Consider the following 226,487-nt stretch of genomic DNA (forward strand, 5'->3'; position numbering starts at 1 on the left):
CGTCCTTCGTCGTCGACGACACCGCGGTCGACGTCGCCTGACGTAGCCGTACCTCTCCCGGCCCGGCGGCCACCCCACTCGGGTGGCCGCCGGGCCCACGTCGTTATCGTCGAGGGGTGGTGGCGGTGCCGGACGCGGAGCTGACCGTCGGGACGACCGGCCCGGTGGCCACGATCGTGATCTCCAATCCGGGGCGGCGCAACGCGATGACCCGGGCGATGTGGCGGCGGCTGCCGGTGCTGCTGGACCGGTTGGAGGCCGACGAGCGGATCCGCGCGCTGGTGCTCACCGGCGCGGCCGGCACGTTCTGCGCCGGCGCCGACCTCGGTGACCTCGACGAGCTGCTCGACGCCGGTGACGCCAGCATCGCCGTCGCCGCCGAGGAGCGGCTCGCCGCCTTCGCCCGGCCGACCGTCGCCGCGATCGAGGGTGCCTGCGTCGGGGGCGGCTGCCAGCTCGCGGTGGCCTGCGACCTGCGGCTCGCCGCCGCCGACGCCCGGTTCGGGGTGCCGCCGGCCCGGCTCGGCCTGGTCTATCCCGCGCCCACCACCCGGCGGCTGGCCCGGCTGGTCGGCCCGTCGGCCGCGAAGCACCTGCTCTTCACCGCCGAGCTGATCGACGCCGAGCGGGCCCTGCGGATCGGCCTGGTCGACGAGGTGCTGCCGCCGGACGGGCTCGCCGCCCGGGTGGCGGCGCTCACCGCCACGATCGCCGAGCGCTCCCGGCTCACCGTCGCCGCCGCGAAGGAGATCGTCGACGACCGGGCCGACGCGGAACGGATCGCCTGGTGGCACGGGCAGGTCCGGGACAGCGGGGAGGCCCGGGAGGGGGTGGCGGCCGCCAACGGGCGCCGGGCGCCCCGGTTCGGCTGGGCCCCGCCCGCCGCCGACGGACCGTCCACACCGGAACGCCCGGCACCCGGGCCCTGACCTGCCCGATCGGGTTTTCTCGATGATCGGTTGGTGTGACGGGGCCCATACTGGCACGCTGTGCCGGTGCAGATCGATCAATTCCTCAACGGCCGGTACCGCCTGGGAGATCGCATCGGCAAGGGCGGCACGGCGGTGGTCCACCGGGCGTACGACGAGCTGTTGGAACGCGAGGTGGCGGTCAAGGTCCTGCTCGGTTCGGACCGGGCCGCCCGCCGACGCATCCGCGCCGAGGCGAAGGCCGCCGCCCGGCTCTCGCACCCGAACGTCACCAACGTGTACGACTACGGCGAGGCGCTGACCCACACCGGAGAGCCCGCGCCGTACGTCGTGATGGAGCTGCTGCGTGGTCCCACCCTGGCCCGGCGGCTCGACGACGGACCGCTGCCGGCGGTGGAGGGGCTGCGGATCTGCGCGGAGGTCGCCGCCGCGCTCGCCGCGGCGCACGCGCGGGGTCTGGTGCACCGCGACGTCAAGCCGGCCAACGTCGTGCTCACGCCGTCCGGGGCGAAGGTGGTCGACTTCGGCACGGCTGCCGCCGTCGGCCAGCCGGAGATCGACTTCGACGGCAAGCTGCTGGGCACCCCCTCGTACCTGGCACCGGAGCGGCTCGACGCCGGGGAGGTGGTGCCCGCCTCCGACGTCTACGCGCTCGGGCTGCTCGTCCACCTTGTGCTCACCGACGAGCTGCCCTGGGAGACCGACACCCCCACCCAGATGCTGCGGGCCCACGTCTACGTCGAGCCGAGGCCCCTGCCGCCGGTCGACGGCGTTCCCGCCGAGGTGGCCGAGCTGTGCCGGCGCTGCCTCGCCAAGGACCCGGCCGCCCGGCCGTCCGCCGAGGAGGCGGCGGCGCGGCTGGCGGCGGTGGTCACCCGGATGCGGGCCGCCGAGGCGGCCCGGCCCGAGCCGACCGCTGCCGCCGCCGGTGACGGCCCGGCCGGCGGCGGTGCCGACCGGTCCGGCGGTGCCGGTCGGTCCGGTGCCGCGGGCGGGGGCGGGGCGGAGGCCGGCTCCGGCGAAGCGCCGCGCGGGCCGGCACCGCGCCCCGCGCCCCGTCGGGATCCGGCCCGGCGGCGGTACCGGGCCCTGCTCGTGGTCGCCGCCGCGCTGGTCATCGCCGTGGCGACCGCCGGCTCACTCGCCGACTCGTCCCGCCCGCACCGGTCCGGCGCGGCCGGTCCGACCGGGTCGCCGGTGCCCTCCGCCGACGAGGTCGTCGCCCCCGTCGGCGAGGTCCGGCCCACCGGCGACGTCGGCGTCCCCGCCGGGGACGACGGCTCGCCGCGCCCCGGCGACCCCGCCCGCAGCCCCGCCCCGGGCGGCGGGGCCCCGGGCCCGTCGGCCCCCGGGGGGTCGGGCAGGTCGCCGTCGGCGGCCCCGTCCCCCTCCACCTCCGCGTCGTCGTCCGCCCCGGACTCCGGCGAGGACCCGGCCGAGCCGGCCCCCGCCGAGCCGCCGACGGTCGCGGTGCGCGCGAGCGGCGGCATCGTCCGGGTCTCCTGCACGGGCCAGAGTGCGGCGGTGACGTCGACCGTGCCGGCGGACGGCTACCAGGTCGAGGAGTACGTGCCGGGCCCCACCCGGGAGGTCCGCGTCGTGCTCGGCTCCGCCGCCCACGCCAGCGACGTCCGGGCGAGCTGCGCCAACGGCAAGGTGGTGCCGAGGGTACGCGAGACCGAGCGCTGACCCGGCCCGCGGTGTCACGGCCTGAGGTTGCCCGGCCGGGGCCGGCGGGTGCCGCGCCGGGGCGTACCCCCGACGCGGCCCCCCGTTCCCGCCGGCCGGCCGGTCACCGCCCCGCCAGCGACGCCCAGCTCGGTACGGCCGGCTCGTGCCGCAGCGGCATGCCCGCCTCGGCCGGTGTCCGGTCGCCCTTGCGCTGGTTGCACGCGTAGCAGGCGGCGGTGGTGTTGCGCCAGGTGTTGCGGCCGCCGCGCGAGCGGGGCAGGACGTGGTCGACGGTGCTGGCCGGCCCGCCGCAGTAGGCGCAGCACCGGTCGTCGCGGCGCAGCACACCCGCCCGGGACCAGGCCGGGCCGGCGCTGAACCGCCAGCGGGTCACCACGTACCGGACGAGGCGGACCACCCGGGGGACCGGGAAGATCCCGATCACCCGGTCCGGCTCGGCCTCGTGGATCTCGGCGACCCGGCGGCAGAGCATCCGGATCGCGTGCTGGACGGTGACCCGGTGCAGCGGGCCGAGGTCGGCGTTGATGACGAGGACGGCGTCCACCGGGTCTCCTTCCAGGGGCGACGGTGGGTCGGGCCGGACAGCGAAGAGCCGCCCGGGTCCGGCGGGGACGGGCGGCTCGACGCATGCGGAGGCGCGTCAGCCGGGCCACCCTTCCCGGGGCGGGGAGAATCGGCAACCGTCGACGGGCAGCGCCGACGACACGCCTCTGACGTGCGACAACGACATGACCGTCTCCCGGTTGGCTGGTTGACCTTGCGCGATCACGGTAGGTCGGCGGGGGTGAGGCCGGCAACGTATTTCGATCCTCCGGGGACCTGGTCCGGGTGGCGTGGCCGTCGGGTCCGGGCGGCGGCCCGCGCGTCGGCCAGCGGCCCGTCGACCCGGCCGGCCATCCGCACGGTCAGCTCCCCCTCCAGCAGCGGCCGGTTGACCTCCCCGGCGACGGCGAGGGTCGGCCCGGACACCGTCCGCCAGATCGCGGTCAGGCCGGCGCCGAGCCCGACCAGGGCGACGGCCGCGCGGGTGGTGGGGGAGCCGGCCGCCGCGGCGGCGCTCACCCCGACCACCGCGAACAGCACCACCAGCAGGGGTACGAGCACGGGCCAGAAGATCCCCCGGGCCGCCTGCACGACCAGCTTCCGGTCCCGGATGATCACGTTCCGGGCGACGACCGCGTAGTCCTCCTCGTCGAGCAGGTCGCGTGGGTGCAGCCCCCCGGTCAGCACGTTGCGCCACCGGTCGCCCTGGTTGCGCAGCTCGCGGGCCAACTCGTCGAGGCCGGCCTCGGCCGGGTCGCCTACCAGGGCTCGGGTGACCGCGTCGGCCCACGCCCGCAGCGACCGGCGCACGACGGCGGCCGAGTACGGCGGCAGCACGCTGGCCAGCTCGTCGAGCCACCGGCTGATCTCGTGCTGCCGGCCGGCGAAGCGCCACGGCACCTGCTCGGCCTCGCCGTGCCGGACGGTGTCGGCCAGCGACCGGCCGAGGCGGTACGCCAGCCCGACCCGGGGGTTGGCGGCCATGGCCCAGCGCAGCACGTCCACGTTGAGGTCGTCCAGGGCGAGCAGCAGCGCCGCCGTCTCCTCTCCCACCGGGGCCGGTGTCGTCTCGGCCGGCAGGGCCGCTGTCGCCTCCGCCGCCGTCGTGTCGGTCGGCGTGGCCGCCCGGGTGGCGGCGGTGGACGGCGCGGTGGCACCGGTGCCGGTCAGCTCGGCGATCTGGGCCAGCGCGACGTCGATCCCGTCGAGGTGCATCCGCAGCCGCCGCCGGCCGGACATCTCGGTGAGGTTGGTCAGCTTCGCCGGCGGCCCGCCCGGACGCCGCTGCGGCGCCGACAGGTCGGCCGTCTGCGCGTGGTGGTACGCGTCGGCCATCCACCAGCCCAGCCGCAGGGCCGTCACGACGCAGCCCCGCTCGTCCCGGAGCCGCCCGGCCGCGTCGTCGCCCCGGCGACCGAACGGGTCGACGCCCGACCCGCCGTACGCGTCGCCGGCCCGGCCGCCGTAGGCGTCGCCGGGCGGCGGCCCGTCGGCCGCGTCGCCAGCGGCCGGTTCGCGTCCCGCGCCCCGCTGGTGCACCGTCGACACCCGTCGACACCCCCCGTCCGACCTCCCGGGTGGGCCCTGCCGGCCACCCGGGCACCCCTTCGAGCATATGCACCAATAGTTTGCTTTGTGGTCAATTGGGGTGCGGGGTCGGGACCTTCGGCGGTGCCGGAGGGGCCCTTCCGCACCACCCTCGGGATCGCCGGCGATCGATGCTGAAGGTGACCGAAGAAGCCGCGACCGCCGAGGTGTGACAGATGAAGGCCGAACCGAGGACCGCCCCGTCGACCGAGCTCGACGCCATGGTCGACGCCCTCGTCTCCGACGGGCTCAAGGCCCTGGCCGAGTACGACCGGTTCACCCAGGAGGAGATCGACCGGATCGTCCGCAAGGCGTCCGTGGCCGCCCTGGACCGGCACGCCGAACTCGCCCAGCTCGCCGTGACGGAGACCGGCCGGGGGGTCTTCGAGGACAAGGCCGTGAAGAACATCTTCGCCTGCGAGCACGTCACCCACAGCATGGCGCGGGTGCGGACCGTCGGGATCATCAGCCGCGACGAGATCGACGGCATCGTGGAGATCGCCGACCCGGTCGGCGTCGTCGCGGGCATCACCCCGGTCACCAACCCCACCTCGACCACCATCTTCAAGGCCCTGCTGGCGCTGAAGACCCGCAACCCGATCGTCTTCGCGTTCCACCCGTCGGCGCAGCGGTGCAGCGTGGAGGCGGCCCGCACGGTCCGCGACGCGGCCGTCGCGGCGGGCGCGCCCGAGCACTGCGTCCAGTGGATCGAGCAGCCGTCGGTCGAGGCGACCACCGCGCTCATGCACCACCCCGGCATCGCCACCATCCTCGCCACCGGCGGCAACGCGATGGTCCGCGCCGCGTACTCGGCGGGCAAGCCGGCGCTCGGCGTCGGTGCGGGCAACGTGCCCGCGTACGTCGAGGCCAGCGCGAAGCTCAAGCGCGCCGTCAACGACATCGTGCTGTCCAAGGCGTTCGACAACGGCATGATCTGCGCCTCGGAGCAGGCGGTGATCCTCGACGAGGCCGTCGCCGACGCCGCGCTCGACGAGTTCCGGGCCCTGCACGCGTACGTGGCGTCGGCGCAGGACAAGGCGAAGCTGGAGGCGCTGCTGTTCCCCGCCGGCCGGCTCAACCCGGACGTCGTCGGGCGGTCGGCGGAGTGGATCGCCGAGCGGGCCGGCATCACCGTTCCGCCGCGTACCTCGATCATCCTGGCGGAGGTCGACCGCGTCGGCCCCGACGAGCCGCTGACCCGGGAGAAGCTCTGCCCGGTCCTCGCGGTGCTGCGCGCCCCGACCCGCGAGCAGGGCCTGCGGTATGCCAAGGAGATGGTCGAGTTCCACGGCCTCGGCCACAGCGCGGTGATCCACACCGAGGACGAGGCGCTGGTCGAGGAGTTCGGGCAGCGGGTCAAGGCCGTCCGGATCATCTGGAACTCGCCGGCCTCCCAGGGCGGCATCGGCGACATGTACAACGCCTTCCTGCCGTCGCTGACCCTCGGCTGCGGCAGCTACGGCCGCAACTCGGTGTCGAACAACGTCTCGGCGGTCAATCTGGTCAACATCAAGCGGATCGGCCGGCGGACCAACAACATGCAGTGGTTCAAGGTCCCGTCGAAGATCTACTTCGAGCCGAACGCGCTGCGGTACCTCGCCGAGATGCCCGACGTGCACCGGGTCACCGTCGTCACCGACGCCACCATGACCCGCCTCGGCTTCGTCGACCGGGTCAACCGGATCCTCCAGCGCCGCCCCGGCCACATCGCGCTCCAGATCATCGACGACGTCGAGCCCGAGCCCAGCGTGGAGACCGTCGACCGGGGCGCCGCCCTGATGCGCTCCTTCCAGCCGGACACGATCATCGCCCTCGGCGGCGGCTCGGCGATGGACGCCGCCAAGGTGATGTGGCTGCGCTACGAGCACCCCGAGGTGGTCTTCGACGACCTGCGGGAGAAGTTCTTCGACATCCGCAAGCGCGCCTTCGCCTTCCCCACCCTCGGCGAGAAGGCCCGGCTGGTCTGCGTGCCGACCACCTCGGGCACCGGGGCGGAGGTGACCCCGTTCGCGGTCATCACCGACCGCCGCACCGGCAAGAAGTACCCCCTCGCGGACTACGCGCTCACCCCGACCGTGGCGATCGTCGACCCGGTGCTGACCGCCAGCATGCCGCGCGCCATCGCCGCCGACAGCGGCTTCGACGCGCTCACCCACGCCATCGAGGCGTACGTGTCGGTCTACGCCAACGACTTCACCGACGGCCTGGCCCTGCACGCGATCCGGCTGGTCTTCGCCAACCTGGAGCGCTCGGTGACCGGCGGCGACGCGGGCCCCGCCGCGACCGGCGACGCCGCCGAGGCGCGGGAGCGGATGCACAACGCCGGCACCATCGCCGGGATGGCGTTCGGCAGCGCGTTCCTCGGCATCGTGCACGCCATGTCGCACACCCTCGGAGCGACCTTCCACATCGCCCACGGGCGCACCAACGCGGTGCTGCTGCCGCACGTCATCCGCTACAACGGCACCGTCCCGTCGAAGCTCTCCGGCTGGCCCAAGTACGAGAGCTACCGCGCGCCGGAGCGGTTCGCCGAGATCGCCCGGACGCTGGGCCTGCCGGCGGCCACCCCGGCCGAGGGCGTCGAGTCGCTGGCGGCGGCCGTGGAGCGGCTGCGCGACGCGGTCGGCATCGAGCCGTCGTTCGCCGCGATCGGGGTGGACGAGGCGGCGTTCGAGGCGGCCCTGCCGCAGCAGGCGCTCAACGCGTACGAGGACCAGTGCGCGCCGGCCAACCCCAGGATGCCGATGCTCGACGACATGCAGCAGCTCATGCGGGCGGCGTACCACGGCACGCGCTGGACCGCCTGACGCAACGGGGTGCCCTTCCCTACCGGCCGGCGAGGAGGCCGCGGGGGCGGATCGAGCGGACCGGTTCGGCCGCCCCGCCCTCGGCACGCAGGATGTGGTTCGCGGCGACGATCCCCGTCGCCGCGGACCGCTCCATCAGGGCGCTCGGGAAGTCGGTGCGGATGCCGTCGCCGGCCAGGTACAGCCCCTCGGCGTCGGTGCGTACCCCCGGCCGCCGGGCGTGACTGCCCGGGGTGAACGCGGGGGCCTGCGCCTCGACCCGGGCCCGCAGCTCACGCACCCGCAGCCGGGCCGCCTCCGGCCACAGCGCCGCCAGCTCGGCGCGCATCCGCTCGGCCAGCTCCTCGGCCGGCACGCCCGGCTCGCAGGCGTACGCGTGCAGCTCCAGCACCGAGCCGCCGGTGCGCTCCGCCCAGCGGCGCGACTCGTTCTCCAGCCGGTGGTAGAGCGTCACCGAGTCCAGGGTGGGCTGGCGGGACACCCCGCTGAACACCGCCCGCCCGGCGTCGACGTCCCCGTCGCACCAGTAGCGGGCCACCGCGTACGGCGGGCCGGGGGTGCCGAACGCGGGCATCGCCGCCACCAGCTCCGGTGCGGCCCCGGTCAGCACCGGCGAGGCGGCGACGAGGGCGGCCAGGGCCGGCGGGTCGACGGCGAGCACCACGTGCCCGGCCGGGTACGCCGTGCCGTCGGCGGCGCTCACCCGCCAGCCGTCGGGGGTGCGGTCCAGCCGGGTCGCGGCGAAGCCGGTGCGTACCTGCCCGCCGTGGCGCTCGACGTGCCGGGCCAGCGGCTGCCAGATGGCGCTGCCGTAGTCCTCGTCGGGGCAGTCGAACGCCAGCCCCTCCGGGTTGCCGAGCAGATAGAAGTGGAACTGGGCGATCATCTCGGCCGCCGACATCTCCGCCTCGTGGTTGAAGAACGAGTGGGAGAAGACCTCGAACAGCATCGCCCGGGCCCGGTCGGGCAGCCGCAGCGAGTTCAGCAGCTCGTCGGCGGTCCTGTCGTCGAACTCGGCGTACGTGCGCACCGGGTCGTAGGTGAGCAGCGGCAGCGCCGCGTCCCGGTCCATCGCCCGCAGGTCGGCCAGGCGCAGGCTGGGGCTGCGCAGCAGCAGGGCGAGCAGGTTGGCCGGCGGTGCCGGCGGCAGCCGCCCGAACTCCTCCGTCGGCCAGTCGGCGCTCAGGATCGGATAGCCCGGGATCGGCTTGAGGAACCGCAGCTCCGGGTCGACCCGGCGCAGGATCGACCGCCAGTTGTAGTACTGCCGGAAGAACGCGTGGAAGCCGTGCTCGTTGGCCTGGACGCCGTCGGCCAGCTCCTGCGGCCACGCGCCGAGCCGGCCGCCGAGGGTCGGGGCGGCCTCCAGCACCGTCACCCGCACCCCGCGCTCGGCGAGCACCACCGCCGCCGACATGCCGGCGATCCCGCCGCCGACGACCACGGCCTCCACCGGGCGCGGCACGCGGTGGGCGCCACCGCCGCCCGGGTCCACCACGTGCTGCCGTACGCCGATCAGCCGACCCACCACCTGAGACAGTGCCATGCGCCCAGTCTGCCCGAGGTGCGAGGAAGGGCCTGTCAGGGCGCGGGGCAGCGGCGCTCGCGGTCGGAGGCGGGCCAGACGTACTCCAGGTCGGGGTCGACGTCGCCGAAGATCGGGCGGTAGTGGTCCGGGTCCTTGCGCAGCAGCGACGAGCGGTGGCTGCGGTGCAGGTCGTCGCGGCCCAGCCACGGCGGCAGCTCACCGGCGTCGGCCAGCTCCGCCTGGGTGCGTACGGTGGTCACGCCGCAGGCGGCGGCGAGGTCGGCGACCAGCGTCGCCGCGCAGGTGTCGGCCCGCCCCGGCCCGCACCACACCGCGCAGACGTCCAGGCCGTAGCGGACCAGCGCCTCCTCGTACCCGGCCCACATCTTCACCGCCGGGTGGTTGCGCCAGCCGTACCCGGGTCGGGTCAGCCCGCGCAGCACCTGGATGGCCTCCACCCGCTGCTTGCCGAGCCGCCGGGTGTCCAGCGCCCGCGCGCTGGCCAGGAAGTCCGGGTACGGCAGGAACGTCTGCATGCCCCGCTCTACCCGTCCCCGGGCGCGACAATCGTTCCCGATGATCGTTCATGATCACGGGGCTGCGCGGGCTCCGCGTCGCTGACTACGATTCGGCGCATGGCGGAGCCCCTGCGCGACCGCGCGCGCCGCGCGACCGGCTGGCGGCTGCGGGTCAACGGGGAGACCCGGCCGCACTACGTCGTCTGCGGGTCGGATCCGCTGGCCTACTGGGTGGTACGGGCGCTGCTCGCCACCGAGCTGGACTCCGGCCGGGCGCGGATCACCCTGGTGGTGCCGGAGCGCCGCCGCTCCGACGGCCCCGACGGGCGCGACCTTCCCGGCCTCCACGTCGTCCGCGCCGACCGGCTCGACGAGGTGACGTTCCGGCGGGCCGGCCTGACCGGCGCGGACGGGCTGGCGCTGCTGCACCAGGACGACGTCGGCAACATGCACGCCGCGCTCTGCGCGCAGGAGGTGGAGCCCCGGCTGCGGCTGGTGGTACGCATGTTCAACACCAGCCTCGCCAACGGGCTGCGGCAGCTCTTCCCCGACTCGGCGGTGCTCTCCGACGCGTCCATGGCCGCCCCCGCGTTCGTGGCCGCCGCGCTCGGCGAGGTCGCCCCGACGCACTTCCGGCACGGCGGGCGCACCCTCTACGTGGCGCGTCGCGCCGACGTACGCGAAAAGGACGTCGTGTGCGGGGTGGCCGACACCCGGGATGCGGCCCGGCCGCAGGTCCTGCCCGCCGACGAGTCGACGGCCGACGTGGTGCTGGCCGAGGCGACCGGGCAGCCGCCCGGCACGGAGCTGGCCGCCCGCCGGCTGGTCCGGGCCCGCCGCCGGCGGCGGCCCGTCGCCGTGCTGCTGCGGGCGGTCCGCAGCTTCGCCACCCGCAAGATCGGGATCGCGGTGCTGGTGCTGCTGGCCGTGATCGCCGCGCTGGGCTGGCTCAACGCCCGCGCCGCGCACGTGGGCTGGGCCGACGCGCTCTACCTCACCCTGGTCACCACGCTCACCGGCGAGGACCCGGACGTCGCCAAGCCCGTCGCCGCGCAGATCATGCAGGTGGTGCTCAACCTGGCCGGGCTGGCGCTGATCCCGCTGATCACGGCCGTGGTCGTCGACGGGATCGTCAACGCCCGGCTGGCCCTGCACACCGGCCGGATCCAGCCCGCCCGGTCCGGGCACGTCGTGGTCGTCGGGCTGGGCAACATCGGCACCCGCGTCATGGCCCAGCTCAACGACTTCGGCGTCGAGGTGGTCGCCATCGACAAGGACCCGGACGCCCGGGGCGCGTCGCTGGCGCACCGGCTCGGCGTGCCGGTGGTGATCGGCGACGCCGGTCGGGAGGAGACGCTGCGGTCGGCGTCCGTCGAGACCTGCCAGGCCCTCGTGGTGGTCTCCACCGACGACGACGTCAACCTGCGGGCCGCGCTGAACGCGCGGGGGCTCACCCCCGACCTGCGGGTGGTGCTGCGCCTGTTCGACGGCGACTTCGCAGAGCGCGTCCAGAAGGCGTTCGGCATCGGCATCTCGCGCAGCGTGTCGTATCTCGCCGCGCCGTCGTTCGCCGCCGCGCTGCTGGACCGGGCGGTGATCGCCACCATCCCGGTGGGTCGGCACGCCCTTCTGGTCACCGAGGTCCAGGTGGTCGCCGGGTCGCCGCTGGACGGCAGCCCGCTGTCCGCCGTGGCCCAGCCCGGCGCGGTACGTCTGCTCGCGCACGCCCGCCCCGGCCAGAAGGCGGACTGGTCGGCCGACCCCCGCCTGGTGATCACGGCCGGGGACCGGCTGACCGTGGTGGCCCGCCGGGCGGGGCTGACCGCCCTGCTGCGCGAGACCACCCCGCCCGCCCCGGAGCCCCCGCCCGCCGCGCCGCCCGGCCCACCCCCGCCCCGCACGAGCGAGGAGTGATGGGGCAACTGCCCGACTGATCAGTGGTGTCGGGGGCGGAGGGCGTACCAGGCGGCGCCCAGGGCGAGCACGCCGAACCCGGCGAGCACGCTGGCCAGCGGCAGGCTGACCGCGAGCGCCACGCAGCCGACCAGCCCCAGCACGGCGAGCAGCCGCACCGGCAGCCGGCGGCCCGGGTCGCGGCCCAGGGTGAGCGCCGAGGCGTTGGTGATGGCGTAGTAGACCAGCACCGTGCAGCTGGAGAAGCCGATCGCCCCGCGTACGTCGCCGACGAGCACCACGACCGTGACCACGGCGGCCACCGCCAGCTCGGCCCGGTGCGGCACCCGGCGCACGGGGTGCACGGCGGCCAGGCCGTGCGGCACGTCCCGGCGGCGGGCCATCGCCAGCAGGGTCCGGCCCACCCCGGCGACCAGCGACAGCAGCACCCCGGTCACCGCCACGGTCGCCCCGGCCCGCACCACCCAGGCCAGGCCGGGCAGCCCGGCGGCCGTCACCACGTCGGCCAGGGGCGCGGCGGACGCGGCCAGCCGCCCGGGGCCGAGCACCCCGAGCGCCACCACCGCCAGCACCAGGTAGATCGCCAGCACCACGCCGAGCGCCAGCGGCACCGCCCGGGGGATCGTCCGCTCCGGGTCGCGCACCTCCTCGCCGAGGGTGGCGATCCGGGCGTACCCGGCGAAGGCGAAGAAGAGCAGCCCGGCGGCGGCCAGCACGCCGTGCGCGCCGGGGCTGCTGGAGGCGCCGGGCCCGGCGATCCGGCCCGCGTCGAAGCCGCCGCCGAGCAGACCGGCCCCCGCGACCAGGGCCAGCACCGCCAGCACCACGCCCACCAGGGCCTTCGTGGCCGTCGCGGTCTTGCCGATGCCGCGCAGGTTCACGGCGGTCACCGCCGCGACGGCGGCGACGGCGACGAACCGGGCGCGCCCCGGCCAGAGGTACGCCCCGATGGTCAACGCCATCGCCGCGCAGCTCGCCGTCTTGCCGACCACGAAGCCCCAGCCCGCCACGAAGCCGGCGAACGGGCCCAGCCGTTCCCGCCCGTAGACGTACGTGCCGCCGGACTCGGGGTAGCGGGCCGCGAGCCGGGCCGAGCTGGTCGCGTTGCAGAACGCCACGAACCCGGCGAGGGCCAGCGCCACCAGCAGGCCCGCGCCGCCGGCCGACGCCGCCGCCGGGGCGAAGACCACGAAGACCCCCGCGCCGAGCATCGACCCCAGACCGATGACCACCGCATCGCGTACGCCCAACCGCCGCGCCAGCCGCTCCATGACCCGGACCCTAGGGGGTCGAGGTGAACAGCGCGGGACGATCCCAGCCGCGCAGCAACCGACCGGGCAGCGGCAGGTCGTCCCACGGCACCCGGTGCAGCAGCCGGTCCAGCAGGAGGCCCAGCAGCAGCGCGGCCAGCCCGTCGGTGAGCCAGTGGTAGTTCAGGTAGGTCGTGGTGACCAGCAGGATCGCCGGCGGCGCGAACCGGATCAGCCGGTGCGCCGTCGGGCGCAGCCGCCCGGCCGTCAGCGCGACGAGCAGCGCCGCGATGACCCCGTACCAGACGATCGCGTTCGCCACGTGCCCCGACGGGTACGACATCGCGTACGCCCCGGCCGGCAGGTCGTTGAAGATGCGCACCGCCTCCTCGGGCGGCAGGAACGGCGGTTTCACGCTGGCGGTCGGCGCGGCCCGGTCGGTCCACAGCTTCAGCGGCCCGATGGTCGCGGACGTCAGCAGGAAGGCCCCGCCCACCAGCAGGAACGGCCGCACCGAGCGGTGCCGCCACGCCACGGCCACCGCCAGCGCGCCGGAGATCGGCATGAGCAGCCAGCCGCCCTGCCCGAGCAGGTTGAACACCTGCGCGGTCCGGTAGAGCGGCACCGGGTCGTGGGCGAACGCCCAGCGGCTCACCGCGAGGTCGAGCCCGAGCAGGGCCCCCCGGGCCAGCGCGAGCGTGATGGTGACCAATCCGGCGAGCAGGAGCGCGTCGCACCACCAGCCGGCCGGGCGTACGGGCCTGAGCTGCACTTTCCGCCGTACCGTCTGGGTTTCACGCACGCGACCACGCTACCGGGCCGCTGCGTGGCCGCTGTGGGGCGAGGCACGATGGGGTGCGCTCCGGCGGGGTGACGCGTCATGCTGGTCGGCGTGCGGATCACCTCTGCCCTCGTGGACCCGGCGCTGCTCGACCTTCCCTGGTCGACCCCGTTGGAGGAGTGGCCTGCCGAGCACCTGGTGGCGTTGCCGCAGGGCATCTCCCGGCACATCGTGCGCTTCGTGCGCCTCGGCGGGTACGTCTACGCGGTCAAGGAGACCGGCGAGCGGGTCGCCGAGCGGGAGTACGACCTGCTGCGGGCGCTGGAGCGGATCGACTTCCCGTCGGTGGAGGCGGTGGCGATCGTCGCCGACCGGCAGACCGACGACGGGGAGCCGCTGGACCCGGTGCTGATCACCCGGCACCTCCAGTTCTCGCTGCCCTACCGGGCGTTGTTCTCGCACACGCTGCGCCCCGAGACGATGGGCCGGCTGCTCGACGCGCTGGCCGCCCTGATCGTCCGGATGCACCTCACCGGCTTCTTCTGGGGCGACTGCTCGCTGTCGAACACGCTGTTCCGCCGGGACGCGGGCGCGTTCGCCGCGTACCTGGTGGACGCCGAGACGGGTGCCCTGCACAGCTCGCTGTCCAACGGCCAGCGCGGCGAGGACCTGGAGATCGCCCGGGTCAACATCTTCGGCGAGGCGCTCGACCTCCAGGCCGCGGGCCTGCTGCACGAGTCGATCGACCCGGAGGTGGTGTGCGAGGAGGTCGTGCAGCGCTACGAGCGGCTCTGGCACGAGATCACCTACGAGCAGCAGGTCGAGCGGAAGGCCCGGCACGACATCGAGCGCCGGATCCGCCGCCTCAACGAGCTGGGCTTCGACGTGGCGGAGGTGGCCCTGTCCACCCTCGGTGACGGGCGGTACCTGGTGCGGCCGAAGGTGGTCGACGCGGGCTACCACCACCGCCGGCTGCTCCGCCTCACCGGGCTGGACGCCGAGGAGAACCAGGCCCGCAAGCTGCTCAACGACCTCGACGCGTACCGGGCGGAGAGCGACCTGACCGACGAGCAGCAGGCGTCGCACCGCTGGCTCACCGAGGTCTTCGAGCCGGTGGTGCGGGCGGTGCCGGCGCACCTGCGGCGCAAGCTGGAGCCGCAGGAGCTGTTCGCGCAGATCATCGAGCACAAGTGGCTGCTCTCCGAGCGCGCCGGCCGGGACGTCGGCATGCGGCACGCGGTGCAGTCGTACCTGGCCGACGTGCTGGTGCACCGCCCCGACGAGCAGGCCGTCCTCGGCGTCGAGGTCGACGCCCTGCCCTGACCCGCCCGCCCTGCCCTGACCCGCCCGGACCCGCCCGCCTTGCCCTGCCCTGACCCGGCCGCCCTGCCCGGCAATGCCTCCTGCCGACGCTAGCGAGCTGATGTCGTGGATGGATCGGGTGGCCGTCGGTGGTCATCGGAAGCCGTCGGGGCCGCAGGCGTGCGTCGTGCGGGGGGTGCGAACGTGCGTTGTCCGGGGCCGCAGGCGTGCGTTGTCCGGGGTTGCGAGTGCGCGTCGCCGGGGTCGGAAGCGCGCGTCGTCGGGTGCGTGATGTCGTAGACGACTCAGCTCGCTAGCGCGCGTGGTGCGCCTGTCGGGTCGGCCGCGTCACCGCGCCGACGGGGGTCACCGCGCCGACGGGGGTCACCCCACGCTGAGCCACCGCGCGCAGAGGCACCGCCGCGCCGACGTCACTCCATCCAGGAGCCGCCGCGCATCACCCGGACCACGTTCAGGTCGTCGTCGAGGACGACGAGGTCGGCGCGGAGGCCGACCTGGAGCGCGCCGACCCGGTCGCCGAGGCCGATGGCGCGGGCCGGGGTGGTGGCCACCATCCGGCAGGCGTCCGCCATCGGCACGCCCGCGTGCACGGCGTGCCGCAGGGCCGCGTCCATGGTGAGGGTGCTGCCGGCGATCGCCCCGTCGGCGGCCAGTCGGGCCACCCCGTCGGCGACGGTGACGGCCTGGCCGCCCAGCTCGTACTCGCCGTCGGGCATGCCGGCGGCGGACATCGCGTCGGTGATCAGCGCGGCCCGTTCGGGGCCGGCGGTGGCGGTGACGAAGGTGAGCATGCCGTCGTGCAGGTGCACCCCGTCGGCGACCAGCTCGCAGACCACGTTCGGGGCGTCCAGCAGGGCCACGACGGGGCCGGGCTCGCGGTGGTGCACCGGGCGCATGCCGTTGAACAGGTGGGTGCCGACGCTCGCGCCGGCCGCCACGGCGGCCCTGGTCTGGTCGTACGTGGCGTCGGTGTGGCCGACGGCGGCGACCACCCGGTGGGCGGTGAGCAGCTTGATCGCCTCCAGCGCCCCGTCCCGCTCGGGGGCCAGGGTGACCATCCGCACCGCGCCCCCGCCCAGCTCGATCAGCTCGGTCAGCTCGGCGACGGACGGGTCGCGGAGGAACTGCGGGTTCTGCGCGCCGCACCGGGCCGCCGACAGGTACGGACCCTCGAAGTGGACGCCGGCCAGCGTGCCCTCCTCGACGAGCGGCCGGTACGCGGCGGTCGCCGCCCGCATCAGCTCGAACGGCGAGCTGACCAGGCTGGCCAGCAGGGTGGTGGTGCCGTGCCCCAGGTGGAAGGCCGCCGCCTGGCGGGCGGATCCGGCGTCGCCGGTGGTGAACGTGTGCCCGCCGCCGCCGTGGGTGTGCATGTCCACGAAGCCGGGGACGATCCAGTGCCCGTCGCGCACCGACGGGTACTCGGCGACGGCGGTGATCCGGTCGCCGTCGAGTTCCACGCAGCCCTGCCGGATCACGCCGGTCGGGGTCACCACCTTGCCGTTCACCCGCAGGGTCATCGCTTCTCCAGATGTGTGAGGCGTGCCGGTACAGATCAGCGGGCGTCGAGCGCCAGCAGGGCGGCGCCGAGGCAGCCGGCCTCGTCGCCGAGGGCCGCCGCGGCGAGGCGCGGCCGGCGGTGGAACGTCATCCGCTCGTGCAGCGCGGCGCGCAGCGGGTCGAACAGGCGGGGACCGGCCTGGGCGAGGCCGCCGCCGACCACGACGGCCTCCACGTCGTACAGGGACTGGCCGGTGGCGAGTCCGTCGGCCAGCGCCTCGACGGCCTCCGCCCATACCCGGGCGGCGGCGGGCTCCCCGGCGGCGGCCCGGTCGGCCACGTCGGCGGCGCTCGCGGGCGTGCCGGCCAGCCCACCGCCGGCCAGCCCACCGCCGGCCAGCCCACCGCCGCCCGCCGCGCCGGTCGGCCCCGTACCGGTCAATCCCGCGCCGGTGGCCTCCGCGTAGCGGCGGGCGATCGCCGAGGCGGAGGCGACGGCCTCCAGGCAGCCGTCGCGCCCGCAGCCGCAGCGCGGGCCGCCGGGGCGGACGAGGATGTGGCCGATCTCCCCGGCGGCGCCGTGCGCGCCGGTGGCGGCCACGCCGTCGACGACGTGGGCGGCGGCGATGCCGGTGCCGATCGCGACGAAGAGCACGTGCCCGGTGCCCCGGCCCGCGCCGAGCCGGGCCTCGGCGAGGCCGCCGACGCGTACGTCGTGGCCGAGCGCCGTGGGCAGCCCGAGCCGCGCCGCCGCCAGGTCCCGCAGGGGTACGTCCCGGAAGCCCACGTTCGCCGACCAGACCGCCACCCCGGCGGCCTCGTCGACGACGCCGGGCACGGCGATGCCCAGCGCGACGGGGTCGAGCCCGTCGGCGCGGGCCTTGCCGGCCAGCCCCTCGGCGACGTCGAGGATCGTCTCGACGACCGCGTCGGGGCCCCGGCCCGCGTCGGTGGGGTGCCGCTCGGTGTGGACGGTGCTGCCGTCCGGGCGGACCAGCGCGCACTTCATGCCGGTGCCGCCCACGTCCAGTGCGACGACGACGTCGGCGGGACCGGCGGCGTCGGCTGGGCTCACGCGAGGACCACGGAGCGGGTCAGGTGGCGGGGCGCGTCGGGGTCGAGGCCCCGGCTGGTGGACAGGGCGACGGCGAACCGCTGGGCGAGGATCAGGTCGGCCATCGGGTCGACCGGCGTACGCCCGGCGGCCCAGCTCGTGAGCACGGCGCGGCAGCCGTGGGTGCGGCTGTGCACGAAGGCGGCCCCGGTGGCGGCGACGTCCTCGGCGAGCCCCTCGGGGATGTCGCCGAACGCCCAGACCAGCCGGCCCGGCGCGGCCACCGAGATCGGGCCGTGCCGGTAGTCCATGGCCGGGTACGCCTCGGCCCAGAAGGTGGCCGCCTCGCGGCACTTGAGCGCGGCCTCCTGGGCCAGCCCGATCGTCCAGCCCCGGCCGAGGAAGGTGACCTGCTCGATGCGGGCCGGGTCGATCGGCAGCGGGGCCCGGACGGCGACCTCGGCGTCGGCGGAGAGCGCGGCCAGGTTGTCGCCGAGGTGGGCGCGGAGCAGGGCCAGGGCGGTGGTGGCGAAGCGGGTCTGCACCACGGAGCGTTCGTCGGCGAACGGCATGGCGACCACGGCGGAGGCGACGTCCACGGCGGGGGAGGCCGGGTCGCCGACGATGACGGTGGTGGGGAGCTGGCCGCGCAGCGCGGCGAGCAGCTCCAGCACCTCGGTGGTGGTGCCGGAGCGGGTGACGGCGATCAGCCGGTCGTAGCGGCGGCCCGTGGGGAACTCGGACGCCTGGAACGCGTCGGTCTCGCCGTGGCCGGCGGCCTCGCGCAGGCCGGCGTACGCCGTCGCCATGAACCACGACGTGCCGCAACCGACGACGGCGACCCGCTCCCCGGGGAGCGGCAGGTGCTCGGCGACCGTGGGGGCCAGCAGCGCTGCCTCCCGCCAACAGTCGGGTTGACTCGCGATCTCCGCGTGCACGAACGCCATGAGAACTCCTCGCTGGGAGGTCGTGCGCAATACGGCGCAATACGGCCGCCTTTCGCGCGTTATTCTGCGCGAAACCTCGCGTCTCTGGCAACCGGGTCCCCGATCGCGCAGAGCGGAGTTTTGCACCTTGGTAGTTTCGCGCACTACTGTGCACGCAATCAATCACCCTTCGTGCAGTCAGTGGAGGCGCCGCAGTGGACCGGTACGCCCGATGGAACGCGCTGCTGGAGATGCTCACTGACAACGGGCGGGTGAGCGTGGAGGAGGCCGCCGGGCGGCTGGACGTCTCCCAGGCCACCATCCGCCGCGACTTCGACCAGCTCGCCCAGCAGCAGATGATCACCCGGACGCGGGGCGGCGCGGTCGCCAACGGCGTCTCCTACGACCTGCCGCTGCGCTACAAGACGGCCAAGCACTCGGCCGAGAAGCAGCGGATCGGGGCCGCCGCCGCCGCGCTGGTCACCCCGGGCACCGTGGTCGGCCTCAACGGCGGCACCACCAGCACGGAGGTGGCCCGCGCGCTGGCCGTCCGGCCCGACCTGAACACCAGCGCCGAGGGCGCGCAGCTCACCGTCGTCACCAACGCGCTCAACATCGCCAACGAGCTGCTGGTGCGCTCCCGGATGAAGGTGGTGGTCGCCGGCGGCGTGGTCCGGCCCAAGTCGTTCGAGCTGGTCGGCCCGCTGGGCGGGGCGCTGCTGCGCGAGGTCACCCTGGACGTCGCCCTGCTCGGCGTGGACGCGATCGACCCGCAGCTCGGCGCCGCTGCCCACCACGAGGGCGAGGCGGCGATGAACAACCTGATGGTGGCCCGCGCCAAGCGGGTGGTGATCATCGCGGACTCGTCCAAGCTGGGCGGGCACGCGTTCGCCCGGATCTGCCCCGTCGAGCGGGTGGAGACGCTGGTCACCGACTCGGGCGCGAACCCGGAGCTGGTGGAGGCGTTCCGCGCGGCGGGCGTCCACGTCGTCATCGCCTGACGCGCCGTACTGCATACCGGGTATTGCTTCCCTCTGCATACCGCGTATGGTGTGCGTCGTCACCGACTCATCGGGGGAGGCGCAGCTTGTCAGTTGTCCTGGAAATAGAAGGTCTACGCAAGACGTACAAGAGTCGCCGCCGGGGGGTCCGACACGCCCTCGACGGCTTCGACATGCGGGTCGAGCAGGGGCAGGTGCACGGCTTCCTCGGCCCCAACGGCTCGGGCAAGACCACCACCCTGCGTACGCTGCTCGGGCTCATCCGGCCCAACGGCGGCCGGATGGCGATCCTCGGGCAGGAGGTGCCCGCCGCCCTGCCCGCCGTCGTCGGCCAGGTCGGCGCGATCGTCGAGAGCCCCCAGTTCTTCCCGCACTTCACCGCCCGCGACACCCTGTCGCTGCTGGCCGGGGCGGGCGAGGTGCCGCAGACCCGGGTCGACGAGGTGCTGGAGTTGGTCGGCCTGCGCGACCGGGCCGGCGAGCGGGTCAAGACGTACTCGCTCGGCATGAAGCAGCGCCTCGCGGTCGCCTCGGCACTGCTCAAGAACCCGAAGCTGCTCATCCTCGACGAGCCCGCCAACGGCCTCGACCCCGGCGGCATCCGGGAGATGCGCACGCTGACCCGGGACCTGGCCGCCTCCGGGATGACCGTGCTGCTGTCCAGCCACATCCTCGGCGAGATCCAGCTCATCTGCGACTCGGTCACCATCATCTCGCTCGGCCGGCGGGTCGCCTTCGGCCCGGTCGACCAGGTGCTCGCCGAGCACTCCGGCGGGGCCGTGCGGGTCCGGCTGGAGGCGGTCACCGACCTGCCGGCGGCGGCCGACGCGCTCAGCCGGGCTGGCGTGGCGGTCACCGCCCACCCCGACCACCTGATGCTCGCCGGCGTCGAGAAGCCGGCCCAGGTGAGCCGGATCCTCGCCGGCCAGGGCCTCTACGTCAGCGAGCTGGCCCCCGTCACGGTCGACCTGGAGAGCGTCTTCCTGGAGTTGACCTCGACCGCACCCGTGCCGGGGCAGCACCGCCAGGTCGACCAGTCCACGAAGGTCGGTGACGCGGGTCAGCCCGGCGCCGTCGGGGGAGGTTGGGGCGCATGAGCCTCTATCGCACGGAGCTGCGCCGGCTGGGCAAGCGGCGCTTCGCGCGCTGGGCTACGGTGCTCGGCCTGCTGGTGCTCGGGGCGGTCCTCGTCGGGGTCTTCTTCACCAACCAGAAGATCGGCCCCGAGCAGCAGGCCGCCGCCCAGCGGCAGGCCGAGCAGCAGTACCAGGAGCAGGTGCGCTGGGCCGAGCAGGAGCGCAAGGCCTGCGAGCAGGCCAAGGCGTCCGGTCAGGACCAGCAGCAGGAGGGCCGGTTCCCGCCGGACTGCGAGATGATCACTCCGCCGCCGCCGGAGAGCATCGAGGCGCGGTGGTTCCTGCCGTCGACGTTCGACTTCCGGGCGAGCTTCGAGGAGATGATCGTCACCTTCACCGCGATCCTGGCGCTGCTCGGGTTCGTGATCGGCGCCTCCTTCGTCGGCGCCGAGTGGAGCTCCGGCGGGATGATGAACCTGCTGCTGTGGCGACCGCAGCGGCTCACCGTGCTGCTGACCAAGCTGGCGGCGCTGCTCACCGGACTCGTCGCCGTGACCCTGGCCACCGCGACGCTCTGGACCGCCGGGTTCTGGGTCGTCGGCACGCTGCGCGGCACCACCGAGAAGATGACCTCCGGGGTGTGGCAGTCGTTCGCGCTGACCGGGCTGCGCGGGCTGGTGCTGATCGTGGTCGCGGCGACCATCGGGTTCGCGCTGGCCTCGCTGGGCCGGCACACCGCGATGGCCCTCGGCGGGGCGATCGGGGCCGTCGTGGTCGGCCAGTTCGGCCTGGGCATCGTGATGTCGATGGCGGGGGCGCGCTTCGTCGAGGCGTGGCTGCTGCCGACGTACGGGCTCGCCTGGATGACGAAGAAGGTCACCCTGGAGGACTGGAACGCCTGCAACGCCACGTACTACGGCGAGTGCAAGCCCGCTACCTTCGACCTGACCTGGCAGCACGCCTCGATCCTGTTCTCCGTCGCGCTGGTGGTCGTCCTCGGGGCGGCGCTGGTCAGCATGCGCCGGCGGGACGTCGCCTGAGCGGTGACACCGGGTGGCCCGGACCGCACCGCACGTCCGATGCGGTCCGGGTCCGCCCTGGTTAGGCTGGGGATCCCCCCGGCCGGCGCGGCTTCGCCGGCCCTTCACCCGCCCGCGTGAGGACCGCCATGCCGCCTGCCGACGCCGCCCCGGCCGACACCGACCGGCCCGAGCCGGCGCGCCCCGGCGGCCGGGAGGCGACGGGCACCCGGGAGGGCGTCACCGTCCCCCCACCCCGGTCCGCGCCGGACGCCGCCACCCCCGCCCCGGCCACCCGCGCCGAACCCGGCGCCGCCGAACCCGAACCCGAGCCCGGAGCGGACCCGGCCGAGCCGGTCGCCGCCGCCCCCGGCCTCACCGAGAGGGAACTGCGCATCCTCGCCTTCGAGCAGCAGTGGTGGCGGCACGCGGGGGCCAAGGAGCAGTCGATCCGGGACACCTTCGGCCTCTCCGCGACGCGCTACTACCAACTGCTCAACGGGCTGCTGGACAATCCGGCCGCGCTGGCCGCCGAGCCGGTCCTCGTCGGCCGGCTGCGCCGGTTGCGCTCGTCCCGGGCCCGCAACCGGCGGCGCTGACCCGACTCAGTCGGTCTCGTAGCTGCGCAGGCCGTTGCCGATGGCGAAGAACGTCGGTGCCCACTCCCCGATGAAGATGCCCCACCGGTCCGCCCGGGCCACCCCCGCCCGCTCCAGGTGCTTGGACAGGAACCAGCTGGTGAAGGACAGGCCGATACTGACGAAGCCGGCCAGGTAGGCGTGTTCCGCCTTGAGACCCGACTGGTGCAACCGTGCCAACATGCGATCCCCCTGTCGCCGTCGAACGGCACCCGGCCCGCCGGCCGGCGCACCGCGCAGGCCCGTTCCGGGTGGCCAAATCCGATCCTGACGCTACCCGTGGTGACCGGCCCGTATCGTCGAGTTCTGGTGCTCGGGCCGCACCGACCCGGGACGCCTCCCCGTCGGGTCAGCGCCGGATCACCGGAGGGGACGGTGCATACGGCCCGTCCGGTGGGTCAGGCGGGTGCCGGCGGAGGGAGCGGAGCATGGCGGCAGCGCACCGGGGCGTACCGGCCGGGGACGCCCGGCCCGGGCGGACCGTGACGGCCGGGCGGGCGACGACCCCGGCGGAGGCGGCGGCCGCGCCGGGCACCCGCGCCGGCTCGGCGGGGCCGACGATGCGGGTACGGTCGGCCTCCGCGCCGGCACCCGGCCGGGCCGTCAACGAGGACCTGGTCTTCCGCTTCGGCCCGCTGGTCGGCGTGCTGGACGGCGCGACCGTGCCCGAGGGCTTCGCCACCGGCTGCGTGCACTCTCCCGCCTGGTACGTCCGGCACCTCGCCGCCCGGATCGGGCTGGCCGCCGCCGCCCGGCCCGCAGCCACCCTGGCGAGCACCCTCGCCGCGGCGATCCTCGCGGTACGGGCCGACCACGGCACCGACTGCGACCTCGACCATCCCGGCACGCCCTCGTCGACCGTCTGCCTGCTGCGGGAGAGCGATGGGGAGGCGGACTGGCTCGTGCTCTGCGACAGCCCGCTGGTGCTCGACGTCGGCGGCCGGGTGCGCGCCGTCACCGACGACCGGCTGGAGCACGCGGTGGCCGACCTGCGCCGCACGGCGTCCACCCTGCCCGCAGGCCCTGGCGACGACCCGGTCACCCGGTTCCGGCGGGCCGTCACGGTGCAGCGGGAGCGGATGAACCGCACGCACGGCTACTGGGTCGCCGCCGCCGACCCCGACGCCGCGTACCACGCGATCACCGGCACGGAGCCGCTGCGCGGCCCGGGGAGCCTGCGCCGGGCGGCCCTGCTCACCGACGGTGCCTCCTGCGCCGTCGAGCAGTTCGGGCTCCTCGACTGGGCCGGCCTGCTCGACCTGGTCGCCGCCGAGGGGCCCGGCGCGCTCCTCGACCGGGTCCGCGCCGCCGAGCGCGACCGGCCGGACCGGCTGCGCCGGCACAAGGCCACCGACGACGCCTCCGTCGTCCTCTGCGAGTTCGGCCCCGGTCGAGCCACCGCCGGCCCGCCGACCGGCTCGTAGCTGCTGCCGGACCGGTCGAGGGAGGCCAAAGGGTGGACTCGGGCGGGTGCGGGACGGCAGACTTCGGCACGTGACGGGAACGGTCCGGTTGGAGCCGGTGGACGAACGGAACCTGGAGCCGCTGCTCTCGGTGGCGGTCGCCGAGGCCGAGCCCGACGACGTGATGCCCCCGGTCGACGCGCCGGCCGGCTGGTCGCACGCCCGGCGGGAGGCGTTCCGGGACTACTACCGCACGGGCATGGCGGGCCTCGACGGCCCCACCCACACCGCCATGTACGCGGTCCTCGTCGGCGGCGAGGTGCTGGGCATGATCCGGATGACCCGCCGCGCCGAGCCGGGGACGGTGGAGACGGGCATCTGGCTCGGCCGCTCCGCCCGGGGCCAGGGCGTGGGCGCGGCGGCCCTGCGCGAGCTGCTCGACCTCGCGGCGGCGGCCGGGATGCACACGGTGGTGGCGGAGACCACCCGGGACAACTCCGGTGCCGTGTCGGTGCTCCGCAGGTGCGGCGCGAAGCTGATCGAGGACGGCGACGCCGTGCGCGCCGAGATCTCCCTCGACGCCATCCCGCCCGCCTTCTGACCCACCCGGCACCGTCCTGGCGGCGGCGCGAGCCTCAGCGCGCGTCGCGGGCCTGCGCGTACGCGGCCAGCCAGGCGACCTGGGCCGGGTCGAGCGACGGGCGGACCCGCTGCCGCGCCGTCTCGACGTGCCCCGCCGTGACCGTCGACGCGGTCAGCGACTCCCGCATCGCGGCGAGCGCCGCCTCCCGCACCAGCGCCGCGCAGTCCGCCGCCGAGAAGCCGTCCAGCCCGGCACCGAGCGCCGCGAGGTCGACGTCGTCGGCGAACGGGACGTTGCGGGCGGCGGCGCGCAGGATCTCTGCGCGGGCGTCCCCGTCGGGCGGCGGCACGTACACCAGCCGTTCCAGCCGGCCCGGGCGAAGCAACGCCGGGTCCACCAGGTCGGGGCGGTTGGTCGCGCCGACCACCACCACGTTGCGCAGCGACTCCACCCCGTCCAGCTCGGTGAGCAGGGCGGCCACCACCCGGTCGGTGGTGCCCCCGTCGCTGGCCTGGCCGCGTACGGGGGCGAGCGCGTCCACCTCGTCGAGGAAGACCAGCGTCGGGGCGGCCTCCCGGGCCCGGCGGAACAGCTCCCGGACCGCCCGCTCGCTCTCGCCGACCCACTTCGACAGCAGCTCCGCGCCCTTCACCGAGAGCACGTTGGCCCGCCCCGAGCCGGCGAGGGCGGTCACCAGGTACGTCTTCCCGCAGCCGGGCGGCCCGTAGAGCAGCACCCCGCGCGGCGGCTGCACGCCCAGCCGGGCGAACGTGTCCGGGTAGGTCAGCGGCCACAGCACCGACTCCGTCAGCGTCTGCTTGACCTCGACCATGTCCCCGACGTCGTCGAGGGTGACGTCCGCCAGCTCCAGCGTGGACCCGGCCATCGTCGTCGGCCGGACCACCTCCAGGGCGGCGGCGAAGTCGGCCATCGCCACCGTCGGCGCGTCGGCCGTCTTCTGCCGCAGCGCGGCCCGCACCCCGGCCTCCCGCACCAGCGCCGCCAGGTCGGCGGCGACGAACCCGGGGGTACGCCCGGCGACCTCGTCCAGCCGGACGTCCTCGGCCAGCGGCACCTGGCGGGTCAGCACGGTCAGCTGCTCCCGGCGCAGCGCCTGGTCGGGCAGTGGCACGGTGATCCGCAGCGACAGCAGGTCCGGGGCGCGCAGCCCCGGGTCGACGGCCTCGGGGCGGCTGGTCGTGCAGACCACGGCCACCCCGGCCCGGACGGTCTCGGCGAGCACCTGGCGGAACACCGTGGCCACCGGCCCGGCGTCGTCGGCCGGGGCGAGCGCCTCCACGTCGGTGACCAGCAGCACGGCGGGGCCGTCGCCGCGTACCTCGTCGGCGGCGGCGCGCAGCCGCCGGGCCGCCGCGTCGTTGGCGAGCGCGGCCAGCTCGGGTGCCCAGACCGGGCGGACCCGGGCGCCCACCCGGGCGGCGACCGCCCGGACCAGCGCGGACTTGCCCGACCCGGCCGGCCCGGCGACCAGCACCCCGAGCGACACGCCGGTGCCCAGCCGGCCCAGCACCTCCCGGTGGTGGAACCCGAGGTCGAGCAGTTCGGTCAGCTCCTGCGCCTGCGCCCGCAGCCCCGGCAGCTCGTCCACGGCGGGCGCGGCGTCCGCCCCGGCGTCGTCGCCGTCGGGGGCCCGCCCGTCGGGCCCGGTCGCCCCGGTCGTCGCGTCGGGCCCGGCCGCCGGACCGTTCCCGGTGGCGTGGCCGGGTGCGCCGGCGTGGGCGGGACCGGCCGAGCCGCCGGCCCGGGTGGCCGGCCCGTGCTCCCAGCCGACCACGGTGTCCATGGTGACCAGCGCGGCGACGCCCGGCTCGGCGGCGGCCACGGTGAGCAGGGTGCTCGTCCAGGCGTACCCGACGCTGCTGGACAGGCGGTGCCGGGCCGCCGCGACGAGGGCGCGCACCGAGGCGTCCGGCAGCACGTCCTGCGGCAGCAGGGACACGTCGTCGCCGACGGTGACGACCTTGCCGAGCAGCGCGAGGCGGAGCATCTCGGGGGAGACCGCGGCGGTGACCTGCACCGGCCCGGTCAGGGTCACCCGGCGGGCCGGGACCACCGGTGCGGGGCTCACCGTGACCTGCCCGCCGTCGCGTTCGCCCAGGTTGCCCAGGAGCAGGTCGTCGGCGTAGAGCAGCGCCGTGCTCGCGGCGGGCCCGGCCGGCGCGACGATCCCGGCGGTCACCCGGCGGCCGGCGAGCCGCACCGGGTCGCCGGGGCGCAGCGCGAGCGCCGTCAACACCTCCGGGTGCAACCGCACCACGCCGCGCCGGCCGTCCAGCGCGGCCGGTCGCAGGCTGGCGACGAGGGTCAGTTCGGGTGCGGGTGCGGCCATCGCCCGAGGTTAGCCGCAAGGCAGGGCCCCCTGTTAACGCCTACGGTAGAGAGGGGTCCCCTCTCACCCCGCGTCAGCGCGTGGGGTCGGTGCTGTCGAGCAGCGAGGGGTCGCGCCGGATCAGCTCCGCCAGCCGGGCCGCCGGGTCCACCTTCAGCCGGTCGGCGTCGGACGGCCACGCCGGCACGGCCTTCACCGTCAGCGGCCACACCGGAGGCGGTACGGTCGCGGCCTCCGCGCCGACGGTCAGCCGCCCGTTCGACCAGCCGACCCGCAGCGGGTACGCCTGCCCGTCGTGCTCCACGCGCAGCGCGACCGTCATGCCGGGGTGCGCCGCCACCACCCGGGCGACCGCCTCGGCCACCTCGTCGACCGGGTCCCGCCCGGCGGGGCCGGCGGGGTGGGCGAGGGCCGGCGCGGCGGGCAGGGCCGGTACGCCGCCCGGCCGGCGGGGCAGGGCGTCCGCCGGGTCCTGGCCGACGTCGCCCGCCGGCCGGGGGCGGGCGGCCGGGGCGGCGGCGTCTCCCGTCCCCGCGTCGGATCCCGGTCCGGCGTCGACCCGTACGGCCGGGGTGGGATCCTGTCGCGCCTCGGCCCGTGCGGCCGGCTCGCCCCAGCCGACCGGGTGGGCCGTGGCCTGCGCCGGGACGGTCGGAGTCGCCGGCTCCCGGCCGGGCTCGTCGCCCGGGTCGGCGCCCCGGCGGCGGAGCGCCTCCTCACGCCGGGCGAGCCGGGCCAGTGTCTCGTCGAGATCACCTCTCATGTCGCCACCCCTTCCGCGTGTGGACCGAACCGGGCCGGTTCAGTCCCTCCTGTCCCGGGTGGCCCGGTCCAGCGCCCGGTCCAGGACGACCAGCAGGGCGTCCCGCACCGAGAGCCGGTCCCGGGCGTCGAACTGCACCAGGGGGACCTGGTCGGAGATGGCCAGGGCCCACCGGATCGAGGGGAGGTCCACGGCCAGCCGGCCGTCGAAGGCGTTCACCCCGACGACGAACGGCAGCCCGGCCCGCTCGAAGAAGTCGATCGCCGGATAGCAGTCGTCCAGCCGCGAGCTGTCCACCACCACCAGCGCGCCGAGCGCCCCCCGGGCCAGGTCGTCCCACATGAAGCCGAAGCGGTTCTGGCCCGGCGTGCCGAAGAGGTAGAGCTTGAGGCTGCGGTCGATCGTCACGCAGCCGAAGTCCATCGCCACCGTGGTGGTGGTCTTGCCCGACCGCGCGCCGGGGTCGTCGATGCCGATCCCGGCGCTGGTCATCTCCGCCTCGGTGGTCAGCGGCGCGATCTCCGAGATGGCCCCGACCGTGGTGGTCTTGCCCACGCCGAAGCCGCCCGCGACCAGGATCTTGACCGGGATCGGGGGCGCGGACCGGCCCGGGCCGGCGTTCGGCGTGCCGTGCCGCAGCCCGGCGGGCGGTGCCGGGGTGGTCGGCGGGGTGGCGCGCCCGGTGGCCGGCGTGGCACCCGCCGGGGTGCCGTAGCGGGCGGCGGCGCTGTTGGCGGAGAGCCCGCTCAGCGGGGCCGGCGGCCATTCAGGAGATCGCACGGAGTCCATCAATCACTCGCAGGATGATGTCGGGGTCAAGGGCGTCGTTGGCGGTGCTGACGTGCACGTCGAGGTGGCCGGCGGCCCGGAGGTCACCGACCAGGATCCGGGTGACGCCGAAGTGCAGCCGGGTCCGGGCCGAGATCTCCGCCACGGAGATCGGTTCTCCGCAGAGCGCGATGATCGCCTGGAGCTCGGGGGCGAGCCGGGATACCGGCCCCGCGCCCCGGAGGCCGGGACCGGGCCGGGCGGTCACCTGGGTCTCCAGGCTGATCGCCGGGTCCACCCCGGCCACCCTGCCGGAGGTGAGCACGAACGGGCGTGGCCCGGCCGGCAGGTGCGGGTCGGGGGCGTCCAGCCGGCCGGGAAGGTCGTGCGCCGGGCTGCCGGGCGGTCCGTCGCCAGGGCCGCCCGGGAAGCCGAGGGCGCCCCCCGGGTAGCCGGGGCCGCCACCGGGAAAGCCGGGAGCGCCGCCCGGGAAGCCGGTAGCGCCGTCGGGGAACCCGGAAGCGCCGCCCGGGCCGCCGGGGTACCCGGGGCCGCCCGGCAGGCCCGCCGACTCGCCCGGCCCGCCGTCGACCGGGGACTGCGCCCGCAGGTAGGGCCGGATCCGGACGACGGGTTCCGGATCCGGCCCGGTGCCGGCGACCTCCGGGCTCACTGCTGGACGGCGTTCTTCAGCTCGGCGATCAGTCGTGGGGTGAGGGCGCTGCCGGCCCGTCCGGCGAAGAGGGTCATCTCGTACGCCACGGTGCCGAGGTTCGCCGACCGGTCGGCCACCACCCCGAGCACCGATCCGGCGCTGATCGAGCTGATCAGCAGGTAGCCGTCGGCCATGTCGACGATGACCCGGTTCAGGCCGCCGAGGGCGTACCAGCTCGCCGCGCCGCCGGCGAGGCTCGTCATGCCGGAGACCACGGCGGCGAGGCGCTCGGCGTTGGACCGGTCCTTGATCGCCGACATGGCCATCAGCAGCCCGTCGGAGGAGACCGCGATCGCCTCCATCACGCCGGCGGTGCTGGACGTGAACGAGTCCAGCAGCCAGTTGAACGTGCGGGCCTCGGGGCTGAGGTCGGTGGGGTGCTGGTGCTCGACGTTCTCGTGCAGGTACGGGCTGGTCACCGTGTTGATCCCTCTTCGTAGCGGCGGTCAGGACGGGCTTCACGCAGCGCGCGGGCGACGCCCGCCTCGAACTGGTTGATCAGGTCGCGCACCTCTCCCGGGTCGCCGGGGTCGGACGGGGGAGCGGGCCTGGGTGGCGGGACGGCCAGGTTGGCACCGGGGACCCGACGGGTGAGCCGGGGAGGGTCGGTGAGCAGGGGAGCCGCCGCCGGGCCCGCAGCAGCCGGGGGAGCGGCCGTCGGGCGGGTCGGCACCGGGGGAGCGACCGTCGGGCGAGCCGTCGTCGGGGGCGCCGCCGGGGGGTGCAGTTCGGCCCGGCGTACCCCCGCTTCGAACTCCTCGACCAGCGCGCGGGCGGCGGCCGGGTCGGCGGTGGTGGCGTCCACCGGGCCGACGACCGGGCTGGTGTGGGGCAGGCTCGCGCCGGGCACCCGCTGGCGGATGCCGGACGCGCCCCGCGCCGTCCCGCCGGGCTGCGGGGCGGATCCGGGCCGCAGCCCGGTCGGGAAGGAGGTGCCCCGGGACCGGGCCGGCAGGACCGGTGTGCCGCCGGCCCCGCCGACCGGACCGGCGGCACGGGACGACCGGACGGTGCCGGGGGCCGCCGGGGGAGCGGCGGCGCCGGGCTCGACCGGGGTGCCGCCGACGGTCGGCGGGGCGTCCAGGGTGGGGGCGCCTGCGCGCCCGTTCGTGGCGGCCGGCGGCTCCGCGACCGCCCCGAAGGCGTTCCAGGAGTCGCCCGACTCCATCGACCGGGTGGCGCGGCTGAGCAGCTCGCGGTCCACGCCGAGGGCCACGCCGAGCGCCACGGTCCCGTCCACCGGCTTGCCGGCCGGCCCGGGGTGGGGGGTGGCGGCGACGGCCAGCGGCCGGCCGGAACCGGTCGGCTGCGGGCGGCCGGACGCGCCCGGCCGGTCCGGCGCGGCCGGCCCGGTCGCCGGGGCCCCGGCCTGGCCGGCGGGCGGCACGACCAGCAGCGCCGACGGGACCTCCAGCCGGGCGGTGACCCCGCCGCCGGTGGTCGGGGCGAGGTCCACCGTCCACCCGTGCCGGCGGGCGAGTCGGCCCACCACGAAGAGGCCGAGCACCTCGGTCGGGGCGAGGTCGAGCCGCTCCCGGCGGGTGAGCCGGGCGTTCTCCTCGGCCAGTCGTTCCTCGGTCATTCCGATGCCGTGGTCCACCACGGACAACCGCATGCCGTGCCCGGTCGGCTCGGCCGTCACCACCACGCGGGTGTGCGGCGGGGAGAAGACGGTGGCGTTCTCCATCAGCTCGGCCAGCGCCAGCACCAGGTCACCCACGGTGGACGGCGCCGCCGACACCCCGGCCGGGACCTGCACGTCGACCCGGGTGTAGTCCTCGATCTCGCCGAGCGCGAGCCGGACCACGTCGGTCAGCGGCACCGGGGCCACGTGCCCGTCGGCGCCGGTCGAGCCGGAGAGCACCACGAGGCTGCCCGCGTTGCGGCGCAGCCGGCTGGAGACGTGGTCCAGCCGGTAGAGGTGCTCCAGCCGCCCGGGGTCGGTCTCCTGCTGCTCCAGCCGGTCGATCAGCGCGATCTGCCGGCCCACCAGGTTCTGCGTACGACGCCCGACGTGCCCGAACATCTGCGCCACGTTGCGCCGGCCGGCGACCTGCCGCTCCACCAGCCGGGCGGCGGTGTGCTGCACACGCTCGAACGCGCGGGCCAGGTCACCGATCTCGTCGCGGCCCCGGACGTCGACCGGGTCGAGGCGGATCGGCGGGACGTTCTCGCTCTCGTCGTCGGCGACCCGCACCAGCTCCGCCTCGGCGGCCCGGGCGACCCGTTCGGCGGAGCGGGTGAGGCGGGTCAGCGGGCGGGCGACCAACCGGGCCACCGCCATGCTGAGCAGCACCACGAGGAGCATGACCAGGGCCGCCGTGACGCCGACCACCCAGGCGGCGACGAGCGCCCGCCGTTCCTCCGCGCGCACCTGCGTGGTGACGTCCGCGGCGATCTTCTTCTCCACGAACTGGCCGAGGGTGATCATCGACTGGACGGAGGGGAAGAGCGTGTCCAGGGGAACCGTGGCGATGGCGGCGACAGGGTCCTTCTCGCTGTCGACGATGAACGTCGGGCTGGTCCGGGCGGCCACCGCCGCGTCGTCCAGCAGGGCCAGCTCCAACTGCTCGGGGGTGACCAGGCTGCGGAACCGGTCGGTGTCCACGCTCAGCGCGGCCATGCAGGCGATGTAGCTGGCGACGGTCTTCGGGTCGCTGGTCGCCCTGACCAGGACGATCAGCGTGGCGCACGCGCCCAGGCTCTCGTCGGCGCGCAGCAGCCCGTCCAGGGCCAGCACCTGCTGACCGACGGGAGTGGTGGTGTCCACCTTCCAGGTCAGCCGCAGCGAGTCGATCAGCTCCACGGCGAGCGGGCCGAAGGCTTCCATGACCCGGGCCGGGGTGGCCCGGCCGGCGAGCACGGCGGCGCGCACGTCGGCGAGCCCCCGTACCTGGTCGAGGGCGAGCCTGACCCGGTCGGTGAGCTGGCCGCCCAGCTCGGCGCGGATGTCGGCGACCCGGTCGTCCACGGTGGCCGACTTCTGGATCACCTCGGTGCGGGACGCCCGGCCGAGCAGCAGACCGACGGAGAGCAGTCGCTCCTGCTGGAGGTCCTGGACCAGGCTGCCGACCCGGCTGGCCACCCGGACGGCCTCGGCGGTGTCCGCCGCCCGCCCGGCGGTGGCGACCCGGTCGAGGACGATCGGCACGGCGAGCCCGACCATGCTGAGCAGCGGGACGATCACCAGCAGGGCGAGCTTGCCCCGGATGCGGAGCCTAGCGAGCATCGAAGGGCCCCCACCGCTCGGCGCTGGCGGGGCGGCCCTGCCCGGCCGGCTGGAGCATCCGGGGCTCGACCGGGGCGAGCGTGCCGGCCGGGGCGGCCCCCCGGGGGTCGGCCGGGGCGTCCCAGCCGGCGTCGTCGGCCGGCGGGCCGGTGTCGCCGCCGGCCGGTCGGCGGTCCCGCCCGGTCGGTCGGTCGCGGCGGGCGGTGATCAGCAGCGCGCCGAGCGCGGCGAGCAGCAGGACGGCCAGGACGGTTGCCCCGGCGGCGAGCCGGCGGTCCCGGTCGAGCTGGTCGATCCGGTCGGTCAGCAGCGCGTCCAACTCGTCGAGGATGACGGGCTGGAGCTGCCTGGCGGCCTCCTGCGCGGCGGTGCGGGCGGCGATGAGGTTGGTGAGCGCGCGGGCGGTCGCCGCCTCGTCCTGCAGCCGGGCCGACGAGGTCGGGGCGGCGAGCGCGCCGAGCCGCTCGATGGAGCGCTGGTAGGTGTCCAGCGGGGCGAGCACGTTCGCGCCGAGCTTGGTGCTGTCCGTGCTGTCCACGGCCGCGCGCAGGTTGGTGATCAGGTCGTTGGCCGGGCTGATGGCGCTCGTCCACAGGGCGCCGAGCTGGGACACCATGGCGATGCGCTGGGTGTCGGGGAGTTCGGCGGCGACGGCGGCCAGGTCGCCGAGCCGGCCGGTCGCCACGAGCGATTCGGGCAGCTCGTCGCTGATCGCGTCCTGGAGGTAGAACGAGTCGGCCTGCCGGTCCCGGACCAGCCCCGAGGCCTCGCGTACCTTGCGGTGCAGGGCCAGCAGCAGGTCGGTGGCCTCGCCGTACGCGGCGAAGGTCGCCTGCGGGTCGGTCAGCCCCTTCTCGGGCAGGGCCTCCAGCTTGGCCCGCAGCCCGGTCCACCGCTCGTGGGTGCGCAGCTCGTCGCCGAGGCGGGAGTCGGCGGCGGCGACGTCCTCGACGGCCCGGCCGAGCGACTCCCGGGACACGGTCCGGCCGGCGACGGCGGCGGACTGCGCGTCGACCAGGGCGAGGGTGAGGGGGCCGAGGACGCGCAGGTACTCCACGCCGAGCCGCTCGCGGACGATGAGGTCGCGTTCCTCGCCGCTGTGGCGGCGCTGCTGGACGAAGAGGAACGCCACCGGGGCGAGGAGCGCCACCACGAGCACCAGCGGCAGGACGCGGCCGGTGCGGTTGGGCCGTCGGGGGCCCCGCTGCGCGGGGACGGTCATGGGTTCTCCTCCGGCGACGGCGGATACGGGCAGGTGCCGGGCCTGCCGAGCAGTCCCGTTCACCGGACCGGAAAACTAGCGGACCGGCACGGGCACGCAGAGCCGCCGGCCGGTCAGTTTTGCGTCACTACGAGCGATGTCACCTGGTGTCGACCGATGCGACACCCTCGGTGGCGACTGCCCGGAGGAGATGGCCTGATCGGGTGCGATTTCGGTCGAACATCGGAATTCACATGATCCGAATTCATCCCGCTGGGATGCGGCGGACGCTGCGCAAACGATCAAAACGGGTCGCCGATCGGCCGGGCCGGACGGACGTACGGAGGATCTCAGGGAACGCTCAGGATCCGCACCGTACCGTTGCCGCATGAGATCGCCGTTGTCGGCCGCACCGGTCCGACGGGCCCTGGCCACCCGCCCCCGCCGGATCGTCGCCGGTTCGGTGGCGGTCGTGCTGCTGGCCGCCGCCGTGCTCTGGGCGGCCCGGCCCGGCGAGGCCGGCTTCCGCGCCGAGCCCGCGATGATCACCGTGCGTTCCGGGCCGGCCGGCGACGAGCCGGTCGACCTGGACACCACCTTCTACCTGCCCGACGGCGCCTCGGCGGACCGCCGGGTGCCGGCGGTGCTGCTCGCGCACGGCTTCGGCGGCACCAAGGAGTCGGTCCGCTCCGACGCCGAGGAGCTGGCCGGCCAGGGCTACGCGGTGCTCGCCTGGACCGCGCGCGGCTTCGGCCGCAGCGGCGGCCAGATCCACCTGGACAGCCCCGACTACGAGGTGCGGGACGCGCAGCGGCTGCTGGACTGGCTGGCCGCCCGGCCCGAGGTGCGCACCGACGCCGCCGGCGACCCCCGGGTGGGGGTGGTCGGCGGCTCGTACGGCGGCGGCCTGGCCCTGCTGCTGGCGGCCCAGGACCAGCGGGTCGACGCGATCGTCCCCATGATCACCTGGAACGACCTGTCCCGCGCGTTCCTGCCGGAGAGCACCGGCGGGCCCGCCACCTCCGGCGTGTTCAAGAAGGGCTGGGCGGGGCTGTTCTTCGGCGGCGGCGGCAACGCCGGCTCCGGCCCGGCCGGACTCTCCGGCACCTCCGCCGCCCAGCCCGAGGGCAACCCGGCCTCGGCGGGGCCGCCGAGCCCGGCACCGGGCGCGGGGCCGGGCACCGGTTCGGGGCGCGCGCCGGCCGGGGCCGCCGACCCGTCCTGCGGCCGGTTCGCCGCCGACGTCTGCGCCGCGTACCTGCGGATCGCCACCACCGGGCGGGGCGACCAGGCGGCCGTGGACCTGCTCCGGCGGTCCAGCCCGGCCGGCGTGCTCGACCGGATCAAGGCGCCCACCCTGCTGGTGCAGGGCGAGGCCGACACCCTCTTCCCGCTCGCCGAGGCCGACGCCAACGCGCGTGGCATCGCCGCCGCCGGCACCCCGGTCCGGGTGGCCTGGTTCACCGGCGGCCACGACGGCGGCGACGGGCCGCGCAACGACTCCGACCGGGTGAAGTACCTGACCGTGCAGTGGCTCGACCACTACGTCAAGGGCGAGGGGGCGGCCCCCGGCGACGACTTCACGTACTCGCGGATCGCCGGTTTCGACGCCCTCGACCGTGGCCTGGTCGCCACCGGCTTCCGCACCACCGACTACCCGGGGCTGGCCGGCGACGCGCGCCGCGAGGTCGCGGTGACCGGCCCGGCCCAGCCGGTCGCCAACCCGCCCAACGGCAACCCGGCGGCCATCTCCTCCGTCCCGTTCGCCGGTGCGCTCGGCTCGCTGCTCGGCGGGGTGGCCGGCGACGTGCCCGGCCAGCACGCCCGGTTCGAGTCGGCCCCGCTGACCGAGGCGGTGGACGTGGCCGGGTCGCCGACGGTCACGCTGCGGGCCGCGTCGGCGACCGGCGAGGCGGTGCTGTTCGTCAAGCTCTACGACGTCGACCCGCAGGGCGCGGCGACGCTGCCCAACGGGCTGGTCGCCCCGGTCCGGCTCACTGGCCTGCCGGCCGAGATGGGGGCCGCGAAGCCGGTCACGGTCACCCTGCCGGCGATCGTCCGCCGGGTCGAGGCCGGGCACCGGCTGCGGGTCGTGGTCGCCACGTCCGACCAGGCGTACACGACGCCGGCCGAGCCGGCGGTCTACACCGTGGCGGCCGGCGACGGCCCGCTGGTGCTGCCGACCGTGGCCGGCGAGCCGATCCCCACCACGGCCGTCGTCTGGCGCTGGGTGCTGGCCGGGCTGCTGGCCGCCATCGCGGTCGGGCTCGTCGCGGTCGTCCTGGTCGCCCGCCGCCGGCACCGCCGCCAGGACAGCTCGGTGCATCCCGAGTACGCGGACACGCCGCTGGCCGTGCGCCAGCTCCGCAAGGAGTACGCCGACGGCTTCGTCGCCGTGTCGAACGTCGACTTCGAGGTGCACCCCGGCCAGGTCGTCGGCCTGCTCGGGCCCAACGGCGCGGGCAAGACCACCACCCTGCGGGTGCTGATGGGGCTGACCCAGCCCACCGCGGGCGAGATCTACGTCTTCGGCCGGCGGCTGGTGCCGGGCTCGCCGGTGCTGTCGCGCATCGGCGCGCTGGTCGAGGGCCCCGGCTTCCTGCCGCACCTGTCCGGCCTGGAGAACCTGAAGGCCTACTGGCGGGCCACCGGCCGGCCGTGGGCGGACGCGCACTTCGACGAGGCGCTGGAGATCGCCGGCCTGGGCGACTCGGTGCACCGGAAGACCCGCAAGTACAGCCACGGCATGCGGCAGCGCCTCGCCATCGCCCAGGCCATGCTCGGCCTGCCCGAGCTGCTGGTGCTCGACGAGCCGACGGACGGCCTGGACCCGCCGCAGATCGCGGAGATGCGTCGGGTGCTCCAGCGCTACGCCACCGACGGCCGGGCGGTGCTGGTCTCCAGCCACCTGCTCGCCGAGGTGGAACAGACCTGCACCCACGCGGTGGTGGTCAACAAGGGGCGGATCGTCGCGTCCGGCCCGGTGGAGGAGATCGTCGGCGAGTCGCCGAGCGTGCTGTTCGACGTGACCGACCCCGACGCGGCGCGCGACGTGCTGGGCCGGCTGGCCGGCGTGACCGTGCTGCCCGACGCCGAGGGCCAGCTGGTGGTGGACACCAACGGCACCGCCCGCAGCGAGGTGGTGGCCGAGCTGGTCCGGGCCGGGATCGGGGTGGACCGGGTGGTGCCGCGCCGCCGCCTGGAGGACGCGTTCCTCGCCCTGGTGGGCGAGAACTCTCGGGGAAGCGGGGACCGGTGATGGCGCAGTCGTCTTCCACGGTGGGCGCGGCGACCGGCTACCGGCCGTCGGCGACCCTGCCGTTCGCGGCGGAGTTCCGCCGGCAGGCGTCGCGGCGGCGCACCCAGCTCGCGCTCGGGTTCATGGTGCTGCTGCCGCTGATCGTGCTGGTCGCGTTCCAGTTCGACTCGGGCAACGACGACGACGGCGGCGGGGGCGAGTTCTCCAGCCTCGCCGACCTGGCCACCTCGGGTGGGCTCAACTTCACCCTGTTCTCGTTGCTGGTCTCGGCGTCGTTCCTGCTGGTCGTGGTGGTGGCCCTGTTCTGTGGCGACACGGTGGCCAGCGAGGCGAGCTGGGGCAGCCTGCGCTACCTGCTGGCCGTGCCGGTGCCCCGGGCCCGGCTGCTGGCGGTGAAGCTGCTGGTGGCGCTCGCGTACTCGGGGTTGGCCCTGCTGCTGCTCGCCGGCACCGCCCTGCTCGCGGGCACCCTCCGGTACGGCTGGGAGCCGCTGCGCAGCCAGGTCTCCGCCCAGCTCGACCCGGCGGAGGGGCTGCTGCGGTTGGCGGCCGTGCTCGGCTACCTGGCGGTCGTCCTGCTGGCGGTGGCCGGGCTCGCGTTCCTGCTCTCGGTCGTCACGGACGCGGCGCTCGGCGCGGTCGGCGGCGCGGTGCTGCTGTGGATCCTGTCCAGCATTCTCGACCAGATCACGGCGCTCGGCGGGATCCGGGCGTTCCTGCCCACCCACTACGCCAACGCCTGGCTGGGGCTGCTGTCGACGCCGGTGCAGACCGACGACCTGGTGCGCGGCTGCATTTCCGCGATCGCCTACGCCACCCTGTTCTGGTCGCTGGCCTTCTGGCGTTTCACCCGTAAGGACGTCACGAGCTGACGGCGGGGAGGGGCAGCTACCCGCCGTCGTGACCGATCGGACCCGGCGGGCAGCCGAGCGTCCGTAACCGATCAGGCGTCCGTGGTCGATCGGGCCTGACGCTCGTCCTCCGTGACCGATCCTGCCTGGCGTGGAGGTCGCGTCGAGCCGGTGTGCTGGTGGTGACGCCCTGCGTCTCACATGCCGTGGGAGCGTTCCCACGGAGAGGGACAAGTATCGACCTTATCAAATTCTTACCGCATTCTAGCTGCATTGACTTCTGTCACTGGAGGTGTGGTATGAACATTGACCGACTTGGCGGTCCCGTCCTGTCCCTGTTCCGCATGGTGATTGGCCTGCTCTTCCTGTTCCACGGCCTGTCGTCGCTGTTCGGTGTCTTCGGCGGTGCGCGAGGAACCGGTCAGGCGGTTCCGCTCGGCACCTGGCCAGGCTGGTACGCGGCCCTGATCCAGGCCGTCTGCGGCGCGCTGGTGCTGGCCGGGCTGTTCACCCGACCCGCCGCGCTGCTCGCCTCGGGCTCGATGGCGTACGCGTACTTCGTGGTGCACCAGCCGGAGGGGCTGCTGCCGCTGCGCAACGGCGGCGAACTGTCCGCGCTGTTCTGCTGGTCGTTCGTGCTCATCGCGGTGCTCGGCCCCGGGACGTGGGCCGTCGACACCCTGCTGGGCCGCCGCCGGGAGCCGGCCGTCGCGGCGCCCGCCCCGAGCAAGCGCTCGGTGCCTGCCTGACCCGACCGCCCGCCCCGCGGCGCCCCGACCTTGGACAGTTGTCGTTCACGACAGACAGGAACTGTCCAAGAATCGCCAGGCGGCACCGCGGGGCGGGCGGAAATTCGTCCGGGGTGGCCGAGTGGCTCACCTCCGAGAGCGTGCCCCCGGTCCGGCCGGTGGAATGGTCAGATCCCCCCGCACACCCGCCAGCCGCCGCCTTCCTCGACCAGGATGAGGACCTGCTCCCGTCCGGCGGCGGTGACGGTCACCTCGGCCCGGGACTGGCTGCCGGTGCTGCTGCTCACCTCGGTGGCGGTGACCCGGTAGTTGCCCAGGGCCGGCTCGGCCGCCCGGGCCCGGGCGAACTCCTCCTCGGTCACCTGGCTGCGCAGCTCGTCGCAGAGCCGGGCGTACGCGGCCGGGTGGTCGCCGGCCCGCACGTCGTCGAGGTAGGCGGTCGCGGCGTCCCGGGCGGGCGCGGTCGCGCCCTGCACGGTGCGGAAGAACCAGACGCCGCTGGCGGTGAACGCGCCGGCGCAGCAGAGCAGCGCCACGACGGCGGCCACGATGATCACGGTCCGGGTCGTCCGGCCGGTTTTGTGGGGCTTCGGGGGCGGCCCGGACAGGCCGGGACTCTGGGGCGGCCCGGGCGTGCCGGGCGACGGGGGGTAGGTCACGCCGTCAGGCTAGAAACCGCAGGCCACCCGCCCTTCCGGAAGCCTCGGAAGTTGTCGCTTTGAGTGGCGACGACAGTGCGGAGAGCGACGATGTGACCAAGTCGGCACCCCCGATCCGGCCCATACGCTGGGAAGCTCGGGTGGCGGTCGCCGCGATCCGCCGTAGACTCGGCGGCACAACTGAATACCTCATCCAGAGGGGCAGAGGGATACGGCCCGACGAAGCCCCGGCAACCACCCGTGCGTTCGATGACGAGCCGCGCGGACAGGTGCCAATTCCGTCCCCGCCGCAGGGTGCGATGCGGGGAAAGATGAGAGGACCTCCTCGACATGACGTCGACCCTCGCCGCGCCCGGCATCGACACCACCGCCAGCCCCGCCCGCGCCCTGGTCTGCCGCGCCTGTTCGGCGCGCTACCCGCTCGCCGCGCAGCACGCCTGCTACGAGTGTTTCGGCCCCCTCGAAGTCGACTACGACGCGGCGGCCCTGGCCCGGGTCACCCGCGAGCAGATCGAGGCCGGCCCGCAGAACCTCTGGCGGTACGCCGCCCTCCTGCCCGCCGGCCAGGACCCGGCCACCCGGGTGACCGTGGACCCGGGGCTGACCCCGCTGGTCGCCGCCGGCAACCTCGCCGCCGAGCTGGGCATCACCGCCCCCCTCTGGGTCAAGGACGACAGCGCCAACCCCACCCACTCGTTCAAGGACCGGGTGGTGTCGGTGGCGCTCACCGCCGCCCGGGCGCTCGGCTTCACCCGGTTCGCCTGCGCGTCGACCGGCAACCTGGCCAACTCGGTCGCCGCCCACGCGGCCCGCGCCGGTGCCCCGTCGATCGTGTTCATCCCCAGCGACCTGGAGCCGGGCAAGGTGGTGACCACCGCCGTCTACGGCGGGGAGCTGGTCGCCATCGACGGCTCGTACGACGACGTGAACCGGCTCTGCGGCGAGCTGGTGGAGACCGACGAGTTCGAGGACACGGCCTTCGTCAACGTCAACGTCCGGCCCTACTACGCGGAGGGCTCCAAGACCCTCGGGTACGAGGTGGCCGAGCAGCTCGGCTGGCGGATCCCGGCCCAGGTGGTCATCCCGATGGCGAGCGGCGAGCTGCTCACCAAGATCGACAAGGCGTTCAGCGAGCTGGTCGAGATCGGCCTCGTCGAGGCCCCGGCCGGCGGCTGGAAGGTGTTCGGGGCGCAGTCGGCCGGCTGCAACCCGATCGCGGCGGCCCTGCACGCCGACACCGACACCATCACCCCGGTCAAGCCGACCGGCATCGCCAAGTCGCTGAACATCGGCGACCCCGCCGCCGGCCTCTACGCGCTGGAGGCCGTGCGACGCACCGGCGGGTGGATGGAGTACGTCGACGACGACGAGATCCGCGCGGGCATCCGGCTGCTGGCCCGTACCACCGGGATCTTCGCCGAGACCGCCGGCGGGGTGACCGTGGCGGTGCTGCGCAAGCTGGTCGAGTCCGGCCGGCTCGACCCGACGGCGGAGACCGTCGTGTTCAACACCGGCGAGGGGCTCAAGACCATCGACGCCGTCGCCCCGCAGGTCGGCCCGACCCACCGGATCAAGCCCTCGCTGCGCGCCGCCCGCGACGCCGGCCTGCTCGGCTGAGTCCCCGTCCGGCCCGGGCCGCCGTGCCGGGTCGAGAGCTTGATCGACTCCGGGTCGGCGACATGGGGGCATCCGCCCGCCGGGACACCCCCATGTCGCCGACATCGCGCGCCTTCACGAAGGGCGCCGATCCGTCGGGTAACCGACGTTTTGCCCTCCGTACGCAAAAACCCGCCGCCGAGGACTTGACGGCAGGAACCGGACGGCGCAAGATGCTCCGTGCGGGAGGGCGTTTCGCCGTAGACTTTAAGTTCTTACGACCCAACGCCGGAGGCGTTGTGCGATCGTCCCTCCCGACCAACGTCCGATCGGGCCAGCGGAAAATTCGCTGGCCCGATCGTCTTTCCCCGGCCACCCTCGGCCCATGGGCATCACCATCACCCCGATCGACCCGGCGGACCAGGGCGCGGTCGACGCCGCGTACGGGATCCGGGCCGCCGCCGACCAGGCGGACGTCCCCGACTTCCCGCCGCTGTGCCGGCAGCGCTTCGAGGCGGCGGTCCGGCACCCGATGCCGGGCAACGTGCCGGTCTGGGCGCTGGCCCGGCTCGACGGCGCGCCGGCCGGCTACCTCGCCCTGGACCTGCCGCAGCTCGACAACACCGACAACGCCACCGTCGACCTGTTCGTGCACCCGGCGCACCGGCGGCGCGGGGTCGGCCGGGCCCTGCACGCGCACGGCGTGGAGCTGCTGCGCGAGCGGGGGCGCAAGCGGGTGATCGGCGCGACCGTCGCGGCCCTGCCCGGCGGGCCGGCGCGCGGCGGGGCCGGCGGGGCGTTCGCCGCCACCACGGGGGCGCGGGCGGTGCTCGCCGAGGTCCGCCGCCGCCTCGACACCACCCGGCTCGACCAGGCCGCGCTCGACGCGGCGCTGGCCGACGCCCGGTCCCGCGCCGCCGGCTACCGCACGGTCCGCTGGCAGGGCGCGGCCCCGCAGGAGTACGTCGCCGACGTCGCCCACCTCGACGGCCGGCTGATGGCCGACGCGCCCCTGGGCGAGATGGAGTGGGAGCCGGAGCGCGTCGACGTCGAGCGGATCCGGGGCGTCGAGCGGGCGTTGGACGCGCGGGGCCGCCGCCGCTACCACCACGGGGCGGTGCACGCCGCGTCCGGGCGGCTGGTCGCCTGGACGACGATCGACGTCGGCCCCAACGTGCCGTGGCACGCGTGGCAGCAGACCACCATCGTCGACCCGGCGCACCGGGGCCACCGGCTCGGGCTGCTCGTCAAGGTCGAGAACCTGCGGTACGCGCTCGCCCACGAGCCGGGGCTGCGCGCGGTGGACACCTTCAACGCGCAGGCCAACACGTACATGATCGCCATCAACGAGGCGCTCGGGTTCCGCCCGGTCGACGCCTGGACCGACTGGCAGCTCACCCTCTGACCGCCGGCCGGCGGCGGGGTCGGCGGGCGGCCGGCGGCGTCCGCCGACCCTACTGCCCGCAGGCCGGCTGCGGCATGATGGCGGGCATGACGGAGACCCCGCATCCCGAGTACGACAAGCACGCCGACACCCTGCACCGGGCGCTGACCGCGATCACGGAGCGCGGGTACTGGTCCGCCTATCCCGAGTCACCCAGCCCCCGGGTCTACGGCGAGACCGCCGCCGCCGACGGCAAGGCCGCGTTCGAGGCGTACCTGAACGGCGACTTCCCGCTCGACCAGCCCGGCACCGGCGACCGGGTCGCCACCGAGGCCAGCCCCTTCGGGCTGGAGCTGAACGTGCGCTACCCGCACCCGGGCGCCGACGAGCTGGTGGCCGCCGCCTCCGCGGCCCTGCCCGCCTGGCGCGACGCCGGCCCGCAGGCCCGCGCGGGCATCTGCCTGGAGATCCTCGACCGGCTGCACAAGCACGTCTTCGAGCTGGCCAACGCGGTGCAGTTCACCAGCGGCCAGGCGTTCGTGATGGCCTTCCAGGCCGGCGGCGCGCACGCGCTGGACCGCGCCCTCGAAGCGGTCGCCTACGCGTACGCGGAGATGACCCGCCACCCGGGGACGGCCGGCTGGGAGAAGGCCGCCGGCAAGGGCGACCCGCTGCGGATGACCAAGACGTTCCACGTGGTGCCGCGCGGGGTGGCCCTGGTGATCGGCTGCAACACCTTCCCGACCTGGAACTCCTACCCCGGGCTGTTCGCCTCGCTGGTCACCGGCAACCCGGTGGTCGTCAAGCCGCACCCCCGCGCGGTGCTGCCGCTCGCGATCACCGTGAAGTACGCCCGCGAGGTGCTCGCCGAGGCCGGCTTCGACCCCAACCTGGTGCTGCTCGCCCCCGAGGCCCCCGGCGAGAAGCTCGCCACCACCCTCGCCCTGCACCCGGCCGTGAAGATCGTCGACTTCACCGGCTCCACCGAGTACGGCGACTGGCTGGAGGCCAACGCCCGGCAGGCGACGGTCTACACGGAGAAGGCCGGCCTGAACACGGTGGTGATCGACTCCACCGACGACTTCGCGGGGCTGTGCCGCAACCTCGGCTTCACGCTGACCCTCTACAGTGGCCAGATGTGCACCACCTCGCAGAACATCCTCATCCCCGCCGGGGGCATCGACACCGACCAGGGGCACAAGAGCTTCGACGAGGTGGCCGCCGGGATCGCCGCCGCCGTGGGCAAGCTCACCGCCGACCCGGCCCGGGGCGTCGAGCTGACCGGCGCGATCGTCAACGACGGGGTGCTGGAGCGCCTCGACGAGGTCACCAAGGTCGGGGCGGCGGTGCTGGAGTCGCGTACCGTCGAGCACCCCGCCTTCCCCGGCGCGGTGGTGCGGACGCCGACCATCGTCAAGCTGGCCGCCGCCGACACCGCGACGTACGGCCGGGAGTGGTTCGGGCCGATCTCGTTCGTGATCGCCACCGACTCCACCGCGCACAGCCTGGAGCTCCTGCGCGCCACCGTGGGCGAGTCCGGGGCGCTGACCGCCGCCGTCTACTCGACCGACCCGGCGGTGCTGGACGCGGCCGAGGCGGCGGCGATCGACGTCGGGGTGCACCTGTCGTGCAACCTGACCGGCGGCGTCTTCGTCAACCAGTCGGCGGCGTTCTCCGACTTCCACGGCAGCGGCGCCAACGCGGCGGCGAACGCGGCGCTGACCGACGGCGCGTACGTGGCGAACCGGTTCCGCATCGTCCAGAGCCGCCGCCCCGCCTGAGGTGCAAGAGGGGCCCCTTGTCAACGCCTTCTGTTGCACAGGGGCCCCTGCAGCACCTCCGCCTCAGGCCGGGCGGCGCATCTGCAGCTCGCGCAGGGCGGGGAGCCTCGGGTGCGGGACCCGCACGCCCGTGTCGACGAAGCCCAGCCTCCGGTACGCCCGGTGGGCGCGGTCGTTGCCGACGACGACCTCCAGCATCAGCTCCGGCCGACCGCACTCCCGGGACCAGGCGGCGACCCCCTCGATCAGCGCGGCGAGCAGCCCGGTGCCGCGCCGGGCCGGCGTGACGTAGACGGCGTAGACGACGGTGAGGCCGGGCTCGTCCGCCGAGACCGTCCCGCCGGCGTGCCCGAGGAGTCGCCCGGCCGGGCCGCCGGGCCGGTCCGCGCCGGGGTCGGCGACGAACTGGGCGGTGTGCCGGCCGCTGGCGACCGACGCGACGCGGGCCGCGTACTCGGCGTGCGGGCGGGCGGCGGCCTCCGCCAGGGTCTCCAGGAAGGCCAGCGGCGCGTCGGCGAGCATCTCCAGCCGCAGCGCCCGCATCCGGGCCGCGTCCGGCAGGGTCACCCGGCGTACGTCGGCTGCCCGTGCGGCGGTGTCGGCCGTCCCCGTCGGGGCGCTGCCCGGGTCGGTCGGCGGGCGGGAAACTGCTGTCATCCCGCATACCTATCGCAGTGATGGCCGCCTATGCAGTGCCGGGTTGAGGTCGGTCCGTTATAGCCCCATTTGTGGCCGTGCGCCATCGTCACTCCTCGTGTAGCGTGCGATTTCGGTCACTGGTTTCCCGGTCGGCGCAGACGGGTGAAACCGGTGTTCCCGGGGCCGCCGGTTCCGTCGGCGTACCCGCTCGTGGAAGGCCGCGCGACGTTAGGAAGTGCACCGTGGCACAGGGCACCGTGAAGTGGTTCAACGCCGAGAAGGGCTACGGCTTCATCGCCGTCGACGGCGGGCAGGACGTCTTCGTCCACTTCTCCGCCATCGAGATGGACGGCTACAAGGCGCTGGACGACGGGCAGCGCGTGGAGTTCGAGATCGCCCAGGGGCAGAAGGGGCCGCAGGCCGAGCGCGTACGCGTCGTCGCCTGACCGCCCGACCGCTGGGGCCCGCGGGCGGGCGGGCCGCCGGTGGCGGGCGGAGCGCGCCGCCCCCGGGCGGAGCGCGTCGCCCCGGGGCGGCGGAGGCGGGCCGGGCCAGGGAAGATCGTGAGCCGTTCCGGCGTCGCCGCTGAGGAGGGCCCGTGTCCCAGCCACCCCCACCCGATCGATCCCTCCCGGGGCCCGAGGGGCCGGCTGCGGTCGGTCCCCCGCCCGTCCGGCACCCCACCGGGTTCCCGGGCCAGCAGCCCTATCCCGGCCAGCAGCCCCACCCCGGCCCGGTGCTACCGCCGGCGCACGCCGTGCCGTACCCGCCGGGCCACCCGTTTCCGCCGGGCTACGCGGTGCCGTGGCCGCCGCCCGGCTACGACCCGGCGGACCCGCTGGTCACCCTGCCCGGGGAAGGGCTGAGCGGGTGGTTCTCCCGGTGCTCCGGCGCGCTGCGCCGCAGCTGGCGGCTGCTCGTGCCGGTCCTGGCCCTCACCCATGCCCTGCCGACGTTCCTGCTGCTGTTGGCGACCGTGCCGCTGTACCCGCTGCCGCCGCTGGAGCCCACCGCGCCCGGCGAGCCGCCGCCCCCACTGCCCGACGGCTACCTCGGTGACCTCGGCGTCTTCCTCGCCGCGATGATCGGCCTCGGCTGCCTGCTCGGGTTCGTCGAGGCGGTCGGCTGGGCCGCCGGCACCCGCGTGGTGGCGCGGCAGGCCGCGGGCGAGCCGGCGTCGGTGGGCGACGCCCTGGCGTACGGCCTGCGCCGGGCCCCGGCGCTGTGGGGCTGGACGGTGGTCTACGTCCTGCTGATGCTGGTCGGATTCGTGCTGTGCTACCTGCCCGGCCTGTACGTGATGGCCGCGCTGAGCCTGTTCGGCCCCGTGCTGCTGTTCGAGGGCGGCGCCCCGCTCGGCCGGGCCCGGCAGATGTTCCACGCCCGCCTCGGGCCCGTGCTCGGGCGGATGGCGCTGGTCGGGTTCGCCGCCTCCCTCGCGTCCATGGTCGTGGCCCCGATCCAGGTCGCGACCGTCCTCTTCGCCGACCCGGCCGACGCCGCCTCGCTGGACGGCTGGAACGTCGCGTACGCCGTGGGCGCCGCCCTGGTCGCGGTGCCGGTGGCCCTGGTCTACCTGGTCGGCCTGGTCGTCACGTACGCCGAGCAGCGGGCGTACGAGGGTCCGGTTACCGCCGCCCGGCTGGCGGGTGAAATCGGCTGAACCGCTGGGCCGGGTCGCGCTGGTCAGGCGGGGTCGACCCGGCCCGTCCGCCGCATCGTGCTTGCACTCGGCAGGGCAGAGTGCTAAACAAGTCATTGGCACTCGCCTTGGGTGAGTGCCAATGGTCGGGACGGTGGGGCCACGGCCGCACGGCGGACATCCGTCGGGTGGCACATGGCCGGTCGTCGCGGGCTATCCGGCCCGGCCGAGGAGACGTCGTCGTCGCCAGGTGGCGACGTCCCAAGGTGCGTACACCAGGCGGCCCATCCGGGACACACACTCGGGTGGCCCGTGAGTGTCCAGGAGGACAACGCCGTATGGCCAAGATGATCGCGTTCGACGAAGAGGCTCGCCGCGGCCTCGAGCGGGGCATGAACCAGCTCGCCGACGCCGTGAAGGTGACCCTCGGCCCGAAGGGCCGCAACGTGGTGCTCGAGAAGAAGTGGGGTGCCCCCACCATCACCAACGATGGTGTGAGCATCGCCAAGGAGATCGAGCTCGAGGACCCGTACGAGAAGATCGGCGCCGAGCTGGTCAAGGAGGTCGCCAAGAAGACCGACGACGTGGCCGGTGACGGCACGACGACGGCGACCGTCCTGGCCCAGGCCCTGGTCCGCGAGGGCCTGCGCAACGTGGCCGCCGGCGCCAACCCGATGGCCCTGAAGCGGGGCATCGAGGCCGCCGTGGCCAGCGTCTCGGAGGAGCTGTCCAAGCTCGCCAAGGACGTCGAGACCAAGGAGCAGATCGCCTCCACCGCCTCCATCTCCGCCGGTGACAGCACCGTCGGCGAGATCATCGCCGAGGCGATGGACAAGGTCGGCAAGGAAGGCGTCATCACCGTCGAGGAGAGCAACACCTTCGGCCTGGAGCTCGAGCTCACCGAGGGCATGCGCTTCGACAAGGGCTACATCTCCGCGTACTTCATGACCGACCCGGAGCGCATGGAGGCCGTCTTCGACGAGCCCTACATCCTGATCGCCAACAGCAAGATCTCGTCGGTGAAGGACCTGCTCCCGATCCTGGAGAAGGTCATGCAGTCGGGCAAGCCGCTGCTGATCATCGCCGAGGACGTGGAGGGCGAGGCCCTGCCGACCCTGGTGGTCAACAAGGTCAAGGGCGTCTTCAAGTCCGCGGCCGTCAAGGCCCCCGGCTTCGGCGACCGCCGCAAGGCCATGCTGACCGACATCGCCATCCTCACCGGTGGTCAGGTCATCAGCGAGGAGCTCGGCCTCAAGCTGGAGGCCGCCGGCCTCGACATGCTGGGCCGCGCCCGCAAGGTCGTGGTGACCAAGGACGAGACCACCATCGTCGACGGTGCCGGCGACGCCGAGCAGATCCAGGGCCGGGTCAACCAGATCCGGGCCGAGATCGACAAGAGCGACTCCGACTACGACCGCGAGAAGCTGCAGGAGCGCCTGGCCAAGCTGGCCGGCGGTGTTGCGGTGATCAAGGTCGGCGCGGCCACCGAGGTCGAGCTGAAGGAGCGCAAGCACCGCATCGAGGACGCTGTCCGCAACGCGAAGGCCGCCGTCGAGGAGGGCATCGTCCCGGGTGGTGGCGTCGCGCTGGTGCAGGCCGGCAAGACCGCCTTCGACAAGCTGGACCTGACCGGCGACGAGGCCACCGGCGCGCAGATCGTCAAGATCGCGCTGGACGCCCCGCTGCGGCAGATCGCCGTCAACGCCGGCCTCGAGGGTGGCGTCGTCGTCGAGCGCGTCCGCAACCTGGACGCCGGCCACGGCCTCAACGCCGCCAGCGGCGAGTACGTGGACCTGCTGGCCGCCGGCATCATCGACCCGGCCAAGGTGACCCGGTCGGCGCTGCAGAACGCCTCGTCGATCGCGGCGCTCTTCCTCACCACCGAGGCCGTCGTCGCGGACAAGCCGGAGAAGACCCCGGCCGCCGCGGCTGGCCCGGGCGGCGGGGACATGGACTTCTGAGTCCAGCCCCACCCGAGTTCAGCTACACCGCACGTCGAAGGGGCGGGTCGCGTCAGCGGCCCGCCCCTTCCGCGTCGCGCCGGCCCACCACCGCCGGTGACCCCCACCTCGGCGACACGCCCGCCGACGGCTCTCACGTCGGCAGGGGCGGCTGGTCGCGTCGCCTCCCGGCCCGGCCGGACGGCCGGCGAATGCGGATCGGCTCGTCGACGCGGAGCGGCTCGTCGACCAGGACCACCGGCTCCTCGGCCGCGAGCGCGTCGCCCCCGGCCATCTCCGCCAACTGCTCGGCGTCGCCGTAGTCCAGCCGGTCGAACGGCAGTTGCCCCGCGATCTCCTCGACCGGCACCCAGGCGGCGGGGCGCAGGTCGTCGGCCTGTGCGTCGTCCGTGGTCATCGCTGCCTCCTCACCTCGACGGTAGGTGGCCGTCGATGGCCGGGACGGCCGAACGGCGCTATCCGCCCCCGTGCCCGTTTCGCCCCTCAGCGCGCCGCGCTGACAGCGGCGTACGCGTCGACCAGGCCGGCCCCGGCGATGTTCGCGTCGCCGCCGCAGGCGTCCGCCGGCTTGCGGGAGGCGTACGTCGCCCCGGCCGGGACGGCGGTGTCACGCAGGATCCGGCGGGTGCGCTCCAGGTCCCCGATCAGCGCCGGGTTCGCCGACCACATCAGCGCCACCACGCCCGCGACCTGCGGGGCCGCCATCGACGTGCCGTCCAGCGTGGCGTACCCGCCGCCCGGCATCGCGGAGAGCACCCCCACGCCCGGGGCGACCACGTCCGGCTTCGCCGCGCCGGGCACCGGCCCCCGGCTGGAGAAGTCGGCGACCTGGCGGTCCCGGTCGGTCGCCCCGACGGTGAACACGTCCGGGTACGTCGCCGGCGGGTCCTCGATCGACCGGCAGTACGGCCCGGTGTTGCCGGCCGCCGCGACCACGAAGATGCCGGCCGCGTCCAGCGCGTCGGCCGCCGGCCGCAGCGCCGCCGGGTCGCAGCCCTCGATCGGCGGGCAGCCCCACGAGTTCGTCAGCACCTGCGGGGCCCGCTCCGGACGCCCGTCGGTGAACGGGTCGCCGCCCGCCGGGAACGGGGCCAGCATGAACTGGAGGCAGTCGAGGTAGCGCGCCGGGCTGCCGAGGTTGCGGTCCAGGTTGACGCAGCCGACCCAGCTCGCCCCGGGGGCCACCCCGATCCCGTCCCGCCCGACGGCGCTGCCCGTCGTGTGGGTGCCGTGGCCGCCCTGGTCGGTCGGCGCGCGGGTGTGGTCCCACGGGTCGTACCAGGAGTCGTCGCCGCCCCGGAAGCCGCCGGCCAGCGCCGGGTGCCGCCCGTCCACCCCGGAGTCGGAGCTGCCGACCACGATGCCGGCCCCGGTCACGCCGAGCTGCGACCAGACCCGGTCGGCGCGGAGCAGGGAGACGTTCCAGGCCGGCCCGGAGGGTGCCGGCTGATCGCCCCGGCTGGTCGGTGCCCCGGCCGGCAGCGGGCGCAGCCGCTGGCTCAGCAGCACCCGGTCCACCTCCGGGCGGCGCGACAACCAGGCCCGCACCGCCGGCCCGCCGTCCACCTCGATCGCGTTGACCAGGTAGTACGGCGTCGGGTCGAGCCCCAGCCGGGTCAGGTCGCGGCGCAGCCCCGCCTGGGTGCGCTCGGCCGTGGCCACCAGCCGCCGGTAGACCTCCCGGGCACGGGCGTCCCGGCCCGCCTGACCCGCCCCGCCGGCCGGCACGCCGCCCAGGTCGGCCTGCTCGCGCAGCACCACCAGCAGCCGCTCGCCGTGCAGGCCGGGCTGGCCGGGGCCGAGGTAGACCAGCGCCGCCCCGGCGAGCAGCACCCCGGCGGTCGCCGCCGCCACCGGCCGGCTCGGCGCGCGGCCACGCGGGCGGGCCAGCAGCACGCCGTACGCGATCGCCAGGAGCGCGGCCACCGCGAGCCCGGCGGCGGCCGCGACCGCCACCCAGAACGGCACGTCCCGGGTGGCCGCCAGGAGCAGGGTGATCTCCTCCGGGTCGGCGAAGGCCAGCGGCCCGAACGCGGCGAGCCCGACCAGCCAGCGCACGGGCGCGGTGCCGGCGGACCCGCCGGCCCGCAGCGCGGGCGCCTGGAGGGCGGCCAGCGCGAAGCCGAGCGGCGGCAGGGTCAGCAGGGCGGGCAGCTGCGCGCCGGACTGCCCGGTGCCGGCGGCGAGCAGCAGCAGCGCCACCCCGGCCACCAGGCCGCCGACCAGCACCAGCCGCGCCGGCCGGTGCGGCGGCCCGCCCGCGAGGTGCGCCCAGAACCGGGCGTCGAGCAGCGCCCCGGCGAGGACGCCGACGGCCGCCGCGGCCGCCGCCGCGAGCCCGGTCTCCAGCAGCCCGCCGAGCGCGCCGAACCACGCCCAGGGCAGCAGCGTCGCCAGCCCGGCGGCCACCGCCAGCCAGGTCACGGCCGCCTGCGCCGCCGGTACGGTCCGGGGCGAACCGGCCGGGGCGGCGGGCCCGGCAGGCGCGTCGGGGTCGTGCGGCCGGTCGGGGTTGGCTGCCGGCGGCGTCGGCGCAGGGGCGGGCGCGGGGGCCGGCGCGGGGCCCCGGACCAGCCGGGGCAGCACCACGGCGAGCAGGACGGCCGTCGCCGCCAGCGCGGCCAGGTACGCCTCGTGGTGCACCGGCGGCAGGGCGCGCAGGCCGGTGAGCGCGCCGAGGGCGAGCAGCCCGGCGAGCCAGGCCCGGCCGGTGGCCCGGACCGCCCCGGAGCGGGGCAGCAGGGCCAGCAGCAGCGCCGGCACCGCGGCCAGCAGCACCGTCACGGCGGCGACCACCGGCCACAGCCAGACCACCCGGTCCAGGCCGGTGGCGAGCCGGACCTGGTCGGCCAGCCAGCCGACCAGCTCACCCGGCACGGCGACCGCGACCGTCCAGCACCCGACCAGCACCGCCGCCACCACGGGCCACGGGCCGGGGCGGGCCGGCGGGACGGCCATGGGCGGCGGAAAGGGACGACCTGCGTACGGACCGACCTCCATGCCCCGACAGTACGGCCGGATCACGACATGCCGCGTGGTGGCCACGGCGGTTACGGTGGACGGGTGCGTGACCCCAACGTCTCCCGAAGCGTCGCCGGCCAGCTCTCCCCGGCGCGCCGCGCCGCCGACCTGCGGCGACTGCGCGCCGAGCGGTTCGACGTCCTGGTGATCGGCGGCGGCGTCACCGGTGCCGGCGCGGCGCTGGACGCCGCCTCCCGGGGCCTGAAGGTGGCCCTCGTGGAGGCGCGCGACTTCGCCGCCGGCACCTCCAGCCGGTCCAGCAAGCTGATCCACGGCGGCCTGCGCTACCTGGAGCAGTTGGAGTTCCACCTGGTCCACGAGGCGCTCACCGAGCGGGGGCTGCTCGCCACCCGGCTCGCCCCGCACCTGGTCCGGCCGGTGCCGATCCTGGTCCCGCTGCCCGCCGGCAAGGGCGTGCGCGACCTGCCCGGCCGCACCTTCCGCCGCTCCTACTACGGCCTCGGCGTGGCCGCGTACGACGCGTTCGCCGGGCTGTTCGGGGGCGGGCGGGGGATGCCGCTGCACCGCCACCTCACCAGGGAGGGCGCGCGGCGGGTCTTCCCGAGCCTGCGGGCCGACGGCCTCGCCGGGGCGATCCGCTACTACGACGGGCAGGTCGACGACGCCCGGCTGGTGGTCACCCTGGCCCGCACCGCCGCCAGCCTGGGGGCGACGGTGGTCAGCAGCACCCGCGCCGTCGGCCTCGTCCGGCAGGCGCGCGAGGTGACCGGGGTCCGGGTCCGCGACCTGGAGGCGCCGACCGGCTCACCGGACGCCGAGTTCGAAGTACGCGCCCGCACCGTCGTCGCCGCGACCGGCGTGTGGACCGACGACATGTCGCGGATGCTCAACGACGTCGGGCTGCGCCGTGGGGTCCGGGTCCGGGCGTCGAAGGGGGTGCACCTCGTGGTGCCCCGCTCGGCGATCACCGGCGAGACGGGCCTGATCCTGCGCACCGCCACCAGCGTGTTGTTCGTCATCCCCTGGGGCGGGCACTGGATCATCGGCACCACCGACACCGACTGGCGGCTCGACCGGTCCCACCCGGCCGCCTCCGCCCGCGACATCGCCTACCTGCTGGAGCAGGTCAACACGGTGCTGGACCGGCCGCTGACCACCGACGACATCGAGGGCGTCTACGCCGGGCTACGGCCGCTGCTGGCCGGCGAGGCGGACTCCACCTCCAAGCTGTCCCGGGAACACGCGGTGGTCGAGCCCATGCTCGGGCTGCTGCTCGTCGCCGGGGGCAAGTACACGACGTACCGGGTGATGGCCTCCGACGTGGTGGACCGCGCGGCCCGCCGGCTCGGCGGGGTCCGCCCGTCCCGCACGGCCGACCTGCCGCTGCTCGGCGCCGACGGGTACGCCGCGATGTGGCGGGACCGGGCCGACCTGGCCCGCCGACACGGGGTGCCGGTCGGCGTGGTCGAGCACCTGCTGGAGCGCTACGGCACCCTCACCCTCGACCTGTTGGCGCTGGTCGACGCGGATCCGCTGCTCGCCTCCCCGCTGGCCGGCGCGCCGGAATACCTGGCGGCCGAGGTGACGTACGCGGCCCGCGCCGAGGGGGCGCTGCACCTGGAGGACGTGCTGACCCGGCGTACCCGGATCTCCTTCGAGACCGCCCACCGCGGCCTGGAGTCGGCCGAGCACACCGCCGAACTGATGGGCGCGGTGCTGGGCTGGGACGCGGCGACCCGGGCGCGTGAGGTCGCGCACTACCGGGCCCGGGTGGAGGCGGAGCGGGAGTCGCAGCTCATGCCGGACGACGCGACGGCGGACGCGGCCCGGCTCGGCGCGCCGGACGTGCGCGGCTTCGCGGCGGATCGGGGCGCCGACGGCGATCCGGTCGAACTCCCGTCGTCCCCCCGGTAGCCGAACCCTTACCGGAGGGCGGTCCACCCCTGTCCGGCCGCTCGGCCGGTACCCGACGGCACCATGATCGGGTACGTTCCGGCGCGTGATCCGCCCTTTCCGCGCGCGTTCGATCATCCCGTTGGCCGCCGGTGCCCTGCTCGTCGCGGCGCTCGCCGCCTGCTCGACGGTCGGACCGGTCCGCCGGGCCGGCACGGCGACCGCCCCGCCGCCCGACGGGTCGCCGGCATCACCGGCCGGTGGCGCGGCGGCCGGCGGGCCGGTGCGGGTCGAACTGGTGCAGAAGCACGGCCAGGACGGCCCGGTGCGGACGCTGTCCGTCCAGCCCGACGGGCGGTGGGACTGCGCCAACTGCGCCGGCGACGACGTCCGGTCGTCCGGGCAGCTCGACCCCGGGCAGACGCAGCGGCTGCGCGCGCTGCTCACCGACGAGCGGCTGGCCGCCGAGACCGACAAGGCCCGGGGCTACCGGGTGAGCTGCATCGACGCCCTGACGTCCGTGCTGGTCACCGCGCCGGGCCCGATCACGATCGAAGACTGCCCGGGGGAGGAGCGGCCACCCCTGGGGTACGAGATCCTGCTGCTGCTCACCCAGGCCACCCCGGCGGAGGCCACCGCCTGACGGTCGGGCCCAGGATCGCGTCAGAACACCTTGCCGGGGTTGAACAGCCCCGTCGGGTCGAGCGCCGCCCTGATCGCCTGGTGCACCCGCACCCCGACCGGCCCGATCTCCCGGGCCAGCCAGTCCCGCTTGAGCAGCCCCACCCCGTGCTCGCCGGTGCAGGTGCCGCCCAGCTCCAGCCCGAGCCGCATGATCTCGTCGAACGCCCGCCGGCCCCGCTCCACGCTCGCCGGGTCGGCGCGGTCGACCACGATGTTCGGGTGCAGGTTGCCGTCGCCGGCGTGCCCCACCACCCCGATCGGCACGGCGCACTCCTCGGCGATGCGGGCCACCCCGTCCAGCAGCTCGGCGAGCGCCCCGCGCGGCACCGCCACGTCGTCGATGACCAGCCCGCCGTTGCCACCCGGGTACGTGTCGGCGGCGAACTTCTCCATCGCCGGGTGGGCCAGCCGGCGGGCCTGGAGCAGTGCCGCCGCCTCCACGGCGTCGGTGGCCGCGTACACCTCGTCGGCCCCGGCGGCCTCGCACACCTCGGCGATCCGCGCCAGGTCGTCGGCGGCCCGCGAACCGGTGTCCACGGCGGCCAGCAGCAGCGCCTGCGCGTCGGTGCGCAGCCCCATCGGCTGGTACGCCTCGATGGCCCGCAGGTGGGTGCGGTCGAGCAGCTCCAGCAGGCTCGGGGTGAGGCCCTTCGCGGCGATCTGCGCCACCGCCGTGCCGGCGTCCGCCGTCGAGTCGAAGACGGCGACCAGGGTGAGCGACTCCTCCGGGGCGGGCCGCAGCGCCACGGTCACCTCCGTGATCACCCCGAGGGTGCCCTCCGAGCCGACGAAGAGCCGCGTCAGGTCGTAGCCTGCGACGCCCTTGGCGGTGCGCCGCCCGGTGCGCAGCACCTCGCCGGAGGCGAGCACCACCTCCAGGCCGAGCACGTACTCGGTGGTCACGCCGTACTTGACGCAGCACATGCCGCCCGCGTTGGTGGCGACGTTGCCGCCGATCGTGGACGACTCCCAGGAGCCCGGGTCCGGCGGGTAGTAGAGCCCCTCCCGGCGCACCGCCCCGGCCAGTGTCGCGTTCACCACACCGGGCTGGACCACGGCGATCCGGGCCACCGGGTCGATCTCCAGGATCCGGTCCATCGCCACCGTGCTCAGCACCATCGCGCCGTCCACCGCGTTCGCCGCGCCGGCCAGCCCGGTCCGCGCCCCCTGCGGCACCACGGGTACGCCGTGCCGGGCAGCCGCCCGGATCACGCCGGCCACCTGCGCGGTGTCGCGGGGGCGGACCACCACCAGCGGCGTGCCCGAGGCGCACAGGTCGGCCTCGTCCCGCTCGTGCATCCGCAGCAGGTCGGGGTCGGTCAGGACGGCGGCGTCGCCGAGGAGGGCGCGCAGGTCAGCGAGGAGGGGGGATCCGGCCATGCAGGAGAGGCTAACGGGCGGCTAGGTTGGCGGCCATGCTGTATGTGGACCGGCCCGCCTGGCCGGCGCGCGGGCGCCTCTGGTCCCACCTGATCAGTGACGTGTCCCTCGCCGAGCTGCACGTCTTCGCCGAGACGCTGGGCGTGCCCCGGCGCGCGTTCGACCGGGACCACTACGACATCCCCGCCGAGCGGTACCGGATGGCGGTGCTCCTCGGCGCGCGGGTCGTCCCGAGCCGCGACCTGGTCCGCCTCCTGCGCGCGGCGAACCTGCGCCGCCCCAAACACCTCCACGTCCCCTGATCACTCGGGCGAGGGGGCGAGGGCGGTCAGTTCGCGGGTGAGGTTGGCGTGGGCCTGAGGGGTCCAGTGGGTGTGCAGGTGGGGGTGGCGGTAGAGGGTGGGCAGGGACAGGAGCTGGTCCAGGATCCTCGCGCGGCCCCGGCGGAAGTCGCCGTCCGGCACGTGCGCGTACTCCTGCCGGACGGCGGCTGCGTAGCGGTCGTACTCCTCGGGCGTCCCCGCCAGCACGGCCAGGTCGGCGTCGCAGAGCAGCGCCCCGTCGCGGTCGTCGGCGGCGACCGCGTGCCCGGCGGTGAGCAGCACCAGCCGGCGCACCTCGGCCACCGCCGCCGCCGGCACCCCGAGCCCGCCGAGCAGCCCCTCGGCGAGGTCGGCGCTGGCCCGCTCGTTGGCGTCACCGGCGGCGCGCGGGTCGTAGACCGCGTCGTGGCACCAGGCGGCGAGGCGGACCAGGTCCGGACGGTCGGCGAAGCCGGCGTACGCGTCGACCACGTCGAGGACGGCGGTCAGGTGCCGGACGGTGTGGTAGCGGCGGTGCGGCTCCCGCCAGCGGGCCAGCAGCTTTTGCCCGGCGCGGGCCACGGCGGGGCCGTCGGGTGCGCCAGCCCCCCGGACCGCCGCCCGCCACCGGTCCACCAGGCCGGCACCCCGGTCGTCGTCCAGCGCTGTCACCCGGTCGAGTCTGCCGCAGCGGGCGAGGATTCACCGTCCCCGCCGCGGGTAGTCCCCGCCATGGCCGTGGCCCGGGACCGCCGACCCTCGCTGCTGCGGCGTGCCGGGATGCGCGACGGCGACGGCGACGTCGACGCGCCACGGATCGCGGCGGCCATGGAACAGCTGCGCCACCGGGGCAAGGCCACGCTGCACGACCGGCTGCACCGGGTGCGGATGGCGCTCGGGTTGGCCGTCCAGGCGGGGCTGGCCGCGGCGCTGGCCTGGATCGTCTCCCACGAGCTGCTGCACAACCCGCAGCCGGTCTTCGCGCCGATCTCGGCGGTCGGCACCCTCGCCGCGTCGGTCGGCCAACGGCTGCGGCGGACGGTCGAGCTGATCGTCGGGGTGGCGGTCGGGGTGTTCCTGGGCGACGTGCTGATCTATTTCCTGGGCACCGGCGGTTGGCAGCTCGGGATGGTGGTGACGGCGGCGATCCTGCTGACCATCTTCTTCGGCGCGAGCGTGGCGATCGTCATCCAGGCCGCCGCCACGGCCGTGCTGATCGTCACGCTCAGCCCGTCCACCGAGAACCTGGAGATACCGCGCTTCGTGGACGCGTTCGTCGGCGGCGGGATCGCGCTGGTGGTGACGGCGATCCTGCTGCCGCTGAACCCGCTGCGGGTGATCAACCGGGCCGCCCGGCCGGCGCTCGACCTGCTCGCCGACCAGCTCGACGTGGCCGCCGCCGCGCTGCGCGACCGCGACCGCGACAGCGCCCAACGTGCCCTGGAACGGCTCCGGGAGAACAAGGCGGAGCTGGCCACCTTCACGGAGGCGATCGAGGGCGCGAAGGAGACCAGCACCCTCTCCCCGGCCCGCTGGCACCGGCGCAGCGAGCTGACCCACTACGCCGACGCGGCCGAGCCCATCGACCGGGCGATGCGCAACAGCGGCACCCTGATCCGGCGCTCGGTCACCATGATCGAGGACGGCGAACCCGTGCCCGACCCCATGCCCGACGCGGTGGGCCACCTCGCCGAGGCGGTCCGCCTGCTCCGCCACGAGTTCGCCGTCGGGGCGGAGCCGGAGAAGGCCCGGGAACGGTCCCTACGGGCCGTCAGCGAGGCCGGCCGGGCGTACGAGCAGGGGGTCGGGTTCTCCGGCAGCGTGGTGGTCGCGCAGGTGCGGACCACCGCCAGCGACCTGCTGGTGGCCTCCGGCATCGAGCAGCAGGAGGCGAACCGGCTGGTCCGCGAGTCGTTCGGCGAGCAGGAGAAGCCGGCCCCGGAGGCGGGCGAAGGCGAGCCCGGCCCCCGGAGGTCGCCCGCCGCCCCGTCCGTCGGCTGAGCGGCCGGGGCGGGGCCGCGCTCGGCCCCGCCCGGAGTCGGTCGGCTCAGCCCAGCTCGGCGAGGGCGGCCAGCAGGCGGTCGACGTCCCGCGCCGTGCTGCCCAGGCCCAGGCTCGCCCGCAGGGCGGTCGGCGGCAGGTCCGTCCGGCCGCTGCGGGCCGCCGCCTCGGCGAGCAGCCGCCGGGCCAGCGGGTGGGCGCAGAACAGCCCGTCGCGGACCCCGACGTCGTGCCGGGCCGCCAGCTCCGCCGCCACCTCGCCCGAGTCCCGGCCGGCGACGACGAACGAGACGATGCCCACCCGGGGCGCGTCCGGCCCGAAGGTACGCAGCTCCACCACGTGCGGCAGGGCGGCCAGGCCCTGCCGGAGCCGGGCCAGCAGGGCCTGCTCCCGGGCGTGCAGCGCGTCCCGGTCGGCGTCGGCGAGGGCCGCGCAGACCGCCGCGAGGGCGACCGCGCCGAGCAGGTTGGGGGTGCCCGCCTCGTGCCGGGCCGGGCCGGCGGCCCAGCGCACCTGGTGGGTGGCGTCCCCGACGTGGCTGGTCGCGCCTCCACCCGCCAGGTACGGCGGGGCCGCGTCCAGCCAGCAGCCCCGCCCGAGCAGCACGCCCGCGCCGAACGGCGCGTACAGCTTGTGCCCGGACACGGCCAGGTAGTCCACGCCGAGCGCGGCGACGTCGACCGGCGCGTGCGGGGCGAGCTGGGCGGCGTCCACGGCGATCCGGGCGGCGTGCCGGCGGGCGACGGCGGCCAGCTCGGCCACCGGCCAGCGTTCCCCGGTCACGTTGCTGGCCCCGGTGACCGCCACCAGCACCGGCGGGCCGGCAGGGCGTGCGCCGCCCGCCGCGCCCCCGGCCCCCGGCGTCGCGTCCCGGCGCAGCTCGGTCAGCGCCGCATCCAGGGCCCGGACCGCCTCGCCGGGGCTCGCCGGCACGGGCAGCCGCACCGAGCCGCGCGGCCAGGGCAGCAGGTTGGCGTGGTGCTCCCCGGCGAACGTCACCACCGTCGTCCCGGCGGGCAGGGCGCGGGCCAGCAGGTTCAGCGCGTCCGTCGTGTTGCGGGTGAAGATCACGTGGTCGCCGGGCCGGGCGCCGAAGAAGTCGCCGACGGTCTGCCGGGCCCGCTCGTAGGCGAGGGTGCAGCGCCGCGACAGCGCGCCCGCGCCGCGGTGCACGCTGGCGTACCAGGGGAGCAGCTCGGCCACGGCGTCGGCCGCCGCCCGCGCGCACGGCGCGCTGGCCGCGTGGTCCAGGTTGGTCTGGCCCGGCACGCCGAGCACGTCGAGCGGCCGCGACGACGCCGGCGCGGTCCACGCGGGCAGCGGGGCGGGCGGGGGTACGAGGGTGACGGTCATGCCGACCTCCGGGGTCCGGGGACCCCGGGTGACGCCACCGGAGACGGGGTCCGCGCTTGCCCAGCGCCGGACGGGGCTGGGCCCGGTCATCACCCGGGGCACCCCACCGCGAACTCGACGAGGGTTGCCGGCCAGCAAGCCGGGGCTTGACGCTGGCGCTCGTGACCTGCCGACAGGATAACGGTCGGCGGATGCGCCCGGAACGGGCGGCGGGGGGTGACTACGCTGACAGAATGGCCGACACCCCACCCGGCGGCGCCCCGGTGCCGCCGTGGACCGCGCCCGACGTCCCCGCGCCGCCCGGCGGGTCCGCCCCCCGGATGCCGCTGCGTCGGCTGGGCTGGCGGCGGTTCCTGGTGCTGGCCCTGGTGGTGCTGCTGATCGCGGCGTGCGCGGTCTACATGCTCTTCGTGCTCGGCTCCAACCTCGGCGCGCAGGCGCTGCTGATCGGGGTGGTCGCCGCGATCCTGCCGGTGCCGGTGCTGGTCTCCTGCTTCCTGTGGCTCGACCGGTACGAGCCGGAGCCGCTGAAATACCTGATCTTCTGCTTCGCGTGGGGCGCGTTCGTCTCGACGGCCGCCTCGCTGACCGTGAACGAGTTCTTCGCCGCCCGCTTCGCCGACTGGGGGCTGCCGAACGCCCTCACCGGCGTGCTGGTCGCCCCGTTCATCGAGGAGCTGACGAAGGCGCTCGGGCCCATCCTGCTGCTGATCTTCCGCCGCCGCGAGTGGTCCGGGATCACCGACGGCCTGGTCTACTGCGGGCTGTCGGCGGTCGGCTTCGCCATGGTGGAGAACATCCTCTACCTGGGCGGCTACGGCTACGCCTCCGGCGTCGACGAGTACGGCCCCGCCACCGGCGCGCGGCAGGTCATCGCGATCTTCATCGTCCGGATCCTGCTGTTCGGGTTCGCGCACCCGCTGTTCACCTCGATGACCGGGGTGGGGCTCGGCATCGCCGCCCGCACGGCCGACCGGCGGGTGCGGTTCCTCGCTCCGCTCGCGGGCCTGCTGCTGGCGATGATGCTGCACGGCACCTGGAACCTGCTGCCGTCGCTGGCCCAGGCCACCGGCCAGGCCATGATCGCCCTGTACGGCTACCTCGGCGTGATGGTGCCGATCTTCTTCGCCATGGTCGGGCTGGCCATCTGGCTGCGCGGCTGGGAGGGGCGGCTGACCGAGCGCACCCTGCCCGACTACGTGCGGGCCGGCTGGCTCACCCCGCCCGAGGTGGCGTCGCTGGGCAGCCTCGGCCGGCGGCACGCGGCCCGCACCTGGGCCCGCCGGGTGGCCGGCGACGCGGGCCTCAAGGCGATGCGGGGATACCAGTTCTCGGCCACCCGGCTGGCGCTGCTGCGCGACGGGATGCGCCGGGGGCTGGACCGCCGGCCCGCCGACCAGGAACGAACGATTCGGGAGGAACGGGAGCTGCTGGACGCGCTCACCGCGTACCGGGCGTTCTTCGTCGGCCGGGACCCGCAAACCCCCGTCGGCAGCTGGGACGGCCACCGCTACCACCTGCGGTTCCCCGACGGCTCGCAGCGCGCCGTCGACGCGCCGGACGAGCCGGTCGTGCCGATCCCCGTGGTGCTCGTCCCGCCGCCCCCGCCCCCGGTCCCGGCCCACCCGGCCGGCTACGGCCCGCCCGGCTGGCACGGCCCCCACCAGCCCCCGCCCTGGCCGCCGCGCGCGGGCTGACGGCCCGCCGGCGTGGCTGGCCGGCCCGGCGGCGGGCGCGGGCGGCGTGGCCCGGCGGCTCGGTCAGGTCGTCAGGCCCGTGAGGAAGTCGCCCATGCCCTGGGCCATCGCCATCAGGCCCCCGCCGACCGACCGGCACACCTGCGCCGCGCCGTCCGGCCGGAACGCCACGAAGTAGATCAGGAACGCGACGCCGCCCCAGAGGAACACCTTTTTCCAGAACACCGGCAGGCTCCCCTCCCCAGGGTGCTGGACGTGCCTGGCGTTCCCTTCGCGGACGGCCGCAAACGAAGCAGCCCCCGCCAGGCCGCGCACGGTGCGCCCGGGGGGAGGAGTGTCAGGATGGGGCCCTGCTATGCAGAAAGCGTTAGCAGGGGCCCTTCCTTACAGGTAGAGGCCGGTGGAGCCGGTGGTCTCCGCCTCGACGCGTTCGGCGGCCACGGCGTGCACGTCCCGCTCGCGCAGCAGCACGTACCCCCGGCCGTGCAGCTCGACCTCGGAGCGGTCGTCGGGGTCGAAGAGGACCCGGTCGCCGGAGACGATCGAGCGGACGTGGGGGCCCACGCCGACGGCGGTGGCCCAGGCGAGGCGCTTGCCGACGGCGGCGGTCGCCGGGATCACGATGCCGGCGGTGGAGCGGCGCTCACCCTCGCTCCCCTCCAACCGCACCAGCACCCGGTCGTGCAGCAGGCGGATCGGCAGGCCGGCGTCGAGGTTCTCATCGGCGGTCACGACGGAACGGTACCGCGTCCCCGCGGACCGGTCCGCTGGTGGTTACGGGGTTGCGGGCCGGGGCAATGTTGGCGCAACCGCCCTAGGCTGGGGCGGTCGGACGTATCCTGTCCCCCCTGTCGTCTGGGCGGGCGGGTTCTGCTGCGGGAGGTGCGCTTGAGCCGCTTCGAGCGGGTACGGGGACGGCTGCGCCGCGCGTACGAGTCGGGACGGGACGCGGTGCGGCAGGCCCGCGCCGACCCGACCGGGCGGGCCGACGTGACGGGCCGCCGGGCGCTGCCCGGCAGCATCGACGCGTCGGCCGAGGCCGGGGTGGCCTCGCCCCGATCGCCGGGGCCGGTGGCACCGCCGTCGGCGATCGTGGTCGGTGCCGAGCCGCCCGCCGCGCTGCACAACTCCACCTCCAGCCGCGACGACGCCGACGTGCCGCACGCGCTGCGCATCGCGGCCGCCTGGTCGTGGCGGCTGATCGTCATCGGCGTCGTGTTCTGGGCGCTGCTGAAGATCGTCGCCACCGTCAGCATCGTGATCATCCCGCTGGCCATCGCCATGCTGCTCTCGGCGCTGCTCGCGCCGGCCGTGGGCTGGCTGCTGCGGGCGCGCTTCCCCCGCTCGCTGGCGACGGCGGTGGTGCTGGTCGGCGGCCTGGCCGCCGTGGTCGGCACGTTGACGCTGGTGGTCAACGAGTTCATCAAGGGCGTGCCGGAGCTGAGCAAGAAGTCCTCCGAGGGCGTCCGGCAGATCCAGGACTGGCTCAAGACCGGCCCGCTGCACCTGTCGGACAGCCAGCTCGACCGGTACATCGAGGAGGCCCAGTCCTGGATCAACAACAACACCGAGCGGTTCACCAGCGGGGCGGTCTCCACGGCGGCGACCCTGGCCGAGGTGCTCACCGGCATCGTGCTGGTGCTCTTCGCCACGTTCTTCTTCCTGCGTGACGGCAGCCGGATCTGGCGGTTCCTGGTGCGGCTGCTGCCGGTGGCGGCCCGGTGGAAGGTCGACGACGCCGGCCGGGCGTCCTGGGAGACGCTGGGCGCCTACGTGCGGGCCACGGTGCTGGTCGCGTTCATCGACGCGGTCGGCATCGGCACGTTCCTTGTCGTCTTCGACATCCCGTTCGCGTTCCCGCTGGCGGCGCTGGTCTTCCTGGGGGCGTTCATCCCGATCGTCGGGGCCGCGCTCTCCGGCGGGGTCGCGGTGCTGGTGGCGCTGGTCGACAGCGGCCCGGTCACCGCCCTGATCATCCTCGGCGTGGTGATCGGCGTGCAGCAGGTCGAGGGGCACGTGCTCCAGCCGCTGATCATGGGCCGGGCGGTGGCCATCCACCCGCTCGCGGTGATCATCGGCATCGCGGCGGGCGTGGTGCTCGCCGGGATCACCGGCGCGCTGGTCTCGGTGCCGCTGATCGCGGTGCTCAACACGGCCGTCCGCCGGCTCGCCGCGCGTACGGTGCCGGACACCCCGCCCGACGCCGTGGTGGTCGCCTCGCAGGCGCCCTGACCGGCCGGCGGGCAGACCGCCGACCGGGCCCCGTCACGACTTGCCGAGCCGCTCCAGCGCCCCCCGGGCCACCTCCGGGCGCGTCGTATACCAGAACGGGGGCAGCGAGCGGCGCAGGAACGGGCCGTAGCCCCGGGCCGTCTCCAGCCGCGAGTCGAGCACCGCGACCACGCCCCGGTCGCCGGTGGCCCGGATCAGCCGGCCCACGCCCTGGGCCAGCCGGACCGCCGCGATCGGCACGCTGACGGCGGAGAACCCGGAGCCTCCGCCCGCGTCGACGGCGGCGGCGCGGGCCGCCGCGAGCGGCTCGTCCGGCCGGGGGAACGGCAACCGGTCGATCACCACGAGCTGGCAGGAGTCGCCCGGCACGTCGACCCCCTGCCACAGCGACATCACGCCGAACAGGCAGCTCGACTGCTCCTCGCGGAACCGGCGCACCAGCAGCGGCAGCGCCTCCTCGCCCTGGAGCAGGACCGGCAGGTCGGTCTTCGCGCGCAGCAGCTCCGCCGCCTGCTGCGCGGCCCGCCGGGAGGAGAACAACCCGAGGGTACGCCCACCCAGCGCCCCGACCAGCGCCAGCAGCTCCTCGCCGGCCGCGTCGGGCAGCCCGGAGGCGGCAGGGCGGGGCAGGTGCGCCGCCACGTAGAGGATGCCCTGCCGGGCGTAGTCGAACGGGGAACCGACGTCGAGCGACCGCCAGCCCGGCCCCTCGGTGGCGGGCACGGTGCCGGTGGTGGGGCGGCTGCCCGGGGCGGCGGCCACCGGCGTCGCGCCGGCCGGGGCGTCCCCCCGGGCGGTGGCGGCGGCCAGCGCGGCGGCGGCCGGGGACGGCGGGGCGGGCGGCGGCGCCTCCAGCCCCAGCGCCCGGGCCACCGTGTCGAACCGGCCGCCCAGCGCCAGGGTCGCCGAGGTGGCGACGACGGTGCGCTCGTCGTACAGGTGGGTGGCGAGGGTGCCGGCGACCGACAGCGGGGCCACCACCAGGGCCCGGCGGCTGCCGTTGTCGGGCTTCTCCACCCACGCCACGTCGTGCTCGGACTCCTCCAGCAGCCGCTGGGCGGTGGCCGACAGCTCGTCGAGCACCGCCTTGGCCTGCTGCTTGCGGACCGGGTCGGGGTCGTCGGACTTGACGTCGCCGATCGCGTCGAGCGCGGCCCGGGTGGCGGCGTCGAGCAGGGTGCACGCCTCGCGCAGGGGGCCGGGCAGGCCGGCCGTGAGGCGACCGGCGGGGGCCTCGGCCAGCCCGACGGCGAGCGCGTCGCCGGCCTCGGTGAGCCGCTCGGCGACCTCCGGACGCAGCAGCGGCCGGGCCCGCCGGGTGGACCGGTCGATCAGCTCCGGCACCAGCTCGGCCTGGGCCGCCGAGGAGACCCGGTCGGCCAGCTCGTGCGCCTCGTCGACGATCAGCAGCTTGTGCGGCGGCACGATGTGCCGGCCGGCGATCATGTCGACGGCGAGCAGGCTGTGGTTGGTGACCACGATGTCGGCCTCCCGGGCGCGGGCCCGGGACGCCTCGGCGAAGCACTCCGCGCCGAACGGGCAGCGGGACGCCCCCACGCACTCCCGGGCCGGCATCGACACCAGCCGCCAGGCCAGGTCGTCGACGCCCGGGTCCAGCTCGTCGCGGTCGCCGGTGTCGGTCTCCATCGCCCAGTCGCGCAGCCGCTCGATCTGCTTGCCGAGCCGGCCGGCCTCGCCGAGCCACCTCCCGCCCCCGCCGCCCGCCCGGGGCTCGACGGCGTCGAACAGCGTGTCCGTCGGCTCGTCCTCCGTCGAGTTGTCCAGCCGGGCCAGGCACAGGTAGTGGTGGCGGCCCTTGAGCACGGCGAAGGTGGGCCGGCGGCCGAGCACCGGCTCTACCGCCTCGGCGAGCCGGGGCAGGTCGTGCTCGACGAGCTGGGACTGCAACGCCAGGGTCGCGGTGGAGACCACCACCGCGCCGTCCACGGTCAGGGCCGGGGCCAGGTAGCCCAGGGACTTGCCGGTGCCGGTGCCGGCCTGCACCAGCAGGTGCTCGCCGGAGGCCACGCACTCGGCGATCGCCGTGGCCATCTGCTGCTGGCCGGGGCGGGCCGCGCCGCCGGGGACCGCGCCGACCGCGGCGGCGAGCAGCTCACCGGCGTCGGCCCGCTTGCCGCGCCGCCGGGCGGAGGTGCGGGGGAGGGCGGAACCGGGAGCGGTGCGCGGCGGAGTCACCGTGCGAAGGTACCCGTCGCCGCCGACACCGGTCCGCCCCCGCCCCGCGTGGCGGGGTCACGGTACGGAATCTCCCGGCATCGATTCCGTTACTTCCCCCCGCGCGATCGGTGGGCGGAATCGACTAGGGTGCGACTCATGCCGAGCGACGTGGTCCGCGTGATCTACCGCAAGTACGACGGCAGCGCCCACCGCGACTACCCGGCCCGCCTCCTGACCACGGACGACCTCGGCGTGTGGCTCGGCGTCCCGGCCGGCACCGAGTCCGTCTACCATGGCCGGCCGTCGGTCGAGCAGATCCCCTTCGTGCTGCTGGTGCCGCACCACGCCTGGTGGACGTGCATGTTCAACCCGCCGCCGCGCACGAGCGAGGTCTACTGCGACATCGCCACCCCGGCCCGCTGGGAGGGCGACGACACCGTCCACCTGTTCGACCTCGACCTCGACGTGGTGCGCCGCCGGGGCACCGGTCTGGTCGAGCTGCGCGACGAGGACGAGTTCGCCGAGCACCGGGAGCAGTTCGGCTACCCCGACGACCTGGTGGCCGAGGCGGAGGCCGCCTCCCGGTGGCTGCTGGGCGTGCTCGGCGACGGCAGCGAGCCGTTCGCCACGGCGTACCGGAAGTGGCTGGCCCTGGTGGTCTGAGCCCGGGTCGCCTGCGGCCCGCCGCCGGTCCCGGCCCGCCCCGGCCTGCGGTCCGTCACTGGTGCGGCGGCCCGTCGGCCTCCGGCCCGAGGCCGGGCACCCGGGTCAGCTTGTCGGGGTTGAGCTGGTTGAAGACGCCGGTGATCCGGCCGTCGTGCACGGCGAACGCGGTGACCAGGCGCAGCGGCCGACCGTCGGTGTGCACGGTCTCGAACTGCAGCCCGAGCGCGCCGTCCACCAGCACCGGCCGGGACCGCACCCGCGCGCCGTAGCGGCCCGCCCGCCCGAACAGGCCCAGGATGAACCGGCCCACCGCCTCGGCGCCGGTGACCGGCCGCCGGGCCGCCGGGAAGTGCCCGCCGCCGTCGCCGATCAGCATTACGTCCGGGGCGAGCACCCGGACCAGTTCGGCCAGCTCGCCGGACTCGGTGGCCGCGACGAACGCGGCCACCACCCGCCGCTGCTCGGCCAGGTCGGCGGTGTGCCGGGGCGCGCCGGGCGCGGCGAGGGCCCGCCGGGCCCGCGAGGCGAGCTGCCGGGCGGCCACCGCCGTCGTGCCGAGCACCTCGGCGACCTCGTCGAACGGCACCGCGAACACGTCGTGCAGGACCAGGGCGACCCGCTGCTCGGGGCCGAGCCGCTCCAGCAGCACCAGCAGGGCCGTGCCGAGCCGGTCGGCCCGGACGGCGCGCTCGGCCGGGTCGGGCGCGAAGCCCTCGCCGTCCAGCGGCGTCACGACCGGCTCGGGCAGCCACTGCCCCGGGTACGTCTCCCGGCGCACCCGCGCGGAGCGCAGCACGTCCAGGCAGATCCGCCCGCAGGTGGTGGTGAGCCAGGCGGCCAGGTTGCCGACCTCCGCCCGCCTCGCCGGGTCGCCCAGCGCGCCGGAGCAGCGCAGCCAGGTCTCCTGCACGGCGTCCTCGGCCTCGCTGCGGCTGCCCAGCATCCGGTACGCCAGGGCGGTCAGCCGCCCCCGCTCCGCCTCGAACCCGTCGACCAGCTCCGTCACGACATCCACCTCCCGCGCGCATGATTCTCCCCACCCCTTGACGCGTCGGCGACCCCGAACGTGACACGGGCGCTCGACGGGCGGGAGTGGCCGGGGTGGGTGATGATCCAGTCATGAGCGGGTTCGATGGTGCGCGGTCAGACGCGGCCCACGCTGTCCGGGACGTCGTGCCGCCCGAGGGGGCGACGATGCGGGAGCTGCTGCGGGTGGGCGGGGGTGCCGTCGACCTGGCGGCGATCGACCCCCGGTCGACGCCGGGGCTGCCGGCGGTCGCCGCCGAGGGCGACGGGAGCCGCAAGGCGTGGGCGCGGGAGCAGGTGCGGCTGCTCGGCGCGGCCCTGGGGCGGCAGCAGGAGATGCTGTACGCCACCGCGCAGGCCGCCGCCGGCCCGGGCGCGCCCACCGGTGCTCCCACGGCGGCCGACGCCGCGCCGGGGCGGGGCCGACCCGACCGGGTGCTGCTGGTGCTCCAGGCCATGGACTGCGGCGGCAAGGACGGCACGATCCGGCGGGTGGCCGGGGCGATGAACCCGCTCGGGCTGCACATACGCTCGTTCGGCCCGCCGACGGAGCGGGAGCGGCGGCACGACTTCCTGTGGCGGATCCGCCGGGCCCTGCCGCCGCCCGGGTACGTCGGGGTCTTCAACCGGTCGCACTACGAGGACGTGCTGATCGCCCGGGTGGAGTCGCTGGTGCCGGAGGCCACCTGGCGGGCCCGGTACGACGAGATCAACGCCTTCGAGCGGGAGCTGACCGGCTCCGGGGTGCGGCTGGTCAAGGTCATGCTGCACATCTCGCACGCCGAGCAGGGCGAGCGGCTGCTGGCGCGGCTGACCGACCCGACGAAGCACTGGAAGTACCACCCGAGCGACCTGGACTCCCGGGCCCGCTGGGGCGACTACCAGGCCGCGTACGCCGAGGCCCTGAGCCGGTGCGGCACGGACGCCGCGCCGTGGCACGTGGTGCCGGCCGACCGGAAGTGGTACCGCGACTGGGCGGTGGCCCACCTGCTGCGGGAGACGTTCGACGACCTGGATCTCGGGTATCCGCCGGCGGACTTCGACGTGGCGGCGGAGCGCAGCCGCCTGTGCGGCGCCTGACCCGGTGGTTGCGGGCCGGGTGACCGGTTCCAGGTGAACGACAGGTGAACGACCAGTAAATGGCGGCTGGCCAGGGGTGGGCCGACGAATTCGCGGCCCGGCCGTTTCCTAGCATTCCCGTTGCAGGCACCCCCGGGGCGTCCGCCACCCTTCCACCGACACGACGAGGTCCAGGCTGTGAAGTTTTCCTTCCGCCCCACCGAGGGCGCCTTCTACGAGCTCTTCACCAGGGCCGCGCAGAACCTGGTGCGGGGCACCGAGCTGCTCAACGAGCTGGCCCTGCCGGGCGTGGACGTGCAGTCGGTGAGCGAGCGGCTGACCGAGGTCGAGCACGACAGCGACCAGATCACCCACGATCTCTACAAGAAGATCAACTCCACCTTCATCACCCCGTTCGACCGGGAGGACATCTACCGGCTGGGGTCGCTGCTCGACGACGTGATGGACCACCTGGAGGCCGTGGGCAACCTGCTCTACCTCTACGGGCTGACCAAGCTGCCGGCGCTCCCGCGCGAGCTGCACGAGCTGGTCAACGTGCTGGACCAGCAGGCGAAGCTGACCGCCGAGGCGATGCCCCGGCTCAAGTCGATGAAGGATCTCGAGGACTACTGGATCGAGTGCAACCGGCTGGAGAACGACGGCGACCAGGCGTACCGGATGCTGCTGGTCCGCCTCTTCTCCGGCGAGTACGACGCTCTCACGGTGCTCAAGATGAAGGAGGTCGCCGACGAGCTGGAGGCCGCCTGCGACGCCTTCGAGCACGTGGCCAACACCGTCGAGACCATCGCGGTCAAGGAGTCCTGATCCTGTGAGTCCCGAACTCATCGCCGTGCTGGCGGTGATCGCGGTGGCCCTGGCGTTCGACTACACCAACGGCTTCCACGACGCCGCCAACGCGATCGCGACCAGCGTCTCCACCCGCGCCCTGACACCCCGGGTGGCGCTCGCCCTCGCCGCCGTCGGCAACTTCGTCGGCGCCCACTTCGGCGCCGGGGTCGCCAAGACCGTCGGCGACGGCCTCGTCACCCTGCCCACCGGCATCGCGAGCCTGGGGGTGGTCTTCGCCGGGGTGCTCGGCGCGATCGCCTGGAACCTGATCACCTGGTACTTCGGCCTGCCGTCGTCGTCCTCGCACGCGCTGTTCGGCGGCCTGGTCGGCGCGACCCTGCTGGCCACCGGCGGCGTCGTGCAGTGGGTCAACATCGGCGAGAAGGTGCTGCTGCCGATGGTGCTCTCGCCGATCGTCGGCCTGACGCTGGGCTACCTGCTGATGCTGGCGATCCTGTGGCTGTTCCGCAACGGGCAGCCGGGCAAGCTGAACCGGGGCTTCCGCTGGGCGCAGACCGCGTCGGCGGCGGCCATGTCCGTCGGCCACGGCATGCAGGACGCCGCGAAGACCATGGGCATCGTGGTCCTCGCCCTCTACACGGGCGGCTTCCAGGACGACAAGACCCACATCCCCGGCTGGGTGTTCTGGACGTCGGCGGCGATGCTGGCGGCCGGCACGTACGCCGGTGGCTGGCGGATCATCCGCACGCTCGGCCGCAAGATCATCGACCTGGGCCCGCCGGAGGGCTTCGCCGCCGAGACGGTGGCCAGCTCGGTGCTCTACTTCAACGCCCTCGTGCTCCACGCGCCGATCTCCACCACCCACACGATCACCTCGGCGATCATGGGCGTGGGGGCGACGAAGCGGCTCTCCGCGGTGCGCTGGAACGTGGCCGGCAACATCGTGCTCGCCTGGATCATCACGTTCCCGGCGGCGGCGCTGATCGCCTGCGTCACCTACCTGCTGGTCCGTCCCCTCTTCGGCTGACCGCCCGGCGGCCCGCAGCGCCCCGCTGCCCGCCGCCCGCAGCGCCCCGCAGCCCGGCGGTGAGGAAGGGCCCCCTGTACAACAGAACGCGTCAACAGGGGGCCCTTCCTTTCACTCACTTGTACTGCACGCCGATCTGCTCGCGGATCGCGTCCAGCAGGCCCATCACCTCAAGGGTGGCGGCGTGCGGCACCAGCGGGCTCTCCGTCAGCCCCGCCGCGAGGCAGCGCTGCACCTCGATCGCCTCGTACTGGTAGCCGCCGCCGGTCAGGTCGGCCGGGATCGTCTCCGGCTCCGCCCCGGCCCGGTGCAGCGTCGCCGACGGCGGCCGGAAGAACGGCGCGGGCAGGTCGATGCGTCCGGCGGTGCCGGTGATCGAGGCGACCAGCGGGCTGGCCCCGATCATGCCGCAGCTCAGCGTCGCCACGGCCCCCGAGTCGTAGCCGAACACGATGCCGGTGTTCTCGTCGACCCCCTCCGGGCCGATCTTCGCCCACGACCGCACGTGCTGCGGGACGCCGAGCAGCAGGTGGGCCAGGCTGACCGGGTAGACGCCCAGGTCCAGCAGCGCGCCCCCGCCCAGCGCGCGGGCCCGCATCCGGCTCTCCGGCGCGAACGGCCCGGCCACCCCGAAGTCGGCCTGCACGCCGGTGACCTGCCCGATCGCCCCCTCGGCGAGCAGCTCGACCACCCGCAGGATCAGCGGGTTCGTGCGCATCCACATGGCCTCCATGAGGAAGGCCCCCCGGGCGCGGGCCGCCTCGACCAGCTCGGTGCTGTCGGCCAGGTCGAGGGTGAACGGCTTCTCCACCAGCACCGCCCGGCCCGCCGCCAGGCAGATCATGGTGGCCTCGTGGTGCGCCGCGTGCGGGGTCGCCACGTAGATCGCGTCCACCTCGTCGTCGGCGGCCAGCTCCGCCCAGGAGCCGTACGCCCGTTGCGCGCCGTGCCTGTCGGCGAACCCCCGTGCCGCCTCCGGCGTCCGCGAGCCGACCGCGACCAGCTCGGCCCCCGGCACGTGCCGCAGGTCCTCGGCGAAGCGGCCGGCGATGTGGCCCGTGGCCAGAATGCCCCAACGTGTCATGCGCCCACGCTAGCCGGGCGCGAGCCGACCCCCCACCGCCGCCGGACCGGCCGATCCATCCTGCGGGACTACGCTCGCGGCATGACGATCGACAGCCACGGTTTCCCCGCCCCGCCGGCCCTCGTCGAGCACGCCCGGCGGTTCCGCGCCGAGGGCGGCACGCCCGCGCGGCCCCGGGTCGCGGCCACCGTGCTGCTGCTGCGCCCGGCCGGCGACGACTTCGAGGTGTACGTCATCCGTCGCGTCGCCGCGATGGCCTTCGGCGGCGTGTACGCGTTCCCCGGCGGCGGGGTGGACCCGTCCGACTCGGCGGCGCACCTCGACTGGGCCGGACCCGAGCCGGCGGGCTGGGCCGGGCGGCTGGGCGTCGCGCCGGACGCCGCCCAGGCGGTGGTGTGCGCCGCCGCCCGCGAGGTCTTCGAGGAGTCCGGGGTGCTGCTGGCCGGGCCGGACCCCTCGACCGTGGTGGGCGACGTCAGCGGGGACGACTGGGAGTCCGCCCGGCAGGACCTGGAGGCCCGCCGGCGGGGCTTCGCCGACCTGCTCGCCGGGCGGGGGCTGACCCTCCGCTCGGACCTGCTGCTGCCGTGGAGCCGGTGGATCACCCCGGAGTTCGAGCCGCGCCGCTTCGACACGTACTTCTTCGTGGCCCTGCTGCCGACGGGGCAGCGGACCCGGGACGTCTCCGGCGAGGCCGACCACACCATGTGGGTACGCCCGACGGACGCCCTGGCCCGCGCGGAGGCCGGCGAGCTGACCATGCTGCCGCCGACCCTGGTGACGCTGGCCGAGGTGGCCGCCGCCGGCGACCTGGCCGGGGTGGCCCGCGCGTCGGCCACCCGCGACGCGGCGACGCCGATCACCCCCCGCCTGGACCTTCCGGCCGACGGCGAGCCCCGCTTCGTGCTCGGCTGAGCGCCCTTGACCTGGCGGCTGCTGGGTTAGGAAGGGCCCCTGTGCAACAGAAAGCGTTAACAGGGGGCCCTTCCTTGCACCTCAGCCGAAGCGGCCCGTGATGTAGTCCTCGGTCTTCTTCTGGCTCGGGTTGCTGAAGATCTTCTGGGTGTTGTCGTACTCGATGAGGCGGCCCGGGTCGCCGGTCTTCTCGATCGAGAAGAAGGCCGTGCGGTCGGAGACGCGGGCGGCCTGCTGCATGTTGTGCGTGACGATGATGATGGTGAACTTGTCCTTGAGCTGGAACATCAGGTCCTCGATCGCCAGCGTGGAGATCGGGTCCAGCGCCGAGCACGGCTCGTCCATCAGCACCACCTGCGGCTCGACGGCGATCGTGCGGGCGATGCAGAGCCGCTGCTGCTGGCCGCCGGACAGGCCCGCGCCCGGCTTGCCGAGGCGGTCCTTCACCTCGTTCCAGAGGTTCGCCGAGCGCAGCGAGTTCTCGGCCGCCTCGTCCAGGATGGACTTCTTGCGCACCCCGTTGAGCCGCAGCCCGGCCACCACGTTCTCGTAGATGCTCATGGTGGGGAACGGGTTGGGCCGCTGGAAGACCATGCCGATCATCCGGCGTACGGCGGTGACGTCCACGTCGCGGTCGTAGATGTTCTGCCCGTCGATGGTGAGGTCGCCCTCGACACGGGCGCCCGGCAGCACCTCGTGCATCCGGTTGATCGACCGCAGGAACGTCGACTTGCCGCAGCCGGACGGCCCGATGAGGGCGGTCACGGTCTTCGGCTCGACGGTCAGGTTGATGTTCTCGATCGCCTTGAAGCCGCCGTAGTAGGCGGTGACGTTGGTGGCGTCGACGCGCTTGGCCATGGTGGTGGTACCTCCGGGATTCATCGGCCGAGCCGGTTCCGGCGAGCCAGCAGCTTCGCCGCGATCGTCAGGATCAGCACGAGGGCGACCAGGGTCAGCGCCGCCGTCCACGCGCGGGCCGGGGCGTACTTCGACGCGTCGCCGGCCTGCTGGTAGACGAACAGGGACAGTGACGACTGGTTGTTCTCGAACGGGTTGAAGTTGATCGCCGCGCCGCCGCCGGCCACGAGCAGCACCGGCGCGGTCTCGCCGGCCGCCCGCGCGATGGCGAGCATGACGCCGGTGACGATGCCGGGCAGCGCGGTCGGGAGCACGACCCGCAGGATGGTCTTCCACTTCGGCACGCCGAGGGCGTACGCCCCCTCGCGCAGCGGCGCGGGGACGAGCCGCAGCATCTCCTCGGTGGAGCGGACGACGGTGGGCAGCATGAGCACGCTCAGCGCCAGAGCGGCGGCGAAGCCGGAGAAGCCCGGCCGGCCGTCGTTGAACACCGGCGAGACGACCAGCACCCAGAAGGCCAGCACGAACAGGCCGGAGACGATGGACGGAATGCCGGTCATCACGTCGACGAAGAACCGGATCGCGAACGCGAACCGGCCCCGGCCGTACTCGACGATGTAGATCGCGCAGAGGATGCCGAGCGGGACGGTGATCAGCGCGGCGATGCCGACCTGCTCCAGCGTCCCGACGATCGCGTGGTACGCGCCGCCGTCGGCGTCCCGGGCCCCGATGTTGTTCATCGAGGTGCCGAAGAAGTTGCCGTCGAGGCGCTCGACGCCCTTGCTGACCAGCGTCCACACCACGGAGGCCAGGGGCAGGACGGCCAGCACGAACGCGGAGTGGATCAGCGCACTCCAGGTGCGGTTGCGGGCCGAGCGCCGCCCCTCGACGGCGTGCGCGGCGGCGAAGAGGCCGACCAGGTAGAGCAGCGCGGCGACGGCCACGACGAGCACGGGGCCGCCGATGCCGGTGCCGTACACGACGGCGGCGGCGACCGCGACGGCCCCGACGGCGATGGCCGGCGGGGCGTACTTCGGCAGCCGCTTCGCCCGGAGGGTGGCCGGCTGGGCCGGCGGCCGGGTGCGGTGGTTGGCGACGGTGGTGCTCATGCGGCCGACTCCGTGAACTCGCGGCGGCGGTAGATGATCGCCCGTGCCGTGATGTTGACGATCAGCGTGATGGTGAACAGCACCAGGCCGGAGGCGATGAGGGCGCCCCGCCCGGTGTCGTTCGCCTCGCCGAACGCGTTGGCGATGTTGGCGGCGATGGTGTTGCCGCCGTTCTGGATCAGGTTGAACGAGATGTTGAAGGTGATGCCGAGGGTCATCGCCAGCGCGATGGTCTCGCCGAGCGCGCGGCCGAGGCCGAGCATCACGGCGGCGATGATGCCGGGGCGGCCGTACGGGAGGACGGCGGTGCGGATCATCTCCCAGCGGGTCGCGCCGAGCGCGAGCGCCGCCTCCTCGTTGGCGGTCGGAGTCTGGAGGAACACCTCGCGCGAGAGCGAGGTGATGATCGGCAGCACCATAATCGCCAGCACCAGCGCGCCGAGCAGGACGGAGGCGCCGAACGGGCCGTCCCCGCCGAAGATCGGGAGCCAGCCGACGTGTGTGTTCAGCCAGACCGAGAAGTCTCGTACCGGGCTGGAGAAGACGTCCCGGCCCCAGAGTCCGAACACCACGCTGGGCACGGCGGCGAGCAGGTCGATCAGGAAGCCGAGCGCGGTGCCCAGCCGGCGCGGGGCGTAGTGCGACAGGTAGAGCGCGATGCCCAGCGCCACCGGCACCGCGATCAGCAGCGCCAGCGCCGAGCTGAGTACGGTGCCGAAGGCGAGGGCGCCGATGCCGAACTTCGGCTGCGTCTCGTTGGGTGCCCAGCCCTCGTACGTCCAGAAGTTCTCGGTGTTGGCGCTCAGGGCCGGCACCGCCTTGGCGATCAGGAAGACCGCGATGGCGGCGATGATCACCAGGACGGCGGTGCCGGCGGCCAGGGTCAGGCCGCGGAAGGCGCGTTCCGCGCCGAAGGCCCGCGCCCGGGGCAGGCCACCGCCGCCGCCGAGGCCGTCCCCGCCGGGGGTACGGGTGCTGACTGGTGCCTCGGCCACACGCGCCGAGGCACCGGCGGGTCGCCCGTGGCCCGAGGCCACGTGGATCCCGCCGGTGCCGGCGTCGGCCGAGCGGGGAGGGGTTTCACCCATCTGCTCGCTCGCTTCGAGTTGAGGGAGGTGTGGTGGTGTCGGGTCCGGTCAGGAGAGGTTCTTGACCGCGGCCTCGACCTTGGTGCGGACCGAGTCCGGCAGCGGGGCGTAGCCCAGCTCGGTCAGGGCCGACTGGCCCTCGGTGCTGGCGGCGTGGGCCAGGAAGCCCTTGATCAGCGGCAGCTTGTCGGCCGCGAGGCCCTTGCTGCAGACGATCTCGTAGGTCACCAGGACGATCGGGTACGCCCCGGCCTCCTTGGTGCTGTAGTCGACCGACATCTTCAGGTCGTCGCCCGTGCCCTCGACCGTGGCGCCGGCGATGGTCTTACCGGCCGACTCGGCGGTCAGCTCGGCGAACTCGCCCGCGCCGTTACCGATCTTGGCCATCTTCAGGCCGGCGTTCTCCGCGAAGGACCACTCCATGTAGCCGATCGAGCCGTCGGCGCCCTTGACCCGGCTGGCCACGCCGTCCGAGCCCTTGGCGCCGGTGCCGCCCGGGGCCTTCCACGCCTTGGCGTTCTCGAAGGTCCAGTCCGCGGCCGAGGTCTTGGCCAGGAACTTGGTGAAGTTGTCGGTGGTGCCGGACTCGTCGGAGCGGTGCACCGTCTGGATGGTGGTCGACGGCAGCTTGGCGTCCGGGTTGTCGGCCTTGATCGCCGGGTCGTCCCACTTGGTGACCTTGCCCGCGAAGATCTTCGCGAGGGTGGCCGGCTTGAGCTGGAGGTTGTCCACGCCGCTGACGTTGTAGGCGACGGCAACCGGGCCGATCACCATCGGCAGGTGGATGGCCTGGCCGCCGGTGCACTTGGCGTCGGCCTGCGGCTGCTCCTCGGGCTTGAGGGCCGAGTCGGAGCCGGCGAAGTCGGCGGTGCCGGCGATGAACGCCTGGATGCCCGCGCCCGAGCCGGACGGCTCGTAGTTGATCGTGCTGCCGGCGCACTTCTGCTGGTACGCCTTGATCCACTCGGCCATGGCGTTCTTCTGGGCCGACGAGCCCTGCGCGTTCAGGGTGCCGGTGGCGCAGTCGGCCGCGGCGGCCGAGCCGGACGCGGAGGCGCCGCTGGCGGGCTCGTTGTTGTCCGAGCCGCATGCACTGAGACCGAGCACCGCAGTAAGAGCGAGGCAGGCGATAGTGCCGTGCCGCTGGAGCTTCACCTGAGGGGTTTCCCTTCACGTCTGGACGGGCCGTTCCCGGCTGGGTGGCCCGGGGGAGGGCCGGCGTGACCCGGCTGAACTGAAAGTTAGGAGGGCCAGGTAGCCGGATCGCCGGTCGCAAGTGAACGAGGAGTGAACAGGTGCGGCCGGGCGGGTGGCCGTGGGCTGAGGAAGGGTTGTCCATTTCGTGAACTCGCGGCCGACTATCGCTATTAATGCGATATATCCGGGCAGCCGTTATCGCGCCGATGCCGTGGTGTGACATCGCCGTGACGCGCGGAGCGAGGAGGGCGGAGCGTCAGCCGAGGTGGTAGTTGACGTGCGCGGACCAGCGGGCGAAGCCGGCCCGCTCGTAGAGGGCGACCGCCCCGGTGTTCGACTCGTCCACGTAGAGCATCACTCGGTCCAGCCCCCGGCGGCGCAGGTACGCCAGCCCGGCCGAGGTGAGCGCCTTGCCGAGCCCACCGCCGTGCGCGGCCGGGTCGACCCCGAGCACGTAGACCTCGCCGATGCCGGCCGCGCCGGGCCGGGAGTGCACCTTGGTCCAGTGGAAGCCGAGCAGCCGGCCGGTGTCCGCGGCGACGGCGAGCAGGAAACCGGCCGGATCGAACCATGGCTCGGCGAGGCGTACCCGCAGGTCGTCCGCCGTCCAGCGGCCCTGCTCGGGGTGGCTGGCGAAGGCCCGGGCGTTGAGCGCGAGCCAGTCCGCGTCGTCCCGCCCCGGCACGAACGCGCGCAGCACCACCCCGTCGGGCAGGCGCGGCTCGGGCGGCGGGTCGGCCAACGGCCGGCGCAGCTGCCAGAGCACCCGGGCCCGGGTGAGGCCGAGGTCGACGCCCAGCGCGGCGGCGGACGGGTGGTCGCCGTGCGCCCACGCGCGTACCGGCCCGGTGGCGGCGGCGAGGGCCTCCCGGGCCAGCGCCCGGCCGGTGCCCCGCCGCCGGTGCGCGGGGTGCACGGCCAGCTCCACGCCGACGCCCCCGGCCGGATCGGTGGTGTCCAGGTGGGCGTACCCGGTCAGGGCGCCGTCCGGCGCGCGGGCCGTGAGGTGCACGGCCGGGGCGTGCGGGTCGCGCAGCCGCAGCAGCGTGTGCTCGTCGAACGGGTCGGCCCCGTCGGCGTCGCCCGCCGCGCGGGCCAGGGCCAGCACGTCGGCCACCTCGCCCGGCGTCAGCAGGTCGGCCCGGGTCACCCGGTCGGTCATCGGCTCGGCGCTGCTCATCCGACCAACGGTAGCGGGGCCGCCGGCCGGGCGGGGCCGGCCGGCCTCGTCGCGCTCGGCGTGGGCCTGGGCGAGTTCCGCCGGGGCCGGCGCGACAGCCGACCCGGGCACCGGTCGCCGGCTCAGGTGGTGCCCGTCGGCAGGGCCTCCAGCCGGAACCGGGCGGCCAGGTCCGGCAGGAGGCTGCGCAGCGCGTCCACCGTGCCCTGCCGGTTGCCGCCGGCGTCGTGCAGCAGCACGATCGAGCCCGGCTGTGCCTCGGCGGAGACGTCGTGGACGATCCGGGCCGCCCCCGGGGCCTTCCAGTCCGAGGGGTCGACGGTCCAGTGCAGGGGGACCAGCCCCAACTCCTCGGCCACCGACACCACCGGGTACGTCCACGCGCCGCCCGGCTGGCGGTAGTAGGCGATCTCGGCGTCCGGCACGGCGGCCCGGATCGCCGCGTTGGTGCGCAGCAGGTCGGCCCGGATGACGTCGGTCGACCGCTTGCCGAGCAGTTCGTCGTGGTGCCAGGAGTGGTTGCACAGGGTGTGGCCGTCGGCCACGATCGCCTGGATCAGGTCGGGGTGGCTCTGCGCGTTCTCGCCGACCACGCAGAACGTGGCCGTGACGCCGTACTCCCGCAGCAGCGCCAGGACCTGCGGCGTGTACTGCGGGTCCGGCCCGTCGTCGAAGGTCAGCGCCACCTGCGCCGACCCGGTGGTGACCCGGGCGCCGAACAGGCCGTCGCCCCCGCTCTCCGGTGACTGCGCGGTCCCGCCGTCCTGACCGGCCTCGGTGGGCGCGGCGGGACCGTCGGCGGAGGAGGGCGGCGCCCCGCCCCGGCCGGGGCCGGTCTGCGCCGGCTGGTCGGCGAAGCTCGGGTCGTCCGCGCTCGCCGTGATCCCGGTGGCCTGCCGGGTCGGGCCGGGCACCATGCTGCGGCCCAGCGCGTACGCGGAGCCGAGCAGGGAGACCACCACGAGGGTGGCGAGCGCCACGAACCGCCCGGTCGCGTCGACGCGCATCAGTGGTCGCCGCCGCTCGGTTGCGGGGGCCGGCCCCTCGTCGCCCCCGTGGTCATCGCACGCACCGTCGCCCCTTTCCTCGGCCACTTCGCCAGTCAGGATAAAACTGGCTAGTGGCGCAAAAGGGGCAAACCGGCAATCACGTGGCTCGGGCTGGCACCGGGCGGGTCAGCCGGGGACAGGGCCGGGCAGAAGCGGGATCGGGCGGTCAGACCGGAATCGGGGCGTGCTCCGACTCGGGCAGCGACCGCGACGGCGGCACGACGAACTTGTAGCCGACCTGCCGCACGGTGCCGATCATCGACTCGTACTCCGAGCCGAGCTTTGCCCGCAGCCGCCGCACGTGCACGTCCACGGTGCGGGTGCCGCCGAAGTAGTCGTAGCCCCAGACCTCGCGCAGCAGCTGGTCCCGGGTGAAGACCCGGCCCGGGTGCTGGGCCAGGAACTTCAACAGCTCGAACTCCTTGTACGTCAGGTCGAGCGGCCGGCCCTTGAGCTTCGCGGCGTACGTGTCGGGGTCGATGCTCAGCTCGCCGGCCCGGATCGAGCCGCCCGCCCCGGACGTGGCGTTGCTCAACCGGCCGACCGCAAGCCGCAGCCGCGCCTCCACCTCGGCCGGACCGGCGCTGGCGAGGATGACGTCGTCGACGCCCCAGTCCGCGTTCAGCGCGATCAGCCCGGCCTCGGTGACCACCGCGACCAGCGGCACACCGAGCCCGGTGGCGTGCAACATCCGGCAGGTCGCCCGGGCCTCGCTCAGCTCCGAACGCGCGTCCACGAGGACGGCGTCCGGGCTCGGGCCGGCAACCAGCGTGCGGACGTCGCGGGGCGCGGTGCGCACCGAGTGTGGCAGCAGGTCGAGCGCCGGCAGCACCACCGATGGTTCACCTGCGCGCGCAGTCACCAGCAGCAGGATCTCCACACGATCACCTCCGTCCCGGCGGCCCTCAAGGCCGCGCGCGACCAGCAGCACCCTGAGGCGGGGTGCGCTGAGAACTTGCGTGGGTCCCGGCGTCGCTGACGGGCGGGTAACGGCTTGAGCGTAACCGATCGCTCCGTCCGTGCCTCCAGGTCGTTTCCCGTTTGTCGGCCTTGCCCACGATCGCGCCGCAGGTTTTAACGTCGCGGAAACCGTGGCCACCGATCCGACACCCCGGTCTGGCACGATCAGGGCGTGTTTCCCTCGACCTCCTCCGAGGCCGGCCGGGACCCGTGGGCCGACGAGGCCCACCCTGGGCCGGCCGGTCGTGCGCACCCACCGGCCCCGCGCACCGGCCCGGACGTCGACGACGACGCCCCTCCGGCACGCCGTGGGCGGCCCCGCCGGCTGCGCCGGGGCGGCGAACCCGCCCGGCGTCCCGACGACGAGGCCGTCGACGAGCTGGACGAGGAGGAGATCGAGCCGGTCGAAATACGCCGGCCGCTCGCCCTGACCGTCGCCGGGTTCGCCGCGCTGCTCGGCGTCGGCCTGGTGCTCGGCGCGCAGACCGCCGGTCCCGGGCACCGGCTGCCGTTCGCGCTCATCATCTTCGGCGTGCAACTGATCTTCGTCCTGGCCTGGACGATGGCCATGCGCCCGCCCGCCCTGCTGCTGGTGGCGCTCACCAGCGCCGTGGTGGCCGCCGCCGCCGACACCGCCGCCGTGCGGTCCGACGTCGCCGGCCTCGCCCCGCTGGGCTACCTCGCGGCCGGGGGCTTCCTGCTCGGCGTGCTCGGTCAACTGGTCCGCCGGGTCGACCGCGTCCGGGTCACCGACTCGCTCGGCACCACGCTGCTGATCGTCGTCGGCGTGGTCGCGTTCGCCACGCTGATCGTGCTCAGCCGGATCCCGGCGGGCACCCAGGCGATCACCGTCTGCCTCACCGCCACCGGCGTCGCGCTGACCGTGGCCCGGATCACCGACGCGGTGCTGCCCTGGCCCCGGCTCGCCCCGCAGGTGCCCCGGGGCGCGGCGGGCGTCGTGATCGGCGCGATGGTCGGCACCCTCGCCAGCGCGGTCCTCGGCAGCTTCCTGGTCAGCTTCACCCCGACCAGCGGAGCGGTGATCGGCCTGGTCACCGCCGCCACCGCCGTGCTCGCCGACCTCGCCGTCGGATACGCGGAGGCGGGGCGCCTGATGGCCGGCGAGCCGCCGACCATGTGGGTCGCCCGGCACATGCAGGGCCCGCTCGGCGGCTTCGCCCTGGCCGCCCCGGCGGCGTACGCCATGTGCGTGCTGTTCCTCTGACCGGTCCTCGGGCCGCTCTCCGGCCGCTCCTCCGACCGTCCGAGGGGCGGCCGGCTGGTCGGACCGCGCGGCGCGACAGGCGGTTGGGGCTTTCCCGCTTCGGGTACTCTCCGGGGCGCCGCTCGGGCGGCACCGGTGCCAGGGGTGCGCCGGCACGACAGAAGGAGGCGGCGTGGCGACGGCCCACCCGGCGTACGAGGAACGTCCCCGGCGACGCGGGCGCAAGGTGCTCATCACGCTGCTGGTCCTGCTGCTGATCCTGGGCGGGCTGCTGGTCGCCGCCGACCGGGTCGCCGCCGGGGTGGCCGAACGGGCCATCACCGACCAGGTCAGCCAGGAGATCACCAAGCAGGGCGCCCAGTCCTCGCCGCCGGAGGTCGAGGTCGGCGGCTTCCCCTTCCTCACCCAGGTGCTCGACGGCAGGTACGAGCGGATCTCCATCCGGCTGCGCGACGTGCGGGGCTCGGTGAACGGCGACGCGGTGGCCCTGCCCGAGCTGAACGTCGACGCCCGCAACGTGCGGGCCTCCCTGGAGACCCTGCGCACCCAGCAGGGCGACGTGGTCGCCGAGACCGTGAACGGCACCGGCACCATCACGTACGAGAGCCTGGCCGCGCTGCTCAACCGGCCCGGCCTGACCCTCGGCGAGCGCGACGGCCGGCTCGCCGTCACCGCCCCCGTCGACATCCTCGGGCAGAAGCTGACGCTCACCGGGACCGCCGACGTGACCGTCGGCAAGGAGGGCGCGATCTCGCTGCGCTTCAACGACGTCGACGCCGAGGGGCTGCCGAACATCCCGCTGGCCCGCACCCTGCTGAGCAACTACGCCAAGGACATCTCGATCGACGTCCCCCTGCCCGACCTGCCGTTCCAGCTCGCGGTGCGCGAGGTCAAGCCGCTGCCGCAGGGCCTGGCGGTGACCGCAGCCGCCAAGGACGTCCCGATCAACTCGGCCGGCTGACCGCCCGCTCCCGTCCGCACGGCGTGCGCCCGGCCGGCGACTGTCGGTCGGGACGGGCGTCCCGGATGCTGGTCGGGCCGGTGGCGGGATCCGGGATCGCTGGTAGTGTCCCTGCTCATGGGGACGCTCCTCACCAAACGGCGCGCGGTCGACCTGTGCCGCGTGGCCACCTGCCTGTGTCGCCCCGTCATCTGACGGCGGGGCTGTCCTCGGCCGCCTGACGGCGGCCACCGGCCACAGGGTCTGCGTACCCTCCCGGTTCTTCCCCCTGAACGCCCGGCAGCGGCGCCGTCGCACGAACCCGTGATCCCGTCCTTCCTCTGGGTCCCGCGCGGGGTGCGACAGCTACAGACTTCGTACTCGCGCAGGCTCACCATCCACCTCACCAGGGAGTGATCTGATGAGTCGCGACACCGCACTCGTCTCGGCCGAGTGGGCCGAGAAGAACATCGACGCCCCGGGCGTCGTCTTCGTCGAGGTCGACGAAGACACCTCGGCCTACGACACCGGCCACATCGCCGGCGCCATCAAGCTCGACTGGCGCACCGACCTGCAGGACCCGGTCCGCCGGGACTTCGTCAACAAGTCCCAGTTCGAGGCGCTGCTCTCCGAGCGCGGCATCTCCAACGACGACGTCGTCGTCCTGTACGGCGGCAACAACAACTGGTTCGCCGCGTACGCGTACTGGTACTTCAAGCTCTACGGCCACCGCGACGTCAAGCTGCTCGACGGCGGCCGCAAGAAGTGGGAGCTGGACGCCCGCCCGCTGGTGACCGACGCGGTGACCCGCCCGGCCACGCAGTACGTCGCGCAGGAGCCGGACACCTCGATCCGCGCCTTCCGCGACGAGGTCGTCGCCGCGATCGGCACCAAGAACCTGGTCGACGTGCGCAGCCCCGACGAGTTCGCCGGCCGGCTGCTCGCCCCCGCCCACCTCCCGCAGGAGCAGGCCCAGCGCGCCGGCCACATCCCCACCGCGATCAGCGTGCCGTGGTCCAAGGCGGCGAACGAGGACGGCACCTTCAAGTCCGACGACGAGCTGCGCAAGATCTACGCCGCGGCGGGCCTGGACGACAGCAAGGAAACCATCGCCTACTGCCGGATCGGCGAGCGCTCCTCGCACACCTGGTTCGTGCTCCAGGAGCTGCTCGGCCACGCCAACGTGAAGAACTACGACGGATCCTGGACCGAGTACGGCTCGCTGGTCGGCGTGCCGGTCGCGCTCGGCGACGAGCCCGGGGAGGCCTGAGCCATGACTGCTCCCACCGCTCCTACCGCTGCCGGGTGCGCCGCGCCCGACCAGGCCGCCCCGCTGCCGGCCAGCCTGGACCTGGAGAAGGAGACCGTCATCACCGGCGCCGTCCGGTCCGAGGCGGGCGACGCCGTCGCGGGCGCGTACGTCCGGCTGCTCGACTCGACCGGTGAGTTCACCGCCGAGGTGGTCACCTCGCCGGCCGGCCAGTTCCGGTTCTTCGCCGCCCCGGGCACCTGGACGCTGCGGGCGCTGTCCCGGCACGGCAACGGCGACACCACCGTGACGGCCGCGCGCGGCGTCAACGAGGTGACGGTCACCGTAGCGCCGTAAGGGCCCCTCCTAACACCTGCGCACCGCACGCGCATCGGCTCGGGCCGGTCGCCCCGCACAAGGGGTGACCGGCCCGAGCCGTGTCGGCTTCGGGAGCGCGTCACGACGTGCAGCCGCCGGCATGATCGACGCGGCGCACGCAGCGGCGTCGACCGCCGAGCCGCCGGTCGCAGAAGACCTGGTGTTGCGCGTCCGGCGCGCCCTCCTCGGACACCGTCGTCTCGCCGAGCACCAGCTCCGGCAGGAACGCCAGCGACCGGCCGATCGCGCGGGCCAGCAGCCGCGCCGCCGGCAGGTCGTCGGCGGCGACGGTCAGGTGTACGACGTACCGCTCGCGCCCGGTCGCGGCGGTCACCCCCGCACCACCCGGGGCCCGAACCGGGACTGCCAGTCGCGGAGCGCGCCCTTGATCCGCGCGTTCTCCTCCCGGGTACGGTCCAACTCGGCGTGCAGCGCGGCCAGCTCGTCAGCGATCCGGCGCAGGTAGCCGTCCACCTCGGCCGGGTCCAGCCCGCGCCGGCAGCGGCCGAACCGCTGCTGTCGCACCTGCGTGGCGCAGAGCGGCCGGTACGCCGTCGACCGGTGATGGTGGCCCGCGTTGTGCCGCCCCGGCGGCCCGGCCCGGCCGGTGGGGCGGGCGCTGGGCATGTTGACGGCGCGGTGGGCAACGGGCCGGCCGGCGGCGAGGCTGGTCGTTGGCCGGTTCGCCGCTGGGCGGCTGCTCGCGAGTTGGCTGGCCGTGGGTCGGGTGCTTGTGGGAGGGCTGGCCGTGGGTCGGGTGGTGGCGCGGTGTCGGGCCGGTGGGCGGCGGTCGGGTGGTCGCCCGGCTGTCGCCGAGCGGCCGGTTGCCGTCGACCGGTTCCGGCGGAACAGCCGCAGGAGCACGCGCACGATGAGGACCACCTCTCCGCATGGGCAGCCGGCAACAGCGCTGCCGGGGAAGGCGGCCGGGACGGGCGTGTCCCTTTCGACTCCGACACCCGCCCCGACCGGGGGATGAGCCCTACTCGTTGCCACGCGAGGAGCGCTCATCGGCAAACTTAGTCACTGAAGTCGCGAAAGGCAACCTTCACCTGTTTGGTGTCTTCAGCTTGTTTCCCGCACTTGTCGCGTGATCGAATCGCAGGTGCCACGCGAGGAGTGTCATGCCTGCTTTGCCCGATTACTTCAAGATCGCTAACGAGATCATGTCGGATGTCCGGAGTGGTCGACTGAAACCGGGGGACAAGCTGCCCTCGATCGCCGAGCTGTGCGAGCTGCACAGGGTGAGTGCGTCGACGATCCGGCTGGTCTTCGTGCGCCTTGAGGCGCTGGAAGTGATCGACCGGCATCAGGGGAAAGGCGTTTTCGTCACCGATCCGGCGACCTGGCTGCGCAAGCCCTGACGGGGCGAGATCTTGGAAGATTTCGGCCCCCAGAGGGGCCACAAACTTCCAAGATCTCCTGTTCCGGCGCCGCCAGGCGCAGCCGGGGCGGGCGGGGCGAGACGGGGCGGAGTAGGGCGGGCATGATCGTGCTCGATCCGGGATCGAGTGGCCTCCCTGCGGAGCGATGCCACTCTTTCCCTGATCGAGCGGGGCCTTCCTCCCCGCCGGGCGCGATCTTGGACCTTGGCCGGGTGCGCCCGAACGGACGCCCCGAGCGGGCGCGAAGGGTGCTTACCCGTCCGACGCCTGTTCGGCGGCCCGCTGCACCCGGGCGCGGTGCTCGGCCCACCGGCTCGCGTCGGCGTACGGCAGGTTGTCGATGTCCCGCAGCAGCCCGGCGGTGCCGTCGATCGTCTCCCGGACGATGTCCGCGTGCCCGGCGTGCCGGTGGCTCTCGGCGGTCACGTGCACCAGGACCCCGTGCAGGGTCAGCCGGTTGCTGCCCGCCGGCCACCAGGGGACGGTGCCGATCGCGTCGAGCGGCAGCGCCTCGATCGTCGCGTCGGCGTGTGCCCAGGCCCGGCGGTAGAGCGCGACGAGTTGCTCGCGGGACTCGTCGGCGGTCGCCCACATGTCCGCGTTGGGGTCGATGTCGGAGTCGAGCCAGGGCATCGACTCGTCGTGCGGCCGGCCGAACGTCGGCCCGAAGTAGCCGAACTCGACGCCGGCCAGGTGCTTGACCAGCCCCAACAGGTTGGTGCCGGTCGGGGTGACGGGCCGGCGGATGTCGTACTCGGAGAGCCCGTCGAGCTTCCACAGCAGGGCCTCGCGGGCGCCGCGCAGGTATCGGTGCAGGTCGGCCTTGGCGTCGGGTGGCGTCATCCGCACACCCTGCCACCCGCACCCCCGCCCCGCACGCCCGCCGCCCCCACCCAGAGGGCGGGGGCGGGGTAGGCGGGGGTCAGTTGCCTCGGCGGCGGAGCTTGGCGCCCCACTGGGCCACCGTCACCAGCAGCGCGCCGATGCCGAGGGCGAGTGCGCCGATCAGGCCGACGGCCGCCGTGGAGGCGCCCGTCACCGGCAGATCCTGGCTCGCGGACATGTTCACCTCCCTCACGCGTCGGTCGTGGCGGGGACGGCGAAGCGGGTGGGGGAGGCCCACACGCACCGGTCCACCGTTGGCTGGCGGATGGCCTTGACCAGGGCGTGCACCAGGATCACCCGGTACAGCAGGTCGGCCAGCACGATCGTCGGCAGGAACAGCAGCAGGCGGGGGCGGCGCAGCCGCCAGGCGGCGAGCGCGACCCAGAGCCCCTGGCCGGCGAGCAGGAGCAGCAGGCCCGTGCCGAGGCCGGGCCCGGCGGTGGCGAGCAGCCACAGCGTGAGCGGCGCGCCGAGCACGTAGAGCAGCCAGTGCGCCATGAGCAGCACGTACGCGTAGTCGAAGCGGGTGTTCCGGCGGCCGACGGAGTGCCCGATGATGCCTTGGAAGGTGCCCCACAGCCAGCGCAGGTTCTGCTTGTACCAGTCCCGGCCGTTCGTCGGGTCCTGCAGCAGCGCGGTGGCGCGGGGGGCGTACACGACGCGGCCGAGGCCCCGGCGGTGCGTCTCCAGCACCCAGTACGTGTCGTCGACGATGTACGGCGGCTGCTGCGGCAGCAGCACGTCGAGCAGCTCCGTGCGGTAGATCGAGTTCGAGCCGGAGATGCAGTTCATGACGTTGAAGTGGCTCTGGATGCGGCGTACGACTGCCTGGTAGTTCCAGTAGCTGTAGGCGCGCTTGGCCAGCCACGGGTTCCACCGCCGCTCCGGCGGCCACCAGGTGACGTTGTGCCCGACGACGATCGCCACCCGCTCGGTGAGGTGCGCCAGCGCGGCGGTGACGAAGTCGGGCGCGACCAGCACGTCGTCGTCGAGGATGGCGACGGCCCGGTACGCGGTGCCGAGCCCGAACCGGACGTACCCGGCGTGCAGGGCGGCGGGCTTGCCGACGTTGTCCGTGAGCTCCAGCACCTCGGCCCCGGCCTCGGCGGCCTCCCGCGCGGTCGCGTCGGTGGAGGCGTCGGAGACCACGTACACCCGGGCGCCGGTGGCGCGGGCGGCCCGCACCGCCCCGGCGATCGTCGCCGCCCCGTTCCGGCAGGCGATCATGATGGCCACCTCGTCGGGGGCGACCGGCCGGTACCGGGGGAACTCGGGGCGCTCGCCGTGCCGGGTGACCCGCTCGGGGCGGAGGAAGCCGTAGCCGAACGCGGCCACGATGAGGAACAGGACGATCCCACCGAGAGTAATCGTGGAGATCAGGAAAGCTTCCCGCATGAGGCCCATTTCGCAGGTGAGGGGGTATGCGAAAGCCGCTCACGTTGCGGCGCTGCGGTAACGCTACGTGTTCTTCGGGCGGTCGCCAAATGCCGGCCCGGGTTCTGGCCGTTCGGCTGACCCGCCGTCGCCGGCCGGCGGAGTCGCGGCCGGTCAGGGGCGCGAAGCGCCGCGCGCCGGCCGGGCGTTGGGCCACGCGTGACACGATGAGCGGGTGAGTGGTGCTGCCCCTGCCGGATACGCCCCGCCGACCGGCCCCGGCGGAAGCGGAGAGCCGACGCCGCCGGCCCGCCGGTCCCGTTGGCTGCTCGTGGCGACCGTGGCCTGGGCGGTGCTGCTCGGCGTACTCACCTGGGTCTCGGTCCGCGACGACGGGCCGACGGTCCGCGAGCAGCGCAGCCTGGCCCAGGCCGGGCCGGTGGTCGACCGCGCGGTGGGCGAGCTGGTCGCGGCGGCCGGCGACCGGGCCGTCGCGCTCACGCCGGCCCGCACGGAGCCCGGCTGCCGGGTGACCCCGCTGCTCGACGGCGCGACCCTGGAGCGCGGCGTGGAGATCCTCGACCCCGCCGCCGACCCCCGCGCGGTGCTCACCGAGGTCGCCGACCGGCTGCCGGCTGGCTGGCAGGCCGGGGTCCGGGTGACCGGTGACGGCCCCCGGCTGCGGGCCGACGCGGGGGAGTTCGTGCTGGTCGAGGGCCGCCCGGCCGGCGACGGCCGGCTCCGGCTGACCGTCCGCACCGGGTGCCGGCCCGTCGGCGACGGCTACCGCACGCCGTCCGCGCAGGGCGGCCCGGAGGCGGACGCGCTCGCCGCCGCCCTGCGGGCGCTGGCCGTCCCCGCCGCGCCGGCCCCCGAGCTGCTCGCCGCGCCGTGCCCCGGCGGCGACCGCCAGGCCCGCACCGCCCGCGTCACCCTCGACCCCGCCCCGGCCGCGCCGGCCACCGCGCTCGCCCCGGCCGCCGGCCGCGCGGTCCTGTTCGACACCCCCGAGGGGTACGCCTATCGTGCCGGCGCGGTCACGGTGGCCCTGACCGGCGGCGACCTCACCGCCACCACGCCCTGCCGCTGAGCCCCGCCCGCACGCCTGCCCAGCCACGCCCCGCCCGCACACCCCGCCCCGGAAGCCGCGCGGGGGTCAGCGGCGGCGGCGCACCGGGTCGCTCGCGGTGCGGCTGCGGCCCAGCGCGTCGACCAGCCCCCACCTGCCCGGGATGTCGAGCAGCTCCACCCGGCCCATGCCCGCCGGCACCGCCGGATCGATGATCAGATGCTCGCCCTGCGGCTCCAGGCCGAGCATCACCCGCAGCAGCAGCAGCGGGGTGCCGGCCGACCAGGCCTGCGGGCTGCACGCCGTCGGATACTCCACCGGATAGTCGGTGAGGTCCCGCTCGTAGCCGGCGAACGCCTCCGGCAGCCGCCCACCGAAGTGCCGCGACGCCGACAGGATGCCCTCGCAGATCCGGCCGGCCTCCTCGCGGAAGCCGTACCGCCACAGGCCCCACGCGACGATCGCGTTGTCGAACGGCCACACCGTGCCGACGTGGTAGCCGATCGGGTTGTAGCGGCCCTGGTCGTCGGCGAGCGTACGCACGCCCCAGCCGGAGAACAGCCGGGGCCCGAGCAGGTGCGCGGCGACCGGGCCGGCCTTGTCGGCGTCGACGATCCCGCTCCACAGCAGGTGACCGATGTTCGACGACAGGGCGTCGACGGGCCGCCCGTCCGGGTCCAGCGCCAGCGCGTAGTACTCGCGGTCGGGCAGCCAGAAGTCCCGGTTGAACCGCTCCTTCAGCTCCGCCGCCTCCCGCTCCAGCCGCTCGGCGTACGCGGGATCGTTCCAGACCGTGCGGGCCAGCCGCGCCCCGCGCAGCTTCGCGTCGTACGCGTACCCCTGGGTCTCGCAGGTGGCCCGGGGGAAGCCCGGCAGCCGCCCGTCGGAGTAGGAGATGGCGTCCCAGGAGTCCTTCCAGCACTGGTTCGCCAGCCCCGTCTCCGGGTTGCGGGTCCGGTACCAGACGTACCCGGTGCCGAGCAGGTCGCCGTACGTGTCGATCCACTCCAGCGCGCCCCGGACCGGGGCCTCCAGCTGCCGCACCAGGGCGGTGTCGCCGGTCCACCGCTCGTACTCGTCGAGCAGGATCACGAACAGCGGCGTCGAGTCGGCGGCGCCGTAGTACGGCGAGTGCGGCTGCTCCTCGAACCCGGCCGTCTCGCCGTACCGCAGCTCGTGCAGGATCTTGCCGGGCTCCTCGTCGCGGAAGTCGTCGATCCGGAACCCCTGGAGACCGGCCAGCATGGTGATCGTCGGCGGCACCAGGTCCGGCAGGAACGGCAGCATCTGCAACGAGGTGAAGATGCTGTCCCGCCCGAACAGGGTCATGAACCAGGGCAGCCCGGCGGCCATCAGCCGCACCCCGAGGGCGATCGACTCGTAGCGCAGGGCCGCCAGGTCGTTCAGGCTCCGCAGGTACGCCCCGGCCAGCGGCTCGCAGTCACAGCCGAGCTTCGGCGCCCGCGCGACGATCTCCTCGTGCTCGGCCTGGATCTCGGCGACCGAGCGGGGTTCCGCGCCCAGCGGCAGGTTGGCCCGGACGTCCTCGCCCCGGGCCCCGTAGATCACCGTGGCCACGTCGAGCCGGGTCGTCCACTCGCCGTGCGGGTCGACGCACACCCGGAACGTCATGCCCGCCGGGTCGACGGTCGCCGTGGCGCTGCTGCCCACCACGGTCTCCCGGTGGAAACCCTCCCGCCGGTACGTGAACCGCAGCTCGTTCTCCCCTGGGGTGGCGGTGGCCCGGCCCTTCTTGCGCCGGGCCTGCTTGATCTCGAACAGGTCGGCGAAGTCGGCCCCCATGTCGACCCGGACGACGAACTCGACCTCCCGCCCGGAGTGGTTGAGCACGGTCAGCTCCTCGGCGAAGCTGCCGCCGATGGACCGGCTGCGGATCACCGACACCTTCGCGTCGAGGTAGTGCGTCGGCGCGCCGGGCACCAGGAAGAACCGGGTGCGGTACGAGAACGCGTCGTCGATGGAGAGCGGATGCAGCCGCTCCCCGTCGACGGTCAGCACCCAGGTCGACAGGAACCGGGTGTCGAAGGAGAACAGCCCGGTCGGGAAGTCCTGCGACGGCTCGATGTCGCCCCGCCGGTCGCTGACCAGGAAGGTGTTGCCGTCGAGGATGCTGACCTGCTCCCTCACGCCGGCTTCCTCACGCCGGCCGGCCGGTCTGCTCCCGGGCCACCGCCCGGGGGTCCCGGGTGCCCGGCCGGGTGGGGAAGAACCGCCGGAACGCCAGGAAGAGCACCACGTCGCCGGTGAACGTGCTCTCGTTGCGCAGCATCGACGAGATGCCGTGCGCCCGGCCGGTGACGAGCTGGTCGAACAGGTCGGCGCTGCCGAACCAGTAGGCGTCGGCCGGCCCGGTCTCCCGGGTCACCCGGGCCGAGCCGGGGGCCATCTCGACCCGCCAGTGCTCGCTGTGGTTGCCGGTGGTGATCCGGAGCTGGAGCGTGCCGCGCACCGGGCCGCGCAGGACGGCGGGGGCGCGCGCCGGCAGCGTCGCGAAGAACCGCTCCGTCGCCTCGGTCGTCGCCCCGGTCACAGGGGAGATCGTAGGCAGGGCGGGGGACGAACCGGGTGGTTATCGACACTCAGTAGACGAGTGCCCGCGCCTCCTCGGCCATCGCCTCCTCGACGAAGACCGCCGCCCCGGCGATCCGCACGCCGGGCAGCACGTCGCCGGGGCCGATGTCCCGCCGGGCCGCGCACTGGGTGCAGGCGGTCACCCGACCCGTCGTCAGGATCACGTGCAGCAGCTCGCCCAGCGGCGCCGAGTGCGGCAGCTCGAACTGCTGCGCCCGACCGGGCAGCGCGAACCAGGTCGACTCCCCGGTCAGCCAGAGCGACACGTCCACCCCGGCGGCGGCGGCCGTGGCGGCGACGGTGAATGCCTGGGCGCACCGCTCCGGGGCGTCGGCCCCGGCGGTCGCCTTGACGACGAGAGAGCGGGCCATGGGGCCCAGCATAGGATGACCGGGATGGTTACCGAGATCGGGTTCGTCAGCCTGCTGGTCGCCGGCCTGGGCGCGCTCGCCGGTGGCCTGGTCTACGTTGCCGTACGCATCTCGAGAGGACGTTGGTGAGCGAGAACCCCCTCCAGCCGCCGTGGCTGAACGCGCCCCCGGTCGAGGAGTACCCGTACGAGGAGAGCCACGATCTGCGCGTCGGCCCGAAGCTGCACCCGACGCTGGACGGCCTGCTGCCGTACGTCGGGGTGTGGCGCGGCCGGGGCCGGGGCGGCTACCCGACGATCGAGGACTTCGACTTCGCCCAGGAGATCCGGATCAGCCACGACGGCCGGCCGTTCCTGCACTACGAGTCGCGGGCGTGGATCCTCGACGAGCAGAGTCGGCCGGTGCGCCCCGGCGGCCGGGAGATCGGCTGGTGGCGTCCGGTGCTCGACGGCGACGGCCGGGCCACCGACGAGCTGGAGGCCCTCATGTCCGTGCCGACGGGCGTGATGGAGCTGCACATCGGCAAGCGCAAGGGCACCCAGGTCGAGTTCGTCACCGACGCCGTGGTGCGCACCGCCACGGCCAAGGAGGTCACCGCCGGCCACCGCCTCTTCGGCATCGTCGAGGGCGCGTTGCTCTACGCGCAGGACATGGCCGCCATGGGCCACTCCCTGACCCCGCACCTGTCGGCCCGCCTGATCCGCGTCGCCGGCTGACCCGCGCTGCCGGCCCGGCCTCCCCGCCCGGCCCCGCCCCAGCCGCCCCGCGCCCTCAGCGGGGGTGGGCCAGCAGGGCCTGGGCGGCCCCGGTGAGCGCCGGGCGCGGCAGGCGGGTCCCGTCCAGGGTGTGCACCGGGGCCAGGCCGCGCAGGGACGAGGTGAACCACACCCCGTCGGCGGCGCGCAGCCCGGCCGGGGTGACCATGCGCTCCTCGGCGGTCAGGCCCAGGTCGGCGGCGTGGCCCAGCAGCCAGGCGGCGGTCACCCCGGGCAGGATGCCGGTGGCGGCGGCCGGCACCGTGCACAGGGTGCGCCCGGCCAGCCAGACGACGTTCGCGGTCGGCCCCTCCAGGGCGTAGCCGTCGGTGGAGACCCACAGCACGTCGTCCACGCCGTGCCCGGCGGCCCAGCGGCGGGCGGCGGCGCTCACCGCGTACGACGTCGACTTGATCCCGACCGGGAGCCAGCCCAGGGCGGGGCGGGCGGTGGCGGCCACGCCCAGCGGCAGGGTCGCCACGGAGATCCCTTCGAGCCGGGCCCGCCGGGCGGCGGCCGGCACCCTGGCGAGCGTGGCGTGCGCCGACGGCGGCCCGCCGCCCTCCGGCCCCCGCGTGCAGACCAGCCGCAGCGCGCCCTCCGCGTCGACCGGCCAGCCCGCGCAGACCTCCTCCAGCAGCTCGACCAGCACCCCGGCCGGCGGCAGCGGCAGGTCGATCCGGGCGGCCCCCCGGGCCAGCCGGGCCAGGTGCTCGTCGCGCAGCCAGGGCCGCCCGCCGCGTACGTGCATGGTCTCGAAGAGCCCGTCGCCCTGGAGCGCGCCCAGGTCGTCGCCGCGCAGCACCGGCTCACCGGCCGGCACGACGCCCCGCCCCAGCACCGCGACCCGCGCGTACGCCCCGCTGCCCACCTCCGCCACGACCGGTGAGCCTAGTCGCGTACCCCGTGGCGGCCGGCGCTTCGCGGCGGCCGAACTATGATCGGACGGTGTCCGAGTCATCCCTCGCGGAAGTGCTCCGCGCCCGTGGGCTGCGGCTGACGGCGCAGCGGCAGCTGATCCTCCAGGCGGTGCTGGATCTCGGGCACGCCACACCGGAGCAGGTGCACACCGCCGTCCGCGAGGTCGCCGCCGGGGTCAACATCACCACCATCTACCGCACGCTGGAGCTGCTGGAACGCCTCGGCCTGGTGACCCACACCCACCTGTCGCACGGCTCGCCCACCTACCACGCGGCCGGCGAGCACCAGCACGTCCATCTCGTCTGCCGGGAGTGCGGCGCGATCGACGAGATCGACCCGGGGCTGCTCGGGCCGCTGGCCGACCGGCTGGTCGCCGAGCGCGGGTTCCGGGTGGACATCGGGCACGTGGCATTGTTCGGCGTCTGCGGCCGGTGCGGGGAGGACCCCGCGGACGAGGGTGTGCCGGGCCGGAGCGAGGACGGGGAGCAGAAATGATCGACATCGCGGGCGCGGTGACCACCGACGCCATCGACGAGGAGACCCGGGACCAGCCGGAGCCGGCGCACCGGGCGGCCGGGGTGCAATCCGTCGCCGCCCACTACGGCGACCCGCTGCGGGAGCAGCGCGTCCTCGACACCGCCGTCGGTCTCGTCGACCGGTCGCACCGGGGCGTCGTCGCCGTGCCCGGCGAGGAGCGCATCGGCTGGCTGCACACCCTCACCACCCAGCACCTGGCCGCGCTCGCCCCCGGCGAGGGCACCGAGCTGCTGGTGCTCTCCCCGCACGGCCACGTCGAGCAGCACGCCATGGTCGCCGAGGACGGCGACACCACCTGGCTCGACACGGAGCCCGGTGCCACCGGGGGCCTGCTGGCCTACCTGGAGAAGATGCGGTTCTTCAGCAAGGTCGAGCCCCGCGACGCCACCGCCGAGCACGCCCTGCTCTCGCTGGTGGGGCCGGAGGCGACCGGGGCGCTCGCCACGCTGGGCGTGACCGGGCTGGCCGCGCCCGACGCCGTCGCGGTGCCCGGCCCGAAGTTCCGCGCCGGCGAGCTGCCGCCCCGGCCCACCGTCCGGTACTCCGTCGCGCCGCTGCCCGGCGGCGGGTGGGCCCGGCGGGGGCCGCTGGGCGTGGACCTGCTGGTGCCCCGTCCGGCCATGGACCGGGTCGTCGCCGAGCTGCGCGCGGCCGGGGTGCCGCCGGTGGGGCTGTGGGCGTACGAGGCGATCCGGGTCGCCGCCCGGCGGGCCCGGGTCGGGGTGGACACCGACCACCGGACCATCCCGGCCGAGGTGGACCTGATCGCCCCGGCGGTGCACCTGGACAAGGGCTGCTACCGGGGCCAGGAGACGGTGGCCCGGGTGCACAACATGGGGCGGCCGCCGCGTCGCCTCGTGCTGCTGCACCTGGACGGGGTGACCACCGACCGGCTGCCGGCCGCCGGCACGCCGGTGACCCTCGACGGCCGGGCGGTCGGCTTCGTCGGCACGGCGGTGCTGCACCACGAGCTGGGCCAGGTCGCGCTGGCGGTGCTGAAGCGCAACGTCCCCGACGACGCCCGCCTGCTCGTCGGCGACTCGGCCGCCGCCATCGAGCAAGGAAGCGCCCCCTCCTGACACCGCAGCCGGCGCGCAGGCAGGGCGTGGGTGGGGCGTGGCGCGGTGGCCGGCTGGCGGACGGGCGCGTCCGCTGTGGGAGCGCGCGCCGTCGACCGGGCCCCCGCGGGGCGTCTAGGATCGCCGGCATGACGACAGGGACGTTGATCACGGTTGCCCCCACCGGCGCGGAGTCGGCCAAGGCGGAGGTCCCGGCGCTGCCGGTGACCCTCGACGAGCTGCTGCTGACCGCCAAGGAGTGCGAGGCGCTCGGCGCCGCCGTGATCCACGTCCACATCCGCGACGACGAGGCCCGGCCCACGCTCGACCAGGGGCGGCTGCGGGAGACCGTGGCGGCGCTGCGCGAGGGCACCGACCTGATCGTGCAGCTCTCCACCGGTGGCGCGGTGACCGACCCGGAGGCCGACCGGCTGGCCGTGCTCGACGCCGGGCCGGACATGGCGTCCTGCACGATGGGCACGCTCAACTTCGGCGACGACGTCTTCCTCAACCGCTGGGAGTTCATTGTCGACCTGCACACCCGCATGCAGGAGCGCGGCATCGTGCCCGAGTACGAGATCTTCGACCTCGGCCACCTGACCGCCCTGCAACGGCTCCTCGGCAAGCACGGGCTGCCGCACGGCGGGCACGTGCACGTCGACTTCGTGATGGGCGTGCCGGGCGGCATGCCGGGCACCACGGCGACGCTGGCCGCCGCCCACCAGGCGCTGCGCGACCTGCCGGAGGGCACCACGTTCTCGGCCACCGGCATCGGGCGCAGCACCATCCCGGTGCTGCTGGCCTCCCTGTCGGCCGGCGGGCACCTGCGGGTCGGCATGGAGGACACGGTGACGTACGCGAAGGGCCGGCCGGTCGAGTCGAACATGCAGCTCGTGGCACGGGCGGTGGGCTTCGCCCAGCTCGCGCAGCGCCCGCCGCTGACCACCACCGAGGCCCGCGAGCTGCTCGGCGTCGCGCCCCGCTAGGCCCCGGTCGGGCGGCGCGCGCAGGTAAGCCCCGGCCTGGCCGTCGCCCCTGTCGCGGCTCGGATGACTGCGCTGGTCACCCGCGTTTCGCCGCCCGCCGGCCCCTCGGTACCGTCCACCCGTGAGCAAGACGTACTCCGGTGGCGTGCCGCTGGCCGAGGTGGTCCGTTCCGGGTTCGTGGAGGGGCTGCACCGCGGCTCGGTGGTGGTGCTCGACGCGGCCGGCGCGACGGTCGCCGCCGCCGGTGACGTGGGGTCACCGGTCTTCCCCCGCTCGGCCAGCAAGCCGATGCAGGCGGTCGGCATGCTCCGCGCCGGGCTGCCGTTGACCGACCCGGCCGACGTGGCGATCGTGTCGGCCAGCCACGCCGGGGAGGAGTTCCACGTGGCCCGGGTCGGCGCGCTGCTCGCCGGTGCCGGGCTGGACGAGTCCGACCTGGGCTGCCCGCCCGACCTGCCGATGGGCGAGCTGGCCCGGGAGGCGGTGCTGCGCGCGGGCGGCGGGCCCACCCGGGGCCGGATGAACTGCTCCGGCAAGCACACCGGCATGCTGCTCACCTGCCTGGCTGCCGGCTGGCCCCGGGCGGGCTACCGGCAGCCGGAGCACCCGTTGCAGCTCGCGCTGCGCTCGGCCGTCGAGGAGTGCACCGGGGAGCCGGTGGCGGCGGTCGGCGTCGACGGCTGCGGCGCGCCGGTGCTGGCCGTGTCGCTGACCGGGCTGGCCCGCGCGTACCTGCGGCTGGTCTCCGCCGTGCCCGGCTCGCCGGAGCGGACCGTCGCGGACGCCATGCGGGCGCACCCGGAGCTGGTCGGCGGCACCTGGGCCGAGGACAGCCGGCTCATGCGCGGCCTGCCCGGCGCGGTCGCGAAGATCGGCGCGGAGGGGGTGATCGCCGCCGCGCTGCCCGGCGTCGGCGCGGTCGCCCTGAAGATCGACGACGGGGCGACGCGGGCCCGGATGCCGGTCCTGGTCTCCGCGCTGCGCCGGCTGGGCGTCCGGGCACCCGTCCTCGACGAGTACGCCGAGCTGCCGCTGCTCGGCGGCGGGATCCCGGTCGGGGCGGTCCGCCCGGTCTGGTGACGACGGCGGACCGGCCCGAGGGGACGCCTGACCGCCCTCCTACCGCAGGAAGTCCAGCAGCGCGCCGTTGACGGCGTCCGGGCGTTCCAGGGGGAGCAGGTGCCCGGCGTCCGGTACGTCGGGCAGCCGCACCGCGCCCGGCACCTCGGCGGCGATCCGGTCGGCCAGTCGGCCGATGTCCGGCACGTCGGCGGCCCCGGCGGCCACCAGCACCGGTACGCGCAGCTCGCCGAGCCGCTCGATCGCGGGCGGGTCGAGTTCGGCCACCTCGACGGCGCTCAGCGCCAGCTCGGCCGCGAGGGCCCGGCGGTCCATCTTCTCGGCGAACCGGATCAGCTCCGGGTCGACGTCTTCGGGGCGGCGGCCCGGGCCGACCACCCAGAACCGCACCTCGCCGGCCGCCGTGGCCGCGAAGTCCTCGGGGTCGGTTTCGCCCACCAGGTCGTCCCAGAGGTCGTTGGCCTCGTCGGACCACTCGCTGCCGCTGACGGCCGTGCCGAACAGGGCGAGTGCGCCGACCCGATCCGGGTATGCGAGAGCGGTGTCGATCGCCACGGCCCCGCCGAAGGAGCACCCGACGAGGGCGGCCCGGGGCAGTTCCAGGGCGTCCAGGAGGCCGACCACGTCGTCGTGGTGGGCGAACGGGTCGGTGGGCAGTTCGGAGTCGCCGTAGCCGCGCAGGTCGACGGCGATCACGCGGTGCCGGGCGGCCAGGGCGGGCACCTGTTCCCGCCACATGCGCCGGTCGGCGATGCCGGCGTGCAGCAGGAGCACGGGCGTTCCGTCACCCGTGTCGTCGTACGCGAGATTCGCGCCGTTGATCTCGATCTTCGTCACCCCGGGGAAGGTACGGACCGGACGCACGACGCGCAACAGATTCAAGCCGGGCGGCGCTGACCAGGGGCGGTGGGCTGGGTTGATCGACTTCATGTCGGGGACATGGGGGTATCCCGTCCCGTTGATGCCCCCATCCGCCCGGCATCCCGTCCCGCGACGACCGCGTCCCCGGCCCGGCGTGAGACCTTGCTAACTCGGGTTAGCGTTTTGCTTGCAGCAGCTAGCAGGGCCGGTTAGCGTGGGGTCATGGCCACTCCCAAGGACCTACCTGACGTCGGCGGGTTCATCCGTGACCTGCGGCGCAACGCGAAGATCTCGCTGCGGCAGCTCGCCGAGCAGGCGGGCGTCAGCAACCCGTACCTCAGCCAGATCGAGCGCGGCCTGCGCAAGCCCAGCGCCGAGGTGCTCCAGCAGCTCGCCAGCGCGCTGCGGGTCTCCACCCCGGCGATGTACCTGCGGGCCGGCCTGCTCGACGACAAGGAGGGGCAGGGCGTGCTCGCCGCCATCGCGGTCGACCCCGATCTCACGATGGCGCAGAAGCAGTCCCTGACCCAGATCTACGAGACGTTCCGCCGGGAGAACAGCCGGCTCGCCGAGGCGGAGGCCGCCACCGAGGCGGCCGAGGCCGCCGCCGAAGCCGCCCAGACAACCGAAGCCACCGCCCGGGCCGGCTCGGGTGCCGGCCCGGCCGCCGCTCCGTCCGCGCCGGGCACCGCCCCGGAGGCCCCGGGCACGGCCACCCCGGCCGCGACCGGGCCCACCACGCCGGAGGGCACCCCGACCGAGGCGGTCCTGGAGTCGGTCGCCGTCACCGAGGCCGGCCCGGCGCCCGCCCCGCCCAGCAGCACGCCCGCGAGGAAGGCCGCCGAGCAGGCGACCGCCGTCAAGACCGAGCAGACCGCCGCCGCGGTCGAGGAGGAGAAGTCATGACCCAGCCGAAGACCCACCGCATCCCGGCCCCGCTCTACGCCGCCGCCGGCGCCGGCGACCTGGCCCTGGAGCAGCTGCGCAAGCTGCCCACCGTGGTCACCGACCTGAGCGGCAAGGTCGCCGCCGACCTCGGCGGCAAGGCCGTCGTGACCGGCTTCGAGCTGCGCCAGAAGGCCACCGAGACCCTGCGTACGGCCAACCAGACCGCCGCCGAGCTGCGTGGCCGGTCCGTCCCGGCCGAGCTGAACCGGCTGCGCGAGGCCGCCGACGTCAACCGCCTGCGGGAGGTCGCCGACCTGAACCGCCTGCGCGGGGCCGCGGACGTCAACCGCCTGCGCGAGCTGACCGACCTCGACCGGCTGCGCGAGCTGGCCGCCCGCAACGCGGCCGTCGTCGTCGCCGGCGCGCAGGCCGCCCAGGAGCGGGCCCTCGCCGCGTACGCCGAGCTGGTCGCCCGTGGCGAGCGGGTGGTCGGTGCCGGCGTGCTGGAGGCCGCCGACACGGTCAACGCCGACATCGCGGCGACCGAGGCCGAGCTGAACCCGGCCCCGGCCGCCCCCGCCGCGCCCGCCCCGGGGGCGAAGGCCGACGTCCCGACCCCGGCCGACGTGGCCGAGGTCGTCGAGGCCAAGCCGGCCGCCGCCCGGACCCCGCGCACCCGCGCGACCAGGGCGACCACGGCCAAGGCCACCGCGAAGACCGCTGCCAAGGGCGGCCCTAAGGCCAAGGCCGCCGACAGCCCGGCCCCGGAGGCCGCCGACACCCCGTCGGCCAAGCTGCCCAAGGCCACCCGGCGGACCCGCCCGGCCGCCGAGTAGCGCAGAGACCCCGTTCGGCCCCGCTGCCGCCCCGCGGCAGCAGCCGCCCGGTGGCTTGCCGGAGCGAGACGCCGCACGACCCCGGAGACGTCCTGGCGGACGGATCCGGGGTCGTCGGCATAAGCTTGCCGGCATGGCCATCGCCGCGCCGATCTTCGCTTTCCAGGTCCAGTATTGGATCACCATGCTGCTGCTGGTGTTCGCCCTCGTCATCGAGGGGGTGGCGCTCGTGCACGCGATCACCCAGCGCGGCGAGGGCTTCGCCGCGATCGGCACCCTGCCCAAGGGCGGGTGGATCGCCATCCTCGCGGTGTGCCTGGTGCTCACGCTGCTGACCAACAACGTGCTGAACATCTTCGGCCTGATCGGCATCGCCGCCGCCCTGATCTATCTGCTGGACGTCCGGGTCGGGCTGCGGGACCTGCACGACGGCCGGGGATCCTCCTGGTGAGAGGGTTCCGCTGGCCACCGCCGCCGGACGGCGGGCCACGGACCTGGGGCCCCGGCCCGGGGGCCCCGCGTACGGGCCGGCCGGCCCTGCCCGAGCCGGAGACCGAGCTGGTCGCCACCCCGCACGGGGTACGCCTCGAACAGCTCGTCACCGGCGCTGGCGACCCGGTCACCGTGTTCGCGCACGGGCTGGGCAACGGCATCGCCACCACCCGGCCCTTCGGCAGCGGCGTCGCCGGCCGCAAGGTCTTCTTCCAGTTCCGGGGGCACGGCCGTTCCGAGGCGCCCCCCGGGCCGTGGAGCTACCTCGACCTCGCCCGGGACCTGCGGGCCGTCGCCGACCTCGGCAACGCCACCCGCGCGTTCGGCGCGAGCCTCGGCGCGGGCGCGCTGTGCCGGCTGCTCGCCGAGAGCCCGGAGCGCTTCGACCGGCTGGTCTTCTTCCTCCCGGCGGCGCTCGACCGGCCCCGCACCCCGGCCGCCCGGAGCCGGATCGCCGACCTGATCGAGGCGGTGGAGAGCGGCGATGCCTCCGCCGTCGCCGACGTCGTCTCGGCCGAGCTGCCGCCCGCCGTGCGCAACACGCCCGCCGGGTGGGCCTACCTTCGGCAGCGGCTCGACCACCTGCTGCGCGACGGCCTCGCGGCGGGCCTCGCCGCCCTGCCCGACCAGGCCCCGCTGGGCGACCGGGCGCAGCTGGCGGCGGTGACCGCCCCGGCCCTGGTGCTCGCCTGCGCGGGCGACGACCTGCACCCGGTCGAGGTCGCCGAGCAGCTCGCGGCCGCCCTGCCCCGGGCCACCCTCCACGTGTACGACCGCCCGGGCGTGCTCTGGTCGGAACGCGCCGACCTGCGGGAGCGGATCTCGGGGTTCCTCAACGGCTGACGCCGGCCGCCGGAGGCGTCACCCGGGGCACGCCCCGGCCGGCGGCAGGTGGGCGGCCCGCACGTCGAGCAGCCAGCGCTCCACCGTCGCCTCGTCGGGCCGCTGCGGCAGCGGCGTACGCGTCGTGTCGAAGTCGCGTTCCGCCTCGGCGAGCAGGTCCCGCGCCTCCGCCAGTTCCCCGCCGGCCACCCGCTCCCCGAACGCCCGGAACCGCTCCGGGTCGGCCAGCCGGATCTCCAGCACGCCGGTGGCGTAGAGGAGTCGGCCCTGGTGCACCAGCCGGGCGAGGTGCCGGGCGTGCTTCGCGGTCCGCAGCCGCGTGTCCGCCGAGAACGTCCCGCCGCTTCGGGACGCGAGCTTGCGGAACTGCTGCGCGGCGTACCCGAGGTAGGCGTCGCGGACCCGGGGCGCGCTGAGGAACGCCGACCGGATGCCGATCAGCCGGTCGCCGAGCGCGCTGCGCGTCTCGTAGCAGTCGTCGGGCAGCCACATCAGCTCGGTGGCGGTCGGGTTGCCGCCCAGCGCCAGCCGGGCGTACTTGCCGGCCTCGTGCAGGGTGACGTCCGGGTCGGTGGTGACCATCGACTCGCGGGGCGGGTGCAGGCCGTGGAAGGCGACGGTCGGCGCGGCGAACACCCCGATCCGGTCGACGTCGGAGCCGGGCCGGGCCAGCCCGTACGCCACCGAGCCGACGATCCCGGAGAGCAGCAGGTGCATGAGTCGATCATGACGTAGGACACCCGTCCGCGAAACCGGACTTCGGCTGTCAGGTATTGCTGTCAGGGTCGACGCATGACAACGAAACCTCTGACCGGGAGGGTCGCGCTCGTCGCCGGGGCGACACGGGGCGCCGGCCGGCAGATCGCGATCCAGCTCGGCGCGGCCGGGGCGACGGTGTATGCCACCGGCCGCAGCAGCCGCACGGCCGGCCGTTCCGAACTGGACCGGCCCGAGACCATCGAGGAGACCGCCGAGCTGGTCACCGCCGCCGGCGGCACCGGCATCGCGGTGCGGGTCGACCATCTCGTGCCCGAGCAGGTCCGCGACCTGGTCGCCCGGATCGACGCCGAGCAGGGCCGGCTCGACGTGCTGGTCAACGACGTGTGGGGCGCCGACCCCCTGATCACCTGGGAGAAGCCGGTCTGGGAACAGCCCCTGGACGCCGGCTTCCGCACCCTGCGGCTCGCGGTCGACACCCATATCATCACCAGCCACTTCGCGCTGCCGCTGCTGGTCCGCCGCCCCGGCGGGCTGGTGGTGGAGATCGGCGACGGGACCCGGGAGTACAACGACGTCCACTACCGGCTGTCGGTTTTCTACGACCTGGCCAAGACGTGCGTGAACCGGCTCGCGTTCACCCAGGCGCACGAACTGGAGCCGCACGGCGGCACCGCCGTCGCCCTCAGCCCCGGCTGGATCCGCTCCGAGTTCATGCTGGAGCACTTCGGGGTCACGGAGGCCAACTGGCGCGACGGCGCGGCGAAGGACCCGCACTTCCTCATCTCGGAGACCCCGGCGTTCGTCGGGCGGGCCGTCGCCGCGCTGGCCGCCGACCCCGACCGGGCCCGCTGGAACGGCAAGTCGACCTCCGCCGGCGAGCTGAGCCGCGTGTACGGCTTCACCGACCTCGACGGCAGCCAGCCGGACGGCTTCCGCTACATCACCGAGGTCGTGCACGGCGGCAAGCAGGCCGACGCCGCCGACTACCGCTGACCGTCGCCTAACCCCCTTGTCCGCCGCCCGGCCCGCCGTACAACTCGGCGAGCCGGGCGGCGGCTGCGGCCACCCGCGCCCGCAGCTCCGGTGGATCCAGCACCTCCACCTCCGGCCCGAGCCGCAGCACCAGGTGGTACGCCACGTCGACGGACTCGATCGGCAGCCAGGTGACCACCCAGCCGTCGCCGTCGGGCGCACCGGCGGCGGCCGTCGCCTCCGCGTACCCGAAGGGGGTCTCCGGGGCGCTGCGGAGCGCGCGCAGGCCGGCGGGGCTCAGCCGGACGCGGACCCGGGTCCGCTGCATGCTCCGCAGGAACGCCTCGGCCTGCTCGCCCCAGTATCCGCCGAGGTCGAAGCCCTCGTCGCGGTCGAACACCTCCCCGCCCGGGGCCACGTCGACCACCCGGTCGACCCGGTACGTGCGCGTGCCGTCGCCGACGCGGGCGACCAGATACCAGGTCCCGCTCTTGAGCACGAGCCCGTACGGCTCGACCCGCCGGACGACCTCGCCGTCGCCGCGCCGGTAGCGCAGCTCGACGACCCGGTCGCCCCACACCGCGCGGGCCAGCTCGGCCAGCCGGGGCGGCGGCGACGCGTCGCGGAACCAGCCCGGCACGTCCAGGTGGAACCGCTGCCCGGCGCGGGCGGGGGCGTCGCGCAGCGCGGGCGGCAGCGCGGCCAGCACCTTCAGCTCGGCCGAGGCGACCGCGTCGGCCAGCCCCATGTCGCCCGCCGGCCCGGGCAGCCCGGCGAGGAACAGCGCCTCCGCCTCGTCGCGGGTGAGCCCGGTCAGCCGGGTCCGGTAGCCGCCGAGCAGGCGGTAGCCGCCGGCCCGGCCCCGGTCGGCGTAGACGGGCACCCCGGCGGCCGACAGCGCCAGCACGTCCCGGTAGACCGTCCGCTCGGAGACCTCCAGCTCGCGGGCCAGCTCGGCCGCCGTCATCGCCTCCCGCGACTGGAGCAGCAGCACCAACGAGATCAACCGCGAGGCCCGCACCCATCCATTGTGTAGGTCTCTTGCTCGGCGGGCCGGGCGGGACGGTCGCCGCTAGGCTCAGCGGTCGTGAACGTATCCAGCAGCATCACCGCGCCGGTGACCGGTGCCGTCGGCCGATTCTTCTCCGGGGCCGGGCTGCTCCTGCGCGGCATCGGCCTGTACGTCCGCAGCCCCGGCCTGATGCTGCTCGGCATCGTGCCGGCGCTGATCTCCGGAACCCTCTTCGTGGCCGCCTTCGCCACCCTCGTCTACTTCGTGGACGACCTGGCCGCGCTGGTCACCCCGTTCGCCGACGACTGGTCCGGCACCGCCCGCAGCCTCGTCCGGGTCGTCGCCGGCCTGGCCTTCCTCGGCGTCGGCGGGCTGCTCGCGGTGCTCACCTTCACCGCCGTGACCCTGGCCATCGGCGACCCGTTCTACGAGAAGATCTCCGAGCGGGTGGAGGAGCGCCTCGGCGGCACGCCCGGCGCGGTGGAGGCGCCGTTCTGGGGGTCGCTGCGCCGCAGCGTCGTCGACTCGCTGCGGCTGGTCGCGATCTCCGTACTCGTCGGCATTCCGCTCTTCGCGGCCGGCTTCATCCCGGTGGTCGGTCAGACCGTCGTGCCGGTGATCGGGGCGGCCGTGGGCGGCTGGTTCCTCGCGCTGGAGCTGGCGGGGACCCCGTTCTACCGGCGCGGCATGCGGCTGCCCGACCGCCGGACGCTGCTCAAGGCCGACCGGCCGACGACGTTGGGCTTCGGGGTGGCCGTCTTCGTGTGCTTCCTGATCCCGCTCGGCGCGGTGCTGGTCATGCCGGCGGCGGTGGCCGGCGCTACCCTGCTCACCCGCCGTACGCTGGGCCAGTCCATCGAGCCGCCGGGCCGCCCAGTGCGGGAGCGGTGACGGGGAGAAGATCGATCGGTCCCACCGGCGGAGCCGCGAACGCCTATCCTGAATCGGACGAAAGGTGCGATACGGGATGTCTAGCGTGCGGGCTGGCCGGCTCAGGTCCGCGGTCTCGGTGACCACGGCCTGCCTGCTGGTGCTCGGGGTCGCGGGCCTGCCCCGGCGCGAGGTCCGGCCCGACCCGTCGACCGCCCGGCCGCCCGCGCCGCCGGTGCCGCCCGCCCCCCTGCCCGGTCCACGCACGACGATCCGGCTGGACCCGGCCGACGCGCCGGTCCGGGCGGCCGGGCGCGGGCCGGCCTGCGCCCCGGACCTGGGCGGCGGGCCCTATCCGGACGAAGACGTGTGGGTGTTCGGCCTGACGGCCGGCGGGGTCGGGGCCCGGTTCGTCGCGGTCACGCCCGAGTTCGTCGCCCCGAACCGGGAACGCGTCGCCCTCACCGTGCCCACCGAGGGCGGCGCGCTGACCGTGGACGACGCCGGGGCCAGCGCGGCCTGGCTGCGCCTGCCCGCCGGCTGGACCCTGACGGGCGGCTCGGCGGCGGTCGCCGGCGACGCCGGCTCCTTCGCGCTCACGGCGGTCTGCCCGGCGTCCGCGACGTCGTCGTCCTGAGCGGCGCGCCCGGTGCGACCCCACCGGCGGAGCGCACCGTCAGCGGCCGGGCTCCCGGACGGCGGCGACCGCCTCCACCTCGACGAGCTGGTCGTCGTAGCCGAGCACGGTCACCCCGAGCAGGGTGCTCGGCGGCTCGTGGTCGCCGAACGTGTCCCGGACCACCTCCCACGCGGCCACCAGGTCGGCCTGCCGGGTCGACGCCACGTACACCGTGGTCTTGACGACGTCGGCGAGCCGCGCCCCGGCGGCGGCGAGCGCGACCTCCAGGTTGGCCATCACCTGCCGGGCCTGCGCCGCCGGGTCGCCCGGCGCGACCGTACGCCCGTCGGCGTCCAGCGGGCAGGCGCCGGCGGCGAACACCAGCCGGGCCGGCGGGTCGACGGTCGCCGCGTACGCGTACTCGGCGACGTCGGAGAGTTCGGACACGCGCACCAGCGCCACGGGATCGCTCACCCGCGCGACGCTAGCCCCCGGCAGCCCGCCCCGCCACGGACTTACGCCGAGGCGCGCAGGACCAGCTCCGTGGGCAGCACGAGGGCCGGCTCGACGTCCTCGCCGGCCGCCATCCGCAGGAGCTGGCGGGTCGCCTCCCGGCCCAGGTCGAGTATCGGCTGCCGCACGGTGGTCAGCGGCGGGTCCGTGTACGCGGCCGTCTCGATGTCGTCGAACCCGATCATCGCGACGTCGGCGGGCACCCGCCGCCCCGCCTCGCGCAGCGTCCGCATGGCGGCGTGCGCCATCAGGTCGGACGCGGCGAAGACGGCGTCCAGATCGGGGTGGGCGTCGAGGAGCTGCCGCATCGCCGCCGCCCCCGACTCCCGGGTGAAGTCCCCGTACGCCACCCGCTCGGGCAGCCCCGCCTCGGCGAGCGCCGCCCGGTAGCCGGCGAGGCGTTCCACCCCGGCGAACATGTCCTGCGGACCGGCGATGGTGGCGATGCGCCGCCGCCCCGAGCCGAGCAGGTGCCGCACGGCCCGGGTCACCCCGCCGACGTGGTCGACGTCGACGTACGGCACGCCGACGTCGCCGAGGAACCGCCCGCTGCACACCACCGGGATGCCGAGCCGGGCCAGCCGGGCCGGCAGCGGGTCGGCCCCGTGCAGCGAGGCGAAGACGACGCCGTCGACGTGCCGCCCGGTGGTGTACCGCTCCACCCGGGCGTGCCCGGCCGGCGAGCCGGCGAGCATCAGCACGAGCTGCTTGTCGGCGGCCTCCAGCTCCTGCGCGACGCCCCGGATGATGCTCGGGAACACCTGGTCGTCGGAGAAGACCCGGGTGGCCTCCTCGGGCAGCACGAGGGCGATGGAGTCGGTCCGCTGGGTGACCAGGCTGCGGGCGGCCAGGTTCGGCACGTACCCCAGCTCGGCCACGGCCTGGCGGACCGCCTCCCGGATCGGCTCGGCGACGGTGGTGGAGCCGTTCACCACCCGCGACACGGTCGCCCGGGAGACGCCGGCCCGCCGGGCCACCGCCTCCAGGGTCGGCCGCTGGGCCGTCGTCATCGGAGCGCTCCCCACCTCGTCACAGCCCGTTCCGGGAGATCACCTCCTGGTACCACCGGGCGCTGGCCTTCGGTGTGCGCCGCTGGGTCAGGTAGTCGACGTGGACGATCCCGAACCGCTTGCGGTACCCCTCGGCCCACTCGTAGTTGTCCAGCAACGACCATACGAGATAGCCGCGCAGGTCCACCCCCCGGCCGATGGCCGCGTGCACGGCCCGAAGGTGCCCGTCGAGGTAGGCGATCCGGTCGGCGTCGGCCACCCGACCGGCGGAGTCGGTCGTGCGGTCCGGGAAGGCCCCGCCGTTCTCGGTGATCATCAGCGGCAGGCCGGGGTAGTCGGCGGCCAGCCGGTCCAGCAGGCGGCCCAGCCCGGCCGGCTCGATCGCCCAGCCCATGTCGCTCACCGGCCCGGCGGCCGGCAGGAACTGCACCGCCCCCTCGGTGCCCGGCCAGGCGCTGCCGCCCGCCCCGTCCGGCCGCCCGGCCACGTAGGTCGGGGCGTAGTAGTTGATGCCGAGCAGGTCGATCGGTGCGGCGATCAGCTTCTCGTCGCCGTCGCGCAGGAACGTCGCCGGATCGACCATCCGGGACACGTGCTCCAGCACGTCGGCGGGGTACCCGGCGCCGGTCAGCGGGTCCAGGAAGATCCGGTTCTGCAACCCGTCGACCAGCCGGACCGCCGCCGCGTCCGCCGCGCTGTCCCGGTCCGCCGGCTGCACCTCCGCCGGGTTCAGGGTGATCCCGACGACCTCCGCGCCGCCCGCGCGCAGCGCCCGGACCGCCAGGCCGTGCCCCAACATCAGATGGTGTACGGCGGTGAAGGCCGCGCCCGGGTCGCTCACGCCCGGGGCGTGCACCCCGTTGCCGTACCCGAGGTAGGCCGAGCACCACGGCTCGTTGAGCGTGGTCCAGGTGCGGATGCGGTCGCCGAGCCGGCCGTGCACGGCCGCCGCGTACGTGGCGAAGTGCTCGGCGGTCTCCCGGTTGGTCCAGCCGCCCCGGTCCTCCAGCGCCTGCGGCAGGTCCCAGTGGTAGAGCGTGACGATCGGGTCGATGCCCCGGCCGAGCAGCGCGTCGGTGAGCCGGTCGTAGAAGTCCAGCCCGCGCGGCTCGACCGGCCCGGTGCCGTCGGGCTGGATCCGGGGCCACGCGATCGAGAACCGGTACGCCTTCAGCCCCAGCTCCGCCATCAGGGCCACGTCGTCGGCGTACCGGTGGTAGTGGTCGCAGGCGACGTCGCCGGTGTGGCCGGCGAAGACCTTGCCCGGCGTACGGCTGAAGGTGTCCCAGATCGACGGGCCGCGACCGTCGTCGCGGGCCGCGCCCTCGATCTGGTAGGAGGCGGTGGCCGCGCCCCAGACGAAGTTGTCGGGGAACCGTAGCTCGCTGCTCGCGCTCACGCCTTGACCGCACCTTCCATGATTCCGCCGATGATCTGGCGGCCGAACAGGACGAATACCAGCAAAAGGGGCAGAGTTGCGATGGCCGTGCCGGTGAAGACCTGCGACATGTCCTGGTAGTAGCCGTCCGACAGCGCCCGTAGGGACAGCTGCACCGTCGGGTTCTCCGGGTCGTTGAGCACAGCGTACGGCCAGAGGAAGTCGTTCCAGGTCGTCATGAAGGTCAGCAGGCCGAGGACGGCCGCGGCCGGGCGCAGCGCCGGCAGCACCACGTTCCAGTAGATCCGCGCGGTGCCGCAGCCGTCCATCCGGGCGGCCTCGATCAGCTCGGTGCTGACGGCCTGGCTGGCGTACTGGCGCATCATGAACACGCCGAACCCGGTGACCAGCGCCGGCACGATCACGGCCGGCAGCCGGTCGTTCCAGTTGAGCTTCGTCATCAGCAGGTACAGCGGGATCACCCCGAGCTGGGTGGGGATCATCATCGTCGCGATGATCACCAGCAGCAGCCCGTTGCGGCCCCGGAACCGCAGCTTGGCGAAGGCGAACCCGGCCAGCGTGGAGAAGAAGACCACCGACACGGTGACCGTGACGGCCACGATCGCCGAGTTGATCAGACCGGTGAGGAAGTACGCGTCGGTGTTGTCGAACAGCCGGGCGATGTTCGCGCCCAGGTTGCCGCCGGGGGTGACCGGCGGCGGTATCTGGCCCATCGCGTCGCTGGAGCGGCTGGCCACCACGAACATCCAGTAGATCGGGAAGACCGACAGCAGGGCGGAGACGGCCAGGGCGGCGTACGTGAGCCGGCCGGCGGACCAGAGCTTGTTCATCGGGTGCGCTCCTTCCGGGGCCGGCGGACCCGCGCCGGCCCGTCGGTGCCGCCGAGCCGGCGCAGGATCACCACGTTGATCGCCGCGACGATCGCGATCAGGGCGAACAGCAGCCAGGCGACCGCCGAGCCGTAGCCGAAGTTGTAGTGCGGCGCGAAGGCGTTCTCGAACATGTACATGGTCATCGTCTGCGATTCGCGCAGCGGCCCGCCCCGGATCGGGTTGGTGCCGGAGTGGAACATCCGGGGCTCGGTGAAGAGCTGGAGGCCGCCGATGGTCGACACGATCACCGCGAAGATGATCGTCGGCTTGAGCAGCGGCACGGTGATCTTCCAGAACTGCCGGGCCCGGCTGGCCCCGTCGATCGCCGCCGACTCGTACAGGTCGCGGGGGATGGCCTGCATGGCGGCGAGGAAGATCAGCGCGTTGTAGCCGGTCCACCGCCAGTCGACCATGGCGGAGATGGCCACCCAGGAGGCGAACCGGTTGGACTTCCAGTCGATCGCGTCGACGCCGACCAGGTCGAGCAGCCAGTTGATCATGCCGAACTGGCGGCCGAACAGCACCCCGAAGACGATCGCCACGGCGGCGGTCGAGGTGACGTTCGGCACCAGCACCGCCATCCGCCAGGTGGTCCGGGCCCGCAGCCGCCGGTTGAGCAGGCTGGCCAGCCACAGCGCGGCGAACAGCTGCGGCACGGTCGAGATGACGAAGATGCCGAGGGTGTTGACCACCGAGTGCCAGAAGTCGGGGTCGGCCAGCAGGCGGGTGTAGTTCTCCCCGCCGACGAACGGGTGCTCCGCGGCGAGCAGGTCCCAGTCGTGCAGCGACACCCAGAACGTGTACGCCAGCGGGTACGCCCCGAACACGCCGAAGAGCAGGAAGAACGGTGCGATGTAGAGGTAGGGGGAGTACTTCTCGTCGAGCCGGCTGAGCCGGTACCTCCGGGGCGGGCGGGCGGTGCTCCGCTCCGTCGGTGTCACCGGTGGCAGGGCGTCGAGCTGGACGGCCATGGGCCCGGTCACTCCTTTCCGCGTCCTGCGCGGCGCGGGCGGCGCCCCGGCACGCCGGAGCGCCGCCCGCGCGTCCGCGTCGGGCCTACTTGGCGGCGGCCTTCTTGGCGTTGTTCACCGCGTCGGTCCACGCCTGCTCGGGGCTGCGCTGGCCGAGGTCGACGGTGCGGACGGCGTTCTCCACCTCGGTGCGGACGGCCTGGTTCTTCGGACCCATGTAGACGGGCTTGAGGCTCTTCGCGCCCGCCGCGAAGATCTTGCCGACGGGGGCGTCGGAGAAGTACGCGTTCGTGGACTCGGCCACGGCCGGGTCGTCCAGCGCCTGCGGGTTGGACGGCAGCGGGCCCTTGGCCTTGAACGCCCCGATCTGCCCCTTGGCGCTGGTCAGGAACTTCGCCAGCTCGATCGCCTCGGCCTGGTGCTTGCTCTGCTTGGGCACGGCGAGGAAGGAGCCACCCCAGTTGCCGCCGTTGCCGGGCACCTGGGCGATGTCCCACTTGCCCTTGGCGGCCGGGCCGGCGTTGCCCTCGATGACGCCGGTCATCCAGGCCGGGCAGGCGATGGTGGCGAACTTCGCCTGCTTGAACGCCGAGACCCACTCCTCGGACCAGGAGCCGTACTTGCCGGACAGGCCGGAGTCGAGGATGTCCATCGTGGTGTCCCAGGCCTGCCGCACGGCCGGGTTGCTGTCCACCACCAGGTTGTTGGCGGTGTCGTAGTAGTGGTAGCCCTGCGCGTTGCCGGCGGTCTGCAGCACGATCGTGTTGAAGATGTTGGTGGCCGAGTCCAGGAACGCCGCGCCGGTGTTGGCAGCCTTGAACTTCTCGCCGGTGGCGACGTAGTCCTGCCAGGTTGGCCAGAGCTTGGACACCTCGTCGCGCTGGGTCGGCAGCCCGGCCTTGGCGAACAGGTCGCTGCGGTAGCACATGGCCATGCCGCCGACGTCGGTGCCGAGGCCGATGAGCTGCTTGCCGTCGGCGGTCAGCGCCTGGTTCCACTTCCAGTCGAGGAAGTTGCCCTTGAGCTCGGCCGCGCCGTGGTCGAGCAGGTTGACGAAGTTCTGCGGGTTGGCCTTGTACTCGACGAGCAGGCCCTCCTCGATCGCGACCACGTCGCCGGCGCCCTTCCCGGCGGCGAGCCACTGGGTGAGCTTCGGCGAGTATTCGTCGAGGTTGCCGCCGGTGCCCCGCTCGACGATCTTCACGTCGGGGTGGGCGGCCATGTACTCCTGGTAGAGCTCCTGGTAGCCCATCTGGCCGAAGACGTCGACGGTCAGCGTGACCGGCCCGCCCTCGGCGGGCTCGTCCCCGCCGCAGCCGGCGGTGGTGAGCAGTGCGGTGGCCGCGACGAGGGCCACGGCCGCGAGGCGGCGGCGTGGAAAGACACCCATCTTGTTCTCGGACCCCTCTCAGGTCGTGCGCATGGTGGTGGGGACGGGGGTGGAACCTTCGAGAGAGCGCTCTCACAAGAGAGTGGTCGCTGTCCATGCGGATGTCAATAGAGCGCTCTCGGAGCGGAAAGGAAGGCCCCCTGTCAACGCATTCGGTAGAGCAGGGGCCCCTTCCTGACCCCCCACCACGACGCGTGGCCCCCGGCTGTGCCGGGGGCCACGTCAGGCGGGAAAGGGGGCGGTCAGCCGGTGCGCAGGCCGTCGAGGAGGGCCCGGTCGCCCCGCACCCCGAGGGTGTCGAAGCTGACCCGGCCCATCAGCGCCAGCAGCAGGTCGCTCGCCGTGCCGGTGACCTCGACCCGGGCGTGGTGGTCGTCGTGGTCGAGGATGGTGTCGGTGTCCAGCAGCGCCACGCCCTCGCCGCGCAGCCGCAGGTACCAGTCCTGGCCCGCGTCGGGCGCGGCCAGGTGCACCACCCCGTGCCACTGGCCGGTGGCCTTGCGCCGGCCCGCCGGCAGCCAGGTGTCCAGCACCTCGCTCACCCCGTCGGCCGCGAGCTTGGCCTCGATCGGCTCACCGGCGGCGATGGCGAGCTGGGCGTCCCAGCGGTGCACCGAGGTCTCGTGCGCCATCCGGCGCGGCCAGAAGCCGGCCTTCTTCGGCTGCGGCGCCCAGTTCCACGTCGGGGTCTCCGGGTCCAGCCCGTCGAAGGTCGCCATCAACCGGTCGTACGCCTGCTGCCAGAACTCCAGCGCGGACGTCCCGGCGGGCGGCGCGGCCGGGACGCTCGGGCGCTCGGGCCGGGTGGTGCCACCGGTCGTCACGATGGTGTTCACCCAGGTGTAGACCTCGCCGAGGTGCACGGTCAGGTCGGTGATCGTCCAGCCGGGGCAGGAGAGCACGGGTGTCTCGGGGGGAGCCTCCGCCACGGCGGCGGCGAACGCGGGACCCTCGGTCCGCAGCGCGCCGATCCAGAAGTCCTTCGTGCCGTGCAGTCTGCTCATCACGATCCTCCCGGGCGACCGCGCCACCAAGTGGGTGCCGCGGCTCCCTCTCAGCCTAGGGTGAAAGGCGTGTCAGACGTTAGTGCCCACCCGGCCACCGAAACCCGCGCCGCCGAACCGACCAGGTTGGCGGAATACACCACGCTGTGCCTCGGTGGCCCGGCCGGACGGATCGAGACCGCTGCCAGCGCCGAGGAGATCGTACAAAAGGTGCAGCAGGCCCGCCTGCGGGACGATGAGGTCCTGATCCTCGCCGGCGGCAGCAACGTGGTCGTCGGCGACGCCGGATTCCCCGGCACCGTCGTGCTGGTGCGTTCGCGGGGGCTGCGGGTCGTCGCCGAGGACGCCGACACCGTCACCGTACGGGTCGAGGCCGGCGAGCCGTGGGACGACCTCGTCGCCGCCACCGTCGCCAACGGCTGGTCCGGGCTGGAGTGCCTCTCCGGCATCCCCGGCTCGGCCGGCGCCACCCCGATCCAGAACGTCGGCGCGTACGGCCAGGAGGTCGCCGAGACGATCACCGGCGTGCAGGTGTACGACCGCGTGCAGGAGAGCCTGGGCCGGGTCGAGGCGGCCGACTGCGGCTTCGCGTACCGGTCGAGCATCTTCAAGTACAGCGAGCGCTGGGTGGTGCTGTCGGTCGACTTCCGGCTCGCCCGCTCCCCGCTGTCCGGCCCCGTCCGCTACGCCGAACTGGCCCGGGCGCTCGGCGTCGAGCCCGGCGACGCGGTGCCGCTGGCCGACGCCCGGGCCGCCGTGCTGCGGCTGCGCGCCGGCAAGGGCATGGTGCTCGACGCCGCCGACCCCGACACCCGCTCGGTGGGCTCGTTCTTCACCAACCCCGTGCTCGACGGCGAGGCGTACGAGCTGCTGCGCGGGCGGGCCGCCGACCTCGGCGAGCCGCCGCACTGGCCCGGGGCCGGCGACACGGTGAAGGTGAGCGCCGCCTGGCTGATCGACAAGGCCGGCTTCGCCAAGGGCCACCCCGGCCCCGAGGGGGTGGCCATCTCCAGCAAGCACACCCTCGCCCTGACCAACCGCAGCGGCACCGCCAGCACCGCCGCGCTGATCGCCCTGGCCCGGGACATCCGCGACGGCGTGCACGCCCGCTTCGGCGTGCCCCTGCACCCGGAGCCGGTCCTGGTCAACTGCGCCGTGTGACGACCCCACCGGCGGGGCCGAGGGGTGGGCCGGCTCAGGCGGGGGCGACGGCGGACCAGTCGACGGTCAGCTCGCCGTGCCGCCAGCGGCGGGGCCCGTCGGCGACCGGCCAGCCGGCGTCGCGGACCGCCGCCACCGCCCGCAGCCACCGCTGGCGGGGCCCGAAGGGCGCGTACGCGGCGGCGGAGCGCCACGCGTCGTCCAGGTCGCGGAGCAGGTCGTGGATCGCCTCGCCCGGCACGTTGCGGTGGATCAGGGCCTTCGGCAGCCGCTCGGCCAGCTCGGCGGGGCTGCCCAGCGTGGTCAGCTTCGCCGCCAGGGTGAGCGTGCGGGGGCCGGCGGGGTCGATCAGCAGCCAGCCGCCGAGCCGCCCCAGCTCGTCGCAGGTGCCCTCGACCAGCAACCCGCCCGGGGCCAGCCGCCCGGTGACCGCGCGCCAGGCGGCGGCGACCTCGGCCTCGTCGTACTGCCGCAGCACGTTGAACGCCCGGACCAGGGCGGGCTGCAGCCCGGCCAGCTCGAACCCGCCCCGGGCGAAGGTCAGCCAAGGCGGGTCGGCGGCCGGCTGCGCGGCGGCCACGCGTACCGGATCGATCTCCAGCCCGACCACCCGCACGTCGGCGCGGACCCCGGCGGCGAGCCGGGCGCGCAGCTCCACGGCGGTGACCGGGGTCGCGCCGTAGCCGAGGTCGACCACCAGCGGGTCCGCCGCGTCCCGCAGCCGGCCGCCGCACGTCTCGACGATCCAGTTGTCGACCCGGCGCAGCCGGTTGGGGTTGGTCGTGCCCCGGGTGACGACCCCCTGCGGCCGCACCACCGCCGCCTCCGCCCGTGACCGGGGGCCCATCAGCCCGCCCGGTGCACCTTGTGCTGCGCCGCCTGGGCCAGCGGACGGACCACGAGCCGGTCGACGTTGACGTGCTGCGGCCGGGTCGCGCACCAGGCGACGCAGTCGGCGACGTCCTCGGCGACCAGCGGCTCGGCCACCCCGGCGTAGACCGCGTCGGCCCGGTCGGCGTCGCCGCCGAAGCGGACCAGCGCGAACTCGTCGGTCTTCACCATCCCCGGGTCGATCTCGATCACCCGGACGGGCCGGCCGCACAGCTCCAGCCGCAGCGTGCCGGCGACCGCCGTCTGCGCGTGCTTCGCGGCGCTGTAGCCGCCCCCGCCCTCGTAGACGACGTGGCCGGCGGTCGAGGAGACGATCACGATCGTGCCGGCCCCGGACGCCTCCAACGCGGGCAGCAGCGCCTGGGTGACCCGCAGGGTGCCGAGCACGTTCACGTCGTACATCCACTGCCAGTCGCCCACCGACCCGGACTCCACCGGGTCGAGCCCGCGCGCGCCGCCGGCGTTGTTGACCAGCAGGGTGACCGGCCCGGGGGCCGCCGCGGCGGCTGCGGCGAGGCCCGCCACGGACTCCGCGGACGTGACGTCGCACTCGACGGCGGCGGCCGACCCGCCGGCCGCCCCGATCTCCGCGACGAGCGCGGCCAGCCGGTCGGTGCGCCGCGCGGCGGCCAGCACGTGGAACCCCTCGGCGGCCAGCCGGCGGGCCGTGGCCGCGCCGATCCCGCTGGACGCCCCGGTGACGATCGCGACAGAGGTCATCGGGCCATTCTCACCCCGCCGGGACGCCGCGCGCGCCGCCGGCCGGCCACCCGCGTCGATGAGGTCCGTCACGCCGGGGGGCCGCCGGTACGAATTTCCGGTTCCCGATGGGGAAGATGACACGCGGCGCGCAGGTTGACCGAGGAGCGCCGGTCGTGCGGGACGGCATCAACCGTGACAGAAGGAGCGGACGTGGCGGAACAGCACACCGGCGTGGGTCGTCAGCGAGGTGCCCGGCCGTGGCCGCGCCCCCGGCGCATCGCCACCCTGTCGGTGCACACCTCGCCCCTGCACCAGCCCGGCACGGGCGACGCGGGCGGCATGAACGTCTACATCCTGGAGGTCGCCCGCCGGCTGGCCGAGGCCGACGTCGAGGTGGAGATCTTCACCCGGGCCACCTCCGGCGACCTGCCGCCGGTGGTCGAGATGTCCCCGGGCGTGCACGTCCGGCACGTCACCGCCGGCCCCCTGGAGGGGCTGACCAAGGAGGAGCTGCCCGGCCAGCTCTGCGCGTTCACGGCCGGGGTGCTGCGCACCGAGGCGGCCCGCCCGCCGGGCCACTACGACCTGATCCACTCGCACTACTGGCTCTCCGGGCAGGTCGGCTGGCTGGCCAAGGAGCGCTGGGGGGTGCCGCTGGTGCACACCGCGCACACCCTGGCCAAGGTCAAGAACGACCGGCTCGCCGCCGGTGACCGCCCCGAGCCGAAGGCCCGGGTCATCGGCGAGGAGCAGGTCGTCGCCGAGGCCGACCGACTGGTCGCCAACACCCGGGTGGAGGCCCGCGACCTGCTCGACCGGTACGACGCCGACCCGGCCCGGGTCACCGTGGTCGAGCCCGGCGTCGACCTGGACCGGTTCCGGCCCGCCCCCGGGGACCGGCACGCGGCCATGCTCGCCGCCCGCCGCCGGCTCGGCCTGCCCACCACGGGGTACGTGGTGGCCTTCGTCGGCCGGATCCAGCCGCTGAAGGCCCCCGACGTGCTGATCCGCGCCGCCGCCGCCCTGCGGGAACGGGACCCGCTCCTCGCCGACGAGCTGACCGTGGTGATCGTCGGCGGCCCCAGCGGCAGCGGGCTGGACCGGCCCACCGCCCTGATCGAGCTGGCCGCCTCGCTCGGGATCGCCGACCGGGTGCGCTTCCTGCCGCCGTGCACCGGCGACGACCTGCCGGCCGTCTACCGGGCCGCCGACCTGGTCGCCGTGCCGTCGCACAACGAGTCGTTCGGGCTGGTCGCCCTGGAGGCGCAGGCGTGCGGCACGCCCGTGCTGGCCGCCGCCGTGGGCGGCCTGGTGACCGCCGTCCGGGACCAGGTCAGCGGGGTGCTCGTCGACAGCCACGACCCGGTCGACTGGGCCCGTACGCTGGCGGGGCTGCTGCCGGACCGGGCGCGGCGGGCGACCCTGGGGCGGGGCGCCGAGCAACACGCCCGCAACTTCTCCTGGGACCGCACGGTCGGCAACCTGCTCGCCGTCTACGGCGAGACGATCGCCGAGCACCGGGAGCGGCTCGCCAGCCGGCTCGCGGCGGACGGGGCGCTCTCCTGCGCCTGGTGAGCGCGAAGGGCAGGCCGCCGCAGCGGTCCACGGCGGGTGGGCCGGTGCGGCCGTAGAGTGGGGCGGATGAGCGCGAGGAGCCAGGTGGCCGCCCTGATCGAGTCGGTCTGCGCCGAGCGGGAGCTGGCGGTCGAGTCCACCGGCGAGGCGTCGTACGCGGTGACCCTGCCCGGCACCCACAAGCTCAAGACGATCTGCAACCTCGTCGTCGGCGAGCACGCGCTGCGGATCGAGGCGTTCGTGATGCGCCAGCCGGACGAGCGACGCGAGGAGCTGTGGGCCTGGCTGCTGCAGCGCAACGCGCGGATGTACGCCGTGTCGTTCTCCATCGACGCGGTCGGCGACGTCTACCTGACCGGCCGGGTGAACCTGGCGGGGGTCGACGAGGACGAGCTGGACCGGCTGCTCGGCAGCGTGCTGACGTACGCCGACGAGTCGTTCGACACGATGCTGGAGATCGGCTTCGGCACCGCCATCCGGCGGGAGTGGGAGTGGCGGGTCAAGCGCGGCGAGTCCACGGCCAACCTGGCGGCGTTCGCGCACCTCTTCGAGCCCTCGCCCGCCGGCCGGGCCACGGCGGGAGGTTCGGAGCCGTCCTGACGGGTATGCCGCACCGCGCGGTGCGGCACTGGGATCCACCGCGCGCCGAGGACGGACTGTCAAGGAGCGGAGCATCCCATGGCTCAGCGGAACAGCTCAGGTCGCGGCGGGGCTGCGACCAGGACGAGACGGCAGACGGGCAACCAGACCCCGAACACCCCGACGATCTCCGAGTCGGAGATCTCCCGCATGCGGGTGGACGACATCCGCGGCCAGCTGCGTCGTCGGGGCGTCGCCGGGATCTCCGTGCTGCGCAAGCCGGAGCTGGTGAAGGCCCTGGCCCGGACCCTGCGGGCCGAGGGCCGGGGCGCGGCGCGGCGCAGCACCGGGCCCGCGGGCCGCGCCAGCGGCACGAAGGCCAAGACCGCCGGGGGTACGCGCACCGCGGCCGCCGCCCGAACGAAGGCGACCCCGGCCCGGGCGAAGGCTTCCCCGGCCCCGACGAGGGCGAAGGCGGCCCCGGGCCGGGCCAAGGCGGCCCCGTCTCCGGCGAGGAAGGCTGCCCCGGCCTCGGCCTCGGCGCGTCGGGCCGCCCCGGCGAGGAAGGCCGCCCCGGCGCGGGCCGGCCAGGGCGCGGCCCAGCGGTCGGCGATCCGGACCGGCCGGTCGTCGTCCCGGTCGGCGCGGTCCTCGCAGCCGATCACCTCGCTCCAGGACCGGCCGGAGCGTCCGGGGCGCAGCCTGGTCACCACCAACCACGACGTGATCCGGCGCTGGGCGCGGGAGCGCAACGCCCGGCCGGCCACGATCGCGGGCACGGAGCGCAACGGCCGGGCGGGGGTGCTCACGTTCAACCTGCCAGGGTACCGGGAGAGCAGCCGGGTGCGGGAGATCACCTGGGACGAGTGGTTCCGGACCTTCGACGGCCGCCGGCTCAACCTGATCTACCAGGAGCAGCTGCGCGACGGCCGGCAGAGCAACTTCTTCCGCACGGAGTCACCCGATCGTGAGGACGCCTAGGCGTTTGCGGGACCGGCGCACGGGTAGTCCCGGTGTGCCGGTGGTGACCCGGCGAACGGGTACGGTTTCGGACGGTGATGCTGTGACCGGCGAGACAGCCGTTCCGGGTTGAATCCGCAACCAGGGGAAACTAGCTTTATTGCACGCGCCACGCTCGTAACCGTTCGGGGGAGCGGTGGATCGATCAGATCCGTGCACGAGTGCAGGCGCAGGGACGGGTGGATCCCGCCGTTGGGGGACGGCGCCACCCGTTGGAACCGGCGGCGCGAGCGGGCGACGCTTACGGGGGTGAGTGTCGCCCGCCGCCGCCGGCACGATGCGGGCGCCCATCACGACCACTGGTCGAGGTGGGCGCTTTGCGTCGACCCGGCCTTCGTACCCCCAGATCTTGGACAGCTTCAGTTCACGACGGACGTCAACCGTCCACGTTTCGCCGGCGCGGGCCCGACGGGCTCGGCCGGCGGGCGCAGCGCCGTGGCCCGCCGCTCCCGGGCCGGCCCGGAGGCCAGGTGGGCGACCGCCACCACGACGCCGACCGCCGCGCAGCCCAGCCAGAGCGCCGCGTTGCCGGCCTGCTGCCGGACCAGGCCGCCGAGGATCGGCGCGCTGGCTCCGGCGACCTGCCAGGACAGCGAGAAGACGCCCTGGTACCGGCCGCGCAGGTCGGCGGGGGAGAGCTCCGCGATCAGGGTGGAGTTCGACGGCGAGTTGAGCATCTCGCCGAGGGTCCAGACGAGCACCGTGAGGGCGTAGAACCAGGCGGCGTCAGCGAACGCGGTCAGCCCGAACCCGACGCCCATCACCACGGCGGCGAGGGCGAGCACGTGCGAGCGGCTGCGCCCACGGATCAGCCGGGGCACGAAGAGCTGCCCGGCCACGATGAGCACCCCGTTGAGCGCGATCACCACGCCGTACGTGGACGGGCTCAGGCCGTCGTCGCCCATGGCGATCGGCAGCATCGAGATGTGCTGGAGGAAGACCAGCGCGCCGAGCAGGTTGAGCGCCACGAAGCCCAGGTAGACCCGGTCGCCGAGGATGGTGCGCAGCGCCCCCCGGGGGCGGGCGGCCCCGGCGGGGTGCACGGTGACGCGGGCCGGGGCGCGGGTCTCGGCCACCTTCACGAAGATGATCACAGCGGTGGCCAGGGTGGTCGCCGCGTCGATCACGAACAGCAGGAGGTAGCTGGCCTCGGCGGCCAGGCCGGCGAGGATCGCCGCGCAGGCGAAGCCGAGGTTGATCGCCCAGTAGTTCAGCGAGAACGCGCGCAGCCGGTCCCGCTCCGGCACCACGTCGATCATCATCGCGCCGAACGCCGGGCGGGCCGCCTCGGCGAACAGACCGAGCAGCAGCGCCCCGCCGGCCACCGCCCAGAGCTGCTGGGCGAAGCCGAGGGTGAGCATCATGGCCGCCGCGCCGAGGTGGGCGGTGAGCAGTGTCGGTCGCCGGCCCCACCGGTCGGCGAGCGTCCCGCCCAGCGTCGTCCCGACCGCGCCGCCGACGCCCCACAGGCCGAGCACGAGGCCGGCGGCCAGCTCGTCGAAGCCGCGCTCCTGGGTGAGGTAGATGGCCAGGAAGACCAGGACGAACGAGCCGAGGCGGTTGATCAGGGTGCCCGTCCACAGGTACCAGAAGGTCCTGGGCAGCCCGCCCGTGGTGTCCCGGAACCAGCCCCGCATCGCCCGCACGCTCGCGCCCCCGCCTAGGTAATGACCGATGTATCCAAAGCGCCTTACAACCTAGTCGTGGGGCCGGAGGCCGGTCACCGGCTTTTCCACGTGGTGGTCGTCACCGCAGGTCCCCGCGTGTCCGTCGACGGAGTGCGGCAGGATGATCGGCATGACTGCGAGCGAAGGGCCCACCGTCGGGACGCTGGTCCTGCTGCGGCACGGCGAGAGCGACTGGAACGCGAAGAACCTCTTCACCGGGTGGGTCGATGTCGACCTGACCGCCAAGGGTGAGGCGGAGGCGCGCCGCGGCGGTGAGCTGCTGCGCGAGCACGACCTGCTGCCGGACGTGGTGCACACCAGCGTGATGCGCCGGGCGATCCGCACCGCCGAGCTGGCGTTGAACGCCGCCGACCGGCACTGGATCGCGGTGCGCCGGTCGTGGCGGCTCAACGAGCGCCACTACGGCGCCCTGCAGGGCAAGAACAAGAAGCAGACCCTCGACGAGTACGGCGAGGAGCAGTTCATGCTCTGGCGTCGGTCGTACGACACCCCGCCGCCGCCGATCGCCGACGACGACGAGTGGTCGCAGGTGGGCGACCCCCGGTACGCGCTGCTGCCGACCGAGCTGATGCCGCGCACCGAGTGCCTCAAGGACGTCGTCGAGCGGATGCTGCCGTACTGGTACGACTCGATCGTGCCGGACATCCTGGCGGGCCGGACGGTGCTGGTGGCCGCGCACGGCAACTCGCTGCGCGCGCTGGTCAAGCACCTCGACCAGATCAGCGACGAGGCGATCGCCAAGCTCAACATCCCGACCGGCATCCCGCTGCGCTACGACCTGGACCCGCAGCTGCGTCCGCAGGTCCTCGGCGGGACGTACCTCGACCCGGCCGCCGCCAAGGAGGCCGCCGCCGCGGTCGCCAACCAGGGCCGCTGACCTGCAAGGAAGGGCCCCTTGTCATCGCGGAAGCGATGACAAGGGGCCCTTCCTGACGCTGCGGCGGGCGGGGCGCTCACTCGGCCGCGGCGGCGGGCTCCCCCGTGATCAGGTAGACGACGTGCTCACCGGCGTTGACCGCGTGGTCGGCGAACCGCTCGTAGAAGCGGCCGAGCAGGGTGGCGTCGATCGCCGTCTCCACCCCGTACGGCCAGTCGTCGCCGAGCAGCACCCCGAACAGGCTCTTGTGCAGGTCGTCCATGGCGTCGTCGTCGCGGTCCAGTTCGGCGGCGAGGTCGGCGTCGGGCTTGGCCAGCACCGAGCCGATCTTCTCGGCCATCCGGTCGGCGATCGACGCCATGTCGACGAAGACCGGCCGCAGCTCCGCCGGCACGGCCGGCGAGGGGTGCCGGCGCAGCGCGGTCTTCGCCACGTGGTCGGCCAGGTCGCCCATCCGCTCCAGGTCGGCGGCCACGTGCAGGGCGGTGATCATGGCCCGCAGGTCGGAGGCGACGGGGGCCTGCCGGGCCAGCAGGTCGCAGACCCGCTCCTCGACGTGCCGGTAGAGCTCGTCGATCTCGGCGTCCCGCTCGATCACGTTCTCGGCGGCCTGGCGGTCGGCGGTGAGCAGGGCGCGGGTGGCCTGGCGCATGGCCGCGCGGATGGCCTCGGCCATGTCCACCAGCAGCTGGCTGACAATCTGGAGGTCGGCCCGGAACTCGTCGCGCATCATCACGTCCTGTGGTCGGTGGTCGCCGGCCCGGGGCTGCGGGCGTCGGCGCTGGTCTGGCAGGGTGCGCGACAACCGTAGGCCGGGGGAGATGACCGGAGGTGAACGCTGGTGAACGACGCGGGACCGACGGGTGAACATCGCCGGAAGCGAGAGCGTTTCATCCCGTTTGTGGCGATGTCCAGATGAACAATGACCCTACGATCGCCGGGTGGAGTGGGCGGTGACGGCGGCGGCGGTCGTGACACTGGTGGCCGGGCTGGCCATCGGGTCGCTGCTGCCCCGGCTCGTCCGGTCGTGGCGCCGCCGCGGCCCGGCCGCCGGGAACGGCGGCCCCGCCCGCCTGTTCCGGACCAGGGGGAGGCCCGTGATGGTCGACGAGCAGCAGACCGGCCTCTCCAGCCTGGGCCGCCGCACGGTGGACTCGCTGCGGGCCGGCGTCGTGGTGCTCGGCCCCGACGACGTGCCGGTCCTGGTCAACCCGGCGGCCCGCGCGATGGGGCTGCTGCGCACCGGGGCCACGCCCGGCTCGATCGCCGCGCACCCGCTGATCCGTACCCTCGCGGGGCAGGTCCGGCGCACCGGGGTGCGGCGCGAGATCGAGCTGGACCTGCCGCGCGGCCGCGACGCCTCCGGCCCCGACCCGCTCGGCGTGCACCTGCGGGCGATGGCCATCGGCGGCGGGCACGTGGCCGTGGAGGCGGCCGACGTCACCGAGTCGCACCGGCTGGCCCGGGTCCGCCGGGACTTCGTGGCCAACGTCAGCCACGAGCTGAAGACGCCCATCGGGGCCCTGCAACTGCTCGCCGAGGCGCTGCTGGACGCCACCGAGCCGGCCGGCGCGGCGGCCCCCGACCTCTCCGAGGACCTGGTCGCCGCGCGCCGGTTCGCCGAGCGCATCCAGCACGAGTCGACCCGGCTGGGGCGGCTGGTGCAGGAACTGCTGGAGCTGACCCGGCTCCAGGGCGCCGAGCCGCAGCCCGCCCCGGAGCCGGTCGCCGTGGACTGGGTGATCGCCGAGGTGATCGACCGCACCCGCACCACCGCCGCCGCCCGGCGGATCGAGGTGGCCACCGAGGGCGAGCGCGGGCTGACCGTCTACGGCAGCGACGCCCAGCTCGCCACCGCCGTGGCGAACCTCGTCGAGAACGGCATCACCTACTCGGGCGAGGACACCACCGTCCGGGTCACCACCCGGTCCGACGGCGAGCACGTCACGATCTCCGTCGCCGACCAGGGCATCGGGATCGCGCCGACGGACGTCGAGCGGATCTTCGAACGGTTCTACCGGGCCGACCAGGCCCGTTCCCGGGCCACCGGCGGCACCGGCCTCGGCCTGGCCATCGTCAAACACATCGCCAGCAACCATGGCGGCCGGGTCGAGGTGTCGAGCACTCTTGGTGGTGGGTCGACGTTCACCCTCCGGCTGCCGGCCCGTCCACCGGACGACCTGCTGCCGACACCGCAATCGGATGGGATCGAGGCCGGCCCGGCCGAGCTCCGGCAGGTCCGACCGCTATGAAAGGAATACCCCGTTGAGCCGCGTTCTGGTGGTCGAGGACGAGGAGTCGTTCTCCGACGCCCTGTCGTACATGCTCCGCAAGGAGGGCTTCGAGGTCTCGGTCGCGGCCACCGGCCCGTCCGCCCTCACCGAGTTCGACCGGACGGGCGCGGACATCGTGCTGCTCGACCTCATGCTGCCCGAGATGTCCGGCACCGAGGTGTGCCGGCAGCTCCGCCAGCGCTCGCACGTGCCGATCATCATGGTCACCGCGCGGGACAGCGAGATCGACAAGGTCGTCGGCCTGGAGATCGGGGCCGACGACTACGTGACGAAGCCGTACTCGCCCCGGGAGCTGGTGGCCCGGATCCGGGCGGTGCTGCGCCGGCAGACCCCCGACGTGGCCGAGTCGGGGGCGCCGACCCTGGCGGCCGGGCCGGTGCGGATGGACATCGAGCGGCACGTGGTCACCGTGGACGGGGGCACCGTGCAGCTCCCGCTCAAGGAGTTCGAGCTGCTGGAGCTGCTGCTGCGCAACGCCGGCCGGGTGCTGACCCGGGGCCAGCTCATCGACCGGGTCTGGGGCGCCGACTACGTGGGCGACACGAAGACCCTCGACGTGCACGTCAAGCGGCTGCGCTCGAAGATCGAGCCGGAGCCGTCCGCGCCGCGCTTCATCGTCACCGTCCGGGGCCTGGGCTACAAGTTCGAGCCGTGACGGGCCCGATCACCGCCTGACCGCACCCGGTCGGTGCGCTGAGCACTCGCCAGCGTGGTTAGGAAGGGGCCCTTCCTATGCGGAAAGCGTTGGTAGGGGGCCCTTCCTTACGCGCTGGCCGGGTGGGGGGCCACCTGGCCCTGCCGCAGCCGGGCCGCGCACAGCTCCGCGAGCTTCGCGTACGCCGCCGCGCCGACCAGCGCGGTCAGCTCCGGGCCGTACGAGACGTACATCGGCTCGGTGCCGACGTGCGCGTCCGTCGACGAGGTGCACCACCAGTCGAGGTCGTGCCCGCCCGCGCCCCAGCCCCGCCGGTCGAACTCGGCCAGCGTGGAGACCAGCACCTTCGTGTCGTCCGGCCGCTTGTGCCACTCCTGGTCCCGGCGGACCGGCAGCTGCCAGCAGACGTCCGGCTTGTATTCCAGCGGGTGCACCCCGTCGCGCAGGGCCTGGGCGTGCAGCGCGCAGCCGCCCCCGCCGGGGAAGTCGGCGTCGTTGAGGAACACGCACGGTGCGTCGACCGCGCGGGTGGCGGTGCGCCGGGCCGGCGTCTTGCCGTCGACCGTGTCGTTCTCGGTCCAGTTCTTGAACCCGCGCCGGAAGTGCTGCCAGTTGTCCGGGGTGAGCCGCTTGACCGCCGCCCGGACCCGCTTCTCGTCGTCGGAGTCGGTGAAGAACGCGCCGTGCGAGCAGCAGCCGTCGGCGGCCCGGCCGGCGACGATGCCGTGGCAGCCCCGGCCGAACACGCAGGTCCAGCGGGACAGCAGCCAGGTCAGGTCGGCGCGGATCACGTGGGTGGCGTCGGCCGGGTCGACGAACTCGATCCACTCTCGGGGAAAGTCCAGCCCCACCTCGCGGCTGCGCGGGTCGTCGGGGTCGTCCACCAGCACCTGGATCTCGATCTGGCTCGTCACCCGGACCAGCGTACGCCCGGTGCCCCGCTCGCACCGGCGAGCCACCGATCCGGGCAGGCCCTAGTGTCTTCGGCATGCGACTGGGAGTCCTCGACGTCGGTTCCAACACGGTGCACCTGCTGGTGGTCGACGCCCACCACGGCGCGCACCCGTGGCCGGCGCACTCGGAGAAGGTGGTGCTCCGGCTCGCCGAGCAGATCGGCCCGGACGGTGCGCTCACCGAGGCCGGCGCGGACGGGCTGGTCCGGGCGGTCGACGCGGCCCGCGCCTCGGCCACCCGGCTGGGCAGCGACGACCTGCTGGCCTTCGCCACCTCCGCGGTGCGCGACGCCACCAACGCGGCCGAGGTGCTGGCGCGGGTGCGCGAGGCCACTGGCGTACGACTGGAGGTGCTCTCCGGCGCGGACGAGGCGCGGATGACGTTCCTCGCGGTCCGGCGGTGGTTCGGCTGGTCGGCGGGCCGGCTGCTCGCCCTGGACATCGGCGGCGGGTCCCTGGAGATCGCCGCCGGCATCGACGAGGACCCGGACGTCGCGGTCTCCCTGCCGCTCGGCGCGGGCCGGCTGACCCGGGACCGGCTGCGCATCGACCCCGACGGCGCGGAGCCGCCGCCGGCCGGGGCCGTGGCGGAACTGCGGGAGTACGTCGACGGGCTGCTCGACCCCGTGGTGGAGAAGATGGCCGAGGTGGGCTGGGAACGCCCCGTGGCCACCTCGAAGACGTTCCGCACCCTGGCCCGGCTGGCCGGGGCGGCCCCCTCCGGCGCCGGGCTGTGGGCCCGGCGCAGCCTGACCCGGGACGGGCTGCGGCAGGTGCTCGGCTTCGTCCGGCACATCCCGCCGCGCCACCTGAGCGAGCTGGAGGGGGTGAGCGTCGGCCGGGCGCACCAGCTGCTGGCCGGGGCGGTGGTGGCCGAGGCGGTGCTGCGCCGGCTCGACGTGCCCGCGCTGGACATCTGCCCGTGGGCGCTGCGGGAGGGGGTCATCCTGCGCCAGCTCGACCGGCTCACCGAACGCTGAACACCCGGTGACCTGCCGTGACGTCCCGGAGGACCGTTGCGGCGCTACGGGCGATTTGCGATTACTCGTCACGATGCCGCAACGTGGGCCGGGCTACGCTGGCAGCTGTGACTTCCCGCGTCCCGGTGCTCCTGTCCACGTCCTCGGTGTTCCCTGAGCGGACCGCGGCGGCGTTCCAGCTGGCCGCGGCACTCGGATACGACGGCATCGAGGTCATGGTCTGGACCGACGCCGTCAGCCAGGACGCCGGCGCGCTGCGCGGCCTCGCCGCGCACTACGGCGTGCCGGTGCTCTCCGTCCACGCCCCCTGCCTGCTGGTCACCCAGCGGGTGTGGAGCCCCGACCCGTGGGAGCGGCTGCGCCGCGCCGCCGAGCTGGCCGACACCCTGGAGGCGCCCACCGTCGTGGTGCACCCGCCGTTCACCTGGCAGCGCGACTACGCCCGCACCTTCGCCGACGGGCTGGACGAGGTCGCCGGGCGGTTCACCGGGCTGCGCTTCGCCGTGGAGAACATGTACCCGGTGCGGATGGCCGGCCGGCAGTTCGTCCCGTACGCCCCCGGGTGGGACCCGACCGAGACCGGCTACCCGTCGTACACCCTCGACCTGTCGCACTGCGCGGCCTCGCACACCGACGCCCTGGCCATGGCCGACCGGATGGGGTCGGGCCTCGCCCACGTGCACCTCGGCGACGGCACCGGCGAGGGGCGCGACGAGCACCTGGTGCCGGGGCGGGGCGGCCAGCCCTGCGGCGAGCTGCTGCGCTCCCTCGCCGGGCGCGGCTTCGCCGGCTCGGTGGCCGTCGAGGTCACCACGCGGGGCGCGAAGAGCCGCGCCGTCCGCGAGGCCGACCTGCGCGAGGCCCTGGAGTTCGCCCGCGCCAACCTGACCGCGCCGTCCCCCGTCGACGCCTGACCCGCGCCCGCTGCCCGGCTGGCCCGGCCCCGGTGCCCAGGTCGATGCGGCCCGGTCAGCGCGCCGGGGCCAGCGCCTCGGCCGGGGCGGCCTGCTGCTCGCCGATCGCCGCCCGCTTGCGGGCCCGGTGCGCGGCCACGTGCGACCGGGTGGCGCAGCGCTCCGAGCAGAACCGCCGGCAGCAGTTCGACGAGGTGTCCAGGTAGACGTTGCCGCAGCGCTCGTCGGCGCAGACCCCGAACCGGGCGCTGCCGTACTGGCAGAGCCACACCGACAGGCCCCACACCGCGCCGGCCAGGTATTCCGCGCTCACCGACGCGCCCCGGCTGGTGACGTGCATGTGCCAGTCGCTGGAGTCGTGGCCGGAGATGCGCGGCTGCACCGGGTACGCCTCCAGCAGCGCGTTCAACTCGGCGACCGCCTCGATGTCGCGCCCCGAGGTGCCGTAGTCGAAGACGTCCCGCAGCCGCTTCTGTGCCCGCCGGAAGATCGCCAGGTCCCGGTCCGCGACCTCGTCGCGCATCCACGCGTTCTCGTCGGGGAAGAGGGCCCGCAGGTCGTCGAGGTCGTCCAGCCGGGCGTTGACGAGGTCAACCCCGGTCCGGGCGTACGCGTCGAAGTTCACACCCCAACGGTAGACGACTCACGTCAGGCGCGGCGTGTCGATGTAGTGCGGCAGGAACCGGGCGTAGTTGTCGGTGATGAGGCTGGTGCTCTCCCGCAGGCCCGCGCCGGCCGGCTCGCCGTCGACGATCCAGCTGCCCAGCACCACGTGGTTGCCGTCGAAGCTCGGCAGGGCCCGGAACTCCTGGTAGCAGAAGCCCTCGTCGCCGTAGTCGCTGGGATTGCTGACCTCCCCGGCGGGCGTGACGATCCGCACCGACCCGCCCTCGCGGCCGAGCAGCGGCTTCGCCACGTACTCGGTCATCTGCCGCGGCGAGTCGAGGTACGCGGGGAGGAGGTACTCGTGCCCGGGGAACAGCTCCCACAGCACGGCGAGCAGCGCCTTGTTGGACAGCAGCAGCTTCCAGGCCGGCTCGATCCAGGTCGTCGGGGTGCCCGGCTCCAGGGCCAGCGGCCCGTACGGCTCGGCGAGCATCCACTCCCACGGGTAGAGCTTGAAGCAGGTGGTGACCGGGCCGTCGGCGGCGTCGACGAAGCGCCGGCCGTCCCAGCCGATGTCCTGGATCGGCAGCAGTTCCGCCTTCAGCCCCGCCTGCCGGGCGGTCTCGGCGAGGTAGCCGGCCGTGATCTGGTCCTCGCCCGACTCCTCCTCGCTCGACCACACCACGTGCACCCGGTCGTCGTGCAGGCCCGCGCCGATGCGCGCCCACGCCGCGACGAGGCGCTCGTGCAGGCTGTTCCACTGGTCCGCCGCCGGGCGCGTCTCCTCCAGCCAGAACCACTGCACGATGCTCGCCTCGACCAGCGAGGTGGGGGTGTCGGCGTTGTATTCCAGCAGCTTCGGCGGCCAGCTGCCGTCGTAGCAGAGGTCGAAGCGGCCGTAGAGGCTCGGCGGTTTCTCGCGCAGCGAACGGGCCACCGCCTCGGCTGCCCACCCGGGGATGCCGAACTCGGCGTACCGGCCCCGGGCCACCACGTGCTCGGCGGCGGCGACGCACATCCGGTGCAGCTCGGCGGTCGCCTCCTCCAGCCGGAGCACCTCCTCCAGCCCGAAGACGTACGCGGCGGTCTCGTCCCAGTACGACACGATCCCGCCGTCGGGCAGCTCCGTGTCGACGTAGACGAGGCCCTGCGAGCGGACCGTGGCGTCCCAGTCGGCGCGCGGGGTGGCCGCCTCGCGTCGCACGTCAGCCGCCGCAGGAGGCGAGATGGGTGCCGAAGCCGCCGCGCTCCGGCACCGCCGCGGCGGCACCCGCCCGGGGGTCGGCGCGCCCGGCGTCGGTGGTGACGGCGGTGCCGGTGGCGGGCACGTGCATCGCCAGCGCCACGGTCGTCCCGCCGCCGACCGGCCCGAGCGCGCAGTCGTCGTCATCGTCGTCGCCGGAGGACATGTTGCAGCCGGAGATGGTGAGCGCGAGGGCGGTCAGCGCGCCGAGCTGCACGGTGGCCGACCGGAGCCGGCGTCGGGGGCGTTGTTCCACGGCATCGTTGTAGCTGACCCGCGCCACGTCACCTGCCCCGGGGCTGCGCCGGCGGGGCCGCCGCCCGGCGGGGTGGTGCCCGCTGGCGTTACGCTCGGCTCATGCTCCGTTCCGTCATCCTTGCCGCCTCCCGGTCATCCCAGGTCGAGCGGCTCGTCGCGACGGCCCCGTTCACCCGGGACGTCGTCCGCCGGTTCGTCGCCGGCGCCGGCACCGACGACGCGTTGCGCGCGACCCGCGAACTCGTCGCCGAGGGCCTCGCGGTCACCCTCGACAACCTCGGCGAGGACACCGTCACCGCAGAGCAGGCCACCGCCACCCGAGACGAGTACCTGAAGCTGCTGGGCCTGCTCTCCGCCGCCGGGCTCACCCCGGCCGCCGAGGTCAGCGTGAAGCTCTCCGCGCTCGGCCAGCGCTTCGACGAGCGGCTCGCGTACGACAACGCGCGGGCGATCTGCGCCGCGGCGGACGAGGCGGGCACCACGGTCACCCTGGACATGGAGGACCACACCACCACCGACTCGACGCTGGACACGCTGGCCCGGCTCCGCAAGGACTTCCCGGCGACGGGGGCGGTCCTCCAGGCGTACCTGCGGCGGACCGAGTCGGACTGCCGCGAGCTGGCGTACGCCGGGTCCCGGGTGCGGCTGTGCAAGGGGGCGTACCGGGAGCCGGAGTCGGTGGCGTACCAGGCGGCCCGCGAGGTGGACAAGTCGTACGTGCGGTGCCTCAACATCCTGATGTCCGGCGACGGGTTCCCGATGCTGGCCACCCACGACCCGCGCCTGATCGCCATCGGCGAGGACCGGGCGCGCTGGTTCGACCGGGGGCCGGAGCGGTTCGAGTTCCAGATGCTCTACGGCATCCGGCCGGAGGAGCAGGCCCGGCTCGTCGGCGACGGCTACACCGTGCGCACCTACCTGCCGTACGGCACCGACTGGTACGGCTACCTCATGCGCCGCCTCGCCGAGCGTCCCGCGAACCTGGCCTTCTTCGGCCGGGCCCTGATGTCGAAGAAGTGACCCCAGCGGGGGAATGAACTCACCCGTCCGAGCGGACCGGGCGCTGAGCGCTTGACGCGATTGGCTAATCGAGTTAGCTTTTGGGCTATGACTATTAGCTACGTTGAGCGGGACGGTGGGCGGATCGCCTACGAGGTGCACGGGGAGGGCCCCCTGGTGGTCCTCGCGCACGGCATGGGGGAGAACCGGGCGGCCTACCGCCACCTGGTCCCGCTGCTGGTCGACGCCGGCTACCGGGTGGCGTCGGTGGACGTGCGCGGGCACGGCCGGTCCAGCGCCGGCTGGCCGACGTACGCCCCGGCCGAGGTCGGTGGCGACCTGCTGGCCGTCGTCCGCGCCCTCGGCGGCGGCCCCGCCACGCTGGTCGGCAGCTCCTCCAGCGGCGCCGCCGTGGTCTTCGCCGCCGCCGACGCCCCCGACCTGGTCGGCGCGATCGTCCAGGTCGGCGCCTTCGTCACCGAGCGGAAGCTGAACCCGGTCCTGCGGCTGGCCGTGGCAGCGGTGCTGCGCAGCCCCCGGCTGTTCGGCATGTTCCACCGCAGCCTCTTCCCCAGCGGCCGGCCGGCGGACTACGCCGCGTACCGCAAGGCGATGGTGGCCAACCTGCGCGAACCCGGCCGGATGGCGGCGATGCGCGGCGTCGCGGCCCCGGCCGAGCCGCACTGGACCACCCGGGCCCCCGAGGTGCGCCAGCCGGTCCTCGTGCTGATGGGCACGAAGGACCCCGACTTCCCCGACCCCGGCGCCGAGGCCCGCGCCGCCCGCCGGCTCTTCGCCACCGCCGAGGCCCGCATGATCGACGACTCCGGTCACTACCCGCACGCCGACCGGCCGGCCGAGACCGCCGCGCAGCTCGTCGCCTTCCTGAAGGCCACCGCTCGTGCCTAGGGCCGGGCTCAACCAGCAGATCGTCGTGCGCGAAGCCGCCCGGCTCGCCGACGAGGTCGGCCTCGACCAGCTCACCCTCGCCGCCCTCGCCGGTCGGCTCGGCGTCGCCCTGCCCAGCCTCTACAAGCACGTCAAGGGCGCCGACGCGCTGACCCGCAAGCTCGCCGCGCTGGCCACCGCCGAACTGGCCGACGCGCTCACCTCGGCCGCCGCCGGCCGCGCGGGCGAAGACGCCCTGCGCGCCGTCGCCGCCGCCTACCGCGACTACGCCCGCCGGCACCCCGGGCGCTACGTCGCCGCGCAACGCGCGCCCGACGCCGGTGACCCCGACCACGTCGCCGCCGCCGGGCGGGCCGTCGGCGCGATCTACGCCATCCTCCGGGGGTACGGCCTCGACGGCGACGACGCCATCGACGCCACCCGGGTGCTCCGCAGCGCCCTGCACGGCTTCCTCGCCCTGGAGGCCGCCGGCGGCTTCGGGCTGCCCCGCGACGTCGACCGCTCGTACGACCGGCTCGTCGCCGGGCTGGACGTGGCGTTCCGCTCCTGGCCCCGGGAGGACTGACCGGTGTACCTGCTCGCCCTGGCCCTGATCTTCCTGCTCGAACTCGCCGTGCTCGTCGCCGGCGGTTGGTGGGGCTTCACCCTGGACGCCGGCTGGGCCGCCCGCATCGCCGCCGGGATCGGCGCGCCGGTGCTGCTCGCCGCCGCCTGGGGGGTCTTCGGCGCGCAGAAGGCCGCCGTGCCGCTGCCCGGCCCGGCGAAGCTCGCCTTCCAGGCCGCCTGGTTCGTCACCGGCGGGCTCCTGCTGCTCCTCGCCGGCCGTCCGGTGCACGGCGCGGCGCTGGTCGGCCTCTGGCTGCTCGACCGGGTCGTGCTGGCGCTCACCGCACCGTCGGACTGAGCGTCCGCCCCGCGCCCCTGCCCCCGGCGAGCCCGCCCGGCGGCCCGTGGCGCGTTCGCCCGATCCGCCCCGGAGGTCGTACCCTTCGCCGGGTGACCGACGGCTTGGACGGCATGCACCGGTGGGACCAACCACGACGGCGTCGGCCCTGGCCGCTGTGGGCCGCGCTCGGCGTGGTGCTGGTGCTGCTCACCTGCGGCCTGCCCACCGTGCTGCTGGCCGGCGTGCTGCACGAGGCGGCGGACCGGCCGATGATCGGCCGCCTCGGGCCCACCGCGCCCGCCGACCCGGCTGTCGAGGCCGCCCGGCAGCTCGGCGAGCGGATCTCCGGCCAGCTCGACCGCCAGGCCGCCGCCCTGCTCGGCGGCGACCGGGCCGGCTTCCTCGCCGTCGCCGAGCCCGCCGCCCACCCCGCCCTGGCCCGCCGGTACGCCGCCCTGCGCGCCCTGCGGGTCACCGTCTGGCGGCCCGAGCAGACCGGCCTACCCACCACCGTGGTCGGGCGGCCCGACGAGTGGCGGATCGTGGTGCGCTTCCAGTACTGCTTCGTGGTGCCCGGCTGCCGGCCGAGCCCCGTGCTCGTCGGCACCCGGTGGCGGGACTCCGGCGGGCAGGTCCGGCTGGTCGCCATGGAGGAGTCCCGGTCCGCCGAGACCGGCACCCGGCCGTGGGAGGTGAGCGACCTGGTCGTGGCGGTGGGCCCGCGGACGGTCGTGGCCACCACCCCGGCGCTGCGCGGGAAGCTTCCCGGCCTGCTCCGCCAGGCCGAGGCCGCGGCGCGGACCGCCGACGCGTACGCGGTCGCCGGCCCGCCGCCCGACCGGTACCGCGTCTTCTACGCCGGCAAGGCGGAGTGGCTGAGCTGGTACGGCGGCGGCCGCCCGGCGTGGACCGGCGGGTACGCCGTCACCGTCGGCGGCGGCCACCACGAGGTGGTCCTCAACGCCGACGGGCTCTCCGCCACCGGCGCCGACGACCTGCTCCGGCACGAGCTGACGCACGCCGCCTCCCTGCCCGAGCGCGGGTACCCGGGGCGGGAGACGTGGTGGCTGGTGGAGGGGCTCGCCGAGTACGCGGGCGTCGGCGGAACACCGGTCGGCCGCTACGAGGGGCTCGCCGAGGTGCGCGAGCTGCTGGCGCCGGGCGGCGGCTGGACCGGCCGGCTCGACGACCTCACCCCGGCCGAGGACGCCTCCGCCCGGCGCGTCGGCGGCAGCTACGGCGTCGGCTACCTGGCCGTACGGCACCTCGTCGACCGGTTCGGCGAGCAGCGGGTGCTCGCCTTCTTCAAGGCGGTCGTGCACGACCGGCGGACCGCGGAGGAGGCGTCCGGGGAGGCGTTCGGCGAGCCCTGGGCGGGCCTGCACGACGCGTGCGTCGCGTACGCCCGGGCGGCGGTCGGCTGAACGGCCCCGCGATGGTGTGGCGTCCACCCACGCCGTGAGCGGACGCCACACCATCGTCGGTCAGGGAATCTCCGCCCAGGTGACGAACGCGGCTCCGGAGGTCGGCTGGTCGGCCTTGGAGATCCGGCCGTCGGTGCCGCGTCCGAGCAGGGCGAGTTGAGGTAGCACCCGACGACCGCAGCGCTCGCCTACAACCTCACCATTGATGGCTTTCACACGTACTGTCGGGTTGGAAAGAGATGGTGCCGGTGTTGAGCGGAGAGATTGCGGCTCTTCTTACGAGTTCGATTGCTCGGGTGAGACGGATCAGCTATGTCCAGCCAGGGGGCGTGCGGGAGGGCGATGGTGGGCCGATCGAGCTGAAGCTGGAGAACGGTGCCATCTTTCGGCTGGAGTCTGGCGCTGATGGTGAGTCATTGCGGCTTGGCGTAGGGGGGTGGTGCGATCCGTTCGCGGAGCCCATGAGTGTCGAGAATAGAGAATTCGTGGCCAGGTCCGGGAAATGGGTGGCTTTTGATGTGTCTTGCGAGAGTGGCTACAAGGAGCTGATCGGACGGCGGGTCGGGGATCTCGGTCTTCTGGTCGAGTTTGGCAAGATAGTTGGCGCGGATCTCTCGTTCGGGTCGACGACTCTGCGAGTCTCGGTTCGCGCCGACGAACTGTTCGTGGAACTTCAGGGCGGCGATTCATGTCAGTAGCTGCGGCAGGTGTCGAGGGTCGCAAGGCGGCAGGGTTGACTGCGAGTGAGGATCTCGTTCGGGGGAGTGTCGTCGTTCGTGTCCGAGGGACGGGCAGTTCATGATCGACCGCTGTTCGGGCTCGACGGGGCACCTGTCAGACTGAAGCGCTCCCAGTGCGGAGCCCCGGTCCGCGTCCGGAAGCGGCCCGGGGCGCCCGCCCGGTGGCTCCGGTGGCGCCGCCGGGGCCACCGGGTGCCTTGATCGACTCCATGTCGGCGACATGGCGGGGTCAGGGGTGCCCGGATACCGCGATGTCGCCGACACGGCGCCGGCCCGACCGGAGGCTGGCCCAACCCGACGCCGGCCCAGCCGGTCGACCGGGCGGGGCGAAAACGGCAGGCCACGGTCGGGGGAAACCCGCCCCCGGCGTGATCAACATGCGCGAAGGGATCGCGCCGGTCACAGCCGTCCCGCTACCGTACTGGTAACACGCGCGTAGCCCGTCCTGGCGGGAGGATCCCGTCCGGCGGCACGCGCCGGGGCATGGGATGGGGCGGTGGGCCATGACCGGTTCGCAGTCCGACGGCAGGCTGTCGGAGGTCAGGTTCCTCACCGTCGCCGAGGTGGCGACGGTGATGCGGGTGTCGAAGATGACGGTCTACCGGCTGGTGCACAGCGGTGAGCTGACCGCCGTGCGGGTCGGCCGGTCGTTCCGGGTGCCCGAGCACGCGGTGCACGAGTATCTCCGGGGCGCGTTCCAGGAAACCGCCTGATCCGCCTGCCGCTGTTCCGCCACCCGCCGATGCCACGGGGCCGCGCCCCGCAAAGGCACGGGCGGCGCCCCGCCGAGGCCACGAAGCGCCGCCCCGCACAGGACACGAAGCGGCGCACCGCAAAGGGCACCGAGTGCGACGTAACGGGCATCGACGGGGGCGCGTTGGTCCTGCTGAGCCTCTCCCGCTACCCTGGACCGGACCGTGACCGCACTCCGGTGCGCCCGCCGCACGCCAGCTGGTCCGGCCCGTTGTCCGCAAGCGGCCCTCGACGCCACCGCGTGGTGTCATCCGGTCCGCCCCGCACGTTGCATCGAAAGGCTGTCGTCGTATGGGCTCGGTGGTCAAGAAGCGCCGCAAGCGCATGGCTAAGAAGAAGCACCGCAAGCTGCTGCGCAAGACCCGCGTCCAGCGTCGCCGTCTCGGCAAGTGACCGGGGCCGGGCCCACCACGGCCCGGCGCCCCGTGTCGCTTGCCAACAGTCGACCCTCGGAGGCTCAGGTGATCAGGCCGCGGTTGCCCCGGCTCGATCCCACCTGCCGGGGTAGGTGCACGACGTGACCCCCGGTGGCACCCCAGGTGCCCCGGGGGTGGTCGTCGTCACCGGGATCAACCGATACCTCGGCGCGCACGTCGCCGCCCGGCTCGCCGCCGACTCCCGCATCGAGCGGGTGATCGGCGTCGACCCGAGCGCCCCCAACCCCGAGGTGGCCGGCCTGCTCGACGGGGTCGAGCGCATCCGGCTCGACCTCGGCTCGCTCGGCGGCCTCCTCGCCGACCTCGACGTCGACGCCGTGGTGCACCTCGCCCTCGTCACCGCCCCCGATGCGCAGCAGGGCGGCCGGTCGGCGATGAAGGAACAGAACGTCATCGGCACCATGCAGTTGCTCGCCGCCTGCCAGCGGGCGCCCCGGCTGCGCAAGCTCGTCGTCCGCTCGTCGACCGCCGCGTACGGGGCGTCGTTCCGGGACCCGGCCGTCTTCACGGAGGAGACCGAGCCGCGCGAGGTGCCGCGCGGCGGTTTCGGCCGCGACATCCTCGACATCGAGGGGTACGTTCGCGGCTTCCGCCGCCGCCGGCCCGACGTCACCGCCACGGTGCTGCGCTTCGCGCCGTTCATCGGCTCCACCGCCGACACCACGCTCACCAGGTATTTCTCCCAGCCTTTCGTCCCCACCGTCTTCGGGCGCGACCCCCGGTTGCAGTTCGTGCACTTCGACGACGCGCTGGAGGTGCTGCACCGGTCGGTCGCCGAGGAGCACCCGGGCACGTTCAACGTCGCCGGGCCGGGCGTGCTGTCCCTGTCCCAGGCGATCAGGCGGGCCGGGCGGGTCGGGGTGCCGGTGTTCGAACCGGGCCTGTCCGGGGCCATCGCGTTGGCCCGCAGCCTCGGCTTCGGCCGGTACGGCCTGGACCAGGTCGACCTTTTCGTGCACGGTCGGGTCGTGGACACCTCCGCCCTCGAACGCGAGTACGGCTTCGCGCCCCGCTCGACCGCCGCCGCGTTCGACGACTTCATCCGCGCCCACCAGGGCGGCGTGGTGGTCACCCGGGAACAGCTGGCGGCCGCCGAGCGGGCCGTCCTCGACGGCATCCGCCAGGTGCGCGCGGTTGCGCGGGAGCGGTCGTGACCCCGCCGGACGAGGAGCGCGGGCGCGCCGGGGCCAACGGCCGGTACGACGTACCGCTGGTGGTGGCCGGCCCGGACGCGGAGCCGGCGCGGCGCAACGGCCACCACCCGGCCCCGGGGCCGGCCGCCGACCCTGCCCGTGGCCCGGCGGACCCGCAGCCGACCCGGCGGGAGCAGCCGGCGGAGCGGGAGCTGCCCGAGGCGGCGGAGCGCGAGCGGCCGGAGGCGGCGGCGCGCGCCCCCCGGGACGCGGCGGTGCCGGACCAGCCCGGCGACGTGTGGGACCGGCGGGTCGCCTCGGGGCTGGCGTTCCTGCGTCGGCGGCTCTCCGGCGACTACCAGGTGGACGAGTTCGGGTTCGACCCGGAGCTGACCGAGTCCGTCTTTCACCCGATGCTGCGGCTGCTTTATCGGGACTGGTTCCGCACGGAGGTGACCGGGCTGGAGCACGTGCCGGCCGACGGCGCCGGCCTGGTGGTGGGCAACCACTCCGGCACGGTGGCGCTGGACGCGCTGATCCTCTCCGCCGCCCTGCACGACCAGCACCCGGCCCACCGCTACCTGCGGCTGCTCGGCGCGGATCTGGTGTTCCGGATGCCGGTGGTGTCCGAGATCGCCCGCAAGACCGGCGGCACGGTCGCCTGCAATCCCGACGCCGAGCGGCTGCTCCGCTCCGGCGAGGTCGTCGGGGTCTTCCCCGAGGGGTTCAAGGGCGTCGGGAAGCTCTACTCCGACCGCTACAAGCTGCAACGCTTCGGCCGGGGCGGGTTCGTCTCGGCGGCGCTGCGCACCGGCACCCCGATCGTGCCGGTGGCGATCGTCGGCGGCGAGGAGATCTATCCGATGCTCGCCGACATCAAGCCCCTCGCCCGGCTGCTCAAGCTGCCATACTTCCCGGTCACGCCGACGTTCCCGTGGTTGGGTCCGCTCGGGATGGTGCCGCTGCCGAGCAAGTGGCTCATCGAGTTCTGCCCGCCGATCCCGACCGCGCACCTGACCGACTCGGCCGACGACCCGCTGGTCGTGTTCAACCTTGCCGACCAGGTGCGGGAGACCATCCAGCAGACCCTCTACAGCCTGCTGGAGCGCCGCCCTGACCCGTTCGGCCCCTGACCCGCCGGCAGCCGTCGCGCCCCACCGGGCGTGGGGCGGGGGCCGTCAGCGGACGCGGCGGCGCTTCTGCAGCGCCATCCCGGCGCCGACCGCGCCCGCGAGCAGTCCGGCCGCCGCCGTCGACGGCACCGCGATCTTCACGGCCCGCCGGCCGGTGCGGAAGTCGCGTACCTCCCAGCCCCGCTGCCGGGCCTGCCGCAGCAGGGCACCGTCCGGGTTGACGGCCACCGCCCGGCCCACGGCCGACAGCATCGGCAGGTCGTTGGCGGAGTCGCTGTAGGCGGAGCAGCGCGCCAGGTCCAGCCCCTCGACGGCGGCGAGCTGGGTCACCGCCTCTGCCTTGGCCGGCCCGTGCATCAGGTCACCCACCAACCGCCCCGTGTACGCCCCGTCGACCACCTCGGCGACCGTGCCGATCGCCCCGGTCAGCCCCAGCCGGGACGCGATCACCCGGCCGATCTCGACCGGCGCGGCGCTGACCAGCCAGACCCGCTCCCCGGCGTCCAGGTGGCGCTGCGCCAGCCGACGGGTGCCGGCCCAGATCCGGGGGGCCATCAGCTCGTCGAAGATCTCCTCGGCCAGCCGCTCCACGTCGTCGACCCGCCAGCCCTCGATGAACGCGAGCGCCGCCTCCTTGGCCTGCGACATGTCCCCGGCGTGCTCGGTGGCGAGCACCCGGAAGCGCAGCTGCTGCCAGGCGAACCGGGCCAGGTCCCCGGTGGTGAAGTAGTTGCGGGCGGCGAGCCCGCGGGCGAACCAGTAGATCGACGCGCCCTGCATCATCGTGTTGTCCACGTCGAAGAAGGCCGCGGCGGCCGGATCGGGGGCTACCGGGGTGGCGGGCGCGGCCTCGGTCTCGGCCCAGCCGGCGGTGTGGCCGCGCCGGTCGGTGCTGACCGTCATCCTGCCGTTGCGGGCCACCCGACCTCCCTCGCTCGACGCCCCCGACGAGTGCCTCCCCGCGAGCGTAGCCGGGCGGCGCGGCCGCCCCACCCGCTGCGGCGAGAACTGTGGCGCGCGCTGCTCGGTAAGGAAGGGCACCTTGTTAACGCATGACGTTGTACAAGGGGCCCTTCCTAACAGCAGGAGCATCGCGAGACCGCCCGCGCCGGGAGCTCAGGGAACGCGGGAACGCGTGCGCTCAGCGGTCGCCGGGGCAGGCCGTCGGCGTCGGGCCGAGCGCGTCGCTGCCGGCGGGCGCGGGCAGCTCGCACTCGATGGCGGCGCGCAGCCCGTCGGAGCGCTTGCGGATCGCGTCGAGCAGGGCGATCGACTCGCGGACCCGGTCCCGCTCCGCGCGGCTGGCCCCGTCGAGCAGGTCACCGACCGCGCGGCGCTGCCCCGTGACGAAGGCGTTCACCGAGTCGAGACCGGCCGGGTCGGAGCGCTGCGCAGCCGTGGTGGTGAGCAGGCGTACGCCCTGACGGGTGTCCGAGTCCATGTCGTCGAGGACGGCGTCGAACCCGAGCCGGTCCCCGCGCAGCGCGGCGGCCTCGCCGAGCCGGGTGCGGGCGAAGTCGAGGAAGAGCTGGCCGCGGCTGAGATCCGAGCTGGCCAGGGCGAGCTGGGCGCGCTCGGTCGAGCGCTTCATCCCGTAGAGGGCGTCGCCGGGCACGGCGTTCTCACTGGCGGCGGAGATGCCGGAGACGGCGATCGCGCCAGCGGTCACGCCGATGAGAATGGCACCCCGGGCCCGGGCCCGGCGGGCGGTCACGGCCGGCAGGAACGGGCCGCGTGGGCCGGCGCCGACGGTGCCGCGCTGACCAGCCGTGCCGCGCTGACCGAGTGCGCCCCGTCGGGTGGCCGGCGCGGCCTCCGGGGCGCTGGCACCGGCCCCGACGCCCTCCCGCTCGGCGGCGGCGACGAGCATCGCCCGCAGGCCGGTGCGGAAGTCGGGGTCCACCGCGACGGGCGGAGGGTCGGCGTTGAGCTGCCGGCCGACCGCGACGAGCGCGGCGAGATGATCGTCGGCCCGGGACCGGACGTGGTGACGTCGGCCGCCGTTGGCTTCGTCGAGAAGCTGCGCGAAGCGCTCGGCGCGCCGGCGGGAGAAGAGGTTGCTGGTCACCGCAGGCACCTCCTCTCGCTGGTGGCGGCCGGTCGGTCGGCCGCTGTCGGCACCAGCGACCGGCGGCAGCGTGCACCCAGGACGAAGCTCGTGGCGGCTGCGCTGTCCGGACCGTCGGGCCCGGGAATGCCGGAGAACCACCGGTCGCACCGGGAGAAACGCTCCGCCCCGGGCACGGGTTACGGGGCCGACGGGAGCGAAATCACGAAGAGTGATGGCCGTCACGCCGCCGCGGTCGGCGCTCCCGTCCGCGCCGCGCGCCCCGGCTGGCGTACGGGCGTGAACCGCCGTCGGGGCCGGACCCCTCGCGGACGCCGCCGGCCGGGCGGTCGGCCTCGCGCGGGGGAGGACGAACCGCCGGGCGGGGTGGCACGCGGGGTGGGACGGGCGGGGCGAGGCGGAAGGACGCAGCCGGTGGCGGCGGTCAGGGCTGGAAGCCGTCCGGCAGCAGCCGGGCCAGCGCGCGGACCGCGCGGTACTGCAACGCCTTGATCGCGCCCTCGTTCTTGCCCATCGCCCGCGCCGTCTCCGCCACCGAGAAGCCCTGGAGGAACCGCAGCACGATGCACTCCTGCTGCTCCGGGTTGAGCTGCTTGACGGCGGTGAGCAGGGCGACGTTGGTGATGTGTTCGACGACCGCCGCCTCCGGGCTGCCCTCGGGGCCGCGGTCCTCCCGGTCGGCGTCCAGCACGTCGCCGGTGGTGACCTCCAGCCGGTACCGGCCGGACTTGAAGTGGTCGGCGACCAGGTTCCGGGCGATGGTGACCAACCACGCGCCGAGGTCCCGGCCCTGCCAGGTGAAGCTGCCGATGCGCTTGAGGGCCCGCAGGAAGGTGTCGGAGGTGAGATCCTCGGCGAGCTGCCGGTTGCCCACCCGGAAGTAGACGAACCGGAAGACGGTGTCGACGTACCGGTCGTAGATCAGCCCGAACGCCTCGGCCTCGCCGGCCTGGGCGCGTTCGACCAGCTTCCAGACCTCGGTGGCCGGGTCGGACGGGTCGGGGCGGCTCGGGAAGCCCGTCGGCGTGCCACCGCCCGGGGGCCCGGGGGGCGGCGGGGGCGGACTGGCCGGCACCGCCGGCAGCACCGCCGTCTCGCCGGCCGACGGATCGGTCACCGGCGGCGTGTCGCCACTGCGCCGGCCCTGCGCCGGCATGGTCGGCCGGGCGGGTGATGCGACCCGTCCGCCGTTGCCCCCCGGCGTCGCCGGACGGGGCAGCGCCTCGTTGTGATGGGACCGGTTGCGTAACCGTCTGGATGCCCCGTCGCCGCGTACGGCGAGGCTGGACCCGTCGTCCGCGGGGCTCCGGCCGACGCCCAGCCGTTCGTTGAGGACGGCACGGGCCGCCGCGGCCAGCCCGACCGGTCGTTGCGCGTAGCCGAAACTGGTCACCGTGCCTCCCCGGTCAGGGTCGCCGCGGACCGCTGGGGCGCCCCGGCGCGGGCGCGGCCGGGGCCGTCGGGCAGGGCTTGTCCGGGACGTGCCGACGGGCGGCAGATCCCCTTGAGGTACGGGTCCAATGCGCTCACAGGCACGGGGGGCCTCCTCGGGCTGAGGGGTGTCGACTCACGGCAAATGGGGTGAGTCGACCCGAGTGATAATAGGGCCAACGTCACCCGCGCGTGGCAAGTCCGTTACACAGAGCAGAAGTATTTGCTTCCCCGTCGCACCGGTGCCGGACCGGTTGTCCGTCGGGGGAGGTTGACTTTCGCGCGCCGGGCTGGTTAGGGATAACCCCAGCTCAGCGCCCGATCGGCCCGCTCGGCGAGGGGCCGGGACGACGGCTGCGACGCCTGCCCGCACGGGGTGGCGCCGGCACTCCCGCGCGTCCGCAGGGGCGCGTCCGCGTACGGTGCGTGGCCGAGTCGGCGGTACCGGGTGTGTCGCACCGACGGGTCGGGGGAGACTGTCCGGGCGCGGGCCGCCGCAGGGCGGTCCCGGCCGACACCCGCACGGAGGTTTCCCGATGTCCAGTGACGCCCGGCTCACCCTGATCACCCGCCCCGGCTGCCACCTCTGCGAGGACGCGAAGGCGGCGCTCGGCCGGGTGGTCGCGGTCACCGGCGACCGGTGGATCGAGAAGGACGTGACCACCGACGTCGAGCTGGAGCGCGAGTACGGCGACCGGCTGCCGGTGGTGCTGCTCGACGGCAAGGAGCACGGGTACTGGCGGGTGGAGGAGGAGCGGTTGTTGCGGGACCTGACGACCCCGCAGCTCTGACCGGACCCGGCGGTCCCCACGGCGGTCGTCCGCCGCCTATCGTGCTCGGATGACCTCTGCGCGCCCCCACCTCGTCTGGGACTGGAACGGCACCCTGCTCAACGACCTCGACCTGGTGGTGGCGGCCACCAACGCGGCGTTCGCCAGCGTGGGCGGGCCGGCGGTCACCGCGGACGAGCACCGGGTGCGGTTCCGCCGCCCGATCGCTGACTACTACGCCGGGGTGCTCGGCCGGGCGGTCGACGACGAGGCGTTCGGCGAGCTGGACCGGATCTTCCACGACGCGTACCGCAGCGGGTTGACCACCTGCACACTCGCCGACGACGCGGCGGCGGCGATGTCGACCTGGCCGGGCAGCCAGTCCCTGCTGTCCATGTGGTTCCACGACGAGCTGGTGCCCGCCGTGCACTCCTACGGGCTGACGGGGCGGTTCGCCCGGGTCGACGGGCTGCGCGCCACCGTCGGCGGCGACCGCAAGGCCGAGTCGCTGGCCAAGCACCTGTCCGAGCTGGGATTGGACGGCCGGGCGGTGGTGCTGATCGGGGACTCGATCGACGACGCCGACGCCGCCGAGTCGGTGGGCGGCCGGGCGGTGCTGTACACGGGGGGCTTCACCGACGCGACCCGGCTGCGGGCCTCCGGCCACCCGGTGGCCGACACGCTCACCGAGGCCGTCGCCCTGGCCGCCACCCTGCGCTGACCGCGAGGCTTGCTGGGCGGAAGGGCGGTGCGGCGGTCAGCCGCGCAGGTAGGCGAGGACGGCCAGGACGCGCCGGTGCTGGGCGGTGTCCGGGGGCAGGCCGAGCTTGGTGAAGATGTTGCGGACGTGCTTCTCCACCGCGCCGTCGGTGACCACGAGGGCCCGGGCGATGGCGGTGTTGGAGTGCCCCTCGGCCATCAGGGCCAGCACCTCGCGCTCGCGCGGGGTCAGCTCCCGCAGCGGGTCGTCGCGCCGCCGGCGGACCAGCAGCTGGCCGACCACCTCCGGGTCGAGCACGGTGCCGCCGGAGGCGACCCGGGCCAGCGAGTCCAGGAAGTCGTCGATGTCGGCCACCCGGTCCTTGAGCAGGTAGCCCACCCCGCCGCCGCCCCCGCCGGTGGTGGCCAGCAGGTCGTCGGCGTACGACACCTCGACGTACTGGGACAGCACCAGGATCGGGGTACGGGGGACGAGGCGGCGGGCCTCGACCGCGGCGCGCAGCCCCTCGTCGGTGTGCGACGGCGGCATCCGCACGTCGACGATCGACACGTCGGGCCGGTGGGCGACGACCGCCCCGACCAGGGCGTCGCCGTCACCGACGGCGGCCACCACCTCGTGCCCGCGCTCGGTCAGCAGCCGGACCAGCCCCTCCCGGAGCAGCACGGCGTCGTCGGCGATCACCACCCGCATGATGCTGCTGTCTATCACGCCGTGGCCCTCGGCGGCGTCGCCGGGAGCGCCTGCGGCGCTGTCGGGGGTGTCGCGGGGAGCGCCTGCGGGGCCGTCGCCGGTGGCCGCCGGGGTCGCCGTCGTCACAGCGGGAGGTCCGCGCGGACCTCGGTGGGCCCGCCGGCCGGGCTGAGCACGTCGAGCCGGCCGCCCGCCGCGCGCACCCGGTCGGCGATCCCCGTCAGGCCGTGCCCCTTGGCCAGGTGCGCGCCGCCGTGGCCGTCGTCGGCGACGGCGACCACCAGCCGGTCGTCGGCGCGGGTGACCTCGACCCGGCACTCCGTCGCCCCGCTGTGCTTGGCCACGTTGGTCAGCGCCTCGGCGACCACGAAGTAGGCGGTGCTCTCCACGGCCGGGTCGAGTCGCCCGCCCGGGGCGTCCAGCCTGGGGTCGAGCCGTAGTTCGATCGGGATCAGGCCGCGTCCGGCGAGGGCGGCCAGGGCGCTGGGCAGACCCCGGTCGACCAGGATCGGCGGGGCGATGCCCCGGGACAGGGCGCGCAGCTCGGCGAGGGTGTCCCGGGTCTGGGCGACGGCCTCGTCGAGGGTCCTGCCGGCGGCCTCCGGGTCGTCGGCGAGCTGGTGCCGGGCCCGGCTGAGGTCCATGGCGAGCCGGACGAGGCGCTGCTGGGGGCCGTCGTGGATGTCGCGTTCCAGCCGCCGCAGCGCGGTGGCCTCGGCGGAGGCGGCCGCCCGCCGCCGCTCCTCCAGGACGGTGATCCGGCTGCGCATCTCGGCCACCCCGGTGAGCAGGGCGCGGGCGAAGCCGGCCTTCAGGCGCGCGCACCCCCGGACCACGAGCGGCAGGGTGACCAGGAAGAACAGCCCGGCGGCGGTGTTGACCCCGATCCGGGCGGCGGCCGATTCGCCCAGGCCGAGCAGCTCGCTGAGGGGCTGGTCGTCGGGCGGGTGCGGCAGCGCCCAGTCGTAGACCGAGTAGAGCGTGCCGACGAGCGCGGCGGCCCACCAGGTGACGGTCACCACGAAGGTGACGAGGGCCACGACCAGGTTGAGGATGCCGTGGGTCAGGTCGAGCCAGGACTGCACGTCCCCGATGGGTACGAGGATCCGCCGCCAGGCGCCGGCCCCCGCCTCGGCCCGGCGGTACTCGGGCCGCACCCGGTCCTGCCCGAGCACGGCGGTCAGCCGCAGCCGCTCCACGTCGGCGAAGCCCCGGGCGGCGTAGAGGGTGGCGGCGAGGACGGGCAGGCCGATCACGGTCACCACCAGTCCCACGCCCAGCGCCAGCCCCGCCACCAGGACCACGAAGCCGGCCACGGCGAGCGGGAAGCCGAGCAGCACGTACCCGGAGTCGCGCAGGAGTCGGCGGGGGACGCTGGGCGGGAGGGCGGCCGGTTCGGCCGTGGTGGCGGTGGTCATGGTTCGAGGCTAGGGACGCCGGCCCCGCCGTCGGAATCCCGTCGGCCGTCCTCTTGCTGGTGGTGCCAGCCCTACCGTCGGCCGGGCGCGCCGCTGGGCGGGACGGGGCGGCGGCGGGCGCGGCGCTCGCGCGATTGGTGACGGAAGTCGGGAATGAGCAATAATCGGCGCGGGCCACGCGAGGCGCCGGATCGATCTTGGGGGGTGGAGGGGCAGGTGGAGGCGGGTCGCCGGTCTTCAAGATCGCGATTTGTGCGTGTCTTCACAAGCGCCTACTCTGTAGTTCCGACGCGTCCTGCTAGCACAGCCGGCAATCTCGGTCGCCAGCGGGAGTCCCGATACGGCAGGCCGCTGAAGCCGGCCGAGGATCGCACCGCACGGAGTCTCATGAGTCAGCAGCACCGTCACCCTGGCGCGTCCGGCCGCGCCGGTGCCGTACCGGCGCTCCCGGACCTGCCCGAGGCGACCGTCGCGCGGCTGCCCGAATACCTTCGCGCCCTGCACAACCTCGCCGAGTCCGGTCACGAGACCGTCTCCAGCGAGGGCCTGGCCAGCGCCGCCGGGGTCAACTCCGCCAAGCTCCGCAAGGACCTGTCCCACCTCGGCTCCTACGGCACCCGCGGGGTCGGCTACGACGTCGCCCTGCTGGTCGAGCAGATCGAGTTCGTGCTCGGGCTCACCCAGCGGCGGGCCGTCGCCCTGGTCGGGGTGGGTAATCTCGGTCACGCCCTCGCCGGCTACGACGGCTTCGCCAGCCGCGGCTTCCGCATCGCCGCCCTGCTGGACGCCGACCCGGGGCGGGTCGGCGAGGAGATCAACGGCCTGGTCGTGCGGCACGTCGACGAGCTGCCCCGCATCGCCGCCGAGGAGCCGATCGCGATCGGCGTGATCGCCACCCCGGCCCGGGCCGCCCAGGCGGTCGCCGACCAGCTCGTCGCCGTCGGCGTGACGAGCATCCTCAACTTCGCGCCGTGCGTACTCTCGGTCCCGGACGGGGTCGACGTGCGCAAGGTCGACCTCGCCATCGAGCTGCAGATCCTGTCCTTCCACGAGCACCGCAAGGCGTCGCTGACCGCGCTGCCCGCCACCGGCGGCACCGCCCTCACGGCCCTGCCGGGCGGGCTCGCGGCCACCGACCCCCAGGAGGCGATCGGCACGTGAAACTGCTCGTCGTCGGCGCGTCCTACCGCACCGCTCCCGTCGCCACCCTGGAACAGCTGGCGGTCGGCCCGGCCGACCTCACCCGCACCCTGGACCACCTGCTCGCCCAGCCGTACGTGAGCGAGGCGGTGCTGGTCTCCACCTGCAACCGGGTGGAGGTCTACGCCGCCGTGTCCGGTTTCCACGGCGGCCTCGGCGACATCTGCGCCGTCCTCGCCGAGCAGGCCGGCACCCTGCCCGCGAGCCTGGCCAACCACCTCTACGTGCACTACGACGCCGCCGCCGTCGACCACGTCTTCCGGGTCGCCGCCGGGCTGGACTCGATGGTCGTCGGCGAGGCGCAGATCCTCGGCCAGCTCCGCGACGCGTACCACTGGGCCAGCGGCGCCGACTCCGCCGGCCGGCTGCTGCACGAGCTGATGCAGCAGGCGCTGCGGGTGGGCAAGCGCGCGCACGCCGAGACCGGGATCGACCGGGCCGGCCAGAGCGTGGTCAGCGCCGCGCTCGACCTGGCCGCCGGCCACCTGGACGGCGCGCTCGCCGGCCGCCCGGCCCTCGTGGTGGGCGCCGGCGCGATGGGCGCGCTGGGCGTGGCGACGCTCTCCCGGCTCGGCGCGGGGCCGCTCACCGTGACCAACCGGGGGGCCGACCGGGCCGTGCGGCTGGCCGAGTCGTACGGGGCCAGCGCCGCGCCGATGGCCGGGCTGACCGACGTGCTCTCCACAGTGGACATCGTAGTGGCCGCCACCGCGGCCACTGAACCGGTCCTCACCCGCGAGGTGGTCACCCGGGCGCTCGCCGACCGCGACCCCGACCGGGGCCCGCTCGTGCTGCTCGACCTCGCCGTGCCCCGCGACGTCGAGCCCGGCGTGGCCGGGCTGCCCGGCGTCGAGGTGATCGACATCGACCGGATGGCGGCCGTCCTGGCCGGCGGTCCCGCCGCCGCCGAGGCCGCCGCCGTCGAACGGATCGTCACCGCCGAGGTGGAGTCCTTCCTCACCTGGCTGCGCGGCGCCGACGTGGCCCCGACCGTGGCCGCCCTGCGCGGCCGGGCCGAGGACGTGGTCGCCACCGAGCTGCGCCGGCTGGCCCAGCGCCGCCCCGACCTCAGCGACGACCAGCGCGCCGAGGTGGCCCGCACCGTGCACCGGGTCGTGCAGCGGCTGCTGCACCAGCCCACCGTGCGGGTCCGCCAGCTCGCCGCCGAGCCCGGCGGCGACCAGTACGCGGCGCTGCTGCGCGAGCTGTTCGACCTCCAGGTCCCGCAGACGTCCCCGGTCGACACCGTCCCCGACGTGGTCGACACCGACCCCACCCCGTACCCCGGAGGCGAGAGATGACCGCCCCCCTGCGCCTCGGCACCCGGGGCAGCACGCTGGCGATGGCCCAGTCCGGCCACGTCGCCGCGGCGCTCACCGAGGCGACCGGCCGCGAGGTCGAACTCGTCGAGGTGGTCACCGCCGGCGACCGCTCGTCCGCCCCCGTGCACCGGCTCGGCGTCGGCGTCTTCGTCTCCGCGCTGCGCGACGCCCTGACCGCCCGCACCATCGACCTCGCGGTGCACTCCTACAAGGACCTGCCCACCGCGGCGGCCCCCGGGCTGCACGTCGCGGCGGTGCCGCCCCGCCAGGATCCGCGCGACGCGCTGGTCGCCAAGGGCGGGCTTACCCTCGCCGAGCTGCCGCCCGGCGCCGTGGTCGGCACGGGCGCGCTGCGCCGCATCGCCCAGCTGCACGCGCTCGGGCTGCAGCTGGAGGTCACCCCGATCCGTGGCAACATCGACACCCGCCTGGCGCGGGTCCTCGGCCCGGACGCCGACCTCGACGCCGTGGTCCTGGCCCGGGCCGGCCTCGCCCGGATCGGTCGCACCGACGTGATCACCGAGACGCTCGACCCGATGCTCATGCTGCCCGCGCCCGCCCAGGGCGCGCTGGCCGTGGAGTGCCGGGCCGACGACACCGACCTGGTCGAGCTGCTCGCGGTGCTCGACCACGCACCGTCCCGGGCCGCGGTCACCGCGGAACGGGCGCTGCTGGCCACCCTGGAGGCCGGGTGCAGCGCACCCGTCGCCGCCTATGCGGAACTCGCCGAAGGCGACGCCGGCGATGAGATCTACCTGCGCGGGGCGGTGATCAGCCCGGACGGCACGCGAGACCTCCGGCTGTCCCGCACCGGAACGCCCGCCGACGCGGCGGAGATCGGCAAGGCACTCGCCGCCGAACTCCTCGAACTCGGCGCCGACTCGATCCTCGGCCACGAAGGAAACGCCGGTCCGGGGACCCAGCAATTTGGGAGCACAGAATGACCCGCACCCGTAAGCCCGTCGGCCGTATCGCGTTCGTCGGGGCCGGCCCCGGCGACCCGGGCCTGCTGACCCGCCGGGCGCACGACGCCCTGGTCGACGCCGACCAGGTGGTATACGACCGGGGAGTCCCCGAGTCGCTGCTCGACGCCGTGCGCGCCCAGGCCAAGTCCGATGCCCAGTTCTCCCCGGCGGAGGGCGTGCCGGGTGACGTGGCGAAGGTGCTGATCTCGGCCGCGAGGTCCGGCCTGAACGCCGTGCACCTGGTCGCCGGTGACCCGTTCGGCCACGACTCCGTGGTCAAGGAGGTGCAGGCGGTCGCCCGGACCGCCGCGCACTTCGAGGTGGTGCCGGGCGTCGGGCAGGCCGAGGGCGTCGCCACCTACGCGGGCGTGCCGCTGCCGGGCGTACGCACCGCCGCCGACGTCGAGGACGTCACCACGCTGGACTTCGACGCGCTCGCCGCCGCCGTCGGCCGGGGCTCGCTGGCGCTCGCCGTGGACGCCGGTGACCTGGCCGCGATCCGCGACGGCCTGCACGCCGCCGGGGTCGACGGCGCCACCGGCGTCGGGGTGACCGGCGACGGCACCGGGGAGACCCAGTACACGACCACGTCGACCGTGGACTCGTTCGTGGCGGCGGCGCTCGGCTTCACCGGCCGGGTCGTGCTCACCGTCGGCGAGGGCGTCGGCCAGCGCGACAAGATGAGCTGGTGGGAGAACCGCCCGCTGTACGGCTGGAAGGTGCTCGTCCCGCGTACCAAGGAGCAGGCCGGGGTGATGAGCGCCCGGCTGCGCGCGTACGGGGCGATCCCGTGCGAGGTGCCGACCATCGCGGTCGAGCCGCCGCGTACCCCCGCCCAGATGGAGCGGGCGGTCAAGGGCCTGGTCGACGGCCGGTACGCCTGGGTGGTCTTCACCTCGGTCAACGCCGTCCGCGCGGTGTGGGAGAAGTTCGCCGAGCACGGCCTGGACGCCCGGCACTTCGGCGGCGTCAAGATCGCCTGTATCGGCGAGGCCACCGCCGACGCGGTGCGCGCGTTCGGCATCCAGCCGGAGCTGGTCCCCGCCGGGGAGCAGTCCTCCGAGGGGCTGCTCGCCGAGTTCTCGCCGCACGACGAGATCCTCGACCCGGTGGGCCGGGTGCTGCTGCCGCGCGCCGACATCGCCACCGAGACCCTCGCCGCCGGGCTCACCGAGCGCGGCTGGGAGGTCGACGACGTGACCGCGTACCGCACGGTCCGGGCCGCCCCGCCGCCCGCCGAGATCCGGGACGCGATCAAGTCGGGCGGGTTCGACGCGGTGCTGTTCACCTCGTCCTCCACGGTCCGGAACCTGGTCGGCATCGCCGGGAAGCCGCACGCGCGTACCGTTGTTGCGGTCATCGGGCCCAAGACGGCGGAGACCGCGACGGAGTTCGGCCTGCGGGTCGACGTCCAGCCTCAGCACGCCTCGGTGCCCGACCTCGTGGAGGCGCTCGCCGCCTACGCCGTCGAGCTGCGCGAGAAGCTGGCCGCCATGCCGGCCAAGCAGCGCCGGGGCTCGAAGGTGCAGGGGCCGACCGCCCTGCGGTTCCGCTAGCCGCACCGGCTGCACAGCCAGCTCGCACAGGGAGGCCCCTCATGCCGTACCCCGAGATCCGGCCCCGCCGGCTGCGCCGCAACGCGGCCGTGCGGCGGCTGGTCTCCGAGACCCGCGTCGACCCGGCCGAGCTGGTCGTGCCGATGTTCGTCAAGGAGGGGCTGACCGAGCCGCGGCAGATCGCGTCGCTCCCGGGGGTGCTCCAGCACTCCCGGGACTCGCTGCGCAAGGCCGCCGCCGAGGCGGTGCAGGCCGGCGTGGGCGGGATCATGCTCTTCGGGGTGCCCGAGCGGCGCGACCCGACCGGCTCCGGCGGCATCGACCCGGGCGGCATCCTCAACGTCGCCATCGCCGACGTGGTCGCCGAGGTGGGCGACGCGACCGTGGTGATGAGCGACCTGTGCCTGGACGAGTTCACCTCGCACGGGCACTGCGGCCTGCTCACCCCCGACGGCGAGGTGGACAACGACGCCACCCTCGCCGCGTACGCCGAGATGGCGGTCGCCCAGGCCGCCGCGGGGGTCGGGGTGGTCGGCCCGTCCGGGATGATGGACGGGCAGGTGGGCGTGGTCCGCCGGGCCCTGGACGCCGCCGGTCACACCGACGTGGCGGTGCTCGCGTACGCGGCGAAGTACGCCTCTGCCTTCTACGGCCCCTTCCGGGACGCGGTGGAGTCGTGCCTCGACGGGGACCGGCGCACCTACCAGCAGGACCCGGCGAACCTGCGGGAGTCCCTGCGCGAGGTCGCGCTCGACGTCGCCGAGGGCGCCGACATCGTGATGGTCAAGCCGGCCCTGCCCTACCTCGACGTGGTGGCGGCGGTGCGCGCGGCGGTCGACGTCCCGGTCGCCGCCTACCAGGTCTCCGGCGAGTACGCGATGGTCGAGGCGGCCGCCGCGAACGGCTGGATCGACCGGGAGCGGGTCATGCTGGAGACGCTGACCTCGATCCGGCGCGCCGGGGCGCAGATCATCCTCACCTACTGGGCGGTCGAGGCCGCCCGCCTGCTCCGCGAGCGTTACTGAGCGCATCTGGGCTACGCGCCCTCGTCTCCCCTCCGCTCCCCGCTGTCCCTTTTGTGTGCCCTTCGCGCCGGACCCCAACCCTCTTTTCCGCCTCCTTTGCTCTGCACCCACGGGCGCAACGCTCACCTAGGGTGACTGCTGCGTCGGCGGGTGCAGAGCAAAGGGGCCGGGGGAGTGGTTGCCCGCGCCGCGATCGGCCCCGGCCCTTGCGCCGGTCCCCAGCCCCAGCCACATCCGCAGCCGCCGCGGACGGCTGGGTTACCGCCAGACGCCCGGTTATCCACAGTCGCGTGGGGCGGGGTTGCGACCGGTCCGCGCGGCCGGGGAACGTGAACCCATGGCAGCCCACACCGCGCCACCGCAGCCGGACGACGCCCCCGGAGGCGACGACGCCGAGTCCGGCGACCCGACAGCCGGCGAGGCCACGGACGCCGATCCGGCAGGCGGCGAGTCCACAGCCGGCGACGAGCCGTCGGCGATGCTGACCGAGCCGTTCGACATCCCGTGGCCGGCGGCCGGCATCATCCGGGCCGTGCGGCGGCGGGCCGACGCCAGCCAACGCGAGCTGGCCGCCCACGCCGGGGTGCACCCGTCCACGATCGGGCGGATCGAGGCCGGCGCGCTGACCCCCAGCATCGCGATGCTGCGCCGGCTCCTCGCGGTGGCGGGCTTCCGGCTGGCAGTGGTGGACGAGTTCGGCCGGGTGCTGCAGCCGATGCGCGACCGCGACGACGCCCGCGACGGGGCCGATCGCCGCTACCCGTCGCACCTGGACACCATTCTCGACCCCGAGCCGGGGGAGTGGTGGGCCGACGTCTACGGGCTGGCCCGCCCGCCGGAGACCTTCTACCGCAACCGCGCCTACCGGGACGCGATGCGTCGCCGCAGCCGGTGGGAGGTCCGGGTCGCGAAGCTCCGGCACGTGCCGCCACCGCCGCGCGCCGTCCCCCCGTACGGCTGACGGCCCGCCGCCCGGCCAGGAGCCGGGCGACGGGCCGCCGTGTGGCCGCCGTGCGGGTCAGTCGTCGTTGGCGATGGTGCCGACGGCCAGCGGGTCGGCCAGGTGCAGGCCGGGCACGCCGGCCACGAGCAGGTTCACCTTCTCGTCGGCCTCGCGCTTGCGGTCACCGCGCACGGTGACCGCGAAGGTCAGCGAGGTCTGCCCGGCCGCGAGGACCTTGCAACCGACGTACGGCTCGTAGTCCGACCCGGCCTGCGCCGTGGTGCCGTAGGTGGCGGCGCAGATCAGGGCCGGCTGGGACAGCGGCCGGGACACGGTGACGGCGAAGGCGAGCGGGCGGGTGCCCTTGTCGCCCTCGGCCACCGTGGCGTCGGCGACGCTCAGCGACGCGCGGGAGCGGAACCGGGCCACCTGCGGGTCGTGGTCGCTGGAGCCGCGCGAACCGTCCCCGGTGAACTCCGCCGGCCAGTCGGCGTTGACGTGCGCCGCCCGCACCTGCACCAGGTCGTCGCGCAGCGCGTCGTTGACGAACAGGTGGTCCAGCGTCTGCGCCTGCCCCTGGAAGCTGTACGAGTACGCCGACGAGGGCACCTCGGCGACCAGGTCGTCCCACAGGCTGTGCAGGCCCGCGTCGTAGAGCGCGGCGAGCTGGTCCGACGGGGTCGGGTCGGCCCCGGTGGCGATCGGGTCGTCGGGGCGGGGGAAGACGTTCAGGTCCCCGCCGTACACCACCCGGGAGTTCGGGTCCGCGTTGTGGATCGCGGTGACCAGCGCGGCACCGTAGCGGGCCTGCTCGGTGCGCTGGCCGACCCGGCTGTCCGGCCCGGACGAGAAGTGGTTGCTCAGCGCCCACAGGTGGTAGCCCTCGGACGAGCCCGGGGCCGCCTTGACCCAGAACCTGCCGAGCTGCGGGGCCCGCGTGTAGACGTTGTTGCCGTCCTTGCCGGTGGAGGTGTCGGTGTCGGCCGGCAGCACCGCGTTGAGCGCCTTCGGGTTCTGCACGTCCGCGTTGGACGGCAGCCCCGCCGACCGGTACGGCACCGTCGGCGCGGAGCCGAGCAGCGGGTCGGCGGCGGTCGCCTCGGGCAGCGACAGCCGGTCGGTGCGGTACAGGAACCCGGCGGTGATGCCCCGCGCGTCCGCGCCGGTCCGGTCGTACGCGGCGGCGTACGCGGGCCCGCCCGCGGCGGCCACGGCCAGCGCCAGCTCCTGGAGGGTGTCCGGCGCGCCGTCGGCGTCGTTCGTGTCGCCGCACACCAGCGCGCCGCCGGAGACGGAGCAGATGTCCTGGTCCTCGGCCTCCTGCACCAGGATCAGGTCCGGCGCGTGCAGGTCGGTGCGGATCTGGTCGGCGAGCGCGGTCAGGTGCTCCCGGTAGTCGGCCTCGCTGGCCGGCACGTAGTCGAACGGCGGGCTGACCCCGGTGCAGCCGGCGTTGCCGGTGAAGTCGCAGCCGTCGAACGGGTCGTCCCGGTAGTCGTACAGGTTCTCCACGTTGTACGTGGCGACCGCGATCTCCCGCGACCGGTCGGCCGGCTGCGGCGGGTTGTTCTTCGACGGGTCGGCCCCGGCCGCGAAGGCGGCCCGCTCGACCTGGACGCCGTACTTCTCGAACGAGAAGTAGAGCGCGCCGTACGCGTCCTCGGTGAGGGTGTCGAAGGTCCGGGCCGGCGGCAGCAGCGCGGCGTTGTCCCCGGCGGTGGCCTTGACGCCCATGGTGCCCAGCATGATCCGCTGGCCGTTGCCGTCGTCGAAGCGGCGGGTCGCGTCGTTGTCCAGCGGGTGCGCGTCGCGGAACACCCGGCGGGCGTACGCGTCGGCGCGGCCCAGCAGCGGGTCGTCCCGGTCGACCACCCACACCTCCGAGTCGGCCGTGGACGCGAACACGTCCCGGCCGCTCACCGCGCCGCTGCCGGCCCGGACCCGCACCCGCGCGCCCTCGTGCCGCTCCCAGAACCGCTGCGCGGCGGCCAGGTCGGCCGGGGGCACCGCGTCGTCGACGGCGACGACGGCGTTCACGTCGAGCCCGGAGGCGACCTTGCGCACCAGGGAGGCCCCGGAGAGCTGGGTCATGTTGTAGTACTCGGACACCCGGGCCCGCAGCACCACCTCGTCGCCCACCGTCGGCACGTAGCCGCCGATCAGCGACGTGAACGCGCCCATGAAGACGAAGATGCCGTCCGAGGAGTTCGGGTCGCCGTCGGTGTCGTCGGCGCGGCTCTGCAGGAAGAAGCCGTACTGGTCGGCCCCGGCCGAGGTCCGGGCCAGGGTGCGCTGGGTGATCACGCCGCGCACGTCGTACAGCGTGCTGCTCGTGCCGTTGCCCGAGGCCGGCGCGAGCGGCGACCGGTCGGCCGGGCCGGACTCGGCGTCGGTGGTCGGGCCCTGCACCTCCCCGACGGTCAGCTCCCGGGTCACGGTCACGGCCAGCGCGCAGGTGGCGGTGGCACCGTCCGCGTCGGTCGCGGTCATGGTCACGGTGTACGCCCCGGCGGCCAGGTCGGCGCTGGTGGCGACCGTGGCGCGGGCGGTGCCGCCGACGGCGTCGGCCGGGGTGAACCCGGTGCGGCTGATCGTGCCCGTGGCCGGGGCCGGCGCGACCGAGGTGACCGCCAGGTCGACGATCGTGTCGTCCGGGTCGGTGGCGGTGACCTCGCGGCTGGCGGCGGTGCCGGCGGACGTGGTCAGCGCCCCGCCGCAGGTGACGGTGGCGGGCTGGTCGACGGGGCCGCCGCCGTCGACGGTGTGCGCGCCCAGCCCGTCGAACGTGTCGGTGGCGAAGCCGGCCCACTGGGCGGCCGGGTCGAAGGCGTCCGACGGGTCGGTGTCGCCGGAGGTGACGGTGGGCAGCCGCCGCAGCGTGTTGTCGGCGGTGCTGGTCAGGCCGCTGCCCCACTCGGTGCCCGGGTCGACGCCGACCTGGCCGATCGAGTCGACGACGGTGGTGCCCCGGCGCAGCACGATCGCGTCGTCGCCGTTGAACAGGCTGGCGGTGGTCGTCTGGTCGACCTGGGCGAGGATCGCCGGCGCGGCCGAGGCGGCGGCGAAGACGAACGTGTCGCCCGCCGCCACCGTCCCGGTGAGGGCCAGGGTGGTGGCCGTGGTGTTGCCGTTGAAGTAGAGCAGGAGCTGGTATCCACCGGCGGTGAGGTCGACGGGGGCACCGGTGCCGTTGTACAGCTCGATCGCCTTGTTGTTGGACGAGCCTTCGACGTACTCCGAGATGAACAGGTCGGTGGGCGCGGCGCTGGCCGCGGTGGGTGCGACGCCGATGACCGGGATGGTGACGGCTACGGCGGTCGCGAGCGCGGCAGTTCTGCGGCGCGGGCGCATGGGGCCTCCACGATGGGTGGACGTGAACGAACGCACGTTAAGCGGCGGCGCTGTCCGCCGTCCATCCCCCACGGGGCGCTTTGGTGAATAGCCGACTCAGCCGCCGAGGCGGTGCACCAGCTCGGCGACGTCCACGCCGTATTCGCACCACTCCCGGTCCGGTCGGTAGCCCAGCTCGGCGTTGACCTTCAGCATCGCCTCGTTGGCCTGGGCGTTCCAGGTCTGCACCTCGGTCAGGGTGGGCTCGGCCGAGCGCAGCTCCAGCAGCATCCGCGCCTTGATCGCCCGGTCGATGCCGTAGCCCCGGTGCTCCTGCACCACGATCGTGTCGTACTGGTCGGCCCGGGTGGGGTGCTGCGCCGGCACCACCACCTCGGTCAGCCCGGCCACCTCGCCGGTGCGGTCGTGGGTGGCGAGCACGATGTACGGCTTCATGCCGCGCCGGTGCAGCGTGGCCAGGCTGTCCCGCAGCCGCTGCGGGTCGTACGAGCTGGGGCGCAGCTCGCCGTCGTCCACGTCGCGCACCTCGGCCTTCGCCCGCGCGTACGCCTCGATGAGGTCGTCCGGCGGGCCGCCCGGGCAGAACTGGACCTGGTATCCCGCGCCGACTCCCGTGGCCATCTCGGCCAGCGCCGACCAGTCCACCCCGGACAGGTCGAGCACGCTGCGGGTCTCCACGTACTCCCGGGAGAAGCCCAACGCCTCGTAGAACGCCACCGCCGGGGTGCCGCCGACGACCTCGACCCCGATCGACTGGAAGCCCTCCTGGTAGACCCGGCGGGCGGCCACCCGGGCGAGGTCCCGGCCCAGGCCGGTGCGGCGCACCGACGGATGCACCAGCACCTCCAGCACGCCGATGTCGCCGAGCAGCAGCACGTGGACGTGGCCGAGGATCGGGCCGGGCGCGCCACCGGCGGCCGGGTCGGCCTGGGCCACCCAGGAGATCCGCCGCTCGCCGGGCATCACCTCGGAGAGGTATTCCCGCAGGTGGGTCCCCCGCCACGGCGGGTCCTGCGGGAGGTCGGCCGCCAGCACCGCGTTCAGCGTGTCCAGCAGCGACGCGAGCTCGGCGGGCGACGCGGTCCGGGGGTCCCATTCGCGCACCATCACCCGTCTAGCTTGCCGCTTACGGCAGCTTGACGGAAGTGTCCAGTTCTTGGACGCGCCCGGTTTCTCCCGCGGGCCCGGCGATCACCTCACAGGCGGCGGCTGGCCAGCCCGTACTCGTTGGCCTTGTCGAAGACGTCCTGGGCGTAGCGGCGCACGTCGTTGTACGACAGGATGGCCCCCCACCAGTCGCCCGGGACCGTCATGTTCCGGCCACCCTTGCACAGGTAGTTGCCGGCGGCCAGGGCCGCGTCGTCCAGGTCGTGCGGGTTCTTGCGCCCGTCGTTGTCGGCGTCCGCGCCGATCTCCTGCCAGGTCGTCGGGATGAACTGCATCGGCCCGATCGCCCGGTCGTAGACGGTGTCCTTGTCGTACAGCCCCCGGTCGGTGTCGGTGATCCGCTGCCGCCCGCCCTTGCCGTCGAGCGCGTCGCCGATGATCTCCGGGAGCGCCTGCCCGTCCGGGCCCAGGGTCGCGCCGTTCGCCTGGCCGTGGTTCGACTCGACGTACCCGATCGCGGCGAGGGTGGTCCAGCTCAGCCGGCAGCCCGGGGTGGTCTGGGCGAGCGCCAGCTCGGCGTACCCGTACGCCTGCATGGCCACCGGCGAGATGCCGACCTTCGCCCCGGTCTGCTGGGCCCACGCGGCGAGGGCGTCCGCCGGTCGGCCGTTCGGCACCGGCACGACCGGCCCCGCGCTCGCGCCGGGCACCGCCGTCGCGCCGGGCGGCAGCGGGGTGGCCGACCCGCCGGGCAGCAGCCCGCCCTGCGGCGTCGCCGTGCCGGCCCCCGGCGTGCCGGCGGTGCCGTCCACCGCCACCGGGCGGGGCTTCGGCGCGGACGCCGGCACCAGCAGCGCCCCGGCGGCGGCCGTGCCGGCGACCAGCGCGAGCAGGAACAGGCCGGGCAGGGTGAGCCGGCCGCTCGGGCGGCGGGACCAGGCCCGGGTGGCGCGGGCGGCGGCGACCGCCGCCTGCCGGGGCGGCGGCATGCGTACGGCGTGGGCGAACGGCACCCGACGCCGGCGGGCCACCCCGGTCGGCTTCGCCGCCCCCTGTTCGGCCTTCGCCGCCCCGGGCTCGGCCGGCTTCTCCGCCTCCGCCTCGGCCGGCTTCTCCGCCGTCGGCTCGGTGGTTTCCTTCGCCGTCGGCTTGGTCGTCTCGTTCGCCTCTGGCTCGGCCGGTTCCTTCGCCTTCGGCTCGGTCGGCTCCGTCTTTACCGGTTCGGGCTTCGCCGGCTCCGGTTCGGCCGGCGGCGGGGCGTCGGCGGTCGGTGGGGCGTCGGCCGGCGGCGGGGCGTCGGCGGGCGACTCGCCCCGCAGCCAGGGGCGGCGGGGGCGGGGCACCCGGGCGCGTGGCGGCACACCACCCGGGCCCTCGGGCGGCGCGGCCGGTCGCAGGGGCCGAACCGTCGCTCTGTCCTCGCCGTCCACCACCCGTCGAGTATCACCCATGTCCCGCCCGGAGTCAGGCCCGGTCGTACCCTGGTGCCATGCCCCGGTACGAGTTCCGCTGCCGCGCGTGCGGCGACACCTTCGAGGTCAACCGTCCGATGGCGCAGGCCGGTGAGCCGGCGTCCTGCCCGGGCGGGCACGCAGACACCGTCAAGCTCCTGTCCACCGTGGCCGTGACCGGCCGTGGCGGCGCACCCGCCACCGCAGCAGCCCCCTCCGCCGGCGGCGGTGGCGGCTGCTGCGGTGGCGGGTGCGGCTGCTGACCCCGCCCGAGCGCCCCTGGCCCCCGGGCCGGCCCGCCGCACCCGGCCCAGGCCCGCCCGACCTGGCCCGACGGGGCCGTAACGGCCCGGGTCCTGCCGTTTCCGGCCCCGCTTGGCACCTTGGGGCGGATTGCGCCCATCCGTTCTCACGATGCGTGACGGCACGACCATAGGGCAGCATGTACCCGTCGTCACGGGGGCGGAGGTTCGACGCATGTCGCCAGTGGTCCACCTCCCGAGCGGATGGGTGACCTTCGTGTTCACCGACATCGAGGGTTCGACGCGCCTGGCCCAGCTGCTCGGTCCCGGGTACCGTCCGGTGCTGCGGGAGCATCGCAGGCTGCTGCGGGACACGTTGGCCCGCACCGACGGCGCGGAGCTGCTCACCGAGGGCGACTCGTTCTTCATCGCGTTCCCCGACGCCGGTGCCGCGCTCACCGCCTGCCTCACCGCGCAGCGCGCGCTCGCGGCGCACGACTGGCCGGCCCCGGAGGCCGCGCCCCGCGTCCGGATGGGCCTGCACACCGGCTGGGCGGAGCCCCGCGACGGCGAGTACGCCAGCCACGAGGTGCACCGGGCCGCCCGGGTCGCCGCCGCCGCCCACGGCGGGCAGGTGCTCTGCTCGGCGGCCACCGCGCGGCTTGCCTCCCCGCTGCCGGCGGGCGCGTCCCTGCTGGACCTCGGCCTGCACCGGCTGCGCGGCTTCGACGACCGGGAGCGGCTGTTCCAGCTGCTCGCGCCCGGCCTGGAGCGGCAGTTCCCCCGGCCGCGCACCGCCGACGCGGTGGCGCACAACCTGCCGACCCAGGTCACCTCCTTCGTCGGCCGGGAGGCGGAGCGGGCCGCGCTGCGCCGGCTCACGGCGGGGCACCGGCTGGTGACCGTGCTCGGGGCGGGCGGGGCCGGCAAGACCCGGCTCGCCGTCGAGCTGGCGGCCGGCATGGTGGAGGAATATCCGGACGGCGTCTGGTTCGTCGACATCGCCACGGTGACCGACCCCGGGCTGGTGGCGTTCGCGGTGGCCGCCGTGCTCGGGCTGCGTCCGGAGCCCGGCCGCCGGATGGTCGACACCCTCGTCGAGTACGCCGCCGCCCGCCGGATGCTGATCCTGCTGGACACCTGCGACGCCCAGCCGGCCGCCTGCGCCGAGCTGATCTCCCTGCTGCTCGCCGGCGGGGGCGGGGTCCGGGTGCTGGCCACCAGCCGCGAGTCGTTCGGCCTGCCCGGCGAGGTGGTGTGGCGGATCCCGCCGCTGTCCGTGGAGCCCCGGCCGGGCGGTGCGGAGAGCGACGCGGTGGCGCTGCTGCTGGACCGCACGGCGGCGGCCCGGGGCGGCCGGGAGCCGGCCCCGGTCGAGTCGGCCGACCTGCGGCGGGTGGTACGTCGGCTCGACGGGCTGCCGCTCGCCATCGAGCTGGCCGCCGCCCGGCTGCGGGTGCTCTCCGTCGGGCAGCTCGCCGAGCGCCTCGACGACGTGCTCGGGACCCTCGACGCCGGCCGGGACGCCGCCCCCCAGCCGCCCCGGGACGAGCCCGGCTGGACGGGCAACCAGCAGGACACCGTCGACCTGGTGGCGGCGTCCCGGGGCAACGCACCGCCCACCCCGGCGACCCGGGCCGTGCAGCGGTCGGCCGCCGAACGGCACCTCACCATGCAGGCCACCGTCACGTGGTCGTACCGGACGCTCGGGCCCCGGGCGGCCCGGCTGCTGCGCTGGCTGGCGGTCTTCGCCGGCCCGGTGGACCTGCCGACGGTGGAGTGGCTGCTCGACGACGACCCGCTCGACCCGCTGTCGGTGCTGGTGGACAAGTCGATGATCCTGGCCGAGCCGCACGCGTCGGGCAGCACGTACCGGATGCTCGACCCGATCCGGGCGTACGCGGCGCGGCGGCTGGCCCAGGCGGGTGAGGAGCGGGCGGCCCGGGACCGGCACCTGGCCTGGTCGACGCGCGCGCTGCGGCGGGCCTACCTCGGGCCGGACGGCCGGCCGACGACCCTCTCCCTGTACGCCCTCGACCCGCTCGCCGGCGAGCTGCGCGCCGCGCTGCGCTGGTGCGCGACCGGCGGCAGCGCCCGCAACGGGCTGTGCCTGGCCGGTGGGCTGGACCAGTGGTGGCGGGAGCGCGGGCTGGCCCGGGAGGGACGCCTCTGGCTGTTCCGGCTCTACGGCCGGATGGCCGAGACCGGGGAGCACGTGCCGGACGCCGAGCTGGCCGCCGCGTACTACATGCACTCGCTGCACGCCGGCGCGGACGGCGAGTTCGCGGAGGAGCTGCGCTACTCGCAGCAGGCCGAGGCGGCGGCCCGCCGGGCCGGCGACGCCGGCCTGCTGGCCCGGGTGCTGGCCGGGCGGGCCGCCCCGCTGGTCGACATGGGGCAGTTCGCCGACGCCGAGCGGGCCTGCCGGGAGGTCATCGCCTGGGCACACGAGCGGGAGGTGGCGGGGGACGCCCTGTTCGCGGTGCTCAGCCTCGCCGAGCTGCTCTGGCGGCGCGGCGCGCTGGCGGAGGCCGCGGAGCTGCTCGGCGCGGCCCGCCCGGTCGAGGCGGCCCGCCCGGCGGACCGGGGGCGCCGGTCGGTGGACATGCTGCTCGGCATGGTGGCGCTGGCCCGGGGCGACCTGGTGGCCGCGCACGAGCACCTGCTGGTGGCGTTGCGCTCGCGGATGAGCCACGGCTTCCACCGCCGGGCCTGCGACACGCTGAACGCGATCGCGGTGCGCTGCGCGGCCGGCGGCGACCCGCTGACCGCCGCCCGGCTCTTCGGCGCGGCGCAGGCGACCCGGGAGAGCCTGCGGTCGACTCCGGGCATCTACGGGGCGTACTGGCTGGAACGGCAGGCCGTGCTGCGCCGGGAGATGGGCGACGTGGCGTTCGACGAGGCGTACGCGCAGGGGAGCGAGCTGGGGCTGGAGGAGGCGGCGGCGCTGGCGTTGGCGGTGGAGCACCCCGACCTCGGGGTGGACTCGACGCGCTTCGCGGCCACCGGCATGCCGGCGCCTGCCCCCGCGCCCGCCCCTGCCCCGGCGCGCCCCGCCGAGGGCTGCAGTTAGGAGGGGTCCCCTGCTGTGCGGAATGCGTTGACAGGGGGCCCTTCTTCGCGCCTCAGCGCTCGGCGGCGGACTTGATGCGGGCGGCGCGGTCGATGTCGGCCTGCCGGACCGCCGCGACGGAACCGAAGATGCTGACCGCCTCGTAGTAGGTCCAGGCGAGGCTGTAGCAGGCGGGGCGGACCACCGAGCTGTACGTGGCGCAGACCCGCTTCAGGTCCTCGTAGAAGGCGCTGTCCACCCGGGCCTTGTTGGCCGGGAACTGGCCCATCTCCTTGTAGTTGCGGTAGCCGAAGTCGTGCCGCTGGCAGGAGAGCTTGAAGTTGAACCCGAGCGGGTTGTCCGGGCTGGACGAGCAGTAGTCGGTGGACCAGTTGAAGGCGTACTCGGCCCAGGCGGACTGGTTCTGCCGGGCCGAGTTCCAGGTGTTGTAGCTGCTGGCGCTGGTCTGCGTCCAGCTCGACAGCACGCTGAGCTTCTGGCTGGTGCTGACGGCGGCGGTCGCGGGGGAGGCGACCGCGAGCGCCGCGAGCAGGGCGAGCGCGCCGGAGGCGAGGACTGTGGCGAGGCGTCTGGGCACGGGGGGACCTCCGCGGGGGTGTGCGGTGTGGCTGGTTACCGGCGGGTCACCGGATTCGACAAGTGTCGATCACACCGCGGAGGGTCGAGTACGTCATAAACCAACATCTGGTGACATCAGTTGAAACAGACGAATGCCCCGGACGCTGGGGCGCCCGGGGCACTCGTCCGTGCCGCCAGCCCTCAGCGCACGAAGCGCGGCGGGCTGACGGGGCTCTCGTTCCACAGCCGGTCCAGCGCCGTCACGTGGTACGTGTACCGCGCGCCGGCCTCGGCGGTGGCGTCCACCCAGGACTGGGTCGCGCCGGGGGTGGCCCGGACGGTGCCGACCAGGCGGGACGCGTCGGCGAAGCCGCACGCGCCGGCCGGGCCGGTCCCGTCGAACCGGTAGACCGCGTACGACGTCGCCCGGCCCAGCGGGCCCACGCCGTCGGCCGGCTGCCGCCAGCTCAGCCGCACCCCGTCGGCCTGCCGCTGCGCGCCGGTGACCACCGGGGGCAGCAGCGGCTTCGCCGGCAGGTGCGGCATCGCCGGCACCAGGGCGGGGCGCGCGTAGTGCTCGGCGGCGTAGAGGTCGGTCGCCCCGAGCCGGTTCGCCCGCACCTGCACGGCCGAGAAGTGCACGTTGCCCAGCACCTCCGGGTACGCCCGGTTGAGCGTCAGGTGGTCGGACAACTCGCGCGGGTTCTGCCAGAACGACCCGTACGCCGGGTCGCCGCTCTTGTAGTCGGCCTGGCCGATGTAGAGCTGCACGCGGGTGCCGCGCACCGTCTCGGCCCACCACGGCACCAGCCGGGCGTAGTCGGCCGCCGGGTACTGGCCGATGTACCAGTAGAGCTGCGGCACGATGTAGTCGATCCACTCCTGCTTGACCCACTTGCGGGTGTCGGCGGAGATGATGTCGTACGACTGGCTGCCGGTGGTGTCCGAGCCGTTCGGGTCGGCCGAGGCGTTGCGCCAGATGCCGAACGGGCTGACGCCGAACTTCACCCACGGCTTCGCGGCCTTGATCCGGTCGTTCATCTCCCGGATCAGCAGGTCGATGTTGTCCCGCCGCCAGTCGGCCCGGTCGGTGAAGCCCCGGTTGAACTCGGCGAACGTCGCGTCGTCGGGCACCTGGTAGGTGCCGCTCGGGTAGGGGTAGAAGTAGTCGTCGAAGTGCACGCCGTCGACGTCGTACCGCGTGACGGCGTCCATCATGGCGGTCTGGACGAACTCGCGGACCGCCGGGACGCCGGGGTTGTAGTAGAGCCGGCTGCCGGCGACGCCGGCCGGCGGGTACGCGAACGTCCACTCGGGGTGCTGGCGGGCCGGGTGGTCGGGCGCGAGCTGGGTGAGGTCCGCGCCCGCGCCGCCGGGGGCCGGCATGGAGATCCGGTACGGGTTGAACCAGGCGTGGAACTCCAGGTTGCGCTTGTGCGCCTCGTCGACGAGGAACGCCAGCGGGTCCCAGCCCGGGTCCTGCCCGCGCACCCCGGTCAGGTACTCCGACCACGGCTCGTGCGGCGACGGCCAGAACGCGTCGGCGGTGGGCCGGACCTGCACCACCACCGCGTTGTGGTGCAGCCGCTGCGCCAGGTCGAGCCAGCCCAGGTATTCCGCCCGCTGGGCGGCGGCGCGGTCCGGGGCGGTCTGCGACGCCTTGGTCGGCCAGTCGATGTTCACCACCGACGAGATCCACATGGCCCGGAACTGCCGCTTCGGGGTGGCCGGGTCGGTGGCGCAGGCGGCGGTGGTGTCGGCCTGCGTGGCGGTGCCGCTGCCGTTCGCAGCCGCGGCGGCGGCGGTCGGTGGGGCGGCGACGAGCGCGCCGAGCAGGGCCACGGCCAGCCCGGCGGCTCTGAGCCGAGTTGCCTTCATCCGGTGCGTCCCTTCGGTGGGGCTCGGCGGGCGGGCGCGATGCTTGCTGCGGCAAGAACCGCCGCAGTCAATCTTGCGCTGGTAGGAAATTTTCACACCGGGCGGGCCCGGCGCAAGACCTCCGGCCGGATCGATGCCCTCCCGACCTCGAACCCGTACCGGAGCGCCTCGGCCGCGTGGCGGACCGTGACCGTATCGACACCCGAAGTCGTGATTCGCGGGTCGCCGGGCTGGGTAGCTTGGCCGGTCACCGGCCGCCACGGTGGTGGTCGCACGGTGGGAGGGGTGAGCGCGGTGTCCGTGCTGCGTACCAAACCGATCAAGGACGTGATAGCCCAGGGCGAGGCGGACGGCGAGGACGGCGGCCTCGGTCTCAAGCGCCGCCTCGGCGCGCGTGACCTCACCGGCTTCGGCATCGGCATCGTCATCGGCACCGGCATCTTCACCCTCACCGGCATCGAGGCCCGCGACAGCGCCGGCCCCGGCGTGGTGATCTCGTTCGCCATCGCCGGCGTGGTCGCGCTGCTCGCCGCGCTCTGCTACGCCGAACTGGCCTCCAGCGTGCCGACCGCCGGCAGCGCCTACACCTACGCGTACGCGACGATGGGCGAGATCGTCGCCTGGATCATCGGCTGGGACCTGCTGCTGGAGTTCGCCCTCGGTGCGGCCGTGGTGGCCCGCGGCTGGTCCGGCTACCTCGCCGAACTGCTCGGCCTGCCCACCGCCTGGTTCGGCGAGGAGGGCAGCATCGTCAACGTCGGCGCGATCGCCGTCGTGCTGCTGCTCGGCGTCGTGGCGATCGTCGGCATCCGCGAGTCCGCCCGGGTCACCAACCTGCTCGTGCTGGTCAAGGTGGCCATCTGCGTCTTCATCGTGGTCGCCGGCCTGTTCTTCGTGAAGGCCGCGAACCTCACCCCGTTCATCCCGCCGGCCGAGCCCGCCGGCGCCGGCGACGACGGGATCAAGCAGCCCGTCACCCAAGCGCTGTTCGGGCTGGAGCCGTCCGTGTTCGGGTTCGTCGGCGTGCTCAGCGCCGCCGCCGTGGTCTTCTTCGCGTACACCGGTTTCGAGGCCGTGGCCAACCTCGGCGAGGAGACCCGGCGGCCCAAGCGGGACCTCACCCTCGGCCTGCTCGGCACCCTGCTGATCTCCACCGTGCTCTACATCGGCGTCTCGCTGGTCGTCGTCGGCATGGTCCCCTACACCGAGATCGACCGGGGCGCGCCGATCGCCTCCGCGTTCAACGCGGTCGGGGCCGAGTGGGCCGGCATCCTCGTCTCCATCGCCGCCGTCGCCGGCCTGACCAGCGTGATCCTCGTGGACCTGGTGGCCATGGGCCGGATCGGCTTCGCCATCAGCCGCGACGGGCTGATCCCGCCGTCGGTGGCCAAGGTGCACCCGCGCTGGGGCACCCCGTACCGGATCTCGGCCGTCATGACGGTGGCCGTGGCGCTGCTCGCCGGCTTCCTGCCGCTGTCGGCCCTGGCCGACCTGGTCAGCATCGGCGCGCTCTGCGCGTTCGTGCTGGTCTCGGTGGCCGTGCCGATCCTGCGCCGCAAGCGCCCCGACCTGGAGCGGCCGTTCCGGGTGCCGTTCTCGCCGGTGCTGCCGATCGTCTCCGCGCTGGCCTGCTTCTACCTGATGCTCAACCTGTCGGTGGAGACCTGGATCCGGTTCCTGATCTGGATGGTGCTCGGCGGGCTCATCTACTTCGGCTACGGCTACCGCCGCAACCGCCTCGCGCGCAAGGAAGGGCCCCCGGTCAACGCCTGAGGTAGAGAAGGGCCCCCTTCTCACCCGCCCCCACCGGGTGCTACGCGCCGGTGGGGGCGAAGCGCAGCAGGTTCCAGGAGACCGCCGGCAACAGCACCGCGCAGCGACCCCCGTCGGGGGTGGGTGCCGCCAGCTCCCGGGGCGTGACCCGGTCGGGCTCGGCCTCGGTGTTGACGGCGTCCGGGTCGTCCCCGGCGGCGAGGGTCAGGTGGGCCGCCCCGGCCAGGCCGGGCAGGCCGCGCAGGTCCAGGTCGAGGGGGAGGTCGGCGGTGCCCCGGTTGACCGCGAGCACGGTCAGCGCGCCGGTCTCCTCGTCGTGCACCGCCACGGTGTCCAGCACCGGGACGTCGCCGTAGCGCTTCGTGGCGTACGTCGGGCAGACCGGCTCGGTGCGCAGCACCGTGCCGCGGGCGTACCGGGCGGTGAGGGCGAACGGGTGGAAGATGCTCTGCCGCCAGGCGGGACCGCCGGTGCGGGTGCGGATCGGGGCGATCACGTTGGCGAGCTGCGCCTGGCAGGCCACCCCGACCCGGTCGGCGTGCCGGAGCAGGGTGATCAGCAGGTCGCCGACGACCACCGCGTCGACGGCCGTGTAGTCGTCCTCGATGAGGGTGGGGGCCTCGACCCAGCCGCGCCGGTCCAGGTCGGCCTGGAGGCGGGACTGGTACCAGACGTTCCACTCGTCGAACGAGATCTTCAGCTTGCGCCGGTGCCGCTGCTTCGCCGCCACGTGGTCGGCGGTGGCGACCACCTCGGCGATGAAGTGGTCCATGTCCACCGCCGAGGCCAGCAGGCTGGCCCGGTCGCCGTCAGCAGGGTCGTAGTAGGTGTGCGCGGAGACGTAGTCCACCAGCTCGTAGGTGTGCTCCAGCACCGTCGCCTCCCAGGAGGCGAACGTCGGCATGCCCCGGCCGGAGCTGCCGCAGGCGACCAGGCTGACCGACGGGTCGATCATCTTCATCGCGCGGGCGGTCTCGGCGGCGAGCCGGCCGTACTCCTCGGCGGTCTTGTGCCCGACCTGCCACGGGCCGTCCAGCTCGTTGCCGAGGCACCACAGCTTCACCCCGTACGGCTGCTCCGCGCCGTGGGAGCGACGCAGGTCCGACAGTCGGGTGCCGCCGGGGTGGTTGGCGTACTCCAGCAGGTCGCAGGCCTCCTGCACGCCCCGGGTGCCGAGGTTGACGGCCATCATCGGCTCGACACCGGCCGCCGCCGCCCAGGTCATGAACTCGTCGAGGCCGAAGGCGTTGGTCTCGATCGTCTTCCAGGCGAGGTCGAGCCGGCGGGGCCGGTCGGCGACCGGGCCGACGCCGTCCTCCCAGCGGTAGCCGGAGACGAAGTTGCCGCCGGGGTAGCGGACCACGGAGACGCCCAGCTCCCGGGTCAGCTCCAGCACGTCGCCGCGCAGGCCGTGCGGGTCGGCGCTGCGGTGGCCCGGCTCGTAGACCCCGCCGTAGACGCAGCGCCCCAGGTGCTCGACGAAGGAGCCGAAGATTCGGCGGTCGGCCGGGCCGATCGCGAAGGCCGGGTCGATGGTCAGCTTCGCGGTCACCGGGGAATCCGCCTTTCGTCGATGTCCCGTCGGTTCTATAACGTTGTACTCGACGTGTAAAGGGGCGCTCGCGGCACCAGCGCGGAGGTGGCGGTGCGACACCGGCTCAAGGACGTGGCGGAGCGCGCGGGCGTGTCCGTGAAGACCGTCTCCAACGTCGTCAACGGCTACCAGCACGTGCGGCCCGACACCCGGGCCCGCGTCGAGCAGGCCATCGCCGAGCTGCGCTACCGGCCCAACCTGTCGGCGCGCAACCTGCGCACGGGACGTACCGGGATGATCGCCCTGGCCGTGCCGGAGCTGGACGCCCCCTACTACGCCGAACTGGCCCGGCACGTCGTCACCGCCGCCGCCGAACAGGGCTGGATGGTCCTGATCGCCCGGACCGGCGGCGGCACCGAGCGGGAGCGGGCCGTCGCCGCCGGCATCGGCGGCCACCTCATCGACGGCCTGATCCTCAGCCCGCCGGCCCTCGCCGCCGAGGACCTCGCCAACCTCCACGACGGCACCCCGACGGTGCTGCTCGGGGAGCGCGTCGACCCCGGCCCCGCCGACCACGTGACGATCGACGACGTGGCCGCCGCCCGCGTGGCCACCGCCCACCTGCTCGCCCTCGGCCGCCGCCGCATCGCCGCGATCGGCGCGCGGCCCACCCCCGAGGGGACCGGCGCCCGGCTCCGCCTCGCCGGCTACGCCGCCGCGCTCGCCGAGGCCGGCATCGCCTACGACGAGCGCCTCGTCGCGTCCGCGCCGGCCTGGCGCCGCGCGGACGGCGCGGCGGCCGTGCGCCACCTGCTCACCTCGGGGGTACGCCCCGACGCCGTCCTCTGCTTCGACGACACCCTCGCCCTCGGTGCCCTGCGGGCGCTGCACGAGGCCGGCCTGCGCGTCCCCGGCGACGTGGCGCTGGCCGGCTTCGGCGACATCGAGGACGGTCGCTTCGCCGTCCCCACCCTCACCACCGTCGCCCCCGACAAGGAACGCATCGCGCGGCTGGCCGTCGACCTGCTGGCCGACCGGATCGACGGGGACCGGAGCGGCCCGCCCCGCGTGCTCACCGTCCCCTACCGGCTCGACACCCGGGAGAGCACCCTCGGCCGCTGACCCCGCCCGAGGCGTCTGTTCGTCCACATGCGACAGTCGTGCCGCCGGCTGACGCCGAACAGGGGATGGGCGCGGTGACGGCGAGTCGCGATGATGTGGCGGCACGTGGGGACGAGCAGAAAAGTGGGGGCGAGATGAGCGCCGATTCGAGCTGGGGCGACTACCTGTCCGCTGACACCTCCGTCACGGACGCCGGCATCGCCACCTTCGACCAGCCCGTGGTCGAACCGATCGCGCCGACGGTCGAGCCGGTCCTGCCGGAGCCGGTGGTGGACGCCGTCGAGAGCGAACTGGCCGGGGCGGCTGCCGACCAGGACTGGTCGGCCTGGCACGCCGACAGCGGCGACCAGTGGGCCGACTCGGCGCAGGACTGGGTCGACTACGCCAACGAGAACCTGGCCGCCGGCAACACCGACATCGCCGCCAGCGCCTTCGACACCGCCGCCAACCACGCCGACCTGGCCGGCGGCAACTACGACGTCTCGTTCGACTACGCCGCCCAGGCCGGCACCCACCTGGACACCGCCGTCGCGGAGGTCGCCCCCTACGACACGTACGACGCCGGCACGGGCTTCGACGCCGGCACGAGCTTCGACATCGCGGAATGAGCTGGGCCGACGACAACGACCCCGGCAGCCGACCGCAGCCGGCCGTGCTGGCCGCCGAGGCCGGCCGGCTCGCCGCCGGCGCGGAACGCCGGGTCGCCGCCCCGGCGAGCGTGGTCCGGCAGCACCTGCTCCGCGCCATCCGGGACCTCGCCTTCGACCTGCGCGCCGAGCAGCTCAGCCTGCTGGAGGCGGTCCGCGGGTCGAAGCTCGGCGGGGTGACCCTCTCCGCCACCCGGGTGCCCGTCTTCCTGCGGGTCGGTCTCGAAGCCGACGCGGCCGGCACCCGGGTCACCGTCCTGCTGGCCGACCGCTGGGTCGGCAAGGTGGGCCGGAACTGGGGTCTGACCTCCGTCTACGTCGAGCTGTTCGGGTCCGTCCTCAGCGCCGTCGACGGCGTGCTGGGCCGGCTCGACCCGGCCGCCGCCGCGTTCGCGCCCTGGTGGCGGCAGACCGGCCCCGGCGACGTGGCGATCATGCAGAACGCGGCCGGCATCGCCAACCGGGCCGGAGCGGTGCTGTCCCGGCACGCCTCCCGCCTGCTCGACGGGGACGCCGCCACCCCGCGCCGGGCGTCGGTCAGCCGCGCCGGCACCGAGACCTTCACCTTCGAGACACCGCAGGCCGTCGCGGAGGTGCCGGCCGAACTGGCCGACGGCATGCTGATGGTCGGCACCCTGGTGGCCAGCCGCCCCGACGGGATGCCACCCCATCTGGTGGCGCAGGTGCAGTCACTGGTCGTCCGGATCGAGGAACACCTCGCCGCGGTCGCCGGCACCGTCGGGTCGGCCCCGGCCGCCCGGTTCACCGTCGACCCGGCGGACGTGCCGGTGGTGACCTTCCTGCACCAGCAGGCCCGGATCCGCGGCATGCTTCCGGTGCGGACCCTGCGCACCTGCACCACCTGCCGGCTGGAGAAGGTCACCAACCCCGATCTGGAACGGTTGCAGGAACGCACCCGCAGGACCCGGGACCTGGCGAGCAGCATCAGCGCGGTGGTCACCCCGTACGTGCTGGCCGGACGGCTGGTGCAGCTCAACGGCAAGGGGCCCAGTTTCGCCTGCCCGCGCTGTCAGGGCATGGACGCCGACGAGACGGTGGTGACGTACTGTCAGCGGTGCGGCGACCGGCGGGCCGAGACGGCCCTGCGGACCTGCCCGAAGTGCCAGTTCGACTTCCGCAGCCTGCTCGCCGGTGACAGGCCCTGGCAGCCGCGCGCGACGCAACCGACGGGCGTGGCCGCCCCGGCCACCGCCGCCGCCCCGGGCCCCGCCCCGGAGCCCGCGCTGCCGCCCGCACCGCCGGCCCCGACCGTCGCCCCGTCGCCGCCGCCCCCCGGAGCGCCCCGACGGGTGGATCCCGAGGCGGAGCAGTGGCCCCGCCCACCGGGGTACGCGCCCGGCTGACCGGCGCCGGGCCACCGGGACCGGGGCAGCCGGGCCGACGGCCGGGTGTCAGCTGAAGAAGCGGGCCAGGTGCGGCGGCTCCGGTGCCGGGTCGTCCGCGCCCAGCGGGGTCAGGTCGGCGAAGATGCTGGCACCGTCGCAGCCCACGTGCAGGGGATGCCAGCGCGGGGTGCCCGGCGGGCGTTGCAGGCAGATGCCCTTGAACGTCTGCACGTCCAGCAGCCGCACGTGCGTCGGGTCGGCCACCGCGTTCACGTGCCCCCACCAGGGGCTCATCACGTGCAGCACCCCACCCGGGCGCAGCACCCGGTGGCACTCGTCCACCAGCGGCAGGAAGTCGATCAGGTGCTCCAGGATGTGCACCGCGAACAGCACGTCCACCGAGTCGTCGGCCAGCGGCAGCGACCCGGACAGGTCGGCCACCGCGTCCACCCCCGGGGCGGGGTAGATGTCCAGCCCCAGGTTCTGCGGATACTGCTTGGTGCCGCCGCAGCCCAGGTCCACCACGACCGGTTCGCGGCCGGCGACCCGCACCCGGCCCCAGACGCCGAACACCCCGGCGAGCCGGCCGATCAGCTCCCGCACCAGGCGCAGCTGCGCGGCGTCGGCGACCTCCCCGGTCAGGTGGGCCACGCCCCGGTCGAAGCGCACCCGCACCGCCAGGTCACGCAGCCGGGCGTCGTGGGCCGCCTGATCCGCCCACGCCTCGGCGAGGAACTCGTCGACCGCCCGCAGCCGTTCGGCCGAGGGCGCGGTCAGGGCCGTCGCGACCATGGGCCACCTCCGGTGCGCCCGTACCCGGCTGGGCGGTCGCTACACCCCGGCCGGGCAACGTCCCCCGAAGGAGGACGAGCCGTCAGCCGGTGATGCGCCGGGCGGCCCGGCCCACACCCCGGATCCGCTGCCGGGGCGGCGCGGAAGCCGCCTTGGGCCGCTTGAGGTGGTACCGGTGCAGCTCGCTGCTGCCCGGCTGCGACGGGTCCTCGCTCATCCCGACCAGCTCCCAGCCCTGGTCGCCGGCCCGGTTCAGGTGCGCCAGCGCCGTGTCCCCGTACGGGGTGACGTCGACCATCGAGCCGTCCGGGCCGTACCAGATGAACACCAGCTCCCAGCCGACGTCCGTGCTGGCCGCCTGGCGGCGCCGGACCAACAGCGCGTACTCCCACTTGAGCATGGAGTCATTGTCACCCCGCCGGCCCCGGTCGGCACGCCGTCGGAGCAGGCGATCCGCCCGGCGACGGAGCGGCGCGAGCCGCCCGCCGTCACTCCTCGGTGATCCGGCCGGCGTCCACCCGCACCCGGCGGTTGACCGCCACCGCGTCCAGCATCCGCCGGTCGTGCGTCACCAGCAGCAGCGTCCCCGGGTAGCCGGCCAGCGCCGACTCCAACTGCTCGATGGCCGCCAGGTCCAGGTGGTTCGTCGGCTCGTCGAGCACCAGCAGGTTCACCCCGCGCCCCTGCAACAGCGCCAGCGCCGCCCGGGTCCGCTCGCCCGGCGACAGCGACGCCGCCGTCCGCAGCACGTGGTCGGCCCGCAGGCCGAACTTGGCCAGCAGCGTCCGCGCGTCCGCCGGCGACAGCTCCGGTACGGCCAGCCGGAAGGCGTCCAGCAGCGGCTGCTCGCCGAGGAACAGCCCCCGGGCCTGGTCCACCTCGCCGACCACCACCCCCGGGCCCAGCGAGGCGTGGCCGGCGTCCAGCGGCAGCCGCCCCAGCAGCGCGGCGAGCAGCGTCGTCTTGCCGGACCCGTTCGCCCCGGTGATCGCCACCCGGTCGGCCCAGTCGATCTGGAGGGTCACCGGGCCGAGGGTGAAGCTTCCCCGGCGTACCACGGCATCGCGCAGCGCGGCCACGACGGCGCCGGCGCGGGGCGCGGCGGCGATCTCCATCCGCAGCTCCCACTCCTTGCGCGGCTCCTCGACCACCTCCAGCCGCTCGATCAGCCGGTCCGTTTGCCGGGCCTTCGCCGCCTGCTTCTCCGAGGTCTCGCCCCGGTGGTGCTTGACGTTCTTGTCCCCGTCGGTGGCCTTGCGGCGGGCGTTGCGCACGCCCTTCTCCATCCACGCCCGCTGGGTGCGGGCGCGGGCCTCCAGCGCGGCCCGGGTGTCGGCGTACTCCTCGAACTCGGCGCGGGCGTGCCGGCGGGCCACCTCCCGCTCCTCCAGGTACGCCGCGTAGCCGCCGCCGTAGTGCCGGACGAGCTGCTGGTGCAGGTCCAGCTCCAGCACCCGGGTCACCGTGCGGGTGAGAAACTCGCGGTCGTGGCTGACCAGCACCGTGCCGGCGCGCAGCCCGGTGACGAACCTCTCCAGCCGGTCCAGGCCCGCCAGGTCCAGGTCGTTGGTGGGCTCGTCGAGCAGGAACACGTCGTAGCGGCTGAGCAGCAGCGAGGCCAGCCCCGCACGGGCCGCCTGGCCGCCGGACAGGGCCGTCATCGGGTGGTCCAGGTCGACGGTGAGCCCCAGTTCGGCGGCCACCTGCTCGGCCCGCTCCTCCAGGTCCGCCCCGCCCAGGCCCAGCCACCGCTCCAGCGCCTCGGCGTACGCGTCGTCGGACCCGGCCGCCCCGGCCGTCAGTGCCTCGGTCGCCGCGTCCAGGGCCGCCTGCGCGGCCGTCACCCCCGTCCGGCGGGCCAGGAAGTCCCGCACGGTCTCCCCGGGCCGGCGCTCCGGCTCCTGCGGCAGGTGCCCGACGGTCGCGGTGGGTGGGCTCAGCGTGACGCTGCCGGCCTCGACGGGCAGCAGCCCCGCGAGGGTACGCAGCAGCGTCGACTTGCCCGCCCCGTTCACCCCGACCAGGCCGACCACGTCGCCCGGGGCGACCACCAGGTCCAGCCCGGAGAAGAGCAGCCGCTCCCCGTGCCCGGCCGCGAGATCCTTGACCACCAATGTCGCGCTCATCAGGGAGCGAGCCTATCGGGCCCCTTCCTGACGCCTCGTCCGGCTGCAACTTCCTGCGGCGGAACACTCGCGGTCCGGCCGGTGTTGTGCCAGCGTCGGATCAGGTGCCGGCGCGAGACGAGGAGGTGGGTCGATGGACCTTCTGGCGGACTACCGACGGGCGACCATGTTCTTCGAGATGGGTGACGCGTCCGGGGCGGTGCGGCTGCTGGAGCCGATCGTCGAGGCCGAGCCCGGCAACTCCGCGGTGCGGCAGCTGCTGGCCCGCGCCTACTTCCAGACGGCGCAGCTCAACCGCGCCGAGGAGCAGCTGCGCGAGCTGGTCGACCGGGACCCGAGCGACCACTACGCGCACCACGTGCTGGGCCGGACGCTGGAGCGGATGAACCGCCCGGCGGACGCGCTGCGGCACCTGCGCATCGCCGCCGCGATGTACTCGACGAACACCGACTACACGACCGCGCTGCGCCGGGTGGAGAACCGGGTCAGCGGCGGCCACTGACCGCGCCGCCGGGGGAGGGGCAACGCGCCCTTCCCCGGCGCGCACCACCTCCCGCCGCCGCGCGCCGGGCCGTGAGTGACTCTGCGCAACTGTGGCCCGAACCCGCCCAACATCTCGCTTCCCCTTTGCTCTGCACCCACCGACGCACACCCTTGCTGAACTGGGAATATGTGAGCCTGCGGGTGGGGCGCTGGACATGGCGACGCTTACGCTGGGTTGCTGTTGCGCGCGTGGGTGCAGAGCAAAGGGCGCGCCGGCAGCGGTGCCGCCGGGCGGACCGCTCGCGTGGTGTCCCGCTGTGCCGCGGGCCTACCATGGGCTGCCATGGGAGTCGCGCAGGTGGTGGAGGGGGGATGAAGCTCAAGCTGGACCTGCACGAGATCTTCAACAAGGGCCACGACATCGACCGCGCGCTGCGCGGGATCATGGACGAGGCGGTGGCGAAGAAGGCCACCCTCGTCGAGATCATCCCCGGCAAGGGCTCCGGCCAGCTCAAGAAGCGGGTGCTGCGCTTCCTCGACCAGAAGGACGTCAAGCAGCTCTACCACCGGGTGGAGAAGGACTCGAAGAACTTCGGCCGGCTCTTCGTCCACTTCCGTTGGAAGTAGTGCCGGTGTTCCTGCTGCCGTTAAGCCGGCCCCGAGTGTCGACGAGCCACCCCTGACCAACCACGCGCCGGATCTTGGAGGATTTCGGCCCCTGGAGGGGCCGTTTCGCTCCAAGATCTCCCCAGGTCCGGGCCCGCCGCCGCCGATGCGGGCGGACCGGGACGACATGAGGGGTTCGCCGGGGCCCGCCCGCGGAGGGATCAAGCCTGACCGCCCGGAGCGGGCGGGCCCCGGCGAACCTCACCGCAAACCGGCGAACCCCAACCCCTACAGCGGGTACGTCCGCGCCACCGCCAGCATCTCCGAGCTGTGCGAGCCGACCACCCCGACGTCCGCCGGGCGGGGCCGGAACCCGGGGACGGCGTCCAGCCCGTCGCTGGCGTCCATCGCGCGCAGCGCCGCCGGCCCGGAGCCGCCGGCCAGCACGAGGATGACCTCGATCCCTTCCGGCGGCGGGGCGTGGAACACGATCCCGAAGCCCCAGGGGGTGCCGGTGGCGCGTCCGCCGGGGACCGGCCGGCCGGCCACCACCGCCGACTCGACCTCGGTCGCGCCGTCGACGTGCAGGGTGAGCAGGCGTACCTCGCGCTGCGGGGTGACCCGCACCCGCACGGTCCGCTGTTCCGTGGACCTGGTGTCGGCGAGGACCTCCAGCTTCGGCGCGGGCAGGTTCGCCGCCTGCGCCGGCCCGGAGCGCAGCTCGGTGTCGCCGAGCCCGGGGAAGTCCGCGACGGTCGTGGCCCCGTCGACGAACTGGGCCGTCCACGGCTGGGGGGCGGTCTCGTGGCTGAGCCAGCGGGCCTGGCCGGTGCCGGCGTCGAGGGCGTACATCAGGTGGGTGGGCACGGGGTGGGCGGCGTCGAAGCGGTCGACGGCGAGCCCGACCCCGGCGAACACCGCCGCCGCGAGCCCGGCGGCCACGGCCGGGAGCGCGCCGGCCCGGCGGGCGCGGGCGGCGACGAGGCCGCGCTGGCCGCCGGCCTCGGGGTGCAGCAGGTCCACCACGGGCAGCGCGGCCAGGCCGAGCAGCACCGCGAACAGCGCGGCGACGCCGCCCATCGCCATGCCGAGCGCCGGGAACAGCAGGACGACGGTCGGCAGCAGGATGACCACGGCGACCGCGCCGGCCGCGGTCGCCGCGACGACGGGCCACGGGCCGTCGATCCGCACGGTGAGCGCGATGAGCCCGGCCGCCGCGCCGGCCAGGGCGGGCAGGGTCGTCAGGTACGCCCCGCCGGGCACCAGCACCGCCAGCACGATGCCGAGTACGGCCAGCCAGCCCAGCCCGCCGATCGCGAGGGCGGCGGGGCCGACCCGGCGGCGGGTCAGGGCGTACCAGGTGAACAGGGTCGCGGCGGCGAGCGCCACCACGGCGAGCCGGTACCAGGTGGGCCGGTACGGGTCGAGCAGCTCGGCGTAGCCGGGCCGGACGGCGGTGACGCCCGCCCAGAGCAGCTGCGCGCCCAGCGGGGCGACGACGATCGGCACCAGGCCCAGCGCGAAGCCGGCGGCGAGCCGCCCGTACGTGGTCCGGCCGCGCCGCCGGGCGAGCCAGCCGAGCGTGGCCACGGCCAGCAGGGCGGCGACGGCCAGCGGCAGGACCAGCCAGCCGGGGTAGCGGGCGAGCCCGCCGGGGACGGGGAAGTAGGTGGCGTCGTGCCCGGCGTCGAGGGCCTTGAGGTCGGCCCGGCCGAACTCGCGGGCCAGGCCGAGCGCGTTGTCGCCGTGCTGCTGGAGGCTGGCCCGGTCCATCGCGGCCGGGGTGTCCAGCGGCGTGTGGTAGACGGCCCCGCCGTCGATGTAGGCGGAGTTGAGCCCGACGAAGCCGGCCCGGTCGAGGAACGCGGTGAAGTCGGTGTCGTTGGGCAGCGCCCGGTAGATCTCCACGGCGAACGAGGTGCCGACGGGGTGCGGGGCGGCGCGGCCGAACACGTCGACGAGCTTCGCGTTGTCCCGGGACGTCTCGAACATGATCACCGGGCCGGTCGAGCCGCGTGCCTCCAGGTTGAGCACGACCCCGCCGTCGGCGGCGAGCGGATGGTCGGCGGCGAACGCGGACGCCCCGCAGAGGCACGCCTCCTCGGCGTCGGTGAGCACGAACACGACGTCGTTGCGGGGGCGGGGGCCGGCGGCCAGCGCGCGGGCCACCTCCAGGATGGTGGAGGTGCCGGCGGCGTCGTCGTTGCCGCCGGGGCCGGACTGCACCGAGTCGTAGTGCGCGACCAGGAACACCTTGCCGGTGGGGTCGGTGCCGGGCAGCCGGGCGACGACGTTGCGGACCCGGGCCAGGGTCGACCCGGCGGCGGCCCCGCTGAGCTGGCCGGCCTCCCGGGCGACGGTGTCCTGCACGGTGGTCTCCAGGCCGAGGCCGCGCAGCACGCCCTCCAGGTGGGCGCGGACCTGGTCGTTGGCCGGGCTGCCGGCCGGGTGCGGCCGGGCCGCGATCGTCTCCACGTTCCGGTACGCCCGCGCGGCGCTGAACTCGTCGGCGGGGGCGTCGGCGGGGCGCGGGGCGGGGGTGTCCAGGTCGTACGCGACGGTGCCGCCGACGGCGAGCAGGGCGGCGAGCGCGGCGAGGGCGGCGAGCGGGCGGCGGCGGGGGCGGGCCAGCGCCCGGTCGGCGGCGCGGGTGGGGGGCGGTGCGCCCACGGGTACTCCTCGGGGTGGGGCCGGGCCGGGCCTCGGGGTGGTGGGCCAGGGTGGGCACCATCCTGCACCGTCGGGCCCCGCGGCGGGACTCCCCGCGGCACTTGTTCCCTTTGTCCGCGCTGGGTGGTGACCGGCGGCATCCCGTCCGTGCCGGACCCGTCGTGTTGTGTGGGAGCGTTGTCTAATACAGGATCAGCAGGGCACTCGGAAGGAGCCCGACATCACCAGCGATCTCCCTCGTCCCGGTGCGGTGACGCGGCCGCCCCGGGGGGCCGGCCCTGCCGGTTCCCCCGTCGTGCCCCGGGCGTTCCCGGCCGCCGGCGGCCTGGGTCACCACCCGGTGCTGCCGCCCGGCGAGCGGCTGCGGGTGCTGCTGGTCGAGGACGACGAGGGCGACGCCTTCCTGGTCGGCGAGCTGCTCGCCGAGACCAACTCGTCGATCGACCTGCTGGTCGCGACCAGCCTGAGCGAGGCCCGGCAGCGGATGATGGGCGTCGACTGCGTGCTGCTCGACCTCGGCCTGCCCGACGCGCAGGGGCTGGACGGGCTGCGCCAGGTGCTGGAGATGTCCAGTGGCGCGGCGGTCTGTGTGCTGACCGGGCGCTCCGACGAGCACCTGGGCATCGTCGCGGTCGCCGAGGGCGCGCAGGACTACCTGGTCAAGGGCCAGGTCGACGGGGTGCTGCTGACCCGGGCGCTGCGCTACGCGGTGGAGCGCAAGCGGGCCGACGAGAACGCGCGACGGCTGCGCGAGGTGGAGCTGCGCCAGGCCGAGTCGGCCCGGTTGGAGCGCGGCCTGCTGCCCCAGCCGCTGATGTCGACCGACGAGGTCGCGGTGCACACGTTCTACCGGCCCGGCCGGCACGCGGCGCTGATCGGCGGCGACTTCTACGACGTGGTGCAGACCCGCCCGGACCGGGTGGACCTGATCGTCGGCGACGTCTGCGGGCACGGCGTGGACGAGGCGGCGCTGGGGGTGGAGCTGCGGGTGGCGTGGCGGGCGCTCGTGCTGGCCGGGGTGCCCGACGACGAGGTGCTGCCGGCCCTGGAGCAGGTGCTGATGAGCGAGCGCCGGCTCCAGGAGATCTTCGCCACCGTGGCGACCGCCCGGCTCGACCTGGCCGGCAACGCGGCCACGGTGCGCCTCGCGGGGCATCCGCCGCCGCTGCTGCTGTCCGGGGGTAAGGTCGCGCCCGTGCCGGCGCCGGGCGGCCTGCTGCTGGGCGTCCGTCCCCGCCGTCCCGTGGCCTTCGACCTGGAGTTCGACACCGATGACTGGTCCCTGTTGATGTACACCGACGGCCTGATCGAGGGGCGCGTCGGCGACGGCGACGAGCGGCTCGACGTCCCCGGCCTGACCGAGCTGCTCAGCGACCGGGACAATCTCGCCGTGCCGCTGGCCGAGCTGCCGGCGTGGCTGGTCGGGCGGGCCGAGCAGATCAACGGCGGCCCGCTCGCCGACGACGTCGCCATGCTCCTGGTGACCCGGGGCGGTGGCCGGTGACGGCACGCACCGCCGGCTGGACCCTGCGCCGCCGGGTCGTCGCGTTGCTCGCCGTCGTGGGCGTGCTGCTGGGCGCGTCGGTGGCGGTCGAGATCGCCGTGGCCGCGAAGAACCGCGACTACACCCACTCGGTGCTCGACCGCACCGGCCCGCTGCGCGCCCAGTCGCAGGAGCTGCTCAGCGTGCTGGTCGACCAGGAGACGGCGATCCGGGGGTACGCGCTGACCGGCGACCGCCGGGACCTCGAACCGTACGTCCAGGGCGGCGAGCGCGAGCAGCAGCTCTACCGGAGCATGCGTGGCCTCATCGGCGTCTACCCGGCGCTGGCCCGCCAGCTCGACACGGTCGAGGCGGAGGCGGGTCGGTGGCGCAGCACGGTCGCCGAGCCGGTGATCCGCACCACCGAGGAGCAGGGCACCACCGCCGGGCGGGCGCTGATCACGGAGGAGTCCCGGCAGCGCTTCGACGTCATCCGCAACTCGGTGAGCCAGCTCCAGGAGGGCATCCTCGTCGAGCGCGAGAAGGGCGCCGACAACATCTACCGCACCAGCAGCATGCTGGTGCTGCTGCTGGTCGGGGCGGCGCTGGTGGTGGCGGTGGCCGGGGCGGTGCTGCTGATCTCGCTGGAGCGGATGGTGGTCCGGCCGCTGACGGGCCTGGCCGAGCAGGTCCGCGAGGTGGCCAAGGGCGACTTCCAGCACCGCATCGCCGGGTCCGGGCCGCCGGAGTTCCTGCGGCTCGCCGACGACGTGGACGCGATGCGCCAGAAGATCGCCAAGGACCTGGCCGAGGTGCGGGAGGCCCGGGAGCGCATCGAGTGGGTCAACAGCCAGCTCCAGAAGCAGGCCGAGGAGCTGGTCCGGTCCAACCGGGACCTGGAGCAGTTCGCGTACGTCGCCTCGCACGACCTGCAGGAGCCGCTGCGCAAGGTGGCCAGCTTCTGCCAGCTCCTGCAGCGGCGGTACGCGGGGCAGCTCGACGAGCGCGCCGACCAGTACATCGCGTTCGCCGTGGACGGCGCGCAGCGGATGCAGCGGCTCATCAACGACCTGCTGGCGTTCTCCCGGATCGGGCGGCTCACCACCGGCTTCACCGAGGTCGACCTCAACGAGGTGATGGGCGACGTGGCGGGGCAGACCGAGGCCGCCCGGCAGTACGCCGACGGCGAGCTGACCTGGGACGCGCTGCCGACGATCCGGGGCGAGGAGCCCCTGCTGACGAACCTGCTGGCCAACCTGGTCAGCAACTCGATCAAGTTCCGCCGCCCGGACGTGCCGCCGAGGGTGCACGTCTCCGCGCGGCTGGTGGGCGACGAGTGGGAGATCAGCTGCCAGGACAACGGCATCGGCATCGAGCCGGAGTTCGCGGACAAGATCTTCGTGATCTTCCAGCGGCTGCACTCCAAGGACGCGTACCCGGGCACCGGCATCGGGCTGGCGATCGTGAAGAAGATCGTCGAATACCACGGCGGCCGGGTCTGGGTGGACACCGACACCGCCGAGGGCACCGCGATCCGGTTCACCCTCCCGGCGCTGCCGGAGGACGTGGAGGCCGCCGCGCGGGCCGCCGAGCAGCCGCCGGCCGGCGAGGCGACGGGCGACGAGGCGACGGCGGGCGACGAGCCGGCGACCGGCGAGGCGGCCGGGGCCGACCCCGTGGAGGGCGGCGCGCCGGTCGAGCCGGCCGACGACGGCGGGGCCCGGGTGGAGGTGCCCCGGCCACGCGGCGCGCGGGCGGAGGGGACCGACGGGACCCAGGACAGCGACGGCACGAAGGAGGCGGTGGGATGACCGCGCCCGCAGACGGCAAGAGCCCGATCGAGGTCCTGCTGGTCGAGGACGACCCGGGCGACGTGTTGATGACCCAGGAGGCGTTCGAGGAGCACAAGCTCCGCAACCGGCTGACCGTCGTCTCCGACGGCGCGGAGGCTCTGGCCTACCTGCGCCGGGAGGGCAAGTACGCGGACGCGGTGGTGCCGGACCTGATCCTGCTCGACCTCAACCTGCCCCGCCGGGACGGCCGGGAGGTGCTGGAGGAGATAAAGCAGGACGAGCAGCTCTGCCGCATCCCGGTGGTGGTGCTGACCACCTCCCAGGCCGACGAGGACATCCTGCGCAGCTACCAGCTGCACGCGAACGCGTACGTCACGAAGCCTGTCGACTTCGAGCGGTTCATCGCGGTGGTCCGGCAGATCGACGAGTTCTTCGTCAGCGTGGTGAAGTTGCCGCCGCGTGGCTGACCTCACCGACACCCTGACCGACGACGTCGCCGAGCTGCTGCACCGCGCGGCGACGGACGTCGTGCTGCCCCTGTTCCAGCAGCTGGACGACGCCGACGTGACGGAGAAGGCCCCCGGTGACCTGGTCACCGTCGCCGACCAGCGGGCCGAGGAGCTGATCAGCGCCGGGCTGCGCCGGCTGCGCCCCGGTTCCGTGGTGGTCGGCGAGGAGGCGGTCGCCGACGACTCGTCCCTGCTCGGGCATTTGCGCCCCGGCGGGGCCGGCGGCGGGCACCTGAGCGGCGGCGGCGACGTCTGGCTGGTCGACCCCGTCGACGGCACCGCCAACTTCGCCGCCGGCAGGCGCCCGTTCGCGCTGATGGTGGCGCTGCTGACCGGCGGGGAGCAGGTCGGCGCGTGGGTGCTGGACCCGCTGGGCGGGACCCTGGCCGTCGCCCGCGCGGGCCATGGCACGACGGTGAACGGCGCGCCGGTGCGCATCGGCGACGCCGTGCCGCCGCCCGGCGAGCTGCGCGGCACGGCGATGACCCAGTTCCTGCCGCCGAAGCTGCGGCGGCGGGCCGAGGCCGGCGGGGAGCGCATCGGCGCGCTGCTGCCCGGCCAGCACTGCGCCGGTCGGGAATACCTCGACATGCTCGTCGGCGAGCAACAGTTCGTGCTCTTCTGGCGCACCCTGCCGTGGGACCATGCCCCCGGGGCGCTGCTGGTCCGCGAGGCCGGCGGGGTGGCCCGCCGGTTCGACGGCAGCGACTACCACCCGGCCGAGGACGCGCCGGGGTTGCTGGTCGCCGCGAACGAGCGGGTGTGGGCCGAGGCCCGCGAGGCATTGATCCTCGACTGACATCCGTGGGAGCATCCGCCGGGGCGTCCGCCGCTGCCCGGTCCGGTATCCTGACCGGCGGTCTCCGCCTGCGGGCCGCCGCCCGGCGTCGGTGGGGGCCGCCGCGCACCACCGGGAGCCGGTGGTCGAGGGAAGGGACGCCGCCGTGCCCAGGACCAGCCTCATCCGGCGTCGCGGCCGGGGGCCGCTGACCGTGCTGCTCGTCGCCGTGGCGCTGCTGCTCGGCGTGGGCGCCGTGCCGGCCGCCGCCGAACCCAACGAGGGCGGCACGAAGAAGCTCCGCGAGGCGTTGGAGTCCGCCGCCAAGGGACACATCGAGGCCAAGGCGAAGCTCGACAACTCCAAGCGCCGGCAGCAGCTGCTCACCGCCCAGCTCAAGACCGTCGAGACCCGGCTGGTGGGGCTGACCGCGCAGGTCGGCGAGGTCGCCGCACAGTCGTACCGGCTGGGCCGGATGACCGCGCCGGCGCTGCTCATCCAGTCGGTGTCCCCGGAGGCGTTCCTGAACCGCGCCGTCGAGCTGGACGTGATGGCCCAGCGGGACAGCCGCCGGCTGCGCGAGATGATCGAGACCCGGGACGAGGCGAACCGCGCCAAGATCGCCATCGACGCGGAGGTGCGGGAGCAGCAGAAGCAGCTCGCGGCGCTGGCCAAGAAGAAGCGGGAGGCCGAGACGGCGCTCGCGGCGGTCAGCTCCGGTGGCGGCTCCGGGTTCAGCGGCGGTTCCGCCTCGGCCAAGCCGGCCCCGCGCAACTCCGACGGCAGCTGGCCGTCCGAGTCCTGCTCGGTGAACGACCCGACCACCTCCGGCTGCATCACCCCGCGCACCCTGCACGCCCTCCAGCAGGCCAAGGCCGCCGGCTACAAGCGGTACGTCTCCTGCTACCGCAGCGGCGGCAGCGGCGAGCACCCCAAGGGGCGGGCCTGCGACTTCTCCGCCGCCACCAACGGCTTCAAGGACGAGACGGCCACCGGCGGCGACAAGGCGTACGGCGACAGCCTGGCCAACTACTTCAAGAACAATGCCAGCCGGCTCGGCGTGCTCTACGTGATCTGGTACCGGCAGATCTGGATGCCGAACACCGGGTGGCGGGCGTACAGCGGCAGCGGCAGCCCCGCCGCCGACCATACGAACCATGTTCATCTCTCGATGTACTGACCCGGGGGCCCAGCTTCGCTGCGTACCATCGCGACGGTGAGCAGCTCATCGTCGCCCGCCGCCGTCGCGCAGGCGCGGCCCGCGCCGCCCCCCGCCCGCGCCCTGCCCAACGGCCTCGCCGCGTTCCTGGTCTTCTTCTCCAGCGGGGCGGTGCTCGTGCTGGAGACCGTCGCGCTGCGCCTTGTCGGCCCGTACGTCGGGGTCACCCTGGAGGTGACCAGCTCCGTCATCGGCATCGCGCTGGGTGCGATCGCGTACGGGGCGTGGACGGGCGGCTGGCTGGCCGACCGGCGGGACCCGCGCGCCCTGATCGCCCCGGCGCTGGTGCTGGCCGGCATCGCCACGGCCGTCACCCTCCCCGTCGTCCGGTACGCGGGCGAGGTGCTGCGCGGCGGGGCGGCCAGCGCCGTGCTGCTGCTCACCGCGCTCGCCGTGTTCGTGCCGGCGGCGCTGCTCGCGGCGGTCACCCCGCTCGTGGTGAAGCTCCAACTCGCCGACCTGCGCCGCACCGGGCAGGTCGTCGGCCGGCTCTCCGGCATCGGCACGCTGGGCGGCATCACGGCCACCCTGCTGACCGGCTTCGTGCTCGTCGCCGCGCTGCCCAGCAGCGTCATCCTGCTCGCCCTCGCCGTGCTGCTCGGCGGCACCGGGCTGGGGCTCGGCGCGTACCTGCACCGGCAGGGGCGGGCGGGGCTGGCCGGGGCGGGGGCGGGGCTGCCCGGCCCGGGCCGGACGAAGGCCGTCCTCGCGGTGCTCGGGCTGGCCGGGGCGGGACTGACCACCATCGCCCCGAACCCGTGCGACGTGGAGACGGCGTACCACTGCGCGTCGGTGGAGACCGATCCCGGCCGGCCGTCCGGGCGGACGCTGCTGCTCAACTCCGCCCAGCACTCGTACGTCGACCTGGCCGACCCCACCCACCTGGAGTACGCGTACACGCAGTGGATCGGCGCGGCGGCCGACGTGGCCGCCCCCGCCGGGCAACGCCTGGACGCCCTGCACCTGGGCGGCGGCGGCTTCACCGTGCCGCGCTACCTGACCGCCACCCGGCCCGGCACCGACAACGCGGTCTTCGAGATCGACGGCGGCCTCGTCGAGCTGGACCGCCGGGAGCTGGGCGTGCGCCCCGGGCCGGGCCTGCGCACCGAGGTCGGCGACGCCCGGGTGCTGCTCGACGCGGAGCCCGCCGACAGCCGCGACCTGGTGGTCGGCGACGCGTTCGGGCACCTCGTGGTGCCGTGGCACCTCGCCACCCGGGAGATGGCCGCCGGGATCAACCGGGTGCTGCGCCCCGGCGGGATCTACGTGCAGAACGTCATCGACTACCCGCCCGGCCGGTTCGTCCGCAGCGAACTGGCCACCGTCGCCGCCGCGTTCCGGCACGTCGCCCTAGTCGCCCCGCCCGACGCGGTCGCCGGCCGGACCGGCGCGAACTTCCTCATCGTCGCCTCCGACGCGCCGCTGCCGCTGGCTCCGCTCGCGGGCCGGGTCAACGCCCTGCCCGAGGCGGCGATCGTGCTCGCCGGCGACGTGCTGACGTCCTTCGTCGGGGACGCGCTGGTGCTCACCGACGACTACGCCCCCGTGGACCAACTGCTCGCTACCGCCTGAAAGGGTGAAACCCTGACCGATTCTGACCGTGCGGGGTTAGGACGGCGCGGGTCGGGCAAAACCTCCGACCATGGGTGGAGCGGTCCGTAACGGCGCGCAGCTGCTCGGCGAGCGCTACCGGCTCGTCGAGCAGCTCGGCGCGGGCGGCATGTCCGTCGTGTGGCGCGGCTACGACGAGGTGCTGGGCCGGCAGGTCGCGGTGAAGGTGCTCGCCTCCCGGCTGGCCAGCGACCGGGCGTTCCGGCACCGGCTCCGCGCCGAGGCCCAGGCCGCCGCCCGGCTCTGCCACCCCAACATCACCAACGTGTACGACTACGGCGAGTCCGAGCAGGTCGGGCTGACCGTCCCGTACGTCGTCATGGAGCTGGTCGACGGCGGGCCGCTCAGCGCCCGGCTCGGCCGAGACGGGACGCTGCCCTGGCGGGAGGCCGTGACCATCGGCGCTGAGGTCACCTCGGCGCTGGCCACCGCACACGCCCGGGGCGTGGTGCACCGCGACGTGACCCCGGGCAACGTCATGCTCACCTCCACCGGCGTGAAGGTCGTCGACTTCGGCATCTCGGCGCTGGCCGGGGAGAGCGAGAAGGGCGCGGAGGGCACGCTGCTCGGCACCCCCGCCTACCTGGCCCCGGAGCGGCTGGACAACGGCCAGGTCTCCCCGGCCACCGACGTGTACGCCCTCGGCCTGCTGCTCTACCGGATGCTCACCGGCCGGCTGCCCTGGCAGGCGAGCACCACCACCCAGATGCTGCGCGCCCACATGTACGCCGAGCCCGAGCCGATGCCGGACGTGCCGGGGCTGCCCGTCGAGGTGGCCGAGCTGGTGCACCGCTGCCTGGCCAAGCGCCCCGAGGACCGCCCGGCCACCGCCGAGGTGGCCCGCACCCTCGCCGAGGCGGCCGGGATGCTCGCCACGGTTCCGGTGCCGTCCGCGCCGCCCGGGGGCGACCCGGCCCGGCTCGACCCGGACGTGCTCGCCAACGCCGGCACCACGATCCTGCCCTGGTCGACGGAGACCGGCGCGCTGCCCTTTCCCGGCCGCACCCGCGCCCGGCGGGCGGTGGCGCGGCGGCGTCGGGTCGAGGCGGGGGTGGCGGCGGCCGGCCTGGTGGCGGTCACCGCGACGATGTGGGGGCTGACGTCCCGCAGCCCGGCCAGCGGCGGCATCGACCGGCCCATCGAGGCCCGGATGGGGCTGACCGGGCCGCCGCCCTGCGCCGTCGACTACGCGCTGCGCAAGGACTCCGGGAAGGACTTCACCGCCGAGCTGACCCTCACCAACACCTCCGAGCGGGAGCTGCGCGACTGGACGATGAGCTTCGCGTTCCCCGGCCAGCAGACCGTGACGAAGACCGACCCGGCCGTACGCCAGCAGGGGCGTACGGTCGAGGTGCGTCCCGCCGCCGGGCAGCCCGCGCTGGCACCCGGCGCGGCCCGGAAGGTCGCGCTGACCGGCCGGTACACCGGCACGAACCCGCTGCCGCTGGAGTTCCGCCTCGGCGACGCCGAGTGCCGGGTACGCGTCTCCGGCGTCGCCGGGACCGTGCCGACCGCCAAGCCGACCGCCAAGCCGACGAAGGCACCGGCGAAGCCCACCACGAAGAAGGCCACGGTCGCGAAGGCCGGCGGCCCGGGCGGCGGCGCGAACAGTGGCTCGGGCGGCGGCGCGAAGGCCCAGCCCGACAAGCCCTCGAAGCCCGGCCCGCCCGCCAAGCCCGGTGCGCCCGGCAAGGGCAAGGGGAAGTAGCCCGGCCCGGCCCAACGCGGCGCGGCGCAGCTGGCTCAGCTCAGCTCGGCGAAGCGCTGCACCTGGGCGATGCTGCCCTCCACGATCAGCACGCTGCCCGGGGCGAGGACGGTGCCCGGGTCGGCGTACCGGAACCGCTCGCCGGGCAGCTTCGCCCCGACCACCATCACCCCGTAGCGGTCCGCCGGGGCCAGCTCGCGCAGCGGCCGCCCGACCAGCGCGTCCGGCACCCGCACCTTGGCGATGGCGAAGTCGTCGCCGAACTCGATGAAGTCCAGCATCTTGCTGACAATCAGGTGCGCCACCCGTTCCCCGGTCTCCGCCTCCGGGAAGATCACGTGCTGGGCGCCGACCGAGCCGAGGATCTTGGCGTGCTTGTCCGAGGTGGCCCGCGCCCAGATCTGCGGCACGCCCAGCTCGGCCAGCGCGAGGACGGTCAGCACGCTCGCCTCCACCGACGCGCCGATCGCCACCACCACGCGCGGGAAGTCCGTCACGCCGAGCTGCCGCAGCGCCCCCTCCTCGGTCGCGTCGGCCTGCACGACCCGGTCCAGGTACGGCGACCAGCGCTGCACCCGCTCGCCGTTGCGGTCGATGGCCAGCACCTCGTGGCCGAGCTGGGTCAGCGAGCTGGCCAGGTGGCAGCCGAACCGGCCCAGCCCGATCACCGCTATGCCGCCGCCGTCCGTGTTCCTAGCCGACAATGGGTTGCTCCTCCGGGTAGCGGTACAGCCGTCGTCGGGTGTTCAACGCGATCGCCGACCCGAGGGTGAGTGGCCCGACCCGACCGACGTACATGAGCACGGTCAGCACGAACTGGCCCGGCTCGGCGACGGTTTGCGCGACGCCCGTGGACAGCCCGGTGGTGCTGAACGCCGAGGTCACCTCGAACAGCGCCCGGTGGTAGGCCAGCCCCTCCGTGAGCAGCAGCAGGACGACCGTGCCGCCGACCACCAGCGCGACGCTGAGCAGGGCGACGGTCAGGGCCTGCCGCAGGCTCGCCGTGGACACCCGCCGCCGGCCCACGATGACGTCCGGCTCGCCGCGCAGCTCCGCCCAGATGGCGAAGCCGAGCAGGAAGAACGTGGCGACCTTGATCCCGCCCGCCGTGCTGGCGCTGCCGCCGCCGATGAACATCAGCGCCACCAGCAGCGGGACGCTCTCCTCGTCCAGCCCCGCCGTGTCGAGGACGGCGAAGCCGCCGGTGCGGACCAGCGCGCTCTGGGTGAAGGTGGCCAGCACCTTGCCGGCGACGTCGTACCCGCCGATGGTGCGCGGGTCGGGCCACTCGGCGGCGAGCAGGCCGACGAAGCCGACGACCAGCAGCACCACGCTGCCCCACACGGTGAGCTTGGTGGCGATCGCCCAGCGGCCCGGCGTCCGCCACTCCCGGGACGCCTCGAACAGCGCGGGGAAGCCCAGCCCGCCGACGATCGTGCCGAACGCGATCGGCAGGCAGATCCACGGGTCCCGGGCGAACCCGACGAGGCTGTCGGAGAAGAGCGCGAAGCCGCCGTTGTTGAACCCCTGCACGGCGTGGAAGAAGCCGTACCAGAGGGCCCGGCCCGGCGGGTAGTCGTAGCCGAGCCAGAACCGGCCGGCGAGCACGGCGGTCATCACCAGCTCGCAGCCGACCATGGTCCCCGCGATGCGCAGCAGCAGCCCGCGTACGTCGCCGATGCCGAACTCGGCGGTCTCGGCCTGCACCAGCAGTCGGTTGCGCAGCCCGAGCTGCCGGGCGACCACGAGCACCACCAGGGTCGCGCCGCTGAGGATGCCGAACCCGCCGACCTGGGTCAGCACGGTGATCATCACCAGCCCGAACCCGTTCCAGTACGTCGGGGTGTCGACCACGGACAGGCCGGTGACGGAGACCGCCGAGGTGGCCGTGAAGAACGCCGTGCTGAACGGGGTGAACCGGTGCGCGCTGGTCGCCGCCGGCAGCATCAGCGTGCCGGTGCCGAGCAGGATCGCCGCCAGGAACCCGAACGGCACCAGCCGCACGGGGTGACGGAGAAACCGGTGCACCAGACAATCTTCCGTTCCCCGCCGACCGTCGGTGCCGAAACGGCCATCTGTCCGTCAACCCGCCCCGGTCTGCTGGGCGCGATCCCTCGACGACAGGAGACGGCGTTGCGACGTACCCTTTCCGCCCTCGGCCTGGCCGGCGCGCTGCTCGCGGCGGCCGTGGCGGTGCCGGCCATGAGCGCCTCGGCGAAGCCGGAGGCCGCCCCCGGTACCGCCCCGGACGCCGCCCCGCCGGCCGCCGTGGACCGGTCCCGGGCCGCCGACCGGCCGCTGGTCATCGGCCACCGGGGCGCGAGCGGCTACCGGCCCGAGCACACCCTGGAGGCGTACCGGCTGGCGATCCGGATGGGCGCCGACTACATCGAGCCGGACCTGGTCCCGACGAAGGACGGCCAGCTCGTCGCCCGGCACGAGAACGAGATCTCCGGTACGACCGACGTGGCGGCCCACCCCGAGTTCGCCGCCCGCAAGGCCACGAAGACCATCGACGGGGTGTCGGTGACCGGCTGGTTCACCGAGGACTTCACCCTCGCCGAGCTGAGGACGCTGCGGGCCAAGGAGCGGCTGCCCCAGGTGCGGGTCGCCAACACCGCGTTCGACGGCAAGCTCCCGGTGCCCACCCTCCAGGAGGTCATCGACCTGGCCCGCACCGAGAGCAAGGCCCGGGGCCGCACGATCGGCGTCTACCCCGAGACCAAGCACCCGAGCTACTTCGCCTCGATCGGGCTGCCCCTGGAGGAGCGCCTCGTCGCCGTGCTCAAGGCGAACAATCTCACCCACCGCAACGACCCGGTGATCATCCAGTCGTTCGAGACGGCCAACCTGCGCAAGCTGGACAAGCTGACCGACGTGAAGCTGGCCCAGCTCCTCGACGCGTCGGGCCGCCCCTACGACTTCACCCTCGCCGGTGACCCCCGCACCTACGCCGACCTGGCCACCGCCTCCGGCCTCAAGTGGATCGCCGGGTACGCCGACGGCGTCGGCGCGAACAAGAACCTCATCGTCCCCCGGGACGCCGCCGGCAAGCTGCTCGCCCCCACCGCCCTGATCCGGGACGCCCACCGGCTCAAGCTGGTGGTGCACGCCTGGACGTTCCGGGCCGAGAACCAGTTCCTGCCGGCCGACTTCCGCATCGGTGCCGACCCGAACGCCCGCGGCGACATCACCGCCGAGTACGAGCTGTTCTACGGCCTCGGCCTGGACGGCGTCTTCGCCGACCAGCCGGACACCGCCGTCGCCGCCCGCGCCGGCCTGCCCCGCCACTGACCGAACTCGCACGAACGCGGCCCGCCCCCTCCGCCGGGGGCGGGCCGCGCTGGTTGGGCAGGCCGCGCTGGTTGGGCGTGCCGCGCTGGCTGGGTGCGTTGCGGCTGGCGGTGCGGCTCCCTGTCCTGCCGACTAGGGAGCTGATGTCGTAAATGGATCGGGCCCGCACCGCCAAATTGCGAGCGCAAGTGGATCGGGCCCGCACCGTCACGTTCCGAGCGCAAGTGGATCGGGCCCGCACCGCCACGTTCCGAGCGCAGGTTGGTCAGGCCGCGTGACCACACCTGTCACCTGCCGGTGCAGCAGACCTGTCCGACCCGGGTCGAGCAGCCCGGCTTTCGGTGCCGAGTCATCTGCGACATCAGCTCCCTAGCCGGCGAGAACGAGGCCCGAGCCCAGGCGCAGCCCGTCATGTCGGGCAGGTGGGGGTATCGGCGAGGCAGGACAGGCCCATCTCCCCGACATGGAGTCGATCATCGCCGACAGCCGACAGCCGACAGCCGACAGCCGACGGGTGGCAGGTGGCGGTGGCGGGCGGCGACACACCGGCCAGTTGCCGGCGTGGCGATCGGCCCCCGGCACGTGCGGGGCGGCCGTGCTGCCATCGCGTGACTGTCCGGACGGGCCACCCATTCATCGTTACTTGTGTGTTTCCGCCACATGGCTCGTGGGTGACGTCACTTCTAGCGTGATCCGACACATGACGTTAACTTCCTCCGAGTCCTCACGTGGAGTCGCAATGACGGTCCGGACGACGCGGCGGGTGTTCCTCTCCGCCGCCACGATGATGGCTGCGGCGCTCGCCGCCACGGCCTGTGGCAGCCCGCAGGACACCGCCTCCGGCGGCGGCGACGGTGCCGCCCCGGTGAAGGTCGGCCTGGTCTACTCCCAGTCGGGAGCGCTGGCCAGCTACGGCAAGCAGTACATCGAGGGGTTCCGGGCCGGGCTCGACTTCGCCACCAGGGGCACCGGCAAGGTCGGCGACCGGGCGATCGAGGTCACCGAGGTCGACGACGCGGGCGACCCGGCGAAGGCGGTGTCGGCGGCCAAGGACCTGATCGGCAAGGGCACGAAGATCATCGCCGGCTCGACGTCGTCGGGCGTGGCCCTCCAGGTGGCCCCGATCGCCGCCCAGAACAAGGTCCTGTTCATCTCCGGCCCGGCCGCCACCGACGCCGTGACCGGGGCGAACCGGTACACGTTCCGCTCGGGGCGGCAGTCCTACCAGGACGTGGTGACCGCGAAGTCGTTCATCGGCGACCCGACCGGCAAGAAGGTCGTCGTGTTCGCCCAGGACGGCGCGTTCGGCGACGCCAACGAGGCCGCCGTCAAGGCCGTCATCGGCGGTGCCGGGGCCACGGTGAGCAGCGTCCGCGCGCCGGCCAGCGCCACCGAGTTCACCCCGTTCGCCAGCCAGATCAGGTCTGCGAAGCCCGACCTGCTCTTCGTCGCCTGGGCCGGCACCACCGCCCCCGCCATGTGGCAGACCCTCGACCAGCAGGGCGTGCTCTCCTCGACCACGGTGGTGACCGGGCTGGACATCCGCGCGTCCTGGCCCACGTTCGGCGCGGCCGGCACCAAGATCTCCTTCCTGTCGCACTGGTTCGACGGTGCCGCCGACACCGAGGCCGCGAAGGCCGCCAAGGCGAAGGTCCCCGGCGGCACCCTCGACCTGTTCCACCCCGACGGCTTCGCCGCCGCCCAGATGGTCGTGCGCGCGGTCGAGCAGGGTGGCGACGACGTGGACAAGATGATCAAAGGGCTGGAGGGCTGGAGCTTCGAGGGCGTCAAGGGCACCATGACGATCCGCGCCGAGGACCACGCCCTGCTCCAGCCGATGTTCCAGGCGAAGCTGACCGGCAGCGGCAGCGCGTACACGGCGACCGCGCAGAAGAGCCTGACCGGCGACGAGACCGCGCCGCCGGTCGGCCAGATGAAGGGCTGACCCGTGCTCGCCACCCGCGCCCTGACCTGGCGGATCGGTGAGGTCGCCATCGTCGACGGCGTGCACCTCGACCTGGCGCCCGGCGAGTTCCTCGGCGTGATCGGGCCGAACGGCGCCGGCAAGACCTCCCTGTTCAACCTGATCACCGGCCTGCGCCCGCCGACGGCCGGCCAGGTGCTGCTCGACGGCGAGGACGTCACCGCCCTCCCGCCGCACCGGCGGGCCCGGCGCGGGCTGGGGCGTACCTTCCAGTCGTCGTCGGTGTTCGGGTCGCTTACCGTGCGGGAGAACGTGCGGCTCGCCGTACAGGCGCACCGGGGTGGCTCGATGAAGCTGTGGCGGCGGGCGGCGGCCGACCGGGGGGTGGCCGCCGCCGCCGACGCGGCGCTCGACCGGGTCGGCCTGCACCACCGGGGTACGGCGCTTGCCGGCACCCTCGCCCACGGCGAGAAGCGCAAGCTGGAGATCGCCCTGCTGCTCGCCGGGGAGCCCCGGGTGATGCTGCTCGACGAGCCGATGGCCGGCGTCAGCGCCGAGGACGTGCCCGAGCTGGTCGCGGTGATCCGGTCGCTGACCGGCGACAGCGGCCGGTCCGTGCTCATGGTGGAACACCACATGGACGTGATCCTCGAACTGGCCGACCGGATCGCCGTGATGCACCACGGCGCGCTGCTGGCCTGCGACACCCCGGAGACCGTGATGGCCGACGCCACCGTCCAGGAGGCGTACCTGGGGGAGGCGCTGTGACGGGCGAACCGATCCTCTCGGTGGAGGACCTGTCGGTGCGCATCGCCGGGCTGCACATCCTCCAGGGGGTGTCGTTCACCGTCGCGCCGACCGGCGTGACCGTGCTGCTCGGGCGCAACGGCGTCGGCAAGACCACCACCCTGCGCGCCGTCCTCGGGTTGACGCCCCGGGGCGGCGAGGCGCGCGGCACCGTGCGGATGGGCGGGCGGGACCTGCTCGACCGCCCCACCCACCGGCTCGTCCGCGCCGGGCTCGGCTACGTGCCGGAGGACCGCGACGTGTTCGCCGGGCTCACCGTCGCCGAGAACCTGCGGCTCGCCGAGCGGCGGGGCAGCACCCCGGCGTACGACCGGGTCTTCGCGCTCTTCCCGGAGCTGGACCGGCGCGGACGGCAACGAGCCGGCTCGCTCTCCGGCGGGCAGCAGCAGATGCTCGCGATCGGCCGGGTGCTGCTCAACGACAACCGGCTGCTGCTGGTCGACGAGCCGACCAAGGGGTTGGCGCCGAAGGTGGTGACCGAGGTGGCCGAGGCGCTGGAACGCGTCGCCGAGACGGTGCCGGTGCTGCTGGTCGAGCAGAACCTCGCCGTGGTCCGCCGGCTCGCCACCGACGCGGTGGTGCTCTCCGCCGGCCGGGTCGCCTGGGCCGGCGGCGCGGGCGAGCTGCTGGGCTCGGCGGAGCTGACCCGCTCGCTGCTGGGCGTGGGGACTCCGGAGGTGCGGGCGTGAACACGATCGTGCTGCTGACGCTGACCGGGCTCGGCCTGGCGGCGCTCTACTTCCTCGTCGCGTCCGGGCTGTCGCTGGTCTTCGGCCTCGCCGACGTGCTCAACTTCGCCCACGGGCTGTTCCTCGGCGTCGGCGCGTACGGGACGTGGTGGGCGGCGGGCAACCTGCCCGGGGCCGGCGGTGAGGGGCTCGGCTTCGTGCTCGCCGTCGCCTTCGGGGTGGCCGCCGGCACGCTCGTCGCCGTGCTCGTCGAGCTGGTGCTGATCCGGCCGCTGTACTCGCGCACCATCGAGCAGGTGCTCGTCACCGTCGGCCTGTCGCTGGCCGGGGTGGCGCTGCTCCAGGCCACCTGGGGCGCGGACGCCCGCCCGTTCCCCCGCCCCGCCTGGACCCGGCAGGTCACCGGGATCCTCGGCGCGCAGGTGCCCAACGGCGGGCTGCTGCTGATCGTCGCCGCCGCGGCGGTGCTGGGCGCGCTGCTGGCGTTCCTGCGCTGGACCCGGTACGGGCTGATCATCCGGGCCGGCGTGGAGAACCGGGAGATGGTCACCGCGCTGGGCATCGACGTGCGCAGGGCGTTCACCCTGGTCTTCGCCATCGGCGGGGCCGCCGCCGCGCTGGCCGGAGCGCTGGGCGGCGTCTACTTCGGCACCGTCTCGCCCGGCCAGGGCGGCTCGTTGCTGATCTTCGCGTTCATCGTGGTGGTGATCGGCGGCATGGGCTCCGTCGTCGGCTCCGCGTACGCGGCCGTCGCCGTCGGCCTGCTGCAACAGTTCGTCAACTACTACGGCGCGTCCGGCGTCGGCGACCTGTGCGTCGTCGCGCTGCTGGCCGTGGTGCTGCTGCTGCGCCCGCAGGGCATCGCCGGAAAGGTGGCTCACGCATGACCGACTCGATGGTCGAGGCGCCCCCGGCGCGGGTGCCGGACGAGCTGACCCCGCACCGGCGGGGCTGGCACGGGCTGCGGCCGTACCTGCCGCTGGTGGCGCTGGCCGTGGCGGCGGTCCTGCCGTACTCGACGCTGGAGCTGCCCGGGGTCTTCGAGGGGCCGCTGAACTCGCCCGGCACCCTGCAACTGCTCGCCGTCTGCCTCGTCTTCGGCGGCCTCGCCGCCGGCTACGACCTGCTGTTCGGGCGCACCGGGATGCTCTCCTTCGGGCACGCCCTCTACTTCGCCGCCGGCGTGTACGGCACCGACATCCTGGTCACCCGGGCCGGGCTGCCGCTGTGGCAGGCCGCGCTGCTCACGATCGTCGGCGGGACGATCCTCGCCGGGCTGCTCGGCGCGGTGGCGCTGCGTACGGCCGGGATCGCGTTCGCCATGGTCACCCTCGCCTTCGCGCAGGTCGGGGCGATCCTGGTGGCCCGGGACTTCGGCGGGCTCACCGGCGGCGAGGAGGGGCTGCCGCTGGACGTGTCCGGGCTGCCCGCCGGGCTGGTCGGGGTGGCCAACACCGTCAACCTGTACTGGCTGGCGCTGGCGTACCTGGCCCTGGTGGTGTTCGTCGTGCACCGGGTGTCCGGGTCGCCGACGGGGCGGGTGCTCGCCGGCCTGCGCGACGACGAGCGGCGGATCGGGGTGCTCGGGCTCGACCCGTACCGGTTCAAGCTGGTCGCGTTCACCCTGGCCGGCGGGCTCGCGGCGGGCGGGGGAGTCGTCTACTGCCTGATCGTCGGCGGCGCGTCGCCGCACATCACCTCCAGCGAGCTGACCCTGTCGCTGCTGGTGATGGTGGTGCTCGGCGGCCCCGGCACCCGCTGGGGGCCGGTGCTCGGCGGCGTCGGCTACATGTACCTGGACCACCGGCTCACCGCGTTCGGCAGCAGCGACGCGGTGGAGTCGCTGCCGGCGTTCCTGAGTCGCCCCCTGAGCCAGCCGCTGTTCGTGCTGGGCACGGTGTTCATCCTGGCCGTCTACTTCTTCCCCGGCGGCCTGGCCAGCCTCCGCTCCCGCCTCGGCCCGCTGACCCGCCACCTGCCCGCCCGTCGCACCCCTTGATCGACGGGGCGGGGGGCCGGGGCTGGTAGGAATGGGGGGTGGATCAGCAGGGACGGGTGGCGGTGCGGGATCGGGCCGAGGCGGTGCTGCGCCGGCTGGCCGGCGACCACGCCCGGCTGCGGGAGGACCAGTGGCGGGCCATCGAGGCGCTGGTGGTGGATCGGCGTCGGGTGCTCTGCGTGCAGCGCACCGGGTGGGGCAAGTCGGCCGTCTACTTCGTGGCCACCGCCCTCCTGCGCGACCGCGACGGGGAGGGCCCACCCGCCGACTCCGAAGCCGCCGTCGTCGGGCCGACGGTGATCGTGTCGCCGCTGCTGGCGCTGATGCGCAACCAGGTCGAGGCCGCCGCCCGCGCCGGCATCCGGGCCCGCACCATCAACTCGGCCAACCTCGACGAGTGGGACGCGATCACCGCGGAGATCCACGACGGCGCGGTGGACGTGCTGCTGATCAGCCCCGAGCGGCTCAACAACCCCGACTTCCGGGACGCGGTGCTGCCTCAGCTGGCCGCGACCACCGGGCTGCTCGTCGTCGACGAGGCGCACTGCGTCTCCGACTGGGGGCACGACTTCCGGCCCGACTACCGGCGGCTGCGCACGTTCCTGGCCAACCTGCCGGAGCGTACGCCGGTGCTCGCGACCACGGCCACCGCGAACGCCCGCGTCACGGCCGACGTCGCCGAGCAGCTCGGCGACGCGCTCGTGCTGCGCGGCACCCTGGACCGGGAGTCCCTGCGCCTGGGGGTGCTCGACCTGCCCAGCCCCGCGCACCGGCTCGGCTGGCTCGCCGACCACCTGGACCAACTGCCCGGCTCCGGGATCGTCTACACGCTGACCGTGGCGGCGGCCGGCGAGACCGCCGAGTTCCTGCGCTCCCGGGGCTACCCGGTCGCCTCGTACACGGGGCAGGCCGAGGACGCCGACCGGCGGGCCGCCGAGCAGGACCTGCTCGACAACAAGATCAAGGCGCTGGTCGCGACGAGTGCGCTGGGCATGGGCTTCGACAAGCCCGACCTCGGCTTCGTGGTGCACCTGGGCGCGCCGCCGTCGCCGATCGCGTACTACCAGCAGGTCGGCCGCGCCGGGCGCGCCGTCGAACACGCCGAGGTGCTGCTGCTGCCCGGTGCCGAGGACGCGGCCATCTGGCGCTACTTCGCCTCGCTCGCGTTCCCGCCGGAGGAGCAGGTGCGCGCCGTGCTGGCCGCCCTGCACACCGACCGGCCGCTGTCCACGCAGGCCCTCGAACCGATCGTCGACCTGCGCCGGGCCCGCCTCGAACTGATGCTCAAGGTCCTCGACGTGGACGGCGCGGTCCGCCGGGTGCGTGGCGGCTGGCTCGCCACGGGCGAGCCGTGGGTCTACGACGAGGCCCGGTTGCGCCGCGTCGCCCAGGCGCGCACCGCCGAGCAGCAGGCCATGCGCGAGTACGCGACGACGCCCGGCTGCCGCCTGCGGTACCTGCGGGAGTGCCTGGACGACGCCGGGGCGGGCGACTGCGGCCGGTGCGACCGGTGCGCGGGCCCGCTGTTCACCGCCGACGTGTCTTCGCCGGCGCTGAGCGCGGCCCAGGGCTTCCTCGGCCGCCCCGGGGTGGACGTCCCGCCGAAGAAGCTGTGGCCGACAGGGCTGGACGCGGTGGGCGTACCCCTGAAGGGCCGGATTCCCCCGGCGGAGCAGGCGCTCCCGGGGCGGGCCGTGGGGCGGCTGTCCGACCTGGGCTGGGGTGGCCGACTCCGGGAGCTGGTCGGCCCCGGCGCGGCGGACCGGCCGGTCCCCGACGACGTGGCCGGCGCGGTCGTCGAGGTGCTCAAGGCGTGGGCGCACGGCGACGACCCGTGGCCGCGCCGCCCGGTCGGCGTGGTCGCGGTCGGCTCCCGGCGGCGGCCGGAGCTGGTCGGTTCGCTCGCGGAGCGGATCGCCGCCGTGGGCCGGCTGCCGCTGCTCGGCGCGGTCGTTCCCACGGGCGCCGCCGGCCCGGACGGTCCGCGCGGCAACAGCGCCCAGCGGGTACGCGCGCTGCACGACGCCTTCGCCCTGCCGGACGGGCTGGCGGACACGCTCGCCGGGCTGGACGGGCCGGTGCTGCTCGTCGACGACCTGGTCGACACGGGCTGGACGCTGACGATGACGGCCCGGCTGCTGCGTCGGGCGGGCGCACCCGACGTGCTCCCCCTGGCGCTGGCCGTCGCCGGCTGAGGCGTGTTTGCAGGGGCCCCCTGTTAACGCATTCTGTTGTACAGGGGGCCCCTGCAAACAAAAGTTCCCGGGCGCGGCGGATTGCGACCAGGGCCACGCCGCGCGGTCGCTGACCAGGCTGGGCGGGGCCCGACGGTACGGTGGGCGCATGACCGATCAGCTTCCCGACGGCGGGGAGCCGCAGCAGCCCGGGTTGCTGGTCGACCGGGGCACGCTGCGGCTCGCGCTGGTCGTCGGCGGGCTGGTGCTCGCGGTCCTGCTCGGGTTCGGCCTCGGCCGGCTCAACCCGCCCCCGGCGGCCGGCGGCTACGCGCTTGCCCCGGCCGGCGCGGGGCACACCCATGCCCCCGGCACCGGGGCGCACGACCACGGCGGCACCGCCGACGGGGGCGACCCGACGGGTGTCGGCGGCCTCGCGGTCAGCTCCGGCGGCTGGACGCTGGCCCCGCTGGCGGCCGACCTCGCCGCCGGGCGGGCCGGCGAGTTCCGGTTCCAGATCCGGGACGCCCAGGGGCGGCCGGTGACCCGGTTCGCGGTCGTGCACGACAAGCCGATGCACATGATCGTGGTGCGCCGCGACCTCACCGGTTACCAGCACCTGCACCCGACGATGGCGACGGACGGCACCTGGTCGGTCCCGCTGACCCTGCCGCAGCCGGGCGTCTGGCGGGCGTACGCCGACTTCACGCTGGTCACCGACGATGGCGGGCAGAGCGCCCGGACGTTGGGCACCGACCTGGCCGTCCCGGGGGAGTACGCTCCCCGGCCGCTGCCGGCGGCGGCCCGCACCGCCACCGTGGACGACTTCGCGGTGAGCTGGTCCGGCGAGCCCGGCATCGGTGTGACCCGGCCGCTGCGGTTCGAGGTGCGCGCCGCCGACGGCACCGCCGCGCCGCTGGAGCGCTACCTGGGCGCGTACGGGCACCTGGTGGCGTTGCGCGAGGGCGACCTGGGATATCTGCACGTGCACCCGGAGGCGGGGCCGCCGACGGCGGGGGTGAGCTTCCAGGTGACCGTGCCGGGGCCGGGCAGTTACCGGCTCTACCTCGACTTCCAGGTGGCCGGCGTGGTGCGGACGGCCGAGTTCACCCTGAACGTGCCCTGACCCGCTCGGCGGCGACGGCCAGGGGCCGGTGGGCCGGGTGACCCGCCAGGGCCGGGGCGGCTCAGCCGGCGCGGCGGACCGGGCGGCGGGCCAGGTAGCGGAGCAGGTCGCGGATGTGGTGCTTCTCCTCGGCCGGCACGGCCGGGTCGGCCAGCCGCTGGAGGATGACCCGGACGTCGGCCTCGACCGGCCCCTCGTCGCCGCGCCGCCGGGGGACGGGCCCGGAGTCGGGCAGCCCGAGGGCCCGGAAGGCCGCCGTCACGGGCAGGTCGAGCGCGGCGCAGAAACCGCGCACCTTCGCCAGCTCGGGGTAGTCCTGCCAGTCGCCGGCGAGCCAGCGGAAGACGGTGGACCGGCCCACGCCGGTGTGCGACGCCAGGTCGCTGACGGTCCAGCCCCGTTCCTCGCGGGCGTCGTCGATGGCGCGTCGCACGAAACGCGCGAACGCCATCTGCGGCGAAACCTCTGGCGAAGCCATTCCTGCGCGGTCTTCCTTCGGGCCGGAGCACGGGGCGATGCCCCCTGAGGGTAGTCCCACCGATGGCGGAAGCAAGCGTTTGCTCGCCCCCTTCGTCCCGATCGGTGCCGTCCCGGGGCGGCTACCTGCGAATATCCCTCATGTTCTTTCCCGCCGAGTGGGAACGTTCCCACGGGAAGCGTATCGGTCGCTGCGGGTGATTGCCGTACGTCAACTAAGCTCGATGCTCGTCCGCCCACCGTCCGTGGCCGTCCGTGACCGCCGATGAGGAGCCGCATGACCGAGCCGAGCCGTCCGGTGCCGCACCGTCCGGGTGCGGTGAGTCTCTTCTTCGTCGCCAAGGCCGGCGTCTTCGCCGCCGGCTTCTGGGGCTGGTTGCTCGTCCTGGTGGTCCACGCCGACCGGGTGACCGGGGCGCACGTCCTGGCCGCTGCGGGCGCGGTCACCACGACGCTGGTCGGCGTGGTGCTCGGCGTGCGCCTGGCCCTGCAACGCAACGCGGCGGTGCGGCACGCCGAGCTCAAGCGGCTCCTGGTCGACATCTCCTGGAACGCCTTCGCCGCCGCCGGCAACGCGGAGACCCCGGCCAAGGTGGTGCCGTTCCCGACCGTGTCGCCCGACGCCGAGCGGCCCGGTGGCCGGGGGCGCGGCGACCGGTTCTCGGCCTTCGACCGCAGCGCCGGCAACGAGCGGCCCCCGGGGCGGGACCGGGGCGGCAGCGGCGACCGCCGCCGCTGAGCGGACCGGCAGGAGAACGGCCCCGGGCCGGACCGGCGCGGGCCGCGGCCACGGCAAGGGCGGGCCGGGGTTCGGGCGGCGCCCGAGGATAGGCCGGGTCAGCCGGTCGGCGGCGTGGCGAGCAGCGTCTCCAGGCGCGGGGTCACCCGCCACTGGTCGACCAGCGCCCGGTAGTCCGCCCGCTGCTCGGCCGTCGGCGGACCGCCCGCCCGGCGCGCCCGGATCAGCAGGTTCCGGGGCGTGTGCCGGGAGTCGACGAACTCGACCACCTCGGTCCGGTACCCGTGCAGCCGCAGCAGCGCGGCCCGCAGCGAGTCGGTCAGCACGTCCGCGAAGCGCTCGCGCAGGATGCCCTGCCGGGTCAGCAGGTCGTACGGGGCCGGAGCCGGCCGGGTCCGCAACTGGGCGGCGAGGTCGTGGTGGCAGCAGGGCGCGGCGAGCACCCAGCGGGCGTCCCAGCGCACCGCCCGGGCCAGCGCCTCGTCGGTGGCGGTGTCGCACGCGTGCAGAGCCAGCACCAGGTCGGGGGCGGGGTCGACCACCGCGTCGGCGATCGTGCCCGCCACGAAGGTCACCCGGTCGGCCCAGCCGAGCCGCCCGGCCAGCTCGGTGTTGCGCTGCCGCTGGTCCTCCCGCACGTCGACGCCGACCAGCCGCACGTCCAGCCCGCGCTGCGTGAGATACCGGTACGCGGCGAAGGTCAGGTACGCGTTGCCGCAGCCCAGGTCGACCACCCGCAGCGGCCCGGCGAGGTCGTCCGGCAGGGTCGCGGCGAGCGCCCGCAGGAACGCGTCCACCTGCCGGCGCTTCGCCGCCGTGCCGCCGATCTCGGCGAAGATCGGGTCGCCCGGGTCGAGCAGCCACTCCTTGGCCCGGTCGTGCCCGCCCGGCTCGGCGGCGGGCCGGGCGGCGGCGGCCCGGTGCACCTGCGCCTCGCCGGACTTGGTCACCCGGAGTTGGAGCGTCACGTCGGTCGTCTCCACGTGCCAGTTGCCGAACGGCTCGGCCAGCAGGGCGTCCACGGCCGCGCCGGCCTCCGCGCCGGGCGCGAGATTGCGCGTGTGCGGGCGGGCCCCGTCGGAGGTGGCGAGCTGCAACCTCGGGCCCGCCTTGAGGACGACGGGGCGCAGCTCGGCGCGGACCACCGAGGGGCGGTGCCCCTTGCGGCGGCCGGCGGCGACGGCCCGGGTCAGCGCGGGGTCGAGCAGCAGGGCCCGGACCTCGGTCAGGGCGGCGTCCAGGGGTTCGGGCATCTCTCCATCTTCCTCGCCGGGATTCTCCCCGGCGTGGCGGGCGGTGGGCGGTGATCTTCCGGCGGGACGCCGTGCGTGCCCAGCGCTCCGCCCGGTCGGCCGCCGCCGGAAAGCGACATCCCCCGCGCCGGTGGGACCGGGCGGGGGATGTCGACGTTGCGCGTGGTCAGTCGGCGGTCGCCTCGGCGGGCGTACCCGGGCCGGAACCGCCACCCCGGCGGCGTCGGCGGCGGCGGGGCTTGGCCGGATCGCCGTCGGCCGCCGTCGCGGCGGGCTCGGCGCCGGACGGCTCGGCGGAGACCACCGCGGTCGGCTCGCCGGCCCCCGCCTCGCCGACCCGGCGGCGACGCCGGCGGCGCGGGGTGCGGGCCTCGCCCTCGGCGGCCTGCTCGGCCGGGACGTCGGCGGCGTCGCCGTCGGGCCGGGCGCGACGGCGCTCGCCGCGACCACGGGACTCGCCCCGCTCACCGCGCCGGGGGCCCCGCCCGCCGGACTCGCCGCGCCGGGACCGGCCGCCGAGGTCCTCCTCGACCTCCGCCGACAGCCCGGCCCGGGTCCGCTCCGCCGTCGGCAGGGTGCCGGTGACGTCGCGGGAGATGGCCAGGTCGGTGTAGAGGTGCGGCGAGGTGTGGTAGGTCTCCGGGGGCTCCGGCATCTCCAGCCCGAGCGTCTTGTCGATGATCCGCCAGCGGGGCATGTCGTCCCAGTCGACGAAGGTCACCGCGACGCCCGTGGCGCCGGCCCGGCCGGTGCGGCCGATCCGGTGGGTGTAGGTGTCCTGGTCCTCGGGGCAGTCGTAGTTGATGACGTGGGTGACGCCGCTGACGTCCAGGCCCCGGGCGGCCACATCGGTGGCGACCAGGATGTCGATCTTGCCGGCCCGGAACGCGCGCAGCGCCCGCTCCCGGGCGCCCTGGCCGAGGTCGCCGTGCACGGCGGCCACGGCGAAGCCGCGGAAGTCGAGGTCCTCGGCGACCCGGTCGGCGGCCCGCTTGGTGCGCGTGAAGATCATGGTGAGGCCGCGCCCCTCCGCCTGGAGGATGCGGGCCACGATCTCGATCTTGTTCATCGAGTGGGTGCGGTAGACCAGCTGCTCGGTCTGCGGCGACGGCCCGGTCTCGGCGGTGTGCCCGGCGTGGATCGTCATCGGCTGGCGCAGGAAGCGCCGGGACAGCGTGACGATCGGGTCCGGCATGGTGGCCGAGAAGAGCATGGTCTGCCGGTCCTCCGGCAGCATCGCGAGGATCTTCTCGACGTCGTCGAGGAAGCCCAGGTCGAGCATCCGGTCGGCCTCGTCGAGCACCAGCGCGCGCACCCGGTCGAGGCGCAGGTGCTTCTGCTTCTGCAGGTCCATCAGCCGGCCCGGCGTGCCGACCAGGATCTCGACGCCCTTGCGCAGCGCGTCGATCTGCGGCTCGTACGCCACGCCGCCGTAGATCGGCAGCACCCGGACGCCCCGCGTGCGCCCGGCGGCGTCGAGGTCCTTGGCGACCTGGATGCCCAGCTCGCGGGTGGGGACGACGACGAGGGCCTGCGGCACGCCGTCGCCGCCCTCGGCCGGGGCGAAGACGCGCTCCAGCAGCGGCACGCCGAAGCCGAGGGTCTTGCCGGTGCCGGTCGGCGCCTGGCCGATCATGTCGACGCCGCGCAGCGCGATCGGGATCGCGTACTCCTGGATGGCGAAGGCGCGGGTGATGCCGGCCGCGGCCAGCGCCTCGACGGTCTCCGGTCGGGCGCCGAGCTCGGCGAAGGTGGGTGCCTCCGGGCGGACCGGGGCGGTCGGTGCCAGCTCCTGGCCGGCTGTGGGATCGAAGATCTGATCGCTCATATGGATTTGGGGGTGCCCTCTCGTGGTGCGCCCCTCAGGTCCTCAGGGCGCGGACGGTAGTGGCGCGGGCCACACGGTCGGGGGCGGAGATCGCCGAGCCGGACCGGGCCGCACGCGCGCCGTGGTGCAGGGCTTCGGGCCGGAATCGACCCTTCGCCAGATCGGCGCCCACGGCAACTGCCCCATACTACCTGAGCCGCCCCGGTGTCGTCCCTGTTCAGGACAGGGTCCCCACAGTCGGGGTCGGTGATTGTGACCTGGGTCACTTCAGCCCTACCCGATTGCGCCCGCTGCGACGCGTTTCGGATGGGTGGAGAGGTCCGGCCGGCCGACCTGCGCGGTCGGGCCGGCCAGCACCTCTGGCCGCCGGTCTCCCGCAGGGAGATCAGCGAACGGTGAAACCGACCGCCCGGGGCGAGGCCTCGGCGATCTCGACGTAGGCGACCTTGTTGACCGGAACGATGACCCGCCGGCCCTTCTCGTCGGTCAGGGAGAGCGTCCCTTCGTCCTTCGCGAAGGCGTCAGTCACGATCTGCTCGATCTCGGCCGGCGACTGCGCGCTCTCCAGAACCAGCTCGCGCGGCGCGTACTGCACGCCGATCTTGACCTCCACGGTGCCTCCTCAACTGGGGCGAAAAAGCCGCCGTGGGAAGGCTATCCGATCTCACGGCCGGATGTTCAGGCTGACTCACCCTGCAGCGGGAAGCTGGCGATGCCCCGCCAGGACAGCGCCGCCACGAGCGCCTCCGCCTCGGCCTTCGGCACCTGCCGGCCCCCGGCCAGCCAGAACTGCGCCGCCGTCTCCGCCGCGCCGACCAGGCCGGAGGCGAGCAACTCGGCGTGCGCCCGGCTCACCCCCGTGTCGGAGATGATCGTGTCGGTGATCGCGGCGATGCAGCCCTGCTCCACCCGCTCCACCCGCTGCCGCACGGCCGGGTCGTTGCGCAGGTCGGACTCGAAGACCAGGCGGAACGCCTCGCTCTCGTGGTCGACGAAGTCGAAGTACGCGCGGACCGACGCGCTGACGCGTTCCTTGTTGTCGTTGGTGCCCCGCATCGCGTCGTGCACCTTCGCCACGATCGCGTCACAGTGCGTGTCCAGCAGCGCCAGGTAGAGCTCCATCTTGCCCGGGAAGTGCTGGTAGAGCACCGGCTTGGAAACCCCCGCCCGCTCGGCGATGTCGTCCATCGCGGCGGCGTGGTATCCCTGCGCGACGAACACCTCCTGCGCCGCCGCGAGCAGCTGCTTGCGCCGCGCGGAGCGGGGCAAACGCGTGGGCCGGCCGGCGGTCTGGGCACCGTTCCCCACAGCCGTCATGGGAACCTCCGAAACTGGTCGTACGAGCCGGCATATCGCCCGAACCGGTCGGGGTCGACGAACCCCGCGCGGAATTGGCCCGCCGCTGTAACTTATCGCCACTGTCACCACACGGTAGCCTCAGCGGGGGCGACCAAGGAGCGCGCGGTGAGTGAAGCAGGGCAACCCGGTGCCGCCACCCCGGGAGAGCACGGCGACGGCACGGGTCAGCAGGACGACCTCGCCCGTTCCGTCAGCGGGTGGGCGCCCTCGGCGACCGGCTGGTCCAGTGGCGGCGACGCCGGCGCGTCGCGGGAGGCGCCGTCCGGCTGGGGCCGCGCCGAGCCGTCCGGCTGGGGTGCCTCGTCCCCACGCCACGGCGACCTGCCGGCCCCCCTGCCCGGCCCGGCCACCCGGGGCGAGCCCCCGACCCGGGTCAACGGCCACCCGCACGTCAACGGCGTGAGCCACACCGGCGACGAGTCGCGTCCCGGCCGCCCCACGCCGGTCAGCGCGCCGCCGCTGCCCGAGGACGCCGCCTGGGAGACCGACGACGACCGGCTGACCGTCCCCGCGCAGCGCCCGGCCCCCGCCCTGGAGCGCTCGGCCGGCCCGTCGCGCGGCACCGACCCGGACCCCGCCGCCCGGCACTCCTCCGACGACCAGCCGGCCCCTCGCCTGGGCCACTGGCCCGACGGCGACGCCCCGGCGTCCGCGCCCCCCGCCGGTCAGGTCCCGCCGGCCGACGCCGGCTTCGACGCGCCGCGCGGCTACCCCGCCGACCGGTCCGCCCTCGACCAGGGCGCGACGGCCGGCGGGCCGTACGACTGGGCCCACCGCTTCCCGCCCGAGGACGACGATCCGCGCGGCTATCCGGCCGACCCCGGCCGTGCCGGCCATCCCGGCGACCCCGGCCGTGGCGGCTATTCCGGTGAGCCCGATCGCGGCGGCTATCCCGGCCATCCCGGCGAGCCCGACCGTGGGCCGGTCCGGGGGCGTGACGAGAGCGCCGAGCCACCCCCGCCGGGCTGGGCCGGCCCCGACTGGAACCGCCCGAGCTGGGGCGGGGGGTGGGCCCCGCCGTGGTCCCGCGACCAGGCCGAGCCGGCCGGCCGCCGCTCCCGCGACGACGAGGGCGAGCCCGCCCGCCGGTCCCGCGACGACGGGTCGGCCGGGCGTCGCCTGCGCGCCGACGAGGACACCGCCGACCGCCACGCCGGCATCGACGAGCTGGCCGGGCGCCGGGCCCGCGCAGAGGCCGAGCCGGTCGGCCCGGCACGCGCGGAGACCGAGCAGGCCGGTCCGTCGTCGCGCGAGGGCCGGGCGGCCGACTGGGCCCCCCAGCCCGGTCGAGGCCACCCGCCGGAGCCGGGCCACCCCTACGCCGCCGAGCCGATCCGGCCGTACGAGCCGGTGCGCGCCGAGCCGGTCCGGCCGTACCAGCCGGTGCGGGCCGAGCCGATCCGCCCGTACGAGCTGCCCCGTCCCGGGTCCGAGCCGCGTGCCGGGGCCGACCCGGCCGCCCGACCCGCCCCGGGCCCGGCCGAGCGCCCCGCCTGGGCCGGTGTCCGCCCCGCGTCCGCCCCGCCCGCCGCCGGGCCCGAGACCTCGGCCGCCGCAGCCGTCGACCCGGCCGAGGTGCGGGCCGCCGCCGCCCGGCCCTTCCGGCTCCGTCCGGTCCCCGAGGACGCCCCGCCCACCGACGCACCCGGCCAACCGCCGACCGCCACCGGTGCCGGGCCGACCGCCGCACCCGCCACGAGCGGGATCGGCCGGCTGGTCCGCACCCCACCCGCGCCCGCCCCGACGAGCGCACCCCCGTACGCGGCCCGCCGATCCGCACCCGACCCGGTGACCCCGGCCGCCCCGGCCGACGGGGGCCGGCAGCCGGACCGCACGGCGGTGCTGCCGCAGCGCGTCCCCGCCGAACCGGACGTGCCCGTCGTGCCGGAGCCGCCAGCCGTGGAGCCCCCCGCCGAGACCCCGGAGCTCGCCCGCATCGCCACCCACCTTCGTCGCGACGACGAGCCCGCCCCGCCGCAGGAGCGGCCCGAGGGGTTCGACGTCAACGCCATCCTCGACGCCGTACGCGGTGTCGCCGGGGTGCGGGACGCGGCCCTGCGCCGCACCCCGGCCGGCGCGCACAGCCTGCGGCTCGACCTCGCCGACGGTGCCGACCCCGCCGAGGTGAGCCGCCAGGTGGCCCGCCTGCTGCAGGAGCGGATGGGGCTGGCCGCCGCCCCGCAGGACATTCCGGGGACGCCGAGCGCCCCGCCGCCGCCCGTGCGTCGTCGCTCCGCCGAGGCGCGCCCCGACCTGCGGGGCGCCGCGCCCCGGCCCCCCGAGCGTCGTCCCGCCGACCCCCGGGGAGCCGCCGGCCGGCTGCCGGAGGCCCGACCGCCCGCCGACGCGCCGCCGCCCCGGCTCGACCGCCGGGCCGACCCGGTGGGGGAGCCGCCGCGCCGGCGTCGCCAGGCGACCACGCACCGGGGCCGGGCCGCCGTGGAGGAGCCGGGCCAGGTCAGCGCCGCCCCGGCCGGCCTCGCGACGGGCAGCCCGGCGACGCTCGGCTCCTCGTACTCCGGTGGGCAGATGACCACGACGGAGACCGCGCCGTCGCGACCGCTGGACACCGGCGGCGCGCCGGGGCCCCGCGTGGTGATCGACCACGTCCAGGTCAGCACGTTCGGCCTCGACGCGAACGTCGAGGTCCGCCTCCTCGCCGACCAGGAAACCGCATCCGGGTACGCGACCGGGCCCGCCGTGGACGGCTACGTGCTGCGGCTCTGCGCCGTCGCCGCGGCGGCGGCGGTGGACCAGCTGCTGCGCGGCGGCGAGCAGGAGCCCGACCGGGGCCGGTGCTTCGTCGAGCACGCGGCGGTGGTGCCGTTCGGCAACTGCGAAGTGGCCACGGTGGTGGTGCTGCTGGTCTGCGACGGCTGGGTCGAGCAGCTCGCCGGCTCGGCACTGGTGGCCGGCGATCCCCGGCAGGCCGTCGTCCGGGCCACCCTGGCGGCCGTCAACCGCCGCCTGGAGGCGCTGCTGGCGTGACCGACGGCGGGCGGGACGCCGGCGGCGCGGGCAGACTTGGTGCCATGAAAGCCGCCATCCTCGGGCCGGACCACCACCTGCCCCCGCACGGGACCCCGCCGCCGTGGCCCGGTCGGGAGGTACGCCTCGACGGCTCCGTCACCTACGTCCGGGACACCCCGGCCACCGCCGGCGGGGCCGAGCCGGCGCTCTACGTCCACGGCCTCGGCGGGTCGTCGCAGAACTGGACCGACCTGGCCGGGTTGCTCGCCGACCGGCTCGACGGCCAGGCCATCGACCTGCCGGGGTTCGGGCACAGCGAGCCGAGTCGGCGCTACACGGTCCCCGCGTTCGCCGAGCACGTGGTCCGCTGGATCGAGCACTCCGACCGGGGGCCGGTGCACCTGCTCGGCAACTCGCTGGGCGGGGCGGTCTCGGTGCGGGTCGCCGCGCTGCGCCCGGACCTGGTACGCACGCTGACCCTGATCTCCCCGGCGCTGCCCTTCCTGGACTTCCGCCGCTCGTTGCAGGGCCGGATGCTGCCCCTGCTGGCCGTGCCGCGCGGGGAACGGCTCGTCGGCTGGCAGTTGGCCCGGCTGGACCCGAAGGTGATGGCGCAGCAGGTGATGGAGTCCTGCGTGGCCGACCTGACCCGGATCAGCGAGCAGCGCCGGCAGGAGGCGCTGGAGGAGATCCTGCTGCGCTACCAGGCCGCGCACTACGCCTCCGTGTACGTGCGTACCTTCCGCGGCCTGGTCTCCAGCTTCCTGCGTTCGTACCTGCGGGGGCCGGAGTCGCTGTGGCGGCTCGCGGCGGCGGTGCGGGTGCCGACGCTGGTGATCGGCGGGTCCGCGGACCGGCTGGTCGACGTGCGGGTGGCGCCGCAGGCCGCCCGGGTGATCCCGGACAGCCGGCTGTTGATGCTGCGCGGTGTCGGGCACGTGGCCCAGCTGGAGGTGCCCCGCACGGTGGCCCGCGCGGTGCTCGGGTTGCTCGACGAAGTGGCGAACCCCGTGACGGTCCGTGACGTGGCATCCTGACCGGGATGCCCGGATTCCTGCCTCGTCGCGCTTCCCGCCCGAATTCCCCCGCAGCCCCGGCCGCCCGGCGGCGTACCCTGCTGTCGGTGGCCGCCCTCGCCGGGTGCGTCCTGGCCGGCGCGGTCCTGCTGACGGCCCGGCCCCCGACCGGCGGCGGCCCCCCGACCGACGTCGAGGCGCTGGCCGTCGACCAGGCGGCCCGCACGCCGGCCCCGGCGAACGGCGTGGCCCTCCCGGCGTCGTCGCCGGGCCCCGGCGGCCCTCCGGCGGCGGCTTTCGGCGGCCCCCCGCCCGTCGACACCGGATCCCCGCCGGCGCCCGGCCCGTCCCCGGTGCTGCGGATCCCGGGCCCCGTGCCGTCGGCCGGCGGGGGCGGCTTCCGGTACGACGACCGTCCCGGCGCGGTGCTCGGCACGGCCGGCGCGCTGCGCCGCTACCGGGTGGCGGTGGAACGGGAGGCCGGCGAGGACGTGGGCGACTTCGGCACGGCGGTGCAGGAGGCGCTGGCGGGGCCGGGGAGCTGGGTGGACAGCGGCCGGCTGCGGCTGCAACGGGTGCCCGGCGCGGCCCGGCACGACTTCACGGTCTACCTGGCCACGGCCGGCACGGCGGGGCGGATGTGCGCGGCCGGCGGGGTCGACATCCGGGTGGGCGGGCGGCCCTACACCTCCTGCCGCGCGCCCGGGAAAGTGATCATCAACCTGGACCGGTGGCGGCTGTCGGTGCCGCACTTCGTCGACGCCGGGGTGCCGCTGGCGGTCTACCGGACGTACGTGGTGAACCACGAGGTCGGGCACCAGTTGGGGCACGGGCACGAGCGCTGCCCGAAGCCGGGCCGGCCGGCGCCGGTGATGATGCAGCAGACCCTCTTCCTCAACGGCTGCGTGGCCAACCCGTGGCCGTACCGGGACGGCCGCCGCTACGCCGGCCCGCCGCTGTGACCGGTGCCCTGCCACGGTGACCGGGGCGGCTCCCGTCGCTGCGGCCGGGGCGGGCCGCGCCGCTGTGACCGGGGCGCAGCGCGCCGGAAAAGGCGAGGGCTTTTCGCGCTGAGGGCGGCAAAAGCGCAGTTGGGCGCGTTTTGTCTGTCAGGCTGACGGGGTGACTTCCCTCTCCCCATCCGGGGCGTACCGCCCCCGGCGGCCGGGTCGCTCGCGCCTTCGTACGGCGCTCGGCGGCCTGTCCGCCCTGGTCGCCGTCGCCGCCGCCGCGCTCCTGGTCCTCGGCGCGGTGCCGCCGACCGGGCCGGCGGACCCCGGCGGGGCGGGGGCCGGGGCGGGCGACCACAGCGTCGGGGCCGCGCAGGGAGACCGGGCCGACCAGGACGGCCGGGCCGAGCGGGCCGCCCCCGGGCGGTCGGGCGGCTGGCCGACCAGCGGACCCGGCCGGTTCGCGGCCGCGGCGGGTCAGTCCCCGGTCCAGGGGACGGGCGGGCCGGTGCGCCGCTACCGGGTGCTCGTCGAGCGGGACACCGGCCAGGACCCGGACGCGTTCGCCGCCGTGGTCGACGAGGCGCTGGGCGACCCGCGCAGCTGGATCGCCTCGGGCGACCTGCGCCTGCAACGGGTGGCCGGGCCCGCCGCCCCCGCCGGCCCGGAAGCCGCCGCCGACGCCGCCCCCTCCGCCGACGCCTCCGACGTTTCCGCACCCGAGGCGGACTTCACCGTCTACCTGGCGACCCCCGTCACCTCGGAGCGGATGTGCGCGCTCGGCGGGCTGCGCACCGAGCGGTACACCTCCTGCCGCCTGCCCGGTCAGGTGATCATCAACCTGGCCCGGTGGATGGAGGCGGTCCCGGACTACGGCGCCCCGCTGGACGTCTACCGCGCGTACGTGGTCAACCACGAGGTCGGGCACGAGCTCGGCGAGCTGCACGAGGCATGCCCGGGGCCGGGCGAGCCCGCGCCGGTGATGCAGCAGCAGACGTACGGCCTCGACGGCTGCGTCGCCAACCCCTGGCCCTACCTCGACGGCAAGCGGTACGCGGGGGAGCCGACCCCGGGCACCTGAGTTATTCCCGCTCCCGCATGTCGGGCGGGTGTCCCTGCTCATGGCCGATCGGCGGTTCGGCGAGCGACAATGGCTCGTCACCCACGCCGATCCCGGGGAGTCCACCGTGTCGTTGCCCCCGCTCGTCGAGCCCGCCGCCGAGCTGACCGTTGACGAGATCCGCCGCTACTCGCGCCACCTGATCATCCCCGACGTCGGGGTCGAGGGGCAGAAGCGGCTGAAGAACGCCCGGGTGCTCTGTGTGGGCGCCGGCGGTCTCGGCTCGCCGGCTCTGCTCTACCTGGCCGCGGCGGGCGTCGGGACGCTCGGCATCATCGACTTCGACACCGTCGACGAGTCCAACCTCCAGCGGCAGGTCATCCACGGCGTCTCCGACGTCGGCCGGTCCAAGGCCGAGTCCGCCGCGGCGTCGATCCGCGAGATCAACCCGCTGGTCAACGTGGAGATCCACAACACCGCGCTGGACCGCGACAACGTGCGGGAGATCTTCTCCGGCTACGACCTGATCGTCGACGGCACCGACAACTTCGCCACCCGCTACATGGTCAACGACGCGGCGGTGCTGCTCGGCAAGCCGTACGTCTGGGGGTCGATCTACCGGTTCGACGGCCAGGCGTCGGTGTTCTGGGCCGAGCACGGCCCCTGCTACCGCTGCCTCTACCCGGAGCCCCCGCCGCCCGGCATGGTCCCCTCCTGCGCCGAGGGCGGCGTGCTCGGCGTGCTCTGCGCGTCGATCGGCTCGATCCAGGTCAACGAGGCGATCAAGCTGCTCGCCGGCATCGGCGAGCCGCTGGTCGGCCGGCTGATGGTCTACGACGCCCTGGAGATGAGCTACCGCAAGATCAAGGTCCGGAAGGACCCGAACTGCGTGCTCTGCGGCGAGAACCCGACGGTCACCGACCTGCTGGAGGACTACGAGGACTTCTGCGGCGCGGTCTCCGTCGAGGCCCAGGAGGCGGTGGTCGACGCGACGATCACCGCGGCCGAGCTGAAGGAGTGGCAGGACGCCGGCAAGGACATCTTCCTCGTCGACGTCCGCGAGCCCGCCGAGTATGAGATCGTCCGGATCCCCGGCTCGACGCTCATCCCCAAGGGCGAGATCATCTCCGGCGAGGCGCTGGCGAAGCTGCCGCAGGACAGGCAGATCGTGCTGCACTGCAAGTCCGGCGTCCGCTCCGCCGAGGCGCTCGCCGCGCTCAAGGCGGCCGGCTTCCGCGACGCGGTGCACGTCCAGGGCGGCGTCCTGTCCTGGATCAAGCAGATCGACCCCTCGCTCCCCGCGTACTGAGCACGACCGGCGCAAGTGCAGCTGGCGCCAGCTAACGGTGCAAGGAAGGGCCCCCTCTCAACGCTTTCGGCAGAGAAGGGGCCCTTCTCACACCCACCCACCCGCCGGCCGACGGCACCTGCTCGCCCACCGTTGGCACCTGCTCGCCCAGTGTCGCCCGGCCGACCATCCGAGGTGGGATCGCGTCTGCGTCGGTAGCGTTCCTGCCGTGGTCGACTTGGACGCCGCGATCGGGTTCGTGGTGGCGCACGGTGACGCGGTGGAACGGGCCCGGCTGTCCTGGCTGCGGGCCGGCGCGGCACCGTCGCCGGAACTGCTCGACAGCGCCGAGGTGGGGCAGACTCCCACCGGCGGCTGGCCCGCCGTCTGGGGCGCCGACGTCGCCTCGGTCGACGCCACCTGCTTCCGCCTCGCCGAGCTGGACGACCTCGGTGCCCTCGGCCGTCCCGCCGCCCGCCGGGCGCTGGACTGGTTGGCGTCCCGGCAGCAGGCCGACGGCGGCTGGGAGGAGGATCCCGCCCTCGCCGACGACGCCCCCTGGTGGGCCCGGCCCGGCGACCCCGAGGCGCGGCTGTACCTGACCGCCACCGTCACCTTCTGGCTCACCGTCGCCGACCTGGACGCGCGGCACGCCGCGCCCGGCCGCCGCGCGGCACACTCACCCGACCCCCGCTGGCCGGCCGGACCACCCGACCAGGCCGCCGGCGCGTACGCCGGCAGCGCCTACACCGGCGTCGTGCAGACCGCCGTCCAGGCCCTCGCCGGGCAGCTCCAGCCGGACGGCACCTTCCCGTCGTACCTGGCCGTCGGCTGGCTCAGCGCGGCGGTCTTCCACCGGCAGGAGCTGTTCTACGAGTCGGCCCGGATCCAGGTGGCGCTGGCCGACCGGATGCCGAAGCTCTCCCCGGCCAACGCGGCGTCGCTGGCCGCCGCCCTGCGGCGGGTCGGCGTCGACGAGCAGCACTGGACGCTGGTCGCGGCCCGCCGCCGGTTGGCCGAGACCCAGCGCAGCGACGGCGGCTGGGAGAGCGACGACGGCCACCAGTTCGACGTGCACACCACCCTGGCGGCCATCCGTGCCTGCCGCTGACCCACGCCCCGCCCGCAGCGGACGTTTCCGGCGGTTCGTCGGCCGGCGCGGCGGTCCGCTGATGTTCCTGGTGTTCGCGGTGGTGGCCACCGGTCTGCTCCTGGTGTGGCGGACCTGGGACGTGGAGCTGCTGGAGTACGCCTGGTTCCAGCTGCTGGTCTTCCTGGTGGTCGCCGCCCCGCTGGTGGCGATGCGCTTCTGGGGTGAGGGCGCGTTGCCGCCGGACGAGGCGACGCCGGGCCGGCGACGCCCTCGCGGTCAGCGCGAGAAGCCCCGCCGGTCGGGTCGTCGGCCGGGCCGCCGTCGCTGACCCGACCGCCACCAGCACCGCCCCCGCCACGGCCATCGCCGACGCACGGTCCGCCACCAGCGGTGTCGTACCGTCCCTGCCTACCCCCGCAGGTGGCCGTCGCCCGTCACGACGTACTTCGTGCTGGTCAGCTCCGGCAGGCCCATCGGCCCCCGGGCGTGCAGCTTCTGCGTCGAGATGCCGATCTCCGCGCCGAAGCCGAACTCGCCGCCGTCGGTGAACCGGGTCGAGGCGTTGACCATCACCGCCGCCGCGTCGACCCGGGCCACGAACTCGCGGGCCGCCGACTGGGAGTCGGTGACGATCGCCTCGGTGTGCCCCGTGCCGTACCGGCGGATGTGCGCCACCGCCGCGTCGAGCGAGTCGACGACGGTGACGGAGATGTCGGCCGACAGGTATTCCGTGGCGAAGTCCTCGTCGGTCGCCGGCACCACCGCCGACGAGTACGCGGCGACCTCCGGTGAGCCGTGCACCGTCACCCCGGCCTCGGCGAACGCGGCCAGCACCGCCGGCAGGAACGCGTCCGCGACGGAGGCGTGCACCAGCAGCGACTCGGCGGTGTTGCAGGTCGACAGGCGCTGGGTCTTGGCGTTCAGGGTGATCGCGACGGCCTTGGCGAGGTCGGCGGCGGCGTCCACGTACACGTGGCAGTTGCCCACCCCCGTCTCGATCACCGGCACCGTCGACTCCTCGACGACGGTGCGGATCAGCGACGCCCCGCCGCGCGGGATCAGCACGTCGACCAGGCCGCGCGCCCGCATCAGCTCCTTGACCGAGTCGCGGGAGCTGGCGTCGAGCAGCTGCACGGCGTCCGCCGGCAGCCCGGCCGAGGCGATCGCGTCGCGCAGCACCGCGACCAGGGCCGCGTTGGAGTGCGCCGCCGAGCCGGAGCCGCGCAGCAGCGCCGCGTTGCCCGACTTCAGGCAGATCCCGGCGGCGTCCACGGTGACGTTGGGGCGGGCCTCGTAGATGATCCCGACCACCCCGAACGGCACCCGGACCTGCCGCAGCTCCAGCCCGTTGGGCAGGGTCGAGCCGCGTACCACCTCGCCGACCGGGTCGGGCAGCGCGGCCATCTCGCGCAGCGCGTCGGCGATGCCCGCCACCCGCGCGGCGTCGAGCGCGAGCCGGTCCAGGATGGCCGCGCTCAGCCCGGCCGCGCGCCCGGCCGCCAGGTCCGCCGCGTTCGCGGTCACGATCTCGGGGGTACGCGCGACCAGCGCGTCGGCCATCGCCACCAGCGCGGCGTCCTTGGTGGTACGCGTGGCGACCGCCAGGGCCTCCGCCGCGCCCCGGGCCCGCCTGGCCTGCTCGACGACGCTCATCCAGCTCACTCCTCACGGTGTTGGGAAGGGACCCCTGTACAACGGAATGCGTTGACAGAGGGCCCCTGCTTACAGCAGCACCAGGTCGTCGCGGTGGACGACCTCACGTTCGTACGCCGGCCCGAGCGCCGCCGCCAGCTCGCCGGTGGAGCGGCCGAGCAGCCCCGGCAGCTCCACGGCGTCGTAGTTGACCAGCCCCCGGGCCACCGGCGCGCCCCCCGCGTCGACCAGGTCGACGGGGTCGCCGGCGGTGAACGCCCCGTCGACGGCGGTGATCCCGGCCGGCAGCAGCGACTTGCGCCGCCCCACCACGGCGGCCACCGCGCCCGCGTCGAGGTGCAGCCGGCCGCGCGGGGTGGTGGCGTGGGCCAGCCAGAACAGCCGGGCGGTCGGGCGTCTGCGCTCGGCGTGGAACAGGGTGCCGACCTCGTCGCCGGCCAGCGCGGCGGCGGCCAGTCCGGCGGCGGTGAGCACCACGGGGATGCCGAAGCCGGTGGCGATCCGGGCCGCCTCGACCTTGGTGACCATGCCGCCGGTGCCGACGCCGGCCCGCCCCGCCCCGCCGATCTGCACGCCGGCCAGGTCCCGCTCGTCGCGGACGTCGGTGATCCGGGTCGACTCGGGGCGGGCCGGGTCGCCGGTCCACAGGGCGTCGACGTCGGAGAGCAGCACCAGCAGTTCGGCGTGGACGAGGGCGGCGACGAGGGCGGCGAGCCGGTCGTTGTCGCCGAACCGGATCTCCTCGGTGGCGACGGTGTCGTTCTCGTTGACGATCGGCACGGCCCGCAGGTCGAGCAGCTTGCGCAGCGTCCGGTACGCGTTGCGGTAGTGCGCCCGGCGGGTCACGTCATCGACGGTGAGCAGCACCTGCCCGACGGTGAGGCGGTGCCGGGCGAAGCCGGCCGCGTACCGGCCGATGAGCAGGCCCTGGCCGACGCTGGCGGCGGCCTGCTGGGTGGCCAGGTCGCGCGGGCGGCGGCTGAGCCCGAGCGGGGCGAGCCCGGCGGCGATCGCGCCGGAGGAGACCAGCACCACCTCGCGGCCGTCGGCGGCGAGCCGGGCGAGGGTGTCGACGAGCGCATCGACGCGGGCGTCGTCGAGGCCCCCGGACGCGGTGGTCAGCGAGGACGAGCCGATCTTGACGACGACCCGCCGGGCCGAGGTGACTGCGAGACGCACCCGCCCATTCTGCGCGGTCGGGTCGGCGGGCCCCGGCGGCGTTCCCATATCGTGGCAGCTCGTGACACCTGCGGAGTACGTCGAGGCGGTCCTGGAGCTGGTCGAGCGCATCCCGCCGGGGCGGGTGATGTCGTACGGCGCGGTCGCCGACGCGCTGGCCGAGCGCTCGGGGCGGGCGTCGGCGCGGCTGGTCGGCTCGATCATGGCCCGGCACGGGGGCGGGGTGCCGTGGCACCGGGTGGTCACCTCGGCGGGCCGGCTGCCGCCCGGCCACGAGGTCGAGGCGCGGGCCCGGCTGCGCGCCGAGGGCGCCCCGCTGGGCGGGACCGGGGTGGACATGGGTGCGGCTGCCTGGTCGCCGGAAGAGGGGATGTGACCGCGACCGTAACGTGAGTAACATTCGGCGTCATGACGCTGCCGCCCGCCGGACCCGGCACACCGAAGTCCGGCGGCCACGTCCTGCCCCGCCGGGTGCACGCCGGCTACGCGCTCGGTTCCCTGGTCACCGGGGCGTTCGGCACCGTGCCGGGGCTGCTGCTCCTGCCCTACCTGACCGACACCCTCGGCGTCGCCGCCGGGGTGGCCGCCCTGCTGGTGCTCCTGCCGAAGGCGTGGGACGTGCTGGTCAACCCCGTCGCCGGGCGGATCTCCGACCGGACCAGGTCGCGCTGGGGGGCCCGCCGGCCGTACCTGCTGCTCGGCGGCCTCGCCCTGGCCGTGCTGTTCGCCGCGATCTTCGCCGCCCCGTTCGGCGCCGGCCCGGCCGCCGGGGCGTACGTCGCCCTCGCCTTCCTCGCCACGGCGACCGCGTTCGCGTTCTTCCAGGTCCCGTACGTGGCGATGCCGGCCGAGCTGACCGACGACTACGCCGAACGTACCCGGCTGATGAGCTGGCGGATCGCGGTGCTGGCGGTGGCCATCCTGGTCTCCGGCGCGGTGGCCCCCGCCGTGGTGACCGCCGGCGGCGACGGCGTCGCCGGGCACCGCTGGATGGGCCTGTTCGTCGCCGCGCTGATCGTGCTCGGCACCCTCGGCGCGTTCCTCGGCACCCGGGGCGCGCCCACCGGCACGGTCGGCGAGAGCGAGCCGACGCTGCGCGCCCAGCTCGCCGTCGCCGCCCGCAACCGGCCGTTCCGGGCGCTGCTGGTCTGCTTCGTGATCCAGTCCGCCGGGGTCGCCACCATCCTGGCCGGGGTCAGCTACTTCGCCGACCAGGTGCTGCGCGACCCGACCACCGGCCCCACCGTGCTCTTCGCCTGCTTCGTCGGGCCGGCGCTGCTGGTGATGCCGCTGTGGACCCGCGTCGGCGCGCGGGTCGGCAAGCGGTCCGCGCTGGTCGCCGCGTCCGCGCTGCTCACGGCGGGGGCCGCCGGCCTGGTCGCCGCGCCGGTGCTGCCGGCCGTCGCGGTCTACCTCGTGGTCGCGGTCATCGGCGTCGGGTACGCCGGCCAGCAGGTCTTCGCGCTGGCCATGCTGCCCGACTGCATCGCGTACGACACGGCGCGCACCGGCCGCCGGCAGGCCGGCGTGTTCACCGGCCTGTGGACGGCGGGGGAGACCCTCGGCCTCGCCCTCGGCCCCGGCATCTACGGCCTGGTGCTCCAGCTCAGCGGGTACGTCTCCTCCGACACCGGCACGGCGGCCGTCCAGTCCGACGCGGCCCGCCTCGGCGTGCTGCTGGGCTTCACCGTGCTGCCGGCCCTGCTGGTCGGCCCGCCCCTGCTCCTGCTGCGCCACTACACGCTCACCCGGGACGACCTGCTGACCGTCGCCGCCGGCCACCACGAGACCGGCCACCACGAGAGGAACGTCACCGCCGCATGAGCGACGACCAGGACAACGGCCAGGACACCGGCCGGGCGCTGCCGGAGCGCGGGCTGCCGGCCGAGCGGGTGCTCGGCGACATCGGGGCGCTGCGCGCGGGGGACCGGCCCACCCACGGGGGGCGGCTCTTCGCGTACGTCTACGACCCGGCCGTGCCGGGCCTGGACGAGCTGGCCGCCGCCGCCCACGCGAGCAGCGCGCACGTCAACGGCCTCGACCCGACGGCGTTCCCGTCGCTGCTGGCGATGGAGAACGCGCTGGTCGGGGCGGCGTCCCGGCTGCTCGGCGGCGGCCCCGGCAGTACCGCCCCCGACGTCGTCGGCAGCGTCACCAGCGGCGGCACCGAGTCGCTGATCCTCGCCGTGAAGGCCGCCCGCGACGCCCGCCCCGACGTCGCCGCGCCCCGCATCGCCGTGCCGGTGACCGCCCACGCGGCGTTCGCCAAGGCCGCCCACTACCTGCGGGTCGCCCTCGACCCGGTGCCCGTCGACCCGGTGACCCTGCGGCCGTCCGCCGCCGCCGTGGCCGCCGCGATCGGCCCCGACACGGTGCTGGTGGCCTGCTCCGCCCCCTCGTACGCGCACGGCGTCGTCGACCCCGTCGCCGAGATCGCGGCGGTGGCCGCCGAGGCCGGGGTGCGCTGCCACGTCGACGCCTGCTTCGGCGGCTGGACGCTGCCCTGGCTGCGCCGCCTCGGCGAGCCGGTGCCGCCGTTCGACTTCGCCGTCGCCGGGGTCACCTCGATCTCCGTCGACCTGCACAAGTACGCGTACGCCCCGAAGGGCGTCTCCGTGCTGCTGCACCGCACCCCGGCGCTGCGCGCCCCGCAGTTCTTCGCGTACGCCGACTGGCCCGGCTACACGATGGTCAACCCAGTGATCGCCTCCACCCGCTCCGGCGGCCCGATCGCCGCCGCGTACGCCACGCTGCGCCACCTCGGCGAGGACGGCTACCTGCGGCTCGCGGCGGCGACCCGCGACGCCGTGGCCGGGCTCGCCGACGCGGTACGCGGCACCGACGGGCTGCGGCTGCTGGCCGAGCCCGAGTCGACGGTGGTCTGCTTCACCTCCACCGACCCGACGCTGGACCTGTTCGTGCTGGTCGACGAGCTGACCGCGCGCGGCTGGCACACCCAGCCCCAACTCTCGTACGCCGACCTGCCGGCCAGCGTGCACCTCACCGTGACCGCCGCGGTGGCCCCCCGGGTGGCGGAGTTCGGCCCCGACCTGGCCGACGCGGCGGCGGCGGCCCGCGCCGCCGGCCCGGTGAAGCTGCCCGCCGAGCTGACCGCGCTCGCGGCGACGCTGACCCCGGACGCGCTCACCCCGGAACTGGTCGCCGGCCTGGCCGCCGCCCTCGGCCTCGGCGGGGTGGGAGCCGGCCCCGGCGGCGCGGCGGCCGGTGGCGGCTTCGCGCCGGACGCCACCGTCAACGCCCTGCTCGACGCCGCCCCGCCGGCCCTGCGGGAGCGGCTGCTGGTCGAGTTCGTCGGCCTGCTGCAACGCCCCACCTACTGAGCTGCCCCTGAGCCGCCGCCCCGAGCTGTCCCGTTCGGGGCGGGCGGCGGCTGTGGTTGACTGGCGCGGGAGAGAGGAGGCGGTCGTGCAGCTGCCGGCAGTGCTCGGGGAGCCGATCCGGTTCGTGCTGAACTGGGGCCGCCGCTACTCGCTGTGGGTGTTCAACTTCGGCCTCGCCTGCTGCGCGATCGAGTTCATCGCCACCAGCATGGGCCGGCACGACTTCATCCGGCTCGGGGTGATCCCGTTCGCCCACGGCCCGCGCCAGGCCGACCTGATGGTGGTCTCGGGCACGGTCACCGACAAGATGGCCCCGGCGATCAAGCGGCTCTACGACCAGATGCCCGAGCCGAAGTACGTCATCTCCTTCGGCGCGTGCTCCAACTGCGGCGGCCCCTACTGGGACTCGTACTCGGTGACCAAGGGCGTCGACCAGCTCATCCCCGTCGACGTGTACGTGCCCGGCTGCCCGCCCCGCCCGGAGGCGCTGCTGCACGGCATCCTGCGCCTCCAGGAGAAGATCGCCGCCGAGCAGTCCGGCGTCGGCGGCGTCCCCCGCCCCGACCCTCTGGCCTCCCCGGCCGACGCCGCTCCCGCCGCCGCCCGGCCGCCCCGCCCGGTGGACTCGCTGACGGCCCCGCCGATCCGCCGGCCCACCACTCCCTGAAGCCACCTCCGCGACAGGGGCGCCCCGGGGGTGGTGGGCGGGGGTCAGCCGGTCACTGCGGGGCCAGGGTGAACGTGACGACGTTGTCCCCCGGGGTCGCGTCGGGGCTCACCCCGAACCACGCGGTCCACAGTTCCAGGGTGACGTCCTGGGCGCTGGTGGGGGCGCTGAAGACCACGTCGAAGGCGCGCTCCTCGCCCGGCATCATCCGCGTTCCCGGCACCAGGGTCTCGTCCGAGTACGCCGGGCCGGACGTCGGATCGGTGCCTTCGATCACCACGCCAGCCGGGAGGTTGGTGGCCTTGAGGTAGAGGCTGCTGTGCGGGGCGTCCCCGGCGTACCGGACCCGCACCGGGAGCCGGTAGCTGCCGTAGGGGTCGACGGTGACCGGGCCGGTCACGTCGATCGCCGCGTCCGGGCGGGCGTCCTGGACGTACGGGACCGGACGGGGGCGGGTCAGCGACCCGGTGGTGGACCGGAACTGGGCGCCGAACGACGTGCTGGCGCTCGCCCCGGCGGCCGAGAAGACGTCGAGCACACCCCCGGTGGCCGACATCGGGTAGGCGCGCGGGGTGGCCAGCACGTGGAAGTCGACGGAGAAGCTGCGGCTCTCGCCCGGCGCGAGGTCGCCGCCGTCACCCGGGACGGCGCAGATCCGGACCTCGTGGTTGTCCACCGGGTCCGCGTAGTCGCACTGGAGCGAGTCGGCGAACGAGCTGGGCACCGGCTCACGAACCTGGAACCAGAAGTGGTCGGCCGCCGGGCCCGGGTTGGTGATGGTCACCGGGAGGCTGCCCCGGTAGCCGCGCTCGGTCGGGTCCAGGACGAGCCGGCCCACCGAGACGGTGGCGGTCCCGGTCGGGCGGGCCGATGCGGGTTCGGCGGTGCGGGCCATCGCCGCTCCGGCCGGTGCCAGCGCGGCCGTGCAGCCGAGCAGGGCGATGGCGAGCAGGCCCGCCGTGCGTTCGATCATCGGTGCGGGTCCTCCGTGGGGCGCGTCCGGCGCAATGCGCCGGGCGACGAAGCGGCACCACCGGGACGGCCCCGGCGATGTCGGGAGTGGTCCGTCCCGGGTGTCGCCGCGCCACGGCGTCGCCGCCGCGCGTGACCTTCCCGCGTCGCCACGTACCCCCGTACCGTGGCCGCGTCATCATCATCGACCCTCGGCCGGCCCGCCACCCCGCGTCCGGGTCCCGTCCGGCGGCAGCTCCGGGAGGCGGCCGGCGGTCCACCCCGGTCGGCGCGGTCTCAGCGTCGAGCGGCCACATCCCGCGGACGGCACCCGCACCCATCGGCCGGAGGCGCGACAGAACGTGACCCCCGCGCCTGCGGCACAAGCCTCACCCCACCCCTTTGCTCTGCACCCGCATACGCAACGGCCACGCAGTGCAACCGGTTGCCGCACCCGCCGGCGGTCCGCGATCTTGCAGGCGGCCAGCTCCGTGGCGTGTTGCGTGGGTGGGTGCAGAGCAAAGGGGAACGCAGGTGTCCTTCGCGGCCGGGGAGACGTGACGCAGAGTCAGGTCCCGCAGCTCTTCGCGGCCGGCAACCCCTGCCCAATCGGTTCGCACCGGGCCGCCGTGCTGGACCTCACCGGCTGGCGCGGCCCAGGGGTAGGTGGGACGGTGGCGGGCTGGGATTAGCCTGCGGCCATGAACCAGTCTGCGGACAAGCGTTCCGCTTTCATCGTCGACGTGCTGACCGAGGAGTTCGGCGCGTCGATGGCGCTCGACCCGGCGGCGTTCCGCCGCAAGTTCCGCAAGATGGCCGCCTCGCCGTTCGCCTTCTACCGGGGCAGCGCCTCGCTCTTCTACGCCGACCAGCGCGGCGACTTCGCCGACGACGCGTTCCTCGACGAGCGCACCAGCCGGGTGTGGATCCACGGGGACCTGCACGCGGAGAACTTCGGCACCTACATGAACGCCTCCGGGCGGCTCGTGTTCAACGTCAACGACTTCGACGAGGCGTACGTCGGGCCGTTCACCTGGGATCTGCGCCGCCTCGCCGCCAGCGTCGCCCTGCTCGGGTACGCCAAGGCGCTCTCCGACCGCGCGATCGGTGACCTGGTCGCCGGCTTCGCCCGGTCGTACCTGACGGAGCTGCGGGCCATCGCCGCCGGCGGGGACGACGCGATCGGCTCGATCACCCTCGACAACGCCGACGGCGTGCTGCGCCGGGTGCTCCAGCAGGCCCGGCTCAACACCCGGGTGGAGCTGCTCGCCGCGCAGACCACCGTCGACAACTACGAGCGCCGGTTCTCCCTCGGCGACGGGGTGTTCGAGATCGACGGCGACACCCGGGAGAAGGTCTGCGCCGCGTTCGCCGAGTACCTCGGCACGCTGCCGGAGTCCTCGGCGAACCTGCGCCCGGTCTCCGCGCACATCAAGGACGTCGTCCTGCGCAAGGGGGTGGGCATCGGCTCGGCCGGGCTGCCGTCGTACAACCTGCTGCTGGAGGGGCACACCGAGGCGCTGGAGAACGACGTCGTCATCTACATGAAGCAGGCCCAGGTGCCGGCGGTCGCCCGGCACATCGACGACGAGCGGGTGCGGTCGTACTTCCGGCACCAGGGGCACCGGACGGCGGAGTCGCAGCGGGCGCTGCAGGCCCACGCCGACCCGTGGCTGGGCTTCACCGAGCTGGACGGGGCGGGCCAGCTCGTCGCCGAGGTCTCCCCGTACGCCGCCGACCTGGACTGGTCGGACGTCAACGAGCCGGAGGAGCTGGCCGGGGTGCTGGCCGACCTGGGCCGGGCGGTGGCCCGGATGCACTCGGTCGCCGACGACGAGTCCAGCCACGACCTGGTCGACTACTCCACCGAGGAGGCGATCGTCGCGGCGGTCGACACGGACCCCGACGGGTTCGTCGCGGGCCTGGTGGAGTTCGCCCACGCGTACGGGCTGCGGGCCCGCGAGGACCACCAGCTCTTCGTCGACCTGTTCCGCAACGGCCGGCTGCCCGGCATCTGAGCGGACCCGGGGCGGGCCAGGGCGGGCCGCTCAGGCGGTGAAGTCCAGCACCACCTTGATGTCGTCGCCGGTGGGGGTGTACGCCTCCGCGTACGCCGCCACCGGCACCCGGCGGGTGATCAGCGCGTTCAGCCAGGACTGGTCGGCGCGGGCCAGCGCCGCGGCGGCGAGGTCCCAGTGCCGCCGGTTGGCGTTGACCGAGCCGAACACCACGTTGTTCTCCAGCACCAGCTCCCGGTTGAGGGCCCCGGCGTCGAAGTCGAGGGTCCGGCCGCCACTGGACACGCCGGTGAGGCAGACGATGCCGGTCGGCCCGGCCTTGCACATCGCGTCGAGCACGACCGACGGCGCGCCGGTGCACTCCACCACCACGTCCGGCACCAGGTCGAGCTGCCCGACCGACCCCGTGTGGTACGTCGCGCCGAGCGCCCGGACCAGGTCCGGTTTCGGCCCGGTCTCGGCGCGGTCCAGCACGTGCACGGCGAACCCGCGCTGGGTGGCCAGCAGCGCCGCCAGCAGGCCGATCGGCCCGGCCCCGGTGACGAGCGCGGTCTGCGGCTGCCACTCGGCGCGGGCCCCGATGCGCTCGATGTGGTCCCACGCCTTCGCCACCACGCTGGTCGGCTCCAGCAGCATCCCCACCGGGGCGAGGGCGGGGTCCAGCCCGACGGCGAAGCGCGGCTGCACCCGCCACCGGTCCCGGGCGAAGCCGGGCAGCCCCTTGATGCCGTGCTCCGTGTACTCGCCGTTGCGGCACATGTCCCACTCGCCGACCGCGCAGTTGGCGCAGGGCACCGGGTCCGGGTGCCGGACGATGCCGACCACCAGGTCACCGGGGTGCAGGGTGCCGCTCGGGTCCTCCAGCACCCGGCCCAGCGACTCGTGCCCGAGCACCAGGGCCGACGCGCCGGGCGGGGCCTCGCCGAAGGTGCCCTCGACGATCTCGTGGTCGGTGCCGCAGATTCCCACGGCCAGCGCCTCGACGAGGATCGCCCCCTCCTCGGCGTGCGGCTCCGGGTAGTCGTCCACCAGCCGCAGCGAGTCGCGGACTCCGGGGTTGACGGTCACGGCGCGCACGACCCCCATCCTTCCCCGCCGGGCGTGCCGCCGCTCGGCGAATCCGGCATCCGGCCCGCCGCCCGCCCGGCAGAACCGGCATCCGGCCCGCCCCGGCAGAACCGGCATCCGGCCCGCCCCGGCGGACCGGCGTCGGTCATAGGATCAGCGGCATGACTCCCGAAGAGGTCGGCCAGCGGCTGGTCGCGCTGCTCGCGCCCGTCGAGGCCACCGCGTCGGTGTCCGGCGGCCAGGCGTACGCGCGGGCCACCGTCGACGTACCCCCGGCGAGCTGGCGGGACGCGCTGCGCGCGGCCCGCGACGACGCCGACCTGGGCTGCGACTTCTTCGACTGGCTCTCGGCCGTCGACCAGCTCGCCGACGGCTGCGAGGTGGTCGCCCACCTGTGGTCGACGGGGCGTCGGCACGGCCTGCTGCTGCGCACCCGGGTGCCGTGGGACGCGCCCCGGGTGGACTCGGTCGTCGACCTCTACCCGGGCGCGGCCTGGCACGAGCGGGAGACGTTCGAGATGTTCGGCGTGGACTTCCCCGGGCACGGCGAGCTGCGCCCGCTGCTGCTGCCGCCCGAGTTCGAGGGGCACCCGTTGCGCAAGGAGTTCGTGCTCGCCTCCCGGGTGGCCAAGCCGTGGCCGGGCGCGAAGGAGCCGGGCGAGTCGACCGCGGCCGGTGGCCGCCGGGCGGTGCGCCCGCCGGGGGTGCCGGCCCCGGGCGAGTGGGGGCCGGCACGCGGGGGCGACGGGGGCGCGGCCTGATGCCCGACTGGTTGGAGGCCGTGCTGCGGGTGGTCGGCGTGCTGGTCGCCTTCCTCACCCTGCCGCTCGTCGTCGGGCAGGCCGAGCACAAGGTGATGGCGCACATGCAGGGCCGGCTCGGCCCGATGTACGCGGGCGGCTTCCACGGCTGGGCGCAGCTCGTCGCCGACGGGGTCAAGTTCGTGCAGAAGGAGGACGTGACCCCCCGCGAGGCGGACCGGGCGGTGTTCCGGCTGGCCCCGGTGGTGGCCCTGGTGCCCTACCTGCTGGCCCTGCTGGTGATCCCGCTCGGGCCCGGCGACCTGGTGGGCCAGCCGCTGGACATCGGCCTGTTCTTCGTCCTGGCCGTGGTCGGGGTGGGCGTCGTGGCGGTGCTGATGTCGGCGTGGGCGTCGGCCAACAAGTACAGCCTGCTCGGCGGGCTGCGCGGGGCCGCCCAGCTGCTCGGCTACGAGCTGCCGCTGGTGCTGGCCGCCGCGTCGGTGGCGATGGCGGCCGGCACGCTGAGCCTGCCCGGCATCGTCGAGGCGTGGCGGCCCTGGTGGCTGCTCTGGCAGGCCCCCGCGATGATCGTTTTCTTCGTCGCGGGGCTGGCCGAGATCCGCCGGCCCCCGTTCGACATGCCGGTCGCCGACTCGGAGCTGGTCTTCGGCTACATGACGGAGTACACGGGACTGCGCTTCGCGTTCTTCCTGCTCGCCGAGTACGTCGGCATCGTGGTGATCGCCGCGCTGACCACCGTGCTCTTCCTCGGCGGCTGGCAGGGCCCGTTCGCCGACGCGCAGCTCGGCTGGCTGTGGACGCTGCTGAAGGTCTTCGCCGTCTCGTTCGTGATCATCTGGCTGCGGGTGTCGTACCCCCGGCTGCGCGAGGACCAGCTCCAGCGGCTGTGCTGGCTGGTGCTGGTGCCGGCCTCCCTCGCCCAGCTCGTCCTCACGGCCGCCGTCCGCGTCGCCCTGTAGGTGGGTGCAAGGAAGGACCCCCTGTTAACGCTTTCTGTTGTACAGGGGGCCCTTCCTGACACTCCGAGTAGCCGAGCCCGGCGGTTACGGGGCGGCGTAGAGCAGGCGGTTCGGCGAGCCGGGGCCCGGGTTGATCACCACGCCGGTGGTGGCGGCGGCGATCAGCGCGCTCTTGGCCTGCGCGAGCGTGGCCGTCGGGAACTGCTGCCGGTAGCGCGCCATCCAGCCCGTGACGTGCGGCGCCGCCATCGAGGTGCCCGACCAGCCGGAGGCGACGGCCGTGTTCGAGGCGATGCCGGCGGAGGTGATGTTGACGCCGGGGGCGAAGACGTCCACGCAGGTGCCGTAGCTGGAGAACGAGGCCCGGGTGTCCGTGACGTCGGTCGCGGCGACGGTGACGCCCCGGGACGAGCGGGGGCCGTTGGTGCAGGCGTCGGTGTTGAAGTTGTTGGCGATGAAGACGGTGTGCACGCCCGAGTCGATCAGGTTCTCGGCGGCGGTGTTGGGGGTGGTGCCGTACCCCTGGAGGCTGAAGTTCGCCACCGACACCGGGTCGTGGTTGGCGGCGATCCAGTCCATGCCCTCGATCAGGTCCGTCGTCCAGCCGGAGTTGTCGCACTGGAGGACGCGGACGGCCTTGATGGTGACGGCCTTGGCGACCCCGTACGTCGCGCCGCCGACGGTGCCGGCGACGTGCGTGCCGTGGCCGTGGCAGTCGTTGGTGCCGTTGCCGTCGCCGACCGCGTCGTAGACGCCGCTGGCCCGGCCGCCGAAGTCGACGTGGGTGGCCCGGATGCCCGAGTCGACCACGTAGACGGTGACGCCGGAACCGGTCGACGTGTAGCCGAAGCTGTTGTTCAGCGGCAGGTAGTGCTGGTCGATGCGGTCCAGCCCCCACGACGGCGGGTTCGACTGCACGGCAGACGCCGAGAAGTCGTCGGTGCCGCCGCCGTGGATGCGGCTGTCCCGCTCGACGTACGCGACGGCGGGGTCGGCCCGCACGGCGGCGAGGGCCGCCGGGGTGAGCTGGGCGGCGTACCCGTCGAGGACCCGGGTGTAGCGGTTGAGCACGGTGCCGCCGGCGCGCTCGGCGACGGCGGCGGCCCGGCTCGTGCGGGCGGTGCGCGTGGCGCGGTCGGTGCCGGCGGGCGGATCGGCGAGCACCACGATGTACCGGTCCGGCGCGGCCTCCGGCCCGCCCGGGCGCAGCGGGGCGGGCGCGGGACGGCCGGGCTCCACCGCGCCGGGAGCGGCCGACGCGGGTACGGCGAGGGTGGTGACGAGCGCTCCGGTGAGCATGCCGGCCAGCACGCCGAGGCGTACCGTTCTGCGACCTGGCTTCCGCAAGGCTGATCTCCTCAACTGTGGACAGCCTGCGCCGAACACCGGCGAAAGGCCGGCGGCGCAGGCCACTCAAGTCGATCAGTCTGAATTGAAGCGAGTGTTAACCAGTGAAGATTATCGATTAATTCGAGGTGCCCTTCGGGGCGCGCGGGCCCCGGACAACCCCCCGTTCAGCCCAGCGGGGTGTGGGCCGGGTCGACCCGCTCGGCGGGCGGCGGGGGCGGCGGCGGGGTGCCGTCGCCGAAGGGCCGGCCACCGAGGGCCTCCCGGCCGTGCGGGGTGAGCCAGTTCGCCAGGTCCGGGCCGAGCGGGACGACTCCGGTCGGGTTGATGTCCCGGTGCACCTCGTAGTAGTGCCGCTTGATGTGGTCGAAGTCGATCGTGTCGCCGAACCCGGGGGTGGTGAACAGGTCCCGGGCGTACGCCCACAGCACCGGCATCTCCGACAGCTTGCTCCGGTTGCACTTGAAGTGACCGTGGTAGACCGGGTCGAAGCGGACCAGCGTCGTGAACAGCCGCACGTCGGCCTCGGTGATCGTGTCGCCGACCAGGTACCGCTGCCCGGACAGCCGCTCGGTCAACCAGTCCAGCCGGTCGAACAGCCGCCGGTACGCCGACTCGTACGCCTTCTGGCTGCCGGCGAAGCCGCACCGGTACACGCCGTTGTTGACGTCGGCGAAGACCACGGCGTTGACCTCGTCGATCTCGTCGCGCAGCCGGGCCGGGTACAGCTCGGGCGCGCCCTGCCGGTGGTATGCCGTCCACTCCGTCGACAGGTCCAGGCTCATCCGGGCGTAGTCGTTGGTGACCACCTGCCCCGTCGGCACGTCCACCATCGCCGGCACGGTGATCCCCCGCTCGTAGCCGGGGAACCGCCTGAAGTACGCCTCCTGGAGGCGCTCGATGCCGAGCACCGGGTCCCGCCCGCCCGGGTCGAGGTCGAACGTCCAGCTCCGGGCGTCGTGGGTCGGCCCGGCCACCGCCATCGAGATGGCGTCCTCCAGGCCGAGCAGCCGGCGCACGATGATCAGCCGGTTGGCCCAGGGGCAGGCGCGGCTGACCGCCAGCCGGTAGCGACCCGGCTCCACCGGCCAGCCGTCCCGCCCGTCGGCGGTGATCCGGGTGGCGATGTACCGCTGGTCCCGGGTGAACTCCCCACCGGGCTCGACGTACTTCCCGCCGGGCTCCGCACCGCTCGCGCCGGATTCCGAGCCCTTGCCGCCGGTCGTCGCGCCCGCCTCGTCGCCCACGTCGCCCCCTGCCGTCCGCCTCGCCGTCTCCGTCCGTCCCATCTTGACCGATCCGCCGCCCCGGGGCCCGCCGAGCCCCGATCGCCACGCTCCGGGCCCGCCGAGAGCGCCGCACCCCGCGTCGTACGGGAGGGCCGGCTGGCTAGGCTCCCCGGGTGGACGACATGTGGCGGCTGCGGTGAACGACGTGGAGGCGGCGGCCCGGCGCTTCGTCGCCGACGTGTGGAACGCCGGGCGCGAGGAGTCCGCGTACGAGCTGGTGGCGGCGGGCTGCCCCGGGCTGGGCGGGACGGGCCCGGAGGCGGTCCTGGCCTGGCACCGGGAGCGGCGGGCGGCCTTCCCCGACCTGCGCTACAAGCTCGTCGACGTGGTGGCCGCCGCCGACCGGGTGGCGGTGCGCTGGCGGGCCGCCGGCACCCAGGCCGGCCCGTTCGGGCCGGTGCCGCCCACCGGGCGGGTGGCGAGCTTCTCGGGGGCGACGTTCCTGCGCTTCGACCCGGCGGGGCGGATCGTCGACGTGTGGCACGCCACCGAGCTGTTCCAGCTCCTCCAGCAGCTCGGCGTCGAGATGCTCCCGCCGCTCACCGGCCCCTGACCCCGCCGCCGGGTCACCGACTCGGCACGCCGCCGCCCCGTCGGGCGGGACCGCTCACAGGTGCCGGGGCGTGATCCGGGCGATCGACAGGTTCACCGGGAACGGCTCGCCGGTGTCGACGAACTTCGTCCAGCGGCCGGTCTCCGTGTAGACCTCGTCGACCGGGTCGATCCGGTGGGTGTGGACGACCAGCTCGCCGTCGCCGGTCTCGATCCGCCAGTAGAACGGGATGCCGGCCTGCGCGTAGAGGGCCGGCTTGAGCACCCGGTCGATCGAGCGGGTGCTCGGGGAGACGACCTCGACGGCCAGCACCACCTCGTGCGGCGCGTACCGCGACGGCGAGCGCCGGGCGGCCTCCGCCGTGGTGACCAGCACGTCCGGGACGAAGGAGCGGGTCCGGTTGATCCGCACCTCGACGCCCTGGGTCACGTCGTATTCGTCGGGGCACTGCTCTTCGAGCGCGACGCCGAGCCGCATGGCGATGGTCTGGTGGATGCGGGTGGGGGAGGGGGACACGAGCAACACTCCGTCGAGCAGTTCGCGGCGGCGACCGTCCTCGGGCAGCCCGTCGAGGTCGTCGGTCGTCCACCCGCCCTCGGGCGGGAGGTCGCTCTGCAACGCGGCGGTCATGGGACAGGTCCTTCCCGGCGTGTCGTTCTCCCCGCCGTCACCGTACCGCGCGAAGGGCCGGGTGGTGGTCGCGCGCGCCGGGGGCACAGGGCAGGATGGTCGGCATGGGCGAGACGAGTGGGCGGGGCGTGCCCGGCGAGGGGCTGGCGAAGGGGCTGGCGGTCACGCTGCGCACGATGACCCGCCGCTCGACCACCCAGCAATACCCGGACGTCGCCCCCGAGCTGCCGCCCCGCTCGCGGGGCGTGATCGCGCTGCTGGCCGAGAACTGCACCGTCTGCATGCTCTGCGCCCGCGAGTGCCCCGACTGGTGCATCTACATCGACTCGCACAAGGAGGAGGTGGCGGTGCCCGGCGCCGCCCGCCCCCGCCAGCGCAACGTGCTCGACCGGTTCGACATCGACTTCTCGCTCTGCATGTACTGCGGCATCTGCGTCGAGGTCTGCCCCTTCGACGCGCTCTACTGGTCGCCCGAGTTCGAGTACGCCGAGTACGACATCCGCGACCTGCTGCACGACAAGGACCACCTCGGCGAGTGGATGGCCACCGTCCCGCCGCCGCCCGCGCACGACCGCAACGGCGAGCCGGCGAAGGAGGAGGCCACCGCCGCGCGCAAGGCCGCCGCCCCCGCCGGGTCCGCCGCCCGGCCGACCCCCGCCCGGGTACGCCCCGCCGCCCCGGCGGATGGCACCCCCACCGACCCGGGTGCCGCCCCGTGACCGGTGCGGACGTGCTGCTGCTGGCCCTCGGCGCGGTGGCGGTCGGCGCGGGGGCGCTGGTGGTGACGACCCGCCACCTGGTCCGCGCCGGCCTCT

General features: G+C 74.7%; 209 protein-coding genes, 3 pseudogenes and 2 riboswitches (2 of these 214 running past the window's edge). Of the genes and pseudogenes, 120 read left to right on the forward strand and 92 right to left on the reverse strand.

Translation table 11 applies throughout. The features are described from left to right. From TK50_RS17595 to TK50_RS34970, 3 genes are all read left to right on the forward strand, one after another. Positions 1-41: the 3' portion of a M4 family metallopeptidase gene (locus TK50_RS17595; RefSeq protein WP_043965117.1), read on the forward strand. The gene continues 2,356 nt to the left of window position 1, outside the view; only the last 41 of its 2,397 coding nucleotides appear in the window; the start codon falls outside the window, past its left edge; it ends in the stop codon at positions 39-41. A 78-nt stretch (positions 42-119) separates the two neighbouring features. After that, a complete protein-coding gene (locus tag TK50_RS17600; protein WP_043966436.1) occupies positions 120-929 on the forward strand; it encodes an enoyl-CoA hydratase/isomerase family protein in 810 nt (269 codons plus the stop codon). Positions 930-995: 66 nt separating this feature from the next. Continuing rightward, a complete protein-coding gene (locus TK50_RS34970) occupies positions 996-2,618 on the forward strand; it encodes a serine/threonine-protein kinase (protein ID WP_241774048.1) in 1,623 nt (540 codons plus the stop codon). A 103-nt stretch (positions 2,619-2,721) separates the two neighbouring features. Here the strand turns inward: TK50_RS34970 and TK50_RS17610 are convergent, their stop codons facing one another. Together TK50_RS17610 and TK50_RS17615 are read right to left on the reverse strand one after the other, a co-directional pair. Beyond that, positions 2,722-3,165 carry an HNH endonuclease gene (locus TK50_RS17610; RefSeq protein WP_043965119.1) on the reverse strand — a complete coding sequence of 148 codons (444 nt, stop codon included), beginning with the start codon at positions 3,163-3,165 and terminating at the stop codon, positions 2,722-2,724. Between the two features lie 221 nt (positions 3,166-3,386). Next, entirely contained in the window at positions 3,387-4,712 is a 1,326-nt protein-coding gene (locus TK50_RS17615; RefSeq protein WP_241774049.1) for a hypothetical protein, read from the reverse strand. 215 nt (positions 4,713-4,927) lie between these two features. Between TK50_RS17615 and adhE the strand changes: the two genes are divergently transcribed. After that, positions 4,928-7,558 carry a bifunctional acetaldehyde-CoA/alcohol dehydrogenase gene (adhE, locus tag TK50_RS17620; RefSeq protein ID WP_043965123.1) on the forward strand — a complete coding sequence of 877 codons (2,631 nt, stop codon included), beginning with the start codon at positions 4,928-4,930 and terminating at the stop codon, positions 7,556-7,558. A gap of 19 nt (positions 7,559-7,577) precedes the next feature. On the opposite strand, the gene TK50_RS17625 is transcribed toward adhE, so the two are convergent. Together TK50_RS17625 and TK50_RS17630 are read right to left on the reverse strand one after the other, a co-directional pair. Further along, the gene (locus TK50_RS17625; protein WP_043965125.1) at positions 7,578-9,104 is read right to left on the reverse strand and encodes an FAD-dependent oxidoreductase; all 1,527 of its coding nucleotides are present in this window, start codon (positions 9,102-9,104) and stop codon (positions 7,578-7,580) included. 35 nt (positions 9,105-9,139) lie between these two features. Continuing rightward, the gene (locus tag TK50_RS17630; protein WP_043965127.1) at positions 9,140-9,622 is read right to left on the reverse strand and encodes an MSMEG_6728 family protein; all 483 of its coding nucleotides are present in this window, start codon (positions 9,620-9,622) and stop codon (positions 9,140-9,142) included. A 99-nt stretch (positions 9,623-9,721) separates the two neighbouring features. On the opposite strand from TK50_RS17630, the gene TK50_RS17635 reads away from it, so the two are divergent. Further along, a complete protein-coding gene (locus TK50_RS17635; protein ID WP_043965129.1) occupies positions 9,722-11,518 on the forward strand; it encodes a potassium channel protein in 1,797 nt (598 codons plus the stop codon). 20 nt (positions 11,519-11,538) lie between these two features. Here TK50_RS17635 and TK50_RS17640 read toward each other — a convergent pair whose 3' ends face one another. Both TK50_RS17640 and TK50_RS17645 read right to left on the reverse strand, forming a co-directional pair. Further along, a complete protein-coding gene (locus TK50_RS17640) occupies positions 11,539-12,789 on the reverse strand; it encodes an APC family permease (protein ID WP_043965130.1) in 1,251 nt (416 codons plus the stop codon). A gap of 10 nt (positions 12,790-12,799) precedes the next feature. Next, positions 12,800-13,570: a phosphatase PAP2 family protein gene (locus TK50_RS17645; RefSeq protein WP_043965132.1), complete on the reverse strand. Its 771-nt coding sequence runs from the start codon at positions 13,568-13,570 to the stop codon at positions 12,800-12,802. A gap of 90 nt (positions 13,571-13,660) precedes the next feature. On the opposite strand from TK50_RS17645, the gene TK50_RS17650 reads away from it, so the two are divergent. Continuing rightward, entirely contained in the window at positions 13,661-14,872 is a 1,212-nt protein-coding gene (locus tag TK50_RS17650; RefSeq protein ID WP_043966440.1) for a DUF4032 domain-containing protein, read from the forward strand. 410 nt (positions 14,873-15,282) lie between these two features. Here TK50_RS17650 and nagA read toward each other — a convergent pair whose 3' ends face one another. From nagA to TK50_RS17665, 3 genes are all read right to left on the reverse strand, one after another. Then, positions 15,283-16,392, reverse strand: a complete 1,110-nt coding sequence (gene nagA / locus TK50_RS17655; RefSeq protein ID WP_043965135.1) for an N-acetylglucosamine-6-phosphate deacetylase — start codon at positions 16,390-16,392, stop codon at positions 15,283-15,285. Positions 16,393-16,427: 35 nt separating this feature from the next. After that, positions 16,428-17,381 carry an ROK family protein gene (locus tag TK50_RS17660; RefSeq protein WP_082106475.1) on the reverse strand — a complete coding sequence of 318 codons (954 nt, stop codon included), beginning with the start codon at positions 17,379-17,381 and terminating at the stop codon, positions 16,428-16,430. 62 nt (positions 17,382-17,443) lie between these two features. Then, positions 17,444-18,373, reverse strand: coding sequence for an SIS domain-containing protein (locus TK50_RS17665; RefSeq protein ID WP_043965140.1), 930 nt, complete (start codon positions 18,371-18,373; stop codon positions 17,444-17,446). A gap of 194 nt (positions 18,374-18,567) precedes the next feature. Between TK50_RS17665 and TK50_RS17670 the strand changes: the two genes are divergently transcribed. The 4 genes from TK50_RS17670 to TK50_RS17685 all read left to right on the forward strand — a co-directional run bounded on the left by TK50_RS17670 (position 18,568) and on the right by TK50_RS17685 (position 22,047). After that, on the forward strand, positions 18,568-19,353 hold the full coding sequence (locus TK50_RS17670) for a DeoR/GlpR family DNA-binding transcription regulator (RefSeq protein ID WP_043965142.1): 786 nt from the start codon (positions 18,568-18,570) through the stop codon (positions 19,351-19,353). Positions 19,354-19,439: 86 nt separating this feature from the next. Next, on the forward strand, positions 19,440-20,450 hold the full coding sequence (locus TK50_RS17675; RefSeq protein ID WP_043965144.1) for an ATP-binding cassette domain-containing protein: 1,011 nt from the start codon (positions 19,440-19,442) through the stop codon (positions 20,448-20,450). Continuing rightward, the gene (locus TK50_RS17680) at positions 20,447-21,469 is read left to right on the forward strand and encodes an ABC transporter permease subunit (protein ID WP_043965147.1); all 1,023 of its coding nucleotides are present in this window, start codon (positions 20,447-20,449) and stop codon (positions 21,467-21,469) included. Before TK50_RS17675 ends, TK50_RS17680 begins: the two co-directional genes overlap by 4 nt. Before the next feature lie 128 nt (positions 21,470-21,597). After that, entirely contained in the window at positions 21,598-22,047 is a 450-nt protein-coding gene (locus TK50_RS17685; RefSeq protein WP_043965149.1) for a DUF3263 domain-containing protein, read from the forward strand. A gap of 6 nt (positions 22,048-22,053) precedes the next feature. On the opposite strand, the gene TK50_RS17690 is transcribed toward TK50_RS17685, so the two are convergent. Further along, the gene (locus TK50_RS17690; RefSeq protein ID WP_043965151.1) at positions 22,054-22,269 is read right to left on the reverse strand and encodes a hypothetical protein; all 216 of its coding nucleotides are present in this window, start codon (positions 22,267-22,269) and stop codon (positions 22,054-22,056) included. Between the two features lie 245 nt (positions 22,270-22,514). On the opposite strand from TK50_RS17690, the gene TK50_RS17695 reads away from it, so the two are divergent. Together TK50_RS17695 and TK50_RS17700 are read left to right on the forward strand one after the other, a co-directional pair. After that, the gene (locus TK50_RS17695) at positions 22,515-23,510 is read left to right on the forward strand and encodes a hypothetical protein (protein WP_052503863.1); all 996 of its coding nucleotides are present in this window, start codon (positions 22,515-22,517) and stop codon (positions 23,508-23,510) included. A gap of 70 nt (positions 23,511-23,580) precedes the next feature. After that, entirely contained in the window at positions 23,581-24,090 is a 510-nt protein-coding gene (locus TK50_RS17700) for a GNAT family N-acetyltransferase (protein WP_043965153.1), read from the forward strand. A gap of 34 nt (positions 24,091-24,124) precedes the next feature. Here the strand turns inward: TK50_RS17700 and TK50_RS17705 are convergent, their stop codons facing one another. The 7 genes and pseudogenes from TK50_RS17705 to TK50_RS17735 all read right to left on the reverse strand — a co-directional run bounded on the left by TK50_RS17705 (position 24,125) and on the right by TK50_RS17735 (position 33,119). Further along, positions 24,125-26,422 (reverse strand): AAA family ATPase, encoded by a 2,298-nt coding sequence (locus TK50_RS17705; protein WP_043965156.1) that lies wholly within the window; start codon positions 26,420-26,422, stop codon positions 24,125-24,127. Positions 26,423-26,495: 73 nt separating this feature from the next. Beyond that, positions 26,496-27,185, reverse strand: coding sequence for a hypothetical protein (locus tag TK50_RS17710; protein WP_043965158.1), 690 nt, complete (start codon positions 27,183-27,185; stop codon positions 26,496-26,498). A 39-nt stretch (positions 27,186-27,224) separates the two neighbouring features. Then, entirely contained in the window at positions 27,225-27,974 is a 750-nt protein-coding gene (locus TK50_RS17715) for a GTP-binding protein (protein ID WP_082106441.1), read from the reverse strand. Then, positions 27,952-28,299: pseudogene (locus TK50_RS32535) on the reverse strand (DUF742 domain-containing protein); the annotation flags it as partial. The gene TK50_RS17715 and the pseudogene TK50_RS32535, both read right to left, overlap by 23 nt. A gap of 323 nt (positions 28,300-28,622) precedes the next feature. After that, complete coding sequence (locus TK50_RS17725; protein WP_043965159.1) at positions 28,623-29,087, reverse strand: roadblock/LC7 domain-containing protein; 465 nt, start codon at positions 29,085-29,087, stop codon at positions 28,623-28,625. Beyond that, a complete protein-coding gene (locus tag TK50_RS17730; RefSeq protein ID WP_043965161.1) occupies positions 29,084-31,897 on the reverse strand; it encodes a sensor histidine kinase in 2,814 nt (937 codons plus the stop codon). The genes TK50_RS17725 and TK50_RS17730 overlap by 4 nt, the downstream gene beginning before the upstream one ends. Next, complete coding sequence (locus TK50_RS17735; protein WP_043965163.1) at positions 31,887-33,119, reverse strand: hypothetical protein; 1,233 nt, start codon at positions 33,117-33,119, stop codon at positions 31,887-31,889. The genes TK50_RS17730 and TK50_RS17735 overlap by 11 nt, the downstream gene beginning before the upstream one ends. Positions 33,120-33,486: 367 nt before the next feature. On the opposite strand from TK50_RS17735, the gene TK50_RS17740 reads away from it, so the two are divergent. The 3 genes from TK50_RS17740 (at position 33,487) to TK50_RS17750 (ending at position 37,957) form a co-directional block, all read left to right on the forward strand. Next, complete coding sequence (locus TK50_RS17740; protein ID WP_043965164.1) at positions 33,487-36,357, forward strand: alpha/beta fold hydrolase; 2,871 nt, start codon at positions 33,487-33,489, stop codon at positions 36,355-36,357. Beyond that, on the forward strand, positions 36,357-37,229 hold the full coding sequence (locus tag TK50_RS17745; RefSeq protein WP_043965166.1) for an ABC transporter permease subunit: 873 nt from the start codon (positions 36,357-36,359) through the stop codon (positions 37,227-37,229). Before TK50_RS17740 ends, TK50_RS17745 begins: the two co-directional genes overlap by 1 nt. 278 nt (positions 37,230-37,507) lie before the next feature. Continuing rightward, positions 37,508-37,957, forward strand: a complete 450-nt coding sequence (locus TK50_RS17750) for a DoxX family protein (RefSeq protein ID WP_043965169.1) — start codon at positions 37,508-37,510, stop codon at positions 37,955-37,957. 167 nt (positions 37,958-38,124) lie between these two features. Here the strand turns inward: TK50_RS17750 and TK50_RS17755 are convergent, their stop codons facing one another. Beyond that, complete coding sequence (locus TK50_RS17755; protein ID WP_387161690.1) at positions 38,125-38,616, reverse strand: Rv0361 family membrane protein; 492 nt, start codon at positions 38,614-38,616, stop codon at positions 38,125-38,127. 186 nt (positions 38,617-38,802) lie between these two features. Then, positions 38,803-38,934, forward strand: a riboswitch (SAM riboswitch). A 12-nt stretch (positions 38,935-38,946) separates the two neighbouring features. Here TK50_RS17755 and thrC point away from each other — a divergent pair. The 3 genes from thrC (at position 38,947) to paaN (ending at position 43,377) form a co-directional block, all read left to right on the forward strand. After that, positions 38,947-40,233 (forward strand): threonine synthase, encoded by a 1,287-nt coding sequence (gene thrC / locus TK50_RS17760; RefSeq protein ID WP_043965173.1) that lies wholly within the window; start codon positions 38,947-38,949, stop codon positions 40,231-40,233. Between the two features lie 364 nt (positions 40,234-40,597). After that, positions 40,598-41,617 (forward strand): GNAT family N-acetyltransferase, encoded by a 1,020-nt coding sequence (locus TK50_RS17765; protein ID WP_043965176.1) that lies wholly within the window; start codon positions 40,598-40,600, stop codon positions 41,615-41,617. Positions 41,618-41,703: 86 nt separating this feature from the next. After that, positions 41,704-43,377, forward strand: coding sequence for a phenylacetic acid degradation protein PaaN (gene paaN, locus TK50_RS17770; RefSeq protein ID WP_199486091.1), 1,674 nt, complete (start codon positions 41,704-41,706; stop codon positions 43,375-43,377). A gap of 63 nt (positions 43,378-43,440) precedes the next feature. Here the strand turns inward: paaN and TK50_RS17775 are convergent, their stop codons facing one another. Further along, positions 43,441-43,920, reverse strand: coding sequence for a GNAT family N-acetyltransferase (locus TK50_RS17775; protein ID WP_043966445.1), 480 nt, complete (start codon positions 43,918-43,920; stop codon positions 43,441-43,443). Between the two features lie 338 nt (positions 43,921-44,258). Here TK50_RS17775 and TK50_RS17780 point away from each other — a divergent pair, with 338 nt between their 5' ends. From TK50_RS17780 to groL, 3 genes are all read left to right on the forward strand, one after another. Continuing rightward, positions 44,259-44,462: a cold-shock protein gene (locus tag TK50_RS17780; RefSeq protein ID WP_007073263.1), complete on the forward strand. Its 204-nt coding sequence runs from the start codon at positions 44,259-44,261 to the stop codon at positions 44,460-44,462. Positions 44,463-44,614: 152 nt separating this feature from the next. Further along, positions 44,615-45,679: a hypothetical protein gene (locus tag TK50_RS17785; protein ID WP_144420321.1), complete on the forward strand. Its 1,065-nt coding sequence runs from the start codon at positions 44,615-44,617 to the stop codon at positions 45,677-45,679. Between the two features lie 317 nt (positions 45,680-45,996). Next, positions 45,997-47,619, forward strand: a complete 1,623-nt coding sequence (gene groL, locus TK50_RS17790) for a chaperonin GroEL (protein ID WP_043965179.1) — start codon at positions 45,997-45,999, stop codon at positions 47,617-47,619. A 133-nt stretch (positions 47,620-47,752) separates the two neighbouring features. Here the strand turns inward: groL and TK50_RS17795 are convergent, their stop codons facing one another. Then, positions 47,753-48,016 carry a hypothetical protein gene (locus tag TK50_RS17795; RefSeq protein WP_082106443.1) on the reverse strand — a complete coding sequence of 88 codons (264 nt, stop codon included), beginning with the start codon at positions 48,014-48,016 and terminating at the stop codon, positions 47,753-47,755. An 86-nt stretch (positions 48,017-48,102) separates the two neighbouring features. After that, the gene (locus tag TK50_RS17800; RefSeq protein WP_144420322.1) at positions 48,103-50,577 is read right to left on the reverse strand and encodes a S8 family serine peptidase; all 2,475 of its coding nucleotides are present in this window, start codon (positions 50,575-50,577) and stop codon (positions 48,103-48,105) included. 69 nt (positions 50,578-50,646) lie between these two features. Between TK50_RS17800 and TK50_RS17805 the strand changes: the two genes are divergently transcribed. Both TK50_RS17805 and TK50_RS17810 read left to right on the forward strand, forming a co-directional pair. After that, on the forward strand, positions 50,647-52,515 hold the full coding sequence (locus TK50_RS17805) for a glycerol-3-phosphate dehydrogenase/oxidase (RefSeq protein ID WP_043965180.1): 1,869 nt from the start codon (positions 50,647-50,649) through the stop codon (positions 52,513-52,515). An 85-nt stretch (positions 52,516-52,600) separates the two neighbouring features. After that, on the forward strand, positions 52,601-53,137 hold the full coding sequence (locus tag TK50_RS17810) for a hypothetical protein (protein ID WP_043965181.1): 537 nt from the start codon (positions 52,601-52,603) through the stop codon (positions 53,135-53,137). Positions 53,138-53,157: 20 nt separating this feature from the next. On the opposite strand, the gene TK50_RS17815 is transcribed toward TK50_RS17810, so the two are convergent. Continuing rightward, the gene (locus tag TK50_RS17815) at positions 53,158-54,558 is read right to left on the reverse strand and encodes an FAD-binding oxidoreductase (RefSeq protein ID WP_043965182.1); all 1,401 of its coding nucleotides are present in this window, start codon (positions 54,556-54,558) and stop codon (positions 53,158-53,160) included. Between the two features lie 35 nt (positions 54,559-54,593). Here TK50_RS17815 and TK50_RS17820 point away from each other — a divergent pair, with 35 nt between their 5' ends. Then, the gene (locus TK50_RS17820; RefSeq protein ID WP_043965183.1) at positions 54,594-54,860 is read left to right on the forward strand and encodes a DUF4031 domain-containing protein; all 267 of its coding nucleotides are present in this window, start codon (positions 54,594-54,596) and stop codon (positions 54,858-54,860) included. Here TK50_RS17820 and TK50_RS17825 read toward each other — a convergent pair whose 3' ends face one another. Then, positions 54,861-55,532: an HD domain-containing protein gene (locus tag TK50_RS17825; RefSeq protein WP_241774050.1), complete on the reverse strand. Its 672-nt coding sequence runs from the start codon at positions 55,530-55,532 to the stop codon at positions 54,861-54,863. Positions 55,533-55,640: 108 nt separating this feature from the next. Between TK50_RS17825 and TK50_RS17830 the strand changes: the two genes are divergently transcribed. Further along, positions 55,641-56,861 (forward strand): FUSC family protein, encoded by a 1,221-nt coding sequence (locus TK50_RS17830; protein ID WP_144420353.1) that lies wholly within the window; start codon positions 55,641-55,643, stop codon positions 56,859-56,861. 46 nt (positions 56,862-56,907) lie between these two features. On the opposite strand, the gene TK50_RS17835 is transcribed toward TK50_RS17830, so the two are convergent. After that, positions 56,908-58,215 carry an aminotransferase class V-fold PLP-dependent enzyme gene (locus tag TK50_RS17835; protein WP_043966454.1) on the reverse strand — a complete coding sequence of 436 codons (1,308 nt, stop codon included), beginning with the start codon at positions 58,213-58,215 and terminating at the stop codon, positions 56,908-56,910. A gap of 47 nt (positions 58,216-58,262) precedes the next feature. Further along, positions 58,263-58,382: riboswitch (SAM riboswitch) on the reverse strand. 66 nt (positions 58,383-58,448) lie between these two features. On the opposite strand from TK50_RS17835, the gene TK50_RS17840 reads away from it, so the two are divergent. Next, a complete protein-coding gene (locus TK50_RS17840; RefSeq protein WP_158499184.1) occupies positions 58,449-59,912 on the forward strand; it encodes a PrsW family intramembrane metalloprotease in 1,464 nt (487 codons plus the stop codon). 63 nt (positions 59,913-59,975) lie between these two features. Here the strand turns inward: TK50_RS17840 and TK50_RS34440 are convergent, their stop codons facing one another. Both TK50_RS34440 and TK50_RS17850 read right to left on the reverse strand, forming a co-directional pair. Beyond that, on the reverse strand, positions 59,976-60,137 hold the full coding sequence (locus TK50_RS34440; protein WP_176734729.1) for a hypothetical protein: 162 nt from the start codon (positions 60,135-60,137) through the stop codon (positions 59,976-59,978). 159 nt (positions 60,138-60,296) lie between these two features. Next, positions 60,297-60,644: a GroES family chaperonin gene (locus TK50_RS17850; protein WP_043965186.1), complete on the reverse strand. Its 348-nt coding sequence runs from the start codon at positions 60,642-60,644 to the stop codon at positions 60,297-60,299. A gap of 87 nt (positions 60,645-60,731) precedes the next feature. Between TK50_RS17850 and TK50_RS17855 the strand changes: the two genes are divergently transcribed. Then, positions 60,732-62,144 (forward strand): AI-2E family transporter, encoded by a 1,413-nt coding sequence (locus TK50_RS17855; RefSeq protein ID WP_374199648.1) that lies wholly within the window; start codon positions 60,732-60,734, stop codon positions 62,142-62,144. A 33-nt stretch (positions 62,145-62,177) separates the two neighbouring features. Here TK50_RS17855 and TK50_RS17860 read toward each other — a convergent pair whose 3' ends face one another. After that, positions 62,178-64,340, reverse strand: coding sequence for an ATP-dependent DNA helicase (locus TK50_RS17860; protein WP_043965188.1), 2,163 nt, complete (start codon positions 64,338-64,340; stop codon positions 62,178-62,180). Positions 64,341-64,478: 138 nt separating this feature from the next. Between TK50_RS17860 and TK50_RS17865 the strand changes: the two genes are divergently transcribed. Further along, positions 64,479-64,985, forward strand: a complete 507-nt coding sequence (locus tag TK50_RS17865) for a DUF402 domain-containing protein (protein ID WP_043965189.1) — start codon at positions 64,479-64,481, stop codon at positions 64,983-64,985. 55 nt (positions 64,986-65,040) lie between these two features. Here TK50_RS17865 and sigJ read toward each other — a convergent pair whose 3' ends face one another. Then, positions 65,041-65,994: an RNA polymerase sigma factor SigJ gene (sigJ, locus tag TK50_RS17870; protein ID WP_043965190.1), complete on the reverse strand. Its 954-nt coding sequence runs from the start codon at positions 65,992-65,994 to the stop codon at positions 65,041-65,043. 188 nt (positions 65,995-66,182) lie between these two features. On the opposite strand from sigJ, the gene TK50_RS17875 reads away from it, so the two are divergent. From TK50_RS17875 to TK50_RS17885, 3 genes are all read left to right on the forward strand, one after another. After that, a complete protein-coding gene (locus TK50_RS17875; protein WP_043966456.1) occupies positions 66,183-67,094 on the forward strand; it encodes a PPK2 family polyphosphate kinase in 912 nt (303 codons plus the stop codon). A gap of 177 nt (positions 67,095-67,271) precedes the next feature. Then, on the forward strand, positions 67,272-67,898 hold the full coding sequence (locus TK50_RS17880) for a DUF47 domain-containing protein (RefSeq protein ID WP_043965192.1): 627 nt from the start codon (positions 67,272-67,274) through the stop codon (positions 67,896-67,898). 4 nt (positions 67,899-67,902) lie between these two features. Then, complete coding sequence (locus tag TK50_RS17885; protein WP_043965194.1) at positions 67,903-68,910, forward strand: inorganic phosphate transporter; 1,008 nt, start codon at positions 67,903-67,905, stop codon at positions 68,908-68,910. Positions 68,911-69,025: 115 nt separating this feature from the next. Here the strand turns inward: TK50_RS17885 and TK50_RS17890 are convergent, their stop codons facing one another. After that, positions 69,026-69,994 (reverse strand): Gfo/Idh/MocA family protein, encoded by a 969-nt coding sequence (locus TK50_RS17890; RefSeq protein ID WP_043965196.1) that lies wholly within the window; start codon positions 69,992-69,994, stop codon positions 69,026-69,028. 81 nt (positions 69,995-70,075) lie between these two features. On the opposite strand from TK50_RS17890, the gene TK50_RS17895 reads away from it, so the two are divergent. Then, on the forward strand, positions 70,076-70,909 hold the full coding sequence (locus tag TK50_RS17895; RefSeq protein WP_043965198.1) for an NUDIX hydrolase: 834 nt from the start codon (positions 70,076-70,078) through the stop codon (positions 70,907-70,909). 81 nt (positions 70,910-70,990) lie between these two features. On the opposite strand, the gene pstB is transcribed toward TK50_RS17895, so the two are convergent. The 7 genes from pstB to TK50_RS17930 all read right to left on the reverse strand — a co-directional run bounded on the left by pstB (position 70,991) and on the right by TK50_RS17930 (position 78,270). Further along, positions 70,991-71,767, reverse strand: a complete 777-nt coding sequence (gene pstB, locus TK50_RS17900; RefSeq protein WP_043965200.1) for a phosphate ABC transporter ATP-binding protein PstB — start codon at positions 71,765-71,767, stop codon at positions 70,991-70,993. A gap of 20 nt (positions 71,768-71,787) precedes the next feature. Beyond that, positions 71,788-72,876 carry a phosphate ABC transporter permease PstA gene (gene pstA, locus TK50_RS17905; RefSeq protein WP_043965202.1) on the reverse strand — a complete coding sequence of 363 codons (1,089 nt, stop codon included), beginning with the start codon at positions 72,874-72,876 and terminating at the stop codon, positions 71,788-71,790. Continuing rightward, a complete protein-coding gene (gene pstC, locus TK50_RS17910) occupies positions 72,873-73,964 on the reverse strand; it encodes a phosphate ABC transporter permease subunit PstC (protein ID WP_043965203.1) in 1,092 nt (363 codons plus the stop codon). The genes pstA and pstC overlap by 4 nt, the downstream gene beginning before the upstream one ends. Positions 73,965-74,012: 48 nt before the next feature. Continuing rightward, positions 74,013-75,119: a phosphate ABC transporter substrate-binding protein PstS gene (gene pstS, locus TK50_RS17915; RefSeq protein ID WP_043965204.1), complete on the reverse strand. Its 1,107-nt coding sequence runs from the start codon at positions 75,117-75,119 to the stop codon at positions 74,013-74,015. Between the two features lie 298 nt (positions 75,120-75,417). Then, a complete protein-coding gene (gene mshD / locus TK50_RS17920; RefSeq protein WP_043965206.1) occupies positions 75,418-76,341 on the reverse strand; it encodes a mycothiol synthase in 924 nt (307 codons plus the stop codon). Between the two features lie 122 nt (positions 76,342-76,463). Continuing rightward, positions 76,464-77,348, reverse strand: a complete 885-nt coding sequence (locus TK50_RS17925; RefSeq protein ID WP_043965207.1) for a polysaccharide deacetylase family protein — start codon at positions 77,346-77,348, stop codon at positions 76,464-76,466. 208 nt (positions 77,349-77,556) lie between these two features. Continuing rightward, complete coding sequence (locus tag TK50_RS17930; protein ID WP_043965210.1) at positions 77,557-78,270, reverse strand: winged helix-turn-helix transcriptional regulator; 714 nt, start codon at positions 78,268-78,270, stop codon at positions 77,557-77,559. A gap of 252 nt (positions 78,271-78,522) precedes the next feature. On the opposite strand from TK50_RS17930, the gene TK50_RS17935 reads away from it, so the two are divergent. The 5 genes from TK50_RS17935 (at position 78,523) to TK50_RS17950 (ending at position 82,121) form a co-directional block, all read left to right on the forward strand. Continuing rightward, complete coding sequence (locus TK50_RS17935; protein WP_043965212.1) at positions 78,523-79,575, forward strand: hypothetical protein; 1,053 nt, start codon at positions 78,523-78,525, stop codon at positions 79,573-79,575. 172 nt (positions 79,576-79,747) lie between these two features. Continuing rightward, on the forward strand, positions 79,748-80,536 hold the full coding sequence (locus TK50_RS17940; RefSeq protein ID WP_043965214.1) for an LmeA family phospholipid-binding protein: 789 nt from the start codon (positions 79,748-79,750) through the stop codon (positions 80,534-80,536). A gap of 117 nt (positions 80,537-80,653) precedes the next feature. Further along, positions 80,654-80,731, forward strand: coding sequence for an Ms5788A family Cys-rich leader peptide (locus tag TK50_RS35625; RefSeq protein ID WP_311202345.1), 78 nt, complete (start codon positions 80,654-80,656; stop codon positions 80,729-80,731). A 205-nt stretch (positions 80,732-80,936) separates the two neighbouring features. Further along, the gene (locus TK50_RS17945) at positions 80,937-81,785 is read left to right on the forward strand and encodes a sulfurtransferase (protein ID WP_043965215.1); all 849 of its coding nucleotides are present in this window, start codon (positions 80,937-80,939) and stop codon (positions 81,783-81,785) included. A gap of 3 nt (positions 81,786-81,788) precedes the next feature. Further along, entirely contained in the window at positions 81,789-82,121 is a 333-nt protein-coding gene (locus TK50_RS17950) for a DUF1416 domain-containing protein (protein WP_043965217.1), read from the forward strand. 106 nt (positions 82,122-82,227) lie between these two features. Here the strand turns inward: TK50_RS17950 and TK50_RS17955 are convergent. Together TK50_RS17955 and TK50_RS17960 are read right to left on the reverse strand one after the other, a co-directional pair. After that, positions 82,228-82,476: pseudogene (locus tag TK50_RS17955) on the reverse strand (hypothetical protein); the annotation flags it as partial. Further along, positions 82,473-82,769 carry a DivIVA domain-containing protein gene (locus tag TK50_RS17960; protein WP_043965221.1) on the reverse strand — a complete coding sequence of 99 codons (297 nt, stop codon included), beginning with the start codon at positions 82,767-82,769 and terminating at the stop codon, positions 82,473-82,475. The gene TK50_RS17960 and the pseudogene TK50_RS17955, both read right to left, overlap by 4 nt. A gap of 497 nt (positions 82,770-83,266) precedes the next feature. Between TK50_RS17960 and TK50_RS17965 the strand changes: the two genes are divergently transcribed. Beyond that, positions 83,267-83,506: a winged helix-turn-helix domain-containing protein gene (locus tag TK50_RS17965; protein WP_043965223.1), complete on the forward strand. Its 240-nt coding sequence runs from the start codon at positions 83,267-83,269 to the stop codon at positions 83,504-83,506. A gap of 273 nt (positions 83,507-83,779) precedes the next feature. Here the strand turns inward: TK50_RS17965 and TK50_RS17970 are convergent, their stop codons facing one another. The 3 genes from TK50_RS17970 to TK50_RS17975 all read right to left on the reverse strand — a co-directional run bounded on the left by TK50_RS17970 (position 83,780) and on the right by TK50_RS17975 (position 85,807). Further along, positions 83,780-84,370: a DinB family protein gene (locus TK50_RS17970; RefSeq protein ID WP_043965227.1), complete on the reverse strand. Its 591-nt coding sequence runs from the start codon at positions 84,368-84,370 to the stop codon at positions 83,780-83,782. 79 nt (positions 84,371-84,449) lie between these two features. After that, positions 84,450-84,590, reverse strand: a complete 141-nt coding sequence (locus tag TK50_RS34445; RefSeq protein WP_176734426.1) for a hypothetical protein — start codon at positions 84,588-84,590, stop codon at positions 84,450-84,452. Between the two features lie 11 nt (positions 84,591-84,601). Next, positions 84,602-85,807 carry a glycosyltransferase family 2 protein gene (locus TK50_RS17975; RefSeq protein WP_043966457.1) on the reverse strand — a complete coding sequence of 402 codons (1,206 nt, stop codon included), beginning with the start codon at positions 85,805-85,807 and terminating at the stop codon, positions 84,602-84,604. Between the two features lie 214 nt (positions 85,808-86,021). Between TK50_RS17975 and TK50_RS17980 the strand changes: the two genes are divergently transcribed. Beyond that, positions 86,022-86,876, forward strand: a complete 855-nt coding sequence (locus TK50_RS17980) for a hypothetical protein (protein ID WP_043965230.1) — start codon at positions 86,022-86,024, stop codon at positions 86,874-86,876. Between the two features lie 66 nt (positions 86,877-86,942). Here the strand turns inward: TK50_RS17980 and TK50_RS17985 are convergent, their stop codons facing one another. The 3 genes from TK50_RS17985 to TK50_RS17995 are packed head-to-tail and all read right to left on the reverse strand — an operon-like array spanning position 86,943 to position 89,830. Further along, positions 86,943-89,003: an amylo-alpha-1,6-glucosidase gene (locus TK50_RS17985; protein ID WP_043965232.1), complete on the reverse strand. Its 2,061-nt coding sequence runs from the start codon at positions 89,001-89,003 to the stop codon at positions 86,943-86,945. Between the two features lie 10 nt (positions 89,004-89,013). Next, on the reverse strand, positions 89,014-89,406 hold the full coding sequence (locus tag TK50_RS17990) for a hypothetical protein (protein ID WP_052503866.1): 393 nt from the start codon (positions 89,404-89,406) through the stop codon (positions 89,014-89,016). 49 nt (positions 89,407-89,455) lie between these two features. Then, positions 89,456-89,830, reverse strand: a complete 375-nt coding sequence (locus TK50_RS17995; RefSeq protein WP_043965234.1) for a DsrE family protein — start codon at positions 89,828-89,830, stop codon at positions 89,456-89,458. A gap of 12 nt (positions 89,831-89,842) precedes the next feature. On the opposite strand from TK50_RS17995, the gene mtfM reads away from it, so the two are divergent. Next, positions 89,843-89,947: a small membrane protein MtfM gene (gene mtfM, locus TK50_RS35460; RefSeq protein ID WP_043966460.1), complete on the forward strand. Its 105-nt coding sequence runs from the start codon at positions 89,843-89,845 to the stop codon at positions 89,945-89,947. Beyond that, positions 89,941-90,534 (forward strand): heme-binding beta-barrel domain-containing protein, encoded by a 594-nt coding sequence (locus tag TK50_RS18005; protein ID WP_043965236.1) that lies wholly within the window; start codon positions 89,941-89,943, stop codon positions 90,532-90,534. The genes mtfM and TK50_RS18005 overlap by 7 nt, the downstream gene beginning before the upstream one ends. 55 nt (positions 90,535-90,589) lie before the next feature. Here the strand turns inward: TK50_RS18005 and TK50_RS18010 are convergent, their stop codons facing one another. Beyond that, positions 90,590-91,453 (reverse strand): aminotransferase class IV, encoded by an 864-nt coding sequence (locus TK50_RS18010; protein ID WP_241774051.1) that lies wholly within the window; start codon positions 91,451-91,453, stop codon positions 90,590-90,592. 68 nt (positions 91,454-91,521) lie between these two features. Between TK50_RS18010 and TK50_RS18015 the strand changes: the two genes are divergently transcribed. The 4 genes from TK50_RS18015 (at position 91,522) to TK50_RS18030 (ending at position 95,156) form a co-directional block, all read left to right on the forward strand. Next, positions 91,522-91,989 (forward strand): Fur family transcriptional regulator, encoded by a 468-nt coding sequence (locus TK50_RS18015; RefSeq protein WP_043965237.1) that lies wholly within the window; start codon positions 91,522-91,524, stop codon positions 91,987-91,989. Further along, positions 91,986-93,110 carry a CAF17-like 4Fe-4S cluster assembly/insertion protein YgfZ gene (gene ygfZ / locus TK50_RS18020; protein ID WP_043965238.1) on the forward strand — a complete coding sequence of 375 codons (1,125 nt, stop codon included), beginning with the start codon at positions 91,986-91,988 and terminating at the stop codon, positions 93,108-93,110. Before TK50_RS18015 ends, ygfZ begins: the two co-directional genes overlap by 4 nt. A 128-nt stretch (positions 93,111-93,238) precedes the next feature. Next, a complete protein-coding gene (locus TK50_RS18025) occupies positions 93,239-94,075 on the forward strand; it encodes a beta-keto acid cleavage family enzyme (RefSeq protein ID WP_043965239.1) in 837 nt (278 codons plus the stop codon). Between the two features lie 121 nt (positions 94,076-94,196). Further along, complete coding sequence (locus TK50_RS18030) at positions 94,197-95,156, forward strand: asparaginase (RefSeq protein WP_043965241.1); 960 nt, start codon at positions 94,197-94,199, stop codon at positions 95,154-95,156. Positions 95,157-95,195: 39 nt separating this feature from the next. On the opposite strand, the gene TK50_RS18035 is transcribed toward TK50_RS18030, so the two are convergent. After that, complete coding sequence (locus TK50_RS18035) at positions 95,196-95,993, reverse strand: alpha/beta fold hydrolase (protein ID WP_043965242.1); 798 nt, start codon at positions 95,991-95,993, stop codon at positions 95,196-95,198. Between the two features lie 246 nt (positions 95,994-96,239). Here TK50_RS18035 and TK50_RS18040 point away from each other — a divergent pair, with 246 nt between their 5' ends. The 4 genes from TK50_RS18040 (at position 96,240) to TK50_RS18055 (ending at position 99,076) form a co-directional block, all read left to right on the forward strand. Continuing rightward, complete coding sequence (locus tag TK50_RS18040; RefSeq protein ID WP_043965243.1) at positions 96,240-96,923, forward strand: helix-turn-helix domain-containing protein; 684 nt, start codon at positions 96,240-96,242, stop codon at positions 96,921-96,923. Continuing rightward, positions 96,920-97,741 (forward strand): hypothetical protein, encoded by an 822-nt coding sequence (locus tag TK50_RS18045; RefSeq protein WP_043965245.1) that lies wholly within the window; start codon positions 96,920-96,922, stop codon positions 97,739-97,741. Before TK50_RS18040 ends, TK50_RS18045 begins: the two co-directional genes overlap by 4 nt. 133 nt (positions 97,742-97,874) lie before the next feature. After that, on the forward strand, positions 97,875-98,192 hold the full coding sequence (locus TK50_RS18050; protein WP_043965247.1) for a DUF2516 family protein: 318 nt from the start codon (positions 97,875-97,877) through the stop codon (positions 98,190-98,192). Beyond that, on the forward strand, positions 98,189-99,076 hold the full coding sequence (locus TK50_RS18055) for an alpha/beta fold hydrolase (protein ID WP_043965249.1): 888 nt from the start codon (positions 98,189-98,191) through the stop codon (positions 99,074-99,076). The genes TK50_RS18050 and TK50_RS18055 overlap by 4 nt, the downstream gene beginning before the upstream one ends. 18 nt (positions 99,077-99,094) lie before the next feature. Here TK50_RS18055 and TK50_RS18060 read toward each other — a convergent pair whose 3' ends face one another. Beyond that, positions 99,095-99,793, reverse strand: a complete 699-nt coding sequence (locus tag TK50_RS18060) for a nucleotidyltransferase domain-containing protein (protein WP_043965251.1) — start codon at positions 99,791-99,793, stop codon at positions 99,095-99,097. 75 nt (positions 99,794-99,868) lie between these two features. Here TK50_RS18060 and TK50_RS18065 point away from each other — a divergent pair, with 75 nt between their 5' ends. Further along, positions 99,869-100,789 (forward strand): SDR family oxidoreductase, encoded by a 921-nt coding sequence (locus tag TK50_RS18065; RefSeq protein ID WP_043965253.1) that lies wholly within the window; start codon positions 99,869-99,871, stop codon positions 100,787-100,789. A 7-nt stretch (positions 100,790-100,796) separates the two neighbouring features. Here the strand turns inward: TK50_RS18065 and TK50_RS18070 are convergent, their stop codons facing one another. Then, entirely contained in the window at positions 100,797-101,789 is a 993-nt protein-coding gene (locus tag TK50_RS18070) for a helix-turn-helix transcriptional regulator (protein WP_043965256.1), read from the reverse strand. Positions 101,790-101,855: 66 nt separating this feature from the next. On the opposite strand from TK50_RS18070, the gene TK50_RS18075 reads away from it, so the two are divergent. Then, a complete protein-coding gene (locus TK50_RS18075) occupies positions 101,856-102,671 on the forward strand; it encodes an EI24 domain-containing protein (protein ID WP_043965258.1) in 816 nt (271 codons plus the stop codon). A gap of 76 nt (positions 102,672-102,747) precedes the next feature. Then, complete coding sequence (locus TK50_RS18080; protein WP_144420323.1) at positions 102,748-103,287, forward strand: hypothetical protein; 540 nt, start codon at positions 102,748-102,750, stop codon at positions 103,285-103,287. Between the two features lie 39 nt (positions 103,288-103,326). On the opposite strand, the gene TK50_RS18085 is transcribed toward TK50_RS18080, so the two are convergent. From TK50_RS18085 to TK50_RS18115, 7 genes are all read right to left on the reverse strand, one after another. Continuing rightward, positions 103,327-103,743 carry a RidA family protein gene (locus tag TK50_RS18085; RefSeq protein WP_043965262.1) on the reverse strand — a complete coding sequence of 139 codons (417 nt, stop codon included), beginning with the start codon at positions 103,741-103,743 and terminating at the stop codon, positions 103,327-103,329. 41 nt (positions 103,744-103,784) lie between these two features. Then, entirely contained in the window at positions 103,785-104,792 is a 1,008-nt protein-coding gene (locus tag TK50_RS18090) for a LacI family DNA-binding transcriptional regulator (protein WP_043965264.1), read from the reverse strand. 19 nt (positions 104,793-104,811) lie between these two features. Next, a complete protein-coding gene (locus TK50_RS18095) occupies positions 104,812-106,191 on the reverse strand; it encodes a GH1 family beta-glucosidase (RefSeq protein ID WP_043965266.1) in 1,380 nt (459 codons plus the stop codon). Then, entirely contained in the window at positions 106,188-107,021 is an 834-nt protein-coding gene (locus TK50_RS18100) for a carbohydrate ABC transporter permease (RefSeq protein WP_043965268.1), read from the reverse strand. The genes TK50_RS18095 and TK50_RS18100 overlap by 4 nt, the downstream gene beginning before the upstream one ends. After that, complete coding sequence (locus TK50_RS18105) at positions 107,018-108,034, reverse strand: carbohydrate ABC transporter permease (protein WP_043965271.1); 1,017 nt, start codon at positions 108,032-108,034, stop codon at positions 107,018-107,020. Before TK50_RS18105 ends, TK50_RS18100 begins: the two co-directional genes overlap by 4 nt. A gap of 85 nt (positions 108,035-108,119) precedes the next feature. Beyond that, the gene (locus tag TK50_RS18110; protein WP_043965273.1) at positions 108,120-109,424 is read right to left on the reverse strand and encodes an ABC transporter substrate-binding protein; all 1,305 of its coding nucleotides are present in this window, start codon (positions 109,422-109,424) and stop codon (positions 108,120-108,122) included. Between the two features lie 242 nt (positions 109,425-109,666). Then, positions 109,667-110,428, reverse strand: a complete 762-nt coding sequence (locus TK50_RS18115) for a maleylpyruvate isomerase family mycothiol-dependent enzyme (protein ID WP_043965277.1) — start codon at positions 110,426-110,428, stop codon at positions 109,667-109,669. A gap of 69 nt (positions 110,429-110,497) precedes the next feature. Here TK50_RS18115 and TK50_RS18120 point away from each other — a divergent pair, with 69 nt between their 5' ends. Beyond that, positions 110,498-111,589: a UDP-N-acetylmuramate dehydrogenase gene (locus TK50_RS18120; RefSeq protein WP_043965280.1), complete on the forward strand. Its 1,092-nt coding sequence runs from the start codon at positions 110,498-110,500 to the stop codon at positions 111,587-111,589. Positions 111,590-111,623: 34 nt separating this feature from the next. Here the strand turns inward: TK50_RS18120 and TK50_RS18125 are convergent, their stop codons facing one another. Both TK50_RS18125 and TK50_RS18130 read right to left on the reverse strand, forming a co-directional pair. Next, positions 111,624-112,436, reverse strand: a complete 813-nt coding sequence (locus tag TK50_RS18125; RefSeq protein WP_043965281.1) for a hypothetical protein — start codon at positions 112,434-112,436, stop codon at positions 111,624-111,626. Next, entirely contained in the window at positions 112,436-113,200 is a 765-nt protein-coding gene (locus TK50_RS18130) for an SDR family NAD(P)-dependent oxidoreductase (protein ID WP_043966465.1), read from the reverse strand. The genes TK50_RS18125 and TK50_RS18130 overlap by 1 nt, the downstream gene beginning before the upstream one ends. 192 nt (positions 113,201-113,392) lie before the next feature. Here TK50_RS18130 and mshA point away from each other — a divergent pair, with 192 nt between their 5' ends. The 3 genes from mshA to TK50_RS18145 all read left to right on the forward strand — a co-directional run bounded on the left by mshA (position 113,393) and on the right by TK50_RS18145 (position 116,317). Beyond that, positions 113,393-114,757 carry a D-inositol-3-phosphate glycosyltransferase gene (gene mshA / locus TK50_RS18135; RefSeq protein WP_043965283.1) on the forward strand — a complete coding sequence of 455 codons (1,365 nt, stop codon included), beginning with the start codon at positions 113,393-113,395 and terminating at the stop codon, positions 114,755-114,757. 66 nt (positions 114,758-114,823) lie between these two features. Next, the gene (locus TK50_RS18140; RefSeq protein WP_043965284.1) at positions 114,824-115,357 is read left to right on the forward strand and encodes a type III secretion system chaperone family protein; all 534 of its coding nucleotides are present in this window, start codon (positions 114,824-114,826) and stop codon (positions 115,355-115,357) included. A gap of 78 nt (positions 115,358-115,435) precedes the next feature. Beyond that, positions 115,436-116,317, forward strand: coding sequence for a hypothetical protein (locus TK50_RS18145; RefSeq protein WP_043965286.1), 882 nt, complete (start codon positions 115,436-115,438; stop codon positions 116,315-116,317). A gap of 398 nt (positions 116,318-116,715) precedes the next feature. Here the strand turns inward: TK50_RS18145 and TK50_RS18150 are convergent, their stop codons facing one another. Then, on the reverse strand, positions 116,716-118,002 hold the full coding sequence (locus TK50_RS18150) for an MDR family MFS transporter (RefSeq protein WP_043965289.1): 1,287 nt from the start codon (positions 118,000-118,002) through the stop codon (positions 116,716-116,718). Positions 118,003-118,153: 151 nt separating this feature from the next. On the opposite strand from TK50_RS18150, the gene TK50_RS18155 reads away from it, so the two are divergent. Next, positions 118,154-118,921 (forward strand): phosphoglyceromutase, encoded by a 768-nt coding sequence (locus TK50_RS18155; RefSeq protein ID WP_043965291.1) that lies wholly within the window; start codon positions 118,154-118,156, stop codon positions 118,919-118,921. 76 nt (positions 118,922-118,997) lie between these two features. On the opposite strand, the gene phoU is transcribed toward TK50_RS18155, so the two are convergent. After that, a complete protein-coding gene (phoU, locus tag TK50_RS18160; protein ID WP_043965293.1) occupies positions 118,998-119,651 on the reverse strand; it encodes a phosphate signaling complex protein PhoU in 654 nt (217 codons plus the stop codon). 211 nt (positions 119,652-119,862) lie between these two features. On the opposite strand from phoU, the gene TK50_RS18165 reads away from it, so the two are divergent. Both TK50_RS18165 and TK50_RS18170 read left to right on the forward strand, forming a co-directional pair. After that, positions 119,863-121,173, forward strand: coding sequence for a sensor histidine kinase (locus TK50_RS18165; RefSeq protein ID WP_043965294.1), 1,311 nt, complete (start codon positions 119,863-119,865; stop codon positions 121,171-121,173). A gap of 13 nt (positions 121,174-121,186) precedes the next feature. Further along, a complete protein-coding gene (locus tag TK50_RS18170) occupies positions 121,187-121,870 on the forward strand; it encodes a response regulator transcription factor (protein ID WP_043965295.1) in 684 nt (227 codons plus the stop codon). A 107-nt stretch (positions 121,871-121,977) separates the two neighbouring features. Here TK50_RS18170 and TK50_RS18175 read toward each other — a convergent pair whose 3' ends face one another. Beyond that, positions 121,978-122,784, reverse strand: a complete 807-nt coding sequence (locus tag TK50_RS18175; protein WP_043966467.1) for a DUF3109 family protein — start codon at positions 122,782-122,784, stop codon at positions 121,978-121,980. Positions 122,785-122,858: 74 nt separating this feature from the next. Between TK50_RS18175 and TK50_RS18180 the strand changes: the two genes are divergently transcribed. Further along, positions 122,859-123,803, forward strand: coding sequence for a Ppx/GppA phosphatase family protein (locus TK50_RS18180; protein WP_043965296.1), 945 nt, complete (start codon positions 122,859-122,861; stop codon positions 123,801-123,803). Between the two features lie 107 nt (positions 123,804-123,910). Continuing rightward, positions 123,911-124,717 carry a sugar phosphate isomerase/epimerase family protein gene (locus tag TK50_RS18185; RefSeq protein WP_199486092.1) on the forward strand — a complete coding sequence of 269 codons (807 nt, stop codon included), beginning with the start codon at positions 123,911-123,913 and terminating at the stop codon, positions 124,715-124,717. Positions 124,718-124,772: 55 nt separating this feature from the next. Here the strand turns inward: TK50_RS18185 and TK50_RS18190 are convergent, their stop codons facing one another. Genes TK50_RS18190 through TK50_RS18200 form a run of 3 tightly spaced genes read right to left on the reverse strand, consistent with a single transcriptional unit; the run spans position 124,773 to position 126,822 of the window. Next, complete coding sequence (locus TK50_RS18190; protein WP_043965297.1) at positions 124,773-125,342, reverse strand: CGNR zinc finger domain-containing protein; 570 nt, start codon at positions 125,340-125,342, stop codon at positions 124,773-124,775. Positions 125,343-125,360: 18 nt separating this feature from the next. Further along, positions 125,361-126,527 carry a glutathionylspermidine synthase family protein gene (locus TK50_RS18195; protein WP_043965298.1) on the reverse strand — a complete coding sequence of 389 codons (1,167 nt, stop codon included), beginning with the start codon at positions 126,525-126,527 and terminating at the stop codon, positions 125,361-125,363. A 1-nt stretch (position 126,528) separates the two neighbouring features. After that, positions 126,529-126,822 carry a hypothetical protein gene (locus TK50_RS18200; protein ID WP_229404771.1) on the reverse strand — a complete coding sequence of 98 codons (294 nt, stop codon included), beginning with the start codon at positions 126,820-126,822 and terminating at the stop codon, positions 126,529-126,531. A 101-nt stretch (positions 126,823-126,923) separates the two neighbouring features. Between TK50_RS18200 and TK50_RS18205 the strand changes: the two genes are divergently transcribed. From TK50_RS18205 to TK50_RS18245, 10 genes are all read left to right on the forward strand, one after another. After that, positions 126,924-127,844 carry a proline dehydrogenase family protein gene (locus tag TK50_RS18205; protein ID WP_043965299.1) on the forward strand — a complete coding sequence of 307 codons (921 nt, stop codon included), beginning with the start codon at positions 126,924-126,926 and terminating at the stop codon, positions 127,842-127,844. Positions 127,845-127,931: 87 nt separating this feature from the next. Then, positions 127,932-128,732: an alpha/beta fold hydrolase gene (locus TK50_RS18210; RefSeq protein WP_043965300.1), complete on the forward strand. Its 801-nt coding sequence runs from the start codon at positions 127,932-127,934 to the stop codon at positions 128,730-128,732. Then, on the forward strand, positions 128,725-129,297 hold the full coding sequence (locus tag TK50_RS18215) for a TetR/AcrR family transcriptional regulator (RefSeq protein WP_043965301.1): 573 nt from the start codon (positions 128,725-128,727) through the stop codon (positions 129,295-129,297). The genes TK50_RS18210 and TK50_RS18215 overlap by 8 nt, the downstream gene beginning before the upstream one ends. A 3-nt stretch (positions 129,298-129,300) precedes the next feature. Next, positions 129,301-129,636 (forward strand): YrdB family protein, encoded by a 336-nt coding sequence (locus TK50_RS18220; RefSeq protein WP_043965302.1) that lies wholly within the window; start codon positions 129,301-129,303, stop codon positions 129,634-129,636. A gap of 92 nt (positions 129,637-129,728) precedes the next feature. Continuing rightward, complete coding sequence (locus TK50_RS18225) at positions 129,729-131,042, forward strand: hypothetical protein (protein ID WP_043965303.1); 1,314 nt, start codon at positions 129,729-129,731, stop codon at positions 131,040-131,042. Between the two features lie 296 nt (positions 131,043-131,338). Continuing rightward, a complete protein-coding gene (locus TK50_RS18230; protein WP_144420324.1) occupies positions 131,339-131,740 on the forward strand; it encodes a hypothetical protein in 402 nt (133 codons plus the stop codon). Positions 131,741-132,285: 545 nt separating this feature from the next. Beyond that, positions 132,286-132,495, forward strand: coding sequence for a helix-turn-helix domain-containing protein (locus tag TK50_RS18235; RefSeq protein WP_007073166.1), 210 nt, complete (start codon positions 132,286-132,288; stop codon positions 132,493-132,495). A gap of 331 nt (positions 132,496-132,826) precedes the next feature. Then, a complete protein-coding gene (locus TK50_RS33010) occupies positions 132,827-132,928 on the forward strand; it encodes a 30S ribosomal protein bS22 (RefSeq protein WP_007465623.1) in 102 nt (33 codons plus the stop codon). A 124-nt stretch (positions 132,929-133,052) separates the two neighbouring features. After that, positions 133,053-134,126: an NAD-dependent epimerase/dehydratase family protein gene (locus TK50_RS18240; protein WP_043966473.1), complete on the forward strand. Its 1,074-nt coding sequence runs from the start codon at positions 133,053-133,055 to the stop codon at positions 134,124-134,126. A gap of 254 nt (positions 134,127-134,380) precedes the next feature. Further along, a complete protein-coding gene (locus TK50_RS18245) occupies positions 134,381-135,238 on the forward strand; it encodes a lysophospholipid acyltransferase family protein (protein ID WP_043966476.1) in 858 nt (285 codons plus the stop codon). Between the two features lie 45 nt (positions 135,239-135,283). Here the strand turns inward: TK50_RS18245 and TK50_RS18250 are convergent, their stop codons facing one another. From TK50_RS18250 to TK50_RS18260, 3 genes are all read right to left on the reverse strand, one after another. Then, entirely contained in the window at positions 135,284-136,141 is an 858-nt protein-coding gene (locus TK50_RS18250; RefSeq protein WP_241774081.1) for an HAD family hydrolase, read from the reverse strand. Positions 136,142-136,379: 238 nt separating this feature from the next. Next, a complete protein-coding gene (locus tag TK50_RS18255) occupies positions 136,380-137,306 on the reverse strand; it encodes a DUF5667 domain-containing protein (RefSeq protein ID WP_043965308.1) in 927 nt (308 codons plus the stop codon). Positions 137,307-137,730: 424 nt separating this feature from the next. Continuing rightward, positions 137,731-138,699 (reverse strand): ECF subfamily RNA polymerase sigma factor, BldN family, encoded by a 969-nt coding sequence (locus tag TK50_RS18260; protein ID WP_043965309.1) that lies wholly within the window; start codon positions 138,697-138,699, stop codon positions 137,731-137,733. A 574-nt stretch (positions 138,700-139,273) separates the two neighbouring features. Between TK50_RS18260 and TK50_RS18265 the strand changes: the two genes are divergently transcribed. Continuing rightward, positions 139,274-139,528, forward strand: a complete 255-nt coding sequence (locus TK50_RS18265) for a glutaredoxin family protein (protein WP_043965311.1) — start codon at positions 139,274-139,276, stop codon at positions 139,526-139,528. Positions 139,529-139,577: 49 nt separating this feature from the next. Then, positions 139,578-140,228 carry an HAD family hydrolase gene (locus TK50_RS18270; protein WP_043965313.1) on the forward strand — a complete coding sequence of 217 codons (651 nt, stop codon included), beginning with the start codon at positions 139,578-139,580 and terminating at the stop codon, positions 140,226-140,228. 36 nt (positions 140,229-140,264) lie between these two features. Here the strand turns inward: TK50_RS18270 and TK50_RS18275 are convergent, their stop codons facing one another. Beyond that, complete coding sequence (locus tag TK50_RS18275) at positions 140,265-140,918, reverse strand: LuxR C-terminal-related transcriptional regulator (RefSeq protein ID WP_043966477.1); 654 nt, start codon at positions 140,916-140,918, stop codon at positions 140,265-140,267. A 122-nt stretch (positions 140,919-141,040) separates the two neighbouring features. Further along, positions 141,041-142,336 carry a sensor histidine kinase gene (locus TK50_RS18280; protein WP_043965315.1) on the reverse strand — a complete coding sequence of 432 codons (1,296 nt, stop codon included), beginning with the start codon at positions 142,334-142,336 and terminating at the stop codon, positions 141,041-141,043. Positions 142,337-142,723: 387 nt separating this feature from the next. On the opposite strand from TK50_RS18280, the gene TK50_RS18285 reads away from it, so the two are divergent. The 6 genes from TK50_RS18285 to TK50_RS18310 all read left to right on the forward strand — a co-directional run bounded on the left by TK50_RS18285 (position 142,724) and on the right by TK50_RS18310 (position 149,365). Continuing rightward, the gene (locus TK50_RS18285) at positions 142,724-143,497 is read left to right on the forward strand and encodes a redox-sensing transcriptional repressor Rex (RefSeq protein ID WP_043965317.1); all 774 of its coding nucleotides are present in this window, start codon (positions 142,724-142,726) and stop codon (positions 143,495-143,497) included. After that, positions 143,494-144,837 carry a glutamyl-tRNA reductase gene (locus tag TK50_RS18290; RefSeq protein WP_043965320.1) on the forward strand — a complete coding sequence of 448 codons (1,344 nt, stop codon included), beginning with the start codon at positions 143,494-143,496 and terminating at the stop codon, positions 144,835-144,837. Before TK50_RS18285 ends, TK50_RS18290 begins: the two co-directional genes overlap by 4 nt. Continuing rightward, on the forward strand, positions 144,834-145,802 hold the full coding sequence (gene hemC / locus TK50_RS18295; protein WP_043965323.1) for a hydroxymethylbilane synthase: 969 nt from the start codon (positions 144,834-144,836) through the stop codon (positions 145,800-145,802). The genes TK50_RS18290 and hemC overlap by 4 nt, the downstream gene beginning before the upstream one ends. Next, positions 145,799-147,379, forward strand: a complete 1,581-nt coding sequence (locus TK50_RS18300) for a bifunctional uroporphyrinogen-III C-methyltransferase/uroporphyrinogen-III synthase (protein ID WP_043965325.1) — start codon at positions 145,799-145,801, stop codon at positions 147,377-147,379. Before hemC ends, TK50_RS18300 begins: the two co-directional genes overlap by 4 nt. Before the next feature lie 41 nt (positions 147,380-147,420). Then, positions 147,421-148,404 carry a porphobilinogen synthase gene (gene hemB, locus TK50_RS18305; protein ID WP_043965327.1) on the forward strand — a complete coding sequence of 328 codons (984 nt, stop codon included), beginning with the start codon at positions 147,421-147,423 and terminating at the stop codon, positions 148,402-148,404. A 337-nt stretch (positions 148,405-148,741) separates the two neighbouring features. Next, positions 148,742-149,365 carry a helix-turn-helix domain-containing protein gene (locus TK50_RS18310; protein ID WP_144420325.1) on the forward strand — a complete coding sequence of 208 codons (624 nt, stop codon included), beginning with the start codon at positions 148,742-148,744 and terminating at the stop codon, positions 149,363-149,365. A gap of 57 nt (positions 149,366-149,422) precedes the next feature. Here TK50_RS18310 and TK50_RS18315 read toward each other — a convergent pair whose 3' ends face one another. The 3 genes from TK50_RS18315 to TK50_RS18325 all read right to left on the reverse strand — a co-directional run bounded on the left by TK50_RS18315 (position 149,423) and on the right by TK50_RS18325 (position 155,238). After that, complete coding sequence (locus tag TK50_RS18315; RefSeq protein WP_043965329.1) at positions 149,423-152,698, reverse strand: lamin tail domain-containing protein; 3,276 nt, start codon at positions 152,696-152,698, stop codon at positions 149,423-149,425. A 96-nt stretch (positions 152,699-152,794) separates the two neighbouring features. Then, entirely contained in the window at positions 152,795-153,805 is a 1,011-nt protein-coding gene (locus TK50_RS18320; protein WP_043965331.1) for a GNAT family N-acetyltransferase, read from the reverse strand. 89 nt (positions 153,806-153,894) lie between these two features. Then, a complete protein-coding gene (locus TK50_RS18325; protein WP_043965333.1) occupies positions 153,895-155,238 on the reverse strand; it encodes a lytic transglycosylase domain-containing protein in 1,344 nt (447 codons plus the stop codon). A 56-nt stretch (positions 155,239-155,294) separates the two neighbouring features. Here TK50_RS18325 and TK50_RS18330 point away from each other — a divergent pair, with 56 nt between their 5' ends. Together TK50_RS18330 and TK50_RS18335 are read left to right on the forward strand one after the other, a co-directional pair. Beyond that, complete coding sequence (locus TK50_RS18330) at positions 155,295-155,519, forward strand: FmdB family zinc ribbon protein (RefSeq protein WP_043965335.1); 225 nt, start codon at positions 155,295-155,297, stop codon at positions 155,517-155,519. A gap of 214 nt (positions 155,520-155,733) precedes the next feature. After that, positions 155,734-158,571, forward strand: a complete 2,838-nt coding sequence (locus TK50_RS18335) for an ATP-binding protein (protein ID WP_043965338.1) — start codon at positions 155,734-155,736, stop codon at positions 158,569-158,571. Positions 158,572-158,623: 52 nt separating this feature from the next. On the opposite strand, the gene TK50_RS18340 is transcribed toward TK50_RS18335, so the two are convergent. Both TK50_RS18340 and TK50_RS18345 read right to left on the reverse strand, forming a co-directional pair. Beyond that, positions 158,624-159,148: a phospholipase gene (locus TK50_RS18340; protein WP_043965340.1), complete on the reverse strand. Its 525-nt coding sequence runs from the start codon at positions 159,146-159,148 to the stop codon at positions 158,624-158,626. A 182-nt stretch (positions 159,149-159,330) separates the two neighbouring features. Further along, positions 159,331-161,007: a glycoside hydrolase family 10-like protein gene (locus tag TK50_RS18345; protein ID WP_043965342.1), complete on the reverse strand. Its 1,677-nt coding sequence runs from the start codon at positions 161,005-161,007 to the stop codon at positions 159,331-159,333. Positions 161,008-161,292: 285 nt separating this feature from the next. Here TK50_RS18345 and TK50_RS18350 point away from each other — a divergent pair, with 285 nt between their 5' ends. Continuing rightward, positions 161,293-162,780 (forward strand): amino acid permease, encoded by a 1,488-nt coding sequence (locus TK50_RS18350; protein WP_241774052.1) that lies wholly within the window; start codon positions 161,293-161,295, stop codon positions 162,778-162,780. A 40-nt stretch (positions 162,781-162,820) separates the two neighbouring features. On the opposite strand, the gene arfA is transcribed toward TK50_RS18350, so the two are convergent. Beyond that, the gene (arfA, locus tag TK50_RS18355) at positions 162,821-164,332 is read right to left on the reverse strand and encodes an arabinosylfuranosidase ArfA (protein ID WP_043965344.1); all 1,512 of its coding nucleotides are present in this window, start codon (positions 164,330-164,332) and stop codon (positions 162,821-162,823) included. Between the two features lie 93 nt (positions 164,333-164,425). On the opposite strand from arfA, the gene TK50_RS18360 reads away from it, so the two are divergent. The 3 genes from TK50_RS18360 (at position 164,426) to TK50_RS18370 (ending at position 167,447) form a co-directional block, all read left to right on the forward strand. Next, the gene (locus tag TK50_RS18360) at positions 164,426-165,436 is read left to right on the forward strand and encodes a LacI family DNA-binding transcriptional regulator (RefSeq protein ID WP_043966484.1); all 1,011 of its coding nucleotides are present in this window, start codon (positions 164,426-164,428) and stop codon (positions 165,434-165,436) included. A 134-nt stretch (positions 165,437-165,570) separates the two neighbouring features. Next, positions 165,571-166,044 carry a hypothetical protein gene (locus TK50_RS18365; RefSeq protein ID WP_043965346.1) on the forward strand — a complete coding sequence of 158 codons (474 nt, stop codon included), beginning with the start codon at positions 165,571-165,573 and terminating at the stop codon, positions 166,042-166,044. After that, a complete protein-coding gene (locus TK50_RS18370; RefSeq protein WP_043965348.1) occupies positions 166,041-167,447 on the forward strand; it encodes a hypothetical protein in 1,407 nt (468 codons plus the stop codon). The genes TK50_RS18365 and TK50_RS18370 overlap by 4 nt, the downstream gene beginning before the upstream one ends. A 48-nt stretch (positions 167,448-167,495) precedes the next feature. Here the strand turns inward: TK50_RS18370 and TK50_RS18375 are convergent, their stop codons facing one another. From TK50_RS18375 to TK50_RS18385, 3 genes are all read right to left on the reverse strand, one after another. Then, positions 167,496-168,221: a methyltransferase domain-containing protein gene (locus TK50_RS18375; RefSeq protein WP_043965350.1), complete on the reverse strand. Its 726-nt coding sequence runs from the start codon at positions 168,219-168,221 to the stop codon at positions 167,496-167,498. 82 nt (positions 168,222-168,303) lie between these two features. Further along, positions 168,304-168,621 carry a hypothetical protein gene (locus TK50_RS18380; RefSeq protein ID WP_043965353.1) on the reverse strand — a complete coding sequence of 106 codons (318 nt, stop codon included), beginning with the start codon at positions 168,619-168,621 and terminating at the stop codon, positions 168,304-168,306. Between the two features lie 88 nt (positions 168,622-168,709). After that, the gene (locus TK50_RS18385; RefSeq protein WP_043965355.1) at positions 168,710-170,347 is read right to left on the reverse strand and encodes an ABC-F family ATP-binding cassette domain-containing protein; all 1,638 of its coding nucleotides are present in this window, start codon (positions 170,345-170,347) and stop codon (positions 168,710-168,712) included. A gap of 133 nt (positions 170,348-170,480) precedes the next feature. Here TK50_RS18385 and TK50_RS18390 point away from each other — a divergent pair, with 133 nt between their 5' ends. Beyond that, positions 170,481-170,849 (forward strand): tetratricopeptide repeat protein, encoded by a 369-nt coding sequence (locus TK50_RS18390; protein WP_043965357.1) that lies wholly within the window; start codon positions 170,481-170,483, stop codon positions 170,847-170,849. A gap of 353 nt (positions 170,850-171,202) precedes the next feature. Continuing rightward, entirely contained in the window at positions 171,203-171,457 is a 255-nt protein-coding gene (locus TK50_RS18395) for a Smr/MutS family protein (protein ID WP_030329768.1), read from the forward strand. A 267-nt stretch (positions 171,458-171,724) separates the two neighbouring features. Here the strand turns inward: TK50_RS18395 and TK50_RS18400 are convergent, their stop codons facing one another. Continuing rightward, a complete protein-coding gene (locus TK50_RS18400; protein WP_043965362.1) occupies positions 171,725-174,106 on the reverse strand; it encodes a M28 family peptidase in 2,382 nt (793 codons plus the stop codon). A gap of 295 nt (positions 174,107-174,401) precedes the next feature. On the opposite strand from TK50_RS18400, the gene TK50_RS18405 reads away from it, so the two are divergent. The 7 genes from TK50_RS18405 to TK50_RS18435 all read left to right on the forward strand — a co-directional run bounded on the left by TK50_RS18405 (position 174,402) and on the right by TK50_RS18435 (position 183,207). Continuing rightward, complete coding sequence (locus tag TK50_RS18405; protein ID WP_144420326.1) at positions 174,402-175,610, forward strand: PP2C family protein-serine/threonine phosphatase; 1,209 nt, start codon at positions 174,402-174,404, stop codon at positions 175,608-175,610. Then, entirely contained in the window at positions 175,607-177,400 is a 1,794-nt protein-coding gene (locus tag TK50_RS18410) for a sensor histidine kinase (RefSeq protein ID WP_043965365.1), read from the forward strand. The genes TK50_RS18405 and TK50_RS18410 overlap by 4 nt, the downstream gene beginning before the upstream one ends. After that, the gene (locus TK50_RS18415) at positions 177,397-177,849 is read left to right on the forward strand and encodes a response regulator (protein ID WP_043965367.1); all 453 of its coding nucleotides are present in this window, start codon (positions 177,397-177,399) and stop codon (positions 177,847-177,849) included. The genes TK50_RS18410 and TK50_RS18415 overlap by 4 nt, the downstream gene beginning before the upstream one ends. After that, positions 177,842-178,690 carry an inositol monophosphatase family protein gene (locus TK50_RS18420; RefSeq protein ID WP_043965370.1) on the forward strand — a complete coding sequence of 283 codons (849 nt, stop codon included), beginning with the start codon at positions 177,842-177,844 and terminating at the stop codon, positions 178,688-178,690. Before TK50_RS18415 ends, TK50_RS18420 begins: the two co-directional genes overlap by 8 nt. Before the next feature lie 145 nt (positions 178,691-178,835). Beyond that, the gene (locus tag TK50_RS18425; RefSeq protein ID WP_043966486.1) at positions 178,836-179,849 is read left to right on the forward strand and encodes a coiled-coil domain-containing protein; all 1,014 of its coding nucleotides are present in this window, start codon (positions 178,836-178,838) and stop codon (positions 179,847-179,849) included. Between the two features lie 36 nt (positions 179,850-179,885). Then, positions 179,886-181,460: a fused MFS/spermidine synthase gene (locus TK50_RS18430; protein WP_043965372.1), complete on the forward strand. Its 1,575-nt coding sequence runs from the start codon at positions 179,886-179,888 to the stop codon at positions 181,458-181,460. Positions 181,461-181,530: 70 nt separating this feature from the next. Beyond that, complete coding sequence (locus TK50_RS18435) at positions 181,531-183,207, forward strand: serine/threonine-protein kinase (protein WP_043965374.1); 1,677 nt, start codon at positions 181,531-181,533, stop codon at positions 183,205-183,207. Between the two features lie 35 nt (positions 183,208-183,242). Here the strand turns inward: TK50_RS18435 and TK50_RS18440 are convergent, their stop codons facing one another. Together TK50_RS18440 and TK50_RS18445 are read right to left on the reverse strand one after the other, a co-directional pair. Beyond that, complete coding sequence (locus TK50_RS18440) at positions 183,243-183,875, reverse strand: potassium channel family protein (RefSeq protein ID WP_199486112.1); 633 nt, start codon at positions 183,873-183,875, stop codon at positions 183,243-183,245. 25 nt (positions 183,876-183,900) lie between these two features. Further along, positions 183,901-185,235 carry a TrkH family potassium uptake protein gene (locus TK50_RS18445; RefSeq protein ID WP_043965376.1) on the reverse strand — a complete coding sequence of 445 codons (1,335 nt, stop codon included), beginning with the start codon at positions 185,233-185,235 and terminating at the stop codon, positions 183,901-183,903. 105 nt (positions 185,236-185,340) lie between these two features. Here TK50_RS18445 and TK50_RS18450 point away from each other — a divergent pair, with 105 nt between their 5' ends. The 8 genes from TK50_RS18450 to TK50_RS18485 all read left to right on the forward strand — a co-directional run bounded on the left by TK50_RS18450 (position 185,341) and on the right by TK50_RS18485 (position 195,220). Then, a complete protein-coding gene (locus tag TK50_RS18450) occupies positions 185,341-186,501 on the forward strand; it encodes a glycerophosphodiester phosphodiesterase (RefSeq protein WP_043965377.1) in 1,161 nt (386 codons plus the stop codon). 739 nt (positions 186,502-187,240) lie between these two features. Continuing rightward, entirely contained in the window at positions 187,241-188,446 is a 1,206-nt protein-coding gene (locus TK50_RS18455; protein ID WP_043965378.1) for a substrate-binding domain-containing protein, read from the forward strand. Between the two features lie 3 nt (positions 188,447-188,449). Next, positions 188,450-189,193, forward strand: a complete 744-nt coding sequence (locus tag TK50_RS18460; RefSeq protein ID WP_043965379.1) for an ABC transporter ATP-binding protein — start codon at positions 188,450-188,452, stop codon at positions 189,191-189,193. After that, on the forward strand, positions 189,190-189,921 hold the full coding sequence (locus TK50_RS18465) for an ABC transporter ATP-binding protein (protein WP_043965380.1): 732 nt from the start codon (positions 189,190-189,192) through the stop codon (positions 189,919-189,921). Before TK50_RS18460 ends, TK50_RS18465 begins: the two co-directional genes overlap by 4 nt. Then, a complete protein-coding gene (locus TK50_RS18470; RefSeq protein WP_043965382.1) occupies positions 189,918-190,808 on the forward strand; it encodes a branched-chain amino acid ABC transporter permease in 891 nt (296 codons plus the stop codon). Before TK50_RS18465 ends, TK50_RS18470 begins: the two co-directional genes overlap by 4 nt. Next, the gene (locus tag TK50_RS18475; RefSeq protein ID WP_043965385.1) at positions 190,805-191,920 is read left to right on the forward strand and encodes a branched-chain amino acid ABC transporter permease; all 1,116 of its coding nucleotides are present in this window, start codon (positions 190,805-190,807) and stop codon (positions 191,918-191,920) included. Before TK50_RS18470 ends, TK50_RS18475 begins: the two co-directional genes overlap by 4 nt. A 56-nt stretch (positions 191,921-191,976) precedes the next feature. Next, positions 191,977-194,115 carry a RecQ family ATP-dependent DNA helicase gene (locus TK50_RS18480; protein WP_043965388.1) on the forward strand — a complete coding sequence of 713 codons (2,139 nt, stop codon included), beginning with the start codon at positions 191,977-191,979 and terminating at the stop codon, positions 194,113-194,115. A 148-nt stretch (positions 194,116-194,263) separates the two neighbouring features. Further along, a complete protein-coding gene (locus tag TK50_RS18485; RefSeq protein ID WP_043965389.1) occupies positions 194,264-195,220 on the forward strand; it encodes a hypothetical protein in 957 nt (318 codons plus the stop codon). Between the two features lie 61 nt (positions 195,221-195,281). Here the strand turns inward: TK50_RS18485 and TK50_RS18490 are convergent, their stop codons facing one another. Next, the gene (locus TK50_RS18490) at positions 195,282-195,698 is read right to left on the reverse strand and encodes a helix-turn-helix transcriptional regulator (protein ID WP_043965390.1); all 417 of its coding nucleotides are present in this window, start codon (positions 195,696-195,698) and stop codon (positions 195,282-195,284) included. A gap of 276 nt (positions 195,699-195,974) precedes the next feature. Between TK50_RS18490 and TK50_RS18495 the strand changes: the two genes are divergently transcribed. Then, positions 195,975-196,436 (forward strand): hypothetical protein, encoded by a 462-nt coding sequence (locus TK50_RS18495; RefSeq protein WP_043965391.1) that lies wholly within the window; start codon positions 195,975-195,977, stop codon positions 196,434-196,436. Between the two features lie 98 nt (positions 196,437-196,534). Here TK50_RS18495 and TK50_RS18500 read toward each other — a convergent pair whose 3' ends face one another. From TK50_RS18500 to TK50_RS18515, 4 genes are all read right to left on the reverse strand, one after another. Next, complete coding sequence (locus tag TK50_RS18500; protein WP_043965392.1) at positions 196,535-197,689, reverse strand: class I SAM-dependent methyltransferase; 1,155 nt, start codon at positions 197,687-197,689, stop codon at positions 196,535-196,537. 166 nt (positions 197,690-197,855) lie between these two features. Then, positions 197,856-199,517: a DEAD/DEAH box helicase gene (locus TK50_RS18505; RefSeq protein ID WP_043965393.1), complete on the reverse strand. Its 1,662-nt coding sequence runs from the start codon at positions 199,515-199,517 to the stop codon at positions 197,856-197,858. 385 nt (positions 199,518-199,902) lie between these two features. Beyond that, a complete protein-coding gene (locus TK50_RS18510; protein ID WP_007073114.1) occupies positions 199,903-200,130 on the reverse strand; it encodes a DUF3107 domain-containing protein in 228 nt (75 codons plus the stop codon). Positions 200,131-200,195: 65 nt separating this feature from the next. After that, a complete protein-coding gene (locus tag TK50_RS18515; RefSeq protein WP_043965396.1) occupies positions 200,196-200,834 on the reverse strand; it encodes a TetR/AcrR family transcriptional regulator in 639 nt (212 codons plus the stop codon). Positions 200,835-202,445: 1,611 nt separating this feature from the next. On the opposite strand from TK50_RS18515, the pseudogene TK50_RS35720 reads away from it, so the two are divergent. The 7 genes and pseudogenes from TK50_RS35720 to TK50_RS18550 form a co-directional block, all read left to right on the forward strand. Further along, a pseudogene (locus TK50_RS35720) lies at positions 202,446-203,864 on the forward strand (hypothetical protein); the annotation flags it as partial. 44 nt (positions 203,865-203,908) lie between these two features. Next, a complete protein-coding gene (locus TK50_RS18525; protein ID WP_043966488.1) occupies positions 203,909-204,883 on the forward strand; it encodes an alpha/beta fold hydrolase in 975 nt (324 codons plus the stop codon). 5 nt (positions 204,884-204,888) lie between these two features. After that, positions 204,889-205,824 (forward strand): DUF3152 domain-containing protein, encoded by a 936-nt coding sequence (locus tag TK50_RS18530; RefSeq protein WP_479682686.1) that lies wholly within the window; start codon positions 204,889-204,891, stop codon positions 205,822-205,824. A gap of 160 nt (positions 205,825-205,984) precedes the next feature. Next, the gene (locus tag TK50_RS18535; protein WP_043965404.1) at positions 205,985-206,893 is read left to right on the forward strand and encodes a DUF3152 domain-containing protein; all 909 of its coding nucleotides are present in this window, start codon (positions 205,985-205,987) and stop codon (positions 206,891-206,893) included. 40 nt (positions 206,894-206,933) lie between these two features. After that, positions 206,934-208,181 (forward strand): adenylyltransferase/sulfurtransferase MoeZ, encoded by a 1,248-nt coding sequence (gene moeZ / locus TK50_RS18540; RefSeq protein ID WP_199486093.1) that lies wholly within the window; start codon positions 206,934-206,936, stop codon positions 208,179-208,181. 208 nt (positions 208,182-208,389) lie between these two features. After that, positions 208,390-209,271, forward strand: coding sequence for a prenyltransferase/squalene oxidase repeat-containing protein (locus tag TK50_RS18545; protein ID WP_052503867.1), 882 nt, complete (start codon positions 208,390-208,392; stop codon positions 209,269-209,271). 61 nt (positions 209,272-209,332) lie between these two features. Then, positions 209,333-209,581 carry a hypothetical protein gene (locus TK50_RS18550; RefSeq protein ID WP_043965407.1) on the forward strand — a complete coding sequence of 83 codons (249 nt, stop codon included), beginning with the start codon at positions 209,333-209,335 and terminating at the stop codon, positions 209,579-209,581. 80 nt (positions 209,582-209,661) lie between these two features. On the opposite strand, the gene TK50_RS18555 is transcribed toward TK50_RS18550, so the two are convergent. Both TK50_RS18555 and proB read right to left on the reverse strand, forming a co-directional pair. Then, positions 209,662-210,906 (reverse strand): glutamate-5-semialdehyde dehydrogenase, encoded by a 1,245-nt coding sequence (locus tag TK50_RS18555; protein WP_043965409.1) that lies wholly within the window; start codon positions 210,904-210,906, stop codon positions 209,662-209,664. Between the two features lie 69 nt (positions 210,907-210,975). Continuing rightward, entirely contained in the window at positions 210,976-212,133 is a 1,158-nt protein-coding gene (gene proB / locus TK50_RS18560) for a glutamate 5-kinase (RefSeq protein ID WP_043965410.1), read from the reverse strand. Between the two features lie 13 nt (positions 212,134-212,146). On the opposite strand from proB, the gene TK50_RS18565 reads away from it, so the two are divergent. The 4 genes from TK50_RS18565 (at position 212,147) to TK50_RS18580 (ending at position 216,093) form a co-directional block, all read left to right on the forward strand. Next, a complete protein-coding gene (locus TK50_RS18565) occupies positions 212,147-212,461 on the forward strand; it encodes an MGMT family protein (protein ID WP_043965412.1) in 315 nt (104 codons plus the stop codon). 32 nt (positions 212,462-212,493) lie between these two features. Continuing rightward, positions 212,494-213,909 (forward strand): MFS transporter, encoded by a 1,416-nt coding sequence (locus TK50_RS18570; protein ID WP_043965414.1) that lies wholly within the window; start codon positions 212,494-212,496, stop codon positions 213,907-213,909. After that, positions 213,906-215,426, forward strand: a complete 1,521-nt coding sequence (locus tag TK50_RS18575; RefSeq protein WP_043965416.1) for a pyridoxal phosphate-dependent decarboxylase family protein — start codon at positions 213,906-213,908, stop codon at positions 215,424-215,426. The genes TK50_RS18570 and TK50_RS18575 overlap by 4 nt, the downstream gene beginning before the upstream one ends. A gap of 85 nt (positions 215,427-215,511) precedes the next feature. Then, positions 215,512-216,093 carry an NADH-quinone oxidoreductase subunit B gene (locus tag TK50_RS18580; RefSeq protein WP_043965418.1) on the forward strand — a complete coding sequence of 194 codons (582 nt, stop codon included), beginning with the start codon at positions 215,512-215,514 and terminating at the stop codon, positions 216,091-216,093. Positions 216,094-216,145: 52 nt separating this feature from the next. Here the strand turns inward: TK50_RS18580 and TK50_RS18585 are convergent, their stop codons facing one another. Beyond that, positions 216,146-217,066, reverse strand: coding sequence for a COG1361 family protein (locus tag TK50_RS18585; RefSeq protein ID WP_052503868.1), 921 nt, complete (start codon positions 217,064-217,066; stop codon positions 216,146-216,148). A gap of 679 nt (positions 217,067-217,745) precedes the next feature. Here TK50_RS18585 and TK50_RS18590 point away from each other — a divergent pair. Continuing rightward, positions 217,746-219,062: a DUF2252 domain-containing protein gene (locus TK50_RS18590; RefSeq protein ID WP_043965420.1), complete on the forward strand. Its 1,317-nt coding sequence runs from the start codon at positions 217,746-217,748 to the stop codon at positions 219,060-219,062. A gap of 30 nt (positions 219,063-219,092) precedes the next feature. Here the strand turns inward: TK50_RS18590 and TK50_RS18595 are convergent, their stop codons facing one another. After that, a complete protein-coding gene (locus TK50_RS18595; RefSeq protein ID WP_043966497.1) occupies positions 219,093-220,139 on the reverse strand; it encodes a glucose 1-dehydrogenase in 1,047 nt (348 codons plus the stop codon). A gap of 152 nt (positions 220,140-220,291) precedes the next feature. On the opposite strand from TK50_RS18595, the gene TK50_RS18600 reads away from it, so the two are divergent. Together TK50_RS18600 and TK50_RS18605 are read left to right on the forward strand one after the other, a co-directional pair. Further along, a complete protein-coding gene (locus tag TK50_RS18600) occupies positions 220,292-220,891 on the forward strand; it encodes an NADH-quinone oxidoreductase subunit C (protein ID WP_043965424.1) in 600 nt (199 codons plus the stop codon). Next, positions 220,891-221,853 (forward strand): complex I subunit 1/NuoH family protein, encoded by a 963-nt coding sequence (locus TK50_RS18605; RefSeq protein WP_043966499.1) that lies wholly within the window; start codon positions 220,891-220,893, stop codon positions 221,851-221,853. Before TK50_RS18600 ends, TK50_RS18605 begins: the two co-directional genes overlap by 1 nt. An 84-nt stretch (positions 221,854-221,937) precedes the next feature. Here the strand turns inward: TK50_RS18605 and TK50_RS18610 are convergent, their stop codons facing one another. Both TK50_RS18610 and TK50_RS18615 read right to left on the reverse strand, forming a co-directional pair. Continuing rightward, on the reverse strand, positions 221,938-223,200 hold the full coding sequence (locus TK50_RS18610; RefSeq protein WP_199486094.1) for a S8 family peptidase: 1,263 nt from the start codon (positions 223,198-223,200) through the stop codon (positions 221,938-221,940). A 167-nt stretch (positions 223,201-223,367) separates the two neighbouring features. Beyond that, positions 223,368-224,327: a glutathione S-transferase family protein gene (locus TK50_RS18615; protein WP_144420358.1), complete on the reverse strand. Its 960-nt coding sequence runs from the start codon at positions 224,325-224,327 to the stop codon at positions 223,368-223,370. 286 nt (positions 224,328-224,613) lie between these two features. Here TK50_RS18615 and TK50_RS18620 point away from each other — a divergent pair, with 286 nt between their 5' ends. After that, the gene (locus tag TK50_RS18620) at positions 224,614-225,042 is read left to right on the forward strand and encodes an ester cyclase (RefSeq protein WP_241774053.1); all 429 of its coding nucleotides are present in this window, start codon (positions 224,614-224,616) and stop codon (positions 225,040-225,042) included. Positions 225,043-225,096: 54 nt separating this feature from the next. On the opposite strand, the gene TK50_RS18625 is transcribed toward TK50_RS18620, so the two are convergent. Continuing rightward, a complete protein-coding gene (locus TK50_RS18625; RefSeq protein WP_043965431.1) occupies positions 225,097-225,672 on the reverse strand; it encodes a Uma2 family endonuclease in 576 nt (191 codons plus the stop codon). Between the two features lie 104 nt (positions 225,673-225,776). Between TK50_RS18625 and TK50_RS18630 the strand changes: the two genes are divergently transcribed. Beyond that, complete coding sequence (locus TK50_RS18630) at positions 225,777-226,391, forward strand: NuoI/complex I 23 kDa subunit family protein (RefSeq protein ID WP_043965433.1); 615 nt, start codon at positions 225,777-225,779, stop codon at positions 226,389-226,391. Then, positions 226,388-226,487 carry the 5' portion of an NADH-quinone oxidoreductase subunit J family protein gene (locus tag TK50_RS18635; protein ID WP_043965436.1) on the forward strand. The gene runs 452 nt beyond the window's last position, so 100 of the gene's 552 nt are visible here — the first part of the coding sequence; its start codon is at positions 226,388-226,390; its stop codon lies beyond the right edge, outside the window. Before TK50_RS18630 ends, TK50_RS18635 begins: the two co-directional genes overlap by 4 nt.

It is taken from the genome of Micromonospora haikouensis (genome assembly GCF_000876225.1).
Lineage (GTDB): Bacteria > Actinomycetota > Actinomycetes > Mycobacteriales > Micromonosporaceae > Micromonospora > Micromonospora haikouensis.

What these genes read in the sequence shown, in the direction of transcription:
- TK50_RS17865 (WP_043965189.1), top strand. Translation starts at nt 64,479, where the DNA reads ATGCCGAGCGACGTGGTCCGCGTGATCTACCGCAAGTACGACGGCAGC.
- TK50_RS18130 (WP_043966465.1), bottom strand. Translation starts at nt 113,200, where the DNA reads ATGACCTCTGTCGCGATCGTCACCGGGGCGTCCAGCGGGATCGGCGCG.
- TK50_RS18395 (WP_030329768.1), top strand. Translation starts at nt 171,203, where the DNA reads ATGAAGCTCAAGCTGGACCTGCACGAGATCTTCAACAAGGGCCACGAC.
- TK50_RS18630 (WP_043965433.1), top strand. Translation starts at nt 225,777, where the DNA reads ATGGGCGAGACGAGTGGGCGGGGCGTGCCCGGCGAGGGGCTGGCGAAG.
- TK50_RS18585 (WP_052503868.1), bottom strand. Translation starts at nt 217,066, where the DNA reads ATGATCGAACGCACGGCGGGCCTGCTCGCCATCGCCCTGCTCGGCTGC.
- TK50_RS17750 (WP_043965169.1), top strand. Translation starts at nt 37,508, where the DNA reads ATGAACATTGACCGACTTGGCGGTCCCGTCCTGTCCCTGTTCCGCATG.
- TK50_RS18515 (WP_043965396.1), bottom strand. Translation starts at nt 200,834, where the DNA reads ATGACGGCTGTGGGGAACGGTGCCCAGACCGCCGGCCGGCCCACGCGT.
- TK50_RS17635 (WP_043965129.1), top strand. Translation starts at nt 9,722, where the DNA reads ATGGCGGAGCCCCTGCGCGACCGCGCGCGCCGCGCGACCGGCTGGCGG.
- TK50_RS17680 (WP_043965147.1), top strand. Translation starts at nt 20,447, where the DNA reads ATGAGCCTCTATCGCACGGAGCTGCGCCGGCTGGGCAAGCGGCGCTTC.
- TK50_RS18180 (WP_043965296.1), top strand. Translation starts at nt 122,859, where the DNA reads ATGCGACTGGGAGTCCTCGACGTCGGTTCCAACACGGTGCACCTGCTG.
- TK50_RS18205 (WP_043965299.1), top strand. Translation starts at nt 126,924, where the DNA reads ATGCTCCGTTCCGTCATCCTTGCCGCCTCCCGGTCATCCCAGGTCGAG.
- hemB (WP_043965327.1), top strand. Translation starts at nt 147,421, where the DNA reads ATGCCGTACCCCGAGATCCGGCCCCGCCGGCTGCGCCGCAACGCGGCC.
- TK50_RS18370 (WP_043965348.1), top strand. Translation starts at nt 166,041, where the DNA reads ATGAGCTGGGCCGACGACAACGACCCCGGCAGCCGACCGCAGCCGGCC.
- groL (WP_043965179.1), top strand. Translation starts at nt 45,997, where the DNA reads ATGGCCAAGATGATCGCGTTCGACGAAGAGGCTCGCCGCGGCCTCGAG.
- TK50_RS17970 (WP_043965227.1), bottom strand. Translation starts at nt 84,370, where the DNA reads ATGACGCCACCCGACGCCAAGGCCGACCTGCACCGATACCTGCGCGGC.
- TK50_RS18375 (WP_043965350.1), bottom strand. Translation starts at nt 168,221, where the DNA reads ATGGTCGCGACGGCCCTGACCGCGCCCTCGGCCGAACGGCTGCGGGCG.
- TK50_RS18235 (WP_007073166.1), top strand. Translation starts at nt 132,286, where the DNA reads ATGACCGGTTCGCAGTCCGACGGCAGGCTGTCGGAGGTCAGGTTCCTC.
- paaN (WP_199486091.1), top strand. Translation starts at nt 41,704, where the DNA reads ATGACGGAGACCCCGCATCCCGAGTACGACAAGCACGCCGACACCCTG.
- TK50_RS18365 (WP_043965346.1), top strand. Translation starts at nt 165,571, where the DNA reads ATGAGCGCCGATTCGAGCTGGGGCGACTACCTGTCCGCTGACACCTCC.
- TK50_RS18530 (WP_479682686.1), top strand. Translation starts at nt 204,889, where the DNA reads ATGCCCGGATTCCTGCCTCGTCGCGCTTCCCGCCCGAATTCCCCCGCA.
- TK50_RS18125 (WP_043965281.1), bottom strand. Translation starts at nt 112,436, where the DNA reads ATGGGCCCCCGGTCACGGGCGGAGGCGGCGGTGGTGCGGCCGCAGGGG.
- TK50_RS34445 (WP_176734426.1), bottom strand. Translation starts at nt 84,590, where the DNA reads ATGTCCGCGAGCCAGGATCTGCCGGTGACGGGCGCCTCCACGGCGGCC.
- mshD (WP_043965206.1), bottom strand. Translation starts at nt 76,341, where the DNA reads ATGAGCAGCGCCGAGCCGATGACCGACCGGGTGACCCGGGCCGACCTG.
- phoU (WP_043965293.1), bottom strand. Translation starts at nt 119,651, where the DNA reads ATGCGCGACGAGTTCCGGGCCGACCTCCAGATTGTCAGCCAGCTGCTG.
- TK50_RS18320 (WP_043965331.1), bottom strand. Translation starts at nt 153,805, where the DNA reads ATGGTGCGCGAATGGGACCCCCGGACCGCGTCGCCCGCCGAGCTCGCG.
- TK50_RS17745 (WP_043965166.1), top strand. Translation starts at nt 36,357, where the DNA reads ATGGCGCAGTCGTCTTCCACGGTGGGCGCGGCGACCGGCTACCGGCCG.
- TK50_RS18490 (WP_043965390.1), bottom strand. Translation starts at nt 195,698, where the DNA reads ATGGCTTCGCCAGAGGTTTCGCCGCAGATGGCGTTCGCGCGTTTCGTG.
- TK50_RS18060 (WP_043965251.1), bottom strand. Translation starts at nt 99,793, where the DNA reads ATGCACCTGCTGCTCTCCGGGATCGTCGGCTCGGTGGCGTACGGGCTG.
- TK50_RS18505 (WP_043965393.1), bottom strand. Translation starts at nt 199,517, where the DNA reads ATGAGCGATCAGATCTTCGATCCCACAGCCGGCCAGGAGCTGGCACCG.
- TK50_RS17890 (WP_043965196.1), bottom strand. Translation starts at nt 69,994, where the DNA reads ATGACACGTTGGGGCATTCTGGCCACGGGCCACATCGCCGGCCGCTTC.
- TK50_RS17950 (WP_043965217.1), top strand. Translation starts at nt 81,789, where the DNA reads ATGACTGCTCCCACCGCTCCTACCGCTGCCGGGTGCGCCGCGCCCGAC.
- pstB (WP_043965200.1), bottom strand. Translation starts at nt 71,767, where the DNA reads ATGGCCAAGCGCGTCGACGCCACCAACGTCACCGCCTACTACGGCGGC.
- TK50_RS18310 (WP_144420325.1), top strand. Translation starts at nt 148,742, where the DNA reads ATGGCAGCCCACACCGCGCCACCGCAGCCGGACGACGCCCCCGGAGGC.
- pstC (WP_043965203.1), bottom strand. Translation starts at nt 73,964, where the DNA reads ATGGGTGAAACCCCTCCCCGCTCGGCCGACGCCGGCACCGGCGGGATC.
- TK50_RS18045 (WP_043965245.1), top strand. Translation starts at nt 96,920, where the DNA reads ATGACCCAGCCGAAGACCCACCGCATCCCGGCCCCGCTCTACGCCGCC.
- TK50_RS18570 (WP_043965414.1), top strand. Translation starts at nt 212,494, where the DNA reads ATGACGCTGCCGCCCGCCGGACCCGGCACACCGAAGTCCGGCGGCCAC.
- TK50_RS17965 (WP_043965223.1), top strand. Translation starts at nt 83,267, where the DNA reads ATGCCTGCTTTGCCCGATTACTTCAAGATCGCTAACGAGATCATGTCG.
- TK50_RS17775 (WP_043966445.1), bottom strand. Translation starts at nt 43,920, where the DNA reads ATGCGGGCGCTGCGGCTGGAGATGCTCGCCGACGCGCCGCTGGCCTTC.
- TK50_RS18090 (WP_043965264.1), bottom strand. Translation starts at nt 104,792, where the DNA reads ATGACGACGGCCCAGCGGCCGACCCTGGAGGCGGTGGCCCGGCGGGCC.
- TK50_RS17660 (WP_082106475.1), bottom strand. Translation starts at nt 17,381, where the DNA reads ATGAAGTGCGCGCTGGTCCGCCCGGACGGCAGCACCGTCCACACCGAG.
- TK50_RS18285 (WP_043965317.1), top strand. Translation starts at nt 142,724, where the DNA reads ATGAGTCAGCAGCACCGTCACCCTGGCGCGTCCGGCCGCGCCGGTGCC.
- TK50_RS18605 (WP_043966499.1), top strand. Translation starts at nt 220,891, where the DNA reads ATGCCCGACTGGTTGGAGGCCGTGCTGCGGGTGGTCGGCGTGCTGGTC.
- TK50_RS17710 (WP_043965158.1), bottom strand. Translation starts at nt 27,185, where the DNA reads ATGAGAGGTGATCTCGACGAGACACTGGCCCGGCTCGCCCGGCGTGAG.
- TK50_RS17875 (WP_043966456.1), top strand. Translation starts at nt 66,183, where the DNA reads ATGCGGGAGCTGCTGCGGGTGGGCGGGGGTGCCGTCGACCTGGCGGCG.
- TK50_RS18475 (WP_043965385.1), top strand. Translation starts at nt 190,805, where the DNA reads ATGACCGACTCGATGGTCGAGGCGCCCCCGGCGCGGGTGCCGGACGAG.
- TK50_RS17630 (WP_043965127.1), bottom strand. Translation starts at nt 9,622, where the DNA reads ATGCAGACGTTCCTGCCGTACCCGGACTTCCTGGCCAGCGCGCGGGCG.
- TK50_RS17715 (WP_082106441.1), bottom strand. Translation starts at nt 27,974, where the DNA reads ATGGACTCCGTGCGATCTCCTGAATGGCCGCCGGCCCCGCTGAGCGGG.
- TK50_RS17690 (WP_043965151.1), bottom strand. Translation starts at nt 22,269, where the DNA reads ATGTTGGCACGGTTGCACCAGTCGGGTCTCAAGGCGGAACACGCCTAC.
- TK50_RS18380 (WP_043965353.1), bottom strand. Translation starts at nt 168,621, where the DNA reads ATGCTCAAGTGGGAGTACGCGCTGTTGGTCCGGCGCCGCCAGGCGGCC.
- TK50_RS33010 (WP_007465623.1), top strand. Translation starts at nt 132,827, where the DNA reads ATGGGCTCGGTGGTCAAGAAGCGCCGCAAGCGCATGGCTAAGAAGAAG.
- TK50_RS17835 (WP_043966454.1), bottom strand. Translation starts at nt 58,215, where the DNA reads ATGACCGTCACCCTCGTACCCCCGCCCGCCCCGCTGCCCGCGTGGACC.
- TK50_RS18280 (WP_043965315.1), bottom strand. Translation starts at nt 142,336, where the DNA reads ATGACCACCGCCACCACGGCCGAACCGGCCGCCCTCCCGCCCAGCGTC.
- TK50_RS18050 (WP_043965247.1), top strand. Translation starts at nt 97,875, where the DNA reads ATGGCCATCGCCGCGCCGATCTTCGCTTTCCAGGTCCAGTATTGGATC.
- TK50_RS18415 (WP_043965367.1), top strand. Translation starts at nt 177,397, where the DNA reads ATGACCGCGCCCGCAGACGGCAAGAGCCCGATCGAGGTCCTGCTGGTC.
- TK50_RS17840 (WP_158499184.1), top strand. Translation starts at nt 58,449, where the DNA reads ATGGCCGACACCCCACCCGGCGGCGCCCCGGTGCCGCCGTGGACCGCG.
- TK50_RS18525 (WP_043966488.1), top strand. Translation starts at nt 203,909, where the DNA reads ATGAAAGCCGCCATCCTCGGGCCGGACCACCACCTGCCCCCGCACGGG.
- proB (WP_043965410.1), bottom strand. Translation starts at nt 212,133, where the DNA reads ATGGGAACGCCGCCGGGGCCCGCCGACCCGACCGCGCAGAATGGGCGG.
- TK50_RS18330 (WP_043965335.1), top strand. Translation starts at nt 155,295, where the DNA reads ATGCCCCGGTACGAGTTCCGCTGCCGCGCGTGCGGCGACACCTTCGAG.
- TK50_RS18250 (WP_241774081.1), bottom strand. Translation starts at nt 136,141, where the DNA reads ATGACGGTCAGCACCGACCGGCGCGGCCACACCGCCGGCTGGGCCGAG.
- TK50_RS17735 (WP_043965163.1), bottom strand. Translation starts at nt 33,119, where the DNA reads ATGACCGTCCCCGCGCAGCGGGGCCCCCGACGGCCCAACCGCACCGGC.
- TK50_RS18080 (WP_144420323.1), top strand. Translation starts at nt 102,748, where the DNA reads ATGTCTAGCGTGCGGGCTGGCCGGCTCAGGTCCGCGGTCTCGGTGACC.
- TK50_RS17685 (WP_043965149.1), top strand. Translation starts at nt 21,598, where the DNA reads ATGCCGCCTGCCGACGCCGCCCCGGCCGACACCGACCGGCCCGAGCCG.
- TK50_RS18115 (WP_043965277.1), bottom strand. Translation starts at nt 110,428, where the DNA reads ATGAGCAGACTGCACGGCACGAAGGACTTCTGGATCGGCGCGCTGCGG.
- TK50_RS17705 (WP_043965156.1), bottom strand. Translation starts at nt 26,422, where the DNA reads ATGGCCGCACCCGCACCCGAACTGACCCTCGTCGCCAGCCTGCGACCG.
- TK50_RS17800 (WP_144420322.1), bottom strand. Translation starts at nt 50,577, where the DNA reads ATGGCCGTCCCGCCGGCCCGCCCCGGCCCGTGGCCCGTGGTGGCGGCG.
- TK50_RS18025 (WP_043965239.1), top strand. Translation starts at nt 93,239, where the DNA reads ATGACGACAGGGACGTTGATCACGGTTGCCCCCACCGGCGCGGAGTCG.
- pstA (WP_043965202.1), bottom strand. Translation starts at nt 72,876, where the DNA reads ATGAGCACCACCGTCGCCAACCACCGCACCCGGCCGCCGGCCCAGCCG.
- TK50_RS17895 (WP_043965198.1), top strand. Translation starts at nt 70,076, where the DNA reads ATGACGATCGACAGCCACGGTTTCCCCGCCCCGCCGGCCCTCGTCGAG.
- TK50_RS18600 (WP_043965424.1), top strand. Translation starts at nt 220,292, where the DNA reads ATGACTCCCGAAGAGGTCGGCCAGCGGCTGGTCGCGCTGCTCGCGCCC.
- TK50_RS17830 (WP_144420353.1), top strand. Translation starts at nt 55,641, where the DNA reads ATGCGCGACGGCGACGGCGACGTCGACGCGCCACGGATCGCGGCGGCC.
- TK50_RS17695 (WP_052503863.1), top strand. Translation starts at nt 22,515, where the DNA reads ATGGCGGCAGCGCACCGGGGCGTACCGGCCGGGGACGCCCGGCCCGGG.
- TK50_RS17625 (WP_043965125.1), bottom strand. Translation starts at nt 9,104, where the DNA reads ATGGCACTGTCTCAGGTGGTGGGTCGGCTGATCGGCGTACGGCAGCAC.
- adhE (WP_043965123.1), top strand. Translation starts at nt 4,928, where the DNA reads ATGAAGGCCGAACCGAGGACCGCCCCGTCGACCGAGCTCGACGCCATG.
- TK50_RS17795 (WP_082106443.1), bottom strand. Translation starts at nt 48,016, where the DNA reads ATGACCACGGACGACGCACAGGCCGACGACCTGCGCCCCGCCGCCTGG.
- TK50_RS17925 (WP_043965207.1), bottom strand. Translation starts at nt 77,348, where the DNA reads ATGCGCGTCGACGCGACCGGGCGGTTCGTGGCGCTCGCCACCCTCGTG.
- TK50_RS18110 (WP_043965273.1), bottom strand. Translation starts at nt 109,424, where the DNA reads ATGGGTGTCTTTCCACGCCGCCGCCTCGCGGCCGTGGCCCTCGTCGCG.
- TK50_RS18455 (WP_043965378.1), top strand. Translation starts at nt 187,241, where the DNA reads ATGACGGTCCGGACGACGCGGCGGGTGTTCCTCTCCGCCGCCACGATG.
- TK50_RS18315 (WP_043965329.1), bottom strand. Translation starts at nt 152,698, where the DNA reads ATGCGCCCGCGCCGCAGAACTGCCGCGCTCGCGACCGCCGTAGCCGTC.
- ygfZ (WP_043965238.1), top strand. Translation starts at nt 91,986, where the DNA reads ATGATCGACATCGCGGGCGCGGTGACCACCGACGCCATCGACGAGGAG.
- TK50_RS18575 (WP_043965416.1), top strand. Translation starts at nt 213,906, where the DNA reads ATGAGCGACGACCAGGACAACGGCCAGGACACCGGCCGGGCGCTGCCG.
- TK50_RS18155 (WP_043965291.1), top strand. Translation starts at nt 118,154, where the DNA reads ATGACTGCGAGCGAAGGGCCCACCGTCGGGACGCTGGTCCTGCTGCGG.
- TK50_RS18390 (WP_043965357.1), top strand. Translation starts at nt 170,481, where the DNA reads ATGGACCTTCTGGCGGACTACCGACGGGCGACCATGTTCTTCGAGATG.
- TK50_RS18100 (WP_043965268.1), bottom strand. Translation starts at nt 107,021, where the DNA reads ATGAACAAGCTCTGGTCCGCCGGCCGGCTCACGTACGCCGCCCTGGCC.
- TK50_RS18210 (WP_043965300.1), top strand. Translation starts at nt 127,932, where the DNA reads ATGACTATTAGCTACGTTGAGCGGGACGGTGGGCGGATCGCCTACGAG.
- TK50_RS17740 (WP_043965164.1), top strand. Translation starts at nt 33,487, where the DNA reads ATGAGATCGCCGTTGTCGGCCGCACCGGTCCGACGGGCCCTGGCCACC.
- TK50_RS18485 (WP_043965389.1), top strand. Translation starts at nt 194,264, where the DNA reads ATGACCGATCAGCTTCCCGACGGCGGGGAGCCGCAGCAGCCCGGGTTG.
- TK50_RS18385 (WP_043965355.1), bottom strand. Translation starts at nt 170,347, where the DNA reads ATGAGCGCGACATTGGTGGTCAAGGATCTCGCGGCCGGGCACGGGGAG.
- TK50_RS18625 (WP_043965431.1), bottom strand. Translation starts at nt 225,672, where the DNA reads ATGACCGCCGCGTTGCAGAGCGACCTCCCGCCCGAGGGCGGGTGGACG.
- TK50_RS17815 (WP_043965182.1), bottom strand. Translation starts at nt 54,558, where the DNA reads ATGGCCGGATCCCCCCTCCTCGCTGACCTGCGCGCCCTCCTCGGCGAC.
- TK50_RS17995 (WP_043965234.1), bottom strand. Translation starts at nt 89,830, where the DNA reads ATGCTGGGCCCCATGGCCCGCTCTCTCGTCGTCAAGGCGACCGCCGGG.
- TK50_RS17765 (WP_043965176.1), top strand. Translation starts at nt 40,598, where the DNA reads ATGGGCATCACCATCACCCCGATCGACCCGGCGGACCAGGGCGCGGTC.
- TK50_RS18145 (WP_043965286.1), top strand. Translation starts at nt 115,436, where the DNA reads ATGGCTCAGCGGAACAGCTCAGGTCGCGGCGGGGCTGCGACCAGGACG.
- TK50_RS17975 (WP_043966457.1), bottom strand. Translation starts at nt 85,807, where the DNA reads ATGCGGGAAGCTTTCCTGATCTCCACGATTACTCTCGGTGGGATCGTC.
- TK50_RS17945 (WP_043965215.1), top strand. Translation starts at nt 80,937, where the DNA reads ATGAGTCGCGACACCGCACTCGTCTCGGCCGAGTGGGCCGAGAAGAAC.
- TK50_RS18270 (WP_043965313.1), top strand. Translation starts at nt 139,578, where the DNA reads ATGACCTCTGCGCGCCCCCACCTCGTCTGGGACTGGAACGGCACCCTG.
- TK50_RS17805 (WP_043965180.1), top strand. Translation starts at nt 50,647, where the DNA reads ATGCCGCGTGGTGGCCACGGCGGTTACGGTGGACGGGTGCGTGACCCC.
- TK50_RS18140 (WP_043965284.1), top strand. Translation starts at nt 114,824, where the DNA reads ATGAGCGCGAGGAGCCAGGTGGCCGCCCTGATCGAGTCGGTCTGCGCC.
- TK50_RS17730 (WP_043965161.1), bottom strand. Translation starts at nt 31,897, where the DNA reads ATGCTCGCTAGGCTCCGCATCCGGGGCAAGCTCGCCCTGCTGGTGATC.
- mtfM (WP_043966460.1), top strand. Translation starts at nt 89,843, where the DNA reads ATGGTTACCGAGATCGGGTTCGTCAGCCTGCTGGTCGCCGGCCTGGGC.
- moeZ (WP_199486093.1), top strand. Translation starts at nt 206,934, where the DNA reads ATGGCCGATCGGCGGTTCGGCGAGCGACAATGGCTCGTCACCCACGCC.
- TK50_RS18435 (WP_043965374.1), top strand. Translation starts at nt 181,531, where the DNA reads ATGGGTGGAGCGGTCCGTAACGGCGCGCAGCTGCTCGGCGAGCGCTAC.
- TK50_RS17820 (WP_043965183.1), top strand. Translation starts at nt 54,594, where the DNA reads ATGCTGTATGTGGACCGGCCCGCCTGGCCGGCGCGCGGGCGCCTCTGG.
- TK50_RS18265 (WP_043965311.1), top strand. Translation starts at nt 139,274, where the DNA reads ATGTCCAGTGACGCCCGGCTCACCCTGATCACCCGCCCCGGCTGCCAC.
- TK50_RS18500 (WP_043965392.1), bottom strand. Translation starts at nt 197,689, where the DNA reads ATGCCCGAACCCCTGGACGCCGCCCTGACCGAGGTCCGGGCCCTGCTG.
- TK50_RS18275 (WP_043966477.1), bottom strand. Translation starts at nt 140,918, where the DNA reads ATGCGGGTGGTGATCGCCGACGACGCCGTGCTGCTCCGGGAGGGGCTG.
- TK50_RS18345 (WP_043965342.1), bottom strand. Translation starts at nt 161,007, where the DNA reads ATGAAGGCAACTCGGCTCAGAGCCGCCGGGCTGGCCGTGGCCCTGCTC.
- TK50_RS17640 (WP_043965130.1), bottom strand. Translation starts at nt 12,789, where the DNA reads ATGGAGCGGCTGGCGCGGCGGTTGGGCGTACGCGATGCGGTGGTCATC.
- TK50_RS18550 (WP_043965407.1), top strand. Translation starts at nt 209,333, where the DNA reads ATGTTCCTGGTGTTCGCGGTGGTGGCCACCGGTCTGCTCCTGGTGTGG.
- TK50_RS18335 (WP_043965338.1), top strand. Translation starts at nt 155,734, where the DNA reads ATGTCGCCAGTGGTCCACCTCCCGAGCGGATGGGTGACCTTCGTGTTC.
- TK50_RS18495 (WP_043965391.1), top strand. Translation starts at nt 195,975, where the DNA reads ATGACCGAGCCGAGCCGTCCGGTGCCGCACCGTCCGGGTGCGGTGAGT.
- nagA (WP_043965135.1), bottom strand. Translation starts at nt 16,392, where the DNA reads ATGACCCTGCGGGTGAACGGCAAGGTGGTGACCCCGACCGGCGTGATC.
- thrC (WP_043965173.1), top strand. Translation starts at nt 38,947, where the DNA reads ATGACGTCGACCCTCGCCGCGCCCGGCATCGACACCACCGCCAGCCCC.
- TK50_RS18105 (WP_043965271.1), bottom strand. Translation starts at nt 108,034, where the DNA reads ATGGCCGTCCAGCTCGACGCCCTGCCACCGGTGACACCGACGGAGCGG.
- TK50_RS18040 (WP_043965243.1), top strand. Translation starts at nt 96,240, where the DNA reads ATGGCCACTCCCAAGGACCTACCTGACGTCGGCGGGTTCATCCGTGAC.
- TK50_RS17665 (WP_043965140.1), bottom strand. Translation starts at nt 18,373, where the DNA reads ATGGCGTTCGTGCACGCGGAGATCGCGAGTCAACCCGACTGTTGGCGG.
- TK50_RS18590 (WP_043965420.1), top strand. Translation starts at nt 217,746, where the DNA reads ATGAACCAGTCTGCGGACAAGCGTTCCGCTTTCATCGTCGACGTGCTG.
- TK50_RS18300 (WP_043965325.1), top strand. Translation starts at nt 145,799, where the DNA reads ATGACCCGCACCCGTAAGCCCGTCGGCCGTATCGCGTTCGTCGGGGCC.
- TK50_RS35625 (WP_311202345.1), top strand. Translation starts at nt 80,654, where the DNA reads ATGGGGACGCTCCTCACCAAACGGCGCGCGGTCGACCTGTGCCGCGTG.
- TK50_RS17960 (WP_043965221.1), bottom strand. Translation starts at nt 82,769, where the DNA reads ATGCCCAGCGCCCGCCCCACCGGCCGGGCCGGGCCGCCGGGGCGGCAC.
- hemC (WP_043965323.1), top strand. Translation starts at nt 144,834, where the DNA reads ATGACCGCCCCCCTGCGCCTCGGCACCCGGGGCAGCACGCTGGCGATG.
- TK50_RS18065 (WP_043965253.1), top strand. Translation starts at nt 99,869, where the DNA reads ATGACAACGAAACCTCTGACCGGGAGGGTCGCGCTCGTCGCCGGGGCG.
- TK50_RS18555 (WP_043965409.1), bottom strand. Translation starts at nt 210,906, where the DNA reads ATGAGCGTCGTCGAGCAGGCCAGGCGGGCCCGGGGCGCGGCGGAGGCC.